Source organism: Pantoea agglomerans NBRC 102470 (genome assembly GCF_001598475.1).
GTDB lineage: Bacteria > Pseudomonadota > Gammaproteobacteria > Enterobacterales > Enterobacteriaceae > Pantoea > Pantoea agglomerans.
This window is the reverse complement of record NZ_BCZA01000001.1, coordinates 115343-344450: the sequence shown is the minus strand read 5'-3', so window position 1 is coordinate 344450 and position 229108 is coordinate 115343. Positions and strand designations below refer to the sequence as shown.

Here is a 229108-nt window from a genome sequence, read left to right as displayed (position 1 = left end):
CCAGATACGCTTCATTAACATTATATTTTTTAGCCGCATCCAGATAAGTCTGTTCCTGACCGGACAGCGTGCCCTTATCCTTAAGGAAAGTGCTCATATCATCTTTACTGATCCCAGATGAGGAGGAAAGATCCACAAACTGATATTTGTCTTTGCCTTCCATGTGGTTGGCAGGATCGACATATTTTTTGATATCGTCCTCGGTGGCGTTTACGAAGCCTTTTTTAGTTTTATCCCATTTCACCGGCGTGGCTTTAAGCCCTTTTTGTTTTTTGACCATCTCATCTACCGAGTAGTCATATTTGCTCTTCTTATCGCCAGAAGCAGTATTGGCTAACGGTGCAGCCGCCCCTTTCGCCGGTGCCGCCGCAGCTTTTGGCGCAGCCGGAGCCGCCTGTCCTTTCTGCTTCGGCGGGAACAGATTCTCTACGGCCTGGCTGATGTTCTGTTTATGACTGGAGCCCGGTGCACTTGTGCCCGGCTTCGCGCCATCCGTGTTCAGGTTCAGTTTGCCGCCAGAGGTGGTGATATGACCATCACCCTGCACAAAAATATTGAAGCCCTTGCCCACAATATTGATCTGGCCATTCGCATTCAGTTCGATAGCACTCTCTCCGCATTCAAGGCGAAGTTTAGTCCCCGAACCCACTACATAGGTATCGACCACCGCATCGAGTTTGCCTTTACCGGTCAGCCGCTCTTCGCCCCCTTTTACACCGTGGACACGGTTGGTTTCGACACGGTAGAGCTCATTGCCGCCCGCGTAGTGGCTGTGATTGTTGGCGACTGAATGGCTGGCATCATTTTTAACATGGGTATCCATGTTCTTCTGCGCCTGAATCCACAGGTGTTCCTCACCCGACTTATCCTCAAACCTCAGCGCGTTCGCGGTGTCCGCCGTGCCATCCTTCGACCGGCTTAAAAAGCCCATCTGCGTCGCCGCTGCCGGCAGCGCCCACGGCGGCATGCTCGCCTCGTTATAAACCCGGCCGATGATCAGCGGACGATCCGGATCGCCGTTGATGAAGTCCACCACCACTTCGTCGTTCACTCGCGGGATCTGCACCCCGCCGAATCCCTGACCCGCCCAGGCGCTGGAGACGCGCACCCAGCAGGAGCTGGTATCGTCGCCCTTCGCCAGCCGGTCCCAGTGAAACTTCACCTTTACCCGGCCGTAGCGGTCGGTCCAGATCGACTCGCCTTTCGGGCCCACCACCTTCGCGGTCTGCGGGCCGTGCGTTTTCGGCCACGCCGTTTCCGGCGGCGTGCGGTAGGTCACTGACGACGGCAGCACCGTGAAGTGGATGTTGTGACGGCTGTCGCCGGTGTCGCCGCTGGCGTAACTGTTTTCGGCAAAGTCATAGGTCGCCGAGGTCACCAGATACTCGCCGTTGTCGCTGAAGTGCGGCGCGTTGATGATCGAGAAGGTAAAGCCCGGCGCGATGCCGGTGGCCGTGCCCGACCCGCTGACGCTGTGGTGCTCGGCCTGCCACACCTCCTGACGGATGCGCGCGTAGGACTCACCGTGGCTGTGGTCGACAAAATGGCCCGGCCAGTCGTAAACGTCCACCGAGCCCGGCACCGGCGACGCCGGGTTCTGGCGGGCCTGCAGCATCCAGGCGTTCGGCTTGCGGAAGTCGTAGTCGTCGGTGCTGTAGATGCCCGGCGTCACGCTCTCCGCCAGCGACCACTGGCTGATACCCTCCTCAGTGACCACGCCGCCCGACGGGGTGACGTGATAGGCAATGGTCTCATAGCCCGGAAACGCCTGATGCTGGTCCGGCGCGTCACACAGCACCAGCGTGTGTTTGTCCGCCTCGTGGCGGAAGAAGTAGTAAATCCCCTCCAGCTCCATCAGGCGGCTGATAAAGTCCAGGCTGCTCTCCTGATACTGCACGCAGTACTCCCACACCCGGTAGCTGCCCGCCAGGCGCGTCTCCACATTGACCCCGTACTCCTTCAGCAGCGTCTGCACAATCTGCGGCACCGTCTGGCTCTGGAAGATGCGCAGGTTGCGGTCGCGCTTCATCGGCCACAGGTCCGGCTCGACCGTCAGCTCATAGACCGCGTAGCGGGTGCCGCTCAGCTCCTGGCTGCGCACCGCCACCCGGGTGATTTTGCCGTTAAGGTAGCGCGGGCTCAGCGCGTTCATCAGCCCGTCGGTCGGCAGCGTGAACGTCACCGGCTTCCCCAGCAGGGCGTGGCGATCGATGCGCGCGTCGGTGGCCAGCAGTTCGGCGGTGAGCACAAACGGACGGGACAGCGTCTCGGTGCCCTTAAGCGTATGGAACAGCAGGCCGTCCGCCGGCAGCTGTGCAGTAATGCGTGAGAACATAAGTAATCCCTGACTATTAACTGTGTGGATCGAGCAACCAGACACCTTCTTCACTGATGTTCAGCGTTTGTTCGCGGGTGCCACTCTGGCCGCTGATGGCAAAGGTGTAGTTGCCCGGCGCCAGCTGCAGCGTGGCGAAGCCATTCACCGCCGGCACCAGCGCCTGCGGCTGACCGTTCACCTGAACGCGTTCACCCTGCTGCAGACGGATATAGACCTGGGCGACCGGCGCGGGTGGTGGTGCCGGTTGTGGATCGGGTTCACGCGCGGCGGTCTGCGCGGGCTCAGAAGTCTGAGCCGGAGTGCTGGCAACCGTATCCGGTGAGGCGTCAGCCTGGGTCGGTGGCGCGGCAACCGGCTGGTTAACCGGCGCGACGGTGACGGCAGGCGCGTCGTTCTGCGCGATCTCAGCCGGCGGTGTCTGTTCGTTACCGCGTGACATCAGCAGACCGGCGCCCAGGCCGACCAGCACGCCAGCGGCAACCAGGCCCGGCAGTGCAAAGCGGTGTCCCAGCAGCGTTTTCAGTTTAGAGGCGGGTTTGATCACCTCCTCTTCTTCTTCAATCGGCACCAGCATGGTGCCCGGTCCGCTCATTTTTGCGCTGAGCAGCGGTTCCGGTTCGCGTTCCGGCAGCGCCATCAGCGCAGCAAAATCATCAATGCTCTGCGGACGATCTTCCGGTTTCAGCGCCAGCGCGCGATCGACGGCGCTGAGTAGTGCTGTCGAGTAGCCCGCCAGACGACGCTGTACCAGCGGCTGGTAGTTATCTTCGATGCTGCGCACCACGCTGACTGGCGGTGGCGCACCGGTAATCAGGGTATGCAGCACCGCGCCCAGCGCGTAAATATCGGTCCACGCGCCCTGCTCACTCTCATCGTTGTCGCTGTACTGCTCAATCGGCGCATAGCCGGGACGCAGCATCGTCTCGCTCTCATCCGACAGATTGCCGATGGTTTTACGCGCCGACCCGAAGTCCAGCAGGATCGGCTCGCCACTGCTCTGGATCTGGACGTTATCCAGCGAGATATCGCGGTGCAGATAGCCCGCTTCATGGATGGTTTTGATCGCGCCCAGCAGCGGTGGCAGCATGCGACGGATCCAGGCCTCATTCACCGACTGCGGATTTCGTTCGCTGAAGTTCGAGAGCGTGGTGCCGCTGTAGAACACCGTACCCATATAGGCGGTGTCGTTCTGCACCCAGAAACGCAGCACATGCAGCAGGTTCGGATGGTTAAAGCGTGCCAGCAGACGCGCCTCCTGAATAAAGCTGTTCAGTCCGGCGTGAAAGGTTTTGCTGAACCGTTCGCTGCGCAGCACCAGATTCAGATCATCGCTTCGGACCGCCAGTGAGGCGGGCATAAACTCTTTGATGGCGATATCACGTTCCAGCTGGTGATCCCAGGCGCGATAGACGATGCCAAAGCCGCCACCGCCGATGACCTCTTTGATTTCAAACTCATTGAAGCGGTAACCCAGCGGCAAGGCGTTGGGGACATTCAGGGGTTGATCATGTTCCGACATATTCAATTACTCTCTGATAGCCAGGCTTTAAACCGCGAACTGGCAGACAAATTCACCCTGCTCACAACGCACATCGACGCGGCGATAGCGTTCATCACGGGCGTGGGCGCTCAGCAGGATCTGGCTCATCTGTGGCAACAGCGTGTTGGTAAGGATGGCATCCACCATGCGACCGCCCGACTCTACCTCGGTGCAGCGCTGCACGATCTGGCTCACCACCGACTCGTCGATCTGCGCTTCAATGCCGTGGTTATCATCCAGACGACGCACAATGCGCGCCAGCTGCAGCCGCACAATCTCCGCCAGCATCGCGTCGCTGAGCGGGTAATACGGCACCACCAGCAGACGGCCCAGCAGCGCAGGCGGGAACACCTCCAGCAGCGGCTTACGCAGCGCGGTGCTCAGGGCGTCGGGGTCGGGCATCAGTTCAGGATCGGCACACATCGCGCTGATTAACTGCGTGCCGACATTGGAGGTCAGAATGATGATGGTGTTGCGGAAATCGATGTGCCGGCCTTCGCCATCCTCCATCCAGCCTTTATCAAATACCTGGAAGAAGAGCTCATGCACATCCGGATGGGCTTTCTCAATCTCATCCAGCAGCACCACGCTGTAGGGGCGACGGCGAACGGCTTCGGTCAGCACGCCGCCCTCGCCGTAGCCGACGTAGCCCGGCGGTGCCCCTTTCAGCGTCGAGACGGTGTGCGCCTCCTGAAACTCACTCATGTTGATGGTGATGATGTTCTGCTCGCCGCCGTACAGCGACTCGGCCAGCGCCAGCGCGGTTTCGGTTTTGCCGACACCGGAAGGCCCGCACAGCATAAACACGCCGACCGGCTTGTTGGGATTATCAAGGCGCGCGCGCGAGGTGCGTACCCGTCTGGCGATCAGATCCAGGCCGTGACGCTGGCCGATGACCCGCTGGTTCAGGGTATCGGCCAGATTCAGCACCGCGTCGATCTCATTCTTCACCATCCGGCCCAGCGGAATACCGGTCCAGTCCGACACCACGGCAGCCACCACGCCCGCATCGACGGCGGCAAACAGCAGCGGCGTGTCGCCCTGCAGCGCAGTAAGCTGCTGCTGCGTCGCATCACGCTGTTCACGCAGCGCCGCATCCTCTTCTGTCACACAGCGGGCGCGCAACGCAATCAGTGTCTCGACCAGTTCGCGCTCCTGCAGCCAGCGCTGTTGCAGCGCTTCCCGCTCGGCTTCCAGCGCAGTGCGCTGCGCTGCAATCGCCTGCTGGCGGGTGGCGTCGCCCAGGCCCACCCGGATTTCACGTTCGATGATCTCCGCTTCAATCTCCAGCGCCGCCAGACGGTGAAGACAATCTTCCAGCGCCGCGGGCTGCGCGCCCTGGCTGACCGCTACGCGGGCGCAGGCGGTATCCAGCAGCGCCACCGCTTTGTCAGGCAGCTGGCGCGCCGGAATGTAGCGATGCGACAGTTTCACCGCCGCACTGACCGCATCATCCAGCAACAGCACCCGATGATGTTTCTCCAGCGCGCTGACGGTGCTGCGCAGCATCAGAATCGCTTTGGCTTCATCCGGCTCCTGCACCTGCACGGTCTGGAAGCGACGGGTCAGCGCCGGATCTTTCTCAATGTACTTTTTGTATTCCGCCCAGGTGGTCGCGCCGATGGTGCGCAGCTGTCCACGTGCCAGCGCCGGTTTAAGCAGGTTGGCGGCATCACCGGTGCCCTGCTGACCGCCTGCGCCAACCAGGGTGTGGATCTCATCAACAAACAGCACAATCGGCGTCGGGCTTGACTGCACCTCATTGATCAGCGCCTGCAGTCGCGCTTCAAACTCCCCTTTCATGCCGGCACCCGCCTGCAGCATGCCGATGTCCAGCAGCCAGAGCTGCACATCGCGCAGCGGCGCAGGCACATCGCCCGCCGCGATACGCAGCGCGAGGCCTTCGACCACCGCGGTTTTGCCGACGCCCGCTTCGCCGGTCAGCAGCGGGTTGTTCTGGCGGCGACGCATCAGGATATCGACCATCTGGCGGATTTCGTCGTCACGTCCGGTTACCGGATCAATGCGGCCTTCACGGGCACGCGCCGTCAGGTCCTGCGCATATTGTGCCAGCGTACTGCCACTGGCGGCGGGCGGTGCGCCGCCAGCATCCGCCGGTGCGCTCAGCGCCTGCTGCGCTTCTTTGCTATTGCCGAGCAGCGTGTCGAATTCCGCCAGCAGCGCATCGGCGTTGACGCGGCTGAACTGACCGGAGATGCCTTTCAGCACGCTGGCCAGGTTGAAGGTTTTCAGCATGCCGATAAGCAGATGGCCGCCGCGAATGCGGGTCGCGCCATATTTCAGCGAGGCGTAAACCCACGCCCGTTCAACGGCGCTGTCGATATGCTCGGAGAGGTCGGAGACCGCACTGGCACCGCGTGGCAGGCGATCCAGCGCGGCAACGATGTCCTGAGTCAGGGCCTTTTCATCCAGTGAAAAATGTGTGATGACCTGCTGTAAGTCGCCATCCTGCTGCTGCATCAGCTGATGCAGCCAGTGCACCAGCTCAACATAGGGATTGCCGCGCAGTTTGCAAAAGGCGGTGGCGCTTTCCAGCGAGGTAAATAACAGCGTATCCAGTTTGCCGAATAGCACGGCACGGCTGATTTCTGACATAGGGGGCTCTCTTCAATGAAAGACGCAGGCTGTGTAACAGGGAAAGCGGCTGGGCTAGCGCGAAGCAGCCTCAACCTCAAACATAAAATCTTCACGATCTTGCGGCTGCGGCGCGAGCCCCAGCCAGCTGGTATAGCCGAGTCGGGCAGTTCCACCCAGCGTCACACCCTGTACCTCGTCAGCGGCCAGGATCAGGCTGAGATCCCACTGCATTTCAATGCCGAGGTAGTGACGCACCCAGTCGCGTACTTCACGCGCGCCGGGGGCATCCGGCAGAAAACGGGCATACTGCGCAGCGCTGAGCGGTCCCAGGTGCAGGCGAAAACGGTGCTGCACGTCGCGCACCGCCACGCCGAGAAACGCAGAAGCGCCCAGCCGGGGCATATGGCGTCCCGCGCCCAGTCGGGCCTGATCGCGGCTGTCCAGCGTCAGCCAGTGCGGCAGGTTCTGCGTCAGCCTGACCGGCACGCCAAAGTAGTGGCGCAGAATGCGCACCAGCCCTTCAGCATCGTGGCCGTGGCGGCTGAGATGGCCCACCAGCATCAGCCGGGCATGGAGGCTGAGCGAGCTGGCCTGCTGCTGGGCCGGTAAACCGATGCCCGCCAGGCAGGCGAGATAGTTCAGGAAGCGACTGTCGTCGGGGCGATCCAGCGACACGGTCGGCTGCGCATCGGCCCAGGCACGATAAAAAAGCAGCGTGGCGCGATGGTGAAACAGGTCAGCAAACGCCGACAGGCTGTGATCCTGATGATGCACGATACGTTCATGCACATATTCGGTCAGATGGGTCGGCAGCGGGCCGTTGGGGCCAAACAGCCCGAAGCTGTAGATGGAGAGCTCATGACGTCCCGCCTCGTCACGCGGCGTGGCGCTGGCGACGGTGGCGGGCGCAAACGCCAGTGACGGTGTCTGACCGATACGCACCGATTCGAACTTCGGCAGCGGCGCACGGCCCAGCGGATAGCGCTGACCGCCCTGCGCATCCAGCCGCCGCAGCAGCTGGAACAGATCGTAGCGCCACGGCGCGGCCATCACCCGCTGCCAGAAATCATCCGGCAGACGGGTGAGCCGGGGCAGCGAAATCACCTTTTCGCCACTCATATCAGCGCTTTCCGGCCCATGCGCGGCGGCCAGTAGCCCACTTCTCCACGCTGCTGGCTGTTCAGGGTGAACTCCGTGAAACTGTTGAGCGCCACAAGGCGGCCACAGACCCGCTCCAGCACGCTGCCGAACAGCCACGGGCTGGCACCCGAAAACGCCTGCTCATCCACTTCCAGCGTGATGCTGACACCGCGCGCAAACACCACCGGGCCCGGCTCCGGCACGCGGCGGTTGACCGCGCTGAGCGTGCAGTGGCGGATGCCGTCAATCTGACGTGCGACCGGCGCTTCCGCCAGGTTGGCGTAGAGGCTCAGCAGCTGGCGCAGCGCCGCCGCGCCTTCTCCGTCGCTGCTGTCCATCAGGCTGAGGTAGTTCATCTGCAGATGGCTGATCAGCCGCCACGCGGAAAGTCCCTCGGCCAGCGCCGGACGCGGAGGCGTCGGCCCTTTGCACAGCTTCAGCTCCGATACCGGAATGGAGTCCGGCATCACGAAGTTACCCTGATCCTGCTGCAGCATCAGCGGCAGATCGCGGCTGGTACACATTACGTCAGCGGAGAGATAGCGCACCTCGTCGTGCCACGGCGCGTGATGCTCATCCACCAGCGACAGAAAGACTTCTGAACCGATATAGCCCGTGCGCGTGCCGTAGCGCTGCGCCTGCTCGGACAGCGTGCGCTGTTCGCGGCGCAGTGAAAAATAGGCGCCGTAATCGCCCTGGTCACCGCTGAAGGTGCTCCAGAACGGACGGAAAACCTGCTCTTCGCGCTTGCCCTCTACCGTAGCGAACAGCCGCTGCACCGAGTGCACCTCATAATCCAGCGGCCGGATGTTATCCACCACCAGGTGATATTCATGCTGGCTGTCGCTGACCTTCAGGCGCTCGGCGGTTTTCGGAAACAGATTGATGACAGGCGTGCAGTGCAACGCCAGATGGCTGTGATCGACCACGCTTTCCAGTGCGCTGTCCGCTTTATCGAGCAGAATGATGATGTCGAACGCCATGGCGTTGTCGCAGCGGCGCAGAAACGGGGCCAACTGGCTCAGACTGATAAACTGGAAGCGCGCCGGAAAGGCGAAATACTCCTGCAACAGACGATAGCCGTCGAAGTTGCGCAGATCGTCCGGCAGCAGCGCCTGCTCCGGCGCAAAGCCCTGCTGCTGTAACGCGTCGTCTGTCAGCACCTGACGCTGTGGCCGCTTCTCAACCGACTGCAGCACGATGCCCACCCGGTGCTGCATCAGCAGCTCCAGCAGTTTCAGTGCCTGGATATCCGGGCCGCTGAGAAACAGCATCAGATCGTCCACGCTAAGCTGACTCAGCGAGGAGATCCCTTCGCAGCTGATGCGGATACGCAGCGCACTGACCGCGCCCAGACCGCCGAGTTTCAGCTCGCCAGAGGGCAGATCGCCGGGCACGCCGCCGAGACTGGCTTCACTGATGCGCAGCGGATGCAGTACCACATCGTGCGCGGTGGTATAGCTGCAGGTCACGCCGGTTTTTTTCAGGTTCTGGCTCTCCATCATGGTGCCGCGCGGCACGCGAAAGCCCTGGGTGATGTCGCCTTTGCGGCTGTCCGGCGTCAGCTGAGCGATCGCCATTGACGGCGTTGGCGAGAGATAGGATGGCGCAATCATCTCCAGCAGACGCTGCGAGAAACGCGGAAACTCCGCATCCATCTTCAGCTGCACGCGCGACGTCAGGAAGGCAAAACCTTCCATCAGCCGCTCGACATAAGGGTCCGCCACGTCAATGCCGCGCATGCCAAGACGTCCTGCCACTTTAGGGTAGCGCGCAGCGAACTCGGCCCCCATCTCACGCAGGTAGGCCAGTTCACGGTTGTAATAGTCGAGCAGATTGCTGTCCATGATTACCCTGCATCCTGTAGTTCGAAATGGCCGCTCTCCAGATCAACCTGAGTGCGGAACAGAAACGCCAGCGGATAAGGCACGCACCAGAGCCGCCCTTTGATCTCAATCGACAGCACGTTGTGCAGGCTGAGCGAGCCGAGATCGCTGACGCAGCGCACCTGTAAACCCTGCGGCAGGATGCGCGGCTCGAAGTGCAGAATGGCGTTGGTCATTTTGCGCTGCATATCCTGCCATTCGATATCGGAGACGTTCTGCCCGGCCAGCGGTGCCACACCGAAGTTCCAGACAGAGCGCTGCACCTGGTCAAAGCCGCTGAGATCCTGCTGCGCTTCATTGTTGATGGTGTTGAACAGCCACTGCAGATCGCGCAGTACGTGACGGCGCAGCGTGCTGTGAGTGATCAGCATGCTGTTGTCCGCTTCCTGCTGTTTATCCGGCGCGTTGTCGGTCAGGCGATCCAGCAGCGAGGATTGCAGCTTGTCGCGGGCGGTTAACGCATCACGTTTTTTACGCGCGCGAAAGCCGCCATGCAGCTGGGCATAGCCGTCGTTTTGCGCGCCTGAATCATGGCTCATCGGCGGACTCAACGCTGTCAAACGCGACCTGCAGCAGGCTCAGCAGCGAGAATTCCGCGCTGTCGCTGAGCCACATTTTTTGTCCCTGGCCGATAAACTGGTCCGGATCCTCACCCAGCGGCTGCCATTCGGTGACGCTGGCGCGCAGAAAACGTTCGTCAGATGCCGCCAGCAGCGGATAGCGCGCCGGGATCTGGCACACCTGCTCACTGCCATCAACCAGCTGCACACGCGTGTGACGCCACACCAGATCGGTGACGCTGGCGGGTGCCTGAAACTGCATCTCACGAATGGCGGCAAACGGGATCCAGTAATAACGGCCCTGACTGATGACTTCACACACTGGCCCGAAACGGCTGTCGCCATCCATCAGCCAGCTGAATGCGGTGGGCTGATCCTGCTGCGTTGCGGTGCCGGGATTGGCCGCCGCGAGCTCAAGCGCTTCAGCCCGCAGCGTGCTGCCGCGCGCGACATCACCCGCGGTTTCGGCCTGCAAGGCGGCCAGCAGCGTGTCGCACCAGTGCCAGGCGCTGCCCGGCAGCACCGGGTCGGCCTGGCCACGCAACACCGCGTCACGCTGCAGCTCACCGGCGATCGCCTGTTGCAGCAGATTAACTGTCGGTTGCGCCTGCGGGCTTAACGCCAGCCAGGATTGCAGCTGCGTCTGCGCGCGCGCCCAGTTGCCTGAAAGACAGAGCAGCTGCACAAAGGCGGCCCGCAGGTCAGCATTCGCCGGATTTGCCTGAATCTGGCGGGTCACGTCAGCGAGCGTCTCGCCGAGGGTGGCGCTGGCCAGACGGTGTTGTAAGGATTCCATGCAAACTCCTTTTGCGTCAGTTAAGAGTGCGGTAGACCGCAGCGGCGGGATCTTTCAGTTCAGGATGGAGTTTTTCCACCAGCTGCACGCTCAGTGCGGCATCGCCACTGATCCACGGCGACCAGACTTTACGGACTTCCTGCAGACGCGCCTGCAGCGCACTCTGATCGGCGGCTTCGCTGACGGGCATCTGCACCACCACCTGACGCGTTGCCTGCCAGCCGTTAAAGCGGTTGCTGAACGGCAGAATCAGCCAGCTGTCCGGGGATTTTTCATTGCTCAGCACCATGCGTTCACTGTTGACCGTGGTGATGTGCAGTTCGGCAGTGGGCGACTGATTGCTCAACCCCATCACCGGAAAACCCTGCAGGAAGGTCACGCCGACTGCCGCTGGTGCGCCGTTACCCTGTTGCGTCAGTCGGCTGTGTCCGCTGAGCCAGCCATCCGAACCACAGATCAGCCCCTGATTTGCCGGAACAAACAGCGCGCTGCCCTGTGCCGGGTGCTGCCACCAGGTACGGAAATGGCAGCCGTCCAGCAGACTGAATTGCAGCCACGGCGACGTGTCGGCCTGAGCGGCGTTGCGTAGTGCGTCTGCGGGGACCGCCGTAGCCGTCGGCTGGAGCGGCTGCGTCGCGGGCGGCGTCACCACGGTTTTCCACTGCTGCGCACGGGCGGCGCTGCCAGTAGCAATTTCACTCCCCTGCGCATCGGTCAGTTGCCAGTGCAACTGTTGCAGCGGTTTACACTGCGACGCCATCAGTCCGGCAACGCGGGGCAGAAAATCTTTCAACACCGCGGCGTTTTTTTCACCCAGGGTGACGATGCGCAGGTTAATGGTGCTGTTACACCAGCTCGACAGCTGATTGTTTTTTACGTCATCAATCCAGACATCCAGTTTCTGTGCCGGGGACTGTACGATGCGATAGTTTTCAGCATAAGCCTGCGTGCTGAGCAGCAGCGCAGCCAGACCCAGTAATCCATATTTCATGTTGGCGTTCTCAATCTCGCAGAGGGAAGAACTGCGCCGCTTCAGAGAGCGAGTGCAGCAAGGTGGTGTCCTGAGGTGATCCAATCCAGACGGCCAGCGCGCTGAAATTATCCTGCTGCCCCTGATCCGGCTGATCGTTCCTGATGATTTGCTGCATCAGCGTCAGCCACTCTTCCGGCGTATTCACCATGTGCAGCGACTGCTGCATCTGTTCCAGCGTCACACCGTGCCAGAAACCATCGGTGCAGAGTAAAAAGGCGTCGCCATCTTCAATCCCGACCACCTCGCTGTAGCTGGCGTCGCGCTGCTCATCGCCCATCCCCAGCGCAAAATAGAGCAGATTGCTGTTGATGCCTTCGGTGCGATGTCCGGCATCTTTCATCTGCTGCACCAGGCTGTGGTCGGTGGTGACCAGATAGAGATAGCCGCGACGGAACAGATAGAGGCGGCTGTCGCCTGCATGGGCCCAGCAGGCCAGATGGTAGTCGCGGTCAATAAACAGGCTGACCAGCGTAGTGCCCATCCGGCTGTGTTCGCTGCTGGCTTTCTGCTGCTGGCGGATGGCGTGATTCGCCTGATTGACGTAGTTACGAATCGACTGCGCATTGAGATGCGCATCGCCATCAAACGCCTGCAGCAGGCTGCTGCGGGCAATCGATGCCGCGATGTCCCCGCCGGGAAATCCGGCCACACCGTCGCAGACCACAAAGCAGGCCGAGCGCTTACCGATGACATCACCGATCTGATCCTGGTTACTGGCGCGATCGCCCTGATTCGACGTCGAGGCAATAGTGATATTCATGCGTCATCCGTGTGGGTTTGTGAGTCTTTGTACTGATTAACTTCCAGGTCATAGGCGTGCAGGAACGCTTCGCCGAACAGGGTGTGGAAATCGTCTTCGATCTCGCCCGCCGTCTCGCCGTAGCGCTCAACAAAATGCTCCCAGAGCGCCGCTTTACGGCTGCCCGGCAGGCCGATACGTGACACCGATCCCGCCTGACGCGCTTCCTCCTCCAGCTGCTCCGGGTTAAAGGATTGCAGCATTGAGGCGATGATGGCGCGGATACCGGCGATCATGCCCAGCTGGTGCGCCTGCAGATCGATCAGCGCATCACGCACTGCCTGACGCGGCGGCATAAAGCCCGGCATCCGGCTGCCAAACATCTGCATTAAGACGGTTTTGCCCGAAGGCAGTAGCTTGAACGGGTTATTGGCGTCGTCGAGGATCACCGTCATGTCTGCCTTCACCCCGCGCTTGAGGATCGAACGCGAAGAGAGTAGCGCCACCGTACCCTGCGAAAACATGCTCAGCATCTGCCCGAATTGCAGCATCTGCTCACGGTCAAATTGCGGCGTCGGCTGCAGGTCGCGCAGACCCATTCCCTCCAGCAACGCATCCAGTAGTTCGCCCTTTAGGGCATCACCGCTGCTTTCGCTGGGTGTCGTCGGGTGCGCAGCGGCGGCATGATGGCGACCGGAAGCTACGGGATCGATGCGCAACCGCCCTTTCGGCGTCGGGGATGGCGTACGCTGTACCGCCTGCGGCGTGGGCAGCGTAATTCCGCCGTAATCGATCTGTGGATTCACCGCGTCAGACTGGCCGGGCAGTTCCTCGTCAATCAGCGGCGTCTGCTGCTGTGCCTCAGGATGAGGCTGGCTGTGAGTCTCATGCTGTGATTCGTCGAAGCTGAACAGCGGTGAGTGGTCGGTGTCGGTCAGGCTGGCGGGATCCTGCTGCGATGGACGTGCGGCCATCGGCTCATTTTTTGCCACCGGTTGAGGTGGCACATGCAACGTGGCCGGTTTCGGCGTCGTCAGCTCCGGCTGCGCCAGCGGCACCGCGTTGCCCATCATCAGACCCAGCGGATCATCATGGTTGCGCACATCCGTGCTGCTCTCGCCGTCAAACAGGCTCAGCGGATCAAGTTCAGCGGCAGGCGTTTCAGCCTGCGGTGGCGCCGTGTTTTGCTGAGCAGACAGCGTGCTTGGCGTCCGGTCGTCAAAAATACTCTGCTGCCCGAACAGCGCATCGCCTTCATCAAACAGGCTGCTGTTTTTTGGCTGCTGACCATAATCCAGCGGTGCATCGTTAATCAGCTGAGCCAGCGGATCTTCCGGATTACGATCAGGACGAGCGGGCGCAGTCAGCGGATGGGCCTCAGGCATCTCTGGCGCAGCTTTGCGTTTAGAGAGATCGTCCGAAATCGAAAACTCTTTCGCCAGGCTGTCCCAGATTTCGCTGGGAATGGCGGCGGTGGTGCTGGCTTTTTCCGCTGCCGGTTCGCGAGCGGGTGCTACGGGCTGCACCGGCTCAGGACGCGGAACAGCTCTTTCACTCTGCGGTTGCTGTGCACTGTTGAGATCGCTGACCAGCAATTGGTAATCATCGATGCCCAGTATGTCTCCATCCTGCAGCTCAACCTGACGTCCGCGTTCCAGCGGAATATCGTTGAGTAACACGCGCGTCACATTGCCACGGTTGGTCAGGCGACATTCGCCATTTGCCGTGATGTGCACAATCGCCTGCAGGCGGGAGAGTGTGCGATCGTCATCCGGCAGCACCAGATTATTATCCACACCACGACCAATGGTGCCGCCAGGCGGAAAGAAATCACAATGAGTTTGCGGCGGCTGTTGGCCGGGTTTAGTCGTTATTATCGTAAAGCGCATAACGGATTCCTGCGGTTAGCGGTTCGGCATCTATACCGCGCACCTCTCAAGGAAAGGCGCGGGGTATAGAGAGCGGGGGGATTTAATTTTGGGAGTTGTCTATTTAAATACTCTGCCACTGTATTAATTCAATCCTTTAAACAGAGAAAAATTATATTTATTTAAGAAGATGAAGCTGCGTTAACGGCTTATCTTTAATTAACATACAGGGTAAACATCAAAATAGTTGCAAAGATGATTGCATTACAATCACCAGAAACCACTCTGCTGAAATATCATTTATACAGAATTATTTACCGGTATTGAAAAAACGGGATTACAGCGTAATGCAGAGAGTGATATTCATAGAGAATGTCGTGCCCAGCCTGTAAACCCTGAGCACGACGACATAATCAGTAAGGCAGTTGCTTCAGAATAGCAGTACGTTCTTTGTCGATGCGGATAACACAGAGGTTGGTGGCAACCGCATTCGCATTGCTGCCTTCTTCAGCGGCAAAAGCTTCCAGCTTGCACTGACCATCACGATACTTCAGCCAGTTACGCTGGGTATCCACCAGCGTGGTGACATAGTCATCAGCCAGTTTTTTCTGCGTTCCGTACATCTTTACAATGCGTTTTTTAGCCGTCTGGTATTCTTTGTTGAGGTCATCTTCCGCCAGCTTCTTCTGCTGAACAGTACACTGAAATAGCGCACCGTCTGAAGGCTGTTTTGCACAGGTATCTTCAGCGAGCGCTGAAGCGCTGATGCAAAGAGACACAGTGATTAAAGCCAATTTATGCAGTCTCTTCATATATTTCTCAGCAGTCTGTACCATCAATGATAAGGAATTAACTTAAGTTTTTTAATTCTTTGCTCGTTAAGTTCAGAAGTACACATATTAATATTAGCGTTACTTAAATCACTTCCCTTATCTGCAGCATAAGAAGCCAGTTTACAATCATTCTCTCTATACTTCAGCCAGGCTCGTTGAGCTTCAGTCAACGCATCCATATACTGGCTTAACTCTTTGTTGTCACCTTTAAAAAGCGTTTCAACTCTGGTCTTAGCCAGCTTATATTCTTTGTTTAAATCAAGCTCAGTTTCGTTCCTGTTTTTCTGGGTGCAGGTATGAACTTCCTGGTCATTATTTCCGCTTGAACAATCACTGGTTGCGAAGACGGGGGAAACATAAAAAACTGTGACGCACAGCAACAAAGAAAAATAAGTTCTCATTAAAAATCTCACATGTAATAACACACCTATGTCTGAGAACAAGTGCAGACTCAATATGCAGTAATTTTTATAAACGATGTTATTTAATCACCCCAAAATCCCGAGCAATAACTTTACTTTTAAAGGTTACGATATAATCCCAGAGGCCGTTGCCCTTCTGGCTTGGATAAAAAGAATAATCATACTGTCCGTTGGTAAAGCGATAACCCCGGAAGTCGCAGACGTCAGGACAATTTGAATTTATCGTTTCACCTTTAAGAAATATCGATGAATTGTCTTTTACTCTGGTTGACTTAAGCGAAACATCATCACAGGTGACGTTACCTTCATCACAATCATATTCAATATCCGCTTTGAATATTTTTCCTTCAAAGTGTGAAACTGACTTCGCCAAAACAAATGAAGGTGAAACTAAAAGCACTATCATAATCAAATGACTTACTTTCTTCATCATGTGGCAAGTTCCGTATAAGAGTAATTTACATTATACTGCTCAACTTCAGGTTTAATTATCGGCTTCATTTAACTAAACATATTCTCTTTTGTAAATTCGCTGCTGATGTTTAGCGCTGCATCAACTTTTAATTCCCCTAAAAATAAACGCTATTTCTTATACTTATTGTAGAGCGCCTCGGCATCCTGACTTTGGGAAAGCAACGTGCATTTCATCATATTGAAGTTTCCTGTGACCGAGCCAGTCAGGTTCATCTTCAGATACTCATTGATTAACTTATCACCATCACTGAATGCTTCAACAGGGAGATGACTTACCTCTAACCAGGCTGACGCGCTTTTAAATGCATCATCGGTGAAAGCCTTGTCAGTCGCAGCTTTTCCTGCACAACGGTTCAGAAGCCAGTTGCTGAAAATCTCCGGTTGCTTAAAGGAGTCTGGCGCCGGTGGCGTTATCGCCAGCGCCGCAGGAGATAAAGTCAGAGCAAATAACATCAGGAATTTTTTCATTTCAGTATCCACAAGGAGGCAACATCAGGAACAAAACTACCATTTTCTGCGCCACCCAGGAAGTGACAGGTATCAGAGCAGATATTGCCGTTCCAGAGTGTCACGTGCCCACGGGCATTGCTCCAGCCACTCCCCTGAAACACAATAATCCCCTGTTTACCGTTAAATGAGCCGGGTTTTGGTGAGGTCACAGTCAGGTCTGGCTGACCAAACGCACCGACTAAAAAGTCCATCATATCGTTGACGCGAAACATATAACGCTTTTTGTCTTTACCCGTTACGGTCGCATAACGGCTGTTTGCGGGAACAGGAACACCAGTGTAATTAAGAACATAGCTCATTCTTATTGGGCAGGCATTCTCGAAAATTCCGGCGGTGATATTCGCCTCTACTTTTCCACCCAGTATTTCCCCCACCTTCTCTACTCCAACATTGACTTCAGAGAAGCGATTCCAGGCGGCCGAAAACTGAGGTCTCAAATGTGCCATAGCAGAACTCCTTTTAAAGCCTCCCCCGAAGGGGAGGCGGCTATAAAACATTACGCTTCTTTGTTGCCTTTGATGTCCCAGCCGGCGCTGCTCTCTGCGCCTTTGCCGCCGGAAGAACTCTGCTCCCAGTACTGCTGCTTCACTTTAGAAGCCTGGAAGGAGTAGGTCATTCCCAGGGTGTCGCCGTTGTCGGAGCCATTGTAATTCACAGCGGTCACCAGAACGTCTTCCAGGGTAATGCGTGCATACTCAACCTGAGAGCCACCTGCTTTACAGATTGAGAGTTCAACTTTAGCGAGGTGTTTACCGCTTGCGCAGTTCTTCAGCAACGCCGTGGTGGATTTGTCGATCAGTGCATTGACGTGCAGGTCGTTGAAGTTAACCTTACCGGCGCCGCCGCCGCCGCCAACAGACATATTACCCGGCTGAGAAGCACCCCATGAGAAAGAGGTGATATCAGTCCAGCCAGAGTGGTTAGAGTCTTTAGACTCGCCGGTGACTCCGTCAACCTTCATAAACATATCAATAGCCATTATCTTTCACTCTTTATTGGTTGAGATTATTGCTTTCAAAAAAAGCAAGGATATGGCAAAAAGAAAAGCATGGGGCTGAATAAAACAGTCCATATTTTACCTTTGCCTTGCTTCTGAAATATCGTCATAAACCATATTTCAGACGTCGTATTGCCAGTTATTTAACCAGGCAAAAATCAGTATGCGTTTTTCATGGCGAGGCCAACATCGATAACCTGATACCCTGCTGCATCTCGCGCTTTCAGGTGGTCATTTCATAGACATAATCCTGGCCGATAGTTTATAGTAGGCAGGCGCTTAAAAAGTTCACAGAAGGAATGAACATGAAAAAGATCATCTCACTTTTCCTGATAGTCGTGTTGTCGCTGCTCTCTCTTTACGCCATCGCTGATATTATTGGTTCGATATATCTGGTTGCTCGCTATGAAGAATTCACTCTCTCTTCTTCCGGTCTCATTGCCGGTAAAATTCTCTTTACCGCTGTCTGCCTGGCCTTTGTTTTTATTTTAATTAAAATAGCGCGCAGAAAGCCGGTTAATTAATTTGCTTCAACTTTTCTGCTACGGCATAAAGCGATATTGACGCCATCCATAGAAACATTAACCAGAACTGCGTTAACAATCTTTCCTCGCACTACAATACTCCAGTGAGAAAAGCTAAGAACCTGCACAGGTTATTAAAATAAGAGAAGAAATAAATACCAGAAGATAATGCAGCAGGTGCAAAGCTGACTTTTTAACCATCCTGTCATCCTCCCTGACATTTATCTCAGCAACCTTTCTGTCAGCCATCAGGCGCAAAAACCTTACACGCCTGATAAACCTGTAATTCAGAGGATGAATGATGCCAGGTCATTCCCGGCATCACGCCTCCCTTTCAGCCCTTACGCATTATCATTTTTCAGCGACGGCAGCTTAGAGACCAGACGCAGAGAAACCGTCAGCCCTTCCAGCTGGTAGTGCGGACGCAGGAAGAATTTCGCGGAGTAATAGCCAGGATTATCCTCCTGCTCTTCCACATTCACCTCGGCAGCCGCCAGCGGCTTGCGAGACTTGGTTTCCTGCGAGGAGTTAGCCGGATCGCCATCGACATAGTTCATCACCCAGTCGTTCAGCCAGCGTTCCATTTCATCACGCTCACGGAAGGAGCCGATCTTGTCGCGCACGATGCACTTCAGGTAGTGCGCAAAACGGCAGCAGGCGAACAGGTAAGGAAGACGCGCGGCCAGACGGGCATTGGCGGTGGCATCGGCGTCGTGATACTCCATCGGCTTCTGCAGTGACTGCGCACCAATAAAGGCAGCGAAGTCAGAGTTTTTACGATGCACCAGCGGCATAAAGCCATTTTTCGCCAGTTCGGCTTCACGACGATCGCTGATGGCGATTTCGGTCGGGCACTTCATATCCACGCCGCCGTCATCGCTCGGAAAGGTGTGGCACGGCAGATTTTCCACTGCCCCACCCGACTCCACGCCGCGTATTGCGGTGCACCAGCCATACTCTTTGAAGGAGCGGTTGATGTTGGCGGCCATCGCGTAAGCCGCATTGCTCCACGTATAGTTGCCATGATCGGAACCATCGGTCTGCTCTTCAAAGTCAAAGCTGTCGACCGGGTTGGTACGGATGCCGTAAGGCAGACGCGCCAGGAAGCGCGGCATCACAAGGCCCAGATAGCGTGCATCTTCCGACTCACGCAGGCTGCGCCAGGCAGCATACTCGGTGTTCTGGAAGATTTTGGTGAGATCGCGTGGATTCGCCAGCTCCTGCCAGGACTCCATCTGCATCACTTCGGGCGCGGTGCCGGTGATAAACGGACAGTGCGCGGCTGAGCCGATACGCGCCATCTCACCCAGCAGCTCAACATCCTGCGGGCTGTGGTCGAAGTAGTAGTCGCCCACCAGGCAGCCAAACGGCTCGCCGCCGAACTGACCATACTCCTGCTCATAAATTTTCTTGAACAGCGGACTCTGATCCCAGCCGGCACCCTTGTAACGCTTCAGAGTGCGACCCAGCTCCTGCTTGGAGATGCTCATAAAGCGGATTTTGAGCATCTCGTCAGTTTCAGTGTTGTTCACCAGATAGCTCAGGCCGCGCCAGGCGCTTTCCAGCGACTGAAACTCCGGATGGTGAATAATCTGGTTCACCTGCTGCGACAGCTTTTCGTCGATCTCCGCGATCAGCGCCTGAATGGTGCGATAGGCATCGCTGGAGACGGTAACGGTGTTCTCCAGCGCCTGCTGTGCCAGGGTTTTCACCGCGCTTTCGACCGCGGCACGCGCCTGATCGCTTTTTGGCCGGAACTCTTTATTCAGCAGCGCGCTGAACTCATCCTGACTGAAACTGGCTGCGCCCTGCGACTGCGGTTGTTGTGAAGTCTGCGTCATGCCTGCGGCTCCTTACCTTCAGTGGCCTCATCCTGCTTTGGCAGATGGGTCAGGGCCTGCAGCAGCGTAGGATCCTGCAGCACCTTACCAATCAGCTCTTCCGCGCCGTTTTTGCCATCCATATAGGTCAGCAGGTTCGCCAACTGGGTACGCGCTTCCAGCAGCTTGCTCAGCGGCTCCACGTTGCGGGCCACCGCGTCCGGCGAAAAGTCATCCATGCTGTCAAAGGTCAGATCGATGTTCAGCTTGCCTTCGCCATTCAGGGTATTGTCTACCTGGAACGCGGCGCGCGGCTTCAGTGCTTTCATGCGCTCATCGAAGTTGTCGATGTCGATTTCCATGAATTTACGGTCATCAATGCCTGGCTGTGGCTCCAGCGGTTTACCCACCAGATCCGCCAGCACGCCCATTACAAACGGGAGCTGGATTTTGCGTTCCGCGCCATAAATTTCCACGTCATATTCAATCTGAACGCGAGGCGCGCGATTGCGGGCAATGAACTTCTGCCCACTGGATTTGCTTGTTGCCATGGTTTTCTCCATACATGATGCGCGGATAAAGTGTCACAGCAGGCGCGCAGGTCCCGCTGAGTGTGTGTGCGTCACGCCTGCTTAATCGCGACGTCCGAAAATGGTTTCCAGCTGATGTACGCCGTCGGGTGCCAGTTCGCGGATGATCTCCAGAAAGTCGCGCTCGATTAAGCGCTGTACACGGTCGATCATCAGTGGGGCCGGATGACTCGGCTCATGCTGGGTGAAGTAGAGCTTCACTTTCTCCAGCATCAGCTGCGCGTCGGCGCGGGAACTGATCTGCACCGTGCGCCAGTCAGCGGCAGCGCGCGGGTTGGCCGGTGCAGGCGATGCCGCGGTTTCTGCGGGCTGTTCCACGGCGGCTGTGGGGATCAGCGCATTGATATCTGTGGCCTGGCAACGTTCAGCGATCAGCGCAATCTGTCTGCGCAGCTGTGTGAGTTCCGGCACCGCGGCTTCGCCCAGTCGTTCGGTCACGGTTTCGCAGATGGTCTGCAGCCGCTCATGAATCTGCAGCACCGCCTCAATACCGGGCTGGTCGCCGCGCGCCAGTTCGTCGATCAGACGCGGCAGGCCGCCAGGATAGTCCGCGACTTCGGTTTTACTGCCGTCGCACAGGGCGGCCGCATCGCGCAGCGTGATGCCGTCAGAGGGATAGCGCAGCAGCCAGCACTGACGCACCGCGCCGCTCAGATCAGTTTTGTCACCCAGCAACGCCAGCGCATTAATGCGGTAGAAGGGATCCTGCTCGCCGAACTCCTCCAGCCGGGGCCACAGCGGCTCCCAGTAGAGCAACAACGCCTGTTCAATCAGCTTCAGGCCCTGGGCATAGCCCGGCAGCCCTTTCAGTTCGGTCCAGGCGTGGGTCAGCGCCAGCATTACCCGCAAATCTTTGCTGCGCGCCAGCAGCGCTATCGCCAGCTTCTCGACTCTGTTCCAGTCGGCCGGTTCTGCCGGAATGATAGTATTGCCAAACTGCTGCTCCGCTTTACCGGCGCTGGCCTGCTCCATCGCCTGAAAATCAGCGTGGTACTCCAGGTTATCGCCGCCGGGATTGTCCTCGCTGACCGGAGCCAGCAGAGCCTCTGTATTCATCGTCATGCGTGTCGCCTCAGGATTCAAACATCGGGGGATAAAGTCCGTTTCGTCCCGGCTTTGCCCCACCGGCCGGATCAAACAGCAATGAAAAGAGCTGGGCGGTAAAATTACCGCTGTGAACCTGGGTATAAAGCGGGAAACCGTCGCTTTGATTGGTCCACCAGAAACTGGTGTAGAACTGCGGGTCGAAGTTCTCGCCCGGCAGTGTCCAGTTCAGCGTCGAAGGGGTATCGCCATGCCCGATGACGTTGAGAATGTCTGACGTCTCGTCCGACTCCTGCGGCGGCTGCGGCTGAGGAATGCTGATCAGCGCCTGATCCAGCTGCTCCGGTGACCCGCCGCCCTGCACCACCCGCAACAGCGTATTGCCGACCTGCTGATACCACTCGCCGGAGCGCGCCAGCAGGGCTGGCGACCACTCGGCGGGCGTGAAGTGGCGCAATGCGCAGAGTGGGTAGTTACGGCCCACGCTGTCACGCGCGGCAATCAGGCAGCCCATCTGAATCAGCTGGCTGCCCAGCATCGGCGGCACCACAAAATTCCAGACCGGCGCGTTAAGGAACGGGCGCGACGGGGCGTTATCACTCTCCTGACTGCTCTGCCAGTGATGCAGGCCCACCTGAAACCAGCTGGACCATTGGCGATAGAGCACGTCCGGGAAGCGGCGCTTCACAAAGTCACCCGCGCTGGGCACTTTGCCGTACCAGCAGGGTGCAGCGTAATGAGTCATTGTCGGGTCCTGTTTCAGGGGCAGCTAAAGCCGGGAAGCTGGAACGGGTTACGAATGCTGCCAGGGGTGAACGACAGCGTGACCTGATGACCGTCCACGCTGAAACTCGCTTCGCGGGTCAGGCCGCCTGCCGCTGTCAGCCGGGCGCGGTCAAAGAAGCGATTGAGCGCCCAGGGACCGCTGGTGACCAGCGTGGAGGTGGTGCCGTTGGTCAGACCCAGCTGCATCCGCACCTGGCTGGTGCCGCCGGGGCCGGGCCAGCTGACCATCTGTACCGCCTGCGGTCCGTGGCTGTAGCGTAAAATCTGCCCATCCACATCCAGCGTCAGGTTAAGGATGTCGTTATCCATTTTTACCGTACGCAGCGTGACGCGGAAGCCGGGCGTGGTCGCACCATTGGCAAAGAAGGCATCGCGGATTGACTGCGCCTGCTGGAAGGGCCGCAGCAGGGCTTCGCCTCCCGGCAGGGTTTTACCGTCAATGCCCGGCGTAAAGCGCCACGCCGCGTTGGTGGTGTCGACTTTGCTGGCCAGGTTGTCGCGGAAGAAGCTGTCCATCATGCCGCTGCCGGGTGCAAACATCCGCGCCAGATCGTCTGGTGTGACCTCACTGCGCGCAGAGCGAACCAGCGGATAGCGACCGGCGATCGCCTGGCGGCAGAAACTGCCCACTTCCATGGTGATGCGCTTGCGGACGTTATCCATATCGCGGCGCTGTGCGTCGCTGCTGGCACCCACCGCCATGCTGGAAACCATGTTCTGCAATGAACCCGGCAGACGGCCGGCACTGGCCTGCAGACGACTGATGGCATCGCTGGCCGGTGGCGGCATCCCGCTGTTCGCCGCATCCTGCACGGCGGTGAGGTATCGATAGAGATCGTCAATCTGATGCAGGAAGTCATCCACCGCCAGCACCTTACTGCCCTGCTGCAGCGGCTGGGCCAGCTCCAGAACCGGCGCAAAGTGCAGCGCGACGGCCTGCTCCGGGGATGCCTGAGTAGCGGCCTGTCCGCGCGCGGCACTGGCCTCGGGCGAGGTAAATAGCGCTTCAAGGGTGCGGGTGGCGCTGTTATCCGACGGCTTTGCTGCCTGCGCGGTTTTCTCATCCGGCTGCGCCCGATTCAGCGTCAGCAGACCACCGAGGTTGATCACCAGCTGGCGCAGCGGCGAATGGTTGCCCGACAGCAAACGGGCGGTGTTGATGCGTTGCGAGAGATCGGCGCTGCTGTTGAGCTGAATGTCGCTGAGGAACTGCTCCCACTGCCGGATATAGTCCTGCACGTAGAGCTGGCGCACCGCAAGATCCGTCTGCTCACTTTTCTGCTGCGGCGCCGCGCCGCCCAGCACCCAGAGATCGTCCTGATACAACGCCTGGGTCACCGGGGCAATCTGCTTATCCACGTGCTGCCAGTAGCCATCCGGCGTATAGAGACCCGCCACACCGTCATTGACCGATTTACCGCTTTTGCGGGAAAACACCAGCTCGCTCTGGGGACCACCCAGCGCCGCCAGCGTCACCGGCTGCAGGCTGTCATCGCGTTGCAGCAGGCGCTTCAGCCGTCCATAGACGCGCTGTGACAGCGGCATCTGATTAATCAGCGCCTGCTCGCGCTTTACCAGCGCTTCATCCTTCGCATACGGCGACGAGTGAATCTGCGTCTCCAGCAACTGTTGCAGGTGCCACGCCAGCTGTTTCACCTGCTGCTGGGTAACGTTCTGCGGCAGTTCGCGTGACAGGTTGAGCATCAGCCACGCCTGCAGGAATTTGCCATCGTAGTGCTTTGGCTGGTAGAGCATCTGATACGCTTTCAGCGCTTCATAGCTGTAGTCAGCATCACTGCCGTTGTCATTACGCAGCCAGCGGGTGATGTTCTGCGCCACCTGCGGCAACAGCAGCTGTTTCAGTGCCTTGTCGTAGAGCGCACGGGTGGCATCGCTGACCTCGGTGCCGCGATAAAGCCCCATGCGGCGCGTCAGCGGCGGTGCTTCCAGTGAGAAGTCGGCGCTCTCCGGCAGGTGCAACAGAGTGTTGAGATAAGGCACCAGCGCAAAGAGGTCGCCATTGACCTGCTGCTGAAGCTGATCGCCCAGTTGTTCAACCTGCGGCGCTTTAGCGGCCATCTCCTGCAGATAGGCTTTGTTTTTACTGTAGCTGGTGAGCCACAGCGCCCCGGCCACCAGCAATATCAGCAGCAGCGCCAGATAACCCGACCAGAGCCCGGCGCGGTTGCGCAGCTCCCACCAGCGGTTGCTGCCCGCCAGACCGGACTCCTGGAAAATCACATTTTCCAGCACCCCTTTCAGGAAGAAGCTCTGCCCTTTGTTCTGCGGGATGGGCGACTCTTTATCGACCTTATCCCAGCTTCCTGACTCGCCAGCCTGCTGCCCCGGCAGATTCAGTGCGCGGTTCAGCTCGCCCATCACCCGGTCAAACGGCAGTCCCTCCTGGGTGCCGCTGGCAAAGTAGATACCGCGCGGTGCGAACTGGGTTTCAAAATCGGAGCGGGCAAACAACGTGTCGAGCGCGTCTGCCAGCAACGGTCGCAGCGCCGCAAACTCCTGCGGGAAGAGATAGCTCTCTGCCCGCGCCTGCGCGTCGCTTTCCGTCAGCAGCCGATCGGCCAGTCCGGCATCCAGACGCTGTTGCAGCAGGGAGTACTCCTGCTGGAACTGGTTATTAAGTTCGAAATCGGCGGCGGACGCTTTCGCCCAGGGAAAGGTGAATCCCCAGATTTGTTCACGCTGCGCTTTATCCAGCGAGGCAAAGTAGCTGCGGAAGCCTTTGAGCAGATCCGCTTTGGTGACCAGCACATAGACCGGGAAACGGATGCCAAGGCGATCGTGCAACTCCATCAGCCGCTGACGCAGGGCCAGCGCCTGATTACGCAGCGCCTCGGGCGACTGCGACAGCAGATCGGAAACGCTCAGCGTGACGATCACGCCGTTGATCGGCTGACGTCCGCGATATTTACGCAGCAGGTCGAGAAAATGATGCCATTCGCTGGCATCACGCTCCTGCTGACTCTCCTGGGTACTGTAGCGCCCGGCGGTATCGAGCAGCACCGCGTCATTGGTGAACCACCAGTCGCAGTTGCGGGTGCCGCCAATGCCGCGCAGCGCCGACTTGCCGAATTTATCTGCCAGCGGAAACTGCAGCCCCGAGTTGACCAGCGCGGTGGTTTTACCGGCACCGGGCGCGCCAATGATCATGTACCACGGCAGCTGATAGAGATACTGACGGCCAAAGCGCTGTGCCCAGAACGGCGTGCCCTTGCTGCTGTGGCGCTGGAAGTGCGCCTTTTTCAGCATGTCAGTGGCTTCAGAGAAACGCCCTGCCAGCACCTGCTCTTCACTGGTCAGGCGCTGACGATCGGCTTCCGGCGCATCGCTTTTGCCGGTTTCGAGGCTCGACATCAGCTTGCGATTGAGCCAGATGTTATAGAGCCGCGGAATCGCCTGGCCTAAGCCCCACACCAGATAGAGCAGCGCGATACTGATAATGCGGTTCTGCTCCGGCTCAAGCGGGCGCGAATCGACGATTGAGAACACCGGGCCAATCACCCAGATGATAAAAGAGAGCGCGGTAATGCCGACAAAGCCCCACGCGAGGCGGCTGGTCAGCACCGCAAACAGAATATTCAGCATGGATCAGTTCCCTCTCGCCAGGCCGTTGAGTTCGGCATGCGTCGCATCCGGTGCCACCAGCAGGGTAATTTCAACACGACGATTACGTGCGCGATTTTCTGCGCTGTTATTAGGCACCAGCGGATTGCTTTCACCGCGCCCTTCCGCTTTCACCCGTGACGGCTGCGCCAGCTGCTGTTGCAACAGGGTCTGTACTGACCGGGCACGCGCCAGCGAAAGCTCAAAGTTGGAGGCGAAGCGGGCACTGCGGATCGGCACGTTATCGCTGTAGCCAATCACCTGAATCTGGCCGCTGACATTGTTCATGGCAGCAGCGATGCGCTGGATTACGTCGGTGTAACGTCCACGTACTTCGGTGGCCGCCGAGGCAAACAGTCCGTCCCCTTTCAGCGTCACCACGCTGCGGTCCGCTTCGTCACGCACCGCTACCAGCCCGGCATCAATTTCCGGTTTCAGGAAAGCGCGCAGATTCAGCGTGGCGGGTGGTGGTGGCGCAGGGTTGCCGATCTTCACTTCCGGCAGCGCCGTCTGATAGATACGGGCCAGTACCGGCGAGGTGTAATCGCCGAGACGCCAGTTGAGCACGATATAGAACAGGCAGGCCGCCAGCCCCGCCACCGCCGCACAGGCCCACAGCGGGATCATTGGCCGCCACAATTTGCGCAGGACCGGCTGATCGGTGGGATGCGGAGACAGCGCTGCTGCATAATTGCCACGCACGCTTTTGATCATCTGCAGCAGGCGCTGTTTGATGGTCTCCAGCTGCGAGCGACCGTTGTCCAGCACCCGGTAGCGTCCTTCGAACCCCAGCAGCAGGCAGAAGTAGATCAACTCCAGCATCAGAATGTGGCGTCTTGGGTTCTGCGACAGCTTAGCCAGCAGCTGAAAAAACTTTTCGCCGCCCCAGGTTTCATTGTGAAAGGTGACCAGCAGACCATTGCTGGTCCAGACGCCGCGGCTGCCCCACGGCGTCAGCGCCGCCGCCTCATCCAGCGCGGTACAGAGACAGTATCGCGCGCCGATGATCACTTCATAGCCCAGGCCTGACTGCTGGCAGCTCAGCTCGAAGCGCCGAATCTGATCGATCAGCTGCTGACGCAGCTGCGCCGGGTCTTCATGTGATACCGAGTGACGGATCTGAGGAATGGCGTTAATCAGGGGGTTGGCCGCCGCGACCAGCACATTCTGATGGCTGGCCTCCGGCGCAAGATCGCTGTGTGATTTTTGTTGTTCCTGCATCATGCTGCGTGCTCAGTTTATGATTCTGACTGACTACGAATGGCCCAGAACTCCATGTTCAGACCTGGAAACTCACCGGCAAGATGCAGCGCAAAAGCGCCCGAGCGCTCCATCTCTTTCCATAGCTCGCTGTTCTTATCCAGTTCGAAATAGCTGTATCCGGCATGCCACGGGATCTGCGGCGGCGCGCCGGGCATCGCCCGAAGTGCCAGACCGGGCAATTGCAACTGCACCAGATCGCGAATTTTGCTGACCGGGGCGACTTTCATCTGCGCCGGGAAGTGGGTTTTGAGGGTGTCGGCTGGCACGCTGGCTTTCACCGCCAGCACAAAGCCAAACTCATGCACCATACTGCTCTCCGGCACGGTCGCGACGTTAAGACCGTGCGAGCGCTGAATCAGCGGCAGCTGAATCGCGCTCTCTTCCATCACCTGGGACAGCCCCTGACGCAGCAGCAGTGACAGGCGGCTAAAACAGCTGTGCAGATCGTCATGATCGTAGAGCGGCAGGCCATCGGGCGCGCGGGCTGGCGTCCAGGTACTGAGCTCCGCCGCCAGTTGCAGCCAGTGGCTGTAGAGCGTTTCAGGATGCAGCAGCGGCAGATGTTGCAGATGAGTGTGCAGGCCAAGCTGACGATTGAGCAGCGCCAGCAGCATAAAATCGACCATATCCGCGCTGTTGAAACGACCGGTGCCCGGCGCACGCTGACTCAGCTGCTGGCTGCGTTGCTGGATCAGCCCGTGCAGATCGTTGAACATGTTTTGCAGCGGACGGCTGCTGTTAAGCGTCAGCATCGGCGGGATGTAGTCGCTGTCGAGCCGGATGTGGTTGTCGCTGCGTTTTTCAATCACCTGAGCCACGCCCATGGCGGTCCACTCGGCGGTCAGATCCTGTTCCAGCATCAGCCGCAGACGCAGTTTGCCGAACTGCACCGTGGCGCTGCCCACGGCCTGGGCATTGTCATCTTCCACTTCCGCTTCCCAGGCGAGGTAGCGAGCCAGAGAATCCTGCGACTCCTGAAAGGCCACCGCTTCGCGGCCATTGCGGCGTGCCGGAATGGCCAGCACCACTTTGCTGCGGTCAACGGAAGCAGGCAGATCAAGCGGGGCCGGACCGTGCTGTGGCTGGCTGAAGGCAAAAAACGTGCCGTCAGGCAGACAACCGCTGGCGGCGCTCAGCGCCAGTTTCCCCTGGCGCAGCAGCGCTTCATCGAACTCCAGATCGTAAAAACCCCAGGTATAGGCGCGCTGCGACTGGCCCCACTCACGCAGGGTGCTGAGAAGATAATTTTCTGACTGCTGGAAATGGTGAGGACGCAGAAACATCCCCTCGGTCCAGACCACCTTTTCGGCTCTGTTCATAGACATCACTGTTTTTCCACGTGAAGGCCGTTAATCCCCGCCACGATGCGCGCATTCAGCTCACCATCGTCACGCTTCCAGAATGCCCAGAATGAGGGTGATTCGCCTTCAGGAACCGGCAGCGACAGTCGCCAGACCTTGCCATCCAGCGCCTGATATTCCGCCATGATGCCGATGAAGCGCGCCTCGGGCAGACTCTTAATCCGCAGCGTTTTATGGGGCTGAGTGGAAGTCAGGAAGAACTGTTGCGTATTGAGTTGCGCATTACCCAGCGCATTAGCGGACTGGTTTTGCAGGGAGTAGAAGTCAGCCGACATAAACTCCGCATCGGAGGTCAGTAATACCACCCGGACTTTCAGCGGCGCACCGCCGTTAACCTGGTTTTGCGCCTGAACGTCCAGGTTGTACCAGGCAACGGGCTGTGGAGTACTGCTGCACGCGGTCATCAGCCACGTCAGCAGCACTATCAGCGCCCCACGCCATTGCGTTGTTGTCATCATCCCGCCCTCCCTGCTTAGTGCGATTAGTTAATAATCCAGGTTCCGTTAGTGCTGTTCTGGCAGGCGGTGCTGTCACCGTTTACCGCAACACAGGTTTTCTTCTTGCTGCTGCGCACCCGGCGCTTCGGCTGGTCAGCCTTGATCGTCTGATCGTAAAGCTCGCTTTTCACCACGGCGCGAAACGGCACATAGCCGGTCAGCTGAACGGTTGCCTGCGGCGCTGCGGAGGGTGCTGACTCTTTAACGGCACTGCTGGCTTTACCCGGCTCAGGTTCTGCTGACGCCTGAGCGGGTTCACCCAGCGCCAGCCAGTTGTTCTCTACCTGACCAATCACGGTGTAGCTTTCGCCGGTTTTCAGCGTCTCCACCACCTTGCCGCCAAAACTCGGATGGCTCATCACCGAAGCGGGATAGAGCGCACGGTAGGTTTCATTGACCGGGCTGAACTGCGCAGGCGGTTTAACCGCATAACGGTGACTGATCACCACGCCATCCACGGTGCTGGTGACCAGCGTGTCATCCGTCATTTTTGGCGGCGTTTTACAACCCGCGACAGAAAAAACAAACATCAGGCCTAACGCAATACGGAGCTTCACCATTTTTTTCATGTTGTGTTCCATTCATATCCTGGAGAGTGGCCAGAGGCCGGTTGTCAGTAATGAAAATCGGGAATGTGGTGCTGATAGAGCGCCACTTAGTGCCAGCCTAAAAGAAAAACCTTAAGCAAATAGCGTTAACGTGCCATGGCGAGGCACTTTAAAAGATCAACTAACGTTAACTATTAAAAAGCAACTCTGGCGACCGGGACAGGTGCAGCGAGAAATCTGAGCTGGCAAGAAATGATCAGAAACATGATCTATTTTTTTGCGTCAGATTGGATGAGGAAGGCAAAACCCAAGCTTTACTTATGCCATCCCTGGCCGAAAAACTGACATATTGACTCAGATTTACAGTTGTGACGCTATTCGCTGACAAAAGGAAAAAGCGCAGCGCATTGACTGATTTTCCTGTTTTCACGATCACATTCAGTAAGTTACAAGATGCGTATAAGCTCATAGCTACCGCACGAGCCAGGTATATCCTGCCCGTAGGTATGAAATCACAATTCCTTTGTAAACATAAGCTGCGAGTTTACAGAAGATTGACAAAATTTCAACGGGCCACTTTCATAAGATTTTACTTAAGTAAAGTTTAAGTAATTTACTTAGTGCAAATATGTGTTACTTTTAATCACTCACTTAGGATTATTCCTAACAAGATGAGCAACTATGAAGTATTCTTACACAGAAAACAGACACCCCTGTAGTCAGCATTAAAGAAACTCATGTAAAAAATGGCGCTGCTTCACCAGACCGTAATGAAGGTTAACGGCGAGGTGACCGTAATACGTGGCAGTTTTTAGCGTAAGAAAAAGTGAGATAATGGTTACAAATCAGCAAGTTGATTCAATATGGGACGGTTCAGAAAGGGCTGAGGATGAGGTGGTCGTGAAGCGAGATAAGCGAAGCGCAAAACGGCCCGGCGTCGCTTTAAGAAAGGACTGATTAATTGTTCTTTATCGGCATTGCAGCCATCGCTACGCTTCTGATGCTTCTCAGCATGCCCGGCTATGTTGAGCAAAAAAAACCACGCCGTAGCGTGGTTCTTAGGGAAGAGTGCAGGGTTATCCTGGCAGGTTGCGGGCCAGAACTAGAAGAAGCCCAGCGGCTCGATACTGTAGCTGACCAGCAGGTTTTTAGTCTGCTGATAGTGATCCAGCATCATTTTGTGAGTCTCACGCCCGATACCCGACTTCTTATAGCCACCAAAGGCAGCGTGCGCCGGATAGAGGTGATAACAGTTGGTCCAGACGCGCCCGGCTTTAATCGCCCTGCCCACCCGATAAGCACGGTTGATATCGCGGGTCCAGACGCCAGCACCTAACCCATAGATGGAGTCGTTGGCGATAGTGATTGCTTCTGCCTCATCTTTAAAGGTGGTGATGCCAATGACCGGGCCAAAGATCTCCTCCTGGAAAACGCGCATGCTGTTGTTGCCTTTCAGCAGTGTCGGCTGAATGTAGTAGCCGCTGTTAAGTGAGTCATCCAGCTTCTCTACGCCACCGCCCACCAGCACTTCCGCGCCCTCCTGTCGGGCAACCTCAAGATAAGAGAGAATTTTATCAAACTGCTGCTGCGACGCCTGCGCGCCCACCATGGTTTCGGTATCCAGCGGATCGCCACGTTTGATGGTTTTTACCCGCTTCATCACGGCCGCCATAAAGGGTTCGTAGATCGACTCCTGTACCAGCGCACGCGACGGACAGGTACAGACTTCGCCCTGATTCAGGAAACCCAGCACCACGCCTTCGGCGGCTTTCTCTATAAAGCTCTCCTCCGCCTGCATGATGTCTTCAAAGAAGATGTTAGGTGATTTACCGCCCAGCTCAACGGTCGAGGGGATCAGGCTTTTTGCTGCCAGCTCCAGAATATGACCGCCGGTTGCGGTAGAGCCGGTGAAGGCTACCTTGGCGATGCCGGAATGGGAGGCGAGCGCTTCACCCGCCTCTTTGCCGAACCCATGCACCACGTTCAGCACACCCGGCGGCAGCAGATCTTTAATCAGATCGACAAAAACGGTGATCGACAGCGGGGTCTGCTCAGCCGGTTTCAGCACCACACAGTTACCCGCGCCCAGTGCCGGAGCCAGTTTCCACGCCGCCATTAATAGCGGAAAGTTCCATGGAATGATCTGCGCTACCACGCCCAGCGGCTCATGGAAATGATAGGCGGCGGTGAACTCATCAATCTCGGCGGCACTGCCCTCCTGCGCCCGGACACAACCGGCAAAGTAACGGAAGTGATCGACGGCCAGCGGCATATCGGCCGCCAGGGTTTCGCGTACCGGTTTACCGTTATCCCAGGTTTCATAGACCGCCATCGTCTCCAGATGCTGTTCCAGCCGATCGGCGATTTTCAGTAACAGCAGCGAGCGTTGTTGCGGCGAGGTCTTGCCCCAGGCTTCCGCCGCCGCTGCCGCAGCAGCCACAGCGTTATCAACATCGGCAACGTCTGAGCGCGGAAACTCACCGGCCGCAGAGCCGTTCACCGGGGAGGTATTGGTGAAGTAGTTGCCGTTCACCGGCGCGACGAATTCACCATTAATGAAGTTGCCATAATTCTTTTGTAGGGTAATCAGAGAACCCTGTTCTCCGGGGGCGGCATAACGCATGATCATTCTCCTGACAGGTGACTGATGTAACAATGATGAAACTTATTATTAACATGAAGCATCATCAAGAGCCTGTCAGTTCTGTTAACCGGAAACTGTGACCGCCCCGAAGGAATGGGTGTTTACGCTTCGTCTTTAGATAATTCCGACTTTTACCCAAAAGGCTGGTCAGAGAGAAACTTGTGCGGCACAAAGGGGTCAACGTGAGGATGAATTCATTCTGGAGATGAGCATGCTGGCTTCAGCTTTTACCCTGATGCGCGCTAAAGCCAATTTCGTGCATCAGTTTATCCGCAACCCGCGCAAGATGGGCAGCATTACGCCCTCGTCAGAGGCGCTGTGCCGCACCATGATTGCGTCGGTGGAATGGCCTGAAAAGTTACGTATTGCCGAACTCGGCGCGGGCGACGGTGTACTGACGCGGCAGATACTGGCGCAGATGTCACCCGATGCCACTCTGGATGCCTTTGAGATCAGCAGCACGCTGGCCGATAAGCTTAATGCGCTGAACGATCCGCGCATGACGGTGCGCACCTGTTCAGCGGAATACCTGAGCGGAGAATATGACGTGATCTTCTCCGGCCTGCCGCTGCTCTCCTTACCCACTGAATTGCGTGAGGCGATTCTGCGTGCGGTGTATAACGCGCTCGGGCCCAACGGCGTCTTTGTACAGTTCCAGTATACCTCGCTGACTCAGCCAGACCTGTCGCGCTACTTCACCTGGGAGCGACAGCGGGTGATGAAAAACGTGCCACCCGCCTGGGTCTATCGCTGCACGCGTCACTACGCACCCTGAGCTTGCGCCATTGCAGGGCGCGTTTGTTGCCAGAACGCCACCAGCAACTCACGTGCCCAGTCTTTCCCCTCCATCTCGTTTGCCCCATCTTCTGTACAGCCTTTGGGCATACAAACGTTCATGATGTGCCGTGAAAATTCAGGATGAAACTGCACCGATAGCGCCTGCGGCGAATAACGGACAATCTGACAGCCATCGCGCGCAGAGGCGGCCAGCACCTGCGCCTGTTGTGGCGCGCTGATCACCGACTGGCGATGTGACAGCCAGACGCTGAAGTCCTGTGGCAATTTCTTCAGTAGCGGATCGCGCTGCGCCTCCGGCATACAGTTGATTGGTAACAGCCCGCGTTCCCATCCATTGGGATTGTCCGCCACCTCGCCACCCAGCGCATAGGCCATCAGCTGGTGACCGTAGCAGACCCCCAGCAGCGGCAAGCCGTGATCCATCGCTGCGCGAATCCATACGGCGCTGCGTTCGCTCCATTCAGCGTGATCGGTGACCATCGCCCAGGAACCGCTGAGGATCGCCCCGGAAATCTGGTCGAAAGCGGGTAGCGCCTCGCCCAGATGGGGCCGTACAATCAGGTATTCATCGGGTTGCAGGTTTAACGCGTCGATGAACCAGCGCGGCTGTTCACCAATCTCTGAGACAACGTTTGCAGGTGGGACTTCAAGCTGAATTAACGCAAGGGGTAAGGCGGACGTGTAGGTCATACCGAATCGTTTCCTTTAAGAAGTCGTTTCAAATCAGTCTGCCAGCAACGCGCCCGAAAGTCTCATCAGGCTGCGCGGCAATCGCAGAAAATTTCTCCCTGCGATTGGCTGCAATGCCGCAGTTCGTGCCATCATTAGCGGGCTAAGCAAAAAACATCGAAAGGATATTATCGTGGCTGTGCGGCATTTTTTTCTGATTCTGATGGTGGTTTCAATCTGGGCCTTCAACAACGTTGCGGTGAAATGGGGCCTGCTGGAGCTTCCGCCACTTTTCCTGACGTTTATGCGCTTTGTGGTCGTCGCCATCGTACTGGTACCGTTTTGCCGGATTAACCGTCAGCAGCTACCCTGGCTGTTGCTGCTGGCTTTCACGTTCGGTTTTATGCACTTTTCGCTGCTGTTTGTCGGCCTGCGCTATACCGATGCCGGCACCGGCGCAATTGTGGTTCAGTTGGGTACACCCATTGCCATGCTGCTGGCGATGGTGGTGCTGAAAGAGAAGCTGAAGCTGGTGCAGCTGATGGGCATTATGATCTCGCTGAGCGGCGTTGTCGTGCTCTCCGGCAGCCCGACGATTCCGTCGTGGTGGGTGCTTTGTCTGTTGTTGTGCAGCGCCACCGGCTGGGCTGTCAGCAACCTGATTGTGAAAAAGTCACCGCCGATTAAACCGCTGACCATGACCGGCTGGATTGCGTTTCTGGCCATTCCTGTCGTCGGCGCATCCAGCTTGTTGATGGAATCACATCAGCTCTACGCCCTGCAAAATGCGGGCTGGCACGGCTGGTTTGCCATTCTTTACAGCGCTATCGCCTCGTCGATTGTCGCCTATACGCTGTGGTATATGCTGCTGAAGAAATATAACGTTAACCTGATCATGCCCTACTCGCTGCTGACGCCGGTATTATCCGTGCTGATGGGCATTGTGGTGCTGGGCGACAGCCTCAACAGCTTCAAGATTATCGGTGCGTCGCTGGTGATCCTTGGCACTGCTATTGCCGTAATCAACCTGCGTAACCTGCGGATGCATGCCCGCTTCCCGCGCCTGCGGCGGCGTTAATCCCGCATGCTATGCTTGAGAAATCACCTCTCTCAGGAAGCACAACATGGACTCACCGCTTGCCGCCTCTCTCTGGCAGCAGATGCAGCAGGGATTGCGAGGTCGCGACGCCGCCTGGCTTCTCCCCGCCTTCGTTGATCGCGCCACCTTCTCTTCTGCCTTTGCCGTCAGTGAACTGGCGGCCACCAGCATCGGTCTGGCAACGCAGGCTGCTGCTGCGCTTATCGCCACATCCCGCCCTGAACTCTCTCCGCCCGTCACCGTTAACGTCCGGCTGGCGTCACGCTGGTTTCAGCAGAGCTTTCATCCGCTGAATCGCGCGGCACCCGCGATGTGGGATGCGTTTGCCGGTGACTATCGCAGCCGGGATGGCTGGATCCGTCTGCACACCAACGCCGTGCATCACCGGCTGGCGATGGAGCGGGTGCTGGGCGCGCACGCCGATCGCGCAGCACTGGCGCAGCAGGTGCAACAGTGGCAGGCCAGCGAACTGGAGCAGGCCGTTATTGATGCGGGTGGCTGTGCCGCAGAGATGCGCAGTGCCGCCGCCTGGCAGCAGCATCTGCAGGGCCAGGCCGTGCAGCGCGAACCGCTATTTAGCTGGCAGACCACACAACAGGCAGCGGCGCCGGCGTGGCCGCTGGCCGAAGCCCGTCCTTTAATGGGCATTAAAGTACTGGATCTGACGCGGATTATTGCCGGGCCGGTCGCTACACGTTTTCTTGCCAGCCTGGGAGCCAGCGTGCTGCGCATCGATCCGCCCGGCTGGCAGGAGCCGACGCTGGATGAAGAGATGAGCTGCGGCAAGCGACGAGCGGTGCTGGATCTGACTCAGCCCGCCGATCGCGAGCAGTTTATCCACCTGCTGCGTGAAGCAGACGTGCTGGTGCATGGCTATCGGGCAGACGCGCTGGAACGGCTCGGGTTTGACGCGGAGACCCTTCAGTCACTCTCACCCGGTCTGGTTGATGCCGGCCTCAATGCCTGGGGCTGGCAGGGTCCGTGGCGCAATCGCCGGGGTTTTGACAGTCTGGTGCAGATGGGGTGCGGCATTGCTGAAAGAGGCATGCAGTGGCAGCAGAGCGACAAACCGGTTCCGCTGCCGGTGCAGGCGCTGGATCATGCCAGCGGCTATCTGCTGGCGGCGGCGGTGCTGGAGGGATTACGGCGACGCATTATTGAGGGCCACGGCAGCCAGGTCCGGCTGTCGCTGGCGCGCACCGCGTGGCTGTTGCAGCAGCATCCCACCGATCAGCACACAGGCTCCGGCATTACGCCGCAGGTTAAGGATAACCTGCCCTGTTACGAATTAACGCCGTGGGGGTTTGGAGTGAGGCTGCGAGCGGCCGCCTGGCTGCCCGGCACCCCACAGCTCTGTGCGACGCCTGGCTGTGCGCCGGGTACGCACCCGGCGACGTGGTGAAGCAAAACATTAGATAATTAGAAAAATAATGTTGATGGCATTAGATTGCTATCTTATTATTTACACATGACTCAGGGACGAAGTTCATTGAAACGGGGTGCAGAATGGTCAGGGTAGACTGGTCCAGGCGGGCATTGAAGCACCTTATGAAGATCGACAAACGTTATCAGAAAATCATTTACCAGAAGGTGGGTGAGTTATTCTGTTTCCCGGTCGTCACACTGGACATTAAAAAATTGCAGGGCAGCGATAATCACTACCGGCTGCGGGTTGGCAACTACCGGGTCCTTTTTACGTTAACCGGGGGCGAACCGGTGATTCTGGAAATTACAGAGGTAGCAAGAAGAACATCCGTCACTTACTAAAGCTTTTTGGATACCGGCATAGCCTTACGCACTCACGACCTCTGCTGCGACACACAATTACCCGGATAAACTATGTCAAAACAGTACATCTATGATGAAGCAGGCAAACCCCAGTTTGTGGTCTTGCCGGTGGCGGAATATGAAAGGCTGCTCTCGGCCAGCGATGGCGAATGGGAGACTATTCCTGTGGAGGCTGACGAGCACGACGATGAGACGATCCCGCACGACGTTGCAGGGATTATGATTGAGCAGGAAGTGAGTCTTCAGGCGGCCTGGCGCATCTGGCGGGGGCTTAGCCAGCATGATGTGGCTCAGCAGTTGGGGACCACGCAAAGTGCGATCTCTCAACTGGAGCGTATTGAAAGTAAGCCGCAGAAAAAGACGCGTGAACGTCTCGCAAAACTGTATGGCTGCCGACCCGGGCAGTTAATCCTGTAAGCCGATTGAGAGGGTTCAGGTGCCCGAAAAAAAGCACGCCGTATCCAGAGAATCCCCCCCAGAACCCATTGAGAAAGATGATTCAGCACTGTGCGCCGGGTACGCACCCGGCGACGTGGTGAATCAGGCGTCAGGCGTCTCTTCGCTGCTATCCAGCAGTTCGTTGTACATCGCCTGGATCGCTTCGCGGCTCAGCATGGCAAGAGTACGATAAAAAGCGGTGGTCGCGTGCGCTTCCACTTTCCCCAGGAAAGCACCGCACCACGGCAGCAGATACTCTTCAAACAGCGCCATCTGCGCCGCGCTCTCATCTTCCGCTGACTGATCTTCCAGCCATGACGCAGCCAGCATCAGCACACCAAAATGATCAGCAGGCGCATCGCTCAGCGGCATTCCGCGTGAGGTCAGGAACGCACGCACTTCTGGCTCCGTTTTGCCTTCCGGCCACTGTGAGGCGTACGGCGGCACGTTGCAATCGCTGCCAACAAACAGCGCGTTGTAATCGGCGGCCAGCGCCTGGGGATCGCTGTTCTGTTGCAGACGGGTCAGCAGCTCATCCTGCTCCAGCGGCCACTGCGACTGCAGTTTGCCTTCACGCAGCAGCGTAAACAGCGGCACCAGCAGCGGGTCCTGCGGCTGACGATTAAACAGTGAGCCAATCACGCGGCACAGAATGGAAAACTCATTCATGAGTCAGATTTCCTTGAGGCAAGTAAATTAAAAGTCAGCCAGTTCAGCAATATGTTTGCCGCTGCGCAGCTCCAGAAAGTCGAGCAGGCGACGCGGCGTGACATTTAACACCCGATCCTCAGGAAAATCCACCTCGCGGGCGATGCGCAGGCAATGTTCAAAATTTCCGAGCGTAAACGCCGTATGGGAATCGGAGCCAAATGCCAGCCGTCCACCGGCATCGGCGGTCTTAACAACGGCGATGACCGGGACTCTGAGTAATCCACCCTTACACCTGGCTATCTCAGCCAGAAAGTGAGTTCATACTTCAGAAAAAATCTTAAAGCAACTGGTTAATTTTGCATAGAAAACTTCAGAATACATCATCCAGCAACTTCTGATTCTGATGAACTATTAGCCAGGCGGAATGAAGATATGCAATAACAGGCTAATCAAACTCGTAAATTTTCATAAAAAAATAGAATAAAATAAAAAGCACTTTTCATACGGGGGCTTACCTCCACTAGTAATAGCGAAAATATTTTCCACAAAAATAAATAATTAAAAGGATCCATAGAAAAGCGAACAGCAGACCATATGTAGGAAAAACGCTTACAAAAAAAATGGCCCCGACCAGACCGGCCGCTGGTGGTATAAGTCCAAAGAAGGATTGACTTACCCAGGCATATAGCCAGCGAAGGATCGCCTTCATTTTATTAAAATCTTGTTTAGTAGATTTAAAATCTGCTCTTCGCTAGTGGAACCTGAATTTTTCAAATAGATTATTTTAGACATTTCCGGCTCAATCAAATAATAGAACATTTCTAAATTAGCATTATATAAGTCGAAGTAATACTCCGCATCATCGAAGCGTAATTTTCTTGCTGCTTTTGTGGCAATCTCAAACTTACCATAAAATTTAAAAGCGGTTACGGCATACGAACTTGTAGCATTAATTACATTAATATGTGACTGTTTGAAATCCCGGGATTGTGTAATAACGAGCGCGATTAACTGTGCTATAGCAAGTTTAGAGAATTTACCAGAAGCATAATCAGACGCTTTTTCAGCTAACAGTCTCTATATGTTCTGGATGCCTGTATCACCAATACGGCTCAGTTTTTTTCTGAAGTATATTTCTACCATCTCTAAAACCACGTCCTGCCGGGTAAACAGCATTCTGAGTTGCTTCAGGTATCGCAAATCTTCCTGCTTAAGTTGATTACAAACATCCTTGTAGTCATCAAAAAAGCATGAACCATAGCCGCTTGCACGTTGAGCGCCAGACACAATCCCCCTTCCTGTATCAAGCATTGTTTGATGTAACTCAGCAAGTGCCTTCTCAAAGTTAAGCGCAATGGTTCGCTCTGCCTGAAGTTTAATCTTAAGATAAGACATGCTCATACTCATCCCTTTGTGTAGAATTCCTTATGCAACGATTGTATACTGAAGTGAAAGGTATGCAAAGAGAATGGCTTATGAAAAGGATCAAGTGGCTGGCTTTATACACCGTATTTACTCTATTTTATCTTATAGTGATCCCGGAAATCATCTTCAGAACCCTTTCGGAAGATGCTTACATGAAGCTCGGTGAAATCGTAAATCCATTTCAAATTTTCCCTTCAACAGCGAATGCATTATTCATAGCAATAATAATTTCAGCTTTGCTATTAGCATGGTTAACTATTAAATTAGTAAAGCGCGTTATCAGGCGTGGTAATTCTACGCTTTGATCTAACGCGATCAATAAAGAGCAGAGTAGAACTTAAAGTTTACGCCATTACCCGCCCGGACGAACCGCCCCGTTGACATTGCTAACCCGAACGATTGAGACCATTTTTCAGTTATTAAGTGCTCTCTCAGCTTTAAGCTTCAGGTCTTGCCACACGCCCTTTCCGGGCTGATAAGAGAACACGTTACGGTAAAATACTCGCCTCAGTCATTATATCCCCGCAGATAAAAGCGGGAATTTTCATCATGGTGAGCGTGTTGCTTACCTGGCATGGCGCTAAAAGTCAGCCAGTTCAGCAATATGTTTGCCGCTGCGCAGCTCCAGAAAGTCGAGCAGGCGACGCGGCGTGACATTTAACACCCGATCCTCAGGAAAATCCACCTCGCGGGCGATGCGCAGGCAGTGATCGAAGTGACCCAGCGTAAACGCCGTATGGGAATCGGAGCCAAATGCCAGCCGTCCACCGGCATCGCGCACGGCGGCGGCGATAGCCCGACAGTTCGGTTCACTGCCCGGACGCGAATGGGTAAAGGAGGAGTTGTTCAGCTCCAGCGCCACATCGTAGTGCGCGGCTGCCTCGGCGATAGCCGGGATATCGACCGGGAATTTCGGGTTGCCTGGATGACTGATGATATGGACCAGCCCGCCCGCCATCGCAGCGATCATCGCATCCGTGTGATGTTTCCGGTCGCGCGGCGCATAAACCGGCTCGTGAAAACCGGCGACGATCAAATCCAGCGCATCGAGCATCGGGCCGGAACAGTCGATCTCGCCCTGCTGATTTTTAATATTGGCTTCGATACCGCGCAGAATACCCACGCCATCGATCACGCGCGGCCAGACGCGCATATTAATGAAGTGCCAGTAGTGCGGCGCGTCGGCCATGTCGGGGCCGTGATCGGTAATGGCAAACAGTTTCATGCCGGTTTGCTTCGCCTGAGTCACGTAGTCGTGCAGCGTGCTGTAAGCATGGGTGCTGGCGATGGTGTGCATATGCAGATCTACCGGATACATCCTCTTCTCCTGCTGATTGCCCCTGACGGGGCCGGTTCATTAATAGCCGCGCTGACGATCCACCCTGCCCTGCGGCGGCTCGCCTGCCTGGTCCTGGGTGATGGCGCGGGCGATGTAGTCGATAGCTTCGTCGATCAAGGTTACCGCCGCATTATGAGGCGTGATCGTGACGCGCGGATGTGACCAGAGCGAATGCGCTTCGGGCAGCGGTTCAACCTGAAAGACATCCAGCGCCGCCGCTTTCAGCTGCCCGCTATTGAGCGCGGCCAGCAGATCTTCTTCCACCACCTGCGCGCCACGCGCGATGTTGAGGAAGAAAGCGCCGTGCGGCAGCTGCTGTAAAAAGTGGTGGTCGATAAGATTAATGGTCTCGTGCGTGCTCGGCAGCAGGTTGATCACCACCCGCGTCTCCTGCAGAAAGGCAGGCAATGCATCGCGACCGGCAAAGCTGGTCACGCCATCAATTTCTTTGGGTGAGCGGCTCCAGACGCGTAACGGGAATCCCCAGGGTTTAAGGCTTTCCGCCACACTCTGCCCCAGCACGCCCGCCCCCAGGATGCCGATAGTAAAGTTTTCACGCGTGTAAGCGGGGAGCGGCTGCCAGCACTGTTGCTGCTGCTGGAGACGGTAGTCGTCAAAACGACGGAACCAGCTCAGTACGCTATGAACCGCATACTCCTGCATCTGCCGCGCCATGCCGGTATCTTCCAGCCGGTACAGTGGCACGCTGTCGGGCAGCATCTCAGGGTTCTGCTGCAGCTGTTTCAGAATCTCGTCCACGCCTGCCCCCAGCGCAAAGACGCCGCGCAGGGTGGCGCGTCCCTGTAGCATTTCTGTGGGGGGCGAACGGACCAGCGCGTAATCAGCCGGACCATTATCGCCTGGCTGCCAGGCACGCACCCGCACCTGGGGCAGACGCTGTTGTAAACCGTTAATCCAGGCCGCTGCAGACTGCGACGGGTGATACCAGATGATCTCCATCCTGCTCTCCTTTTTTTCTTTCAGCGTCAGGGAAAAGCGAGGTGAGAGCAAGAAAAAACCAGCGTAATAAAGCGGTTTTTTCCATAAAAATAATTCCCGTGGCTTCACATTTCCGGCTCGCTTCAGGGTGAAGTGGTCAGATAAGGTCTAAAGTTGGTCCTGTGGTCAATGCGTTACGCGCGGCCGCGTTTCGGACAAGGAGAAAAACCGATGACAAAAATTGAGGTAAACGCCGCTCCACGGCGTCAGCGTTATGCGCCCTTTCTGCTCACGTTGCTGCTGAGCGTACCCGCCTTCACTGCCCAGGCCGACGACAACAGTCGCATGCTGAATAATCAGCCGCAGCCGCCTGACGTTCGTTTAGGACCGCTGTTTAATGCCGTGCAACAGGCGAAGTTCTATCCCGATCAAAAGACCTTTGCGGATGCGGTGCCGAAATTCGATCCCGCCTCAATTCTTGCCGACTGGCAGATGCAGAAGAAACAACGCAATTTCGATCTTAAGCGTTTTGTGGATGCCAACTTTACCCTGCCCGCGGCCGGTGACAAATATGTGCCGCCAGCCGGACAAAACCTGCGTGACCACATTGATGGCCTGTGGCCGGTGCTGACGCGCACCACCAGCAGCGCCGGTCAGTATGACTCGCTGCTGCCGTTGCCCAAACCCTATGTGGTGCCAGGCGGGCGCTTCCGTGAAGTCTATTACTGGGACAGCTACTTCACCATGCTGGGGCTGGCCGAGAGCGGGCACTGGGATAAAGTGCAGGATATGGTGGACAACTTCGCCTCGCTGCTCGACCGTTATGGCCACATTCCCAACGGCAACCGCAGCTACTACCTGAGCCGTTCACAGCCACCGTTCTTCAGCCTGATGGTCGATCTGCTGGCGACGCACGATAACGGCAAAGCCTATACCCGTTATCTGCCGCAGCTGCAGAAAGAGTATGACTACTGGATGGCAGACAGCGATAAAGTCGCGGCGGGCGCTGCCAGCAAGCGCGTGATTAAGCTGGCGGACGGCAGCCTGCTCAACCGCTACTGGGATGCGCGCGACGTGCCACGTACAGAATCCTGGATGGATGACGTTGCCACCGCCCAGAAAGCGCCGCAGAGGAATAAAGCCGAACTCTACCGTGAGCTGCGTTCCGGTGCGGCGTCGGGCTGGGATTTCAGTTCGCGCTGGTTTACCGATGCGCATAACCTGTCGACAATTCGTACCACGCAGCTGGCCCCGGTTGACCTCAACAGCCTGCTGTTCCATCTGGAGCAGACCCTGTCGAAAGGCTATCAGATGAACAAGCAGAGCGATCTGGCGAAGCAGTTTGCCGATCGCGCGGAGAAGCGCCATGCGGCGATCAACCGCTATCTGTGGGACAGCAAACAGAACTGGTACGCCGATTATGACTGGCAGAAAAAGCAGGTCCATCCTCAGCTGACTGCTGCCGCGCTGTTCCCGCTCTATCTGCAGGTCGCCAGCGATAAGCAGGCTGAAAGCACCGCCAGCGCAGTGGAAAAACAGCTGCTGAAACCTGGTGGTCTGGTGACCACCACCGTGAACAACGGTCAGCAGTGGGATGCACCCAATGGCTGGGCACCGCTGCAGTGGGTTGCTGTGGAAGGTCTGGAGCATTACAACCAGCCAAAACTGGCGAAAGAGGTGGGATTACGCTTCCTGCAAAACGTTCAGAACACCTATGACCGTGAGCATAAGCTGGTGGAGAAATATGTCGTTGATGGCAAAAATCTCGGCGGCGGCGGTGGCGGTGAATATCCGCTGCAGGATGGCTTCGGCTGGACCAACGGCGTCACGCTGAAACTGCTGGATAAGTACTGCCCGAAAGATAAAACCTGTAACAGCGCCCACGATATTCCGCAGGCGTCTGCCTCACAACCTTAATCCACTCTGGATACCTCTGGCCTTGCCGGGGGTATCCCCACTTCATTTCCGCGAATTTTACTTGACCTTCTTTCATCAACAGGCAAAATTGCAGCCAATTTACAAAAGGTAATAATTCTCATTATGATAATGAGATTGCCTATCAAAGCTTTTATTCACCTGCCTGAACCTTTGCCAAGAAAGGAATTTTGATGAAACTGTCATTGTCGCTGAAAGGTTATGTTCCCCTATGCACCCTGGCGCTGACCGCGCCTGCTCTGAGTTATGCTGCCGATATGGTGGTAACCGCGCAACCGCAGGAAGATTCGACCTCGCCGACCCAGGGCTATCTGGCGACGACCAGCCAGGGCGCAACCAAAAGCGATCGTCCGCTCATCACCACGCCGCAATCGATTTCCGTGGTCACCCGTCAGCAGATGCAGGATCAGGGCGCGCTGACCCTGAATCAGGCGCTGGGCTATAGTTCCGGCGTCTTCACCAACTTTGGGGGTGCCGCGACGCGTTACGACACTATTTCGCTACGCGGCTTCCATGGCGGCGATACCGATAATACCTTCCTCGACGGCATGCGACTGATGAGCGACGGTGGCAGTTACAATGTATTGCAGGTCGATAACGCCTTCCTTGAGCGCATCGACGTGATCAAAGGCCCCTCTTCTGCGCTCTATGGTCAGACGGTGCCGGGCGGACTGGTGAACATGGTCACCAAGCGTCCTCAGTTCAGCGAAGAGGGTCACATCCAGTTGCAGGCGGGCAGCAACGCCACCACCGGCACGATGTTTGACTATACCAATGCCATCAACGATCAGTGGGCGTTTCGCCTGACCGGCGTGACCCGCAACAGCGATACCCAGTACGATCACACCCGCGAAGAGAAATATGCACTGATGCCGCAGCTGATGTGGCAGCCGGACGAAGATACACATCTAATCCTGAAAGCCTATCTGCAGAAGGATCCGTCGGGCGGTTATCACGGTTCGGTACCGGGTGACGGCAGCCTCACCGAACACAACGGCTACAAGCTGAGCAACGGCTTTTATGAGGGCAACAGCGATCTCGATCAGTTCAAGCGTCGCGAGCAGATCTACAGCTTCGATTTCGCCCATCGCTTCAACGACGTCTGGTCATTTTACTCGACCGGCAGCTACAGCCACTCGAATGTCGATCTCGATCAGGTCTATCAGGTTGGCTGGGATGAAAATAATCCCGACCTGCTGAACCGTTCTTACTCCGGTGAGCGCTCGTCGCTCTCTGCCTGGTCCACCGATAACCGCTTACAGGCGGAGTTCGACACCGGTGAACTGGAGCACCGCGTCACCCTGGGTGCCGAGTATCATCGTTACAAAAATGAGATCAACGCGGCGGGCGGTTCAGCCAGTCAGCTCAATGCCCTGACCGGCGAGCAGGTAGGCGACATGCCGGATTACACCTGGGCAGATAAAACCCGTCGCTACTATCAGACCGGCCTCTATCTGCAGGATGAGATGAAGCTGGATCGCTGGCATCTGGATCTCTCCGGTCGTTATGACCGCATCGTCGCCAATAACAGCGGCAATGAGCGTCGTCAGGATGATCACATCAGCGGCCGCGCTGCGCTGCTCTATGCCTTCGACAACGGCATCTCGCCTTATGTGAGCTGGAGCCAGGCAATTACCCCGACCGCGCTCACCGATTCCAACAATAACCTGCTGAAGCCCACCACCGCGGAGCAGTATGAAGCCGGGGTGAAATATCAGCCGGTCGGCACCCGCGATCTCTATAGCGTTGCGGTCTATGACCTGACGCAGAAAGATGTGGCGAACCGGGAAGCACCGACGCCGTTCTTTACCCCTTCGGGCAAAGTGCATTCACAGGGCATTGAGCTGGAAGCGCGTAATCAGTTAACCCCGCGTCTGAGCACCGTGGCGAGCTATACGCTGAATCATCTGCGCTTTAAAGAGTCGGTGGATGGCAACGACGGACATACGCCATATGTCACACCCAACAGCATGGCTGCACTCTGGGGTCACTATCAGTTTGATTACGGTCTGAGTGCGGGTGCGGGCGTGCGTTACATCGGCAAACAGTGGGCGGACAATGAAAACACCACCCGTGTGCCGTCGGTGACGCTGTTTGATGCGTCAGTGCGGGCCGATCTCGGCGCCTGGAACAGCAGCCTGAAAGGTGCCTGGGTGCAGGTCAACGCCAATAATCTGACCGACCGCACCTATGTAGCGGGCTGTTACGGTACGGGCTTCTGCTACTGGGGCGCAGAACGCAGCGTGATGGCGACAGTCGGTTACGACTTCTGATAGCAAAATAAGAGATAAAAAAAGGGGACGAATCGCTTCGTCCCCTTTTTCGTTTAAACCTTTACGGTCAACTGCGTACTTTGCGGTAGATGAACAGCACCACGATGGCACCGATAACAGCGACCACGAAACTTCCGAAGTTAAACCCATCGACGCGGCCGAAGCCAAACAGCGTACTGATCCAGCCACCCACTACTGCACCGATAATACCCAGAACGATAGTCAGAATGAAACCGCCACCGTCTTTACCCGGCATAATCCACTTCGCCAGAATACCCGCGATTAAGCCAAAGACGACCCAGGAAATAATACCCATCTGTTGCTCCTTCCTTTTTTGATTAAATCGTGAACGCCTGATTAATCAAGCGGTTTACCGCGATAAGTATAACCAGCTTTTCAAAAAATGCCTGCCTGCTCACAGTTATTATTGATGAATAGCATGCTAAAGCTTTTTTTAGCCGCGCCGATAACCGAGACGAGGCAAAAAAACCGCATCAATAAAGTAACCCCCCTTGTGGAGCAGGACGTGAAAGAAGCCGACCAGGAACAATATCTAAAACGTGGCACGCTGGCGGTTCTTGGCGTTATGAAAGATCTGCTGCGATTGCAGACGCCATTACTGGTGCGCTTTCCGCGTGGGCAGTTTATCAGCCGGATGCTGGCTGCCGATGAAGATCGCCTGCTGTTTGACCTCGGCAGTAATAATCTGGATAACGATTATGCCCTGACCAGCGACGATCTCAGTATCACTGCGGAAACCTACGGCGCTAAGGTGGAATTCAGCCTCGCCGCGCTGGAAATCGTGGAGTTTGAAGGGTTACCCGCTTTCAGCGCGCCGCTGCCAGACCTGCTGTGGCAGATCCAGCGACGTGAGTTTTTCCGGGTCTGCGCTCCGCTGGAGCCGCAGTTCTGGTGTCATACCGTGTGGCCCGATGGCAGGAAAACGCGCCTGCGTCTGCAGGATCTGTCGCTGGGCGGTATCGGCGTGCTGGTCGATGAAGCGCTGCCGGACGGGTTGCAGGACGGTGACAGTTTCAACCCGTTCCGGGTCGAGCTGGGCGAGTATGGCCATTTTGACGTGCCGGTAAAGCTGCTGAGCATTGGCGAGCGCAGCGTGGTGACCGGCAAAAATGAAACCCGCATCACACCGCGACTGAGCTTTCGTTTTGCCACGCTGAACCCGGCGCAGGAGCGGCAGCTTCAGCAGATTATTTTTGCCCTTGAGCGCCTGGCTCGCGATAAATCGACCCGATTCCAGTAACCACTTTACGGATGCGCCGCACAGGTGGGCCGCATCCAGGCTATGCTTCTTGCTTGTTTTCTTTTAAACCGGAACCCAGCAAGGAGACCCTCCCCAATGGAAAACTGGCTCTCTTCACGTCGTTTTCACTCCCTCTTTTTTAATCAGGAACTCTGGCTAAACAGCGCCATCGTAGTGGTGTCCACGCTGGTGATTTACTGGATATTACGTACTCTTATTCGCTTTATCTCCAACCGGATTGCCTTTTACAGCGAACATCGGCATGTTCGCGCCACTGCGATTCTGGTGGAGATATTGCGCAGTACCAGCCAGACCCTGCTGCTGATCTTTTCGCTGCTGATTGCCCTGAAGTTTGTCGATCTGCCCGCGTCGTGGAGTGTAACCATCGCGCACGGCTGGTTCCTGGCGCTGATTGTACAGCTCGCTCTGTGGCTCGACTGTGGCATCCGGCTATGGCTGAAAAGCCTGCTGCGTGACCCGCTGCACGTGCGCAACCCGGTCACTACGGTGATCCTCGGGATTCTGCTGCGGGTAGTGGTCTGGATTATGATGTTCCTGGCCATTCTGTCGAACATGGGCATCAACATTACCGCACTGGTCGCCAGTCTCGGGGTCGGGGGCATCGCGATTGCGCTGGCGATTCAGACGGTACTGAGCGATGTGTTTGCTTCACTGGCGATAGGCTTTGATAAGCCGTTTGAGCATGGCGATTTTATTGTCTTTGGTGACATTGCCGGTTCCATCGAGCATATCGGCCTGAAAACCACCCGACTGCGCAGCCTGAGTGGCGAGCAGATTGTCTGCTCAAATACCATTCTGTTGCAGCAGACGATCCACAACTATAAGCGTATGCAGCAGCGCCGCATCGTCTTTAAGTTTGGTATCAGCTATGCCACGCCGTCAGAGCAGGTCCGGGAGATCAGCCCGCTGGTGAAAGAGATTATCCAGGGCGTTGAGACCACCCGTTTTGACCGTGCCCACTTCCTGGCCTTTGAGGATTCAAAACTGACCTTCGAAGTGGTCTATTTTGTGCTGGATGCGGATTACAACAAGTACATGGATATTCAGCAGGAGATTAACCTGCAACTGATGGCAGCACTGGAAGAGCGAAATATCCGCTTCGCCTTCCCGATTCGTCAGGTGGAGTTCAGTGGCGGCAATCTGCCACCGGTGGATCTGGTTGCGGTGCAGAATGACGATGACGAGGTGCGCAGAATGGCGCGCTAAATCAGTGCCCGCCTTTCTTTTTCAGGCGTGGCGGGCATAACAAGCCGGTGCGGGCGGAATCGTGACCGCACCGGCTGCTTCATCCCTTGCATTCAGCCGTTCCGCCTTACCGCTTACTGATGCCGGTAGCAGCTCACGCCGAGATACTCACTGAACGCTTCCTGCAGCACACCAGCCGTGGCAGAGTGGTTCATTGCCACATGATGCTCAAAGCCGTTACGGCAGATCCACGCCAGTAGTGTCTCCAGCTGCGGCACCTGGATCACCGCACGGCAACCTACCGTGTCCAGCGGATCGGTGACCGACATTCCCTCTCCCACATAGGCTTTGATTTCGCCGCTGAAGTCGTCGGTAGAGAGGCGGAAATAGGTCAGATCGCCCTGCTTCATGCGGCCATGCACTGCGCCACAGGTGTTCTCTTTGCCCACGGTGGTGCCGATGATATCCGCCGTGCCCATGGTCGCTGACTCCAGGCTGGCGCTGGCGAAATTACCGCAGTGAAACAGCACACATTTGTCCCGCTCGTCGCCAAAGTTGTTGTTCCAGTCTGCCAGCGAGGCGGGGTTCAGCGAGCAACTGGCGAGCGCATACATCGACAGCGCCCCCATCACATCCACTTCGCAGGCGCTGGGCATCAGCTGGCCCGACATCACGCTCATGATTGAGCAGACGTTAATGCCCAGGTTCTCCTGCAACGACGTCCAGCACTGAATGGCGGTGGTATCGATATCGTTGTCGCTGATCCACTCGCTGATCACCACAAACAGTTTGGCCATGGTCACCAGTTTGTCACCCGGAATCCCCCGCGCATCGGCGTTGGCCTCCAGGATTTCACGCTTCTCTGCCACGCGGATATCGTCATCGCGCAGCCGGTTGGTGCGGGTAAAGATCTCCGATAAATCCAGGGTCTCCACCGCGATGCCCATCTTCTCCAGCAGCTTTTCGCTGTAGCGCACGGTGTTGAATCCGGCGGGCCGGGCACCAATTGCCCCGACGCGTACCCGGCGCATGGCATTCACCACCCGACAGAGCTGGCTGAACCGCTGCAGATCCTGCATAAACACGTCGCCGCTCAGGGCGCAGACGTGCTGGCGGGTCAGCGTAAACGGGATGCCATATTGCCGCAGGTTGTTGCAGAGCGAAATTTTGCCGCAGAAGCTGTCGCGGCGGGTCGCCAGTCCCATTTTATCCAGATTGTCCTCTTCGGCCTGCACCAGCACCGGCACGTTCAGCCCGGCGAGACGCAGCGCTTCCGCGATGGCTTTTTCATCACCAAAGTTAGGCAGCAGCACCACAATGCCGTGAATCGCTTCGCGATGCTGACGAAACAGCGCGGCACAGGTTTTCGCCTCCTGACGCGTCTCGACGCCGCCCAGGTTGGTCTGGTTCTCATCCAGCATCACCGTATTAATGTTCATCTTTTCAAACAGCGCGACCGCCTGCTGGCGCGCCTCGCCCACCAGATAGCTGGGAAAAAAACCCCGGTTGCCAATAATGACGCCGAAGGTTAACTGCTGAGGAAGTGTTGACATGGCTCTGCTCCGGATAAGGATTAATGTGGCTGATAACGACAGCGTGCAACGGCGTCAATCCAGCCTTTATAGTTTTCCTGCATACGCTGCGCGTGCTCTTCACGCGGCATGATGACGCTGCCGCCCTGCAGCGCCTGCATATCACTGCCCTGCTGCCACCATCCCAGCACTTTGCCTGCCAGCAGTGCCGCGCCCAGCGCGGAGACCTCGGCGGTAGGCACCCGCTGCAACGGCCGCTGTAACACATCCGCCTGTAACTGCATCAGCCAGCTATTTTCGGTGGCGCTGCCATCCACACAGAGCGCCGGAAGCTGCTGGCCGCTGGCCTGCTCCATGGCAAAAAAGACGTCGGCGATTTGCCAGACGATCGACTCCAGCGCCACCCGCGCCAGCACGGCGGGTGTGGCGGCATCCGTCAGTCCGCACACCATGCCGCGCGCCTGCAGATCCCACCAGGGCGCGCCCAGGCCAGAGAGCGCCGGGACAAAATAGATGCCCTGATTGTCGTCGCAGCGCTGCGCCATCGCGGTGAGCTCGCGCGGCTCCTGCACGCCGAGCATTCTGCCCAGCCAGGCGGCACCGGAACCGGTGTGGGTAATGTTGCCTTCAAAGGCATAACGCAGCGTGCCGTCATGCCAGGCTACGGTGGTGCTGAGGCCATTTTCCGTCAGCAGCGGCGTCGCCATGGACATCATCAGGGAAGATCCGGTGCCGTAGGTGGCTTTCACCACTTCAGACTCGCCGCGCCGCTGCGCCTGTAAGGCGGCATGAGAGTCGCCGATGCGCGCCAGAATCGGCGTGCCTGGCGCTAAGCCGGGAATATCATTCACCGCGACCACGCCCTGTTCACTGGCTGAAGCGGTGATGCGCGGCAGCGCGGCGCGCGGCAGTTGAAACAGCGTCAGCAGCTCGTCGTCCCAGTCATTAAGATGCAGGCTGTAGAGTTGAGTACGGGAGGCGTTAGCATGATCGGTAATAAATACCTCGCCCGCGCTGAGCTGCCAGCTGAGCCAGCTGTCGACCGTGCCGATACAGAGCTCACCCGCCGCCGCCCGCGCCGCGCCGTCAGGAATGGCGGCCAGCATCCCGGTCAGCTTGGCGGCCGGAAACATCGGGTCAACGGCCAGGCCGGTCAAACCGGTGATGCGAGGTGCTTTGCCCGCCTGACGCAGGTCGCGACAGAGTAACTCGGATCGTCGATCCTGCCAGCTCACCAGCGGCGTCAGCGGCTTGCCGTCACGCCGCTGCCAGATCAGCACCGACTCGCGCTGATTACTGATCGCCACAGCCGCGACAGACGCGCCACCACAGGCTGCCAGGCAATGGGTAATGGCCTCTTTTACCGCCAGCCAGATCGCCACAGGGTCCTGCTCAGCCAGTCCCGGCTGCGGATGTTGCAGGGTTAAGCTCTGGCTGCCGCGTGCCACCACACGGCCATCACGATCAACCGCAATCGCCTTGGCATTGGTGGTGCCTTCGTCGATCGCCAGAATCAGGGGTCCCACCATGTTTATGCTCCTGCGCAGATGCGCGCTGCACTGTTCACCACGCTACTGGCATCAATGCCATGATGGGCGCGGGTAGAGGCGCGATCGCCGGCAATCGCATATTCCCCATCTGCAATGCCGAGCCGCAACAGCGGGATGCCGCAGCCGCCTTCCGCCAGCACTTCGGCCACCAGGCTGCCGACACCGCCATTAACGTTATGCTCCTCTACGGTAATCACCGCTGGGTAGTGATTTAACAGGTTGCGCAGCTGTTGGGTATCACAAGGTCGAATCGATGGAACCGCGATCACACCGGCTGAAATGCCCTGCTCAGCCAGTTGCTCAGCAGCGTGAACCACCTCGTGAACCGTTGAGCCCATCGCCACCAGTGCGATGTCGCTGCCTTCACGCAGCAGGTCGATCGCGCCCGGCCTGAACTGGTAGCTTTCCGCGTGCAGCTGCGGCAGATCTTTGCCATCCAGACGGATATAGACCGGCCCGACATGCTCAAGGGCGTAATCGATGATCTGACGGCACTCCAGCGGACAGGAAGGCGCATAGATCTCGATGTTGCCGAAACCGCGCATCACCGCAATGTCATCAATGCTGTGATGGGTACTGGCTAACGGGCCATAGCTGGTCCCGGCATTCAGCCCGAACAGTTTGACGTTGGTGTTGTTGTAGCAGACGTCGACTTTTACCTGCTCATTGGCGCGTGACACCAGAAATGGCGCGGCGTTACAGGTCACTGCGACCTTGCCGCCCAGCGCCAGACCGGCCGCCGTGCCCACCAGCGTCTGCTCAGCGATGCCGACGTTAATCAGCCGGTCGGGAAAGGCCTTGATAAAGGGGGCGATTTTGGCCGTCGACGTGGAGTCGGCTACTACCGGCACCAGATCCACACCGCGATTCACTGCGTCGATAAAGGCCGTGACCATGACGCTTGCTAAATGTTGTGCATTACTCATCTTTCAGTTCCTCCAGTGCCAGTGCGATCTCTTCGCCTTTCGGCACCCGGTGATGCCATTCCGCCTTGCTCTGGATAAAGGAGACGCCAAATCCCTTCTCGGTATGCGCCACAATCACCTGCGGTTTGCCGTTCTTCGGCAGGTTTTCAATGGTGTCGACCACCGCCGCCATATCATTGCCGTTGCATTCGGTGACCTCCAGCCCGAAGGCGCGCCATTTTTCCGGCAGCGGATCGGTGTTCATGATGTCGCGGGTCGCGCCCGCCAGTTGCAGCTTGTTTTTGTCATTGATGATGATCAGGTTGTCGAGGCCGTAATGCGCCGCCACCAGCGCCGCCTCCCAGTTGCTGCCTTCAGCTAGCTCACCATCGCCGGTCACCACAAAGATGCGGCGCGGGCTGTTATCTTTTTTCGCCGCGATAGCGATGCCCACCGCCACCGGCAGGCCGTGACCCAGCGCGCCGGTGTTCAGCTCAACGCCCGGCGTTTTCTGCCGTACCGGATGGCCGGGCAGATGCGAGTCGGCATGCTGATAGGTTGCCAGCCAGTCGGTCGGGAAGTAGCCCGCTTCCGCCAGCACGCAGTAATAGCCCCCCACCGCATGCCCTTTGGACTGGATATAGATGTCACGCTGATCGTCGTCTGTACGATCCGGGGCGCAGTTCAGAATGCGGAAGTAGAGCGCGGTGAGGATCTCTACCTGTGACAGGTCAGCGCCGGTATGACCGCCTGCCGGGCTGCCCGCGTTAAGCTGGATGATGCGGCGGCGGATTGCCCGCGCCCGGCGCTCAAGGTCATCGACCGGAAGATTGAAAGGATTCATACACTACCTCTGAATTTTAAATCGGTTATGAATATATATTCACGTCGGTTAAAAAATTTTGTGCCTGAAAAAAGGAGCTAATAAACTGAACCGCCCTTTGTTCGCTATTCTGCCCGTTAAACCGGGCAGGCCGTCCGCTGCCAGGAATCACTCAGCGGCACCCGCTGTCCGGTTCAACGCACTTTCCCGTCAGGGTTTTGCCGGTGTCCCCTCCTCGATTAACGCTTTCTGAGCCACCACGGCCGCCTTCTGCTGCATCCGGCTCTGGGTCTGGTCGATGATCACCGCGATGATAATCACGATGCCTTTGATCACCATCTGCCAGAATTCACTGACACCCATCATGATCAGGCCATCCGCCAGAAAGCCGATGACGAACGCACCAATCAGCGTGCCGAGGATGGTGCCGCGTCCGCCCGCCAGCGACGTGCCACCCAGCACCACGGCGGCAATGGCATTCATCTCAAACGCGGTGCCGTTAGCCGGATGGCTGGCGACCAGTTGCGATGAGACCACGATGCCAGCAATCGCCGCGCAGAATCCTGACAGGGTGTAGACCAGAATTTTTACCTGCCGGGTTTTCACACCCGACAGTTCAGCGGCACGTTCATTGTCCCCGATGGCATAGACCTGACGGCCAAACGGCAGGCGACGGGCGATGTAGGCGATCACCAGCGCCAGCACCACCATCATCCAGATGGCGTAGGGCAGCCCGAGAAAGGTTCCGGCACCAATCCGATCGAAACCGGTATTGCCCAGCAGCGGATTCCCCTGCAGACCGGGAAAGGTCTCGCCGCCGGAGGTGAGCATCGCCGCGCCGCGCAGGATATACATGGTGCCGAGGGTGCAGATAAAGGGGGCCACGTTGTAGCGGGTAATGATCCAGCCGTTGCCCGCGCCAATCAGCGCGCCGATCAGCAGTACTACCGGCACAATCACCCAGACGCTGGGAAAAATAGCGATGCCAAACATCGGCAGCACAATGCCTTTGGTAATCAGCCAGCCGGCGATCATGCCGCACAGTCCCAGCGTCGCCCCAATCGACAGGTCAATTCCCGCCGTGATAATGACAAAGGTGATGCCCAGCGCCAGAAAGGCGTTGATGGCGATATGTTTCACCATGATCACCAGGCTGCCGGTGGCGAGAAAGTCCGGCACGGTGATGGCGAAGAAGCCGACGATCAGAATCAGCGCAATAAAAGTGCGCAGCTTCAGAAGCAGCAGCAGAATGCTTTCACGTGAACTGAACGCCTTAGCCGGAAGTGTGGTCAGCGCGACGCTGTCATTGCTTTTCATGCTCAGAACCCCTGCGCACTTGCTTTCACCAGCGCTGCCTCTTCCGCCTGGTCGCGGGGAAGATCAGCCGTAAGTTTGCCGCCCGACATCACCAGGATGCGATCGGCTACCGCCATAATCTCTTTCAGGTCCGAGGTGGAGAAGAGAACTGCAATGCCCTGCTGCGACAGCGCCACCATCATGCGAAATACCTCTGCTTTTGCACCGACATCAATGCCGCGACTCGGCTCATCCAGCAACAGCAGACGCGGATTGGTCAGCAGCGCGCGGCCAATCACTACTTTCTGCTGATTGCCACCACTCAGCGCGCTGATGGCCACGTCCGGCGAGGAGATTTTGATCGCCAGGTTGCCCACCGTCTGGCTTACCGCCTGCTGCTCCGCCTGATGGGCAATGGCAAAGCGATGCGACAGACGCCGCCACAGGCTGGCGATGGTGAGATTACTGGCGACCGATGACACCGGGAAAATCCCGGCGCGTTTGCGATCTTCTGGCACCAGACTCATGCCCATGCGGATACGGTCAGCGGTGGGCAGACGGGTCGGCAGCGGTTTGCTGTCGAGCCACAGCTTGCCCAGATAGTGACGCTGACTGCCAAGCAGACACTCAAACAGCTCGGTGCGGCCTGCGCCCATCAGCCCGTAAATCCCGACAATTTCCCCGGCCCGCACCTGAAAACTGACGTCATCCACCAGGGTATTGCCATTGGGGCTGACGCAGGTAATGTGCTGCGCCTCCAGCACCGGCGCGCCAAACTCACGCGCTTCCGGCAGGAAGGTGGTGACCGGTTCACTGCCCAGCATCTCACGCACGATCCACGGCACATCGATGCTGCTGACCGGCGCTTCGGCCTGAAAGCGCCCGTCGCGCAGAATGGTGATCACGTCGCCAATTGCCATCAGCTCTTCCAGCCGGTGGGAGATGTAAATCACGGTAACGCCCTGCTGCGTCAGGTCGCGGATCACCCGGAACAGGATCTCCACTTCGGTTTTGCTCAGCGCCGAGGTCGGCTCGTCGAGGATCAGGATGTCCGCATCTTCCGCCAGCGCTTTGGCAATCTCGACCAGCTGCTGCTGACCCACTTTGAGATTACCGACCCGCTCATGGGGTGAAATCGGCTGATCGAGGCGCGCCATCAGCGCGGCGGTGCGGCGAGCCTGCTCTGCCTCGTTGATCGGGGCCATGCCGCGCTGGATCTCCCGGCCCAGAAACAGGTTTTCAGCCACCGTCAGGTTCTCAAACAGATTCAGCTCCTGGTGCACCATGCCGATGCCGTGCCGGGCGGCGTCGCGGGTGCTGCTCAGCGTCAGCGGCTCGCCATTCAGGAACAGCGAACCGGCCGTGGGCTGCTGTACCCCGGCCAGAATTTTCATCAGGGTCGATTTTCCCGCCCCATTCTCACCGATGATGACGTTAACTTTGCCGCGCCAGACCCGATAGTCGACGCGATCCAGCGCCAGCGTGCCGGGAAACAGCATCGATATCTGTTCGGCCCGCAGAATGATCTCATCGTCCATCAGGGCGTCCCCCGCTTCAGCTCAACCGCCACCACATCTTCAACGCTGTTCTGCCCGATGGTTACGGCCAGCAGCGCCTGCACCGGCTGGTTGACCCAGCTGGCATCCAGCGGTGGCAGTTGCTTCACCGCGTGACGGTTCAGCGCCCGGGTCAGTTGGGCGTACTGCACCTGATTGGTAAACTCTTCGAAACGGAATCCGGCGGCATCCCGGATAGCGTTACTGCGCAGCACCGGCCCGACACTGACCGCCACCGGCTTGCCGTTAATCATCAGCGTCAGCGTGCGTTCACGCGGGCTACTCTCATCAAAGGCGCTGGCTGTACCCCCGGCTCGTACGAAGACGCTTTCGCGCCCGCCGGGTTTGACCGTCTGACTTTTCGCCTCCATGTCAGCCCAGTTCAGCGCATGGCTGTTCGCGGTGGTCATCACGCGCGGCTGCCAGGTCTCTTCCGCAATCTGCTGCGGTGTCTGGGTGGTATAGCTGGGTTTCGCGTGCGGATCCTTCGGCAGGATCGGCTTACCGTCCGCATCCAGATCCACCACGGTGCAGGCGCTGAGCAGCGCCATACCGGTCAATACCGCCAGCATCCGTTTCATGGTTATTTCGCCAGGTTGAAGTTTTTCAGCTTAGCGGCGTTGCTGTCGTCAATCAGCACGCAGTCCATCAGCTGCTTCTCCTGTTTCTGCGCTTTGCCGTTCTTCAGGTAGTAATCCGCCTGCGTGACCGCCATCTGCGCCTGATCCCAGCCCGGCTGCAGCACCGTCGCTTTAATATTGCCTTTGTTGAGGATCGAATCGCGGGTGTAGTCGCTGCCATCAAAGCCCACCACGATCACCGATGTTTTCCCGGCGGCTTTCAGCGCGGCTTCGGCACCCAGCGCCATGGTGTCGTTACCGGAGATGACGCCCACGATGTTGGGGTGTTTCTGCAGCAGGGTTTCCATGCGGCTGAAGGCTTCGGTCTGACTCCAGTTGGCGCTCTGCTGAGCCACCATTTTCATGTCGCTGTAGTCATCCAGCACATCGTGATAGCCCTGCGACCGCACGCCCGCGTTGGTGTCAGACTCTTTGCCCAGCAGTTCAACATAGTCCCCTTTGCCGCCCAGCAATTTCGCAAATTTCTCCGCGCCCAGCTGCGCCCCCTGATAGTTGTTAGAGACGATCTGCGCTACCGCGATGCCGGTTTTGTTGATCTCCCGGTCAATCAGGAAGGTCGGGATCCCGGCATCTTTGGCTTTCTGCACCGGCCCGACGGTGGCGTCGGCACCAGCGTTATCAAGAATGATCGCTTTGGCTTTGCGCGCAATCGCGGTCTCAATCAGCTGGTTTTGCTTGTTTACGTCATCATCGTGCGACGCCACCAGCGTGGCGTAACCCAGCTCTTTGGCTTTCGCTAAGGCCCCTTCCGCCTCGGCTTTAAAGAACGGGTTGTCATGGGATGGGGTGATAATCGCCAGCAGGCCTTGCTCTGCCGCCAGCGCGGTCGCTGAAAAGGCGAGCATCGATGCGAGCAGGGTCAGTTTGATCAGAGGACGAGTCATTATTTTTCTCCGCTTGAATATATATTCACACGCGATTTTATATGCATAATGACTATGCGCCCGCGCTGACGTGCCGTCCAATGCGCGATCGTCAAAAAGCGAAAACGATCACAAATTAGCCTGCGTTGTGATTTTGATCATCCTGGTTAACAATACCGGGCAGAATCAGAGAGGGAAAAACCGATGGCAAAACAGGATGAACAGCGACTGATGGTGAAGATTGCCACCCTTTACTATGTCGAAGGGTTGAAGCAGTCAGAGATTGCGGAGTCGCTGACCTTATCGCAGTCGTTTGTCTCACGCATTCTTAATCGCAGCGTGAAAGAAGGTGTGGTCAAGATCAGCGTGGTGCCACCAGCCAACGTCTACCCTGAGCTGGAAAAGGCCATTGAGCAGACCTATAACCTGCCGCAGGCGATTGTGGTGGATGTGCCGGACCAGGCGTCGTCGCTGCAGATTAAGCAGGCGATTGGATCGGCGGCCGCTCACTATCTGGAGACCCGACTGCGAAACGATGAGCTGATTGGTATTTCGTCATGGAGCGGCACGATCCGGGCGATGGTGGATGCGCTGCATCCGCTCAACAGCGCCTGCAAAGGGGTGATCCAGCTGCTGGGTGGCGTCGGGGCTAACGGCAATGTGCAGGCCACGATTCTGACGCAAAATCTGGCGGCGCTGCTGAACTGCCCCGCCTGGCTGCTGCCGTCGCAGTCGATTGAGCATTCGGTCAGCGATCGCCAGCGGCTCTCTGCCAACGCGGAGGTCGCCGAGGTGCTGAGTAAATTTGAGCAGGTCGACCTGGCGATTGTCGGCATTGGCGATCTGGAGCCGTCGGCGCTGTTACGTAATTCGGGCAACTACTACGATGGCAGGATGCTACAGACGCTGGCGGCGCGCGGTGCGGTAGGCGATATCTGTCTGCACTATTTCGACGCCTGCGGACAGCCGGTGCTGAAAGCAGAAGAAGATCCGGTGATTGGTATGGAGCTGGCACAGGTAAAACAGTGTCCACAGGTGGTCGGGCTGGCAGGCGGAAGAGAGAAAGCGCAGGCGATTCGCGGTGCGCTGCTGGGCGGCTACATCAAGGTGCTGATCATCGACTATCCCACGGCGCGGCTACTGCTCACGCCGCAGAATTCATCACAACCGGTCAGATAGTGCGGTAAGCCGTGGTGACTTTCCACAGATAGCGCGGGGCCTGCGCCGCCGGATGCTTGTTCTGCACATGCTGATAGAACTCATCCGGTGACATCGCATTGATCATCGCAATGGCCCGATCGCGATCGCTGGAGAAAGTCCGCAGTAACGCCCCTGCGCCGTTGGCATAAGAGACGATGGTGGCATAGCGCAGGGTCAGCGGATCGCGGATGCCCGACAGCGCGGAGTTCTGCAGAATGCGGATATAGGCGGTGCCGATATCAATATTTTTGGCCGGATCGTGCAACTCGGCATTCGACGGCTGACCACGACGGCCCAGCGTGCGATAGACTTCGCGCCCGGCGGTCGAAGCTTTAATCTGCATCAGCCCCACCGCATTTGAACGGCTCACCACGCCCGGATTTCCACCCGACTCGACACTGATAATGGCGCTGATCAACTTCTCATCAACGCCATAATGACTGGCGGCATCTTCGGTAAACATCGCCCAGGTGCCATTGACGCTGGACGGCGGTGCCTGAGTTAATGGCGTGTTGCGCTGCTTAACGGCATGATGCGGTGGCTCGCTGGCACAGCCGGTCAGGAGTAACGCTGAGAGTATAAGGTGTCGGATTTTCAGCAATTTTTCATCTCGTAGCTGTTGTGGCGAATGCTATCATACCCAGGCAGCCTGAGAGCAAAATTACCGTTTATCCTAAATGCATGAAAATGCGGCGCGTACCGTGACTTCAGCGGCGCTTTTCGCCATCATCGCCGTCAGTCAGGCGCTAACAGCAGGAAAGTATGATGATTTCACGTTCAGTTCGTCTTATCTCCCCCTCCGGTTACTGTCACAATCAGCCTGCGGCGCTGCAGGGCATTGCACGACTGCGCGCGGCCGGCCATCAGGTAGAGAACGAGCAGGTGATCACCCGCCGTTTTCAGCGCTTCGCCGGTACGGACGCGGAGCGCCTGGCGGATATCAACCAGCTTGCCAGCCTCAGCACGCTGCCCGATGTGGTGCTGGCGGTGCGTGGCGGTTATGGTGCCAGCCGGTTACTGGAGTCCATCGATTACATCGGCCTGCAACGCCGTCTGCTGAATCAGCCGCTCGCGCTGTGCGGCCACAGCGACTTCACCGCGATTCAGCTGGCGCTGCTGGCGCAGGTCGGCCTGATTACCTTCAGCGCACCGATGCTGGCCGGTAACTTCGGCGCCGCGACCTTATCTGAATTTACCCTTCACCACTTCTGGCAGGCACTGACTTCACCTACAGTAGAGGTGACATGGCAAAGCGAAACGCCTGACGAGGGCGAATGGCAGGGTACGCTGTGGGGCGGGAATCTGGCGATGATCTGCTCACTGATTGGCACGCCGTGGATGCCGCAGTTTGAGAACGGCATTCTGGTGATTGAGGATGTGAATGAGCATCCGTTCCGCATTGAACGCATGCTGATTCAGCTGCAGCAGAGCGGCATTCTGGCGCGACAGCGGGCGATCGTTACCGGCAGCTTCACCAGCACAGCCCTGACAGAATATGACAACGGGTTTGGCTTCAGCACCGTCTGGCAGCGACTGCGTGACACCACCGGTCTGCCGCTGATTTGTGGATTAGATTTTGGTCATGCCGCTGACACCGTAACACTGCCTTTGGGTGCCAGCGCACGATTAGCGGTCAGCCAGGGCCACGCCCGTTTGCAGGCGACCGGGCATCCCGTCCTGCGGGAATAGCGTTTGTTTCAGGAGATCGACATTGAAGCCGTTGTATGACGATTTGTGGATCTCAACCCCGGAATTTCCGGTGGAAGATGCCGTTAATGACCTGATGATGCATGGCTTTATGCTGCGTCACCCGCGCGGCAATCTGTTGATTGGCCGCGTAGAAAACCCGCTCGATCATGAAGTCATGGCCGATACCGGCGGCGTGATCCGCCACTACCTCACCCACTGGCATGAATCCGCGCCCGGTGCGGCGCTGATCCAGCAGCGCTTCAGCAGCGCACTTTACTGCCATAGCCGATCGCTGGGCCCCATCAGCCGTTTTGCTGAGCCTGATGACACCTTTTCGCAGCAGGAGACGCACTTCGGGGATTTCCATCTGCTGCCAACGCCAGGACACACACCGGGCAGTTGCAGCTATCTCTACACCTCGCCGCTGGGGCTGACCTATCTGTTTGTTGGCGATACCGTGACGCGTTCGCATGACCGCTGGATCACGGTGCTGGTGCCGGACAGTAATCCGGCTGAGCTGAGCCAGACGCTGGAGTTTTACCGCTCCCTGCGTCCCGACGTGGTGCTGATGAGTACCACGCGCGGGCATCTCTCCTGGAAAAAAGTTACGCTGCAGAGCTGGCTGGCCGCGATTGATGAAGCAGAACAGCATCCGCTGGATTTGCGTCAGCAACCGTTGTTCTGATTACAGTGCTTTCGTCAGATAGTGGCGCTGATGATGCCGCGGATAGTTATCCAGGCTGAAGCGCAGCGTATAGCCAAGCTTTTCATAAAACGGCCGCGCCTGAAAACTGGCGGTATCCACCTGGGCAAAGTGGCAGCCGCGATCCCGCGCCTCCTGCTCTGCCGCCTGCATCAGCTTGCTGCCCGCCCCCTGCCCGCGTAGCGCCTCACTCACCCACAGCATATCAATCCGCAGCCAGTTTCCGGCGGTTGATCCGGTCAGTCCGGCCAGCTTTCGGCCCTGGTCATCACGAATAAACACGCCGATCGATCTGATCTCATCAATATTAATATATTTGCTGTTGAACGCAGTCAGACCCAGCCTGACTTCATCCAGATCCTGCGTCGTGACCTTATCGGTAATCTCGGGTTGCATAGTGGCTCCGGGGGTTAAGTGTCGGAGTGCTGACGATCGTCGTAGCGCTCCAGGCTCAACGCATCAACATCGCGTTTTTCGCTGCGGCTGCAGGGCAGCAGTTTATCGCTGTCGCGGTAGACAAAAAAGGTCGCCTGGCTGCGCTGGTTCACAATCAGCTGATCGCCATTGCGAAAGCGGGTAATCGCCACCTTATCACCCGCCTCTAAACGGGTACGCTGCTGACCAGCGGCAATCTGGAAATGCCCCGGCGGCCACATTAACGTGGTTAAACCATATTCGGCACGCGAAACGGTCATGGTTGTCCGGCCGGGACAGTTAAGCTGAAATTCCGTCTCGCTCCAGGCGGGTGCGATGTGACAGGCCAGCAGGCCCAGGGCAATTAACGCTGCCTTCATGCTGTGTCTCCGCTGATTTTATTGAGGTTTTTTAGCTTAACACATCACAGGACAGAGAAGGGACGCGGGGCAACCCGCAGCAAGACCATTGCAAGATAGAATCGGCGTGCGAAGAAATCTGAAAGTTGAGAAAAAATAAAGTAATCCGGCCAGCGTAACAGGCTGCCACACTGACCGGATATGATTATTCGGCTGCTACCTCGGCGGCCACTAACATCAGTGCCAGCCCGGCATTCTCGCTATCATAAGCCTGCATTGCTGCACGTATATCCGCTGAACAAGCGATCACCTGTTGCTTCTTATCGGCTTCTAACTGGTCAATCGCATGGCGAATAATCATTAGACTTGCTTCTTCTTCGTTCATCATTTATCCCTGAATTTGCCTAAGTGGTGCGCAAAGGAGCCAAGAATAACGTTTATTGATAAGCAAAGTCACCCTTTTACATTCCTGTTGCTTAACGATTAAACAAATCTCAAACAGGAAGCGCAGCGTAAACTGCTATGATTAAGTAATCAGTGACGCAGCAGGATAGACTCTGCGCCACGAAACTCCCAAGGATTGAAGCAGGTAGAAAATCATGATGCGTCTCAGCATTTTTATCCTCATCGCGATGGTGACTGGATGTTCATCTGGCCCGAAAGGGGTGGAATGTCCGGGTGAGGTCTCGACAATTTATGGTCAGTCGATGGGGCATACCCAGGGCGTGATTTTTGATCTGGTTAATAGCTTCACCGTGACCCGGGATAAGGTCAGCGTTAAGAGTGGCCCGCTGCAGTCGCTGGATCGCTTTAAATATGTTCCCTCCGCCGTCACGCCTGAGGGCTATTACGCGCAGCGCCTGTCAGATAAGCAGTTCCGCCTGATCAACCCTTACCAGGACACCCAAATCACCTGGACCTGTCCATAAGGGATGAATCCTGCTGCCAGATGGTTTATTGTCAGGAAACGTCAAGCAGCAGGTCTCCCCGATGGAAAAGCGTCTGGATAACAACGGTTATATCGACTTCCCCTTCCCCGCCACCCGCAATGCGGATGGCTCCGTGAATCCCTGTGGCTTTGATCTGACGCTGGAAACTGGTCGCCTTGAGGAGATCGCGGTGCTGAACCATTCAGTGAATCTGCGGCGGCTGGTCGAGGAGATCAATCTGCAGGAGGGGCTGTTTATGACCCTGGCCTGCGACTGGCAGCAGCAGGCAGATGCGGTCTGTGGCTTTATCGATGTGGCTTTTCGTCCCGACCTGCCGCAACACGGCTTTGAGGAGGCGCTGCAGCTGGAAGCGAACTTTTATCGCTACCTGACCGGGCAGGAGCAGCAACATCAGATGCCCGCGGAGACGCTGGTCAATTATGCCCGTTCGGTACTCGACTGGAGCTGGTCACCGCTGCGCCAGCGTCAGCGCGATTATGAAAAGATCACTATTCAGTTCTATTGCCCGCAGGCGGATGACGCCGAATGGTGTTTTGATCATCTGCGTCACTTCCTGGTGAGCGTCTATCCGGCCTGCGTCGCCGCCCGTTCACTCTGATCTTCATTGCCCCCGGAGTCGCTATGCGTTCTGCTGCACTGTCTGCTGTCACGCTGTTCTGCTCACTGCTTTTTGCCGCTGCTGTCCAGGCCGATCGTTGCCAGCAAATTCGCGCCGGTCTGGATATCGGTTCCGGCACCACCAAAATTGCGGTAGCCCGTGTCAATGTCTGCCAGCTGCGCATCGAAAAGATGCTGTATCAGGATCAGCGCGCCGTGGCATGGAACGAGGCCTTAGCGCATTCAACAGATAATCAGCTCAGCCCGGCAATGACTCATGAAGGTGCCGCTGCCCTGCAGCAGCTTTTAACGCAGGCACGGCGCTTTCATCCACAGCGCATCAGCGGCGTTGCCACCGCGGTGTTCCGCAACGCCAGCAACGGACAGGCGGTCATCGATCAGTTGCAGCGCCAGACCGGTGCGCAAATCAGCATCATCTCGCAGCAGCAGGAAGCGAAACTCGGTTTCCTCTCTGCTAAAGCCGCGCTTAACGATCCGGCGATCCGTGATGAGCAACTGCTGGTCTGGGATATTGGTGGGGGATCGATGCAGATGACTGCCTGGCGACAGCAGGCGGGTCAGCCGGTTGCGGATATCTATCAGGGCAAACTGGCCTCATTGACGCTGAAAAACTTTATTCTGACGGTGCTGAAGAACAGCCCGGAGGCCAAATCCCCTAATCCGATTGGCTCCTGGCGGCAGTCGGTGCTGCGCTTTGTGCAATTTTATGCCGCTAATGAGGTCAGTCCGCAGATTAAACAGGATCTGGCGAGCCGTCGGGTCATTGGCATCGGCGGCGTCCATGGTTTTTCAATCCGCAATCAGTTACCGGGCAAACCCCATCGTTACAGCCTGACGACATTAAGTCAGCTGTCGCAGCAGCAGGTCTGGAAAGGCGACAGTGAACTCCCGGGCGACTACCGGGCCACTGATGTCAGCAATCTCTTACTGGTTGAAGGTTATATGCAGGCGCTGAAAATTAATGAGGTTACGATTGTTGAGGCCAGTCTGATTCAGGGCGTGCTGCTGCAGTAGCGCAGCGTTTCCGCACTATGCTAAACCTCAGGCTTAATCAGCCGGATAGCATGATCCAGCATCCGCTGCTCATCCCGTTCACTGTGGGCCCGCTGCTGACGTATACGTTTAAGCAGGTCGTAGATTTCGCCACGGCGGGTGTCATGGCCGCGCTCCGACAGCACAATGACCGCATCGCCAATGACCCGGCAGACTTCGTCATAGTCGTCATCATTCAGTGCATCACGTTTCATTGCTTATCCTCCGGCTGTAGCTTTGACTATGGCTGTGGCAGCGCCTGAGTGCGCCTCTCTTTCCAAAGGCTAGACAGTAAATCCCTTACCCGCAAACGCAGCGCCATTAACAGCCAGAAATGATTTTTTAGCCCATTTTCCTCCGCTGGAGGAGCAGAATTCACTATCTTTGCTACGCTTTGAGGGTCTCACTCAAAACCAAGGAGCAATAAATGTCAGGAAAAATCGAAGATAAAGTAAAAGAAGCCGCTGGCGCAGTTCAGGAACAATGGGGTGCAGCAACCGGTTCATCTGAGCATCAGGCTAAAGGCGCAGCACGCCGTTACACCAACCAGGCAAGCTATGCTGCCCGCGATGCTGCTGACTGTATCAAGGATCAGGTTCAATCCAATCCTGTTGCAGGTCTGGCCGTTGCTGCAGGCGTTGGCGTATTTATCGGCTTCCTGCTGGGCCGCAAGTAATAGCGCTGAACGTCAACAGAACGGGAGCCACTGGCTTCCGTTTTTTTTTGCCTGGACTCTCTCCGCCGGCTGAGAAACATCTGAAAGATAAGCCTTTTCAGGCCAGAATGCGGTAAGTATCTATGCTTAGTCTGGTTTCGTCTCTTTCTGACAACATCAAGGTGACCTTATGAAAACATTTCCTGCCCTGCTGCTGGTTGCAGCGACCTTAACCTCTCTGGCGGGCTGCTCGCAGAAGAGCGATGCGATTAAAGATGATGGCCGCCCTCATGCACCAAGCGGTCAGTCGTCACCGGGCGGTACGCTGGGTTCAGGCCCGGTGGGTCAGCCACAGTCGTAATACCCTGCCCCGGCACACGTGCCGGGGTTTGTTTTATCGCATGTTTTTTAATAGATAGAAGTCACAGAATAATCCCGCTAATAATTAACCTGCTATTAGTTTTTCATAGAATTACAAGCCGTAATCATTCATTAATAAAAGTGCACATAAAACATCTTCCAAATAACAAAAAATTAAAGTTCATTTTTATTTAAACCAGAAAGCGAGTGTATTTCAAACAAAAACTCAATGACTGAAAAAAACATCCTGTCATAATGAACTTTCTCTGTAGCGTTAATCTCTAACACTCCATAATATTTCCCTGTTAATAACATTGGTAAATTCAAGAGAATTCAGACGTGAAGAAAAAAAAGATTTATCTGATAGACCGACTTTTAACGCTCTATTCTCGATTTTCCAGCAGAACAAAACCACAGGCCTTGCACGACCTGGCCCCACAAACAGTGGTGATATACTCCACCACGGCACTGGGCGATTTTCTGATGAATACGCCGGCTATCTGGAGCCTGAAAAATCGCTTTCCCACCAGCAAATTTATTCTGGTTTCCAGCAAGAAAAATAAGGATCTCGTCAGCCGTTATAACTGGTTTGATCAGATCTATATCTGGGATAACAAACTGGCGAATTTCCTGCCACTTTTTTTCAAACTGCGCCGCCAGAAACCTGACCTGTCAGTAATATTACACGCCCATTTCCCCTACGATATTATGAGCTCGGTACTGACCGGCAGTAAGGTGATTGTGCGCGATCATTACGGCCGCGAATCGCCTCTGCTAAATAAATATCTCGATCACTATTCAGGCTATTTCGATGACCATACCATCAAGCGTAAGCTGAAACTGATTGAAGTCCTGGGCGCAGAGACAGAGCAGACCCGGATGCACCTTCCGGCACTGAACAACAGTCCGACTGCAAAGGCTGACCATCGCCGTATCGGTTTTCAGTTAGGGGCATCAAAAGATATTCGCCGCTGGCCACTGGCCTCCTTCAGCCAGCTGGCGACAGCCTTGCTTGAACGCTGGCCTGACACGGAAATTATCGTTACCGGCACCGCCGCTGAGCAGCCTCTTGAGCAGGAATTTATTGAAAGCCTGCCCCTGCACTACCGTCAGCGTGTGACCCCGATGGCGGGTAAAACGAATCTCAGCGGCCTGATTAGCCTGATTCGCACGCTGGATGTGCTGGTTACCGGGGACACCGGTCCACTGCACATCGCCGTGGCCGCACAGACGCCAACGGTCAGCCTGTTCTCCACCGCCAATCCGCGCTATACCGGTCCCTGCCAGGACAGCGATCGCCACATCATTATCCACCGTCCGGATAAAACCGCCTCACAGCATCCGATGGCAACGATCAAGGCCGATGAGGTCGGGCAGGCCGTGGCGAAGCTGGTGGGGTAATGAACGACCTTTCTCAATCCATCATTGCGCTGATTGAGCACCACAATCAGCCAACCGCACTGGGCTGGTTCCGGAAAGTGGATCGGACGGGGTTTCATATCCAGCAGTTACCGCTGAGTGAGGTGGATTTTGCCATTCTGATGAGTGATTTTTTTATCACTTTCGGCGTCTGTTCAGAACACTATGATGACGCCCGCTATTTTCCGGAGCCGCGCCGACGGCGCTTTGCAGTGGCAAACTGGTTTACTGCGGGCACAGCACAGCCTTATCGTCCACTGACGGTCGCCATGCTGTGTGAAGCGGCCAGACTGGGACGCTGGCCTGAAGAGGATTACTGAGTAATGGTATGGGCGAACGCGTCATAGACCTCGCTGCTGCTCAGCGCCTTGACCTCACGTGACGCCGGTTGCAGCACCTGATAGTTAACCTGCCACGGGTGCCAGCATGCCGGATCGCTGTCGCCAAACAGCGCGACGACCGGCAATCCCAGCGCCGCACCAATGTGCATTGCCCCGCCATCACTGCTCACCAGCCCCTGACACAACGACATTGCTGCAATTAACTGCGGCAGGCTGGTGGTTGCCACCGCCTTGATCGGCAGATGCGGGCAGAGCGCCATAATTTCACGCGCTTTTTCATCATCTCCCGGATGACGCGGATTATCACGGCTGCCGGGTGACCAGAGCAGCATTATCTGGCAGGGATGACGCGCCGCGATTTTTTCAGCCAGCCCGGCAAACCGCGCGGCTTCCCACTGCTGGCTCGGCTTGCGGGCGCTGATTTGCAATGCATAGACCGGAACAGCGGGATCAATCGCACAGCTGTCACGCAGGCTGGCCGCGATTGCCGCATCCGGCAGCAGCGTCAGTTTGCCTGGCGCTGTGGCGCTGAGATTGAAAGGCCGCCCCAGGCTAAACAGGGTTTCACTGATATGACACGGCGACTGGCTGGGTGGCGGCAGCAGATCGGTAATCAGCGGATGGGGATGGCCCAGGGCAATCACTCTGGCGGGACGCACTGTTTTAACCCACTTCAGGCCATGCTGATCCCAGCGGCTTTTTGCCAGAATCACCACATCGTAACGCTGTTTTTTCAGCGTCAGCATCAGCTTCAGTCGCTGTAATACACAGGCCAGTCGTCCCTGCCCTGCCTCACGGTGATGCAGTTTGGTGTAATAGAAGAGCTGCCGGATATCGGGATTATGCTGCAACACTGGCGCAGCATAATTGTTAGTCAGCACGTCGACCTGATGCTGCCCCGATTGCGCCAGCGCACTGATCAGCGGCGTGGTCAGTAAGGTGTCGCCAATATTATCCCGACAAATAATTAAAAACCGCATGTCTGACATCCTCTGCGCAAAGGCTACGCCGTTCTGGCTGAATAAAAGTAAGACTCGCCCGGTTAACGTTCTGAAAACGGTAACGTAACGGTATAGTCAGCAAATTAGTCAGCGCAGTGTCAGATTGGTTCCATAGTTGCGATATTGTTAAAATATGAGGCCAGCACGACAGGCCAGAGACAGGCCTGAATTATTAACCGGATTATTATTTTTACGGCGTCGGCCATGCCGGGCCAGCGTATAGGAAGGAAAAGGCCGCCCATGGCGTAATACTGGTCAGTTAAGATTAGATTTGTAAAGGCTGTCACGGTCAAACGTGCCAGCTTTTTTCCGGGCGAGCGAGCCGCAGTGCGGGCCCGAGCACCTCTGCTGCTGCCGGGCCGTCCTCGCGCCGCTCACGCGGTACCTTCGGCTTTGACGTCGTGCCGACGAACCGTTCGGGGATCGGCCCTCCCTGGCCGGCCCCGAACTGTCCACGCTTCCCGGCGTGGACTTCTGGCCCGCCGTCACCCCTCAGCGCTGCGGATAGCCCTTTCAGCAGCAGAGGCGCTCGGGCCTCCACTCTCGTGCCCTTTTTAACAATACACACTGAAGTTTCAGAGCAGGCCGGGGTCGCTCAGGGGCAGGCAATCCGCAGCGCTGAACAGAATGAGTCTGCCAGGAGAGCCCGCAGGACGCGGGCGAAAGGCGGGGCGGCACAGGATGTGCCATCCCCGGCGGTCCGTCAGGCAGGCGAATGAAGTGAAGGAACCGCGCAGCGGCGCGAGGACCGCCAGCCCCTGAGCGGCACCAGACTGCGTTATCACCTGTCGCTTAACTGACTGGCATTACGCCCATGGCGGCCTGAGGTCTCTGGCTTGATGACCGGGATCGGTCAGTCGGCGCGGGTTGTCAGCAGGCTGATAGCCAGCGTCATCACGGGTTCCGGGTTGATTCCGGTAAACATTTGATGAATTTTTTCAGAAATGGCTTCACCAGTCACAGGCTTATTTTCAGCCACGATTTCCATCACCGCCTGTCCAAATAGCAGGCGACATGCCGCAATAGCATCACTTACCGCTTCATCATCCATAATGCTCTCCCTCTGTATCGGCAGAAGCGTACACGTCTGCGGCAACCGGATCATGCGTAACTCTATTTTTTTGTGGTACAGGTTACAAAAATGAATCAGCTGTAAGGAGCAAATAACGTGGCCCGACGCATTTAATGCCGGGCGCTTAACTGATACTGAAAGAGATTAACAGAGGGTCGTTTAACAAATCAGGTGTGACAGGGTGGATGACAGATATGCGTTCACTCACTCTTTTACCGTGGCATCAGACAATTCAATTTGCAGAGAGAGTAAAATGCCATGCAGCGGGAAATGATTTAGCAGCACTCTCACTGAGAAAATGTCTTAAACAGTACGGTGCGAGAGCAATAAGCGCTTAGATGAGTAACCGCTATAACGATGATCGCGGCAAAGCCTGGATTGTGGTTGCTGCGTGAAGGTGATTTTATGAAGAGTTTTGGGGAAAGAAAGCGGGAAGTAAAAAGCCAACACGATTTTTACATCCGTGTTGGCTATATGTTATGTAATGCGGATTACATATTTTCGATGATCGCGTCACCAAACTCTGAACATTTCAGCAGTTTAGCGCCATCCATCAGGCGTTCGAAATCGTAAGTCACGGTCTTGTTAGCGATAGCGCCTTCAACACCTTTAACAATCAGGTCAGCCGCTTCGAACCACTCCATGTGACGCAGCATCATTTCTGCGGACAGAATAATTGAACCTGGGTTCACTTTATCCTGACCTGCATACTTAGGTGCTGTACCGTGGGTCGCTTCGAACAGCGCACACTCGTCACCGATGTTGGCGCCTGGTGCGATACCAATACCGCCAACCTGCGCTGCCAGAGCGTCAGAGATGTAGTCACCGTTCAGGTTCATACAGGCGATAACGTCATACTCAGCCGGACGCAGCAGGATCTGTTGCAGGAACGCATCAGCAATCACATCTTTAACGATGATCTCTTTGCCGGTGTTCGGGTTTTTGAATTTCATCCATGGGCCGCCGTCGATCAGTTCGCCGCCGAACTCTTCTTTCACTAACTGGTATCCCCAGTCTTTGAAAGAACCTTCGGTGAACTTCATGATGTTGCCTTTGTGGACCAGGGTCAGTGAATCACGATCGTTAGTGATGGTGTATTCCACTGCCGCGCGCACCAGACGTTTGGTGCCCGCTTCTGAACACGGCTTAACGCCGATACCGCACTGCTCAGGGAAGCGAATTTTCTTCACGCCCATCTCTTCGCGCAGGAACTTGATCACTTTGTCCGCTTCGGCAGAGCCCGCTTTCCACTCGATACCCGCATAGATATCTTCGGAGTTTTCACGGAAGATCACCATGTCGGTCTCTTCAGGACGTTTAACCGGGCTTGGCGTGCCTTTGTAGTAACGTACCGGACGCAGGCAGACGTAGAGGTCAAGCTCCTGACGCAGGGCCACGTTCAGTGAACGAATACCGCCGCCGACCGGCGTGGTCAGTGGGCCTTTAATGGCCACGCGATATTCTTTGATTAAGTCGAGAGTTTCCTGTGGCAGCCAGACATCCTGGCCGTAGAGTTCAACTGACTTCTCACCGGTGTAAATCTCCATCCAGGAGATCTTACGCTCGCCGTTGTAGGCTTTCTTCACCGCCGCATCGACGACTTTCAGCATGACCGGGGAAACATCAACACCGATACCGTCACCCTCAATGTAAGGAATGACCGGATTGTTTGGCACTGTGAGCTTGCCCTGATTCAGGGTGATTTTCTGACCTTCCGCCGGAACAACTACTTTGCTTTCCATTAACCTCTCCTGGGCGTTTGTTAATGATTTGTAAGATGCGCGTCAATACTACTTGAATATTTCCGCCACGCCAATCACCGCAATTTCACGTTATAATGCGCCGAATGTTTCTGACTGCAAAGCCCATGCGAAAAACTTCTCAACGAATTCACCAGGATAAACGATTCAGCCGCCCGACGCGTGATGCGCGGCGTTCCCCTGCCCGCCCTGCGGCTCCGCGCCGCGTGATTCTGTTTAACAAACCGTTCGACGTGTTACCGCAGTTCACCGATGAAGCGGGCCGCCGAACCCTGAAGGATTTTGTCAGCGTCGCAGAGGTTTATGCCGCAGGTCGCCTCGATCGCGACAGCGAAGGATTGATGGTGCTGACCAACGACGGCGCGCTGCAGGCTGCGCTGACTCAGCCCGGCAAACGCACAGGTAAGATCTATTATGTGCAGGTGGAAGGCGAGCCACAGGAGACGGATCTGCAGCCTTTACGGGATGGGGTTAATCTGAAAGATGGGTTGACGCTGCCCGCGGGCGTAGAAAAAGTGGCTGAGCCTGAGTGGCTCTGGCCACGTCAGCCACCTATACGCGAACGTAAAAACATCCCGACGCAGTGGCTGAAAATCACGCTGTATGAAGGCCGTAATCGTCAGGTTCGTCGGATGACCGCCCACATTGGCTTTCCCACATTGCGATTGATCCGGTACGCGATGGGGAGTTATTCGCTCGACGATCTGGCTCCGGGCGCGTGGCGTGAACTCAGCGAAAGTGCTCTCTGAAAACCGGTTTTTTATAACCTCAGGTTAACAATTGCGGAGAAGTGATGTTTAAACCTCATGTTACTGTCGCCTGTCTGGTTCAGGCCGAAGGTGAATTACTGGTGGTGGAAGAGACGATCAACGGTCGCCCCACCTGGAACCAGCCCGCCGGGCATCTTGAAGCGGATGAAACTCTGCTGGAAGCCGCAGAGCGCGAACTCTATGAAGAGACCGGCATCGCCACGCCGATGCACTATTTCATCGCGATAAACCAGTGGATCGCACCCGACAGTACGCCTTTTGTGCGTTTTCTGTTTGGCGTGGATCTGGCGGAAAAAGCGCCAACCCAGCCGCAGGACAGCGACATCGATTGCTGCTGGTGGTTGCCGCCAGCGCAGATTCTCACTGCCTCTAACCTGCGTTCGCCGCTGGTCGCGGAAAGCGTACGCCTGTGGCAACAGGGCACGCGCTACCCGCTACATCTGGTCAGCCCGTTCCGGTGGCCGTTTCACGAGGGTGCGCGCCTGCCTTCTGCATGATAGAATGCGCCGCCTGTTTTTTTATCGTAATGCGAGCGTGTCATGTCTGACAACAGCCAGAAAAAAGTGATCGTCGGTATGTCCGGCGGCGTCGATTCTTCCGTTTCCGCCTGGTTACTGCAACAGCAGGGTTACCAGGTTGAAGGCCTGTTCATGAAGAACTGGGAGGAGGACGATGGCGAGGAGTATTGTACCGCCGCGGACGATCTGGCGGATGCGCAAGCGGTGTGCGACAAGCTGGGTATGAAGCTGCACAAAGTTAACTTTGCCGCTGAATACTGGGATAACGTCTTTGAGCATTTCCTCGAAGAGTACAAAGCAGGCCGCACGCCCAACCCCGATATCCTCTGCAACAAAGAGATCAAATTCAAAGCGTTCCTGGAGTTCGCGGCTGAGGATCTCGGCGCAGATTTTATCGCCACCGGTCACTACGTGCGTCGTCAGGACGTGGCTGGCCAGAGCCAGCTGCTACGCGGTCTGGATGGCAACAAAGATCAGAGCTACTTCCTCTATACCCTGAGCCACCAGCAGATCGCCCAAAGTCTGTTCCCGGTTGGCGAGCTGGAAAAACCGGAAGTGCGCCGCATTGCCGAACAGCTCGACCTTATCACCGCGAAGAAGAAAGACTCGACCGGCATCTGCTTTATCGGTGAGCGCAAATTCCGCGACTTCCTGGCGCGCTATCTCCCGGCTCAGCCTGGCGAAATAGAAACCACCGAAGGCCATATCGTCGGTGAACATCAGGGGCTGATGTACCATACTCTGGGACAGCGTAAAGGCCTGGGTATTGGCGGCCTGAAAGAGAGCAAAGATGATCCCTGGTATGTGGTCGACAAAGATGTGGCGCGTAACCGCCTGATTGTCGCCCAGGGCGGCGATCATCCGCGTCTGATGTCCGTCGGCCTGATTGCGCAGCAGCTGCACTGGGTTGATCGCCAGCCAATTACCGCCCCGCTTCGCTGCACCGTGAAAACCCGCTATCGTCAGACCGATATTCCCTGTGAGATTATTCCACATGGTGACGATCGGATTGAAGTGCGTTTCGACGAGCCGGTTGCAGCGGTGACGCCGGGTCAGTCTGCGGTGTTTTACCTTGGCGAGGTCTGCCTCGGTGGCGGTATTATCGAACAGCGTCTGCCGTTAGTGGCGGAGTAAGCGGGCTCAGCCCGCATTGATGACGCGTAAACAGGAGTAACCGTGGCGAAAAATTATCAGGAAATTACGCTGGCGCTGGCGGGCATCTGTCAGTCGGCCCATCTGGTGCAGCAGCTGGCTCAGCAGGGTCACTGCCAGCCGGAGGCGCTGACCGTGTCGTTGCGCAGCGTACTGGACCTCAATCCTGGCTCAACGCTGGCGGTGTTTGGCAACAATGAAGCCAACCTGCGCCTCGGACTTGAAACCCTGATGGCGGTGCTGAACAGCAGCAGTCGTCAGGGCGCAGGTGCAGAGCTGACGCGTTACACCCTGAGCATGATGGTGCTGGAGCGCAAGCTCAGCGCCAGTAAAACGGCCATGGCGACGCTGGCCCAGCGCATCACTCAGCTGGATCGCCAGCTGGCGCATTATGAACTGGAGTCAGACACCATTCTCAGCGCGATGGCTGCCATCTATGTGGATGTGATCAGCCCGCTTGGCCCGCGTATTCAGGTCACCGGTTCGCCTGCGGTACTGCAGAATACGCAGGTACAGAGTAAAGTGCGCGCCACCCTGTTAGCCGGTATCCGTGCTGCCGTATTGTGGCAGCAGGTCGGTGGTGGCCGACTGCAACTGATGTTCTCGCGTCAGCGTTTGCTGCGTGAAGCGAAAACCCTCTTATCCCGGCTGCCACTGACTTACTAAGTCGGTGCGGCAAAACACTGCTAAATGATTCAGGAGTTGCACTGATGGAATTATCCTCTCTGACCGCCGTCTCACCTGTCGATGGTCGTTACGGCGATAAAGTCAGCCCGCTGCGTGCGATTTTCAGCGAATTCGGTTTGCTGAAATTCCGCGTTGAGGTTGAAGTTCGCTGGTTACAAAAACTGGCCGCGACCGCAGAGATCAAGGAAGTTCCTGCATTTGATGCCGACGCAAACGCTTTCCTTGATGCGATTGTCGCCGGTTTTTCCGAAGAAGATGCCGCGCGCATCAAAACCATTGAGCGCACCACCAACCACGACGTCAAAGCGGTTGAGTATTTCCTGAAAGAGAAAGTTGCCGACGTCCCTGCACTGCATGCTGTTTCTGAATTTATCCACTTCGCCTGTACTTCTGAAGATATCAACAACCTGTCGCACGCCCTGATGCTGGAAACAGCCCGTCGTGACGTGATCCTGCCTTACTGGCAGCAGCTGATTACCGCTGTGAAGGATCTTGCCAGCGAATATCGTGACATTCCGCTGCTCTCCCGCACCCACGGTCAGCCGGCTACACCGTCGACGATGGGTAAAGAGATGGCGAACGTCGCTTACCGTCTGGAGCGTCAGTTACGTCAGCTGAAACAGATTGAGGTGCTGGGCAAAATCAACGGCGCTGTAGGGAATTACAACGCCCACATTGCCGCCTATCCCGAAGTGGACTGGCATGCGCTGAGCGAGAACTTCGTCACCTCGCTGGGGATCACCTGGAACCCTTACACCACGCAGATTGAGCCGCACGACTATATTGCCGAAATGTTCGACTGCATCGCCCGCTTTAACACCATCCTGATCGATTTCGATCGCGATATCTGGGGTTATGTAGCGCTGAACCATTTCAAACAGAAGACCATTGCGGGCGAGATTGGCTCGTCGACCATGCCGCACAAAGTGAACCCAATCGACTTCGAAAACTCCGAAGGCAATCTGGGCCTGGCGAACGCGGTAATGCAGCATCTGGCCAGCAAGCTGCCGGTCTCACGCTGGCAGCGCGATCTGACCGACTCCACCGTGCTGCGTAACCTCGGCGTGGGCGTCGGTTATGCGCTGATCGCCTATCAGGCGACGCTGAAAGGCATCTCGAAACTGGAAGTGAACCGCGATCGTCTGCTGGACGAACTGGATCACAACTGGGAAGTGCTGGCAGAACCGATCCAGACGGTAATGCGCCGTTACGGCATTGAGAAGCCTTATGAAAAGCTGAAGGAGTTGACGCGCGGTAAACGCGTCGATGCCGCCGGCATGCAGGCCTTTATCGACAGCCTGGCGCTGCCGGAAGAGGAAAAAGTCCGTCTGAAGCAGATGACGCCTGCAAACTATATTGGTCGCGCTATCCAGATGGTTGACGATCTGAAATAATGCCCGCCGCAGACCGGCCCAGTCCGGTCTGCGTTAACATCTTGTTTAATACATTTCGCGTATACTTTCTGCAGGTTGACTCAAACAGAGTGTAAGGAATTCCTATGCGTGTTCTGGTTGTTGAAGACAATGCCCTGCTGCGCCATCATCTCGCCGTCCAGTTACGTGACATGGGCCATCAGGTCGATGCCGCCGAAGACGCCAAAGAAGCTGACTATTTTCTTCGGGAACATCTGCCCGATATCGCGCTGGTGGATCTCGGCCTGCCGGATGAAGATGGTATGTCTCTGATTCGCCGCTGGCGCAGCGATGCCGTGCGCCAGCCGATTCTGGTGCTGACCGCCCGTGAAGGCTGGCAGGCCAAAGTTGAGGCGCTGGAAGCCGGTGCGGATGACTACGTCACCAAACCGTTTCACATTGAAGAAGTCGCGGCACGCCTGCAGGCGCTGATGCGTCGTAACAGCGGACATGCCTCGCAAATCATCGATATGGCCCCGTTTCAGGTTGATCTCTCCCGCCGTGAACTGACGGTCAATGAACAGCCGGTGAAGCTTACGGCCTTTGAGTACACCATTGTTGAAACACTGATCCGTAACGCGGGCAAAGTGGTGAGCAAAGACTCGCTGATGCTGCAGCTCTATCCTGACGCTGAACTGCGTGAAAGCCACACCATCGACGTTCTTATGGGACGTCTGCGCAAAAAAATTCTGGCGTTGCATCCTACTGACGTGATCGCCACCGTGCGTGGCCAGGGCTACCGCTTTGATCTCTGACCATGTCCTGGTTTAATCGTTATCGCCCTATTTCGCTGCGCGCCCGCTTTCTGCTGGCCTCCGCAGCGATCGTCCTCTTCCTCTCACTCTCCTACGGCATGGTCGCGGTGATTGGCTATGTGGTCAGTTTCGATAAAAACACCTATCGCGTGATGCGCGGCGAGAGCAACCTGTTCTTTACGCTGGCGCAATGGCATGACAATAAACTCACCATCGCCCAGCCGGAACGGATGACGCTCAACTTCCCGACGCTGGTATTTATTTACGATGAGCACGGCAAGCTGTTGTGGCAGCAACGCGACGTGCCGGAGATCCGCAAGAAGATCCGCCGTGAATGGCTGCTGAAGCCTGACTTCTACGAGATTGATACCAGTAACCGCACCAGCATGGTGGCGATGGGCAATAACCTGAATGCTCAGCAACGACTCAACGACTGGGACAATGACAGCAACGATACCTTTACCCACTCGGTCGCCGTTAACCGTTACGATGCCACCACGAATCTGCCCGCACTCACCATTGTGGTGGTCGACTCTATCCCGCAGGAGTTGCAGCATTCTGATGTGGTCTGGTCGTGGTTCAGCTATGTGCTGGCAGCCAACCTGATACTGATCATTCCGTTGCTGTGGCTGGCGGCGCACTGGAGTCTGCGGCCGATTGGCGCGCTGACACAGCAGGTGCGCGAACTGGAGACCAGTCAGCGCGAAAATCTGGCCGATAATCCGCCGCAGGAACTGCGCAGTCTGGTGCGTAACCTCAATCTGTTGCTGACCAATGAGCGGCAACGCTATACCCGCTATCGCACCACGCTTTCAGACCTGACCCACAGTCTGAAAACGCCGCTGGCCGTGTTGCAGAGCACCCTGCGCTCGCTGCGCAACGGCAAGGAACTGACGGTGGAACAGGCTGAGCCGGTGATGCTGGAGCAGATTAGTCGAATCTCGCAGCAGGTTGGTTATTATCTGCATCGCGCCAGTATGCAGGCCGATCACAATCCGCTGCAGCGCGATCTGCATTCCGTTTCCGGTCTGCTCGACAAGCTCTGCTCAGCCCTGAATAAAGTCTATCAGCGTAAAGGCGTGGCGATTTCGCTGGATATCTCACCGGAGCTGACCTTTGTTGGCGACCAGAATGACTTTATGGAAGTGCTGGGCAACGTGCTCGATAACGCCTGCAAGTATTGCCTGGAATTTATCGAAATCAGCGCTTTTCAGAGCGAAAATGCACTCCATCTCTATATCGACGATGATGGTCCGGGCATTCCCGAGAGCAAGCGCGATTTAGTGTTTGTCCGGGGTCAGCGCGCCGATACCCTGCGTCCCGGTCAGGGACTGGGTCTGGCGGTGGTGCGCGATATTCTTGAGCAATATGAGGGCAACGTCATCGCCTCCAGTAGCGCTCTCGGCGGAACTCGCATGGAAGTGGTTTTTCAACGCCAGGAAGTCGAACATCGCCGCGAGTAGAATACCCTCAGGGCTGTTATACTTGCTGGCATTTACAGCCCTAAGCGGAACCCTTTTATGGACTATCAGCTCGATATTAACTGGCCCGATTTTATTCAGCGTTACTGGCAGAAACGCCCGGTAGTGCTGAAGCGTGGTTTTAAAAACTTTGTCGATCCTCTTTCACCGGATGAACTGGCCGGTCTGGCGATGGAAAACGAGGTGGATAGCCGCCTGGTCAGCCATCAGGATGGCAAATGGCAGGTCAGCCACGGCCCGTTCGAGAGCTATGATCATCTGGGTGAAAACAACTGGTCGCTGCTGGTACAGGCGGTCAATCACTGGCATGAAGCCTCTGCCGCACTGATGCGCCCTTTCCGTTTCCTGCCTGACTGGCGTGTTGATGACCTGATGGTGTCGTTTGCCGTGCCTGGCGGCGGCGTCGGTCCCCATTTTGATCAGTATGATGTCTTTATTATTCAGGGTGCCGGTCGCCGTCGCTGGCGCGTCGGTGAAAAAGTGCCGCTGAAGCAGCACTGCCCGCATCCGGATCTGCTGCAGGTTGAGCCATTCGACGCCATCATCGATGAAGAGATGGAGCCTGGTGATATTCTCTATATTCCGCCGGGGTTCCCGCATGAAGGCTACTCGCTGGAAAACGCCCTGAACTACTCCGTGGGTTTCCGTGCCCCCAGCGGACGCGAGTTAATCAGCGGCTTTGCGGATTACGCGCTGGCCAATGAGCTGGGCAGTCTGCGCTTCAGCGATCCGGATGTGCCTGCACGTGATTGCCCGTCGCAGATTCTGCCGCAGGAGATTGAAGGCGTACGTCAGTTGATGCTGGATGTGGTCAATCAGCCGGAGCAGTTCGCTCAGTGGTTTGGCGAATTCATTTCCCAGTCACGTCACGAACTCGATGTCGCGCCACCGGAACCGCCTTACCAGCCTGATGAAATTTATGATGCGCTGCAACAGGGCGATACCCTGAGCCGGTTAGGTGGCCTGCGTGTCCTGACGATTGGCGATGCGGTCTATGTCAACGGTGAGCGGGTTGAGTGTTCACATCCCGATGTGATGGCGGTACTGGCGCGCCACTATCGCATCACACTGGACGATCTGGGCGATGCGCTGGATGACCCGTCGGTACTGGCGCAGATCGCCGACCTGGTCAATGCCGGATACTGGTACTTCGGCGACGAATAATCTGAGCTGATACTGAATCAGGCTCTCTTGCCGCTGTGGCAGAGAGCCTTTTTTGTGCCTGCGGGTTTAATTCTTCTTCTGCGCCGCCAGTTCTGACAGCCGCACAATCACTTCCACCGATTTCGCCATGATATTCAGCGAAGCAAACTCATGCTTGCCGTGATAGTTATAGCCACCGGTGAAGATATTCGGGCAAGGCAGCCCTTTCCACGACAGCGCCGATCCATCCGTACCGCCGCGAATCGGTTTCACTACCGGCTCAATGCCGCAGTCACGCATCGCCTGTAAAGCCAGTTCGATGATGTGCGGGAACGGCTCAACCTTTTCACGCATGTTGCGATAGCTGTTGGTGATCTCGACAGTGACCGAACAGTCCGGGTGCAGGGTTTTGTTGATCTCTGCGGCAATCTGCAGCAGCGTCTGTTTACGCTGTTCAAAACTCTCCGTTTCGAAGTCACGAATGATATAGAGCATCTCGGCGTGTTCAACGCTGCCTTTGATCTGATGCAGATGATAGAAGCCCTGATAGCCGTCAGTATATTGCGGTTTTTCGCTGGCCGGGACCGCGGCATGAAACTGGTTTGCCAGATCCAGCGCATTGACCATCACCCCTTTGGCGGAGCCAGGGTGCACGTTGTTACCGATGATTTTGACGGTGGCCGAAGCAGCGTTAAAGTTCTCATATTCGAACTCCCCTAAATCACTGCCATCAATGGTGTAGGCCCAGTCAGCGGCAAAGCCTTCCACATCAAAGTGAGAAGTGCCGCGACCAATCTCTTCATCGGGCGTAAAGGCAACACGGATCGCACCGTGCGGCGTATCGCTCGCAGCCAGTTGCGCCATCGCCGTCATGATCTCAGCGATACCCGCTTTATCATCCGCGCCCAGCAGAGTTTTGCCATCGGTGGTAATCAGCGTATGCCCAATCAGCTTGTGCAGCACCGGGAACATCACCGGCGAGAGAATTTCGTTGCCGTTACCCAGCGCAATGTCTCCGCCGCGATAATTTTCAATGATCTGCGGATTCACATGTTTCGCCGTAAAGTCTGGCGAGGTATCCATGTGAGAGATGAAACCGATGACTGGCGTCGGCCAGTCAACATTGGCGGGCAGCGTGCCCATGACGCAACAGTGATCGCTTAAGGAGACATCGACAAAACCCAGTGCCAGCAACTCCTCCTGCAGCTGACGCGCCAGCGTCCACTGCCCTTCACTGCTGGGCACCTGGCGCGCCTGCGGCTTAGCCTGTGTCTCAACGGCCACATAACTTAAAAAGCGCTCAAGTAACTGTTCCATATCCCATCCTTTAAAAGTGCCATCCGGTATTATTAACAGACCAGCCGGTTACAACGTTGCGTAAAATCATTCGCAGACAGGTTAGCGCTGTCGATAACCTTTGGGAAAGCAATAAGCCCGAAAAAAACGGCTGATTACGAGATTGTTGCGGCAAACCTCGCAATGTTGATAAGCACCGGGCGGCTGGAATCAGCATGATGGACAAAAAAATGGCGAGGCGGCCATAGCCGCCCCTGCTTACTTATAAAGCGCGCGCAGCAGCTTATGCACAAACTCCGGTACCACTTCGCTCGCCAGGCCGTAATGCCGCTCGGCAAATTCGTTGCCCACCTGGCTTGGCTCCAGGTTCAGCTCAACAGTATGCGCGCCCTGCAGTTTGGCTTCATGGACAAAACCCGCTGCCGGATAGACATGGCCTGAGGTGCCGATAGCGATAAAGTAATCGGCCTGTTCCAGCGCATGATAAATCTGCTCCATGCCCAGCGGCATCTCACCAAACCACACTACGTGCGGCCGCAGCGCCGAAGGGAACTGACAGCAGGTGCAGCGATCGTCCGGCGTGATATCACCGGTCCACTCAATGACCTGACCGCTGGTGACACAGCGCACTTTTAGCAGTTCACCGTGCATATGCAGCACCCGGCTGTTTCCGGCACGTTCATGCAGATTGTCGATGTTTTGCGTGACCAGCAAAAAGTTATCGCCTAATACCTGTTCCAGCTCCGCCAGCGCCAGATGGGCCGCGTTAGGCTGAATCTCTGCCTCCTGCAATTGCTGGCGGCGCGCATTGTAGAAGCGCTGCACCAGCGCGGGATCGCGCTGAAATCCTTCGGGCGTCGCAACATCTTCAACGTGGTGCTCTTCCCACAGGCCGTCAGCGGCGCGGAAGGTCCGGATGCCGGACTCCGCTGAGATGCCTGCGCCGGTCAGCACGACAACATGCGGCTGAGGATGGGCGGCCAGTTCGGCCTGACGATCGCGCTCAAATATGCGCTGGCGAAAGCGCTGATGCACTTTTCTCCGGGTTTTCTTCAGGCGGGCAAGTCGTATGCGGCGACGTGGTGTACGCATAAAATCTCCTGGCGTAGCAGCTGCGGCGAGCCGCTCTAAACAGATTCCGGGTTAACATCACCCGATAGTAACGGTTGCTGAGGGCCGCGCCCAACAGCAAAGGTCTTAAACAGATGCGGCGCGAAAAGGATTCGCGCCGCATTTTTTCACTGACCGCTTAATACCCGAGCCGGGTCAATGCGGCTGGCGCGTCTGGCGGGATACCAGCTCGCCAGCAGGCTCAGCAGAATCGCGGTAATCAATACTGAGAACACATCAATCCAGTGCAGTTCCGACGGCAGGAAATCAATGAAGTAGATATCACCCGCCAGCAGATGATGACCGGTAACCGACTCCAGCCCGCGCACCAGTGAGGTCAGATTCAGCGCCACCAGCACGCCCGCGATCACGCCGCTGACGCTGCCCAGCAGGCCTGCCAGCAAACCGTACCAGATGAAGATGGCGCGGATCAGCCGGTCTTTAGCACCGAGGGTACGGAGCACCGCAATGTCACTGCTCTTATCCTTCACCGCCATCACCAGCGTTGAGACAATGTTAAAGCAGGCGACGCCAATCACCAGCACCATCGCCAGATACATGATGGCGCGGATCATCTGAATGTCGCGGTACATATAGCCGTAGGTGCCAATCCAGCTCTTGATGTAGACGTAGGAACGGGTCGCTTCACCGGCATCCCGCACCAGTTTGACCGCCTGGAACGGGTCGGTCATCTTCAGGGCGATGCCGGACACGCTGTCACCCATCTCCAGATAGTGCTGCGCATCGGCGAGAGGCACCAGCGCCAGGCTGTGATCCAGCATGCCGCTCAGTTGCAGAATACCGCTGACCTGAAGCCGGATACGTTTAGGCTGAAGCAGTTTGTTATCACCATCGTTGTTGGGGATCATGATGGTGATCCAGCCGCCCTGCTTCACGTTCAGCGATTTAGCAATGCCGCCGCCCAGAATGATCTGCTGCTTACCGGCGGCAAAAGAGGACCAGCCGTTATCTGCCACAAACTGTGGCAGGGCGCTGAGGCGCGGCTCCTGTACCGGATCAACGCCCTTTACCTGCAGCGCTTCCAGCCGGGCGCCGCTCTCAATCAGGCCGGTGAAGTTCACATAAGGCGCTGCCGCCGCAATGCCGGGCACCTTTTCAATCGGGGCAATCATCGACTGCCAGTGCTGAAACGGCTGATTGACCGCCTCGATCTCGCCATGCGGCACCACCGCCAGAATGCGGTTGTTCAGCTCACGCTCAAAACCATTCATGGCGCTCAGACCGATAATCAGCACCGCCACGCCCAGCGCAATACCGATGGTGGAGATCACCGAAATCAGCGACACCATGCCGCCACGACGGCGGCCACGGCTAAAGCGCAGGCCCAGCAACAGGGATAACGACGAACCCATTACACCGCTCCTGCCATGGTGAGCTGATCGCTTAACTGACCATCACGCATCTCCATCTGACGCGTCATGCGTTTTGCCAGCATCAGATCGTGGGTCACCACCAGAAACGCGGTGCCCTGACGCACATTCAGTTCGCCCAGTAATTCAAAAATGGCGTCGGCGTTGCGTGCATCGAGGTTACCGGTTGGCTCATCCGCCATCACCAGCCGTGGGCGGTTAACCAGCGCACGGGCAATCGCCACGCGCTGGCGTTCGCCACCTGACAGTTCTGAAGGCCGGTGCGCGGCGCGATGGTCCAGCCCGACCGCGGCCAGCATCTCACGGGCGCGATCCTGCGCTTCCGTTTTAGCCGTTTTGCCAATCAGCAGCGGCATCGCCACGTTCTCCAGCGCGCTGAAGTCTGGCAGCAGATGGTGGAACTGATAGATAAAGCCCAGCTCGCGGTTACGCAGCTCCGCTTTGGCCGACGAGGACATGGCATTCAGTGACTGGCCATCAAACACCACGTCGCCCGATGTCGGTGCATCCAGGCCGCCGAGCAGATGCAGCAGCGTACTTTTACCGGAACCGGAGCTGCCGACAATCGCTGTCAGTTCACCGGGCTGGAGGCTGAAAGCCACATTGCGCAGCACATCGGTCTGCACGCTGCCTTCCTGATAGCGTTTGCACAGGTCGCGGCACTGCAACAAAGGAGTGTTACTCATAACGTAAAGCCTCAGCAGGTTGAACGGCGGCAGCGCGCCACGAAGGATAGAGCGTAGACAACAGCGCCACAATCATGGCGCTGAGGGCGATGGTGACCACCTGCCACACATTAATATCAACCGGCAATGCGGCACCATCAAGGAACAGGCCAATCACCGGCATTAAGTTGTTGAGCTGGCTGGCCAGCAAGACACCGAGCAGCGTGCCGAGCAGCGTGCCGATAATACCGGCGCTGGCACCCTGCACCATAAACACCGCCACTATTTGCCGGCGCGTCAGGCCCTGGGTTTGCAGGATCGCCACTTCGCCCTGCTTCTCCATGATCAGCAGGCCTAACGAAGTGATGATGTTAAAGGCAGCCACGGCGATGATCAGGCTCAGCAGCAGGCCCATCATGTTCTTCTCCATACGCACCGCCTGGAAGAGATCGCCTTTGCGCTCACGCCAGTCTTTCCAGACCAGGCCCGCAGGCAGTGTCTGCTGACTCAGACTGTCGACCGACAGCGGTTTATCCAGCCACAGTCGCCAGCCGGTAATATTACCGGCCGGATAGCGCATCACGCGCGACGCATCCTGAAGATTGACCAGAATCTGATAACCATCGACTTCGCTGTTAGCGGCATAGGTGCCCGCTACGGTAAACAGACGCTGACTTGGCACGCGTCCCATCGGGGTGAACTGGCTGACCGACGGCACCATCAGACGCAGTTGATCGCCACGTTTTACGCCAAGCTGGGATGCCAGCTGTTCGCCAAGGATGACATTATACTGCCCGGCCTGCAGCACGCTCTGCCGGGTATTGACCAGGAAAGGGGTAAGCGGATCTTTTTCAGCCGGCTCAATGCCCAGCATCACGCCAACGGAGACGCTGTGCGGGCTTTGCAGCACCACATTGGCGGTGGTCAGCGGCGCAATACGGCTGACACCCTGCAGATTCAGCGAGGTGGCGGGTTGCTGTTGTGGATTGAGACTGCCTTTGTCGCTGGTGATCAGCGCCTGAGGCATCAGGCCAAGAATATTGCCTTCGAGTTCACGCTCAAAACCGTTCATCACCGATAACACGGTGACCATCGCCAGCACGCCGAGCGTAATGCCAATCGTTGAGAGCCAGGAGACAAAGCGACCGAAGCGATCCGATGCTCGTCCGCGCATATAACGCAGACCGATAAATAGCGCGACAGGTTGATACATGGAATCCAGTAAGCCGTTGCCTGAAAATAGGTAGTGGGATGATAAAGGAGCGGCTGGCTTTATGAAACCTCTAACCCTCTGAGTCGGCAGCAAAGTTGCATCCGGATGCGTCACTTTGCGCGCCAAAGCAGCGGAATAGCCGATAAAGCCGCCGCTTATTGGCTGATTATTCAGCGTCCAGGGGGGTAGACTACAATCAGTACCATGATCACGGGTGATTTATTGCCGGGCAGTATGAGGTAGCGACCATGTTGAAATTTCCCAAAGGCAGCATCGTTAAACATAAATCCGGGGAGATCAGAGGCGAAATCATCAACGTCTTTGAGCAGGGAAACGCACCAGCCGGCTACTACGTAAAGTGGGACGACGGTAACCTCAGCTATCATCCTGAGCAGGAGTTATCCTGGGCGAATATCGACCGCTCACGCATGCATTACACACAGCAATCCATAAAATAAAATGCCCGTTTAACCCCGTCGCTGCATGGCGACGGCGGTTTTTTCTGATCCCTTGCCAGACTCCGTCTATCCTCTCTTTATCTGCACGATTACCGCTGACGCCCGGTAATAGCTGACCGATCCCCAGATTCAGCGCGGCGCGGCAGGAAAATTGTGCCGCAGAGGTGATCCCCCTGACATAATATGGAATGATTACGTCCTGGAAAAATGGAGCAACCCCGAGATCCCATGCCCGAACAGACTCGTTATACCCTGCCCGTTAAATCCGGCGATCACCGTCAGCTCGGCCAGCTCATAGGCGCAGCGCACGCGGTGGAGTGTGCCAGCATTACCGAACGACATGCTGGTCCGGTGTTAATGATTACACCCGATACCCAAACCGCTCTGCGTCTGCTGGATGAAATCCGCCAGTTTACCGATCTGCCGGTGGCGCACCTTGCCGACTGGGAAACGCTGCCCTACGACAGCTTTTCCCCGCATCAGGATATTATCTCCGCCCGCCTGTCGACCCTCTACCAGCTGCCGGTGATGCAGCGCGGTATGCTGATCATGCCGGTCAACACCCTGATGCAGCGCGTCTGCCCGCACAGTTTCCTGCACGGCCATGCGCTGGTGATGAAGCAGGGACAAAAACTGTCACGCGACCGGCTGCGCGACCAGCTTGAGCAGGCCGGTTATCGCCATGTCGATCAGGTGATGGAGCACGGTGAATACGCCACGCGCGGCGCCCTGCTCGACCTGTTCCCGATGGGCAGCGATCAGCCCTACCGCATCGACTTTTTCGATGATGAGATCGACAGCCTGCGCCTGTTCGACGTCGACAGTCAGCGCACGCTGGAAGCGGTCCCCGAAATTAACCTGCTGCCTGCGCATGAGTTTCCCAGCGACAAAGCCGCCATTGAGCTGTTCCGCAGCCGCTGGCGTGAAACGTTTGATGTGCGCCGTGAGTCGGAGCATGTCTATCAGCAGGTCAGCAAAGGCACGTTGCCAGCGGGCATCGAATACTGGCAGCCGCTGTTTTTTGAGCAGCCGTTACCCAGTCTGTTCAGCTATCTGCCGGATAATACCCTGATTGTGAACTGCGGCGATCTTGAAGGCAGCGCCAGCCGCTTCTGGCAGGATGCCGAGGCGCGTTATGAAAATCGCCGCGTTGATCCGATGCGTCCACTGCTGGAACCGGCCACCCTGTGGCTGCGTCCGGATGCATTAATGGGGGAGCTGAAAACCTGGCCGCGCATCCAGATGACCAATGAGGTGCTGCCCGCCAAAGCCGCGAATACCAACCTCGGTTATACCCCGCTGCCTGATCTGACCGTTCAGGCGCAGGCAAAAGCGCCGCTGGATCATCTGCGTCAGTTTATTGAGACCTTCAGCGGCACCGTGGTCTTCTCGGTCGAAAGTGAAGGCCGCCGTGAAAGCCTGCAGGATCTGCTGGCCCGGATTAAACTGCGTCCTCAGCCGGTGCACCGCTTCGATGAGGTCGGCGAAGAGCGTTTCCGTCTGATGATCGGCGCCAGCGAGCGCGGTTTTATTGATACCCAGGGCAACCGGGCGCTGATTTGCGAAAGCGATTTGCTGGGCGAACGCGTCAGCCGTCGCCGTCAGGATACCCGTCGCACTATCAATCCGGACATTCTGATCCGTAACCTGGCGGAGCTGCATCCCGGCCAGCCGGTGGTGCATCTGGAACACGGTGTGGGTCGTTATATCGGCCTCACCACGCTGGAAGCTGGCGGCATTGAGGCGGAATATCTGATGCTCTCTTACGCCAACGACGCCAAACTTTATGTGCCGGTTTCATCGCTGCACCTGATCAGCCGCTACGCGGGCGGTGCCGACGATAATGCACCACTGCACAAACTGGGCAGCGATGCCTGGTCACGCGCACGGCAGAAAGCGGCTGAGAAAGTGCGTGATGTGGCGGCTGAACTGCTGGATATCTATGCTCAGCGCGCCGCCAAAACCGGCTTTGCCTTTAAGCATAATCGCGAGCAGTATCAGCTGTTCTGCGAAAGCTTCCCGTTTGAAACCACCCCGGACCAGGCGCAGGCGATCAACGCGGTGCTGAGTGATATGTGCGAGCCGCTGGCGATGGACCGTCTGGTGTGCGGCGACGTTGGTTTCGGTAAAACCGAAGTAGCCATGCGCGCGGCGTTTCTGGCGATTGAGAACCATAAACAGGTGGCCGTGCTGGTGCCGACCACCCTGCTGGCACAGCAGCATTACGACAACTTCCGCGATCGCTTCGCCAACTGGCCGGTTCGCATTGAGATGCTTTCCCGTTTCCGTACTGCCAAAGAGCAGGCGCAGGTGCTGGAACAGGCCAGCGATGGCAAGATCGACATCTTAATCGGCACCCATAAGCTGCTGATGAGCGATCTCAAATGGCACGATCTCGGTCTGCTGATTGTCGATGAAGAGCACCGTTTCGGGGTGCGTCACAAAGAGCGCATCAAGGCGATGCGCGCCGATGTGGACATTCTGACGCTGACCGCAACGCCAATCCCTCGCACCCTGAATATGGCCATGAGCGGCATGCGCGATCTCTCGATCATCGCCACGCCGCCTGCCCGCCGTTTAGCGGTGAAAACTTTTGTCCGTGAATTTGACGATCTGGTTATCCGCGAAGCAATCCTGCGTGAGGTTCTGCGTGGCGGACAGGTCTACTATCTCTACAATGACGTTGAAAATATCGAGAAAGCGGCGCAGCGTCTCAGCGAACTGGTGCCGGAAGCGCGTGTCGCTATTGGCCATGGTCAGATGCGTGAGCGTGATCTGGAACGGGTGATGAACGATTTCCACCATCAGCGTTTCAACGTCCTGGTCTGTACCACCATTATCGAAACCGGTATCGACATTCCGACCGCCAATACCATTATCATTGAGCGGGCCGATCACTTTGGCCTGGCGCAGCTGCATCAGCTGCGTGGTCGCGTCGGGCGTTCACATCATCAGGCTTATGCCTGGCTGTTAACGCCGCATCCGAAGTCGATGACCGCCGATGCGCATAAGCGGCTGGAGGCGATCGCTTCACTGGAAGATCTGGGTGCCGGTTTTGCGCTGGCAACGCATGACCTGGAGATTCGCGGTGCCGGCGAACTGCTGGGTGATGAGCAGAGCGGACAGATGGAGACGCTGGGCTTCACGCTTTATATGGAGCTGCTGGAGAATGCGGTCGAGGCGCTGAAAGCGGGTCGCGAGCCGTCACTGGAAGATCTCACCAGCAACCAGACCGAGGTGGAGCTGCGGATGCCCGCCCTGCTGCCCGAGACCTTTATCCCGGATGTCAGTACCCGTCTTTCACTCTATAAACGCATCGCCAGCGCGGAGGCTGAAGAGGAGTTGCAGGAGCTGAAGGTTGAGATGATCGACCGCTTTGGCCTGCTGCCCGATCCGGCGCGTAACCTGCTGGATGTGGCGATTATCCGGCTGAAAGCCCGCGCTGTCGGTCTGCGTAAGATCGAAGCCAGCGACAAAGGCGGTTATTTCGATTTTGCGCCGAAGAACAACGTGGATCCGGCATGGCTGATAGGCCTGCTGCAGAAAGAGCCTCAGCAGTGGAAGCTGGATGGGCCGACGCGACTGCGGTTTACCCGTGAGCTATCGGAAAGAAAGGTGCGGCTTGAGTGGGTGCAGGGCTTCGTTTCGCAACTGGCTCAGCGGCAGGCGTAACACCCTGCCCGTGCGTTGGTGATCTAACCGGTAAAACGCCGGTTAGTTTGCCGCAAAAAAAGGCGCATCCTGAGATGCGCCTTTTTCATTACTGCTGTATTACGTTGTGCTGTGTGGCCGCGTGAGCGGCAAAGCTTTGCCCAATTACGCCTGATCGCCGTTGAGAACCAGCTGACCATTGCGATCCAGTGGAATACGCGTGCCGGGGTCATTTTCCATACGGATTTTACCCTGCTGATCGCCTATTTTATAGGTCACATCATATCCCAGTTTTTTCTCTTGTTTGTCGTAAACGGTTTTGCAGCGCTGTTCGGTTGTGGTGTAGGTATCCCGATCCTGCAGTCCGCCCTGGACCTGATTACCGGCATAGCCACCCGCTACCGCACCTGCTACTGTCGCCACATCTCTGCCGCGACCGCCACCAAACTGGTGACCCAGCACTCCACCTGCCACTGCACCTAATACAGACCCGGCAAGACGGTTTTCATCCTGCACGGCCCGACGGTGAGTCAGAGTGACATTACGGCACTCCTGACGAGGCTGTTTAATGCTCTCTTTGATTGGCGTTGCAGACAGTACCTGAGCATATTGAGGACCGCGATCAAACACGTTCATGCCTGCTACGGCTGCAACACCCAGAGCTGCTGCCACACCAATACCGATACCCGCTAACATTGATTTATTCACAGGAAGTTCCTCCTGAAAAGTGTTACCGCGCAATCCTGCTGCTAAAGCATCCTCGTTAACTGAGGTATAACCGGCGTGCGCGACGCGCCGTGTTTGTTGAGATGAAGTTTTACAGATGGACCGAAAATGCAACATCAGATAAATGGAGGAAATTGGTCACTTTGCTATCAGGACCAGTTTTTAGGAGAGTTCTGAGGCTGGAAAGCCGCACTGACAGTTTCAGGGAATTATGGATAATAATAGTAGAATCAATCAGCTAATAATAACTAATCGGAAGTAAAGCAGGCAGTCACGTTATCAGTTTGCACATGAAAACATTTAAAGCAAATTCGCCGTCTGCCCCTCACTTACCCGGCGCAGGAATAAATAACCCCAGCCAGACGGCCGGGGTTACAGGCTTCAGGCAACTTAGAAACGATAGCCAACGCCGATGTTAAAACCATTGATGGCAACATCTTCGTTATATTTTACGCGAGTACCTTCATAGCCAACACTCACAGAGAGATTGCTGATAGGATTAACCACGACACCCGCACCGTAGGCAAAGGATGTTTTGCTTTCGCTGTAAGAACCCGAATACTGTGCGTACTGTGACTGGTAATTGGCTTTGTCTTCTACTTTGGTACGCGCGACCCCAATTAAGCCGTAGAAACTGACATAGTCATTAATACGGTATGCCGGACCCGCCATCAGGGAATAATATTTCGCTTCAATTTTTTCATTATATTTCTCAATACCGTCAAAATAATCATTCTGCTCGGAATAACTGTCATCGCCTTTCATGTAGCTGAATGAGCCAATCACACTGAGAGGAGACTCCCATTCATAGCGATACTGAACGTTGACGCCACGGATATTTTTAAAGTCTTCAACCTTGCTTTGTGCATATCCAACCGAGACGGTGTGATTATCAGCCAGCGCATTGCTGCCCACGAGAAGACCGCCACACAGTAATGCCAGCATCGTCATTTTAGAAGTCATGTAGTTAATTCCTTTTCATAATTTAACATTATTTCCCTGCGCTTAACGCAGGACTTCGTTCCCTGAATCACCAATACCCGACGGACAGGATAATTTTTTATCTATCCGCCTGTATCGGACAGGAATTTCATGTAGCGCTCCGCGCCTGATGTTCAGATCGGTCGGAGAGCATCTATTCATACCCGGATTTTTTAAAACTGGCTGGCCTGAGTCAATGTGAAACTTAAACGCCAGCCTTATTAAATGGCACTTCGGCCATTTAATTTAGGTTAAGTAAAGAATTTAACCACAGGATTCATCCTGGCGGTTAGTTATCAATCAATTCTTAATGGCATTATTAGACCAAAAAGAATTAGAGGTATCAAGACCGAGTTGCCATAAAAAAGCAAAAATCCCTTAAAACCATTTCGGCACATACATCCAGAAAATTATCCTGCCTTATACAATCCATTAACGCAGATTATTAACTGACATGTATATCCACAACCCATTAAAAGACTAAGTTACAGTTCTATTTAAACCTCTCTGAATAAATGAAGGTATTCGGAAAGATAACACCTGCATTTTCCCAAAAAGCGTTACTTTCAAGCTGACTTGCAATACTGCCGCTGGTGCTCATGCCCATGCTCTGGTGCTCGGTTTTATAGTACGCGTGGTTCTCAATGTTGCTGAAGCCCAGCGTGTCGGTGTCGAAACGGTTTTTATCGGCGGTGGCGGTGGAGTCTATCACCGCACCCTTCTGCCAGGTGTGCTCACGCGCTGTCACGTCAAAACGGTGTCATGTCGCAACCCTTATTACCGTTTTTGGTGGATATATGGGCGTAACGCGGAAGACAGAATAAAAGCTGGTTAACGCGGATTCACAGCATGAAAGCCAACCCGTAACAGTTAATACAGAAGGCTACGGGAAGAAGAAATGAATGAAAGCCAGACCGGAGAAAAACAATCTGGTTTTCAGAGACAGCTCGCAATTTATTACTCAGCTTTCAGCGAGTTTACGCGGCAGGAGGTGTATATTTAAACAGGTAAAAACGGAACAGGAAGCACATAACGAGAGATTTTTTAGCGCGGACTGAAGGTGGTGGAACACCAACAGCCCGCTGACCACCACCAACTGATAAGGAGTTGATTATGGCTGACACGCATCATAAGCCAGGAACCCGCACGGCCACAACCGCTGCCCATTATTACAGAGTGGGATACCGCCCTAATAGGGGCCAGCCGAACCCACTGCCGCAGCTCACCATCAAAGGCCGCTGGCTGGAAGCACTGGGTTTTACTACCGGGCAGAAGATCGAGGTGATCACCGGGCCGGGGCAGTTGATCATCCGGCTGGCTGAAGGGTGATCGGCGGGTAAAAATATCCCGGCTCGGAGGCCGGGATATTCTGTTTCAAGACGGGATTTTTGCCAGCAATTCGTTAACTTTATCCGTATCTTCGGGATGTAGGTGAAGATATTTTTCGCAGGCTAAGCGGACATACTGATAACAAGTTTCTTCACTTACAATTACAGTATCATCTTCTTCCGGTGGATAACCGTAGGCAAATTCAACACCTTCGAAATGATCCTCTTCATCATAGCTATTCATATCTGGAAAATGGCAATATGCACCATCTTTATTTAATGCACCTTTAATCATTAATAATTCGATAGCCCTTAAAAAATCCCCATCGTTATACATTCGATCGAAGTATGCCTTGACGACCCATACAGGGTCATCATCATGATATGGTTGACCAAATAACTCTTTATTCATCCATAACCTCTACTTTGGATGGAAGTTGTTCACCAAACCGGTATCTTTATTTATATATACACGGAATGCAACACCGCCAGCTGTGGCATCATAAGATTGCTGCCCTTTAGCTATGGCTACTTTGTAGCCTTTAGCAGCAGCTTCCTGACCTAATTGCAACATTTTTTCATCAGTAAAAATATTGGGATCATAAATAGTCTTTTTAAATGGTTCGGCACCATTATTTTTCAAACCAATTATATTACCCTCACGATCTTTAGCAGGTATTTGATATTCTATTTGAGTAATACCCTTTGTTCCTGTCGGAGTTTCACTAACTATCTTCACATTATTTTTTTTCACAGCATCATAAAATGCATTTGCATTATGCGCCCCAGTAATTCCTTTTTTCTGAGTATAACCAGCAAGTTGCGCTAAGTGTTCCGGTTGATCTATTTTAAAACTGATTCCTGAAGGATAAATATTAGCTTCTTTAACTATCGCGCTGAGTTTGTTAGCCGCTGCCGTTCCCAGGACTGGTGACATCGAAGCTGCAACGATCTTCATTCCGTCATAGGTCGATACATACTGCTCCGCCGTCGTCTTATCAACCCTAAGCTGCTCCATGGCATAGTTCACCATTGCATCCTTTACCTGCTGCTGATTCTGCGCATCAACGCTGGTAATATTCAGCAGGTTCACTATCTGCCCGTAGGCATCCGGGTACATGTCGCTGACTTTATTATTGTAGTTTCCGGTCTCATACTCACCTTTGACCGAATAAGCTTCTAACCTTGCCGAAGCACATGCGGGGGTGGCAGCCCGGCCATTACCACAGGCATCCGTCACTTTCTTGTCACGGCTGATGTTTTTCTCACGCAGGTCGTTTATCTTCTGCTGTGCCTGCTCACGCTCTGCCGGGTCGTTGCTCCTGAGTTTTTGCCTCGCTATCTCAAACTCTGTCTTTTCGTTAACGTGCAGCCAGTTATTCTCAACCGCATTTTTACCCGCCTGCGCGCCCGCCACCGCACCGCCCGTGCTGTCTCCGGCCACGCCGCCCGCAAGTCCCGCCGCCAGCGTCCCCAGCGCGCTGATGGTCTGCCGCTGCTCCTCACTCAGGTCTTCGCGCTTGACCCCCGGATACATCTGCTGCGCGATGTACTCGCCCATCGCCGCGCCAGAAGCACCCGCAAGTGCAGGATTACCCGACGCGTATGACGTCACCGCGCCCACTACCGCGTGTGCAATCAGGTTCGCCTGAACGTTCACCACCTCTTTGCCGTCCGGGCCTTTCGTGGTCGTCAGCGTATGTATCTGCTCCGCCAGGTACGGCGCGGCCGCCCCGCTCACCGCCTGGGCAATGTTGCCGCCCGTCAGCCCCTGTATCGCCGCGCTGATGCCCTGCTGCACCGGGCCGCCGGTTCCCATTCCGCCGGCCAGCATCTCCCGGTTGTACAGCGTCTGATAGACCTGTCCGGTGATGTCGGCCGCGGTCGGCTCCTGGCCCGGGTTCGCTTTCCGCCACTGCGCTTCGGCGTCCTTCTTCTGGTCCGGCGAGATGTTCTTCATCTTCTCAGTGGCCGCTTTCGTCGCCGCAATCTCGCCCTGCGTCCGCGCAATGTCGCCCGCCTGGCTGCCGATTTCCGCCAGCAGCTGCGCCGTCTCCATCCGCCGCTGCTCTTTCTCCTTATCGAAGATTTTATCCAGCCCCGGATTCGCACCCGCCGCGTCGCGGCTCAGGTCCGCCACGTCCTGCGTCTGCTTCGCCTTATCCCGGATAATGAGGGTGCCGTCGCTCACCGCCGCCTTCGTCACCGACGAGGCGCTGCCGCTGCCGTTCAGCCCCGCCAGCAGACCGTTCGCCATGTTGCCTTCGAACTGGCTGCCGATGCTGCCGCCGGTGCTCATGCCCACACTCTGGTGCTCGGTTTTATAGTCCGCGTGGTTCTCTATGTTGCTGAAGCCCAGCGTGCCGGTGTCGAGACGGTTCTTATCGGCGGTCGCGGTGGAACTGATGACCGCGCCGTTCAGCTGGGTGTGCTCACCCGCCGTCACGTCAAAGCCGCCCTTCCCGGCAAAGATGCCGGTCTGCTCGGCCACGCTCTGCCAGTTGCTGTGCATCTTGTCCTGGCTGAGGTTGACGCTTGCGGAGCCGGTCATCGAGCCGAAGGTGAAGCTGCCGCCCGCGCTGGCGTTCTGCTGCTTACTGTCGTAGCGGTCGCTGTCCTGCTCTGAGGTCAGCGTCAGGTTGCGGCCGGTATCCACCTTCACGCTGTCCCCGCGCACCTGTGCGCCGGTCAGCGTGGTGTCGCGCCCGGCGTTCAGGCTCAGCCCGTTGCCCGCCGTGAGCGTAGTCTCGGTATGGGTCAGCCCGTTGCCGTTCTCGCGGCCTTTGCCCGCGTTGACGCTGGCTGAAACGCTGATACCGTAGCCGCCCGACCCGGCGGTCAGGCCGATACCCAGGCTGCCGCCCTTGCTGCTGCTAGTGCTGTCGGTGCGCTCGCTGTTCTGCGCTGAAAGCAGGCTGATGTCGTTTTTCGCCGTCAGCCCGAGGTCGCCGCCCGCCTGAAGCTGGCTGCCCTGCACGAGGATGTCGCCCGCGCTGCCCGGCTGTGCGCCGGTGGCGGTGATGGCCAGGTTACCGCCCGCGCCCAGCGTACTGCCCTGCGCTTCACGGCTTTCGGTGCGGGTCTCGCTTTTCGACGTCTGGCTGCCGTAAGAAAGACTGATGCCGATCGAGTTGGTGGAGCCTTCTTCATAACCTTTGTCGCCCGGCTTCAGGCCTGCGGCGGTGTTTCTGGCGTTCGCCGCGTCGGTCTGCGCGCCGTCCATCTGGTACGCCTGCGCGGCCTGAGCCGCCGTCAGCGCCGCTCTCATCGGCCGTGCGGGCGGTCTGCACTGCCGTGTTCAGCGCCGCACCCACGGTGCCGGACAGCGCCAGCGTCAGCCCGCTCTGCTTCTGCTCGGTTTTCGTCAGTGCGGTGTGGCTGTTTTCGGCCGCACTGAGGGTCACGTCGCTGCCGCTCAGGGAGAGATCTTTACCGGCGATCACTTCGCTGCCGTGCACGTTAAGCTGGTCAGCGCCGCTATCTTCTCTGGGGTATCTGCGCCCCAGTATTTCTCCGCGATGTAGCGTGTGGCCAATTCTCCACTGAAAGTACCCGCAGCGCCATTTCCGCCAGACATATGAGCGGAAACTTTACCCCACACGGCATGTGCCATAGCATTGGGGGCCACATCAACGTTTCCGTCTAAGGATGTGGTCCCAGGAAGTTATTCTCAATTTTCTGGTTGTGAAAAAATCCCGTCAGCTAATGGCGGGATTGATTGTTAATTATTAATAAGGTAAACAATATGCTCCGTCTAAAGATTCATACTGTGTTATAGCATCTCTACCTTCTGCTAAATACTCAACATCGATTGGTTCTGGCGGGAAGTCTTTTGTATAAGATCCTTCCAGGAATAATCGATACTGCTCCAGTACATATAATGTTTGTTCTATGGTTAAAAGCACCTGTTGCTCTTCAACGTACTCACACCCAATAAATACCTTATCATGCGTAACCATCACCCAGTGGGCATTACCTATGCCGAAGTTGCCTTCAGTTGTTTTGCCTGATGCAAGATCAGTGAGGTTTTTCACCCAGATATCAACAGAATGAATACCATATTGAATGTCATTGGATAACCATCCTGAAATCTCACGCGCTCCATATCCCAATACCGTTCCATCAAAGGATTTACGTATTCCACCCCCTATAGGAACAAATAAATTACTATTTTCATCCCACCAGAAAATAATTTTATCATTCAACATTACTTATTCCTCCCTGTATAAACAGGCCATGCAGTCGCACCTGTTCCATCAGGTTTGCCATAATAGCCTTGAATCTTCACACCGCTAGATGATTTCCCGCTCCACATTTCTGTGTTAGGTATTCTTTCAGAATTTTTGAACGCACTCTCAATCTCCTGAGCCGTCTGTCTTTTTGACCACTGCTCAGGGAAGAATGTAGTTTCAGCTTTCTTATTTATCCATTGTCCTGTTGCTGGATCTCTCACTGAGATATATCCTGTCGAAACGCCATTGGTATCAGGTGTACCCGTTACCTTATCTATTTTAATATTTGAATCACGAATATAGTGGCCACCAGACCCAACTTTTGTCCCATCCTTAAGTGTTTTCACTTCCCCGTTAAGGATATGATCCATCCTGATATATGCAGTTTGTGAACCCTTGCCAGCCTGCTCTTTAACTAGCTCAAGAGGTGTAGGGGAGGGTTTAAAGTCATTAAGATAGTCACCTGCTTTCCATGATGGATTATTCTTCGCCGTATTAGTCGCCACAGTTTCTGCTTTCGCAGCAGCAGCTTCCGCCGCTGTCTTACCTATCCCAACTGCCCCACCGGCTCCCACTCCGCCCGGGACGATAATCTCAGAAGTCTGAAGACCAAGATTATTAATACATAAAGCTAGTGCTCCGGAACAGGATTCAATTCCAGCCTTCAGAATAGCGGCAATTTCAGGAGTAGCCGCAATCAATACACCGCCACCAAGCCCCACAGGAAGTGCTACCGTCAACGCATCCTTCATCGCCTGACCACGCTGACAACTGGCTGACGTCGGATCATCGGCACAGGACAGGATATCTTTGCCCTGCTCACGCACGAACTTCTCTTGACCGTCTTCAGTTCCGCCAAACAGGTTGTTATTAACTGCATTTTTGCCCGCAATCGCGCCGCTCGTCGCCGCAGAACTGCTGTTGCCCACCATGCCGCCCGCCAGTCCTGCCGCCAGCGTGCCGAGCAGGCTCAGCTGCTCGCGGTCTTCCTGCCCCAGCGCCGCTATCTTCTCTGGCGTGTCCGCGCCCCAGTACTTCTCTGCAATATAGCGTGTGGCAAGCTCGCCGCTGAACGCGCCCGCCGCACCGGCCGCCGCACTTCCCCCGGACATCTGCGATGATACTGCACCCCACACGGCATGGGCCATGGCATTGGTTGCCACATCAACGTTGCCGGAAGCGTCGGTCGTTTCCTTCTTAATCAGCTGAGCTGCCCACGGATTAAGGCCGCCTGCGACCGCCTGACCTGCATTGCCGGTCACCAGCCCCGTCAGAATACTGCCGACCGTCTGTGCGACCTTCTGAGATGTACTGCCAATACCCCACTGCTTCATCTCCGCCTGATACTCTGGCGAATCACGCATTTTCTCCAGCCACTCTCCCCGCTGTTTTTCAGTTGCTCCGGCGGGCAGCGTCTCAGCGTTCTTCGCACTCTGCGCCTTCTCAAGCCCTTTGATATCGCCCATGGTCGTGACGATATTTGTCATCTGGCCGCTGATTTCACCGGCTAACTGAGCAGTCTGAAGCCGCTTCTGCTCTTTCTCTTTGTCAAAGATCGCGCTGATGCTGTCGTTGGCATGTTCGGTGTCACGGCTGAGATCTGATACGTCCTGCTTCTGGTTGACCCGGTCGCGGATGATCACGGTGCCGTTTGCCACCGCCGACTGCGTGGTGCCTTCGGCATGGCCGTTGTTGTTCAGGCCCGACAGCAGCGTGCTGGCGGCGTTGGACGCCACGCTGGACAGCATCTGCGCACCCATGCCGCCACCGCTGGAAAGCGCGATGCTGCCGCCGCTGTGGCTGACCCTGTAGTCCGCCGCATTGCCGATATCGGTGAAGCCGAGCGTACCGGTATCCAGACGGTTGTCTGCCGCATCGCCCTGGCTGGCAATCACTGCACCGTTCAGCTGGGTATGATTGCCGACGGTGATGTCAAAGCCGCCGTTACCGGCATAGATACCGCTCTGCTCCTGCACGCTGTCAAAGTTGCTGTGCATTTTGTCCTGATTGACGCTGGCATAGCCGGACACCGACATTGAGCCAAAGGTAAAGCTGCCGCCCGCGCCGTAGCTGGTCTGTTTTGAATCGTAACGGTCGCTGTCCTGCTGGCTGGTGATGGTCAGATCCCGGCCCACATCGGCCGTCACCTGATTCCCGCTGACCTGCGCGCCGTTGAGCGTGGTATCTCTTCCACTGTTCAGGCTTACCCTGCCGCCGCTGTCCAGGGTGGTTTCAGACCAGCGCGTACCGTTGCCGCTCTCCTTACCTTTGGCGCCGTTAACGCTGGCAAAAATGCTGATACCCGCGCTGCCCTGTCCGGCACCAAAACTGATGCCCACGCCGCCGCCGCCGCTGCTGTTTTTACCGCTGCTTTCCTGAGTGTTGGCCGCCCCGCTCAGCACAATGTCCCTGGCAGCATTGAGGCTGCTGTCACCTGCGGCTTTCAGCTGGCTGCCGGCGATAAGAATGTCGCCGCTGTGCTCGCCACGGCCCTTACCGGCAGAGGTAATGGAAAGATTCTTACCGGCATTGAGCGTGGATCCGGCGACGCTGTCGGACGCCTGATGCTGCTGCGATTTTGATTTCTGTGTGGTCAGGGAAAGGCTGACGCCCAGGCCGTTGTTGGGATCGGCGCTCGCTTCCGCCAGCTGCCCGCCCAGCACGGCCTGCACGCCTGAAAGCGCGGCTTTGGTAGCCTGCAGGGCAGCAAGGCGACCGTCACTCTCCTTTTTCGATGTCTGCGCCGCGGCAACCGCGTTATTAATGGCTTCACCCACCACCCCGGAGAGCGCCAGCGTCAGGCCGCTTTTTTTCTGCTCAAACAGTTCATCATGAGTCCGTTTATCATGACCCGGATCGATGATCACGCTGTCGCCGGTAATGGCGAGGTCACGTCCCGCCACCAGATCTGAGCCGCTGACATGAGCCTGTCCGCCCGCAACAATGCTGACATTACCGCCTGTGCTACCCACAATGCTGGCGCTCTGGCTCTGGGTGGTGCCCTTATCACGTAAGTTATGGACCGATTTACTGCTGCCTACCGTGATGCCAATGCCACCGGTTCCCATCAGGCCGCTTTTCTTAGTTTCCGAAAAACGCCAGGTTGAGTCCGTGTTGGTCGCAGCAACGATATTCACGTTGTTACCGGCCCTGAGCGCTACGGTACCATCGCCCACGACCTGAGAACCCTGGACAAGTAAATTGTTGCCCGCATTAAGCGTGACATTGTCGCCGCTCAGTAAGGTGCCATTTTCACGGGTGTCACTGTCTTCGCTGATGGTATGCGTGGTCTTTTTACTCAAAACTCCTTTTTTGGTTTTGGTCTCTTCTTTGTAGGCATAATCGCTTTCAGTGGCGGTGGTCAGGTTGATGTCGCGTCCGGCACCCACTGCGATATTACCGCTGGCCGTAACCTGAGCCGCTTCACTGTTAACATCCTGACCCGCTTTAACCGTCGTACTCCCACCACTGGCAATTTCAGTGCCCTGCTGGCGTACCGACTCATTAATCTCAACCTTCTTGCCGGATTTGTAGCTATTACCAGAACCGGTTTCAGCCGCCAGCAGATTGACATCACGCCCCGCCTGCAAGGTCACGTTTTTGTCTGCGGCGATGCCTGCCGCCTGGCTATTGAGATCGCGTCCGGCCTTAAGTGCTACGTCGCCGCCACTGGTCAGCGTCGTGCGATCCAGCCCGGTTGAATGGGTTTCACGTTTACCCTTCAGATCATTCAGGCTGGTGGTCGCGCTATTGAGATTAAGATCGTTACCCGCGGTCAGCGCCACATCCTGCGTACCGGCGACGTTGCTGCCTTTTACTGCAATGTCGCGGCCCGCCTGAAGCCGGACGCTGTCGCCGCTCAGCGTGGTACTGAGCGCCTCGCTGCTGTGCAGTTCGTCGTGGGTCTCCAGACTGCTGCCCGACAGCAGCCCTTTGCTTGACTGCCTGCTGTGTTCGGTGAGATCGGTACGGCTGTTGCCCGCGCTGAGCACGATGTCGCGTCCGGCGCTGGCGGTCAGTGCCCCGCCCGCCGTGACGTCCGCTGCCGTAGCGCGGATATCCTGTCCGGCACTCAGCTGCAGCGCGCCGCCGGCGGTGATGCGTGACCCGGCATCGCTCTGCTGTGACAGGCGGCGGTAGTTGCTGCTGTTCCAGCTGTCATTTTCAGTGTGCTGCGTGCTGAGGGTGCCGAGCGTCAGGTCATTGCCCGCCTGAATCTTCGTGGTGCTCTTCTCTCCGGCGTTGCCGATATCGCTGGCGGCCAGGGTGATGTTGTTCAGCGCGCTCAGCGTCAGCGCACCGTCGGTGCCCTGCACGTAGATACCGGCCGGACGATCTATCCAGCGGTCGGTACCGTCGCCGCGCAACGTTGACTGGCTGGTAATATCCCGTCCGGCCAGCAGCGACACCTGCTTATCACCGCTGATGACGCCGCCCAGGTTAGTGATATCCTGACGGGCGGTGAGATTGATCGTGTTGCCGCTGATGTAGCCGCTGTTGGTCAGCGACTGCGCCGTCAGCTGCGTCACGTCGCGGCCCTTAATGGTCCCGCTATTAGTGATGTCGTTGCGGGCATTCAGCGCCACGCTACCGCCCCCGATCAACGCGCCGTCGCCGGTTAAGTCACCCTCTTTCACCTTCGCATAAACCTGCGGTACCAGCACGGTCTGCTGTGTGCCATCCGGCAGCGTCACGGTCTGATTCACCAGCCAGACGATATCGCTGGTGAGCAGCGCCATCTGCGCCGGGGTCAGCGCCACACCGAGTTCCAGGTCGTAGGCTTTGCCGAAGGCTACCCCATTATTCATCAGTCCGCGATACTGATCTTCATCACTGCCATACCCGCTGATATAGCGGTTGCCGGTCAGCTGAATAATCTGATCGCGCACCAGACGCTGCTCGTAATAACCATCGCCCAGCCGCTTCAGGATCCGGCTGCTGTCGGTGGTCAGCGCGTTCTGCATATAGTCGCTGCTGAGCCACTGCTTCTGATTAACAAAGCGCGGATCGGTCTCGACCAGGTAATGGCTGTCACTGCCAGGTTGCAGCTGGTACAGGCTGTTATCCGGCAGCCGGATATCAGGTGAGACGGCGCGGATCACCGGCGTAATCGTCTGTCCATCGACGACCGTTGCTGGCAGTGTCAGCGAGAATTGTTGCCCCGCAGGTAACAGCAGTGGCCGGTCTTTGAGGCTGCCGAGCTTGTCCAGCGTCAGCGCACTGTCATAGCGTAATCCGGCTGGCAGTAACGCACTGCCGCTATCCGTGGCACTCAGCGCAACCGCCGCAACCGCCTGCTGGAGAGCAGGTGTGCCGATGCGGTCAGCCTGCGCTGTGACGCCCTGCTGCTGGCGGTTGCCGGTCTGATAGCCATTTCCCTGCGGCGCGGCATTCGCCTGCCAGCTCAGTGTCTGCAGATCGATGGTTTCCGTCACGGGCGCCGGGCGGTAGTTTTTCTTATCTTTGCCCTGCGACGTTTTGGTTCCACCCAGTTTCTTTTTCTTCTTCTTCGCGTACCAGCGAACCGATTTCCCGTCGTCCGTGGTAACGCGCGTTCCTTTTGTCGCCTGATTATTCAGCTCGCCTATCTGACCGCCGAGCACAGCACCCGCGACAATCTGGCTGTCGTGGTTGTTAAGACGACCGGCGCTAAAGGTCATGTTACCGCCCGACAGAATCTTGCCCGGATCGCTCTCCTGAATCTGGGTTTCTTTCACTATCCGCCGGTAGTCATACTCATAAAACTCGCTGCCGCTGGTGCCATCCGGCATTTTTGCCGTGTGCACGCCATACTTGTTTTTTTTGCTGGTATCCACGCCGGCCCAGTCAAAACGATCGGTGTGGCCTTTTAGCACCGCGTCGTGATGCTGGCTATCTTCGGTCGTAACGACCTGCGTGGTCAGGTGGCGGTTGGTATTGTTGATTTCCGCCATGCTGATCGTGGCATCCTGCCCCGCCTCAATTGTTGCCCCGTCATTGTTGAGCTGCTGCCCCTGTCCGGTGGCCTGATTATTCGTATCCAGCTGGCCGCCAATGTGCAGATCGCCATCACTGTAGATCAGCGCATGGTCGCGGTTGTTCAGCGTGCCAGCCGCAATATCCAGTCGCTGCCGCGCCGCAATCACCGCCGCTTTGCCCGCTTCGCTGAGGTTGTTGAGCAGCGTAGCCGCAATGGCAATGTGATCGCCATAGATACGGCCGGTGCCGCTGTTATTCAGGACGCCCGCCACCAGGTGTGTCAGTCCGCCGTCAATCAGACCGCGATTGTTCAGGGTGTCGGCTGCCGTAATTTCGGTCTGCCCGCCGCTTATCTCGCCATTTGCCTGATTACTGATATTTTGCGCGGTAAGGAATAGCGCCTGCTGAGCAGCAAGGGTGCCGTCGTTGGTCACGTTTCCGCCCGCCGTCAGCCGCAGCGTACCGTTGGCTTTGACCTCTGAGAGGTTATGGAAATCACCTGCCAGCGTGATGCCGAGATTCCCCTGCGACAACACCTGTCCGTCGCCACTCAGGGAAGCTGCGTTGATCTGCGCCTCTTTATCAGCAATCAGCGTGCCCTGCTGATTGTTGATGGCGAGCGCCTGCCCCTGGGCTGAGTCCTGAATAGTCAGCGTATCCGCTGACGAGATCAGCCCGCTGACGTTATCCAGTGCCTGTTGCACGGTAAGCGCCAGCCTCTGTTTTGCGCGCAGAGCACCCTGACTGTTGTCCAGCGTGCCGGTTTCGATGGTTAAACTGCCCGCTTCAATGCCTTTACCGCTCTGTCGTGTATCGCGGTTGATCAGCGATGGCGTGGTGATCGTCATCTGCTGGCCGCCCTGAATCATCCCGCTACGGTTATCCAGCTGCTGGCTCAGCAACAGGGTGCCGTTGCCGACGCTTTGCACCAGGCCGTCATTGTTGTTCAACTGACCCGCCGTCAGCGATAGCGTACCTGCCGAAAGGAGTTTGCCCGCCTGATTAAGCAGCGCATTTTGTCCCGCATTGAGCGTCAGATCGGTGCCACCCTGGATCTGTCCCTGCTGGTTATCCAGCGCACCACTTTCAATATTGAGGTTACCGGCACCGGCAATAAGTCCGCGCTGGTTAGTCAATGTCTGACCTGCCGTGGTGAGGGTGATATCCCCCGCCGACTGCAGTTTACCGTCACTGTTGTTCAGCGCCTGACCGTTGAAAGTCAGCCCGCCATTGCCTGCGACCTGCCCCTGGCTATTGTTCAGTTCACTGGCGCTGAGTGATGCCTGCTGTCCGGCGGCAATGAAACCCGCCTGGTTATCAATTGCCCCGCTGCGCAGATCCAGACTGTTGAGGGCAACGATACCGCGCTGGTCACCACTGTCGCGATTGATCAGGGCGTGCCCCTGGGTGTTCAGCGTCATGTCGCTGCCAGCCTGTAACAGGCCACCCTGGTTTTGCAGCTCCCCGCTGGTGAGATCGAGCCGCCCTTTGCCGCCCGTCAGCGTGCCGGACTGGTTGTTGATATCGCCCGTCACAACCTGCGCGCCGCTATGACCGGTGATGAAGCCGCGCAGATTATCCAATGCGCCGCTGTAGAGCTTCAGCATGCCCGCACTGAACAGGCCGCCTGCGGCTCCGCTCTCACGATTGATCAGGCTGTTGCCGTGGGTGTCCAGTTGCAGATCGCCACCCGACTCAATCCTGCCTGCCCGGTTGTTGAGGAGTCCGCTATCCAGTTGCAGGATGCCTTTAGCACCCAGTTGACCCTGTTGGTGGTCGAAGGTCTGCTGATGAGTATCGATGCGAATATTCTGTCCCAGCATCACCCCGCTACGGCCATCAATCTGGCCGCTGGAGAGCAGCAGATCGCCGCCTGCAACAATGCCACCGCGTTCGCCACTGTCGCGGTTATTCAGTTCGCCGCCCTGGGTGTTGACGGACAGCGCCTCACCCGACTGAAGCAGGCCGCGCTGGTTATCCACGCTGCTGCTTTCCAGCGTTAATCCATGATCGGCATTAATAATCCCATCGACGTTGTTCAGTCCACCGCTGGTGAGCCGCATAGCGCCCGCCGAGACCAGCGAGCCCGTGCTGTTATCAAGATCACCACTGCTGATATGCAGATTAGCCCCCGCAATAACGCCGCCTGATGCCGCATTATTCAGCGCCTCTCCGTGCGTATTAAGCTGCATATCACCGCCGGACTGCAGTCGCCCGCCGCTGTTATCCAGCGCGCCACTGCTCAGCAATAGTTCGCCGCTGGCGCTGAGCAGAGCAGACCTGAAATCAGCGGCCTGGCCCTGCGTATCGATCACCAGGTTTTGCCCCTGAATGACGCCGTGATCACCGGCTAACTTTCCGGTTGAGAGTTGCAGATTGCCGCGCGCCACAATGCCCCCGCGATCGCCGCTGGCGCTGTTGTTCAGCTGCGCGCCGTGCGTATCCAGTGAGAGCGCCTGACCCGATTGTAATAAGCCTCGCTGATTGTCGAGCGCGCCGGTCTTCAGCGTCAGCGCCCCATCAGACATCAGTGTGCCGTCAATGTTGGTCAGCAGGCCGCTGCTGATGCTGGCCGCCGAGGCAGTGGCGATGACGCCGTTCTGGTTATCCAGGTCGCCACTGTTAAGGGCAAGTGCGCCACCGCTGATTATCCCTGCTTTACCGCTGTCACGGTTAATCAGCGCCTGTCCGTGGGTATCAAGTGTCAGATCGCCGCCTGACTGGATCAGACCGCTGTGATTGTCCGTTGTCCCGCTGGAAATGCTGAGATCGGTACGGGCGACCAGGTTACCGCCAGTATTGTTCAGTTCACCCTGCTGCGTGTCGATGGTCACGCCGCGGCCGAGCAGGGTTCCACGCTGATTATCCAGCGCCTGACTGCGCAAAGTGACCTGCTGACCCGCTTCGATGCGACCCTGGGTGTTATCAATAGCCTCGCGGGTCATCAGCGTAGCGTCACCGCCAGTTGAAGCAATCAGGCCCTGCTGATTATCCAGGCTTGCGCTGGTGAGTTGCAGATTGTGACTGGCCTGCAGCGCACCCTGCGCGTTCGTCAGGAACTCCTGAACATCCAGTTGCAGATCGCCGCTGCCCGCAGCCAGCAGCGTGCCACCGCTGTTATCCAGGCAGCCTGATGCAAAATGCAGATTACCGCCGCTCTCAATCCGCCCATCGCGGTTGTCTGTGTCACCCGAAACCGCGATCGCCATCTCGCCAGCGCCACGTTGCGACAGCAGACCCTGACGGTGATCCAGCGTGCCCGCCTTCAGCGTCAGCGCCTCTGCCTGGGTGTGTGCCTGTGAGAGATCGAGCCTGTCGCCGCTGAGCGTTAACGCACCCGCTGACAGCAGATTGCCCTGATTGCCCTCCAGCCGGGTCGCATTAAGGTTCAGCGCGCTGTTATTACCCGCCAGCTGCACGGTGCCGCCCTGATTATCCAGCCATGGCGTATCCAGCTGCAGTGAGTCACCGTTACCTGCGATGAGCCCGCTGCGGTTTTCAATATGCTCTGCCTGCAGCCGGGTATCGCCTTCATTGCTCAGCGTGCCCTGATTGTTAAGCAACGACCCCGTGGAGATCGTCAGGGCTTCGCGGTTTTGCTGCCGCAGCAGGCCGCGATTGTTACTGACGTTTTGTGCCGCGACAGCGAGGCTGCCCGCCGCCAGTTTGCCGTCATCATTGTTAAGTGCCGTCGCAGCCTGAATCCCGAGTGTACGGCCCGCCACCGTGGCGCCCTGGGTGCTGATATCCGCCTGCGTAGAGGTCAGCGCGATAGCATCGGCTGAGGTCTGGCTCCCGGCAAGATCGACCCGGCTGCCCCGCGCCTGAATCTGGTCGTGCGCCAGGTTTTTACCCCGCGCCTTAAGCTCACCCTGGCTGGTCAGCAGCAAATTACCGGGCTGGCTCAGCGTCTCATTGCCGCCAACGCCTGCCGCCAGCGTACTTTCAGCGGTGCTCTCAATGGTGCTGGCGGAGAGCGTCGCGTTACGGCCTGCGCTCACCAGCCCACTGTTGCGCAGCGTGCCGCTGGAGGCCAGCGTGACATCCTGCTGTGACACGATGTTGCCGCGGTTCTCCTGGTCGCCATTGCTGGCTATCTGCAGCGCGGCCTGACTTTGCAGCGTGCCGCTGTTCTCCAGTCTGCCATCCACGGTCAGGTGCAGTTCACCGGCGCTGGCTCCCAGTTCACCGGCATTACGCACGCCAACGCCCTTTTCAGTGCCGGTCAGGGTGATTTTATGGGCATACATGCCGCCAATAGCTGCGACGTCGAGCGCAAACTCAGGCCGTGTCGTCCCATTATCCGCTTTCACCGTAGTGACGGTACCTTCGGTCGCAACCTGGTTCCTGCCTGTGACCACATTGAGTTCGCGGGCATGAACTTTTGCGTTAACCGCTACCGACTGCGCAATGATCTGGGTGTAGTCAGCATCGCTGTCATTCAGGCCCTGACCTTCGATATTGATTCGGCCGCCATTAACATCGAAGCCTTTGAGCTGGCCGTTTTCAATCAGCGCCTGTCCGGTGGTCAGCGTATTGCGGCTGGCGTTGATAAATCCGCAGCCGTTACAGGTAATGCCTGACGGGTTAGCAATGACTACCGCAGCCCGCTTACCAGCTACTTCGATAAACCCGTTAAGCTGGCTGGGATTACGGCTGTTGACTTCGTTGAGGATGACCGTCGCTTCCTGCTTTGACAGCCACGGGTTAGCCGCCACCATGCCACCCAGTTGAGTAGCCGTGTTCTGATGGCTGTTGTTCAGGATTGCGCCGCGCGCATCAACGTCGAGCTGGCTGTACTGATTGCGGGAAACACCCTGGCTATTGGGCGTCTGAATGTTGATTTGCGGCAGACCATTTGCGGTGGCCATGACGGTAGGCTGCTGGCTGCCCGGCGCGCTGCTGTCTGCCACAATGTTGGCCTGCACCGGCAGACTGACCACACCCGCTGCCAGCCAGAGTGCAAAGCTGAGCGGTGAGATCCGCACCCTCGCCTCTGCATATGAGGTGCGCTTCGGGCTTCGGGCAACACGTGAATAGCCGCTACGGGTGATGTCAGACACCACCATTAACATGCCGCGAATCCGGTTGAAGATAAGGCGATAGCAGAGTTTATTCATAATGCGCACAGTCCATTGTCAGCAATATCGATAAAAGGTTTAGTAGTTCCAGTTCACGCTGAAACCATAGGTGACAGGATCGGTTTTGAAGCCGTCCGGTTTCGACAGAGGAATCCCGGCAAAAAAGTCGTAGCTCAGGCTGGCGGGCGTGATCGCGCCGCGCAATCCGATGACGCCGCCCGCCAGATGTCGTCCCAGAGGTCCACCCTGGGAGGCGCTGTTGCCGCCCACCTCGCCATAGTCGGCACCCAGATAAAGTTCCTGAGTGGGCAGCGGCGTCTGCCAGGCCAGCGTGTTCTGAACGGTCCAGCCGCGACTGGCACTGAGGGTGCGTTCACCATCAAAACCGCGCACCGTCCAGCGGTTGCCAATCGCGAACTCATCCTGCGGTGTCAGCGGGGTGTTGCTCATCTGGCGACGATATTGGATGTTGTAACTTAAACGCTGATTCCCCAGCGCGAATGGCGTGGTGAGTCCCGCCTGCCAGGTCAGGATTTTAGAGAGCGCGGTGGCATAGGTAGAGTCCTGATATGACTCTTCCCAGGCGGGCAGCGCACCGAACCAGCGTGTACCACGCTGATAGCTGACACCGGCGTCCAGCGTCGCCGGACCGATATAGTGCCGGTGTGACAGGCCGAGTCGCCATGCGCTGGTACGGCGCTGCTGGCTGCTGATTTCGGTGTCGTTGATGAAGTTGCGCGACTCTTTAACCAGCACATCGGCGCTGACGGTGGTTTTGGCGGCGGCATTGCGGTAGATCACCCGGCTGGCCTGCACATCCAGCGAGCGGCTCTTTCCGGCGTAAAGAAAATCACGGCTGTAACCGGCGACTGTCTGATGGTAGTCGTAGTCGCTGGCGGTAAGTCCAAACAGCCAGTAGCCCACAGGCACCGAGTAATGTCCCGACAGGCTTTTGCTGCTTTTTCTGCCAGCAAATCCCAGGTCTCGACTGGCGGTCAGGTAGAAGAGATCGCTGAGGGAGGTCGGGTTATCCAGCGCCAGCATCATCCCGCTCTGATAGCGCCCGGTACTTTCGGTGCCGGAATCATCCAGCCATGCGCCGAGTCGCCAGAAACGGCGCTGCGTGCGTTCAATCACGATGTCACTTTCACCCGGATTGAGGCCAGGACGGAGCGCCATATGCGCCTCTACTGTCGGCAGACGCTGCAGGTTTTCCAGCCCCTGTTCAATATCCCGTAAATCCAGCAGATTGCCTGCATGGGCGGGTAATGTCGGCCACAGGCTGACATAGCGGGATGATGAGGGTGACAGTTCCACACTGCGGATTTTGCCAGGCACTATCAGAAGTTGCAGCACGCCCTGGCGCAGATCCTGCTGCGGAGCCAGCACGCGCGTAGTGACCCAGCCATGATTGATCAGCCGGTTTTGCAGCGTGCTCATTAACTGGCTGATGCCTTTTACGCCGAGACAACGACCATTGGCCTGACTGGCCAGACGCTGCAGAGGCACCCAGTGCGGCAGCGCCTCCTGCCCGGACAGAGTGACCTGCTGAATAACAAAACAGGGTGTTTCCTGCGGGAACGTCAGGTGGGAAGGTGCCGGAACCGTTTCTGAGAGACGCACATCAGGCACCTGTGGCATCAGCCGTTGCTGACGCGCTTTTTGTTGCTCCTGCTGATGCTGTAATTGCTCATCACCCGGTGCCGCCTGCACAGTGCAAACTGGCAGGGTGTTAATCAGCAGAGCGCAAAGCAGAGGTGCCAGCGTTGTTAAAACTCCATTTTTTTGGGGCTGCATAACCGATCCGTGTGGTTAAGTTGTAACAAAATGTATATTACTGCTTTCCTGCGCACATTATGCCGCTGGAATCAAAAACCACAAGAAAAATTATAGAAAAACTTACACTAAACTTACAAAAGTTAGTGAGACAGGCCATTTAAAAAAGTACCAGTAATTACCCGTAACTCAGGGATTGCTGAGTCCGGCGAATCGCCGGGATTAGCTAAAGGCGCAGAGACGGATATTTTTAGCCAATGAATAACAAGGAATTAGCCATTCGTTCAGCGCGTCAGAGACCAGCTTTGTAGCCGGGCTAACGACGGAACTGAAGTAGCCGAACTCGTTACCTGAAAAGTTTTCTGGCTATAGCAAATATTCTTACGGTTACTCTCTTGTTATTAATGGTACGCATTTCAGGCATCACCAACATACTACCCTGCCATGCTCATAAAATTTTACTTTAGTCAAAATTATGAATGCATTTTGCTTTAGTCGATATCGCACTCTCCTGCGCCAGCGTCTGTTTCAGGGGCTTCTCCAGGACATAAAAAAAGCCCCCTCATAAAGGAGGAGGCTTAACATTAATTAGCCAGCGTTATTGCTGTTGCTTAGTGCAGCTTCAGCCGGGGACGAATAACCCGGTTAATACTGCCGACCAGCATCATCAGCCCGGTTTTGAAGTAGCCGTGCAGCGCAATCTGGTGCATACGGTAAAGCGAGATATAGACAAAGCGCGCGATGCGCCCTTCCACCATCATTGAGCCACGCATCAGGTTGCCCATCAGGCTGCCGACCGTACTGAAGCGGGAGAGCGATACCAGCGAGCCATGATCTTTATAGACATAGGCTTTCAGCGGTTTACCGTCACGCTGCGCCAGGATGTTTTCCATGGCGCGTGAAGCCATCTGATGCGCTGACTGGGCGCGCGGTGGTACAAAACCGCCGCCCGGCAAGGCGCAGGAGGCGCAGTCGCCAATCGCGTAGATGTCATCGTCCAGCGTGGTTTGCAGCGTCTCTTTGACCACCAGCTGATTGATGCGGTTGGTTTCCAGTCCGCCAATCTCTTTCAGGAAGTCGGGTGCTTTAATCCCAGCCGCCCAGACCATCAGATCGGCTTCGATAAACTCACCGCCTTTGGTATTCAGGCCATTACGCTCGGCGCTGGTGACCATGGTCTGCGTCAGCACGCGCACGCCCAGCTTGGTCAGCTCCTGATGTGCCGCAGCAGAGATGCGTGGTGGCAGTGCCGGCAGGATACGTTCACCCGCTTCAACCAGCGTCACATTCAGCGCTTCGCGTCCCAGGCCTTTGAAGCCGTAGCTGTGCAGCTGTTTCACCGCGTTGTGCAATTCAGCTGACAGCTCAACGCCTGTTGCCCCGCCGCCCACGATGGCGATGTTAACTTTCTCGACCCGGCCTTCGCTGGCGGAGAATTTCAGGAACAGGTTGAGCATTTCGTTATGGAAACGACGCGCCTGATGCGGATTATCCAGGAAGATGCAGTGATCTTTGACGCCCGGCGTACCGAAATCATTCGAGGTGCTGCCCAGCGCCATTACCAACTGGTCGTAGGCCACTTCACGCTGTGGCACCAGCACTTCGCCCTGCGCATTCAGCACTTCGGCCAGGCGGATCACTTTTCGGGTGCGATCGATATCGGTAAGCGAACCCAGCTGGAACTCAAAACCGTGATTGCGGGCATGAGCCAGATAGCTCAATGCATCAATGCCTTCGTCCATTGAGCCGGTCGCCACTTCGTGCAGCAGCGGCTTCCACAAATGACTGTGGTTACGATCAACCAGGATAATCTCGGCCTTCTTTTTACGACCCAGTTTATGGCCCAGCTGCGTGGCCATTTCCAGGCCGCCCGCTCCCCCTCCGACAATAACAATTTTCTTAACAGACGTAGTCAACAAAGACCCCCTCAAATTGTGAACCAAAAGTTAACCAAAGGTTAAATTAAACCTTAAGAAACATAGGGTTGGCGAAGTTAAAATCGCAATCTGCTGGGAGAATAGCATGGCGGGAAGAGGAGAACATAAGAATATTGATATACATCAAAGCGGGAAAATAAAACTCAGATAATTACGTAATAAAAACAGGCACCTTGCGGTGCCTTTGCTGCTTAACCTAATGTTTTAAAAGCTTTTATCCGCTTAAGATGTGGGGATATATTTTTGAATTTGTGCCCTTCCGTCTCATCCCAGACAATTTCATAAAACGGATGCAGCTGGTCAGCAATGTGCTGGCTGTCGAGCGCCTCATCGTGACGGGAGAGAATGGCCAGACAGCGGTCGCGATTACGCTCGCGAAAATCGCTGACGCACTTCGTTGCGATATCCTGATACTCCTCCGGCCGGTCAATCTTCCCTTCCATGTTCGCCTGCGGCGAGAGGTTGGGATTAAAAATCACCTGGCGGATTCCGCACAGAAATCCAATGCGCTCTGACCAGAAGCCGCCCAGTCCGACGCCGCAAATCAGCGGCCGGTCGTCGTCAGAAAGCGTCAGCATCTTATCGGTCTCTTTTAGCAGAAACTGCATGTCATGTTTGGGATGGCGGGTGCTGTAACTGATCAACCTGACGTCAGGATCGATAAATTGCAGTTGCAGCACTTTTTCGTGATTGCCCGGACTGTTGGAATCAAAACCGTGCAGATAGATGATCATTATAATCCTCAAGGTAGTGATAGCGCCGGGCAGTCACTGCTTACCACGACGCCTTATGAGCCAGCCAGCGTTCCTGAAGCGCACTCAGTTGCTGAGCATTGTTTTTCCAGCGATGCGTCCCCCGCAGTTCATCGCGGGTAAACCTGCCCTGATGATACAGCTGTGTGACCCGCTCTGACCCGACCGGGATCAGGTTATCAAGTACACTGATGGCACCCTGACGCTGATTGCAGACCAGAATCATGTCACAGCCCGCGGAAAGGGACTGCTGCGCCCGCTCAGGATAGCTGCCCATCACCGCTGCGCCCTCCATCGACAGATCGTCGGAGAAAATAATACCGTCAAAGCCCAGTTGCTCACGCAGCACGGTTTTAAGCCAGTATGGCGAACCACTGGCGGGCAGCGGATCAACTTCGGAGTAGATGACGTGTGCGGGCATGATGGCGTCCAGCGCCTGTTCGGTAATCAGCTTGCTGAAGATTGCCATGTCATGCTCACGCAGCGTCTTTTCGTCCCGCGGATCGCGTGGGGTCTCTTTATGCGAATCCGCACTCACCGCACCGTGACCCGGAAAATGTTTGCCCGTAGTCTTCATGCCCGCCTCGTGCATCCCCGCAATAAAGCGGCGGGCGACATCAAGGGCGATGGCCGGATCGGCATGGAAAGAACGGTCGCCAATCGCGGCGCTGATATGACCAATATCGAGTACCGGCGCAAAGCTGATATCGATATCCATGGCGATCATCTCGGCCGCCATTTGCCATCCCGCCTGTTGCGCCAGTTCACCGGCGGTATCCAGGTCGTGCAACGCAGCAAAAGATTGCATGGCAGGCAGTTGGGTGAAGCCGTCACGGAAACGCTGCACGCGACCGCCCTCCTGATCCACCGCCACTACCAGCCGGGTGTGAGAGGCGGCGCGGATCTGCCGCACCAGCTCTGCCAGCTGAGCGGGATCATGATAATTTCGGGCAAATAAAATTAAACCGCCCACCAGCGGATGCTGCAGGATGTCGCGCTCTTCGCCATCCAGTTCATAACCCTCGACGTCAAGCATCAGTGGGCCGGGTAAATCTGATCTCATATCATGAATCCTGTAGCGAAACGCACCTGCGTAACGCGATTAAATCTGTTCCCAGCTCTGTCGAGCCAGCTGTTGTAATGTGTCGTCGTCACGCTGACCGGCACGGAGCTGATACCAGCTGGCCATCAGCAACTGCAGCCAGGGCTGCCAGCGTCTGACCTGCTGCACCAGCGCGGTGAGCGGCAGCTGCATCGCCGCGGCATACTCAGCCAGCCACTCGGCCTGGTGCTGCGGATCGCTGGCACAGACAGCCGCCAGCTCCAGCGCCACGTCGCCATCGGCGGCATACTCCCAGTCGATCAGACGCAGACCTTCGGGACCTTGTATGACATTTCCGGCATGCAGATCCATGTGCAGCGGAGCCAGCCGCAGCGGGTGAGGTTCACCCTGCTGCGTCAGACGTCTCAGCGCCCGCAACCAGCGGTGATGCCGCTGTGGAGTGAGCTGCCAGTAGCGCCATAACAGCGGCAACAACTGCAGACGATAGCCGGTCAGCGGCTGCTGATGCAGCTGCTGTAGCAGTGCCACGATCTGTGGACGCTGCTGGCTGAAACGGTGTTCATCCAGCGCTTCGCCTGCGCACCAGGTCAGGATAATCCCCTGACGATGGCCCGCCACGGGCTGCGGTGCCACTCCGCTGGCTTGCAGTTTGCGTAACAGACGGAATTCGCGCTGCCGATCCACAAACGGAATAACCGGTTGCGGTGCCGCCCGCGCGATAAAAGTTCCGCGCGGGCTGACAATCTTCTGGCTATGTCCGGTCAGACCGGCAAGCGGGATAAAGGATTTCTTTTCTGGTTCGCCGGTGACCTGCTGAATCATCCGCTGGAAAGCGGGATTAATTCTGTGCAATGCCGTTGCCGGACCAGATGATCTCGCCTGTCTGGACCAGCATCAGTTGCATTTGCAGCGTCGGCGCTTTGACATCGCCACGCGCGTTGCTGTAGAGCACATACTGAGCGTTAACGTTACGCGCCAGGCCAATCGCTTTACTGCGCGAGTTCAGGCTGTCATCCGGCGATAATCCCAGCGTCTGCTTGGCCTGCGCCAGTTGGTCAGCAGAAACCAGGGTGAATTTGCCGTTGTTATTCAGCGCATTCTGGATAGCTGCCGTCGCTTTCTCGCTTTGCAGCGCACCGTTGGTGCTGTTTTTAACCCGATCCACCAGCAACACGCTGCCCGGCTCGGCGCTGGCAGCCTGTAACATCTGCGCCACCAGCGGCTGAACGCTGGCATCCCAGTTGATAGTGACCAGTTTCGGTGGCTGCGGCACAGGCTGCGGTTGCGGCACCGGTTCAGGTTGTGGAACGGGCTGCACCGGCTCCACAGGCTGGGTCGGTTCAACCGGTGCAGGCTGCTGCTGTTTCACCACACAGCCGGTCAGAATGAGCGCCATCAGGAGCGCTCCGGTACGATTAACACTGCGTATCACGTAGAAAATCCTTAAAGATAGAGATAAAGACGAACCTTGCTGGCCGTCAGGTTACCCAGTTGCGAAGTGGCGATAATGCTGCCCTGCGCCGGAACGGTAACGGTCTGCGCCGGTTCCTGCGGGGTGATTTCCAGCCCTTTGTCGTCATACCAGTAGTAACGATAGTGCACAACAACCGGTGTTTCGCGCTGATTATAGAGCACGCTGGTGGCACGCTTTAGTCCATCGTTCTCATCCAGCGTCGGTTCATCGGTAATGATCCCTGCCGACAGCACAGAGGACTCCATCACCAGCGACTGTGACGTATTGATCATCGGTTTTTCACTGCTGCAGGCCGTCAGGCAGAGCAGGATCGGCAGGCCAGTCAGCCAGGATCGCATAGCACGCTTCCGTTATCAGGTCAGTTAGAGAGCATCGGTCCCAGCGGTTCACCGCCCAGCAGATGCATATGAATGTGATAAACCTCCTGACCACCATGTTGATTGCAGTTTACAATCAGACGATAACCATTTTGATCGATACCTTCCTGACGGGCGATTTTCGCCGCGGTAGTAAACATACGTCCCAGCGCATGCTCATGCGCCGCTTCCGCCTCGTTGACCGTTGGGATCAGCACATTCGGCACGATTAAAATATGGGTCGGCGCTTTGGGCGAAATGTCGCGGAAGGCAGTGACCAGCTCATCCTGATAAACCACATCAGCGGGGATTTCGCGGCGGATAATTTTACTAAAAATGGTTTCTTCTGCCATGGTGCAATTCCTTTAGCTTTAGCCTGAGTCTTAATCAATCAGTATGCGGGAGAAATTTGTTTTCTTTCAACCTCAGGACCACTTTTCTTGCATTGTTCGCCTGCCTTTGCAGCAGCACCCTCTCTCCGTGACCCGCACGCTGTTCAGAATGCTAACAACGCCCCTGCCACACCAGAAAATGAAACGCTGTTTTATAAATTAGAATTTCGCCACCCTTTTCTTTGTATGACTGCCACTTCAGCGCCAGCACTTGCCAAATTGCGAAGGTTTAGCCGCCCCGTCAGTTCTACTTTGCTAACCAGTCCGGGTGAGATGACCGGCGTCACCAGGGATAAACCGCCATAAACATCAAGGAGCATCAGACATGCGCTCACGTAAAATTGGTCTTGGCCACTATCTGGCCTACGGTTCCGGAGATTTTCTTGGAGCAGGCACCACGGCGCTGACCGCCGCCTGGTTGCTCTATTTTTACACCACCTTTTGTGGGTTAACCCCGATTCAGGCCACGCTGATCTTTGCCGCTGCCCGCGTGCTGGATGCGATAGTCAGTCCGCTAATGGGCTTTCTGACCGATAACTTCGGTTCGACCTGGCTGGGCAAACGCTTTGGCCGCCGCAAATTTTTTATCCTGCTCGGCATACCCTCTGTATTCAGTTATAGCCTGATGTGGCTCAGCGACATGAGTTTCTGGTGGTATCTCTGCACGTATCTGCTGTTTGATATCGTCTACACCATGATCCTGGTGCCGTATGAAACGCTGGTGCCGGAAATGACCGACGATTTCAAACAGAAAACCCGCTTCTCCGGTGCCCGCATCGGCCTGGCTCAGCTGTCGGCCATTCTGGCTGCCTTTTTACCCGGTATTTTGCTGGGTATGCTGGGCAAAGATAATCCTCTCTCCTTCTTCTACGCCAGTCTGGTGTTCTCGGTAATCTGCGCGCTGGTGCTGACGCTGGTGTGGTGCTTTACCTGGGAGCGTCACCCAGATGACTTTTCCGCCGAGTCACGCCGTGCAGAACAGGAAAAGCAGCAGCTGACGCTGATGCAGAATCTCAAGCGGCTCTATGTCGAGCTGGCTTCAACCTTACGCATCCGCATCTTCCGCCAGCACCTTGGCATGTACCTCGGCGGCTATATCGCCCAGGATGTGTTTAACGCCGTCTTTACCTGGTATGTGGTATTTGTGCTGATGCAGAGCGCTCAGGTCGCCTCCAGCCTGATGGGCACCATGGCGGTGCTGCAGTTTATTGCCGTGATGGCGATGATCCCGCTCTGCATCCGCATGGGACCCGCGCCCGCCTACCGTCTGGTGGCTGTGCTGTTTGGCCTTGCGGCGCTCTCCTACGCTGGATTGTGGTATGCCGGAATGAACGACAACATGTCACTGCTGTTGGTGATCTCTGCCCTGGCAGGCCTGGGACGTGGCGGCATCAACTATGTGCCGTGGAACACCTATACCTATATCGCCGATGTGGATGAGGTGATCACCGGACAGCGCCGTGAAGGGATTTTTGCCGGCATCATGACCCTGACGCGTAAAGCGTCGCAGGCTGGCGCAGTTATGCTGGTCGGTATCGTGCTGCAGCTCTCCGGCTTTGTTTCTGGCCAGGCGACCCAGGTACCCGGCGTCAGCCACACTATTCTGGCGATTCTCAGCATTGGCACTGTGGCCGTACTGGCCTGCGGCTTTATCGTGTCACTGCGCTTTAAGCTTAATCTGCAGACCCACACTGTGCTGCGCCAGGAGACGCTGAAGATGCGCGACGCGGGCCGCATCGTGCCGGAAAGCATCACGCCGGAAGCACGCGGAATTGTAGAAACGCTGGCTGGCATGCCTTACGAAAACCTCTGGGGCAACAACAACATTGGCTTCCTTAATCGTAATAAGTCAGCGCCGGAAAAATTGTCCGCACATCCCACTTTAAACCCTTCTTTAAACCCGACCTTAAAACGACAGGAATAAACCATGACTGTATTTCCCGTTAAACACAGCAAATTATTGTGCCAGCCCGAACATCTGTTGCCACGCAGCGAACTGGTACAGCTGATTCAAAAGCTGACACAGAATCTGGTTAACATCACCGATGAGACAGGCGAATTTTTATTACGGCTGGACGATGGCCGGGTGATTGATACCAAAGGCTGGGCGGGTTGGGAATGGACACACGGCATCGGTCTGTATGGCATGCTGCACTACTATCAGCAGACCGGTGACCAGCAGACGCTGGCCATTATTGATGAGTGGTTTACGCAGCGTCTGGCGGAAGGCACGCCGACCAAAAATGTGAATACCGTTTGTCCTTTTCTGACGCTGGCCTACCGTTACGAAGAGACCGGGAATCCGGCCTGGGTGCCGGTGCTGGAGCGCTGGGCAGAATGGGTTATGTATGAGATGCCGCGTACCGAACAGGGCGGCCTGCAGCACATTGTCTATAACAACGAAAACCCGCAGCAGCTCTGGGACGATACGCTGATGATGAGCGTAATGGCGCTGGCTAAAATTGGCCAGTTGCTGAAGCGCGATGAGTGGATTGAAGAAGCGAGTTATCAGTTCCTGCTGCACACCCAGTATTTGATGGATCGCAAAACCGGCTTATGGTTCCACGGCTGGAACTTTGACGGCCGCCATAACTTTGCTGATGCACGCTGGGCGCGCGGTAACAGCTGGGTGACGATTGTCATTCCCGACTTCCTGGAGATGATGAACTGGCCTGAGCATCACGCTACCCGCCGTTTTCTGCAGCAGGTGCTGGAGACCCAGGTTAAAGCGCTCAGGGAGTGTCAGCACAGCAGCGGATTGTGGCACACCCTGCTTGATGATCCGCACAGCTACCCGGAAGCCTCCGCCACCGCCGGGTTTGCCTATGGCATTCTGAAAGGGGTTCGTAAGCGTTATCTGCCCGCGGAGTATCGCGAGGTGGCAGAAAAAGCGTTGCGCGGCGTGATTGCCAATATTGATGACGATGGCGAGTTAAAACAGGTCTCCTTTGGTACCGCAATGGGCAAGGATCTGGATTACTACCGCACGGTTCCTCTGACCTCTATGCCCTACGGCCAGGCGATGGCCCTGCTATGCCTGACAGAGTATCTGCGCGTTTACCTCTGAATCCCGGCCAAAAAAAAGCCCCGCTTAGCGGGGCTTTTTCATCGCTGTAAATCATTACATGCTGCGGATGTAATCATCCATATCGGTTTTCAGGTTATCGGATTTAGTCCCGAAAATCGCCTGCACACCGGAACCGGCAACCACCACGCCACGGGCGCCGAGGTTTTTCAGTTCAGTCTGATCCACTTTCGCCACATCGGCGACGCTGACACGTAAACGGGTGATACAGGCATCCAGGTTGGTGATGTTCTCTTTACCACCAAACGCCGCCACCAGTTTGCCCGCCATCTCTGTACCGGTCGCGGTAGATTGCTCGCTGCTGCTGCTCTCTTCACGGCCAGGTGTTTTCAGATCCAGCTTCGCGATCAGTACACGGAATATGGTGTAGTAAACCAGACCATAGATGATACCAACAATCGGGAACAGCCAGATTTTACTGCTGTTGCCGCTCAGGACGATAAAGTCGATCAGACCGTGAGAGAAGCTGGTGCCATCACGCATCCCAAGCAGGATACAGATTGGGAATGCCAGACCCGCCAGCAGCGCATGGATCACATACAGGATTGGTGCCACGAACATGAATGAGAATTCAATCGGTTCGGTGATACCGGTCAGGAATGCGGTCAGCGCGGCGGAGATCATGATACCGCCCACTTTGGCGCGATTTTCAGGCTTCGCTGAATGCCAGATAGCAATCGCTGCCGCTGGCAGACCGTACATTTTGAACAGGAAGCCGCCAGAGAGTTTACCTGCGGTCGGGTCACCCGCCATATAGCGCGGGATATCACCGTGGAACACCTGACCTGCCGCATTGGTGTATTCACCGATCTGCATCTGGAAAGGAACGTTCCAGATGTGATGCAGACCAAATGGCACCAACGCACGTTCAATTACGCCATAAATACCAAAGGCGACAACCGGGTTTTGATAGGCTGCCCACTGCGAGAACTCCTGAATCGCGGAACCTATCGGTGGCCAGATAAAGGAGAGCAGTACGCCGAGAATGATAGCTGCCAGACCGGAAATAATCGGCACAAAACGCTTACCGGCAAAGAAGCCCAGATATTCTGGCAGCTTGATGCGGTAGAAGCGATTAAACATGTACGCGGCAATAGAGCCGGCGATAATACCGCCCAGTACCCCGGTGTCGGCGAGGTGTTTAGCCTCGATCTCCGCCGCAGGCAGATGCAGCACCAGCGGGGCAACTACCGCCATGGTTTTCACCATGATGCCATAGGCAACAACCGCTGCCAGTGCCGAAACGCCGTCATTATTGGTAAAGCCCAGCGCCACACCAATAGCGAAAATCAGCGGCATGTTGGCGAACACCGATCCACCCGCTTCTGCCATCACATGCGAAACCACTGCAGGTAACCAGCTGAAATTGGCTGAACCGACCCCTAACAAAATACCGGCAATCGGCAGAACCGATACCGGCAGCATCAGCGATTTACCGACCTTTTGAAGGTTGGCAAAAGCATTTTTGAACATAGCGTGAAGCTCCTGAGTAAGAGTGCATATTTGCGCAGTGCGCGTGGCAAAGAGGGAGGATTCTTTGCCGGGCTGGCGGTGACCGCCTTTTGATTTATTACGAAGGGTAAAATAATTCCCGATTTGTTACTTTGACGGGTATCACGTTTCGACAATCACAAGGGCGCACTTTACGAAATTTCTTACTGATCCGCACCAGTAATCGGCGATAAAAAGCTGACCCTGTCTGAAAAAACAGGGTCATATACGCAGGTTACAGATTAATTACAGAGACTGAAATAATAGCTGATCAGGCGCCCAGCTGGCTCATCGGGATATGAAACAGCGTTGAGAAGTTTTGGGTGGTGGTGGCTGCCAGCGTTTCTAAATCCACCCCTTTCAGGACAGCCAGATATTCGGCAACATCGCGCGTATAAGCGGGCTGATTCTCTTTACCACGGAAAGGCACCGGGGCCAGATAAGGCGAATCCGTTTCCACCAGCATCCGATCCAGCGGCACATAGCGTGCGGCTTCACGTAACTGCTCGGCATTGCGGAATGTGACGATGCCGGAAAAAGAGATGTAGAAGCCCATATCCAGCAGTTTTGCTGCGGTGGGCTGATCCTCAGTGAAGCAGTGCAGCACGCCGCCGCAACGTTCAACCTGCTCTTCACGCAGAATCGCCAGCGTATCTTCGCGGGCATCACGGGTGTGAACAATGATCGGTTTGTTCAGCGCAATACCGGTACGGATATGCTCCCGGAACGAGCGCTGCTGCTGATCTTTCGTTTCTGGCTGATAGTGATAATCCAGCCCGGTTTCACCCAGGGCCACCACCTGAGGATCGGCAGAGAGCTGACGAAACTCCTCAACATCATAGGCCTCTTCCTGATTCAGCGGATGCACACCGCAGGAGAGCGCTATATTTTTCCGTTCGCCGACCAGACTTTTAAGGGTATGAAAACCCGGCAGCGTGGTGGCGATTGCCAGCATAAATTTCACATCACGCGCCACCGCTTTGGCGATCACATCATCCAGGTCACGATGGTTCTTTTCATAGTCCAGGCCATCAAGATGGCAATGGGAATCCACAATAAACATAATTACTCTCAGATAGGTTTAGCCGACAAGCGCGGGTTTCTGTTTGTCCGCCCAGCTCAGAAGCTGATCGGTCAGCAATAATTCGCGATTCACCGATGCCACATGCAGTAGCTGCTCGCGACAGCGCATCCAGTCCTGGAGGCTGCTGTTGAGCGCGCTGGCTGAAAAGTATCCGGCCAGCAACTGCACCACATCCTGACGATCGATATTACTCAGCCACTGACCCGCATGTTGCTGCCACTTCATTGCATCCAGCAGCAAAGAGAGCAGCCAGCCGATACGCGCTGCCGCGTCGTCGGCGTTCAGCGCAGGCAGCAGTTGCAGGATGTCCTGCTGCAACGCAGCGGACAGCGCATCGCAGAGCTTCTGCCGGGCCTGCCACGGCCCGTTTTCCAGCAGGCTCAGCGCCGCACCGGGTGCACCTGCGCTCAGACGCAGAGCCGCCAGCAGCATCTGTTCGTCGTGCGAAGCGTGCTTCTTCAGCCAGAGCAGGCTTTGTCCTTCGTCCGGCGGCGTCAGATGCAGCGCCATGCAGCGGCTGCGCAGCGTGGCCAGCAGTCGCGAGGGATCGCGGCTGCTGAGGAAGAACCAGCTGTTGGCTGGCGGCTCTTCCAGCGTTTTCAGCAAGGCGTTGGCCGCCGCTTCCGAAAGCTGCGCGGCATCCGGCAGCCAGACCACTTTCGCGCCGCCCTGCTGACCAAAGTGGTACATTTTTTCCGTAACCTGCCGCACAGCATCGATGCCCAGGGTACTTTTGCCCTTCTCCGCCTCAAGCCGATACCAGTCAGGATGGGTATTAGCCTGCATCAGCTGACAACCGTGACACTGCCCGCAACTTTTCAGGCCATCCCGCTGCTGGCACATCAGCCAGCGGCTCATCCCCCAGACCAGCGCCTCATCGCCCATACCTGCCATCGCCTGGATCAACAACGCATGGTGAGCGCGATTCTCCTGATGCTGGCCAATTACCTGGCGATAAGGCTGATTCAGCCACGGATACCAGTTCATCACGCCTGCTCCGCCAGCCAGCCATCCAGCGCCGACTGAAGTGACGCTGTCACATCACTCAGTGATTGTGTAGCATCGATGGTGATAATGGTGGGGTCCTCCGCTGCCAGCGCCAGATAGCGCGCGCGGGTGCGTTCAAAGAAGCGCAATGACTCCTGCTCAATGCGATCCAGCTCACCGCGCGCACGGGCGCGCTGCAGACCGATGTCGGGTGTCACATCAAGATAGAGCGTGAGATCGGGGCGGAAATCGCCTAACACGGTATCGCGCAGCGTCTGCATCAGACCGGCGTCAAGTCCACGTCCGCCTCCCTGATAAGCCTGAGAAGAGAGATCATGACGGTCGCCGATCACCCAGGCACCGCGCGCCAGCGCCGGTTTAATGACCGTTTCCACCAGCTGAACCCGTGCCGCATAGAGCATCAGCAGTTCCGCTTTATCTGTGGCCTGCTCGCCCTCAATACCCTGCTTAAACAGCACCCGCAGCTGTTCTGCCAGCGGCGTTCCGCCAGGCTCACGGGTAAAGACCAGATCGTGAATGCCACGGGCACGCAGCGTGGCGACGATGGCGTCACGCGCGGTGGTTTTACCGGCGCCTTCCAGGCCTTCAATGACGATAAACTTACTGTTCATTTTTTTCCTTTAGCGTCTGCCGGTAAACCTGCACCGCCTTGTTATGGCTGGCAAGATTAGTCGTAAAGGTATGGCCGCCCTTGCCGTCCGCAACAAAGTAGAGATAGTTGGTTTTCTCGGGATGAGCCGCTGCCTGCAGAGAGGCTTTACCCGGCATGGCGATCGGACCCGGCGGCAGACCGTTAATGATATAGGTATTGTAAGCGCTGGCCGTCTCAAGATCTTTGCGGGTCAGCGTCCCGTTATAGCTGTCGCCCATGCCATAGATGACGGTGGGATCGGTCTGTAACCGCATACCGGTGCGCAGGCGATTGATAAACACCGAGGCTACGCGCGCGCGCTCTTCGCTGACGCCGGTCTCTTTCTCAATGATTGAGGCCATGGTCACCAGATCCTGTGGGGTTTTATAGGGCAGATTATCCGCCCGTCCCTGCCACACCTCAGCAATGGTTTTTTTCATCCGATCATGAGCGCGCTGTAGCAGCGCCATATCGGTGGTGTTAGCCGTGTAGAGCCAGGTATCCGGGAAGAAGTTGCCCTCCAGCTGCTCAGGCTCCACTTTTAGTGCGCTGGCAAGGGTGGCGAACTGATCATCTTTCAGGGTATGCCGGATATAAGGCGCTTTGCGCAGCTCACTCAGCCACTCTTTCAGCCGCTGGCCTTCCACGAATCGCACCGGGAACTGTGCCTCTTTACCGCTGGCCAGCAGCTGTAACAGCGAACGCACCGTCATGGTCGGCTCAAGGCGATAGGTACCCGCCTTGAAGGTCGCCAGTTCAGGTTCCAGACGCAGCAGCGCGCCAAACCAGATACTGTGCGGAATAATCTTCTGCTCTTCCAGCTGCGCTTCAAGTGCGACCCGGCCCGTGCCGGCAGGCAGCGTGTAGATCGTTTCCTGCTGCAGGGTTAACGGGGTGGCCGCAAACCGCTTAACCTGCCAGTAACTCAGCACAGCCGCGAGACCCACGATCGCCAGCAGGCTGACGACGATTTTTTTACTTCGAATCATGATGCATCCATTATCTTTTCACAGCTTGCGCGCAACTGATTAAACAGCGAACGCTCAGTAAACTCTACCGCTTCTATCTGTCGGACCGGCAGGACCGGCATCAGCGCGTTACATATCACCACTTCATCGGCGGCCAGCAGCTGCGCCGGTTCGCTTTTTATTACCTGGCAAGCCTGGCCTTCGGCCGCAAGTTGCGCCATCAGACTCCGCCGCATAATGCCATCCACGCCCGACGCTGACAGATCAGGCGTGAAAATTTGCGAGCCCTGACGCCAGAATAAATTGGCCGCACAGCATTCCACCACCCAACCTTCAGTGTCAAGCACCAGTGCCTCGTCGGCGTCTGTCTGGTCAAGATGAGCTCTGATCATCACCTGCTCCAGACGATTAAGGTGCTTGATACCGGCAAACTGTGGGTTTCGTGCCAGACGGATCGGGCTGAGCCGGAGTGACGCGCCACGCTGCTGTAAATCGGCGTAGTGTTGCGGCCAGGGTGCCAGCGAGACGATCCGCGTAGGTTCACCACAGCCGCGCCGGCTGTAGCCCCGCCCGCCGCTGCCGGCACTGATAATCACTTTCAGCACCGCCTGGGTTTGTTGCTGCGCGGCCTGTTGCATTTCAGTCTCAAGCTGAAGCCAGTCGACGCCATCAATCCATAACCGCTCACAGCCCTCTTTAAGGCGCTGAATGTGGCTCTCCAGCAGCACGATTTTACCCTGACGCACGGCGGCGGTAGTAAAACAGCCATCCCCAAACTGCAGGCCGCGGTCGCTGGCGGCCAGCATCGATTGTTTTAACCCGTTAATCCACATGGTTCTCTCCTGAGCGTGACTCGTGATTTCAGCGCATTCTGCAGGATAAAAAAAGGCCCGCATCGCGGGCCTTTTTAGCAATCAACAACGATTACACTTTACGGAAGATCAACGAACCGTTGGTTCCGCCGAAACCGAAGGAGTTACACAGGGTGTACTCCAGACCGGGAACCTGACGCGCGGTGTGAGGCACGAAGTCGAGATCGCAGCCCTCATCCGGATTGTCGAGGTTAATGGTCGGTGGAACGGCCTGGTCGCGCAGCGCCAGAATCGAGTAGATAGATTCAACCGCGCCTGCCGCACCCAGTAAGTGTCCGGTCATTGATTTGGTCGAGCTTACCATCACGCTGCTGGCTGCTGCCCCAAAGACCGATTTCACCGCCCGCGCTTCCGCTTTATCACCCGCTGGCGTGGAGGTGCCGTGCGCGTTGACATAGCCAATCTGCTCTGGCGTAAGCTGAGCATCGCGCAATGCGTTGATCATTGCCGCGGCGGCGCCTGATCCATCTTCTGGTGGTGAAGTCATGTGGTAGGCATCGCTGCTCATACCAAAACCTACGATTTCCGCGTAGATTTTCGCACCACGTTTCTTCGCATGTTCATACTCTTCGAGTACCACAATGCCAGCGCCGTCACCCAGCACAAAACCGTCACGATCTTTATCCCACGGGCGGCTGGCCGCTTGCGGGTTTTCATTACGGGTTGAGAGAGCACGTGCTGCACCAAAGCCACCGACGCCTAATGGCGTACTGGCTTTCTCTGTGCCACCCGCCAGCATCACATCAGCATCGTTATAGGCGATGATGCGTGCGGCATGACCGATGTTATGCACACCAGAGGTACAGGCTGTCGCGATAGAGATGCTTGGACCTTTCAGGCCATACATGATGCTGAGATGACCCGCCACCATGTTAACGATGGTTGAAGGCACAAAAAATGGGCTGATTTTGCGCGGGCCGCCGTTGACCAGTGAAGTATGATTCTCTTCAATCAGACCTAAACCACCGATGCCGGAGCCAATTGCTGCGCCCATACGGCTTGCATTTTCGTCGGTAACAACCAGACCACTGTCCTGCATGGCCTGCATACCGGCCACAATGCCGTACTGGATGAAGGCATCCATCTTGCGCTGATCTTTGCGCGAGATGTAGTCATCACAATTAAAATCTCTTACCAGACCTGCAAAACGTGTTGCATAAGCACTGGTATCAAAATGGTCGATCAGGGTAATGCCGCTCTGACCGGCAAGGAGAGCACTCCAGGTAGACTCTACGGTATTGCCGACAGGAGACAACATGCCAAGACCAGTCACAACTACACGACGCTTAGACACGTTCGTCCTCCAGGGAGGGGAAATAGGGAACTATGTGGGACAAACAAAAAAATCAGGCGGTCGAGCGACCGCCTGAAGATATTCATTAGCCTTTATGGCTATTGATATAGTCGATCGCTGCCTGAACGGTAGTGATTTTCTCAGCTTCTTCGTCTGGAATCTCAGTATCAAACTCTTCTTCCAGAGCCATCACCAGCTCAACGGTATCAAGAGAATCGGCACCCAGGTCTTCTACGAAAGATGCAGAGTTGGTGACTTCTTCCTCTTTCACACCCAGCTGCTCACTGATGATTTTCTTAACGCGTTGTTCGATATCGCTCATACTATTTAATTTCCTATCAAAACTCGCTTTCGCGATGGTTTTCGTAGTGTATAAAATGGTGAAAAAGATGCAACAAAATCCCGGCTGGTCGAACCACGATTTTGCGTTATTTTGCGGTTCTAACCGCAAATAAAGCAAATCATTTCGTGATTTATCAGACCATGTACATTCCGCCGTTGACGTGCAGCGTTTCACCTGTGATGTAGGCTGCTTCGTCAGAGGCTAAAAATGCCACAGCATTGGCGATTTCCTGAGCATCGCCTAAGCGACCCGCAGGAACTTCCGCCAAAATACCGGAACGTTGATCTTCGTTCAGTGCCCGCGTCATGTCAGTCTCAATAAAGCCTGGAGCCACGACGTTGACGGTAATGCCACGTGACGCGATTTCGCGCGCCAGTGATTTGCTAAAGCCAATCAAACCCGCTTTTGCTGCCGCATAGTTTGCCTGGCCCGCATTACCCATGGTTCCAACAACGGAACCAATGGTGATGATACGGCCCACGCGCTTTTTCATCATGGCACGCAGGACCGCCTTGGAAAGGCGGAATACCGATGTGAGGTTGGTATCCAGGATATCCTCCCACTCATCGTCCTTCATGCGCATGAGAAGATTATCACGCGTAATGCCTGCATTATTGACTAAAATATCCACTTCGCCAAATTCAGCACGAATATTCTCTAAAACAGTGCTGATTGAGTCAGCGTCAGTCACATTCAGTAACAGGCCTTTGCCCTTGTCGCCAAGGTAAGCACTGATGGCGTCGGCGCCACTCTGGCTGGTTGCAGTTCCTACCACTTTAGCACCGCGTGCCGCCAGTGTTTCTGCAATCGCACGACCAATGCCGCGACTCGCGCCGGTAACCAGCGCAACTTTACCTTCAAAGCTCATGATTTTCCTCTTATTCCTTACCGAGTGCAGCCGTCAGGGATGCAGTATCGTTAACGGCAGCCGCTGTCAGGCTATCGACAATACGTTTCGTCAGTCCGGTCAGGACTTTACCTGGCCCCATCTCCAGGAGCTGCGTCACGCCCTGTGCTGCCATCGCTTCCACGCTCTCGGTCCAGCGAACCGGGCTGTAGAGCTGACAGACCAGCGCATGGCGGATGGCCGCAGCGTCGGTTTCAGCTTTCACATCGACGTTGTTGATCACCGGTACCGCAGGCGCGTTAAAGGTGATGCTCTCCAGCGCCACCGCCAGTTTATCGGCCGCAGGCTTCATCAGTGCGCAGTGAGAAGGAACGCTGACCGGCAGTGGCAAGGCACGCTTAGCGCCCGCTGCTTTACAGGCGGCACCCGCACGTTCAACGGCTTCTTTGTTACCCGCAATAACCACCTGGCCCGGCGAGTTAAAGTTAACCGGTGAGACAACCTGACCCTGCGCGCTCTCTTCACAGGCTTTGCGGATAGCCGCGTCATCCAGGCCAATAATCGCCTGCATCGCGCCAGTGCCTTCAGGCACCGCTTCCTGCATCAGTTTGCCGCGCAGTTCAACCAGCTTCACTGCATCCGCAAAGTTAAGCACACCCGCGCAAACCAGCGCTGAATATTCACCCAGGCTGTGACCAGCCATCAGGGCTGGCTGTTCACCGCCCTGCTGCTGCCAGACACGGTAGATTGCCACGGAGGCGGCTAACAGTGCAGGCTGAGTCTGCCAGGTTTTGTTCAGCTCTTCAGCCGGACCCTGACTTACTAATTGCCACAGATCATATCCCAGCGCGTCAGAGGCTTCACGGAAGGTCTCTTCTACCAGCGGATAGGTTGCCGCTAATTCAGTCAGCATGCCCACGGTCTGTGAACCCTGACCGGGGAAAACAAATGCAAATTGCGTCATTTTTCGTTCCTGTCAATCAAAAGCGAACCAGCGCAGAACCCCAGGTGAATCCACCACCAAAGGCTTCCAGCAGAATAAGGTGTCCGGGTTTGATGCGGCCATCACGGACCGCTTCATCCAGTGCGCTTGGCACCGATGCGGCAGAGGTATTGCCATGACGATCCAGTGTGACGACCACTTTATCCATGGTCATGCCGAGTTTTTTCGCGGTGGCGCTGATAATGCGCAGGTTCGCCTGATGCGGCACCAGCCAGTCCAGCATTTCACGATCGAGATTATTGGCCTGCAGCGTTTCATCAACGATGTGAGCCAGCTCGGTAACGGCAACCTTGAAGACTTCGTTGCCTGACATGGTGACATAAGCGGGCTGATCCTGATGCGCACGATCCTGATAAGGCAGCGTCAGCAGCTGTGAATAGCGACCATCAGCATGAAGATGGGTAGAGATGATCCCCTGCTCTTCGCTCTGACCCAGCACGACCGCGCCTGCACCATCGCCAAACAGGATGATCGTGCCGCGATCTTCCGGATCAAGCGCGCGTGCCAGGACATCAGCACCAATCACCAGCGCATGTTTCACCGCGCCATTTTTGATGTATTGATCGGCCACGCTCAGTGCATAGGTGAAACCTGCACAGGCGGCAGCGAGGTCAAACGCCGCGCAGTCTTTGATTTCCAGCATTTGCTGGATCATGCAGGCAGAGCTGGGGAAGGCATGGCTGGAAGAGGTTGTGGCGACAATAATCAGCCCAACATCGTTCGCTTCAATGCCTGCCATTTCAAGGGCGCGTTGCGCCGCACTGAATCCCATGGTGGCGACGGTTTCGTCAGGCGCAGCAATACGACGCTCGCGGATGCCGGTACGGGTAACAATCCACTCGTCCGACGTCTCCACCATTTTTTCCAGATCGGCATTGGTGCGGATCTGGCTTGGCAGATAACTGCCCGTACCGATAATTTTGGTATACATCTAGGCTTTGTCACTCCTGGCTAATACAGCATCAAGGCGCGCAGCAATTCGCTCGGGAATTTGCTGCCTCACCGCCTGCTCTGCCTGTTCTATCGCCACAGCGAAGGCGTATTGATTTGCCGCACCGTGACTCTTGATCACTGTTCCGCGCAATCCTAACAGACAAGCGCCATTGTACTGGTCAGGGTTGAGATGCCCGAAGCGCTTCGTCAGACGTTTCTGAATCCAGCGCCCCAGCAACTGAAGCCACCATGACCGTTTCTTACCTTCCCCTGATGACTTCAGCAGAGAAAGAAACATTCTTACCACGCCTTCCATAGTCTTCAGCGTGACGTTTCCGACAAAACCGTCACAGACCATCACATCCGTTTTACCGGTGAGCAGTTCGTTACCTTCAAGGTAACCAATATAGTTGATTTGCGGTGATTCTCGCAGCACTGCCGCGGCGTCGCGGATCGTTTCCAGCCCTTTGGTCTCTTCATGACCAATATTGAGCAACGCGACACGGGGCCGTGCAATACCAAGCACATGCTCAGCCATTACCGACCCCATTACAGCAAACTGCACCAGCATCGCACTGTCTGAGCCCACATTTGCGCCCAGATCCAGCACCACGGTTTTACCCTGTTGCTGGTGCGGTAAAACGGACATCAGCGCCGGACGTTTAATGCCATCCAGCGGTTTTAATAAGAGTGTCGACAGCCCCATCAGCGCACCGGTATTCCCGGCGCTGATGCAGGCCTGCGCACGTCCCTCTTTAACCATCTCCAGTGCCACACGCATTGAGCTGCCGCGACTGTTGCGGATGGCCTGAGCGGGCCGCGCATCACTTGCAATAACCGATTCGGCAGGGATGACCTGCAAACGCCCCATCAGGGAGGAATCCGCTTTGGCAAGCAATGGCATGAGAGTGTCGGGGTGTCCGACCAGAAGAAGGAATAGTTCCGAATGAGAGGCCAGTGCCTGCAATGCTGCAGGCACTGTCACGCAGGGACCGAAGTCCCCGCCCATGGCATCAATCGCCAGGGTCAAACGTGTCAAGGTATCGCCTTGCTAAGCAAGAAACTTACTTAACGATAACCTTGCGACCGCGGTAGTAACCGTCCGCAGTGATGTGGTGACGCAGATGAGTTTCGCCAGAAACTTTATCTACTGACAGAGCAGCAGTGGTCAGCGCATCGTGCGAACGACGCATACCACGCTTAGAACGGGTGGGTTTATTCTGTTGTACGGCCATGGACCTTACTCCTATTACTTACGCTTTAAACTGGCTAATACGGCAAATGGATTTGGTTTCTCCACCTCTGCAGGCAGTTTACCAAAGACCATGTCCGCCTCGGACACTTCACAGTGTTCAGAATCGTGCACCGGAACGACCGGCAGCGCGAGAATAATTTCATCCTCGACAACCGCCAGCAGATCGATCTCACCAAACTCGTTGACATCGACCGGCTCGTACGCTTCCGGCAATGCCTCGGCCTGCTCTTCAGAAGAGACAGGGCTGAAGCAGTAACTCACTTTTACGTGATGAGGAAAGGTCTGGTTGCAGCGCTGGCAACGCAACGTCACTTGTACTTCAGCAGTACCCGTCAGTACTGCCAGACGTTGGTTATCAACCGCAAACGACATGGCACAATCCACATCACTGTCCACACTAACGACCGACTCGGCCACACGCTCCACCTGTACAGATGTGTAGACACCCTGATAATCAAGGCGCTTCTGAGCAGTGCGGACAGGGTCCAGCGTTAGGGGTAATTTTACCTTTTGCATAGGGCGCGCATATTAACTTTGTAATGTCATAGAGTCAAAGAAAAAGGCCGTTAAACAGCATCTTTCAACCACTATTCGCATCCAGTGCGGCGCACAGTTTAAAATGACTGTCACCAATTCGCTATCACTATTGAAAAAAAATGACGCCATCGATTCTTTTAGCTTCAACCTCGCCCTTTCGGCAGGCATTACTGCATAAACTCGGCCTGCCTTTTATTACCGCCGCGCCTGAGGTTGATGAGTCACTCCAGCCCGATGAAACCGCTGAAGCGCTGGTAACCCGTCTTGCCGTAGCTAAAGCGCAGGCACTGGCAAAAACGTATCCCAGCCACTGGATAATCGGCTCCGACCAGGTTTGCGTGCTGGATGGCGCTATCGCCGGTAAGCCTCACACGGCTGAGAATGCGCGGGCGCAACTGCGTGCCGCCAGCGGAAAAGCCATTACCTTTTATACCGGTCTGGCGCTATTTCATCCGGTCAGTGGCACGCTGCTGCACTGCTGTGAGCCCTTTGTGGTTCATTTCCGCACGTTAACTGACGCTGAAATCAACGGCTATGTGGAAAAGGAGCAGCCGCTTCAGTGTGCGGGCAGTTTTAAAAGTGAAGGTCTGGGGATTTGTCTGTTTGATCGGCTGGAGGGACGCGATCCCAATACACTGGTCGGGCTGCCGTTGATCGCGCTCAATGAGATGTTGCAGCAGGCCGGCATCAATCCTTTAACGAACTGATGCCGGAGAGATTACGCTTTCAGCTGACGCAGCTTAAGCAGGCATTGCTTCAGGCCATCATCCAGTGGTGCTTCGACCCGCATCACTTCGCCGGTGCCGGGATGCGTAAAGGTCAGCGCCGCAGCATGCAGGAACAGGCGTTTTAAACCGGTTGCCGCCAGCTGACTGTCAAACTCACGTTCTCCGTAGCGATCGTCAAAGGCAATGGGATGCCCGGCATGCAGCGTATGGACGCGAATCTGATGGGTACGACCGGTGACCGGGCTCGCTTTCACCAGCGTGGCAAACTCGAACCGCTCTTCTACTTTAAAGCGGGTTTCTGAGGCTTTGCCTTCGCTGCTGACGCGCACCACGCGCTCACCGCTCTGCAGAATGTTTTTCAGCAGCGGCGCCTGAACCACCTTCAGGTGTGACGGCCAGTTGCCGCGCACCAGGGCCAGATAGTCTTTCTGCATCCCCTTTTCACGCAGTTGCTCATGAAGGGAACGCAGCGCCGAACGCTTTTTAGCGACCAGCAGAATGCCGGAGGTGTCACGATCCAGGCGATGCACCAGCTCCAGAAAGCGTGCTTCCGGTCGCAGGGCACGTAACCCTTCAATCACCCCGAAGCTGAGTCCGCTACCGCCATGCACGGCTGTGCCGGAAGGCTTATTCATCACCAGCAGCGACTCATCCTCAAACAGGATGGCATCGGCCAGTGACGCCACTTTCGCCAGTTTGGGGGAAACGGCATCTTCATCGCGTTCCGCTACCCGAACCGGCGGAATGCGCACCTCATCGCCCTCCTCCAGCTTATATTCTGGCTTGACGCGCTTTTTATTCACCCGCACCTCGCCTTTGCGAACGATGCGATAAATCATGCTTTTGGGCACACCCTTGAGCTGGGTGCGCAAAAAGTTATCAATGCGTTGTCCGGCATTTTCAGCCGTGATGGCGACAAAATGTACGCCGGGATTCTCTGTTTTCATGGCGGCGATTCTAAATAGTGTCCCCTGATAGCGCCACCCCTTTTTCTGTGCTTAACTCTGGAGTTGATGTGACGGCAGGTCGCCTCTCTGCTGGCTTTTTCAGCAAAGCGCTGTTTTGTCCGACACATTAGCGATTTAAATGTAAAGAAACTTCACAAGCTGGCTAAAGTCGCCTTGCTATATGAAGGTTAGCAATGGAATAATGCTTGAGTTTCTTACCTGAACCATTTCAGGGCAGAAAAAGAGCGAAATTGTCATTTTGCCGGATTGAGCAGACACGCAGCAATGGCGTAAGACGTAATGCGAAATCAGGCACTTAGCGGGCTGCGGGTTGCGGCCTGGACAACAGTATGGGATGCACGGGTTTTCTTTATTCTCTCAGGCATTTCCACTATCTGGTGCTGTTTTCCCTTATGAAAAACAGGCCACCGACGTTATTTGCGCCCCTCGCGCGGTCGACAGCCGTGAGGTTGACGACATTGCACTAAGTCACGGGGCCATCGGTTGATACTCGTCCAGGGTAACTATGCCCGCAGCTGTAATCACTCATGAAAGAATAACGAGTAAGTCACGATGAAAAGAATGTTAATAAACGCAACTCAGCAGGAGGAGTTGCGCGTTGCCCTGGTTGACGGTCAGCGTCTGTACGATCTGGATATTGAAAGTCCTGGACACGAGCAGAAAAAAGCCAACATTTACAAAGGTAAAATCACTCGCATTGAACCCAGCCTTGAAGCTGCGTTTGTCGATTACGGCGCAGAGCGTCACGGTTTCCTCCCGTTAAAAGAAATCTCCCGCGAATACTTCCCCTCCAGCTACAACGCGCATGGTCGTCCGAATATTAAAGACGTGCTGCGTGAAGGTCAGGAAGTCATTGTTCAGATCGATAAAGAAGAACGCGGCAATAAAGGCGCTGCGCTGACCACCTTTATCTCTCTGGCGGGCAGCTATCTGGTACTGATGCCGAACAACCCACGTGCAGGCGGTATCTCTCGCCGTATCGAAGGTGACGATCGTACCGAGCTGAAAGAAGCCCTGTCGGCGCTGGAACTGCCGGAAGGCATGGGCCTGATTGTCCGTACTGCGGGCGTCGGTAAATCAGCCGAATCGCTGCAGTGGGATTTAAGCTTCCGTCTTAAACACTGGGAAGCGATCAAGAAAGCCGCTGAAAACCGCCCTGCTCCGTTCCTGATCCATCAGGAAAGTAACGTGATTGTGCGTGCCTTCCGCGACTATCTGCGTCAGGACATCGGTGAGATACTTATCGATAACCCGAAAGTACTGGAACTGGCGCGTCAGCATATCGCTGCGCTGGGCCGTCCGGACTTCAGCAGCAAAATTAAGCTCTACACCGGTGAAATCCCGCTGTTCAGCCACTATCAGATCGAATCGCAAATCGAATCCGCTTTCCAGCGTGAAGTCCGCCTGCCTTCCGGTGGCTCGATTGTAATCGACAGTACCGAAGCGCTGACCGCTATCGATATCAACTCAGCACGTGCAACGCGCGGCGGTGATATCGAAGAGACGGCGTTCAACACCAACCTTGAAGCGGCCGATGAGATTGCTCGTCAGCTGCGTCTGCGTGACCTGGGCGGCCTGATCGTTATCGATTACATCGATATGACGCCGGTACGCCATCAGCGCGCGGTTGAGAATCGTCTGCGTGAAGCTGTCCGTCAGGACCGCGCCCGCATTCAGATCAGCCACATTTCACGTTTCGGCCTGCTGGAGATGTCCCGTCAGCGTCTGAGCCCGTCATTAGGTGAATCCAGTCATCACGTCTGCCCACGCTGTAGCGGCACCGGCACCATCCGTGATAACGAGTCACTGGCGCTGTCGATCCTGCGTCTGATTGAAGAAGAAGCGCTGAAAGACAACACCAAAGAAGTTCACGCCATTGTTCCGGTTCAGGTGGCCTCTTACCTGCTGAATGAAAAACGTGAAGCGGTTAACGCTATTGAAACACGCCAGGGTGGCGTGCGGGCTATCATCGTTCCTGATGACAAGATGCAGACCCCACACTACTCCGTGCTGCGCGTGCGCAAAGGCGAAGAGACGCAGACCCTGAGTTATCATCTGCCGAAGCTGCATGAAGCCGAAATGGCGATGCCGTCGGAAGAGGAACATGCTGAACGTCGTCGTCCTGAACAGCCTGCTCTGGCCGCGTTTGTGATGCCTGATGCGCCTCCGGCACCGGTAGAAGTTGAGCCAGAAACGCAGCGCGCTGAAGCCCAGCCGGCCGCAAAAGCAGCACCTGCTGTGGCTGCGCCTGCTACCGTCAGCACCGGCTTCTTTGGCCGTCTGCTTGGTGGCCTGAAAAAAATGTTCGCAGGCGAAGAAGCCCCTGCCGCCGCACCAGTGGCCACTGAGGTTGCAGAACCCCAGAAAGCGCCTGAAAGCGAGCAGGAAAACGGCAATGGCCGTGGCGAGCGCCGCAGCAATAATAACAACCGCCGTAACAATAATCGTCGTGAGCGTACGCCGCGTAACGGAGATAACGCGCAGTCGCGTGAAGGCCGTGAACCACGCGAAAACCGTGAGCCTCGTGAAAACCGCGAACCTCGTGAAAGCCGTGAACCGCGCGAAAGTCGCGAGCCACGTGAAAATCGCGAGCCGCGCGAGGGTAACGATAATCGCCGCAACAAGCGTCAGTCCCAGTCTGGTGAAGTGCGTGAAGAGCGTCCGGCACTGAGCGAAGAAGCGCGCCAGCAGCGTGATGAGCAGCAGCAACAGCGCCGTGAACAGCGTGCTGAGCGTCAGCGTCGTCGTCAGGAAGAGAAACGCGCCGGTGAAGAAGCTGCCAAAGTGGCTGAGCAGCCGGTAGTGGTAGCCGACGTTCCGGACGTGACCGAGCCGCAGGAAGATGAGCGCGTACAGGTTATGCCGCGTCGCAAGCCGCGTCAGCTGAACCAGAAGGTGCGTGTTGATGATAACCGTCCACCTATGCCAGCCGAAGCCAGCGACTTCGCCCAGCCGGCTGAAGTGCGTCAGCCTCAGCAGACAGACGTGGCTCAGCCGCAGCCTGAGTTCCAGGCACCGCAGGGTGAAGAGCAGGATGACAACGACAACCGTGATAACGCCAATATGCCGCGTCGTTCACGTCGTTCGCCTCGTCATCTGCGCGTCAGCGGACAGCGTCGTCGTCGTTACCGTGATGAGCGTTATCCGACTCAGTCAGCAATGCCGCTGACCGCTGCAGCTGCATCACCAGAGATGGCATCCGGTAAAGTCTGGATCCGTTACCCGGTGAGCCAGGCCAGCGAAGAGCAGGTTCAGAATGTGACTCACGAGACGCCAGCGTACAACCGCGAAGAGACAGCAGACGCCGCCAGTGCGCAGCCCGTTGCTGCCGCTGTTGAATCTGTTGCTCAGGAAGCGCCTGTGCAACAGGCCGAGCCGCAGGCAGAAACGCCAGTGCCGGTCGTGAACACTGACGATACCCGTGCTATCGACGCGCCGGTTGACGAGCAGCCTTCCGTTGTTCCGGCGGCAGATGAAGCAAAAGCGGAAGCGGTAGCAGCCGAAGCCGTGCCTGCTGAGCCTGTCACCGAAGCGCCGGTTGTGACACCTGCGGTTGAGACTGCACAGCCTGCAGCGGTTGCAGAAGAAGCACAGCCTGCAGAGGTTGCTGAGCAATCGGCTACCGACGTCAGCGAAGCGATCGCAGCAGAAGTTGAGGAAGTTCTGAATGCGCCGGTCGCTGCTGAAGCTGAAACAGCGCCAGTTCGTGAACCTCATGCTCCGGTGGCCGCACGCGATGTCGCCCCTGCAGCACCGGAGACTGCGGCCGAACCTGTTGCATCAGTGCCTGCAACGGCATCAGTGCCTGCAACTGCCTCAGTGCCGAATGACGGTACGCGCTGGAAGCATTTTGCCTCTGCGCCGATGACTAAAGCACCTGCGCCAGTCTGGCAGTCAGAACCGGCACCGCACAGCGACTGGGTGCGTGCACCCTATGAGTTCGACGGTCGCGGTTCTGCGGGTGGTCATAGCGCCACACATCATGCCACTGCCCCGGCGACCAAGCCGTAACGCATAAACTGTTGTGAACTGAACCCCGGCCTGCAAGCCGGGGTTTTTTTATGCCTGCGATTCTGCCCGCCAGCGGACAGAGGATAATTAACCTCCCCTCCTCGTTTATCAGTAATCAGGAAAGTGCGTGCGTGTGTGCGTGTGTGCGTGTGTGCGTGAAAGCGTGAAAGCGTGAAAGCGTGAAAGCGTGAAAGCGTGAAAGCGTGAAAGCGTGAAAGCAAGACTGACATGCGAGCTGCCTGTCGCTGTAAATCAACCCGGTTTAATTTCTATGGTTCCCGCCACCGGCTGAATCGCAGGCAAAAAAATCCCACCCTCCTTTAGCGGGAGGGTGGGAAAAAGTAAGCGCATCCGGTTAAAGTACGCTCAAAATTTCAGGTCAGACTACGAGTTCATCTGGAACAGGGACATCTTAGACATGTCGGTAAAGGTCTTATAGGACGCCTGTAGTGCCGTCTGCTGCATGGTGTAGTTAGAAGCTGCTTCGGTTAAATCCACGTTAACCAGGTCACTCATCTGCGAGCTGTAAATCACACTACGGTCATCGCCTTGGGCATTCAGCGTATCGATCTCACCAAGCTGGGTACCAATCTCAGAACGCACGGTTAAGACATTATTCAGCGAGTTACCCAGGCCACGGTTGGTTTTATCCATCGCCGCCTGGAAGGTCTGTTTGGTTGCGGCGTCAGCATCATCCTGCGGCACTTTCAGCGCAGCAATGGCGCTATCCAGCATCGTAAACACATTCGTTTCGCTGGCGCTGCCATCCGGCTCTTTGGTGGCATTGCCGGAGATCGCCATAAAGATATTGTCACCGGTATGGCCCACAGTCATGGTACGGCTGGTATCGACCTTCTGAGTGATCGCCTCGGTGCCGCCTGCGTAGCCGACGCCGGTGCCTGCCGCATCCACAAATGGCGCGCTGTCAGTTTTATAACCGGCAAAAATATAGCGGCCATTGGCATCCTGGCTGTTTGCCTGGTTCAGCAACTGGGCACGGATACCCTCCAGCTGGGTAGCAATCGAACCACGGTCATCGTCGCTCAGCGTACCGGTTGAACCGTTGACGATCAGCCCTTGCGCAGCAATGATCCCATCGGTGACGCCTTTCAGCGTATTCTCTTCCAGTGACAGACCCTGCTCGGCAAAGGTACGCGCCAGCGCATACTGCTTGCCCTGCTGCTGGGTTTGTGACAACACGACAGCACGAGACGCGGCAATCGGATCGTCCGAAGGATTATTCACACGGCGGCCGCTGGAGAGCTCCTGGCCTGATTTCAGCCAGGAGGCCTGTGAGTCAGTGATGCCACGCACCTGCTGCTCAAAAATCATATTTGTACTGATTCGCATGTTATCTCCTGCCCTTAGCGAATATTGATCAATGCATTAAACACGGTGCTGGCAGTCTGCAGCACCTGCGCATTGGCCATGTAATATTGCTGATATTTGGTCAGGTTGGCGTACTCCTCATCGAGGTTTACCCCAGAGACCGATTGCTGGCGCTGGGTCAGCTGACTGACCACGCTTTTCTGAGTGGTGCTGGTGGTTTCCAGTGAACTGGTTTTGTTACCCACACTACTGACGATGGTGGCGTAGGCCTGAGACAGCGTGGCATTGCCGCCGACCAGTTTCACATCCTGCAGATTCAGCAGTTTTTGCGCATTACGGTTATCACTTTCACCGCCTACTGCACCCGCGGCGGCCACCTGCGATTCACTGGTGATCGCGACTGACATATCGTTGATGGCGTTCTGGACCGGCTTCACCAGGAAACTGTCTTTGGCAGCAGGTGCAGGCGTGCCGGCGACGGTCAGTTTCAGGCCGTCAAAGCTCAGCGTGGTGTTGCCACTGGCATCGGTACCTGGCGTGATGGTAACGGCCGTACTGTCTGAGGCGCGGGTTGCGGTCCAGTTATTGCCGTCATAACTCACGGTGTAATTGGATGCTTTCAGTGCACTGGTATCGGTCCACTCAGCGGTGACGGACGCGGCGGTGCTGTTTTTACTGTTGCCCACCACGATCGGGCTGCCGATATTAAAGAAATCGACGCCCTGATTGCCTTTGCTATCAAAGCCCTGCTTGTGGACATCGTTGAAGCTGGTGGTAAACGCCGCCGCTAACTGACCCAGCTGGTTCTGTGCCAGATCCAGATCCTGCGTACGGAACGCCAGCAGACCGCCCAGCGAACCGGTGGTGATCAGCTTTTCCGGGATCTCGACGTTGCCCGCCTGTTTATCGACATAGCCGATGGTGGTGCGTGTCGGATCGCTGCTGGAGGGCATCGCCACCAGATCGTGAGATTTGTCGCCGTTCACCAGCGTCAGGCCATTGGCCATCGCAACCGTGTAGCCGCCATCCTGCTGCGATACCGTCACACCAACCACGTTATTCAGGGTATTCACCAGCTGATCGCGCTTATCGAGCAGATCGTTAGGTGCGGCACCGTTTGCCGTGCTCAGTTTGCCAATCTGTTTATTCAGATCGGCAATCTGGCTGGTAATAGTATTGACCTGCTTAATGCTGGAATCGACATCGGCATTGACGCTGTTCTGCATATTGTTCAGGTATTGCGCTGACGTCTGGAACTGGCTGACCAGCCCCTGCGCATTGCTGAGCATCGACTGACGCGCCGACGGATCGTTGGCGTTGCTGACCACGTTCTGCAGGTTGGTAAAGAAGCCCTGCAGCGAGGTCGACAGGCTGGTAGTCGAAGTCGACAGCAGATCGTCAATGTTAGAAATCTGGCTGTGCTGGGTGCTTACCGCGCTGTAGTTCGCGCTGGAACCGCGCAGCTGCGTAGCAATAAACGCATCATATTCACGTTGTACACCGGTGATATTCACGCCGTTACCATAATAGCTATTGCCCTGCAGGGTACTGTTCGCCTGCGCCAGTACCGTGGTCTGACGTGAATAGCCCGCCACGGTGTAATTGGAAATGTTGTTACTCGTGGTGCTCAGAGCGGCCTGCGCGGCACTCAATCCGCTCATCGCGGAGTTAATTATGCTGGACATCTCGGTTCCTTACGTTCCCCGTCAACCGGGCTGGCAGACATCAAAGTGGGCGCCAGCAGGCGAAAACGCTTCTGGCTATAGGGATGTTATCGGCTTGCTAAAGTGAAACTTGAGGCGCAATGATCAGAACAGGTCGCCCATATCCTGACTGTAAGCTTTGACGACTTTGTCGCCCATACTTTTGAATTGCTGAATCATTCCCACCAGCTTTTGCGCATATTTTGGATCGGTGGCATAACCGGCCGCCTGTAAGGCCTGCGCACCCTGCTCTGCGCTTGAGGCGTTCGTCACCGCCGCATAGCGTGGGTTTTTGGTCAGGAGTTTGACGTAGTCGGTCAGCGCCTCGAAATAGGAGTTATAGACGCGGAAGCTGGCACGCACTTTCTTCGCTTCGCCCTGCTCATATTCGGTGGTCATGATATCGGTGGTGTCACCTTTCCAGTCGCCGCTGGCTTTAATTCCGAACACGTTGTAGCTCGGTTTGCCGTCGCGGGTCAGGATCTGACGCTGGCCCCAGCCCGACTCCAGCGCAGCCTGCGCCAGAATCAGGTGATGAGGAATGCCACTCTGCTGGCTGGCAGCCTGCGCCGGTTGCGTCAGCTGGGCGATAAACTCGCGGCTGTCACTGGGCAGACCCGTCGGTGAAGCGACCGGCGGCAGACGCGGCATTGCCTTACGCACAATCTGCTCCAGCTGCTGCGCCGGCAGTGGTGTTGCCCCGCTGGTGCTGAGAATAAAGCTGTTATCCAGCTTCATCGGCACCGTACCGGCTTTTTCATCCGGCGCGGTGGCGGGCTGCATCTGTTTAACGATGGTTTCCGCCAGGCCGAGGCCACGTTTCCCCATCTCCTGTGCAATCTGCTGATCATACATAGAGGTAAAGAGTTTGGTCTGCTCGTTGCCCATAATGCCGTCCTGCGGCAACGCCTCGCGCATACTCTTCAGCATCATCTGTACAAACATCCCTTCGACCTGACGCGCAACCTGCAACGCTTGTCCTTTCGGATCGTTGCTGGCCTGGCGTTTCAGTTCATTCAGGGAACGGCTGTCGAAAGCCGAACTCGTCAGAGATTGCATATCAGCCATCAGATAATTTCCAGTTTGGCACGCAGACAGCCGGCACTCTGCATCGACTGCAGAATTGACATCAGTTCGATAGGTGACGCACCCAGCGCATTCAGCGCACGCACCACGTTGTTCAGGTTGGCGCTGGCGTTGACGCGTTGCAGCGCACCGCCGGTCTGGCGCAGATCGATCTGAGTCTGCGTCGTCGCCACCGTCTGACCACCGGCCAGTGGAGTATCAGGCTGACTGACGTTCTGCTGCTGGTTAACCGTCACCGACAGATTGCCCTGCGCCACCGCACACTGATTCAGCGTCACTTCACGGTTCATTACCACCGAACCGGTACGGGAGTTGATGATGACTTTGGCATCTTCAACCGGGATCGACACATTAATGTTCTGGATCTCAGCCAGCAGACGCACCTGCGCACCATTATTAGGCGATACGCGGATCTGCACGGTACGGGCATCCAGCGGCTGCGCTGCGCCGTAACCGCCACGGGCGTTAATGGCATCAGCAATTCGCTGCGCCATTGAGAAATCTTCGCTGTTAAGCTGCAGGTTAATGGTGTTCTGCGTACCAAAGTTGCTCTGCAGTTCACGCTCAACGGTTGCACCGCCGGTGATACGGCCACCGTTCAGCTGGTTAACCTGAACACTGCTGCCGCCCGCTGACGCACCCGCGCCACCGACCAGGATATTACCCTGCGCCAGCGCATAAACCTGGTTATCGACCCCTTTCATCGGCGTCATTAACAGCGTGCCGCCGCGCAGGCTTTTGGCGTTACCCAGCGACGAGACCACCACATCCAGGTTCTGTCCCTGACGGGCAAACGAGGGCAGTTTAGCGGTGACCATGACGGCCGCCACGTTCTTCAGCTGCATGTTGGTCCCGGTGGGAACGGTGATACCAAGCTGCGACAGCATGTTGCTCACTGTCTGGGTAGTAAATGGCGTCTGGGTGGTCTGGTCACCGGTGCCATCCAGGCCCACGACCAGGCCGTAGCCCAGCAGCTGGTTATCACGAACGCCCTGTACCGTGGTTAAATCACGAATCAAATCGGCTTTTGCCAGCAGGCTGACGCCCAGCAGCAGCGCCAGCCCGGCGCGTAACAGCGTTAACTTTTTCATTGAAACCTCTTACATCGGCGAGATGTTCAGGAAGAAACGCTGGAACCAACCCATGGTCTGCGCCTCATTGATGTAACCATTTCCGACGTACTCAATACGTGCATCGGCGACAGCGGTAGATAACACGGCGTTACTGGCGCTGATGGTGCGTGGGTTGACCACGCCCGAGAAGCGAATGAACTCCGTGCCCTGATTAATGGCGATCTGTTTTTCACCGACCACGTGCAGGTTGCCGTTTGACAACACCTGATCCACGGTGACGGTAATGGTGCCGGTAAAGGTGTTATTGGCGGATGCGCCGCCTTTACCTGCGAAATCATTTTTGCCTTCGGCGCTGAGGTTGGCTTTTTCACCACCTGCACCCACCAGGCCTGCCAGACCAGTCGGCACCGCGCTCACACCAAAGCTGTTGCTGCCATCGCGACTGGCATTGGCTGAGGAGCTCTTGCTGGCGCTGACGTTTTCCTGCAGCGTAATGGTCAGAGTATCGCCAATGTTGCGTGGACGGCGATCTTCAAACAGCGGCTGATAGCCGTAGTTAAGCGGTGCGACGCCCTGGAATATAGAGCCGTTGACCACCGGTGGCGCGGACGGCATTGGTTGCGCTGTAGTTGCACCTTCGACCAGCGGGGTACGCGGGACCAGGGCACATCCGTTGAGAGTTAGCAGCAACGAGGCGACTAACCAATGTCCAGGCTTGAGAATCTGTTGCTTCGCCACGGCGTCACGACCTTATTAATGTCTGTCATTCAGGCCAGCACGCGCTGGCCCTGTTCGGGATTAAAGCTGAGTTAATTTCGCCAGCATCTGATCAGAGGTACTGATCGCCTTGCTGTTGATTTCGTAGGCGCGCTGCGTCTGAATCATGGTGACCAGCTCTTCCGCTACGTTAACGTTCGAGGTTTCGGTATAGCCCTGATAGAGCAGGCCCGCGCCGTTCTGGCCTGGCGTGCTGTCCGTCGGAGCACCCGATGCCTGCGTTTCCTTGTAGAGGTTTTCACCCACGCTATCGAGACCGGCGTCATTCATAAAGGTGCTCAGGGTTAACTGACCGACCTGCGCGGCCTGAGCCTGGCCCTGCTGCGTCACGCTGACCACACCGTCACGCGACACCGTGATGCTGGTGGCGTTAGCCGGAATAGTAATGCCTGGCTGTACCGGGAAACCGGAGTTGGTCACCAGCTGGCCGTTCTGATCAACCTGAAACGCGCCGTCACGGGTATAAGCAGAGGTGCCATCCGGCATCTGAATCTGAAAATAACCCTGGCCGTTAATGGCGATATCTTTTGAGTTGCTGGTCTGCGACAGGTTGCCCTGCGTATGCAGACGTTCAGTGGTCACCGGACGTACACCGGTACCGATCTGCAAACCCGATGGCAGCGTTGTCTGTTCAGATGACTGGGTGCCCGGCTGGCGCATGGTCTGGTACATCAGATCTTCGAACACGGCACGCGAACGCTTAAAGCCGTTGGTGCTGACGTTTGCCAGGTTGTTGGCAATGACGTCCATGTTCATCTGCTGCGCATCAAGACCGGTCTTAGCGATCCATAAAGAACGAATCATGTTGTTATCCTCGTGCCTTAGCCCATGCTCAGGAGCTGGTTGGCTTTTTGTTCATTTTCGTCGACGTTGGTGATGACTTTCATCTGCATCTCAAAACGTCGGGCGTTGGCGATCATATCGACCATGGTTTCTACCGGTTTGACGTTGCTGCCTTCCAGCACGCCGGGCATCACCTGCATAGTGGCATCAGCCTGCAGCGCGGCACCGCGGGTCGCCTGCGTCGACGCAGTAGGCCGGAACATGCCGTCATCACTGCGCTGCAGCTCCTGCCCGGTTGCCCTGACCAGCTTCAGCTTGCCCAGCTGAACCGTGGCGTTCGGCGAATCACCGGCATTCAGCCCGGTGATCGAGCCGTCGGCTGCAATGGTGATTTCAGTGCCCTGCGGGATCACAATCGGACCGCCATCGCCCATCACAGGATTGCCCTGAACCGTCAGCGTACCGGTCGGACTGATTTGCATATTGCCGTTGCGGGTATAGGCTTCGCTGCCGTCAGCGGTACGCACCGCCAGCCAGCCATCCTGCTGCACCGCCACATCGAGCGGACGCTCGGTGTAGTCCATCGCGCCCTGGCTCATGTCGGCGCCCGGTGTCGAGGCGGCGACCAGCGTACGGGTTGGCAGTGACCAGCCACTCACCGGCACGGCGCGCAGCGCATTCAGCTGCGCACGAAAACCCGGTGTAGAGGCGTTGGCGAGGTTGCTGGCGGTAACCGCCTGCTGATCCAGCGTCTGGCTGGCCGCGCCCATCGCGGTATATATCGCGTGATCCATATGGCAATCCTGTTAGCGAATTAACGTAAGTTAACCAGCGTGTTGAGAATCTGGTCCTGAGTTTTAATGGTCTGCGCATTCGCCTGATAGTTACGCTGCGCGACGATCATGTTCACCAGCTCTTTGCTCATGTCGACGTTGGAAGATTCCAGTGCGCCAGCCGTCAGTGAACCAAAGGTGCCGGTATTCGCCAGACCGATTGCTGCCTGACCGGATGCACTTGACGCAGACCAGACGTTGTCACCCTGTGACTGCAGACCTTCCGGGTTAGAGAAGCTCGCCAGAACAATCTGACCCAGCAGCTGGGTTTTCTTGTTGGAGTAGCTGCCGGTGATGGTGCCGTCATCATTGATCGCGTAGCTGGTCAGATCGCCAGGTGCATAACCATCCTGGGTCGGGCTGCCAAAGGTGGTGGCGCCGGTGTTCTGCTGCAGGCTGCCCAGCATGCTCAGGTTGATCGGCTGATTGGCGACTGCGCCATTGGCTCCGCCCACGTTCAGTGTCAGGCCGACGGTGCCATCGGTAGTCGTGCTGACGACAGCGCCGGTGGCATCCAGCTTAGAGACGCTGGTCAGCTTACCGCTGGTGTCAAACGCCATTCTGAAGTCACCCGCCGAACTGCCGGTGTTGCCATCAATGGTGCGCACGGTCCAGCTGTTGCTGGTGGTGTCTTTCACGAAATACATGTCGAGCGCGTGGTCATTACCCTGCGAGTCGAACACGGTTGCCGTGGTTTTCTTGTTGTAGCTGTCTGCGTTCGCCGTGGAGAAGGTGGTCACGGATGGCGTGGTATCCGTTGAGTTCAGGTTGGCAACCAGACCGGCGGTAGTGGTCGCGCGGGCTGACATCTGCTCGGTAGGAATACGCAGCGCCACCGGGTTAGCACCTGACTGGATTGTGGCCGGTGAACCGCTGGCCGGATAGCCGGTCACGTTCAGACCCTGGGTGTTGACCAGGTTACGGTTGGCATCCAGCGTTAACTGACCATTGCGTGAATAGAAGACGCCGCCGCTGCTGTCGGTCATACGGAAGAAGCCGTTACCGCTCAGCGCAACGTCCAGGCCACGGCTGGTCGTGGTGGTAGCGCCGTCGTTAAAGTTCTGGATTACCGCAGCAACTTTGGTGCCGAGGCCGACGTTAGAACCGGCAAACATATCGGCAAACGCGATGGTGCTCGATTTAAAGCCCGCAGTGGCGGAGTTGGCAATGTTGTTACCGATGACATCAAGGTTACTTGAAGCAGCACCAAGGCCGCTGACCGCTTGGGAAAATGACATGTGTTTGTTTCCTGTCTACAGGTTAATCAGAGAATCTGACGTACGTCGTCAAGGGTGGCGGAGCCCATGGTGCCGAGATCCAGTTTTGTGGTGTTGTTCGCAGTACTCACCCCATTGACGTAGGCGTAGTTAAGCGGTTGTGCCACCAGTTGTGTGTTGCCATTGCTTGCGGCAATCGCAACGCTGTATTTACCATCCGGGGCGACAGAGCCATCTGTCAGCTTGCCGTCCCACGAGAAGGTGTGCACGCCAGCGCTCAGCGCGCCCAGATCGACGGTGTCGATCACCGTGCCACTGGCATCTTTAATGGTTGCCGATGTGCCGGTTGAGGCGGAGGCCAGCTCAACGCCAAATGGCGTTGTGGTGCCGTTGCCTACCAGAATCTGTCCGCCATTGACCATTACGCCATGCCCAATCAGCGTGGAGCTCTGCAGCGACTGGCTGGTGCTGATCTGGCCGGAGATCGATCCCAGCGTGGTATTCAGTTTTTCAATGCCGCTCAGGGTATTGATCTGTGCCAGCTGCGTGGTGAGCTGGCTGTTATCCATTGGATTGGTTGGATCCTGGTTCTTTAACTGCGTCACCAGCATGGTCAGGAACTGATTCTGCAGATCCTGCGCGTTGTTGCCGGTGCCACTGGTGTTAGAAGAGCTAAGGACCGTGGGGTCCAGTCTTTCGTTAACGCCTACCGCGATAGCCATAATTTTTCTCCGTTATTGCCCGATCGTCAGGGTTTTCATCATCATCGACTTCACGGTGTTGAGCACTTCGACGTTGGCCTGGTAGCTGCGTGACGCCGACATGGTGTTGACGCTTTCAGAGACCACATCCACGTTCGGCATCTTCACGTAGCCTTTGGCATCTGCCATCGGATTGCCCGGGTCATAGACCAGCTTGGCAGGTGTAGGGTCATCCACGACTCTTGCCACTTTCACGCCGCCGGTCGCTGAGCCTGGCGCCGCATCGGTCTGGAAAACCACCTGCTTTGCCACGTAAGGCTTGCCATCGGGGCCGGTGACGCTGTCGGCGTTCGCCAGGTTACTGGCACTGACGTTTAATCGCTGTGATTGCGCGGTCATCGCTGAACCGGCAATGTCAAAAATATTCAGCAAGGCCATAATTATTGTCCTTGTAACACGCTCATCATGCCTTTGATCTGGCTACTGATGAGGGTGAGGTCGGTTTGATATTTCAGGCTGTTATCCGCGAACTGCGTACGCTCACGGTCCATATCTACGGTGTTGCCGTCGGCAGAAGGCTGGTCAGGAATGCGATAAAGCATATCCATCGATGGCACGCCGTTTGTCTGTGCTTCAATGTGGCGAGCTGACGTGACTTTTAACGCCATGCTGCTGCCTTCCGCACGACCATTGGACATCACCCGACTCAGCTCGCTGGCAAAGTCGATATCCCGGGCCTGATAACCAGGGGTATCGGCGTTGGCAATATTTGACGCCAGGATCTCCTGACGTTGAGCACGCAGGTTGAGGGCCTCCGTACCAAATTTCAGCGCCGCATCCAGTTTGTCGAGCATGTTTCCTCCGCGTATGAGAATTTCGAGCTCGCAGCTTAATTTGAAAATGCAAGGGGTCATCGTCTGAATAAGGCCTCAAATGACCGCTATTTTGACAATTAAGGATTTTTCTTAAGGGGTACACTCGTCGCCATCATCAGTGAGGAAATGCACAATGCGTCGATATCTGACCCTGCTGACCAGCCTGCTGGTCGCGATCGCCCTGCCGGTTTCCGCCGGGGATCTCAATGCACAACTGAATCAATTTTTTAAAGGGCGTGACGCCCAGCATGCTGATGGCATGGTCGTGGTGGTACGCACACCGCAGGAACAGTGGCCAGCCTGTGAGGCACCACAGTTCACCCTGCCCGGCAACAGCCGGTTGTGGGGCAATATGAGCGTGGCGGCAAACTGTGGTGAGAACCGCCGTTATATTCAGGTACAGGTGCAGGTCACCGGTTCCTATCTGGTGGCGAACCGGCTGCTGAGCCAGGGCAGTAGCGTGAGCGAGAGTGATTTCACTCTGCAGACCGGCCGCCTTGATACTCTGCCTGCCCGCGCCCTGCTGAATGCGGACTCGGTCGCAGACGCCGTGGTGCTGCGCGATATCCAGCCAGGACAGCCGATTAATCCCTCCACGCTGCGTCAGCCGTGGCGTGTGAAGGCGGGTCAGAATGTGATGGTGATTGCCAGCGGTGACGGCTTTGACGCCAGCGGTGAGGGCAAGGCGCTGAATAACGCCGCCCGATCGCAGTCGGTCCGGGTCAGGATGGGAAATGGCCAGATTGTCAGCGGTAAGGTACGCGAGGATGGGAATATTCTTATAACGCTGTAAAGTGTTAAAGAAGCCAGTAGTGCTGCCGATAGAAGAATCAACGAAGCGATAACGCTATTCTGATTCAGGTGGCAGACTTCCCCTGACCGTACAGGAGCCCGAACATGAGCATTGACAGAACGCAACCTCTGAAACCCGCCAGCACCGTACAGAGCCGCGATAGCAGTGAGTCCGGCAGCAGCAAAGTGCGCCAGAGCGCCAGCCCGGTGGCAGCAGCCACGACCCCTGCAGCAGCCCAGGTCAGCCTGAGCAGCGCGCAGTCGCAGCTGATGCAGCCGAGCAGCAAAGATATTAACGTCGAGCGCGTTGAACAACTGAAAACCGCCATTCGTAATGGCGAACTGAAGATGGACACCGGCAAAATCGCCGATGCGCTGATTGCCGACACCAAGGCGTATTTAGAGGGTAATTAGTTCCCATGAGTAATTTGCAGACCACCTTAGATAAGATGCAGGACGTGCTGGCGTCGCTCTCAGCCGTGCTGGAAGAAGAGCAGCAGCAGCTGGCAGCCGGAAACATTAACAGTAATCTGTTGCAGCGTATTACCGAAGATAAAAGCGCGCTGCTCAGTACGCTGAACTATCTGGATGAGATGCGCCGCACCGCTGAGCAGAGTCAGGCGACATCGGCACCTTATCGTGGTCAGAACGACATGGCGCGCCGCTGGGACACTATCCAGCAGCACAGCCGTCGTCTGCAGGATGCCAATGTTCATAACGGCCTGCTGCTGCAACACCAGATCCGCTACACCCAGGATGCGCTTGACGTGCTGAAGCCGCATCAGACCCAGGCCTTTTACGGCCCGGATGGGATGGGTAAAGGCCAGGCGACGTTAAGTCGCAAAGCCTGAACCGGAAAGTAGCGAAAAAAAATCCCGCCTGGTGCGGGATTTTTTATTGGTGCGTTTTTTCCTTCACCATGATGAGCTTTAAAATTGAGCCTGCACAGGGAACAGGGGCAGATCGGAAAGACGCTAAAGCCAATCCCTGGCCGCTCGGCCCGCACGATTACGCACCTCATCCCTGAGGTGCGCCCGTTGCCGGGCCAACGCGTTGCGTTGTTCAAAAACGCTCCCGGCGTTTTTGTCCATGGCGCGGGACGCTTTCCTCCTCTGCCCCTGTTCCCTGCGCGTTGAATTTATTTATTGCGGCAAGCTTTACACAGCGGTGCGACGCGCATAGTCGCGCAGCCGGAAGCCCAGCAGTCCCAGCGCCAGGAAGTAAGCCCCGCCGCCCACACCACAGACTGCGGCCAGACGCAGCAGCCGCCACAGCATCGATCCCTGCTCCCAGGCTGGCATCCACTGCAGCATGGCAAACAGCGCGCCTGCCATCACCACTACGGCTATCAGCAGGCGGATCAGGAAGCTGCTCCAGCCTGGCTGCGGCATAAAGATATTCTTCTTACGCAGCTGCCAGTAGAGCAAAGACGCATTCAGACAGGCTGCCAGCCCAATCGACAGTGACAGACCGGCGTGTTTCAGCGGACCAATAAACGCCAGGTTCATTACCTGCGTCATGATCAGCGTGATAATCGCGATTTTAACCGGCGTTTTGATGTCCTGACGGGAATAGAAGCCCGGAGCCAGCACCTTGACCACGATCAGCCCCATCAGTCCGACGGAGTAGGCGATCAGGGCGCGCTGCGTCATCAGAGCATCAAAGGCAGTGAATTTGCCGTACTGGAACAGCGCCACGGTCAGCGGGCCGGAGAGCATGCCCAGCGCCACCGCGCTGGGAAGCGCCAGCAGGAAACAGAGGCGCAGACCCCAGTCCATCAGCCGGGAATATTCATCATGGTTGCCGCTGGCAAAACTTTTGGCCAGCGACGGCAGCAGAATGGTGCCCAGCGCCACGCCCAGCACACCCGAGGGGAACTCCATCAGGCGGTCCGCGTAGTACATCCAGGAGACCGAACCTGAGACCAGAAACGAGGCGAAGATGGTGTTGATGATCAGCGAGATCTGACTGACAGAAACGCCCAGAATGGCAGGTCCCATCTGACGCATGACCCGCCAGACGCCCGCATCACGCAGATTCAGGCGTGGCAGCACCAGCATCCCGAGTTTCTTCAGGTGTGGCAGCTGATAGCCGAGCTGCAGCACGCCGCCAGCCACGACGGCCCAGGCCAGCGCCATTACCGGTGGGTGGAAGTGCGGCGCGGCAAACAGCGCAAAGCCAATCATGCTGACGTTCAGCAGGGTCGGTGCAAAGGCCGGTACCGAGAAGCGGTTCCAGGTGTTCAGCACCGCACCCGCCAGTGACGCCAGCGAAATCAGCATAATGTAGGGAAAGGTCACCCGCAGCAACGAGCTGGTGAGCGCAAACTTATCGGGACTGTCGGCAAAGCCGGGTGCCGTCACCATGATGACCCAGGGCGCAGCAATCATGCCCGCCACCGTGACCAGCGCCAGCGCCAGCGTCAGCAGGCCCGAGACGTAGGCCAGGAACAGTTTCGTTGCCTCTTCGCCCTGCTTGCTTTTATATTCAGCCAGAATGGGCACGAAGGCCTGAGAAAAGGCGCCTTCAGCAAAAATACGCCGCAGCAGATTGGGAAGTTTAAACGCAACAAAGAACGCATCGGTCGCCATTCCGGCGCCAAACACCCGCGCCACGATGGCATCACGGGCAAAGCCCAGTACGCGGGAAAACAGGGTCATAGAACTGACCGCTGCCAGCGATTTCAACAAATTCATAATTGACGGCGCATCCTGAAAAGAATCGGCAAAAAAGGAGAATTAGCGCGGGCACCCAGAAGATGCCCGGCGACAGTCTACTGCCACGGAGGGAAATGACCAGCACGGAGTGTTACAAGGCGTTATTCCTGCGTCGCCTCACGCCACAATTTTTCCACCACACGCTGCGCCATCAGCGCCTGCTCACCGCTGGTTTCAGGCTTCGTCTGATTTTGTACGCAGTCGATGAAATGGCGAGCCGCACCGCTGAAACCGCGCTGGGTCAGATGACTCTGCCAGGCGGGCGGTGGCGTAATCAGCATCCCGTCACGCCGTTCTTCCTGCCAGTCGCGCATTTCACTGATGTCGATGCACTTACCGTCACATACTGCGCTGACCCGCTCGCGCTGACTGCCTGCGCGCCGGTGCATACTGGTGGTAATCGACAAGCCCTCAACAGCGAAATGGTGCTCGGCATAGAGCATCTGCCCCTGTTCGTTGGTGTCGATGCGTCCCTGAACCTGGCGAAAAGGTTTCCCACCCAGCCAGAGGGCGGTATCCACCACATGCAGATAGTCATCGAGCAGGGTAAAGCGGAGATCCTGTGGCCCGACGCTGTCGCTACGGTGCTTTTCAATCCGCAGAGAAGCGGCGTCCGCCATCTCCGCCCGCAGCTGCTGATAGCGCGGGGCGAACCGCCGGTTAAACGCCACCATCAGTTTACGCTGCCGTTTTTCCGCCAGCGCCACCAGCGCCTCAGCCTGCTCCAGGGTTTCAGCCAGCGGCTTATCGACGCAGACATCCTTTCCTGCCAGCAGCAGCGCCCTGACCACTTCATAGTGCGTGGCGGTGCTGCTGTGGACAAAGACCGCGTCGCAGGCAGCGGCTAATTCATTCAGCGAACCAAAATATGGCATGCGATAGCTGTCACAGACCGGCCGGGCTTTGGCCTGGTTCGGGGAAAACGCCCCTGCCAGGGTCCAGTCCGTCGCCGCCGACAGCACCGGCAGCCAGGCTTTCTGCGCGATACCGCCTAATCCCACCATGCCAATACGTAAGGTCATCTCAGCTCTCCGGTTGCAGCAGTTGGGTGAGTTGTGCCTGAAGCGCTGCAACCTGCTGTTCCAGCGTTGCGACGCGCGCCGCCAGATCGCCCTGCTCTTCTGACGCGTCTGCGGTCTGCGTCTGGTCAGACTCATCGCCCAGCAGATGCATAAAGCGACTTTCGCGCTTGCCAGGTTCACGCGGCAGACGGATCACCTGAGCACTGTCGTCGCGCTGCATCAATCCTTCCAGCGTTTGCTCAACTTCGCTGACATCACTGAACTCGTGCAGACGGCCGCTGCGGGTACGCAGTTCGCCTGGCGTCTGGGGCCCGCGCAGTAACAGCAGCGTCAGCAGAGCAACTTCTGCGCTGTTAAGCTTTAGCGTGCCAAACGCGGAGTTGCAGAAACGCTGCTCATATTTCACGACCCGCTGCCCGGCGCTGCTGCTGGCGGTAATCAGATGCCGTTTTTCCAGCTGATCGAGCTGATCCTGCACCTCACTTTCGCTCAGCTCCATCACCGGCTCGCGGTTCGATTTCTGGTTACAGGCCACCACCACGCCATTCAGTGACAGCGGATACTGTTCCGGCGTGGTGACCTGCTTCTCCAGCAGGCAGCCCAGCACGCGCATCGCCTGCGCCGATAAAGTCATCTTCATGCTCGCATCCTCATTATTATCCACGCCGGTCAGGCGTCCATTCCCGCAGGGTTAAGGCTGTCAGCACGTGATCCTGCCAGCGTCCGTCGATTAGCAGATAATCTTTCGCGTAACCCTCTTTCTCAAAACCGAGTCGCGCCAGCAGATCGCCGCTGCGCTGGTTGTGCGGCATGTAGTTAGCCATGATGCGGTGAATATGCTGCTGGCGCTGCATATAGCGGATTGCCACCTGCAACGCTTCGAACATGAACCCCTGCCCCTGCCACTTTTCACCCAGTGAATAGCCGAGGTAACAGGCATGAAAGGATCCGCGTAACACGTTGCTGAAGTTCGCCACTCCCCTCACTTCGGTTTCATCGCTGTCCATTAAAATGAAATAGAAGGCCGAACCCTGCTTATGCATGTCGGAAATCAGCCCAAGCCGCGCCTGCCAGCCCGAAGGGTAGCAGTGGCTGTCATCACGCACCGGCTCCCACGGTTTTAAAAACAGGCGGTTTTCCGCGTAGTAATCTGCCATTCGCCAGGCATCACGCTCGTGAACCAGACGGACCACCAGCCGATCGGTGGTTAATCGCACCCTGGGCGCGGCAGAACGATAGCCAAACATCCTGACTCCTGAAATCAATGGCTGATAGAGATGAGCCGTCATTACCCGGCTTTCACTATAACCGCCGCCTGGGCTGCGGTAAAACGTTACAGCAGTTTAGCGATAAAGAGGCTGATTTTGCTCGGGTCGCACCGCGGATAACCCCTGCTGCAGGCGGCATCACCAGCGGATCCTGCAGCGCGCCTGACAGGCAGGTTTGCCCTGTGGAGTAATCTCTTCCATACTTTTTACGAGCCCGAAAGCAGGATGAATTGATTCACTCTGTTAAACACTAAACCTGTAAAACCCGGGAGATCAGGATGAAGCTCTATATCTACGACCACTGCCCTTTCTGCGTTAAAGCGCGAATGATTTTTGGCCTGAAAAACAAACCGGTTGAGCTGGTGGTAATGCTCAACGACGATGAAGAGACGCCGAAACGACTGATCGGACAGAAAATGGCGCCCATTCTGCAGAAGCAGGATGGCAGCGCGATGCCTGAAAGTATGGAGATCGTACACTATGTCGATCAGCAGGATGGCGAACCGCTGATCATCGGCGCGCTGAATCCGGCGATCGGCGACTGGCTGCGTCACATGAACAGCTATGTCAATAAACTGCTGCTGCCGCGCATTGCAGAGGCGGCGTTTGCCGAATTTGCGACGCCGGAGGCGCGTGACTATTTCCGCAACAAAAAGCAGGCGAGCATCGGTGATTTCGACACGCTGAAAAGTCATTCTGCCGGCCTGATTAAGAACGTCAGCGACGATCTGCGCAAGCTGGACAAATTAATCGCCCAGCCCAATGCGGTGAATGGCGAGCTGTCCGAAGATGATTTTAATCTCTTCCCGCTGCTGCGCTCTCTGACGCTGGTGGCCGGAATCGACTGGCCGAGCCGGGTCGCTGACTACCGCGATAACATGGCTAAACAGACCCAGGTGAATCTGCTCTCCTCGATAGCTCACTAACCCCTCCCGATGAGAGACGCTGCGGCGTTTCTCATCTCTTTCCTGATGACACCCGCTACGCATTCAGGCAGGCTATGGCCTGTTTATTGGCTCTGATATTCAGGATAAAGATCGATGAAAAAGGCTTTTTTCGGGCTGACTGCCCTGTTGATCGCGCTGCTGGTGAGCGGCTGTAATCAACTGACGCAATACACCATCAGCGAACAGGAAGTAAACCAGGCGCTGCAGAAGCACAACAACTATGAGAAAGATATAGGCGTTTCCGGGCTGGTTAATGCGCACATCGTCCTGAACAACCTGACCAGTCAGATTGGCCGTGAAGAGCCAGGTAAAGTGACGCTCTCTGGCAATGCTAAAATCAATGTGACGTCACTGTTTGGTCCGCAGCAGGCCGATATGCAACTGAAGATGCGTGCTCAGCCGGTCTATGACCAGCAGCAGGGTGCAATCTATCTGCGCGATCTGGAAATTGTTGATGCGCAGGTTGCCCCGGAAAAAATGGCCTCCATTATGAAAACGCTGACGCCTTATCTGAATCAGTCGCTGAAAAACTACTTTGATCAAAAGCCGGCTTACGTGCTCAGCGCCGACCGCAGCAAAGGCGAGTCGCTGGCGAAGAAATTTGCCAAAGGACTGGAAGTGAAACCTGGCGAACTGGTTATTCCCTTTACGCAGTAATGCCAGTCAGTTAAGCGACAGGTGACAACGCAGTCTGGTGCCGGGCAGGAGCTGGCGGTCCTCGCGCCGCTACGCGGTTCCTTCACGTCATTCCTCTGCCTGACGGACCGCCGGGGATGGCACATCCTGTGCCGCCCCGCCTTTCGCCCGCGTCCTGCGGGCTCTCCTGGCAGACTCATTCTGTTCAGCGCTGCGGATTGCCTGCCCCTGATCGCCACCGGCCTGCTCTGAAGCTTCTGGTGCGTATTGTTAAAAAGGGCACGAGAGTAGAGGCCTGAGCGCCTCTGCTGCTGAAAGGGCTATCCGCAACGCTGAGGCGTGACGGCGGGCCAGAAGTCCACGCCGGGAAGCGTGGACAGTTCGGGGCCGGCCAGGGAGGGCCGATCCCCGAACGGTTCGTCGGCACGACGTCAAAGCCGAAGGTACCGCGTGAGCGGCGCGAGGACGGCCCGGCAGCAGCAGAGGTGCTCTGGCCCGCGCTGCGGCTCGCTCGCCCGGAAAAAAGCTGCCACGTTTGACCATGACAGCCTTTACAAATCTAATCTTAACTGACCAGCATTACCCTGTTGGGCAGCGGATTTTCTTTATCAGCATAAAAAGCAGGTGCAAACGGTTGCCTGAATCCTTATGCTTAGACCCCGGCCAAAACACGCCTTTTGTTTCCCTTCTGCCGGAGCTTCACTGATGACAGCACAACCTCAGCAACTTACCCTGCGTCGCCCTGACGACTGGCATATTCATCTGCGCGACGATGAGATGCTCAACACGGTCCTGCCCTATACCAGCGCGGTGAATGGGCGTGCCATTGTGATGCCTAACCTGGTGCCACCGGTGACCAGCGTGGCAGCAGGTGAAGCGTACCGCGATCGCATCCTGGCGGCGCTGCCCGCCGATCACGCCTTTACGCCGCTGATGACCTGCTATCTGACCGACTCGCTTGATCCTGATGAGCTTGAGCGCGGTTTCACCTCCGGTCTGTTTTCCGCGGCTAAGCTCTATCCGGCGCACGCTACGACGAACTCCAGCCATGGCGTTACCGATATCGCCTCCATTGCCCGCGTGCTGGAGCGGATGCAGAAGCTCGGTATGCCACTGCTGATCCACGGCGAAGTCACCGATGCGCATGTCGACATTTTTGACCGCGAAGCCCGGTTTATCGAAACGGTTATGGTGCCGCTGCGCAGCCAGTTTCCGGCACTGAAAGTGGTGATGGAGCACATTACTACTCAGGACGCCGCAGAATATGTTGCCGCCGCCGATGAGACGCTGGGCGCGACCATTACCCCGCAGCATTTGATGTTTAACCGCAATCACATGCTGGTGGGCGGTATTCGTCCGCACCTCTATTGCCTGCCGATTCTTAAACGCAACGTGCATCAGGAAGCATTGCGCAAATTAGTAGCGAGTGGTCATCCGCGCGTCTTCCTCGGCACCGACACAGCACCGCATCTGCGTCATCTCAAAGAGGCCAGTTGCGGCTGCGCGGGGGTATTTAATGCGCCAGTGTCGTTACCCGCTTACGCCACCGTTTTTGAAGAGCTGAACGCGCTGGAACATTTTGAAGCGTTCTGTTCGGAGAATGGCCCGCGTTTTTACGGCCTGCCGCTGAATGAAGGGACGATTACCCTGGTGCGTGAGTCCTGGCAGGTGCCAGAGTCCATCGCGCTCGGCAGCCATTCACTGGTGCCGTTCCTGGCGGGTGAAACACTAAACTGGCGCATCGCATAATTTTACTTGCCTCCGGCCTGTCGATACTGTAAATATATACAGTATCTTAAACGGAGGCTGTTATGCGTGTTGAAATTACCGTATCAAATACCCGACCTCTTCCTGCTGGTGCGATAGAAGCGTTGAGCGATGAATTATCGCGCCGCATTGATGAACAGTTCCCTGACTCGACCAATCACGTCAAGGTACGTTATGCCAGTGCCAATAATCTCAGCGTGCTGGGCGGTGGAAAAGAGACGCGCGACCAGATCAGCGAGATCCTGCAGCAGACGTGGGAAAGCGCTGACGACTGGTTCAATACTGATTAACCGCCACTGTGCTTTTTTTCCGGGTGTCGCCACCCGGTTTTTTTATCTTTTCTCCCCTCTCGCACTTACCCCGTCCTGCATCTAGACTCTTAATGATCAATGCCCTATCCTTGCGCTCGTCACGCATAACAGGAGGTGCGACACCATGACTACTGATAAACCGGAAGAGGCGATGACCTTTGGTGAGTTGTTAGCACTGATTGGTGATCAGAAGCGTCGTTTAACGGTGCTGGAAAATGCCTTTTCCAGTCTGATTTTCTGTCTTGACGATCGTGCCAGTCAGCTACTGGTACACAATCTGTCGCTGGAAGCCCAAAATCAAAACCATGATGAGCAGCTTCAGCAGCACTTTGCCCGTCTGGCAGAAACACTGCAAAAACGCGGCGGCGGCGTAGTGCCAGAAACGCCGGCTCTCTGAGTCCGCTCACGCGGCTAAGCCCGCTTTTTGCCTGTCTTTTGACTGCTGATAAAAATGCCTGCCCGTCAGGCATTTTATTTTTTTACGCCCGCCTTTCAAACGCAAATATTCTGTGAGAAGCTGACTCACGGCATTTTTTAAACAGTGATACCCTCGTTTACTGTTATAATTGTTTCGCTATTGGAATAAAAAAGCCGCATTGAACCTCATCATGCACTTCGTTTAACGAGTAATAAGGAGGTTATAATGGACAGAAGAAAAGATGTTATACAGACTCACCCACTGGTGGGCTGGGATATCAGTACCGTTGACAGCTATGACGCCATGATGATCCGCCTGCACTCGTTGTCGTCGCAGGATCAAAAAGAAGAAGAAGCGGATGTTGGCCCGACATACTGGCTGACAACGGATGTGGCAAGGCAATTTATCTCGATCCTCGAAGCAGGCATCGCCAAGATAGAATCAGCCGAGCAGATAGAACGACTCCTCAAAAAGCATTAATTTCTGCCGCATCAAAGAGGCGCCCTCAGGGGTGCCTTTTTCGTTTCTGTTTCTGGTATGCTTTTGATTATCTGTCTCTTAGAGCGTAGTTACCATGATTTATGATCTTATCGTCGTTGGCAGCGGTTCCGTGGGCGCGGCGGCAGGCTACTATGCCACCCAGGCGGGTTTATCGGTGTTAATGATCGACAGCGCCCATCCTCCCCATAATCAGGGCACACATCATGGCGAGAGCCGGCTGATTCGTCACGCCTATGGTGAAGGTGAACGCTATGTTCCCCTGGTCCTGCGGGCGCAAACGCTATGGGATGAGCTGGAACAGCGTGCCGGTGAGCGCATCATGCATCGCAGTGGCGTACTTAACCTCGCCCCGAATCAGTCGCCGTTTATTCAGAACGTCATCGACAGCGCGACCCGCTGGCAGCTCAATATTGAGGTGATGCAGCCTGATGACGTGCGCAAGCGCTGGCCACAAATCAATGTGCCTGAGGGCTATCTGGGCGTATTTGAGCCGCAGTCCGGCTATCTGAAATGTGAACAGGCGGTACGCAGCTGGATCCAGCTGGCGGAGCAGGCGGGCTGCGCGCAGCTGTTTAACTGCCCGGTTTCAGAGCTGGGTCGCGATGGCGATCTGCAGCAGGTCACTACCCTGGATGGCGTCTACCGGGGCCGCAAAATGTTGATCAGTGCGGGCACATGGGTTGGCAAATTAGTTCCTGACCTGCCGGTCGCGCCCACCCGCAAGGTGTTCGCCTGGTATCAGGCAGATGGCCGCTACAGTGAGAACAATAAGTTTCCCGGTTTTACGGTGGAAATGGGCGATGGCAGCCAGTTTTATGGCTTCCCGGCGGATAACAACGCCCTGAAAGTGGGTCGTCATGATGGCGGTCAGCTGATGCAGCAGCCTGAGGATCGTAAGCCTTTTGGCGCGGTGGCGGCCGATGGCAGCGAAGCTTTTGGATTCCTCCGTCAGTTTTTACCTGGCGTCGGTGTCTGTCTGCATGGCGAAGCCTGCAGCTACGATTTTAGCCCGGATGAAGACTTTATAATTGATACCCTGCCGGGTGAACCAGACCGCTTGTTAATTACCGGGCTCAGTGGACACGGGTTTAAATTCGCCAGCGTATTGGGCGAACTGGCTGCAGAATTTGCCCAGCAAAAACCGTTCTCTTTTGATCTGACACCCTTCCGCCTATCACGTTTCTGACTCTGATAAAGGGTGGTATCAGCCTGATGCCGCCCGACTGACAGACTTTGACGAAAATTGACTATTATTGACATAAAGTCAGAATATATTTCGCCCTTTTGGTTAATTCCGGCTCTTTTAAGTTGACGACAAGCGCCTCACAAATAACTCATTCAGTAATATTGCGCATTTCGCACCTGATTTATTCAACCTTTTCACAATATAAAATTAAAGTTATAGAAGCGTAAGGATGATTGCTTTTATATTTCATAATGTGGATGCTTATTTCAGATTATTACTTCATGAAAACCCCATTATGTTATTACGTAATTCATCTCATCAGTTTGGCCTGGTTGCCGTGCTGCTGCACTGGTCGATGGCGCTGGCGATTTACGCCATGTTTGCGCTGGGATTATGGATGGTCGGCCTCGGCTATTACGACAGCTGGTATCACGACGCGCCTGAGATCCATAAAAGCATCGGCGTGATCCTGTTGCTGACGCTGATCGTTCGCCTGCTGTGGCGCGTTATTTCACCGCCGCCAAAACCGCTTAGCAGTTATTCCCCGCTGGTACGCATCAGTTCGGTGGTGGCCCACCTGTTACTGTATACCCTGCTGCTGGCGATTCTGATCAGCGGCTATCTGATCTCCACCGCCGATGGCAAACCCATCTCAGTATTCAGCTGGTTCACCCTGCCCGCGCTGTTCAGCGGTGCTGGCGAACAGGCTGATCTTGCGGGCGACATTCACCTCTGGCTGGCCTGGACGGTTGTGGTCCTGTCACTGCTGCATGGGCTGGCTGCGGTAAAACATCACTTTATCGATCGCGATATCACCTTAAAACGGATGTCGGGTTTGCGTTTCACCTCTCCCTCTGAAAAGGATAAATAATATGTTTAAAAAGACCCTGCTGGCGATGACCGGTGCCAGTCTGCTGCTCGGCTCACTCACCGCCTCTGCCGCTGACTACAAAATCGATAAAGAGGGCCAGCACGCCTTTATTCAGTTCCGTATCCAGCATCTGGGTTACAGCTGGCTCTACGGCACCTTTAAGGATTTTGATGGCCGCTTTACCTTTGATGAGAAGAATCCTGCCGCAGATAAAGTCGACGTCACCATTAACACCAGCAGCATCGATACTAACCATGCTGAACGTGACAAGCACCTGCGCAGTGCCGACTTCCTGAACACCAGCAAAAACCCGCAGGCCACGTTCAAATCCACAGCGGTGGAAAAAGAGGGTGATGAGCTGAAGATTACTGGCGATCTTACGCTGAATGGCGTGACCAAACCGGTAACGCTCGAGGCGAAAATGCTGGGTGAAGGTAAAGATCCGTGGGGCGGCTACCGCGCTGGCTTTGAGGCTGAAGGGGAAATTGCACTGAAAGATTTCAACATCACCAAAGATCTGGGGCCAGCTTCGCAGAAGGTTCAGCTGATGATTTCGGTTGAGGGTGTACGCCAGTAAAACAGCAAGCCGCCTGAAGCTGACTTCAGGCGGCCACGCTTATTTCTTCAGCGGCGAGGGAATGGTCATGTTTAACAGGCCACGCGACTTGTTAAAGATTTTGTTGCCATTTTCACGTCCTGCCCGACGCGCGCGCTGCTCTTCCGGTGAGAGCTTCGCCTCTTCCTGGCAGATCGGGCTACAGCAGTTCTCAAACTTCTCCGCGCAGCTTTTGCACTGAATAAACAGCAGATGACAACCGTCATTGACACAATTAACGTGGGTATCACAGGGTTCGCCGCACTGATGACAGTTCGACAACACATCGTCAGAGATCCGCTCACCCATCCGCTCATCAAAAACAAAGTTTTTGCCTTTGAAACGTACCGGTAATCCCTGCTCACGGGCGCGTCGGGCATACTCGATGATACCGCCCTCAATGTGATAGACATCCTCAAAGCCGTTGTGGCGCATCCAGGCGCTGGCCTTTTCACAGCGGATCCCGCCGGTGCAGTACATCACGATCTTTTTGTCTTTCTGATCCTGCAGCATCTCAACCGCCATCGGCAGCTGATCGCGGAAGGTGTCAGCAGGCACTTCCAGCGCATTATCAAAGCGACCCACTTCATATTCGTAGTGGTTACGCATATCCACGAACAGGGCGTCAGGATCGTCCAGCATGGCGTTTACGTCCGCCGCTTTAAGATACTGACCCACATCGCTGGCATCAAAACTGTCGTCTTCAATACCGTCAGCGACAATGCGGTCGCGCACTTTCAGACGCAGCACCCAGAACGATTTACCATCATCATCCAGCGCAATATTCATCCGCAGGTTGTTCAGCGCCGGATCAAAGCCATACAGCCATTCTTTCATCTTTTCATACTGGCTGGCTGGCACGCTGATCTGCGCATTGATGCCTTCGTGGGCCACGTAGACGCGACCAAAGACCTTAAGAGCTGTCAGGCCAAGATAGAGCGCGTCACGGAATGCTTTGGGATCGGCAATCTGGAAATATTTATAAAAAGAGACAGTGGTGCGCGGCTCGGTTTCAGCCAGCATGCGCGCCTTCAGCTCTTTATTGGAAACGAGGTTATGTAACACTGGCATGGTGTTCGTCCTGTTATCAATAGAAGAAATTTAGCGCGCACATGATACCTGATTTCACCGGGATGCAAAGGCCAGTGACCAGATTGATCGCCTGTTGCCGTTTTTTGCAGCAACATTGGACTATTAACCTTTGTTCATTGATGGCACGTTCCGATAGTGATATTTAAGCGCACGTCAAAAACTGGCACAATGGTGTAAATCAACGAGATATCAGCACCGCACGGTGCGCGACGCAGGAAAATTAACCTTCACATGACTCAGTTGCCTCAGTTTTCACGAGAACTGCTTCACCCGCGCTATTGGCTGACCTGGCTGGGTGTCGCTTCTCTTTATCTTTTGGTGCTACTTCCATATCCCCTGCTTTATGTTCTCGGCTGTAATATTGGCCGCATTGGGATGCGTTTTATGAAACACCGCGTCAGTATTTCCCGGCGTAATCTGGAATTAAGTTTTCCGGATATGCCGGTAAATGAACGCGAAGCGATGGTTAAACACAATTTCGAATCGGTCGGCATGGGATTAATTGAGACCGGTATGGCGTGGTTCTGGCCTGACTGGCGCATCAATAAATGGCATACGCCTTCGGGGCTGGAGCATATTCAGCAGGCGCGCGATAGCCAGCGCGGCGTGCTGCTTATCGGCATGCACTTTCTGACGCTGGAGATTGGTGCACGCATGTTTGGTATCCATAACCCTGGCATTGGCGTCTATCGCCCGAATGACAACAAACTGATCGACTGGCTTCAGGTCAAAGGTCGGATGCGGTCGAATAAAAGCATGCTCGATCGTAAAGATCTCAAAGGAATGATCCGCGCACTGAAACAGGGTGACATTATCTGGTATGCGCCCGACCACGATTATGGCCCGCGCAGCAGCGTCTTTGTCCCCTTCTTTGGCGTGGAAAAAGCAGCCACAACGGTGGGCACCCATCTGCTGATCCGCACCGGTAAACCGGCTGTCATCCCTTTCGTACCGCGTCGTCTGCCTGGGGGTCGCGGCTATGAACTGATGATACTGCCTGACATCAGCGGCGAATTTACGCTGGAAAGTGATGTCGCAACCGCAACCAGAATGAATCAGGTTGTTGAAGAGGGTGTGCTGCTGGCACCTGAACAGTATATGTGGCTCCACCGCCGCTTTAAAACGCGCCCCGAGGGCGAACCCTCCCGTTATTAATCTGTTCGCGCTAAATGTCTGTCAGGCATTTAGCGCGTTTTACTCCCCTGCTAAATAAATCACTCATGGCTGACTCAGCCTGTAAGCGAAACCGCAGGTCCAGTAATTAATAAACACCTATATTCATAATATAATTTCTCTCTGTTTAAAGTTAAAAAAGCTAATCAATTAACAGGACGGCAGGCGGCATTCAGCCTGTTTCGCTATTTATTAATTAATATTGCAGCGAGTGCTATTAAATCTGTTATGGCGCTGATTATTCTGCACGCCAGGCCTAATCCTATTTAGCCGGTCTTAACGGTGTCTTACCGCTTATGAATCGATAAAAATTAACTTATTTTACAAGCGATTGCCTTGCTGATTTAGCTTATATTCCATTTTACATTTTTTTAACACCCCGATAGACCATTATGGAATTTGAACTCATTAATGCTTATCGGTAGTTTCGTTTGTAACAGTCAGGCCTTTAACGGCTCTGGCCAGAATTATAAAAAAGACAACACAGCAAACCTCTAATGGGACAGTTAATATGAACAAAGGTCTCTACTATTACGTTACAATCGGTACCGATCAGGAAAATTATCACTTTCTTCATCGTAAAGGGTGCAAGCGTATGCCTGATAAAGAAGAGGTCATATTTATCGGCACGTTATATAATTTGAGTCAGGCCCTCTCCATCGCCAGAATTAATTTTAAGAAAGTTAAGCCATGTATAAAATGTTGTATCCGCTACTCAGCACCCGTGATTCATGAGTCCGTTCAACCGGTTTTGCATTTCCCGCAAAAGATGATCTGACCCTGACTGGCGGGAAATGGCTTATTTCCCGCCAGTTGCACCGGCCTGACCTTCCCCTCCTTCAGATTTCGTCTATCCTTCACTGAAATCAAATAAATCCATAGTCAAAGACCCGTGAAGGAGAAGAGCGATGAGCATGTACAGTACCTTAGAGGAAGCCATCGATGCTGCACGTGAAGAGTTCCTCGCTAACCACCCGGAGCTCGAGGAAGGGGATGCATCAATCAGCCAGTTTGGTCTGCAAAAGTATGTGATGCAGGATGGCGATATCATGTGGCAGGCTGAATTCATGGCAGAAGAAGGTGAAGCAGGCGAATGTCTGCCTTACCGTAGCGGTGAAGCGGCACAGGCCATTTTTGATGCCGATTTTGACGAAGTTGAACTACGTCAGGAGTGGTTAGCAGAAAATACCCTGCACGAGTGGGATGACGGCGAGTTCCAGCTGGAGCCGCCGCTGGACACCGAAGAGGGTGAAGCCGCCGCGCAAGAGTGGGAAGATGATAACAGCGATTCCGATCGCAGTTACTCGTAAGGACCGTGGCTGGCATCCACCGGTAACAACAGGGTATCAACCACCAGCGACAGCGGCAGGTCGAGGATCGTCAGGACCCGCCATCCGCTGTCGCGAACATCCCACTGTACGCCGGGATAGTACTGATTACCGTGCCCCTGCCCGGGAATGGTACGGCTGATAATACTGCCGCATCCGCTTAAGCAGAGCACAGCCGCGACGATAACACCTGCCTTTAAGCACCCTTTCACCACACATATCCGCCATGAAGAAACAGCCATTGAGATCGTCACGCGCTGCTCGCGGTGACTGCCAGCAATAAATTTATCAGCCAATCGCTGTTTTAATCCGATAAAAAAAGCGGCATCGCTGCCGCTTTTTCAGATTACGCGTTGTTTGCCAGCGCGTTGGGGTTGAGCGTGAGTTTTTGATAACTCTCAACCCACTGATGATACTTGTCCGCATCTTCCCACAGTCGGGTATGAACACGGGCCAGCACCACCGGATCGCTGATCAACTGCAGACGCTGTTCGCGGCCCAGTTTATCCGGCGCATCGCTCAGCGCCTGATCAACCCGACGGTCACGCGCATAGTCCAGTAACTGACTCTGCTTGTGGCGCGATGTGGCCAGTGCCGTTGCCAGCGCGTTGAAGGCAGGATGGAATAAGGCATGCATAAAGCCATTTTCCAGCGCGCGCTCACGGTTCAGTACCACATAGCGATCGGTATCCACCAGCTCCTGCGGCGGTGAGTACTCTTCCGGGATCAGGAACAGCTTCGCTTTCTTGCTCTTAATGCCCAGCGTTGCGCGGCTCGACATGACCGAGACAAACGGCGACAGAATCAGTGAGAAGACGATCGGTGCCAGCCACCACAGGAAGTTAAGATCCAGCAGTCCCATACCAATCGCCCACACCAGACCCAATGCCATCTGCGAACCGTGACGTTTAAACGCCTCGCTCCACGGTGTCGCATCGTCATCACGCTGCGGTGAGTTCCACACCACTTCCCAGCCGAGGAAGGCGCTGACCACAAACACCGTATGGAACAGCATACGCACTGGTGCCAGCAGCACCGAGAACAGCGTTTCCAGCACCAGTGAAGCCAGCAGCCGCAGAGGTCCGCCGTAGGCCTTCGATCCTTTAAACCAGATCAACACGACACTCAGCATTTTCGGCAGGAACAGCAGCACCATGGTGGTTGAGAACAGCGCTATTGCCAGTTCCGGACGCCACTGCGGCCAGACCGGGAAGAGCTGCCGCGGTTGCAGGAAGTAGGTCGGTTCCATCAGCGTATGCACTACCTGCAGGGCAGTGGAGAGCGCCAGGAACATAAACCACAGCGGAGCCGAGAGGTAGGACATCACACCCGTCAGGAACACTGCACGGTGAACCGGGTGCATCCCTTTCACCAGGAACAGGCGGAAGTTCATCAGGTTGCCGTGACACCAGCGGCGGTCACGTTTCAGCTCATCCAGCAGGTTCGGTGGCAGTTCTTCATAGGATCCCGGCAGGTCATAGGCAATCCAGACGCCCCAACCAGCACGACGCATCAGCGCAGCTTCTACGAAGTCATGCGACATGATTGAACCCGCAAAGGAGCCCTCTCCCGGTAACGGTGCCAGGGCACAGTGCTCAATAAAGGGTTTCACGCGGATAATGGCGTTGTGACCCCAGTAGTGAGACTCACCCAGCTGCCAGAAGTGCAGACCGGCGGTGAACAACGGACCGTAGACGCGGGTCGCAAACTGCTGACAGCGCGCATAAAGCGTATCCATACCCGATGCTTTCGGCGACGACTGGATGATCCCGGCATTCGGGTTGGCATCCATCATGCGTACCAGACCGGTGAGACACTCTCCGCTCATGACGCTATCGGCATCCAGCACCACCATGTAGCTGTAGTTGCTGCCCCAGCGACGGCAGAAGTCATCAATGTTTCCGCTTTTACGCTTCACGCGACGACGACGACGGCGATAGAAAATCTTGCCTGCCCCGCCAACATCCCGCACCAGTTCCATCCAGGCTTTCTGTTCGGCAATCGCGATATCCGCATCGTAACTGTCGCTGAGGATGTAGACGTCGAAGTGTTCAGCGTTACCGGTACGAACCACCGACTCCCAGGTCGCACGCAGACCGGCGTAAACACGCTCAACGTCTTCATTACAGATCGGCATAATCAGCGCGGTACGATGTTCCGGGTTGAGCGGTTCATCTCCGACCGTTGAGTAAGAGATACTGTATTTATCACGTCCAATCAGCAGCTGCAGGAAGCCCATCAGGGCCGTCCAGAAACCGGCAGAGACCCAGCAGAAGAGTATGGCGAACAGGAACAGGATGCCGGTCTGCAACAAATAAGGCAGGATCTGCATCACTGACTGCTGCCAGTTCTGATTGATCATCTCCATCGGATCCAGAAGCGTCCAGCCCTGATACGGCAGAATACTCTTCATGTACCAGGTGGCGACCACAGTCTGGAAAATGGTCAGGATCAGCAGAATGTAGCGTCGAATCGAACCGACATGACGCCACTTCTCCTCGGCACGCCGCTCTTCCGCATTGCTATAACGCGGCACCGATTTGTGTCCACGCAGTGAGTCCCATGCACGGGCGACCGGATTGGTACGCCAGGCTTCCGGGAACATCAGTGAGCGTTTGACCTTCGGCATCGCCTTCAGCGTGGTGCGGTCGAGGTAATCTTTACCCAACTGCTGACCTTCGGCCAGCGAATCGGGCCAGGCCATTTCAACCCGCGATGAGACCGATTTTAACGGCGCATCGTCGGGACGGTCACTGGCTGCGACATCCCTGCCCAGCACATCATGGATGAAGTGGAACTCGCTGGCATTCTGCAATGAGACGCTCAGGCGGGCCTTCCCTGCCGCATCCAGCGGCAGAGATTCCACATAACGTTGAGGTGTAAAAGTCGATTTATTCATTGGCAGGTAACTGATAGCTCCAGGTTTCCGTCAATGTCTTGTCGCCGCTAACCAAGGCCGCACGCATTTCGGTGGACTGTTTGGCATCTTTCACACGCAGACGCAACACCAGACGCCAGCCTTTGGTGACCGGGTTATAACGTACGCTCTGCTCAACCACATCAGCATTTTTACCCACGCTGACCTGCGGTGCCACCTGACTGTTTTCCGCCATCTTGCTCATGTCTTTACCCACGAAGTCGATGGTGAAAGCCACGGTGCCATCCGGCTGACGCACCAGATTAGACTGCTTCACGTCACCCGCTGAACGCAGGGTATTTTTGACCCAGGCCGTATCGTCGGAGTGCAGCTGGTTTTCGTCGCGCGAGAAGTGCAGACGATATTTGAAGTTCATCTCTTTGCCAGGCTCTGGCAGCGTCTCCGGCGTCCAGAACGCAACGATGTTGTCGTTGGTTTCATCTGCCGTCGGGATTTCAACCAGTTCAACCCGGCCTTTACCCCAGTCGCCTATTGGCTCAACCCAGCCGCTTGGACGGAGATCATAGCGGTCATCAAGATCCTGATAGTTGTTAAAGTCACGCCCACGCTGCAGCAGACCAAACCCTTTCGGATTCTCGATGGTGAAGGTGCTCACTGCCAGATGACGCGGGTTGTTCAGCGGACGCCAAATCCACTCCCCGTTGCCGTTGTGGATAGAGAGACCGTCAGAGTCGTGCAGTGCCGGACGGAAGTTGTTCACCGTCGATGGCTGGTTCTGACCAAACAGGAACATACTGGTCAGCGGTGCAACACCCAGTTTGCCGACGTTATCACGCAGGTAAACTTTTGACTGCACATCAACCGTTGAAGCGTCACCCGGATGCAGCACAAAGCGATACGCACCCGCCGCACGCGGCGAATCGAGCAGTGCGTAGATCACCAGCTGTTTGTCCTGTGGTTTAGGACGCTGAATCCAGAACTCTTTAAAGCGCGGGAACTCTTCACCGGACGGCAGCGCCGTATCGATGGCAAGTCCACGCGCCGACAGGCCATAAACCTGACCGGCACCGATGACACGGAAATAACTCGCGCCCAGGAAGCTGGCGATCTCATCGTTTTTACCCTTATTGTTGAGTGGGTAAAGTACTTTGAAACCGGCAAAACCGAGGTTTTTTACCGCATCCGCGTCATGTTTTACATTACCGAAATTAAAATAATCGGGGTTGTATTTAATCTCGCGCACCGCGCTAGCGGTCACTTCGTTGATCTGCACCGGGGTATCGAAATACATTCCCTGATGATAGAACTCCAGCTTGAACGGCGTGCGCAGTTTGCCCCAATACGCTTTATCGTGGTTAAACTGGATCTGCTGATAATCAGCAAATTTCATTTCACGAAATTGAGAGGGTAAATTGCTTTTAGGCGCTTCGAAGCTTTTCCCTGCCAACGCTTTGGCTTGTTTGGCAACATCGTCGATGTTAAACGCCCAACTGTTATTGGCGTACAACGCCAGCAGAACTGCAGTACCAATCCAGCGTACCTTCATCAGTCCGGCTTTATTTTTTTCTTTAGTCAGCACATCCCCCCCTTTCGTGTGCTTAAATCAAACCCGTTTATCTTAAAGGATTATTCGGTTTTCCGACAGCTTATGCGCAACATTGTTCCCGCATTTCGTCAGGCTTAACCCTGCTTTTAGGACAATTAGACACTACGGATTCCACTGATAGTATACCTGGTTTATCCCAGGTAGAATTTTCACAGAGCATAATCCGGTTTCAGGGTGAAACCGGTCAAACGTACTAACGAACTGGAACTTTATGAGTACTGTAAAACCTGAACGTGAATACTTCCTCGACTCCATCCGCGCCTATCTGATGTTACTGGGGGTGCCGTTTCACGTTTCCCTCATCTACTCCGCGCAGAAATGGGCAGTAAACAGTCATGAAGCGTCGTTATGGCTGACGCTGCTGAATGATTTTATTCATGCGTTTCGTATGCAGGTGTTTTTCGTCATTTCGGGCTATTTCTCCTACATGCTTTATCTGCGCTATCAGCCACGTCGCTTCCTGAAGGTGCGTCTGGAACGGGTAGGTATCCCGCTGCTGACCGCCATTCCGCTGCTGACGCTGCCGCAATTTTTTATGCTGAAAGAGTGGACGGATAAGCTGGCTGACTGGCCCCGCTTCACCCCGTACCAGAAGTTTAATAACCTGATGTGGGAGCTGATTTCACACCTGTGGTTCCTGGTGGTGCTGGTGATGCTGACCACGCTGGGGATGGTGACCTTCCGCTGGCTGCGCGATCAGCATCGCACCATTGATTATTCGCGGGTTGGCTGGGGATCGCTGACGGCGGGCGTACTGGCGTGGGCGCTGCTCTGGTGCGTGTTCCGGCGTCTGGTGTTTATTTTCCAGCCTGCGTGGCTGATGGATGGTTTGTTTAGCATCATTGTGATGCAGACGCTCTTCTATCTGCCGTTCTTTATGCTGGGAGCGCTGGCGTGGAAACATCCCCCGCTGAAGCAGCTGTTTGTCCGCTTCAATCTGGTGATGTGGGTCGGTGCGCTGCTGATGTTTGCGGCCTATTGCGCCAACCAGCGACTGAGCAGCGGTGAGGGCTGGTTGTATGAGCTGGATGCGATTATCTCGACGCTGATGGGCATTTGCATGCTGAACGTCTGCTTCTGCTTTGGTCATAAGCTGCTGAATTCGCATTCGCCGCGCATTATGTATCTGGTCAATGCATCACTGTTTATCTATCTGGTGCACCATCCGCTGACGCTGCTGTATGGCATTTACGTGACGCCTCGCATTGAAAACAACACGCTGGGCTTCTTCGTTGGCCTGCTGATGGTGTTTGGCATCGCGTTTCTGCTATATGAGATTCACCTGCGCATCCCGCTGCTGCGGTTCCTTTTCTCGGGGAAATTTGAGCGTAAACAAGCACAATGACAGGCGATCAGTGACCTCGGGCCATAAGTGAGGTCAGGCTATAAATGATGTGTCTCACAGACAGCTTAAGAGTTTAAAGCGATGGGAGCATACGCCAGTAGCAAAGCATAGCGGGCCAGGGACAAAAACGCCGGGAGCGTTTTTGAACAACGCAACGCGTTGGCCCGGCAACGGGCGCACCTCAGGGATGAGGTGCGTAATCGCCCGCGCTGAGCCCGCCAGGGATGGCGGGTTTTGCGTCTTTGCGGAGGGCGTATGCTTCCTGAGCCAGCGCCTGTACCCAGGCAAGGTCCAGCTTAAAGCAGCCACTCAATCGGCAACCGCCACACTAACCGCACCTGCAGCCGTTGCCACCAGGAGCAGCCCGGCTCGTGTTTATGCACAATCTGCTGCGGCTCATCCGGATACTCCAGCCAGTTTACCCTGCCCCACTTATCCAGCCGCAGCGTCCATGCCCGATCGCGCATTGACTGGCTGAAACGCTGATGCGTCTCTCCGGCGAGCGCCGCACTCTCAATCACCAGTCCCATTTCCGTATTCAGCACCGCTGAACGGGGATCGAAGTTAAACGAGCCGATAAACAGCGTCTGTTGATCCACTGAGAAGGTTTTGGCATGCAGGCTGGAGCCGGAGTTACCGGTTAATCCCCGGTCGTGCGGGGCATCAGGCACGCCCGCCTGCGGTTTCAGCTCATAGAGCGCAATACCATGACGCAGCAATTTTTTGCGCCACTTAGCGTAGCCGGCATGGACAATCGACACATCGTTAGCCGCCAGCGAATTGGTCAGAATGGCAATTTTTACCCCTTTGCGCTTCAGCGACAGCAGCTGAGCGACCCCTGCGCGGGTCGGCACGAAATAGGCCGAGATGATGTCGAACTGCTTTTGCGGCGTGCCTATCACCTCCAGCATTCGCTGCGGCAGCAGGCTTCTGGCACGCGCTTTGCCCAGCCCTTTACGCGGATCATCGCTCAGCAGGCGCGCTTTTGCCCAGGTCAGAGCCAGCGTGCCCTCTTCCAGCTCCTGTAGCAGCGAAGAATTTTCCAGCCGCTGAAGATAGCGCTGCACCGGTTCACTGTGACGCCATTCTGCTGGCAGACTCACACTGTCCTCTTCCGGCTCCTCTTCATCCAGCACCTGCTGCAGCGGAGAGACCGGCTTGCTGCGCCAGTAGCGCTCAAAATCCTCTGCGACTTCTTTAACCACCGGGCCTATTGCCATGACGTCGAGATCGGCAAACAGCGGTTCATTGCCGGTGCCGAAATATTCGTCGCCGATATTGCGCCCACCGACCACAGTCGTGACGCCATCCACCGTAAAGCTTTTGTTGTGCATGCGCCGGTTCAGACGGGCAAAATCGGTGAGATAACCCAGCGCGCGCAGGGTGCGAAACGAGAACGGATTAAACAGCCGCACCTCAATGTTGGGATGGCGGTTGAGCTGGGCCAGCGTGTCGTCCAGGCCCGGCGTATTGTTGTCATCCAGCAGCAGCCGCACTTTCACCCCGCGTCGGGCAGCTTCCAGCACGGCGCTGAACAGCAACCGGCCAGAGAGATCGTTTTGCCAGATGTAATACTGGATATCGAGTGAACGCTCCGCTTTTTGCATCAGCAGATAGCGGGCAGCAAAAGCATCCAGCCCGTCGCTCAGCTGATGGACGCCGCTCAGACCCGGATGGCGCAGACACTCTGGCTCCAGCTGTGTTTCCAGCCAGCTGGACCGTTCCAATGGCTGGGAGAGCTCAAACGCTTCGGTCATGACATTTCCCTGTAAAATGCAGTTATTTTTATTATTCCCCGGTCCGACCTCTGATGCTATTCCTCTGTTCCGACTTAGTGAGGGGTCACGGGCGTTTTTAGTCTAGACTTAACCGGACGATCTGTGACCGGCATTATCCCGGCAGGAGAGGAATATGTCTCATCAATCCCTTACAGATGCCCGCCAGCGCTATCATCCCGGCCTGTTTCGCAGCTTTTTCCAGGGCAGTTTCCCCTGTTCCACCGCCTGCCGTACGCCCGGTAAACGGCTGGATATGGTGATCAGCAGCGGACACGATATGCTGCTGGAAAAAGATTATGCTGCCCTGGCTGAGCAGCATCTGCTCACCGCCCGCGACGGTGCGCGCTGGCATCTGATCGAAAAGATCCCTGGCCAGTATGACTGGCAGAGCTTTCTGCCGATGGTCGACGCCGCGCGACGTCAGCAGATGGAGATCATCTGGGAGCTGGCTCATTTCGGTTATCCCGATCATCTTAATATCTGGAAAGCCGAATTTGTTGACCATTTTAGTCGTTTCGCTCGCGCGATGGCACAACTGATGCGCGATCAGGGCATCGAACGCCCCTTCTTTACACCGGTTAATCAAATCTCATTCTGGTCATGGGCCGGGGCGGATGTGGCCTGGTTTAATCCTCATGCGGCGCAGCGTGGTAAAGAGCTGAAGCGCCAGCTGGTCCGCGCCTCGCTGGCGGCGATACATGCCATTCGCGAGGTCTATCCGGAGGCGCGTTTTGTACTGACTGACCCGCTGGTGCAGATCGCTCATCATCCCGACAATCCGGACAGCAAACCCTATGCCGATGCGCAGCATCAGGCGCAGTTCGAAGCCTGGGACATGCTGGCCGGTCGCGTCGATAAGGAGCTAGGCGGCAGTGAAGATTGCCTGGATATCCTCGGCCTGAACTACTATCCCGATAACCACTGGTTTTTCCCCGACCAGCCGATGTCGCTGGAGGATCCGGAGCGTGTGCCGCTGCATATTCTGCTGGTGCAGTGCTGGCAGCGCTACCAGCGTCCGATGCTGATTGCCGAAACCGGAGCTGAGGGTGAAGCGCGCGCCCCCTGGCTGCAGGAGATCAGTGAAAACGTGGCGGTGGCGCTGGATCAGGGCATTGCGGTGGAGGGGATTTCGCTCTATCCGGTAGTGGAGTATCCGGCCTGGGCCGATGACCGGCGTTCCCCTGGCCCGCTGCTGGGATTAGCCGATCCCAATGGCAACCGTAATCTGCATGAGCCGCTGGCGCTGGTATTGCGCAGTCAGCAGATTAAGTTTGCGACACGAAATCAGACGTGCTGAGAAGGTGGCTTTTTAGGGTAACAGGAGCGAACGTCGAGAGAGGGATCGGCAGGATGACGTACGTCGGTCAGCCAGACCATGGTAAACAGGAAGGTCACCCCGATCAGGCAGGCCGCCAGCAAACCGATAATTGCGATTAATTTGTCATCTCCGGAGTCCATCGCCTTCTCCTTATTCAATCCGTTGAATCCCTGTGCGTGTCAGCTCATCCAGAGCGTAATCATCAGGACAAAGATTATAAGCGTTACCGAGGTCACCGCAAGCACCACTATCGCAAAGTGCGCATCGTCAAGTGACTGGCGAATTGGCTCATCGTGATCGTCGGGTGGCAAGGGTAAAGACATAACTATCCTGTGAAAAACATGGGCCGCCGGGAGTGATGCGGTGAGTGACAGTGTAGATGAAAGGCTGATTATCGTCCGGTTCTTTCGTCCGAAAAATAAACTGGCCCGTGCCAGCGCGGCACGGGCCTGAGATCAGACGCCGCGCCAGCGTTTGAAGATCAGTGAAGTATTAATGCCACCAAAGGCAAAGTTGTTGCTCTGGATATAGTCGGTTTCAATCTTACGCGGCTCACCCATGATGTAATCCAGCTGGCCGCCATCTGCTGCCGGTTGCGTCAGGTTCAGGGTTGGCGCAAACCACCCTTCCCGCATCATCTCAATGCTCATCCAGGCTTCCAGCGCCCCACAGGCACCCAGCGTATGGCCAAAATAGGACTTCAGCGAAGAGATCGGCGTCGTTTCGCCAAACACCGCCGCCGTCGCCAGACTTTCGGCCATATCACCCCGTTCAGTGGCGGTGCCGTGCGCATTCACATAACCAACGTCTGCGGCCGTGATACCGGCGCTTTGCAACGCCCGCTCGATGCAAATCTGCATGGTTTCTCGCTGCGGCTGAGTAATATGGGCGGCGTCGCAGTTGGTATGAAAACCGGTGATCTCGGCGTAGATCGTTGCACCGCGTGCCAGGGCATGTTCCAGCGACTCAAGGATCAGCGTGCCCGCCCCTTCGCCAATTACCAGACCATCGCGCTGCTGATCAAAGGGTGCGGGCGTGGTGTGCGGCGCGTCATTACGCTGGCTGGTGGCAAACAGGGTGTCAAACACCGCGGCTTCCGACGGACAGAGCTCTTCAGCGCCACCAGCCACCATCACCGTCTGATACCCGTGACGAATCGCTTCCCAGGCATAGCCAATCGCCTGGCTGCCAGAGGTACAGGCGCTGGAGGTCGGGATCACCCGGCCGCGCAGGCCGAAAAAGAGCCCGGCATTGACGGCCGTGGTGTGTGGCATCATCTGCACATAGGTGGTGCCGGTGATATTGTTGGTGTGCTTTTCGGTCAGCATGGTGGCGAACTCGCTGACCGGCCCGGTGCTGCCGGTGGAAGAACCGTAGGCGATACCCGTTTCTCCGCTGGTCAGCACCGGATGGTCAATCAGGCCCGCCTGGGTCAGCGCCAGCTCGGTCGCGCGCGTTGCCAGCAGCGAAACGCGGCCCATGGCGCGGATGCGCTTGCGGGTGTAGTGCGCCGGCAGCACAAAGTCATCCACCGGTGCGCCGAGCAGCGTATGCAGCCCGTCGTAGATCTGCCACTCCGGCATAAAGCGCACCGCATTGCGGCCCGCACGGATCCGTGCCGAAACTTCAGCCCAGGACTCACCAAAGGCGGTTACGCCACCCATGCCGGTTACGACTACCCGCTGGATCACAGCATGCCTCCGTTAATAGAAATGACCTGACGCGTCACGTAGCCTGCGATATCGGACATCAGATAGCTCGCCAGTCCGGCGACCTCTTCAGCCGCGCCCATGCGCTTCATCGGCACGATCTTCATCGCTTCCTCAATCACCTGAGGTTCCAGCCCCTCCATACCGGTATCAATCAGGCCTGGCGCGATGCAGTTAACGGTGATTTTGCGTTTCGCCAGCTCAATCGCCAGCGCCTTAGTGGCACCAATAATGCCCGCTTTCGCCGCGCTGTAGTTCACCTGACCGCGATTGCCCATTATCCCCGACACCGACGAGAGCGTGATAATGCGGCCGCCGCGCCGCAGACCGATCATCGGCATCACGCAGGGCTGGATCACATTGTAAAAACTGTCGAGATTGGTGTGGATGACGCTGTCCCACTCCTGATCCGTCAGGGCAGGAAACGCCGCATCGCGGGTGATACCGGCGTTGCTCACCACACCATAATAGGCGCCATATTGCTCAATATCCGCCTCCAGCGCAGCGCGGGTTGCCGCCCGATCGGCCACATCAAATCCCAGCACACGGCCGCTGCCGCCTGCGGTTTCGATCTGCTGCAGGCACTGCTTAGCGCCTGCGCGGTCACGGTTGAAATGGACGATAACCTGATAGCCATCCTGGGCGAGACGCAACGCAATCGCGCGGCCAATCCCTTTACTGGCGCCCGTCACTAATACCGAATCTGTCATGGCTGATTTCCTTGTGACATCAATTGCTGTAATTCTGCTTCATTGGGTTGATACGTATTCAGGCGACCGCTGGCAAGCCGCTGGGTGCCGTAATGAATGTCACCCTCAAAGCTGCCCATGCGGTCATCGCGCATCAGCAGCGTCATTCTGATATCCAGCGTAACACTGGCGGGAAAGAGGGATCGCTCTGCCCGCCAGCCGCGTCCGCCCAGCAGCATGCCGGGCGGGATAAGGGTGGCGCCGCCCTGCTTTGCATGCCAGCCCGACCAGACGCCCACGGTTTGCGCCATCATCTCCACGCCAAACCAGGCGGGCAGTTCACCCTGAGACGTCAGAAACGGTGTCAGTACGCCACCGGCGCAGGTCGACACCTGACAGTGGACCTGTTCATCATCAACGGCGATCAGCTGATCAAGCAGCAGCATCGGCGCAGCGTGCGGCAGCCAGCGTGCCGCGGGAGAATTAATAACCATGTTGGCGTCCCAGAATCAGACAGGTGTTGTTGCCGCCAAAGGCAAAGGAGTTAGAAGCGATGACAGGCCGTTGCAGCGCCTGTGGCTGTAATAACAATCCGCAATCCGGCAGCGTCTCATCCTGCGCCGCCGCACTGAAATCCTGTGCGGGCAGTGGCAGATTGTTTTGCAGGATCAGCGCACTGAGGGCGGCTTCACACACTCCTGCTGCGCCGAGCGTATGGCCGGTCAGATGTTTGGTCGAGCTGCACGGCACCGCATTGCCAAACAGACGCTGAATCACGGCAGCTTCCATCTGGTCGTTAAGCGGCGTTGCAGTGCCGTGCAGATTGATATAACCCACCTGCTCTGGCAACAGGTTCGCCTGTTGCAGCGCCATACGCATCGCCCGTTCAGCGCCCTCGCCCTGCGGATGGGGAGCTGACATGTGCCAGGCGTCAGACGATTCGCCAGCTCCCAGTAGCGCCAGCGGCTGCGGTTCCCGCGTCAGCAGCATCAGTGCGGCCCCTTCGCCAATCGAGATGCCGTCGCGATCGCGGCTGAAGGGGGCGCAGCGACGTTCAGAGAGCGACTCCAGGCTGTCAAATCCGTTGATCGGCATCCGGCTCAGCGAGTCCGCACCGCCCACCAGCGCCACATCCGCCAGCCCCGCCGCAATCAGACGCTCACCACTGATAATGGCGCGGGCGCTGGAGGAGCAGGCGGTTGAAATGGTATAGGCCGGGCCATCCAGGCGCAGATAGTGAGCCAGGAAACGGGAGGGATCGCCCAGCTCCTGCATCTGATAGTGATAACCGGACTGACTGCCGCCAATCTGCTGATCGCCCTCATCCACGCCCGAGGTGCTGGTTCCCAGCACAACTGCCACTCTGCTGGCACCATAGTGCGCAATCGCCGCGTCGAGCGCCGGACGGATTTGCGCCAGCGCGGCCAGCAGCAGCTGGTTATTACGGGTGTTGTGCGCGCTCAGGGCAGCAGGAATCGATGGCAAATCGCCTTCAACTCTGCCAAGCCAGCAGGCGCGGTCGCCGCTCAGCCAGCCATGACGCAGCTGCATGCCGGGTGCCTCACCCCTGGTAAGGCTGGCCGCAATCTGCTGAGTGTTGTTCCCCAGGGCATTCAGCATGCCGATGGCAGAGATGTAAATCATGAGCCGTCCAGATGTTGAATGCGGATCTGATAGCCAAACGCATGCTGCTGAATGCTGATGGGCTGGCGCTGATTACCGCGTTGCAGATAATCGATTTCGGTAACCAGCTTATTATCGGCATCGATCAGCCGTCGCTTTAACCCCTGATCCTGCAACGTCCAGCCTGGCGGCAGCTGTTTTTGCCACAGCTCCCGTGGCCAGTAACTGAGCATAATATCCGCCAGCACCTGACTGGCAGGCGGCATCTGCGGCAGCGGCATCAGCTGCTGGGTGTGAATACCGCTGGCATCGTAGCGCAGGCTGAACAGGCGAATACCCACCGAGGAGAGTCCGGCCAGATCAATTTGCTGTTCATCGGCGCTGAGCAGCACCAGCAGTGACTGACTCTGGCCTTTCACCTGTCCGGTCAGCAACTGCTGCTGCTGGAAGGCGGGACGGATGCCCGGCGGTGGCAGCGTCACCTTCACGCCCGGTTTCAGCCAGGCGGTGGGACGGCTGCTGTCGGGTGCAGGTCCGGCACAGGCGCTGAGCAGCAGAGCCGTCAGCAGAATAAGAGCGGCGCGGATCATCGTTTACTCCTTGATCGGGTGGGTCGCATCGCCAGCGGCGACAGCAGGAAAGCGCTGAAGATGCCGCTGCATAACACTGTGCCAAAACTGGCAATCGCGCTGGTGCTGCTGAATACCAGCATACCCAGCGTCAGTAAGGTGGTAATCATCGCCAGCGACACCGCCAGCAACGAGGTCAGCGGCGTACCCTGCGGGTTGCTGAAAAAGAGCGTGTAATTAATGCCGATGCCCAGCACCAGAATCAGTGCCAGCAGGGCAAACAGATTCAGCGACGCGCCGATCCAGCCCAGCGTTGCCAGCGCCATCGCCAGCGACAGCACTGACGGCAGCGCGCTGCGTAAGCCCGCCTTTAACCCCAGTCGCAGGACAAAACTCAGGGTGATCAGCAGCAGCGCCAGCGCCAGTAACCCGCTCAGCAGGGTGCGCCAGAAGCTGAACAGCGAATCGTAACCTGATTTGCGGTCAATCCAGCTGACGCCCGGACGCTGTTTGGTCAGCTCCGCGAGTGCAGCGCTGTTTTTTACACCGCTGGTGGGGATCAAAACACCGCTGCGCCCGTCTGGCAGCGTCAGCCACAGCAGTCGCCAGCCTTCACTCAGCGGACTCGACAGCCACGCCTCTGGCGTTACCGGCATCGGGGTCAGATCCGGTGCCGGCAGCGTGATACCCGCCTGCTGCAGGCGGGCCGTAATATCCGGTACTGCCTGTTTCAACAGCTGAAGATCCCGCTGTTGCTGCGCCAGCGACGTCAGCGGCAGCAGACGATAGTGCTGCAGCCAGCCCTGCTGCTGCGCCTGGTGCAGATCCGGTGCCAGTTTTTCCAGCCGCTGCAGCGTCTGCTGCGCGTCATCGCCCCAGACCACAAACCAGGTCTGATCGGCGCGCTGTCCGGTCAGGGTTGCCAGCTGGCGATCCTGCTCCAGCAGATGCGCAGGCGCACTTTGCAGATGGGCGATGTCATCATCCACCTTTAACTGGGCGATACCGGCCAGCGCGAAGATCGCCATCGCCATCGGTAATCCGACGCGCAGCCCGCGCTGGCGACGCCAGGCGGCAAGCCAGCGCGCCAGCGGCACCATCAGCGGCACCGGACGCACCGGTAATCCGCGTACCAGCCACGGATAGATCAGAATCACCGTCAGACAGGAGGCCGTTAATCCGCTGGCGGCAAACACCGCCAGCTGCCGCAGCCCCGGGAACGGTGCCAGCAGCATCAGCAGCCAAGCGATGGCGGTGGTCGCCAGCGCCAGCAGCAGCGTGCCGCGGACTTTTCGCAGGCTCTGCCACGGCGTCTGCTGATCGCCGTGCACCATGCGCTCGGTGAGATAATAGAGAGTGTAATCCGCAGAGATGCCGACAATACTCAGGCTCATCACCAGCGTCATCAGATGCAGTTCACCGAAGCAAAGCAGCGTCATCACCGTGCCCGCCATCGCGCCGATGGCCACAGACGTGACCGTCAGCAACAGCGGGCGCAGTGAGCGAAAGACCAGCAGCACCAGCAGGACGACGCCACCCAGCGTCACACTGCCCAGCGTTTTAACGTCATGCTGCGCACGCTGGCTGGCGTTGTCGCTGAACAGCACCGTGCCACGCGTCAGCAGTTTCGCCTGCGGCCAGCGGCTTTTAAGCTGTTGCTCCAGCGCGCTGAGTCGGGTAACCAGCGCATGACTTTGCTGCATACTGAAGGCGTTGTTCGCCAGTTCGCCATGCAGAAAATACCACTGCTGACCCTGTGCATCTTTTACTGTCAGCCAGCCATCATGCAGCGTCATGCGCCCGGCGTTTTGTGCCAGCGCCAGCTGCGAACCCCGCACCAGCATCAGGGGATCGCCCTGCAACTCTTTGCTGCTGACGCCAGAGAAGGCCGAAAAGAGCTGCGCCAGCAGCCAGTCAGCCTGCGCCTCGCCGCCGTTCTGCAAGCGGTCGCGCGTCACCTCATCGATCAGGCCGTTACGGTGTTGCCAGGCAAAGCGGCCCCACTGCTGCTGCTGTTGCCCGTCGAGATCACCCTGCACCTGTTTCAGGTCAGGCAGCGCGCGCAGCTGGGCCAGCCACCAGGCGGCGACCTGGGGATCGTCCTGCTCACCGGGTGAAACCAGCCACACCAGCTGGCGATCCAGCCGCTGCATAAAGCCCTGCTGCAGCGCAGGCGGTGCCGCCCCCAGATTCTGCTGCGGCAGCAGCGCCAGCACGCTGCTGTTGAGCTGACTACGCGGCAGCAAAAAAGAGAGCGCAGCCGCCAGCAGCAGACAGAGGGCCAGCCACAGGAGGGCCAGCAGCCGATCGTTACGGCCCGGCAAAACGCGCCTGCTCCTCGTCGCTTAACTGCGGCGGTTCAATTCGGGTGTTGCTGAGCTCTATTTGCGTTTTATCGCCCTGCTTATCATCCAGGTTGATGCTGTCCAGGTAGGCGCTGCCCGCCAGCGAGATACGGTTGAAGATTTTGTTGAGCGGCGCCGCTTTGGGCGTCAGCTCCAGCGTCCAGGCTCCGTTGCCGCGATCGCTGAAGGCCACGCTGAAGTTCTCGTTCAGCACTTTCTGGTCGGCCTGGAACAGCGCCCGCAAGAGATGGTTGAACTGGAACATCTGCGGGTTACTGTCGGCGGTGATTACCTGAGGCTTCTGGCCGCTGAGGCTCTGCACCATGCGTTTATCATCCAGCAGCAGCGTCATCACAAAGGGTGTCTGCTGATGCCACCATAAGCCCTGCTCGCGAGCGATCAGCATCTGCCCGTGCGAGACCAGCGGCTGACGCATGCCGGAAATGGTGCGCGTCTGGATAAAGTCTGCCCGAATCACAGGCTGGCTGGCAAAACGCTGCTGCAGCTGATCCAGCGTGACCGCGCTGGCGGCACTGGCCCACAGCAGCAGGCTGGTAAGCACAATTTTCAGCATCCTTTCACTCCTAAACGTTCCAGTAAAATATCGGGTGAAACAAAGCACAACGCCTGACTCTCCTGCTCCACCGCCACCTGCAGAGTATGCGCTTTGGTGGTGATCTGGCCGGCAGCATTTCGCACTTCATAGTCGATGCGCAGACGGTTCTCATATTCCGTGATCCGGGCGCTGACGCGAATCGTCTCTTCGCAGCGCAGTGGCTGGCGGTATTTGACCCGGGTATCGACCACCGGCCAGACATAGCCGCTGGCGGCCATCTCGGCATAGCTGTAGTTAATGCTGCGCAGCAGGGCTTCACGCGCCACTTCGAAAAAGCGGAAATAGTTGCCGTGCCAGACCACGCCCATGGGATCGCAGTCGTGGAATGAGACGGTCAGCACGACTTCAGCATGATGTTCAGTCATGGTCAGACTCCTTGTGGTGCGCCTGTTGATCAGGCAGCGTCCAGAAATCGAAAAAGTTAAACCAGTCGAGCGGCGCCAGCAGTGCGTAATGGGCCAGCCGCGCTGCGTAACGATCGACCGCCTGTTGCAGTGCCTGCTGACGTTGTGCACGCGGCAGCAGCAGCGGATCGGCGAAGGGCTCACAGTGAATACGCAGTTTACCCTGTTGCTGCAGGGCGAACATCAGCAGCACCGGACAGCGCAACGCAGCCGCCAGCACAAACGGCCCCTGTGGAAAGGGCGCGGCGCGGCCCAGAAAGTCGCTCCAGATCACCCGCCGCTCGCCGCCGCGCTGCGGATTGACCGCAGTGCGATCCCCGACAATCGCCACCCATTCGCCCGCATCCAGCTTCTGTTGCAGCAGGATAGCGGTCTCCGGCCCGATATCGCTCACCGGCATCAGATTCACCCCCGCCTGCGGGGTGATGGTTTCCAGCACCGCCCGAAAACGCCGGGCGTTGTCGGTAAACACCAGCGCATTAATCACCAGCCCGCTGACCTGCTGCGCCATCGCGCGACAGGCTTCAATGTCGCCAAGATGGGAAGCGAGAATCAGCTTGCCCTGCGGCGTGGGTGTGCGGATCACCGCTTCTGCGCCTGGCGCAAAATCGATATCACGTCCCCAGCGCAGATCGCCGCGCCAGCTGGCCACTTTATCCAGCATTGCCCCGGCGAACCGCAGGAAATGGCGGTAGCTGTTAAGCCGTGGCGGTAACGCAATCTGCTGCTGCTGCGCGGCGGTAGTGACCTGCGCCAGCCACTGCCGGGAAGCGCGTCGCGCGCGCTGACCGCTCAGCCAGTAGACCGCCACTACCGGCCAGAGTAGCAGCGTAAAGGGCAGCCGCCCGCCGTAGCGATAGACCGCCAGCATAAAACGTAATCCCCACTGTCCGCGCCGCTCCGTTTCCGCAGACCAGTGCGTCGGCGGTTTACGCATCGCCAGCAGACGAGGAATGCGCGGCAGCATGCCGAAAAACAGCCGGGTGTGCATCCAGGAGATGCGCAGGTTGTCGTAGAGCGCATCGAAGTGTGACAGCCCGCTGGCCGGATAGGTGACGCGGGTCGGGATAAAGCGACTGCGGGTTCCCTGCCAGTAGAGCCGCACCATGATCTCGGTATCAAAATCCATGCGCTGACCGATGGCCCGGCGATCGCACAGCGCCAGCGTCGCGGCCAGGGGATAGACGCGGAAGCCGCACATGCTGTCGCGGATCGACAGCGACAGCGTTTCAATCCAGACCCAGAAGTGGGTGATGTAGCGACCGTAAAGGCGTGATTTGGGGATCGAGTCGTCATAGAGCGGCTGACCGGAGATCAGCGCGTCGGGATAACGCTCCGCTTCCCCCAGCATCAGCGGCAGATCTTCCGCCTGATGCTGGCCGTCCGCGTCAAGCTGCACCGCATGGGTGAAGCCGCGTGCCGCCGCGGCCCGCAGACCGTGGATCACCGCCGCGCCTTTACCCTGATTGCTGTCGAGTCGCAGCAGGCTGAGCTGCGGGGCGTGCAGCGTCGCCAGCTGAAGCTGAGTGGCCGCATCGCTGCCATCATCCACCACGATTACCGGCAGATTAAAGGGTGCCAGCCGTGCCAGCACTGACGCCATCATCGCGCCGTGGTTGTAGCAGGGGATCACCACGCAGGGTGAAAACGGGGCGCTTAACACAGCGCGATCTTCCCGCTGCTGGCGATCTGCTCGCCGTCGTTCTTCAGCAGGCTGTAACGGAAACTCAGGCGGGATTTTTCAGCGTCCCAGTCCAGATGCAGTTGCAATAGCGAGTCGGGTAATACCGGCTGCTGAAATTTAATGTTATCAACGGCGGCAAACTGTTTACCGGGCGCAAGCAGTGATACGCCGTAGTGCATCACCCAGTCGAGCTGAGCCACACCCGGCAGAATGGGCAGATGCGGAAAGTGGCCCTGAAACCAGAAGAGTCCGGCATCTATCTGCAGGATCAGCGTGACGCTGTCAGCCTGCAGCTCCCGGCTGCATTCAATCGGCAACATGAAAAAGTTCCTCTATTTGCGGCCAGGCGCGTTTGCTTTGGGTGGTCACCGGAATAGTGGCCACAATCCGCCAGTAGCGCGGCATCGCCAGCGGTTCCAGCCAGCGCTGCAGCTGGCGTTTCCACTGCTGCCTGCGCTGATGCAGAGCCGCCTCATCCAGTGCGCTGTTCAGCGCCAGCACGACGCCAATCGCCTGACGCTCATGACGCGTGACCACCAGCGCTACGGCATCCTCGATTTCCGGCAGGTCGGTCAGACGGCGCTCTATCTCGCTTAATGAGATGCGCTTGTCACCGATTTTTACGATGCGATCGTGGCGGCCTGCCAGCTGAAATCCGCCGTCCGGCTGCATAGTCAGTCGATCGTCGAGCTGCAGCCCGCTGTCACCGGCAATCAGCGGCGACCAGACCTGCCAGCGATCGGGCGTCACCTGCTCCAGCCTGACCTGCGGGAAGCGGCGCCACGGCGCCTCCGCCCGATCGCACTGACGCCAGGCCAGAATGCCGGTTTCGGTGCTGCCGTAGATTTCACTGACCTGACAGCCAAAGCGCTGCCAGACCTGCTCCGCATCAGAGTCGCGCAGTGCGCCACCGGCAGAGACAATCAGTTCACAGGCGGGCGCTTTCAGCGTGCTGTCCAGCCGCGATAAAAAGGCCGGGCTGCTGATAAAGGCATAGCGAACGTGGCGCGGAAGCTGGGCCAGCTGTTCGCCGTAAAACAGCGGCTGGGCAGCAAACGGCAGCCTGAGCGTCATCGGCAGGAAAATTCGAAACGATAAACCATACAGATGCTGATGGCTGACCGAGGCGATGACCCGGCACCCACCCAACTGTTCGGCCCACAGGCTGCTGAGCCAGCGACTCTCCTGCTCCATCACCGCCAGCGACTTCACCACCTGACGCGGTGCGCCGGTGGATCCCGAGGTGAAGAGCACCAGTTCTGCACTCTCCGGCAGCGGCGGCAGCGGCCCCTGCGTTTCTGCGTCGTCCCACGCCAGCAGCGGCAGACTGACCGCCAGCGGCATGTCGCACAGCACGCCATCCAGCCGATCCTGCCTCTCATCCAGCAGCGCGGCGCGGCAGTGACCCGGCATCACCGGCGTTTTACCGGCATACCAGCATGCCAGCAGCGCCACACAAAAACGGTAGCTGTCATCAAAGCAGAGCGCCCAGTGGCTGCCCGGTTGTACCGCTAATCGCTGGCTGAGCGCCACGACCTGACGATGCATCGTGCTGAGCATCAAACGTTGATCGCCGCGCCAGGCGACCTCGCGATCGTCTCCCGTCAGCCAGTCTGCCACTCTCATGCTTTTCGCCTCACGCGCTGACGTACCAGCCATTCAGCGCTCATCAGCACTGCGATTAGCAGATAACTTATGCCGCCATTCCACAGCGTCCAGAGCCGCAGATCGCCCAGCAAACAGGTATAGATCGCCATGCTGCCGTTGCCGATAAAAAACAGGCACCAGATTTGGGTGACGCGGCGGGTATAGCGCACTGCCGCAGGGGGAAGCACGGGCTCACGCAGCCGGGCGATGCGTTCCACCAGCGGCATCGCACTCCAGAGTGAGGCGCCAAACACCAGCAGCATCGCCAGATTGACCGCCACCGGATACCACAGCAGCAGATGCTGAGTGCGTAATAGCTGGCTGCTGACACAGAGCAGTGCGCCGAGCAGCGCCAGCCAGCCCATGACCGCCCCCATGGCGTTTTGCTGACGACGCAGCTGTAGCCAGCGCAGGCCAAACAGCAGTGCCAGCAGCCAGAAAAGCCCCTGCCAGCGCGGCTGGGTCAGCGCCAGCCAGACCAGCAGTGGCCAGGCCAGTAGCGTAAGCAGATTCAGCAGACGAAGCGTAGCAGCAGGCACGGCGGGATCAGGCGTCTTCGCGCATCAGTTGTTCCACGGCATCCACCACATCCTGCACGGTGCGCACTGCGCGGAAGGTTTCCGGTTTAATTTTACGGCCGGTACGTTTTTGCAGATGAACCACCATATCGACGGCATCAATGCTGTCGAGTTCGAGATCTTCATACAGACGTGCCTCGGGATGGATATCCTCAGGCGCAATTTCAAACAGGCTGGTCAGCAGCGAAGCCACTTCCTGATAGATCTGTTCTTTGTTCATCATAAGGTTGTCTCCGCTTTCAGCCGCGCTGTTGGTTGACGAACGCAGCCAGCGTCGCAACAGAGAAAAAGTGGGCGCGCAGGGTTTCACTCTCAGCGGACAGCGCCACGCCGTAGCGATTTTTCACTGCCAGGCCAAGTTCCAGTGCATCAATAGAGTCCAGCCCCAGTCCGTCGCCAAACAGTGCAGCGTCGGTCTCTATATCCTCGGGACTGAGATCTTCAAGGTTCAGCGTGTCGATAATCATCTGTTTGATATCGTTAATTAATGAATCCATACCGGTTTTCGTCTTACCTGTTCTGGGGGACCAGCGCCTGCTGTAAATGGCGGGTCAGGCGACGCGCGGCCAGCGGCTGCGCATCGGGATTGCTTTCACAAAACGACTGACTGTCGATTCGCGTTTGTACACGCACGGTAAACAGCGGTTTAACCGGCGGAATCTGATACCAGCGGCTCTGTTTATCGAGCATACGCTGGCTACAGGTGATGTGAACCACGCGCAGATCGCATCCGGCGCGCACCGCAATATTGGCTGCCCCGCGCTGCAGAGTCAGTGGATGACCATAGCGGGTGCGGGTGCCTTCCGGAAAGATCAGGATATTGTCGCCGCGCGCCAGTCGCTGCTGGCTGTCCGGCAACAGCGTCTCCGCTTCACTGTTGATCAGATAGTCCGCGGCGCGGATCACCCCACGCATAAAGGGGTTCTTTTGCAGATCGGCTTTAACCAGACAATCCATCTCTGGCAGTACCGAAGCGATCATCACGTAGTCGATCAGTGATGGATGATTAGCCACAATCAGGCATCCGCGATCCTGTTGCAGCAGCTCTGCGCCTTCAATCCGGTAGTCATAGACCCCGGTCATCCGGCAGAATCGCAGAAAGCAGCGGAAGCTAAAGGCGATAGCGCGTCGGGCCAGCAGGCGGCGGCGCAGCGAATCGCGCTGTACCAGCAGCAGCAGGTTGAAGCCAATCAGCGACAGCAGCAGTCCGCCGAGGCCAAACAGCGTAAAACTCACCGCCGTCATCACCAACCGCCAGCAATAGTTCATGCGGCTGCCGGTGTAGTGCGCCGGTTGTGAACAATCAGCCATGATGTCTCTCCCAGTGCCATGTCAGGCGTTCGCCCGGCAGGCTGAAGGTGGGCGATTCCGCCAGCCACTGCTGCAGAAAGCGCAGGCTTTGCGGTAACCCTGTTTCTGCCCTCTCCTCTCTGCCAGCACGGCCAGTGCAGTGCAGCTGGTCGCCCGGGCGCAGCAGCAGCGCCACCGCATAGGGAAAGTTCACACGCTGTTCCGGCAGCCACGGCAGATAGTAGTCAGGCACGATGCCGTCGAAATCGACCAGCAGTACCTGCTGATAACCCGCCTGATGCAGCGCGCTGACTTCGATCAATCCCTGCTGAAACGAGTCGACTCCGGCGGCGATTGAGGTGGAGACCAGTGGTGCTTTGGCTGCAATGGTCAGGCTGCCGACCGCCGAATTGTGAACCGACATGGCAAAATCCGTGGGTGACATTGACTGCTGATCGGCCAGCGTAGTGAGGATACGCAGATTACGTTCCAGTTCACCGTGACGACTGGTGAACACGATAGCGTCAACCTGCTGACGCGCGAGCAGCGCCAGCCCACACTCTACCGCCGCACGACTGCCGCCGCTCAGACGACGTGCTGTCATCATCGGTAAAAATTGCGGCTTTGCCATCGCCTCTTTAGGGTCTATGACGGTGCCCTGTTGCGCCCAGTGCTGCCAGCCCTCGCCCCCGTGTAATCCCGGAGCCAGAGCCTGCCAGTCGACCAGTGAGTAAGCGAGTCTCATCTCAACACTCTTTTTGTCATATGTGTGGCGTCGGCGTTCATCGGGGCGTCATCCCGGCCCTCTGCAAAAAAAGTGCGTCCGGGAAACCCTCTGCCGATTCCGCATCAGGCCTTCACGGTAGAGGGTTACTCAGTGGTTCAGCAATAGCAGCTCATCTGATTTGTCGGCCGGCTGCCGGAGATCTTTATGCTTTGATCGGCTGTCGACACATCATTGCGACAGCGCACGCATTACTGAGCGGCAAGAGCAGAGAGTCGTAACTGAATATCCTGATCGAGATTGGCAATCCAGCGGTTGTAGTTATTGTGGATCTCGCCCTGCTCCGCTTTCAGGTTCTCACTGCTGACATAATCGATGCGGTAGTTCTGGCTGGTATACGTGATGCGAATAGTCGCCACGAAATCACGCTGAGCCAGACGACCATTGATCACGCCAGGCGAAACGGGAGTCATCACCCATTTCCGGCCAATACCCGCTTCGATGATCGCCAGTTTCATCTGGTTGTCGCTGTAACGCTGAGTGAGCGTTTGATTCACGTTATGAATCGGCGCAGTGCGCGCGCAGCCGGTTAATAACGCAGCGACCACGGCCAGCGTGCAAATAGTTTTTTTATTCATGATGAATCCCTTCTTTTATTTTTATATCAGTAAGTTAAACGGATAATCCGTCTCGCGCAGGCTAAGCTTTCAGTGCGCTTTTCCGTCTGGCTGGCTTAAAACCCGCGCATGATACCACCGAATGTAAAGACAGGTAAGCAGAAGTATGCGTGGGTTTTAGGGGGTTATTTGGGGGATTAAAGCGGGGAATATGCGCAGTCGCCGCGACAGCGCAGAGGCCGATCCCTGCCGCAGAAACTCTGGCTGCGGCTGGATCGGTCTGGGGATTACTGTGTGGAGGCGGGTGTCCAGCCACCGCCCAGCGCGCGGTAGAGATCGATCTGCGCCAGCAGCAGGTTATTTTTGACAGTCACCCGATTCAGCTGCGTTGAAAACAGGGTGCGCTGCGCATCCAGTTCATCCAGATAGGAGGCGTAGCCGTTCTGATAGCGATTGCGGGCAATGCGCAGCGCTTCCGTCACATAGGCTTCCTGCTTTTGCAGCTCCTGAAGTTGTGCCTCACGCTGCCTGATAGCGTCTATTGCATCGTTAACTTCCGAGAAGGCGTTGCGCACCACTTTTTCATAGCCATAAAGTGCCTGATTCCGCGTCGCCATTGAGACATCCACCTGCGCCGTCAGCGCTTCACGGTTCAGCAGCGGTGCCAGGATGCTGCCGCCCACGCTCCACAGCCGGAACGGATCATCCGCGAGCTGGTGCAGAACCGAACTCTGCAGAGTGCCAGTCGCAGTGAGGTTAAGCCCAGGCAGCAGCTTAGCGCGCGACGATGCCAGGCTGGCATCTGCGGCCAGTAACTGACGCTGAGCCTGCACAATATCCGGACGGCGATTGAGTAGCTCTGATGGCAGCAGTGACGGCATCCGCTGCGGTGCAATCTGGTCAAACTGCTGACGACGGGCGATGCTGCGCGGGTTCATACCCACCAGAAGGCTCAGCGCATTCTCCTGCTGGGTGATCTGGTGCTGCAACTGGGGCATCTGCGCTTTGGCCGACTGATATTCCGAGGCGGCCTGCATCCACTCCAGCCTGGAGGTGTAGCCGGTTTCAAACTGACGCTGTGCCAGCTTCAGCGAATTGTTGCGGGTCGCCAGCGTCGCCTCCGTGACCCGCAACTGCTCATCCAGCGCGCACAGGTTGAGATAACCTGACGCCACCGAACTGGCGATGGTCAGCTCGGCGGCAGACGCAGCGGCCTGCTGCGCCGCTAAACTCGCCTGCGATGCGGTGATGCTGCTGCTGCGTGCTCCCCAGAGATCGACCTCGTAGTTCGCCTGTAATAAGCCCTGAAAAATATCGGTTTCATAGGGCTGGCCCGTCACTGACGAGAGCGTACGCTCCCGGGTCGCGGCCACACCGGCGCTCAGGGTCGGAAAGTTATCGCCCTGCGTGGCGCGCAGCTGGGCGCGATACTGGTCAACCCGGGATCGCGCCGTGAGGATATCGGGGTTATTGCGCAGCGCCTGCGTCACCAGCCGGTTGAGATTTTCATCATGAAAAGCGCGCCACCACTCCGCCTCAGGCGCAGCAGATGGCCCGACACTATTGCGCCAGGCGTCGGGGATCGGCAGAGAGGCCGGTGCCTTTTCAACCTGCGTGGCACAGCTGGTCAGAAGGAGTGCCAGTGCGCTTACCATTAAGCCGCGCCGCATCATGGCGCACCCTCACCAGCGGGTTGTGCGGCGGTGTCGATGTTGACTTCGACCGACATACCCGGGCGTAACTGATGCATATCCTGGTCATTGATGCGGATGCGAACCGGAATGCGCTGCGCAATTTTCACGAAGTTACCGGTGGCGTTGTCGGGCGAAATCGCGCTGAACTCTGAGCCTGCGGCCGGAGAGATAAATTCAACCTGACCCGTAAAGCGTTTGCCATCCAGCGCATCGACCCGAATCGTCACCGGCAGGCCTGGACGAATATTTGCCAGCTGGGTCTCTTTCAGATTCGCGATAATCCATTTGTGATTAGGCACCACCGAGGTCAGGCGCGTACCTGCCGTGACATAGGCGCCGGTGCGGACCGCCAGCTGGCCGAGCTGGCCATCATCGGGCGCGGTAATCCGGGTATTCGCCAGATCGATCTCCGCCAGTTCCAGCGCGGCGCGGGCGCTGTCGACATCGCCTTTCAGCGCGTCACGGTTAACGATGACAGTTTGCAGATTCTGCTGGGCAACGGCGATCTGCGCCGCAGCCTGACGAACCTGTGCCTGCGCCTGGGCGTCTGCGGCCCGGGCTGCGTCGCGCTCACGCACTGACAGGGATCCATCCGCCGTGAGATTTTCGACACGCTTCAGATCGAAGCCGCTTTTCAGCGCCTGTGCTTTGGCATTCTCCAGTGCCGCTTTATTGCTCTGGATGGTCGCTTCTGCGCTGCGACGCTGCTGCAGGTTATTGTTCAGCGCCGCCTGCTTCATCGCCAGCTGCGCCTGCGCCTGATGCACCCGCTGGCGATAGATACGGTCGTCAATCGTCATCAGCAACTGCCCTTTTTTCACGGGCTGCAGATCGATCACCTCGACTGAGGTGAGATAGCCATTAACCTGCGGGCTGATAAAGGTCACCTGACCGCGCACATAGGCATTCTCGGTGCTTTGTATTGCGCTGGTGAAGGGCCAGAGTTGCCAGGCATAAAGAATAACCAGTACACCAATCACCACAATGCCGCTGCCTGCGGCGATAGAAAGAATACGGCGGCGATTCGCGCGTTCGCGTTCCGCCGCCTGAAGCTCATCCTGCTGACTCATTGTTTCTCCGTTGATTCCTGTAATGCGGCCAGCTGTTGCTGCTCACGCAGGTTAAATTGCGCCTGACGCCAGTCAAGATATCGACGACGGGTCAAACGCCAGATCACCCACATCAGGGTGACCAGTGCCAGCGCAGCGGTTAACAGGTAGGTGTCGTTATAAGCGAGCACGTTGGCCTGCAGCGTGGCGATTACCTGTAACTGGCTGGTGCTCTGCGCGCCGCGCAGAACGTCGTCACCTACCAGCGAATTAAACAGCGCATTATACTGGCTGAGCCGTTCGGTGACGTTGGGATCGAGCAGTGAGAGCTGATCGCCCAGCAGGCTGGAGTGATATTTTTCCCGCCAGACCTGAAACGTGCCAAGAATAGCCGAGCCGATCAGCCCGCCGAGGTTCTGACTCATGCCAAACAGCACCACAAAGCTCACCAGATTTTTCGGCTGAGTCACCACGCTGCCAATGCCCATCAGCATCGCGGGCGCCATGAAAAAGGCGCTGCTGAAGCCCAGCAGAAACTGACTGAAATACATATTGCTGGCGCGGGTCAGTGGACTGGATTGCGCATCCATCAGCGAGGCGATAATCATCACCACCAGCGAGGTGACAATCGGCCAGTTGAGATGATTGGGCTTGATGGTCAGCGCACTGGCGGCGATGCCCGCAATAACCCCGGCCATGATCGCCAGCGCCAGACCGCGCATCTGATCGTTCTGCAAGCCAATCTGCTGCAGAAAGCCGATTGCGCCGGTGTTCTGTTCCGCCAGTACGATACGGATCATGATCATCACAATGCCCAGCCGCACCATCATGCCGCTGCTTAGCCAGCGGGTATTGATCAGCGGGTTGCGCCGGTTATGCTCAATGACGATCGCAGCGACAATCAGCGTCAGGGCGATCGCGGTACAGATACCGAGCCAGGGCGTGGTAAACCACCACTCAATACGGCCCAGCGTCAGTACGCCGCACAGCAGCGCCATACCGGGTGCCAGCAGGATAAAGGTGACGAAATCCATCTTTTCAAAGGTTTTGATGCGATCGCCCGGTGGCAGTTTCACCAGTAGTACCCCGCCCAGCGCAATCAGCGCCAGACCGAGTTCAAACAGATAGAGACCGCGCCACTCGTTGAGCTGCAGCAATTCCGAAGAGAATAAGCGGGCCAGCGGGATAGCCAGTTGCGATACCGTCAGGCCAATCACCAGCGCTTTCAGCCGATGTTTCGCAGGCCAGGCCTGTACCTGATAGTAGATGCCCAGAGAACTGAGCGCCGCAGCCACCATACCGTGAGCGGTGCGCACAATGATTGCCGAACTGAGATCGTTGGCGAAGAGATGGAAAAACGCCACCAGTACATACAGCACCAGAAACGCCTCGGTAAAGACACGCAGGCCAAACTGCTGGCGGAATTTCACCAGCAGCAGGTTAATAGAGATGTTGCCCATCACGTAGACCGCAGGCAGCCAGGCAATCTCATTCGACCAGGCACCAAAGGTACCCTGCAGGTTGACCAGATTCGCCGTGACCAGCGCGTTACTCAGCGCACCGGTCAGCGAGATAAGTAAACCGATCAGGCCAAACGCCAGGCGTTTTGGCATCGGATGCAGCGGCGTCGAGGGCGATCCCGGCAGCATTGGTTTTTCGTGCGGCAACCACTCGCGTGCAGCGTAGGGATTTCGCTTTGCCACTGCTACATACTTCCCATGCGGCTCAGGAGTTGTTGCAATACGCGCTCGGTCACGGCCAGATCCTGAGGGTCAATATCGGCCAGCATTTCAGTACGGAGTGCGTCAGCCTCGGTTTTCACTTTGGCGAACGCTTCGTTACCCTTATCAGTCAGCACCAGGTGACGCTTACGTCGATCTTCTGGCGGCTGTACCCGCATCAGCAGTGACTGTTTCACCAGCCGATCCACCAGCGGTACCATGCTGGCATCTTCCAGCCCCAGCAGCTGTGCCAGCTCGGTCTGGGTCATGCGTTGCGGCTCACTGGCAATCAGCCCGATGGCCATCCAGCTGCTCATGCTTAAGCCGCTATCTTTAAGGTGACGATCGACCGCCAGGCGCCAGGCATGTGCGGTCAGATGCAATAAGTGGGTAAAGGTACGCGTGTGCTGAGTCAAATGTTAGCAGCCTAATAGTAAGAGTTCTAATTGAGTGGTGACGTTATTATACGCAAAGCGAAACGCCAATGAAAAGCGTCCGGTCTGTTAAAAATTAGTGGATCGCGGCAGAATGTCCAGAGGCCGCAACCGGGAGCCGGATAACATGAAACAGGCATCAGCAAACTGGGTCGATCTGCGCCGTGACGCCGTCAGCGGTATTGAGGCGCTACGCGCCCATTTTACCGGACACGCCTATGATCCTCACTGGCACGACAGTTATCTGATTGGCGTGACCGAGCAAGGTGTACAGCAGTTTCATTCGCGGCGCAAACAGCATCAGAGCCGACCAGGCACGGTCTTTATGCTGGAGCCGGAGGAGCTGCATGATGGTGATGCCATCAACGAAAGCGGTTTTACCTACCGGATGCTCTATCTTTCGCCGCAGCAGATTGCGCAGCACCTGGCTCCGATGCTGGCTGATAAACCCTCACTGCGTGAGCTACGTTTTGCCGCCACGCTGCGCGACGAGCGTCCACTGGCTTATGCCGTCTGGCATGCGTTTGATGCCTTGTGGCACAACCATCCCGACATCATCAAAGAGGCGGCGCTGGACCGGATGTTTGGGCAGCTCATCCCGCACCGGCAGTGGTCACTGCCCGCTCAGCCCCCGGATAAAGATGCCCGGCTGGCACTGCAGTCGCGTGACTGGCTGATTGCCCATCATGCGGATAATCCCGGTCTGGAGCAGATGGCGCAGCATCTGCAGGTGGATCGCTTCCGGTTATCGCGTCTGTTCCAGGCTCACTGGGGTTTGCCGCCCCACGCCTGGCTGGTGCAGTGGCGGCTGAGCCAGGCGCGTCGTCAGCTGGCGCAGGGCCAGCCCGTCGCCGATGTGGCAGCCGCGCTGGGTTTCGCCGATCAGAGTCACCTGGGCCGCTGGTTCAAACGCGCCTGCCAGCTTACCCCTTCCCGTTATCAGCACGCCTGCACAAATCTTCCAGACCTGGGTTAAGCCACTTGCCACAATGCTTTTTTTTAGTCAGGAGAAGCGCAATGCAAGACCCACGCTGTGTAATGATACTCAATGCCGCTCTGCCGCCTGGCAAAGCCACCAATGCTGCCGCCGTGATGGCATTAACCCTGGGACAGCGACATCCGGCGCTGGTTGGCGACACCCTTGAGGATGCTGACAGGCGCCCTTCTCCCGGTTTGATCACCACCGGCATTCCGGTGCTGGCCGCGACTGACGAGCAGCTCAGTGCATTGCGGGAACAGTGCGAACAGGCTGAATACGATCTGGTGCTGTTTCCGGAAGAGGGCCAGACCACTACCGATTATCAGGCGCTGAGCGCCGTCCTGCGACAGCAACCGCGTCAGCAGTGGCGCCTGCTGGGCGTCGCCATCGTCGGCGATAAAAAAGCCCTGCGAAAGCTGACGGCAAAACTGGCGCTATTCAGCTAATCTTTTTGCGGGAAGCTGGTCATGGCTTCCTGTTTTTCCCCTCCCGCCCCTCGGCCCCGCCGTTTGTACAGGTTACTTGTACAGCTTTCGTTTCGGAATAGTCCTTATAAGCTGCTGATAAGTGTCAAATAGCACACTTTGTTAAAGAATCCGATTGTACAGATTGGGCTTCATTGTATAAGTTTACTGCCACGAGTTGTCATGCGACTCTGTAACGAATGATGCACTTGCGTCGCCTCTGAAGGTGTCAGTGGATTTCCACCTTCAGAGGTTATTTTTTCTGTTCAATTTGTGACACTGGTACCATCGCATCTGTCCATGCGGTGGTTTTTTTGATCGCTTTTGTCCTGACATCCGAACCGGAATCGGGCTGTTCTGAAGGGCTTACACATGCAATATATTCTTCCCCGGACCAATCAGGAAATTGCTGATTATTTTAATCCTGCCGCCAATAAACCCGCCAGCGAGATGGAGATGCTGGGTATCCTGGTTGCAGAAATTTTGCAGTCAGGCATGCCAGTGAACAATAAAGCGATTATCTCAAAGCTTATTCATCGGCTGGAGCTGGAAAGCGACAGGGAATTACTGGATATCTACCGACAGCTGCTTGAACTGGTGGTCCATAAAACCCCGGACGATTTTTCACTGTAGCATCGACTCCACGGAAGGAGTCATCCGCCTTTTTCTGGTATCTTCGCCAGTCGCCCGGTACTATCTGCCCCTCACTGTTTATCCTGATCTTCCCGCCCCTCGCGCGGGAGCAAAATAACTAAAGAGCCTGCAATCCTTTATGACTCAAACCAATGATATTGCCGCAACCGACGTTGTGGCGGGCGATATCAGCGTAGGGCGCGTTCTGCGTTCGCCTGCGCTGCTGACCCGCGAATGCCTGGCCGGGGTGATTACCGCGCTGGCGCTGATCCCTGAAGTGATCTCCTTTTCCGTTATTGCCGGTGTAGACCCTAAAGTCAGCCTCGTCGCCTCGGTGGTGCTCTGCCTGACCCTGTCGATACTGGGCGGACGTCCGGCGATGGTAACAGCGGCTGCGGGTTCAGTGGCGCTGGTTATCGGGCCGATGGTCCATCTGCACGGCGTTGAATATATTCTGCCTGCGGTGGTGATGGGCGGCGTCATTCAGATTCTGTTTGGTGTGGCCGGTCTGGCGCGCATGATGCGTTATATTCCCCGTTCGGTGATGCTGGGATTTGTGAATGCGCTCGGGGTGCTGATTTTCTTTGCTCAGGTGCCGCACGTCTGGGGACAGTCATCACTGGTGTGGATCTTCTTTGCCGTCACACTGGCTATCGTGCTGTTGTTGCCGCGTCTGATAAAAAGTGTTCCTTCACCGCTGGTTGCCATTGTGGTAGTGACTGCCGTCGCGCTGTTAATGGGCTATCGCATGCCGAACGTGGGCGATGAAGGGCCGATGAGTCCCGGTCTGCCCGGTTTTAACAGCCTGCTGGTGCCACTTAACCTGCAGACCCTGCAGATTATCTGGCCCACGGCCCTGAGCATCGCCTTTGTCGGGCTGATGGAGTCACTGCTGACCGCCAAACTGGTCGATGACCTGACCGATACCCCATCCAGTAAGCGTCGCGAATCCTGGGGCCTGGGCGTGGCGAATATTCTGGCGGGCTTTTATGGCGGTATCGCCGGGTGCGCGATGATAGGTCAGACCATCGTCAATGTTGAGCTGGGCCGGGCGCGCAGCCGGGTCTCCACCGTGGCCGCCGGTCTGGTGCTGCTGTTACTGGTGACCGGACTGAGCCGGATTATGGCGCAAATCCCGATGGTGGTACTGGCCGGGATCATGATGGTGGTGGCCGTGAAAACCGTTAACTGGCATAGCCTGCAACCCGCTACCCTGAAACGTATGCCGTGGTCAGAGACGCTGATTATGGTGCTGACGGTAGCGGTGACTGTCTGGACAGGTAATCTGGCACTGGGCGTTCTGGCTGGGGTAATCCTGGCTATGCTGCTGTTTGCCCGCCGTATTGCGCACGTTATTCATGCGGAGCGTCAGCTGAGCGAAGATGGCGAGTCGGTGCGCTATGTGGTGCGCGGCCCGCTTTTTTTCGCCAGCAGCAACGATCTGTTTGAGCATTTCGATTATGCCCATGACCCTAAAAAGGTCACTATCGATTTAACGCACGCGCAAATCTGGGATGCGTCCAGCGTCGCGGCGCTGGACGGCATTGAGTATCGCTATCAGCGTTATGGTGCAGAGGTGACCATTGAGGGGCTGGATCCACGCAGCACGGACTTCCATCAGCGTCTGACCGGTAATTTCGGCTAAAAACGCCGTTCTGCTGCCTCTCCGGCAGCAGAACTCACTCAGCCTGTTGCCGCCGCGCGCGGTAGCGGCCAACCATGGTAATCAGCGCCTGGTAGATTAAACCGGCGTAAAGACTTGTCAGAATCGCCAGACCAGGCTCTTTGCCCTGCTGATGCCATGACATAAACCACATGAATACGCCCCACAGTACAGAGAACACCAGCCACCCGCGGACGAACTTCATCATGCCATTCATAACGACTCCTCTTAAATGAAGCGCTACCTTAGCGCGCTCCGGCCTGAAACGCATTGCCAGCATGCGCGAGTTGCGAGGCGTCTCAAATAATCGTCGACAATTTGCCATGCGTGTTGATGATTTAGCCCTGTCCGGGCGGTTTTGTTGCAATTCTCTATACTCAACGTTCCGCTTACCTGATCGGGGAATTACGATGAAACGTACTGCTTATCTGTTATCCACACTGGCTATCCTCGCCACGCTTACGGCCTGTGCACCGCCGCCACCGGGCAGAGATGCCCCACCACCGCCACCACCTGGCGGGCAGCAGCCGGTGGGCGCACCCGGCGGCAGCGGCCCGGCAGGACAACCGCAGGCCTGACATTATTCTGCCAGCCTGCGTTGCGGGCTGGTTAATGCCGGAAGGCGCAGCCGCAGGCTGACATCTCACCCGGCAGCACTTTGCCTGCGTGAGAGTGACGCCGCTGTAATTGCCCCTGCTCTTCAGCACTGCTGTTGCCTGCCTGCTGTCCCAGCCAGCGATCCAGCACGCGACCAGCGATCTGCCGGATGTCAGGTGACCAGCTGGTAAGATGCCAGGTTGAGCTGCGGGCTTCTTCACTATCGCCAAAACCTGCCACTGCCAGATGAATACCCTGACCAAAATCCCGAATCGCCTGCATTGCACCAAAGGCCATCAGATCGCTTTCACAGAAGAGTGCCTGGATACGCTCAGCAGCACGTGTCTTTTTCAGGTAAGACATCATCGCCTGATAAGCGCAGTCGCGATCATCACTCCCCACAGTCAGTTCGGCGTTCAGCGCCATGCCCGCCGCCAGCAGGGCGGCGCGATAGCCCTGTTTTTGCGCCAGTTCGCCTGGCTGAGCCTGCATAAAGCCAAACCGCTGATGCCCCTGTTTAAGCAATAATTCCGCTGTCACCTCACCCGCCCGCAGTGCATCCGCCTGCAGTTCAGGCTCAGCGTCAATCTGAAGCACTGGCAAATTGCAGGCATCAGTAACGCGGTTACCGGGGAGTAACAGCAAACCACGCAGCCCGAGTGGTGTAGCCTGCCGGATGAGTGCGGTCAGTGTGACGTCGGTTTCGGCACTCAGTAGCACCGAGATAACACCGCGCGCGTTAAGCTGGCGCATCACTTCGTCCAGCATTTTTTGTTGATACGGATTGAGCAACTGACTGGCGACAACACCGATAACCGGAGGGACCGCCGGTTCAGTTAAGTCAGGTGTGGAAGGTGTAATCATTGGCATTAATTCTCTGCGACGGCAAACAATAGCTACCACAATACGGTAAACCACAACGTTTCAACAGGTTACAGAGTTCGACACAAGCCGCAAAAATGAGTGAAATCGGATGTAATTGGGATGAATCGGCAGAACCCCAAAAGGGCCAGGCTGGCGTTAACGTAGATGCAGGAGAAGGACCGGGCAGCAGGAGTTGAACCCGCATCGTCAACCCGTTAAGAGTTGCAGTAATACCTTTATACCATGCCCGAATGGCGTGCCTGGAAAAGCCGCGCTATGTGAACAAGAAGCGTAGTACGACTCTCTGACCAGGCAAGCGCAAGCGGCAGGTATTTTTGCAACCGTCGTATGAAATCAAAAAAGAGGTACCGCCGCCTGTAGGCATTGATTATTCAGCTAACCTTAAGTTTCAGGCAGCCTGTTCCGACCGGGACTTATGGCCAACATTACGCAGAGGTCAAGACTATGCCGTCAGGACAATTTTATGTGGTTGATCAACCCGAACTGAATTTTACCGCCAATTATCATATTGATACGGTTAATGATAAACCCTACCCCTCGCGGATGGTACTGGAGATCCGGAAGCAGTCACAGCCAACCGACGCCTTTGATGATATCAGCATCGGCCATGAAGTGACCTTTGTCTCTTCCAGTGGTGAGGCGCAACGGATGGTGCTGGTGAGTGACACTGATGATGAGCTGGTGTTTAGCTCCCGGGCCTGATGTCGGCTTATACCGCTAAACGGAGGTTGCAGTCGCCATATCCGCCAGATAGCAGGCACAAAAAAACCGCCCATGTGAAGTGAACCCCATTTGTTGGACACTTTATTATGTGGCGGCTGATATTCCCTGAGTCCGATACTGTACCGGACTCAGGGAATTTAATTTAGCTTTAATCCGTTCATGGTTGTAATAATGGATGTATTCATCCACTGCTTCTCTTAACTGAGCCACATCACGGTACTCTTCACAGTACCAACATTCTGATTTCAGTATCCCAAAAAAATTCTCCATCACAGCATTATCAAGACAGTTACCTTTACGTGACATACTTTGCGTCAGGCCTTTTGAAGAGAGCTTTTCCTGATACACAGCCATCTGATATTGCCAGCCCTGATCTGAGTGAAGCACCGGGCCATCGCCAGTACTCAGCCCGTCCAGCACATCATCCAGCATTTTTGCCACGAGACCGATGCCGGGATGCTCATCCATATTCCAGGCAATAATCTCGCGGTTGTAGAGATCCATAACGGGAGAGAGGTACAGCTTTTTGCTCCCCACCCTGAACTCCGTCACGTCCGTCACCCACTTCTGCTTCGGCTTATCGGCAGTGAAGTCGCGTTGCAGCACATCTGGCGCTGTCTTCCCGTATATCCCCTTGTAGGAATTGTACTTTTTAGCCCTTAGATTTGAAGAGAGCTGTTGTTTACGCATGAGCTTACGAACCGTTTTATGATTTATTACATGCCCTTCATTGCGCAGGGCCAGCGTAATACGGCGATATCCGTAGCGTCCTTTATGGTAATGGAACAAGGACACTATTCTTTGGCTGACTGAAGAGTGGCGGTCATCACAACAGCGGATTTTCAGCTGATAATAGAACGTGCTGCGCGCCAGACCGGCGATATGCAGGAGAGATGACAGTTTATACAGGGGCCTTAATACAGAAACTATCCGCGTTTTGTCTTCCGCGTCTGCAACTGCTTTTCCTGAATTAAGGCATGCAGCTTTTTTAGGTAAGCGTTCTCTGCGCGAAGATACTCCAGCTCCTCTTCCGGGGTCGTAAAATTCGGTCGCTGGCCGACAGAGGCGGGGGCTGATTTGGATTTTTTTGCAGACATTCCGGGTCGTCCTCGGGGCTTATCCTGAAGAGCCAGAATATCCCCCTCACGATAAAGACGCTCCCAGCGGCTGACGGTACAGGCAGCAGCAATCTGAAATACAGCAGCGGCCTTACGGGACGAAGCGGCGTTATCCCACATATAGCGGACGACGGATTCTTTGAAAGCAGCGGAGTAACGCGCGGTTTTGATGAGGAAACCGGCCTGACCACTGACCTTCCAGTGTTCCGTCCATCTTCGCACTGCCCCATGATCAATGCCGAAACGCCGGGCCGTTGCTTTGGCACCGTCATCACTGTTGAGGTAATGAACAACAACCTGCTGCTTAAATTCTGGCGTAAACTTTTCCTGGCCATAAAACAGAAAACCCCTAATCGTTGGGTGTCCAACTTTCGGGGTTCACTTCACTTGGGCGGTTACGACATTACTGCATATTGCTTTTATTTTATTAGATTTTCTTCGGCAGAAATATGGTGCCCGGGGCGGGACTTGAACCCGCACAGCCTTACAGCCGAGGGATTTCAAAGATCTTAATAGAAGCAATGATTTCAATAATTTAAGCAAAATCAGCACTTTCCTAAGGTCAATATGGGGTTGCTTGGGTCAATGTGGATGAATGTAGTCATTTAACTTAACGTGATACAATAAACAATTCCTAACTTCAGCTTATTCTTATCGCACCAAAGTTTAAGTCTAGGAAACTGACTATCTACTACTCCATATTCATCGAAATCAAGAACGTAAGTGGTCCTATGTATAGTAAACAAACTATTTTGATTAATAGCAAAGTAAGTGGTAGAGATTAATTCTTCAACTATTTCATCAAGCTCATATCCTGCTTGTTTACATAATAATCTATTTTCATCATTAATCGCATACCCGTCTGATTTAAAAGATAAACGTTGAACAATGTAAATTGCGGCCTTAGATATTCTAAATGGTTCATATTTAATCGGTAGTAATGATCTTAACTTCTTAGCTGATAATTCAAAAGATCTATAATGCCAACCTAAATGTTCATCCTTTCGAACAACCTTTGCAAAAATTAATGGTGCTAAGTTTTCAGCCTGATCATCATCTCCCCATGGCATATTCGCTTCACAAAAAACTGAAATCTTGCTCCATATAAGCTCTAGCATAATTCGAAGTGGATTATCTCTGCATGAAGCTATTACGACCCAGTCATCTTTATTATTTTGCATTGAAAATGAATAAGGAAGACCATTTATTTTAACCAAAGAGAATTCATTCGATATTATTAGTGTCGGTAGGCTATTCATACCACGAATCATAGTAACTGAATCGCCTTTTTTTTCCTCTTGAGCACGCTTCTTCTCAGTTAGCTGTTTTAGATAATTTTCCTCATCTAAATAATCAACGAAAACATCCCTAAGCCCTTTTTCAGTTTTATAGCCACCATATCCATGAATTATGGTTACAGGCGCGAGTTGTTCGACCACTAACGAATAAAAGAGCACTTGATGCTGCTCCGGTAAAGAATAAATATCATCGTAGCATTGTGGACCCGCTATGCCGGTAAGCTTGGAAAATATTTCAGAGGCAACATCTATGTTGGGCCTCTCCTCCATGGCATCCATTTTGTTTGAAAAATACTCACTGTACTTCTTCCTCAATACGGCCAAATGCTCGTATGCATCAGTGAAATCATCTTTACTAAGATTTTTTTTAACTTCGAAAATAGCTAGTACGTTTTCAATGTCACATATGTATTCATCTGTTATGCCATATCTCTCGGCCTCACCTCTGATAAGCATGCAGTCAATTTGGTTTGGTATGAGCTCATCTCCAACCCTTATGAACCCACTAACAACATTAAGCTGCAATCCCTTGGGGATTGCAAAATTCTGATTAATACCTTGTTTAGTAATTTCCTCATAAGCTTTGCCCAAAGTAGGCATATGAGGCATGCTCTGCTTGTTTAGCTTATCTTGTTCAACGCGAACGAAAATACTCAATAATTCGGTTGCTTCATTTATCATTTTTAAGCACTCTGTCAAAGGGATTGAGTTGTATAGCTGCCTCAAGATGTTCAGGTGAAAAATGACTATATCTCATTGCCATTTGTATAGTTGAATGTCCCAAGATCTGCTGAAGAATTAATATATTTCCACCATTCATCATGAAGTGACTTGCAAACGTATGTCTCAAAACATGGGTGCGTTGGCCGTCTGGCAATTCAATGTTCGCTCTTTCAATCGCAAACCCGAAAACATCATAAGCATTGTCAAATAGTAGACCGCGACTTTTCGGAACTAATGCATGAAGTCCTTTCGATATTGGGATAGTGCGATTTTTTTTACTTTTCGTATTGGTATAAGTGATTCGTAAAGGCATAACTTGAGATTACCTCAACTGCTCGGCTTCACTCCAACGGGCGCCGGTTGCGAGGCAAATACGTAAAATAATGCCAAGATCTTTATTTGATGATGCGTCACACTCATGGCGTAATCTTTTAATATCCTCCTCGTATAAGAATGACAGTTCGTTTTCACTCTCGCGAAAGAGCCGCACACCATCAAGTGGATTATCGCCTTTCCAACGTCCCAGCCTTTTTAGTTCATTAAACACTGCACGTAAGTAAGCGTGTTCACGGTTTACTGTGGCTTCTTTCGGTAGTTTCTTGATGCCATGCTTTGGATTAGCGGTGAAGTCTCCCGCCAATCGCTGCTTACGATAGCCCGCAAACATTTCTTGGTTAAGTGTGAAAGCATCTGGGTCACCCAAGTTATGACAGAATGATTTCAATTTTTGCAACCTTGCATCGCCATCGGTCAAAGACCTTCCATGTAATTCATAGCAATCATTAACTAACTCACTGAGGCGAACCGCGCGAGCTTCTGCCTCAATAGTGTTTATGCTGGAATCGCTGCCTTTAGCTAGCTGCTCTCGCTCGTAACGTAAAGCCTCGCCGCGAGTTGCATAGCTTTTGCGAATTCGCTTACTTCCTCTGCCCGCCGAGTAAAAATCACAAACCCACTTTCCGTTTTCGGATTTTCTAACAGACATACAGTTTCCTCAAAAAACAAATGAGGACTTTTTGCTGTATATAAAAACAGTAGTCGATGTTTGATTTCTGGCTTTTAAACATGACCACATAACGAGCATCATGCAGAATGCTGACGCCAATGTTCTTCGCTGATGATCTTCAAAGAATGTCCCTTTTCACGGTATTCAATGGCTTTTTCTATTTTTCGGCCATAGCTTTGATAGCGCCAATCTCTTGAACTCAAAGTCCCAATAATTAGGTAGTCTAATTTTTGAGTGATGTCATCGATTACAATTCCGCCTGCCGCTTCAATTTCAGCGGCACAGGAGGAACGCGATCCGCAAAGAAACTTTCCTGTAAGACAAAACACAGAGCCTTTGATTTTCAACTCATCCACATGTTCAAGCGGTGAACGAATTGAAAGACCATCAACCGATCCAGTGGCTAAATCGCAGCCCGTAAAGGCTATCATAGCCTCATTCAGTTCTTCTCTTTCATCAGGTGTTACAACACCATCAGCCAAGATGTTCTCAATCAGAAGATAAAGATCTTTACCGGGGAAGTTTGTTTTTAACAAACCATTATTGGATAACCACCAACGAAGATAGCGGATCTCATCTTCCGATAACTCATGATTGGCTAGCATGCCTTTACACAGACCTTCTAGAAGGTGTTTATCAGATTCGGTTGAATAGAAGTCAACGTCAGGGGTATCGAGAAGGTTTTGTTGAATATTTAGTAAATCATCTTTGAATTGCTTCAATTCAACTTCTTCGATTACACCATCTTCTAAAATGGCTGCCATTTTATCTCGAATAACCTGGACGCAATAATTTTCGCTGATTGATTCTGCTTCCAATAACCAAGTATCAAGGTAAAGTAATTCTTTGGCATCAACCTGTCCGTCACATGTCATACCCTCTATGATATTGACAAGATTTGCCAGTAACTTATCTCTGTTGCGTGTGTAGTTATAAACACTGAGTTTTCTATCCATAGTACCCCCAATTACAATTTATGTTTGATACTTCCTATAACCTTCGCGATTAATTTAACTTCATTAACAGGCCAATCCACACCTTCGATACGCCAGTGATTGCCCGGCGTTCTTTGCAACGTTTCGCATCGCACAACATCAGCGCGCTGAGTGATCCATATTCCATCGGTCGGTTTGGCAAAATCTTTATCGACCAAATAAAACGTGCTGACTTCCGGCACCTGAATGACTTCAACTTTCTTGTGACCTGACGGCAATAAAGAAGCCTGTATTGAAACCGGCTGCAGTAGCTGCAGATGCCCGGAATCGATAGAACTGAATGGCAGGCTTTCAACTTTAGAGGACTGTTGTTCACTTTCGCGAACAGCAGCTATTTCAGGCTCACCTTTTCCCGTGGCAAGCCATTCAAGTGAAACTCCAGTATCTAAGGCGCATTGCACTACGGCTTCACCGGCAAAGTATTCACGGCGAATCCATGTACTAACCGTGCCATGACCAACACCAATCTTTTCTACTAACTCTCTCTGCGTGGAAAAACCGTAGGCTTTAAATAACCTATCAACTAAAGCTTGCCCGCCTGAAAATTCCATTCAACTTTTCCACCACGTGAACGTTGAAACGTTCAAATTTGAAATCCAATGAAGTCAATATTGAATCACCAAACGCCGTTACCCGCGTTTACCTTAACGAACAATGATGCACGATGAATTCTCCACTTTCAATTACCTTGAGCAGCCCTTATTTATCGCTGCCGGAATTCGCAAAAGTGACCGGTATACCTTACGAAGCCTGCCGCCTGATGGTGAAAGATGGTCGCCTAACAATCAGGTCAAAAGCTCGCAAGATGGAAAAAGTGCTCATCAACATGATCGCTTTTACGAAAGAAGCTGATTTTCACTCACGTTAACATTCAACTTTGCCAATGATTATGTTCGGCAGTGAGGAATTTGACTATGTTTGATTTCAAAGTTTCTACCCATAACTATTACGACAATGCCTGCCGCAAGTTCGCGCTAACGCACAACATGGAAGACGTTGCGCAGTGAGCTGGTATGCGAGCACAAACGCTGCGTAACAAGCTGAATCCCGATCAGCCTCATCAGCTCACAGTGCAAGAAGTGTTAGTGCTTACCGATGTCACGACGCTCATTGATGGCTTACTAGCGCAAATCCAGTGTCAGGAGATTGAAGAACAGCGCGGAAAACATCTGCAGGTCAAAGCATGATGTCAGAGAATTAAGCTTACCCGTGGAATGCTCCACGAGAAGCGATTGCCAGCCCCTATCCTACTTATCAGGAACTGCGAAGCCGCGATCAGTTGATTACGGCTTTGGCTCATTCTGAGCAATTATGCGCTCAGCATCCAATGCTGATACAGATCGATGTCAGACGGCGCGTCGCCGAGGTGGAAAAATCACAGGGCATTGCCCGTGCCAATACGTACTTAACGAAGACTTTTGTTGAGCGCACATTGCCAGGCGTCGAATGTGTGAATGCAAAGTATTGGTTCGACGAAATGAAAGCCGGTACGTTTAATTTGCTGACAGAAAATGCCACTAAGGAGATCAGTGCCTACCTCACCTGCTCGCGTCAGGGTGATATTCTCGCAATGAAAAAGAGCCAGATCATGGATGAGGGCATACTGATCAAACAGAGTAAAACCAGTGTTGCTCAGATCAAGGCATGGTCGCCACGGTTTGCAGCAGCAATCAAAATGGCAACTGAACTACCACTCAAACCAGGCATGAGCAGTATTTTCATCATCCACCAGCCTAATGGTTCAGGCTACACCCGGGACGGGTTTAATAGCCGCTGGAGTGCTGCGCGTGAAGCGGCAAAGCTCAAATTTCCAGAACTACTGTTTGATTTCACTTTTCACGATTTGAAGGCAAAGGGTGTGTCTGATCTGGAGGGGGATTTGTACGAGAAGAGAGCCATTACGGGGCATAAAAATGTGGAGCAGACTGCAGCTTATGACAGAAAAATAGTGGTGGTTCCCGTAGTTGGCGGACAGGTGAAAGAGAAATAATATTAGGAGTGGATATTAGGAAGCTGAATTCAGGCACAAAAAAACCGCCTCTGAGGGGCGGTCATACGACACTGCTTATCATTGATTTTATTGGTAATTCGATATGGTGCCCGGGGCGGGACTTGAACCCGCACAGCCTTACAGCCGAGGGATTTTAAATCCCTTGTGTCTACCGATTTCACCACCCGGGCAGGGTGTAACTGGAGGCGCGTCCCGGAGTCGAACCGAGGTACACGGATTTGCAATCCGCTGCATAGCCACTCTGCCAACGCGCCTTAAACTGATGTGCCGTCAGGTTAACCTGACCTGCGAATCTGGAGCGGGAAACGAGACTCGAACTCGCGACCCCGACCTTGGCAAGGTCGTGCTCTACCAACTGAGCTATTCCCGCAATTCAGCAATTTTGTCGAACCTGCTGATTTTATTTATCTTCTGGCAGCCTGGCTGCCGTTCGATGCGATGCATTCTACTTAGATGACGCAATGAGTCAATAAAATTATCCTCACAGCGCGTCCGTTTGCTGCTTTTTAAATCGTATCGATCACGGTTCGAGCAGATCGCCGCGCGCGGCGCTTAAATACTGGAACATAGACCAGAAAGTCAGCACGGCAGCAATGTATAACGCCACCACACCAATCGCCACGACGGTGGCATCAGGACGCCAAAGCAAGGCAAACAGTGAGAACATCTGGGCAGTGGTTTTCACTTTACCAATCCAGGAAACCGACACGCTGCTGCGTTTACCAATCTCCGCCATCCATTCACGCAGCGCAGAGATAATGATCTCGCGTGCAATCATGGTGGCGGCGGGCAGCGTAATCCACCAGGCGTGGAAATATTCCGCCACCAGCACCAGCGCAATGGCCACCATCACTTTATCCGCTACCGGATCGAGAAACGCACCAAAGCGTGTTGTCTGCTTCCAGCGGCGCGCCAGAAAGCCATCAAACCAGTCGGTGATGGCAGCAAAAACAAAAATCAGTGCAGTCGCCAGAGGCGCCCAGGTGAACGGCAGATAGAAAGCCAGCACAAAGAACGGGATGAGCACGACTCGAAACAGGGTGAGACACGTCGGGATGTTTAATTGCATATGCCGGTAACTGTCTGGATATAGGTAGAATTTAGCCTATGTTCCTACATTGCCCCCCCCGTTTCAATGCTAGTGTTTCAACGAGTAGTATATTTTTTCTGCCAGAGCATGTGAGATACCGGGTACATTGGCGATCTCCTCCACCGACGCGTTCATCAGCGGTTGCAGGCCCCCCATGTACTTAAGCAGTTGCTGACGCCGTTTCGGCCCCACCCCTTCGATGCTTTCCAGTGCGCTGGTGTTCTTTACTTTGGCCCGTTTTTTACGGTGGCCTGAAATGGCATGATTGTGAGCGTCATCACGAATATGCTGGATCACATGCAGCGCTGGCGCATCGGGTGGCAGCGAAACGCCCTCACCTTCCGCTTCAAAGAACAGCGTCTCCAGTCCGGCTTTACGATCGCTGCCTTTCGCTACGCCGAGTAAAATCGGCCGGCTTTTGTCCCAGGGCACATCCAGTTCCGCGAAGACCTGCTTCGCCTGAGACAGCTGGCCCTTACCGCCATCGATCAGAATTACATCCGGGATCTTATCTTCTTCAATTGCTTTACCATAACGGCGGCGTAGCACCTGATTCATGGCGGCGTAGTCATCACCCGGCGTAATGCCGCTGATGTTGTAGCGACGATAATCGGCACGCAGCGGACCATTCTGGTCGAACACCACGCAGGAGGCGATGGTCTGCTCACCCATGGTATGACTGATATCGAAACACTCCATGCGTTTAATTTTGTCCAGCTCAAGAAACTCCGCCAGCGCCATCAGCCGCTGATGAATTGTGGAGTGCTGTGACAGACGCGTGGTTAACGCCGTCGCGGCGTTGGTGCGCGCCAGTTTGAGATAACGGGCGCGATCCCCGCGCGGCTTGCTCTGAATACTCACCCGACGTCCGGCCAGCTCACTGAGCGACTCAGCCAGCAGTTCACGCTCTGGCAAGGTAAAGTCCAGCAGAATATCGCCAGGCAGCGTACGTGCCTCACTCCCCTGCAGGTAGAACTGCCCGACAAAGGTCTGAACGACCTCAGCCAGATCGGTATCGACGGGCACTTTCGGGAAGTAGCTGCGGCTGCCTAACACTTTGCCCTGACGGATAAACAGCACGTGGAGACAGGCCATGCCCGCTTCATAAGCCACACCCATCACATCAAGGTCATCACCCTGATTCGAGACAAACTGCTTTTCGGTGATCCGTCGCACAGCCTGAATCTGATCGCGCAGGCGTGCCGCCTCTTCAAAGCGCAGGCCCGTGCTCGCCTCTTCCATCCGTTTGACCAGCTGGTTGAGAACCTGATCGTCTTTACCCGCCAGGAACAGACGCACGTAATCGGTCTGCTGCGCATACTCCTCCTCACTGACCAGTCCCGCGACACAGGGACCCAGACAGCGGCCAATCTGATATTGCAGACAGGGCCGGGAGCGATTGCGGTAGACACTGTTTTCGCACTGGCGGATAGGGAAAACTTTTTGCAGCAGTCCCAGCGTTTCACGCACCGCATAGCCGTTGGGGAACGGGCCAAAGTATTCGCCTTTGGCATGCTTTGCACCACGGTGCATCGCCAGCCGCGGATGAGTATCGCTGCTAAGAAAGATGTAGGGGTAAGATTTATCGTCGCGCAGCAGCACGTTGTAGCGCGGCTGATAGAGCTTGATGTAGTTATGCTCAAGCAGCAGCGCTTCGGTTTCGGTGTGGGTTACGGTGACATCGATGTGCTGGATATTACTAACCAGCGCTTCGGTTTTGCGACTGCCGACCTGAGTGCGGAAGTAGCTGGTCAGACGCTTCTTCAGGTCTTTGGCTTTGCCCACATAGATGACGGTGCCTGAGGCGTCATACATGCGGTAAACACCGGGCTTGCTGGTTACCGTACTCAGAAAGGCTTTGGAATCAAAAACGTCATTCACTACTGATTAACGGCTCCGCATTATAGAGGCCATGTCGAATGGCCAGATGCGTTAACTCTACATCGCCACTGATATTCAGCTTGCTGAACATCCGGTAGCGGTAACTGTTAACGGTTTTAGGACTGAGATTTAACTGCTCGGAAATTTCCGTCACCTTTTGTCCACGGGTGATCATCAGCATAATCTGCAATTCCCTTTCCGACAAACAGCTGAAGGGGGATTCCGCTTTTTGTGGCTCAATCTGGCTCAGCGCCATCTGCTGAGCGATATCTGAAGCGATGTAGCGCTGTCCGGCATTGACCGAGCGAATCGCATTGATCACCTCCTGCGGCGCAGCCCCTTTACTGAGGTAGCCTGCAGCCCCCGCCTGCATCACTTTCGCAGGCAGCGGATTTTCCGTGTGAATGGTCAGCATGATGATTTTGATATCGGGATTGTAACGCACGATTTTGCGCGTCGCCTCCAGTCCACCGATGCCCGGCATGTTCATATCCATGAGGATCACATCAACCTGATTGGCACGGCACCACTTAGCGGCATCCTCGCCACAGTTGACCTCTCCGACCACGGCCAGACCTTTGACATCCTCCAGGATGCGACGGATTCCGGCACGGACAAGTTCATGGTCATCAACAAGAAGCACACTGATCAACGGGGAAACTCCAGAGGCTAAAAAAAGAGGAATCAATTAACGAATACAGGCGATAATCATACCCGCTTTTACCTCAAAAGCACATCAACAAAGCAAAACAGTCGACGCTTCGCATAACGATTTCCAGCCCCGTGCAGCCAGCAATAACAGAGATTTCTTACAACCGACAGGCGTACTGAATAATCCTTAAACTCTTACTATTTCATGGTATTAACACCAGACTTTGCTGTGCCTTATCGCTGCAGGCCCTTGTGATATCTGGCCCGGCAACACCTGTAATTACTTTCAGCGATTGATTAGTTGTACTGGACAAACCAGCTGTTTATAGCGAAGCGAACCGGCTGCTCCAGCAACTTACTGACCCTGTGATATACTCACGCACTGCTGTTCGGACAGATTGCCGACACATTGTCATTCACCAAGGAGAAACGCATGAGCGATGAAGATTTTGCAACTTCGCAGGAAGCCCGGAAATTAGCGGATGAAATCGCGGGTCTGAAGATGATGATCACCCTGATCCTGAAAGGTATGGGCCAGGCTGATGCCGGCAAAGTGATTATCAACATGGAACGCTATGTACAGACGCTGGGCGACAAGCCTCAGGCGGAAGTATTCAGCAATACCATTAAGCAGATCAAAACAGCCTACCGTCAGTAAGCTTGCTTGCCCCCACAGCCGCGGGGGCAAATTAATTAACTGTGCGCCTGCCAGTTAACCGAAACGCCCAGCGTAGGCAGCACCTCTTCCGGACTAAAGCGCCGCGTTCCCCGATACTTTTCAGCCAGCGCTGGCTGAACCACCGGAATACGGATCGCAAACAGATTATCTTCTGACAGAATAAGTCCCGGCGTCAGCGGCTCATACACCACCTGATGCTCTTCAAACATCTTCTCCAGCATCGGCGTTGCCGAACTGATGATGTATTCCATACCGTTCAATTCTGCCAGCTGCACGGCGTGCCAGAGAATATTCAGTGGCAGTTCAGCGTCCACATCCAGCCGTGCCGAGAAGCGCGACATTTCCCACACTTTCTCATGGCTGAAAGGCAGTACGATGCCTTCACTCAGTTCAGGTTCGAACCAGGGCATCAGACGCGCACAGCCGCTGATGCCCTCCCGCGCATTCCATGCGATCAGCCAGGTGACATCTGAACGATCGTAGCGATCATATTCCTGTCCTGGCGTGCTCAGACGTGGCGGAATTGACCACCCTTCGCCGCGCGCAAAGACGCTGTATCGGTAGCTGCCGAGTTCGGCAAGCAAAGAGGATGGCATATCCTTTAATTGCGTTTGCACTATTTTCATCATGCGCCTCTGACATCCCCATGTTTGCAATGATTTCTTTGCGCCAGCCTGGCAAAGTCCCGGCGCAGAATAGACAACAGACCTGTGCAAAGGAACAGCTAAATGTAGCCGTTGCTTAATGTTCAGATCAGTCCGATTGCCGCTGCATAGCAGGCAATCTGCGTTTTATTGGAAACATTGAAACGCTTTTGCATATTTTTTTGGTGAAAGTTAACGGTATGTTCAGAGATGGATAAAATAAGTGAAATTTCGACCGCCGTTTTTCCTTCGGCTGTCCATTTCAAAATTTCCAGCTCGCGCTGACTAAACTCTTTTTTTAGTACCATCATTGCATCATCGCTAAAGCGTTCCAGCGTATCCAGACTTAGTTCCGCTAAAAGGTGTAGTTTCACCTCCAGCTCAGCATGGCAGAGCTGGACAGAAATGGGCTGTTGCGACGATATAGATAATATACCAATGACGCGATTTGGTGCCATTGCAGAGCAAGAAAATCCGCTCTGCAGCCCATATTCTCTCGCCTCACGCCACAAATTGCCGGCGTCAGCGAACAGTTCCTCCGTCCACGCCATGCCTCTGCCCGGTCGCTGACACAACCTGAGCACCGGATCGACAGCGTAATAATTCTGCTTCTCATAGCGTTTAACCCATAGTTTGGGATAGGTGCTATGTAAATGAATACGCGGTCGGGTAAAAGGCACCGGGTGCTGAATCAAAAAGGCAAAATAATCGAAGCCTAATGATTCAATAAATTGTTGCAATAACGGCTTCAATTCAGAAGAAACCGTTAATGCCTGAAATTGTTCTTTCGCCTCAGCTCGCCAGGCGAAATAATTTTCAGTACTCATATTGCCTCAGCGTTAATTTCACTCGCCCTTCCGGTAATATTCATTCAGATTCATCGGATAAAATAAATTTGCAGAAGAAAACTAATTTATCGTGCAGGACGAACCTGTCCCGATCTACAGCGCATTTAACCTTTCACCGTTGGAGCGGAGTGAAAAAGTGTTCCTGCCTTTACAAGGTGAGGCCGATCACAGCAATTTCAATCACCCCAGAAGAATAAGATTTTTCTGATGGGATTTCAATCCCTGACCTCCAGTGCAATTTTTTCTCAGACTTGAAAAGTCTGCTGAAAATATTGAATCGCGATGCTGATTGTTGGGTAAATAACGAGTAAACAAGGCGTTAATTACTCCATTATAAGCGAAGCGGCAGTGGCAAATTTCTGACATATTTTTTATCAGGAAATAAGACCGGCTCTGTCATTGCAGCCATCAGGACAGGCTTCGTCAGACGTCCCCGCAGCCCCTGTGGCGTCTGCTGAGGCAGCTAACCGGCTTGCTGCCCGCGCCACGCGCTTGCAGGTTACAGACCTGTCCCGGTTTTCAGTGGCAGCCCTGTAAGCGTAACGATGTGCTGTTTAATAAACCTTTTCTGGTCTCCTCTACCCGACCATGCTCTGTGCCCGTCGATTCACATCCTGCTGTGGTTTATCGACTTATCTGACTGCAAATACCTGATCCAGGACAGCGCGTCCGTAAAAGTCGCCTTTACTTACTCTGCTGTCTGACCGCAATACGTGGCGGAGATCACTATTTACGGCGTAATGCTCAGCACTGACTCTATTTTAATCAGTTAAATCACTTTCCCGATAGTCACGCAACTAAATCATCTGAAAATAAATTTGCAGGTAAAATCCGTTCTTTTCTTAATCACGCACTTTTTTATTTATGCGATACCTTTCCCTTATTTCTGCCAGCGCAATCATGAAATAATTTCATCATGCCGCCAACAGGCGCTGAGCAAATGACGCTGAGAATCTGCACAAGGGTTTTATCCCGCAGGCATCGTTTTATTCTTACAAATGGCCCTGAAATCGGTTTTTTTAGGAGCATCCAGACCTGTTGTCAGACTATTTCAGTAAGGGATCAGGTTCAGCAATGATAACTGGATGGGTTTTACTGGCACCATAAGAACATTTCTTAATCAAACACGGTATTAATCCTGTCTGATGATTTATCGGCAGTAGCCTGCACCTCGCATACCCAGATGAAAATGTGAGGCGTGAGCGGCGTTATAGTCCGGCCCCAGCGCATTGCCGAATACCTCACAGCCGCCACGCCACAGCGTATGAAGCATTGCCGCTTTTTCTTCCGGCTGTTGCCAGTGACGACTGACCTCAAGCCGCTGGCCATCAGCCAGCTGAAAGCCTGTCACATCCCAGGCATCGGCGGTGGCATGTTCACTGAGCCGCCCCTGAGCACGATGATAAATATTACGGCAGGCGTAACTGCCGACATGGGTAATTCGTACCAGTGGACTGTGCATCTCTCTGGCGGTCTGTTCACGACTGCGCAGAGCATACATGGTGCTGGCGACGGCCATAGGACAGCTGGCCAGAAAGCTGCTGCTGAGGCTGACCGGGCCAAATTTCTGAACCCGCAGCGGATGACTGAGCGGACAGTGACCCGTGACGTCCGGACGCTCGCTGAAGCTGACCCAGCCCGCCTGTTGAGCGCGGCGCATCACCGCCAGACATGCGTCGGGATCGCTGGCCAGCCTTTTCATCTTAATCTGCGTCATCCAGCCCGGCGGATCGGTAACAGAGAGTGGCGTAAAGGGATTAAACTGCGGCGGCAGATGCTGCTTAAGCCAGGGTAAGCTGACCCATCCCAGCGCAAGCAATAGCAAAAACAGGATAAGCGTGCGCATAGTCCCTCTCGCAGCATGATGATTAGCAAACAAAAAGTGTAGAAGCCCATCGCCCTTCACGCCGCCTGACTGACATAACGTGATGAATAATTACCCAGGCTGACGAAGGTTTGAACAAAATCGCGCTTTATTGCCGCTTCCGGGATGGCAGGCATCACAATTGGTAAAAAAGCGTTACCCGATTCCGGCTCTCTTCCTCTATCTTATGCCGACTTGCCCTCAGGCAGACGCCTTGACTAACAGCCAGCAGAGCTGAACACAACATCACGACAGGAAAGACAATTCTATGGTTGATCAATCTAAAGAAACCGCAAGCACCCACGAAACGCCCGATAAACTCCAGCGCAATCTGCACAATCGTCACATCCAGCTGATCGCCATTGGTGGCGCTATCGGTACCGGCCTGTTTATGGGTTCCGGTAAAACCATCAGCCTGGCTGGCCCCTCGATCATTTTCGTCTATATGATCATCGGTTTTATGCTGTTCTTTGTGATGCGCGCCATGGGGGAGCTGCTGCTCTCCAACCTTGAGTACAAATCCTTTAGCGATTTTGCCGCTGATCTGCTTGGCCCGTGGGCCGGCTACTTTACCGGCTGGACCTACTGGTTCTGTTGGGTGGTAACCGGCATTGCCGACGTGGTGGCAATCAGCGCCTATTTCCAGCTCTGGTTTCCGGGCTTCTCGATCTGGATGAGCGCCCTGCTCTGCGTGGTGGTTTTTCTGGCGCTCAACATTGCCACCGTCAAGCTGTTTGGCGAGATGGAGTTCTGGTTCGCGATCATTAAAATTGTCGCCATTGTGGCGCTGATCGTAACCGGGATTGTGCTGGTATCGATTCACTACCCCTCACCGGGCGGCGGCACAGCGTCACTCAGCAACATCTGGGATCACGGCGGCATGTTCCCGAAAGGCCTCAGCGGCTTCTTTGCTGGCTTCCAGATTGCGGTGTTTGCCTTTGTCGGCATTGAACTGGTGGGCACGGCAGCGGCTGAAACCCACAATCCGCATAAAGTGTTACCGCGCGCGATTAATGCGATTCCGTTGCGGGTCATTATGTTTTACGTGCTGGCGCTGATGGTGATTATGGCGGTAACGCCCTGGACCCAGGTGATGGCCGATCGCAGTCCGTTTGTTGAGATGTTCGTTCTGATTGGTCTGCCTGCTGCTGCGAGTATCGTTAACTTTGTGGTGCTGACTTCTGCCGCCTCCTCAGCCAACAGCGGCATCTTCTCCACCAGCCGTATGCTCTATGGCCTGTCGCAGCAGGGTGTGGCCAGCCGCGCCTTTGGCCGACTCTCTGCCCGTGCGGTGCCGACTACCGGCCTGTTTTTCTCCTGCCTGTGCCTGCTGATTGGTGTGGCGTTGATCTACCTGATCCCGGATGTGATGAAGGTCTTCACGCTGGTGACCACCGTCTCGGCCATTCTGTTTATGTTCGTCTGGACCATCATTCTGTGCAGCTATCTGGCCTACCGTAAAAAGCATCCGCAGCGCCATGCGGAGTCGGCATTTAAGATGCCGCTGGGCAAATTCATGTGCTGGGTCTGCATGGCATTCTTCGCATTTGTGCTGGTGCTGCTGACGCTGCAGGAAGATACGCGCCAGGCGCTGATGGTTACGCCACTCTGGTTTGCCCTGCTGGGTGTCGGCTGGATGCTGCGTAATCGTCGTAGCCGCTAATCGGTAATATCATGAAAAAAGCCCGGTCAGATGACCGGGCTTTTTTTTTACAGGCGATCGCCCAGCGCAGAGAAAATGGCGGATAAAGAGGGGCGTTCATAAGGTAAGCGCTGCGGCCGGGGATCGGGCTGCTGAGGCGTGCCCAGACCAAAGGTGAAGGTATACTTATCGCCTTCGCCCATGCGCAGGTCGGCAATCGTCGTCTGACCGTCCTGCTCCCGCAGCGCGTAGAAGCCGTGGCTGAACCAGGCGACACGTTCTGCATACCAGCTGCCCCGAAAAGCGTCGAACAGTTCAGGATGACGCGGATACCACGCCACCTGCAGTGGCCGTGAGGGCGACAACAGCGACCAGTAAACTTCGCCATAGCGATCCGGCGTCATAATCACGCTGCGCCATACCAGCGTATTAAAGGCCGTGGGCGTCACCAGCACTTTATTGTCCGGAATACCCTGCTCCGCCAGCGACGCTCTGATCTGCCAGCCTGCGACGCCCTGAATCACCACACTCCAGACCAGATAAAGGGTACTCAGCATCAGCCCGAGCCGGTTTCCGCGCAGCCCTTTATCACTGCGCCGCCAGAGCGCGACGCCCAGGCCTGCCAGCAGCGGCAGGGTATAGAGTGGATCGACGATGTAGATACTGCCGATGGCATAAGGATAATCGGTGATCGGCAGGCCAAGCTGGGTGCCATACACCGTCATCAAATCGAGCAGCGGATGGGTAATCAGCGCCAGCCAGATGGCAGGCCACCATGCTGCCCACTTCACCCGCTGGCGAAACAGACCCGCCACCAGCCATGCAATCAGTGGCGAGAGCAGCGTGAGCCAGAGCAGCGCATGCGTTTCCGTGCGATGCAGGGTCATGTTGCGTATCGCATCGCCATGATCAAGAAAGACATCGAGATCGGGTAAGGTGCCGCAGACGCCGCCCACCAGCGCGGCCTGCCAGACCGGTACCCGACGTCCCATCACTGCGACACTGACTGAGGCACCCAGCACCAGCTGCGAAACAGAATCCATTGATTAACTCCGTACCTGAACCGTGGATGTATCCTGAATTAGCGTACGCGAATCCCTTCAATGATCATGCGCTGCACGTTATCAACAGCCTGATCGAAAAATGCCGGATCGCTGAGCGTCTGACCGGTAACGGCCTCAACCTGAGTGGCAAAATCGGCGTAATGCTGCGTGGTGGCCCACAGCATAAAGATCAGATGCTGCGGCTGTACGCCCGCCAGTCGTCCTTCATCAATCCAGCGTTCAATAATTGCCGCTTTGTCATCTACCAGCTGCTTAAGATCGCCTGCCAGCTCCCCTTTCAGAAGCGGAGCACCCTGCAGCATCTCCAGACAGAAGAGCCGGGAAGCCTGAGGATGATCGCGCGACACTTCCAGCTTCAGCCGGATGTAGCGCCGAATCGCGACCAGCGGATCCTGATCGTGCGCCAGCGCGCGCAACGGTGCCAGCCAGACATCCAGAATCTGCTTAAGCACCGCCACATAGAGCACTTCTTTAGAGGGAAAATAGTAGAGCAGATTAGTTTTAGAGACATCGGCCAGCTCAGCTACCTTATCGAGGCTGGTGCCGTGAATGCCAAACTGTGAGAAGAAGGTTAATGCCGCTTCCAGTATGGCGGCCCGCTTCGCTGCAACCGCACGCGAACGACGCGTTGGCTTTTTTTCATCGGTATTCACACGTTTACCTCATCCTTCTGGTGTCAGCGCATCATAGCAAAGGGATTCATCGCTGCCCAATCCGCGCCCTGCACCTTTTTTGCTCAGCCTGCATGGAAAACGTGCAGCGAATTTTGACCAGACGGTCTGAAATGGACCAGTTACTCCACTTACCTCTTTCGGGTTAATTTTAACTCATTGTTATATAAAACAATAAAAAAAGTGGCACACAGTTTGCAGAATTGTGACTGAGCGCGGCCCACATGGACGATGCAGGATGCAGTGCAGCGCGTGAAACACCTTTCCCCCATCGCAACGAGGTTTCACATGAAGATAGGCGTCTTTATTCCAATTGGTAACAATGGCTGGCTGATTTCGTCCAATGCGCCGCAGTACATGCCGACCTTTGAACTGAACAAAGCGATCGTGCTGAAAGCAGAGCATTACCATTTCGAGTTTGCGCTCTCGATGATCAAACTGCGCGGCTTCGGCGGAAAAACCGAGTTCTGGGATCATAATCTCGAATCGTTCACCCTGATGGCAGGCCTGGCCGCCGTGACATCGCGCATTGAGATCTACGCCACCGCCGCCACCCTGACGCTGCCTCCAGCGATTGTGGCGCGCATGGCGTCCACCATCGATTCCATTTCAGGCGGTCGCTTTGGCGTCAACCTGGTGACCGGCTGGCAGAAACCGGAATATGAACAGATGGGTATGTGGCCTGGCGATGAGTACTTCAGCAGCCGCTACGCTTATCTGACCGAATACGTTACCGTGCTGCGCGATCTGTGGGGCACCGGAAAATCGGACTTTAAAGGTGAGTTCTTCACCATGAACGACTGCCGCGTGAGTCCGCAGCCGCAGCGCCCGATGAAGGTGATCTGCGCCGGACAGAGCGATGCCGGTATGGCCTTCTCTGCTCAGCACGCCGATTACAACTTCTGCTTTGGTAAAGGTGTTAACACGCCTGCCGCGTTCAGCTCTACCTCGATTCGCATGAAGCAGGCCGCTGAAAAAGCGGGCCGCGATGTCGGCTCCTATGTGCTGTTTATGATCATCGCTGCTGAAACGGACGAAGAAGCGCGGGCGAAGTGGGAACACTACAAAGCCGGTGCGGATGAAGAGGCGCTCTCCTGGCTCACCACTCAGAGTCAGCAGGACACCAAATCGGGCAGCGACACCAATGTGCGCCAGATGGCGGATCCGACCTCGGCAGTCAATATCAATATGGGCACCCTGGTGGGGTCGTATGCCAGCGTGGCGCGGATGCTGGATGAGGTTGCGCAGGTCGAAGGCACCCACGGCGTGCTGCTGACGTTTGATGACTTCCTGCAGGGTATCGAGAACTTCGGGCAGCACATTCAGCCGCTGATGGCCTGTCGCAGCGCCCTGCTCGACGCACAGCAGGAGGTGGCATGATGGCTACCGTTTATTGTGCTCACACGCCGGATGTTCCCCAGGTTGAACTGCCGGCGCGGCCAGAGCCGATCGCCTTTCCGCCTGGCCAGACCGCGCTGATTGTCGTGGATATGCAGAACGCCTACGCCACTGAAGGCGGCTATCTCGATCTGGCGGGCTTCGATGTTTCCGCCACCAAGCCGGTGATTGCGAAAATCCATCAGGCGGTGACTGCAGCCCGTGCGGCAGGCGTTCAGATCATCTGGTTCCAGAACGGCTGGGACAGTGACTATGTAGAAGCGGGCGACGCCGGTTCCCCCAATTTCCACAAATCGAATGCCCTGAAAACCATGCGTAAACGGCCTGAACTGCAGGGGTCGCTGCTGTCGAAAGGCGGCTGGGATTACGCGCTGGTCGATGAACTGGTGCCACAGCCCGGTGACATCGTGCTGCCGAAATCGCGTTACAGCGGCTTCTATAACACCCCGCTCGACAGCATGCTGCGCAGCCGCGGGATCCGTCATCTGATGTTTACCGGCATCGCCACCAACGTCTGCGTTGAATCGACGCTGCGCGACGGCTTCTTTCTGGAGTACTTCGGCGTGGTGCTGGAAGACGCCACTTATCAGGCCGGCCCGCCCTTTGCTCAGCAGGCTGCCCTGTTCAATATCGAAACCTTTTTTGGCTGGGTATCGGATGTCGATACCTTCTGCGAAAGCCTGAATGCCCGCTAATCCACGATAAGGACGACGCTATGCCGAAAAGTATTATTGTTCCGCCAGGCACCACCACCCCCATCGCCCCGTTCGTTCCCGGCACGCTGGCGGATGGTGTGGTCTATGTCTCGGGTACGCTGCCGTTTGATGCTGACAACAACGTGGTGCATGTGGGTGATGCCGCAGCGCAGACCCGCCACGTGCTGGAAACCATTAAAAAGGTGATTGAGACCGCCGGTGGCAGCATGACCGATGTGACGTTTAATTCGATTTTTATCACCGACTGGTCGAACTACGCCGCGGTGAATCAGGTTTATGCCGAGTTCTTTCCCGGCGAAAAACCGGCGCGCTTCTGTATTCAGTGCGGTCTGGTCAAGCCTGATGCGCTGATTGAGATCGCCAGCGTGGCGCACATCGGCAAAGCGGAGGTCTGATGCAACTGGATATTCTGGGTCTGCAAAATCCCGATGCACCGACACTGGTGCTCTCATCCGGTCTGGGCGGCGTGGCGGGTTTCTGGCAGCCGCAGCTGGCCGCGCTAACGGCACGCTATCGGGTGGTGACCTATGACCAGCGCGGCACCGGTCGCAGCGCTGACAGCCTGCCGGAAGGCTACAGCATGGCGATGATGGCGTCAGAACTGGCCGCCGCGCTGGCGCAGCACGGCATCCTGCGCTTCAGCCTGATCGGTCACGCGCTGGGCGGTCTGATGGGGATGCAGCTGGCGCTGGATTATCCGGATCGGATCGAACGGATCGCGGTGATCAATGGCTGGCTGGTGCTGCATCCCCATACCCGTCGCTGCTTTCAGGTACGCCAGGACCTGCTGCTCAACGTCGGCGTCGAGGCATTTGTCCGCGCTCAGCCGCTGTTTCTCTATCCTGCGGAGTGGATGGCACAGCATCAGACACGGCTGGATCAGGAAGATAGCCAACACGTCGCACATTTTCAGGGAATGGAAAATCTGATGCGGCGGCTGCATGCCCTGATGAGCGCCGACTTCAGCGCGCGGGCTGCTGCCATTCCACAACCGGTGCTTGTGATTGCCAGCCAGGACGATCTGCTGGTGCCGTGGAGCTGCTCAACTGAGCTGGCCGCGGCGCTGCCCAATGCGACTGAACAGATGATGGCCTGGGGCGGCCACGCCATGAGCGTCACCGCCCCCGAAAACTTTAATGCCCTGCTGCTGCAGTGGCTGGATCAGACTGATGACGTGCAGCCGCTGCAGCGCGTCGTCGGATAACCTTTTCGCGGAGAACACGATGAGCCTGGATACCCTTACCCCTGCCGTTGAGAAAACTGAGTTTCGTAATGCGATGTCGCGGCTGGGTGCTGCGGTCAACATCATCACCACTGAAGGCCCGGCCGGACGCGCAGGCTTTACGGCCTCGGCGGTGTGCAGCGTCACGGATTCGCCGCCGACGCTGCTGGTCTGCCTTAACCGCTCTGCCTCGGTTTACCCGGTGTTCCGCGAAAACATGCAGCTCTGCGTCAATACGCTGGCGGCGGGCCATGAAACGCTCTCCAATCTGTTCGGCGGCAAAACGCCAATGGCTGATCGTTTTATTGCCGCTGAGTGGTCAACGGCCGTGACCGGCTCGCCGGTGCTGAGCGGCGCCGTCGCGTCCTTTGACTGCCGCATTACTCAGATTGTCAGCGTCGGTACGCATGACACGCTGTTCTGCGAAGTCGTGGGGTTAGTGCGCAATGATGACACCCACGGTCTGGCGTGGTTTGACCGGGGATACCATCCCCTGTTGCGGCAGGATGCCTGTTAACGCTTCCCTGAATCCCACCGGCATTCATAACGCTCTGGAGTAGACGATGGCACGATCCTGGTTTCCGCAATGGCAAAAGAAGTCGGCATTAACAGAAAACGGTATTATCGCCCCGGATGAGACCCTGCCTCTGGGGCAGACGCTGGTGCTGGGTTTACAGCATGCGGTAGCGATGTTTGGCGCAACGGTGCTGATGCCCCTGCTGATGGGGCTGGATCCCAATCTGGCCATTCTGGTCTCGGGTATAGGCACGCTGCTGTTCTTCTTTATCACCGGCGGTCGGGTGCCCAGCTATCTCGGGTCGAGCGCTGCCTTTGTCGGCGTGGTCATTGCGGTAACCGGCTTCAGCGGTCAGGGGCTGAATCCCAATCTCAGCGTGGCGCTGGGCGGCGTGATCGCCTGCGGCCTGCTCTACACGCTGATTGGTCTGGTGGTGATGAAGTCCGGCACGCGCTGGATTGAAAATCTGATGCCGCCGGTCGTGACCGGTGCGGTGGTGATGGCTATCGGGCTGAATCTGGCCCCGATTGCGGTTCACAGCGTCTCCGCCTCGTCATTCGACAGCTGGGTTGCGGTGATGACCGTGCTCTGCATTGGTCTGGTAGCGGTATTTACCCACGGGATGATTCAGCGACTGCTGATTCTGGTCGGCCTGATTCTGGCCTGGGCGATCTATGCACTGCTGACCAACGGTCTGGGGCTGGGTAAGCCGGTCGATTTTACCCTGCTGTCACAGGCCGCCTGGTTTGGTCTGCCGCACACCACCGCTCCCACCTTTGATCTGCAGGCGATGGTGCTTATCGCCCCGGTGGCGATCATTCTGGTGGCTGAAAACCTCGGGCATCTGAAAGCGGTGGCGGGCATGACCGGACGCAATCTCGATCCTTACATGGGACGCGCTTTTGTTGGCGATGGCCTGGCCACCATGCTCTCCGGCTCGATCGGCGGCAGTGGCGTCACCACCTATGCCGAAAATATCGGGGTGATGGCGGTGACCAAAGTCTACTCTACGCTGGCATTTGTCGCCGCGGCGGTCATCGCCATCCTCGCCGGTTTCTCGCCGAAGTTTGGTGCGCTGATCCACACTATTCCGGCACCGGTGATTGGCGGCGCATCCATTGTGGTGTTCGGGCTGATTGCGGTAGCGGGTGCCCGCATCTGGGTACAGAACCATGTTGATTTAGGCCAGAACAGTAACCTGATCATGGTGGCGACCACACTGGTGCTCGGTGCCGGTGATTTCGCGCTGAAAATCGGTTCTTTCACGCTGGGGGGTATCGGTACCGCCACCTTTGGCGCGATTATCCTCAATGCGATTCTGCGCCGACGCAGTGCGGCAAAGCAGGACAAGCCCCTGGCGCGACAGCAGGGTTAACGACCTACTCCAGCGGTGTGGCAGCAGGCTGCACCGCTTTTTTTCGTTTCAGCCGCAGCTCACTGACGATCACCCCGCAGACGATCAGCGCGCCGCCCAGCAACGCCAGCGCAGGCAGGCGCTCACCCGCAATACGCCCCACGACGCCGGCCCAGACCGGTTCCCCGGCATAAATCACCGTGGCGCGGGTTGGCGAAACGCTGCGTTGCGCCCAGTTCATGGTGACCTGAATCAGGGCGCTGGCCGCACCCAGCCCCAGCGCGCTGAGCAGCAGCGGCGTTGAGATGGCAGGCACCGTTTCCCCATTGGGGATCATCAGACCAAAGGCGCACAGCGACGCCACCGCCAGCTGGATCAGGGTCACACGGCGCACATCGACCTTACCGGCATAGCGGCTGATTAAGATGATCTCGGCGGCGATCGCCAGGGTACTGATCAGCGTCGCTATTTCACCTGCATTCAGAGTGATGCGACCATCCTGCGGCCCGGCCACCAGCAGCAGGCCGGTAAACGCCAGTACAATCCCCAGCCACGACATCAATCCCGGCGGACGGCGCAGAAACAGCCATTGCAGCAACGGCACGACAGGGACATAGAGCGCGGTGAGAAAGGCGGACTGACTGCTGGAGATGGTCTGCATTCCCCACGTCTGAAGACCATAGCCCCCGGCGATCGACAGGCCAATCAGCGCACCCGCTTTCACCTCCAGCCAGGTCATGCCTGCCAGATAGCGGCGGAAAAAGAGCGCCAGCAGCAGCGCGGCGGTGGCAAAACGCAGGCCGACAAAGAAAAACGGGCCGGAGTGCTGCATCGCACGATGCACCACCAGAAAGGTGCCGCCCCAGATCATGGTGATGAAAAGTAATACCAGCTCCTGCCGCGTCAGGCGCAGGGTTAAACCGCGGAGTGTGTCCGACATAATTCACCTGATGATGTGTCCGGACAATATTGTGGGGAGAGCGAGGGGGAAAAGCAACGACGTTAACCGCCGGTCTCAACCGGCGGCAGTGTGGGGTTATGCGTCCGGTTTTTTAGGGCTGCTGCGTCCCCCTTTCTCCCCGGCGCGCGCGGCGCGCTGCGGATCGTTTTTAAAATTACCGCCGCTGTTTTTTCCCCCTTTACGTCCCGCTTCTGCGGCACGTTCACGGTTTTCAGCAAAATTTCCAGAACCCCCACGATGTGTTGTCATGATTTGCTCCTGTCGCGTAGTGCGATAATTAAGAATTAAAAACAGAGGGCTGACGGCCCGAAACGCGAGCTCAGCCCATGTTTAAATAATAGCCAGATTATCCTTTCACTCGTCCGCCAGTCACATTTAGCAACAGAGTAATCACCAGAAATTTGGCTAAACAACGAACACTCTGCCGACTTACAACCGATTAGCTGCTGATTTATTGCCCGACTCCTCCGTTCCGGCTTCGGCATCGCCTGCGTAAAACGAAAGCTCTTCTATACTTTTTCTGGACGTCAAAACCATCTGGAGAGATCAATGGCTAAAATTCTGGTGCTCTACTACTCGATGTACGGACATATTGAAACAATGGCGAACGCGGTTGCAGAAGGCGCTCGTCGGGTTCCCGGCGCGGAAGTGGATATCCTGCGGGTACCAGAAACGATGGAGGCCGATCGCTTTGCACAGGTGGGTGGCAAAACCGATCAGCAGGCAGCAGAAGCCACGCCTGAGGTGCTGCCGCACTATGACGCGATTATCGTCGGTACCCCGACCCGCTTCGGCAACATGGCCGGACAGATGCGGACATTCTGGGATCGCACCGGCGGACTCTGGGCGTCAGGCGCGCTGTTTGGCAAGGTTGCCAGCGTCTTTACCTCAACCGGCACCGGCGGCGGTCAGGAACAGACCATCACGTCTGTCTGGACCACCCTGGCACATCACGGCATGGTGATTGTGCCAATCGGCTACGGAACCAAAGAGTTGTTCGATATTTCACAGGTTCGCGGTGGAACGCCTTATGGAGCCACCACCCTGGCGGGCGGCGATGGTTCGCGTCAGCCTACCGAAGCGGAACTGAATATCGCCCGTTTTCAGGGCGAACATGTTGCCGGACTGACCGTCAAACTGCAGGACTGATTTAATCAAAGGAGAAAAGTATGTCTACTGAACAATCGAAAGCACATCACGTTGGCGAATGGGCAAGTCTGCGTCATACCTCCCCTGAAATTGCCGAGGCCATTTTCGAAGTGGCTAACTACGATGAAAAACTGGCAGAAGAGATCTGGCGTCAGCAAGGCAGTGATGACGTGCTGATTCGCGCCTTTGAAAAAACCGATAAAGATCTCCTGACCTGGGATGACAAGCCCGTAGAACGTAAGAACGTCTGATTCAGGGGCGGGACTTTCCCGCCCTCAATTTTTAGCTCACCAAGGAGTACGCTATGTCTTCCTATCAAAGCATTAATCCCGCAAACAACCAGTTGCTGAAAAGCTGGCCGTCACATGATGAAGCCGCCGTCAGCCATGCCCTCGAAGTGGCCGATCGCCTTTTCCATTCTTCATGGAGCAAAGGTGATATTCAGCCGCGTCTGCAGGTACTGAAAAAACTGGCTGACCTGATTGATAGCCGCGCGGAAGAACTGGCCACCATCGCCAGTAAAGAGATGGGTAAACTGATTGGTCAGAGCCGCGGAGAAGTGAAAATCTGCTCGCAGATTGCCCGCTACTACGCAGAGAATGCGGAACGTATTCTGCAGCCGCAGTCCTATCCCAGCGATCTGGGCGAAGCCTGGGTTGAGTATCACCCGATTGGCGTTTTAGTCGCCGTCGAGCCGTGGAATTTCCCTTACTATCAGCTGATGCGCGTGCTGGCACCTAATCTGGCGCTGGGTAACCCGGTGCTGGCAAAACATGCCAATATCGTGCCGCACTGTGCCGATGTCTTTGAAAAGCTGGTTCGTGAAGCGGGTGCGCCTGAAGGGGCCTGGACTAACCTGTTCATCTCCACCGATCAGGTCGCCGATCTGATTGCTGACGACCGCGTACAGGGTGTCGCCCTGACCGGATCCGAGCGCGCGGGCAGCGCCGTGGCTGAGCAGGCCGGTAAGCATCTTAAGAAATCGACGCTGGAGCTGGGTGGCAATGACGTGTTTGTGGTGCTGGATGATGCCGATCTTGATGAAGCGGTACGTCAGGGCGTGCAGGCTCGCCTCAGCAACTGCGGACAGGTCTGTACCGCCGCAAAACGTTTTATTCTGCATGAGAAGATTGCCGATCGCTTTATCAGCCAGTTCAGCGCTGCACTGAGTTCCGCTACGCTGGGCGATCCGCTGGATGAGAAGACCACGCTTGGCCCGCTCTCCTCCGCTGACGCGCGTGACCGTCTGGTGAAACAGGTAGACGAAGCCGTCGCCAATGGCGCAAAACTGGTCACGGGCGGCAAAGCCGTTGAAGGTGCAGGTTGCTATTATCAGCCAACCATTCTCACTGGCATTACTCCGGATAATCCCGCCTATTATCAGGAGTTCTTCGGTCCGGTCGCGCAGGTTTATGTCATAGGGGACGATCAGGCGGCTGTGGCGCTGGCGAACGACTCTCACTATGGTCTGGGCGGCTCGGTCTGGACACGCGATATTGCACGCGGTCGTAAACTGGCCTCCGCCATTGAAACCGGCATGGTGTTTATCAACTCCCAGAGCGACACCTCAGCGGAGCTGCCCTTTGGTGGCGTGAAACGTTCAGGTTATGGCCGTGAGCTGTCTGATCTGGGCATCAAAGAGTTTGCTAACCAGAAACTGGTGGTCGTGGCGGGTTAATCGCCTTGCAGCCATAAAAAAACCCCGTCTCGACGGGGTTTTTTATTATCAGCCGGAAAGCACGATTACTGTGTTGCCACAGCCGCTGACTTTGATTCGTCGTTGTGCGCTGTTGCAGGCGTGTTCGAGGCGTTAGCCTGGTCAGCCGCACCTTTATCGGCACTGGCTGATTTCGCTGCCGCGTTGTCCGCTTTCGCTTTCTCAGCGGCGGCTTTATCCGCTGCTGCCTTGTCCGCTTTTGCCTTCTCAGCGGCGTCTTTATCGGCTGCTGCCTTGTCCGCTTTTGCCTTCTCGGCTGCTGCTTTATCGGCTGCTGCCTTGTCCGCTTTTGCTTTTTCAGCGGCGGCTTTATCCGCTTCAGACTTCTCAGCGGCAGCTTTATCGGCGTCAGCCTTCTCTTTCGCCGCGGTCGCTTTATCCGCTTCAGCCTTATCAGCAGCAGCGTCATTGGTCGCTGCGGCTTTCGCATTGTCGTCGTCAGACTGGGCTGCCGGTTGTGGTGCCGCCACTGGCTGCATTGGCGTGCCCTGCAACGCAGCATTCAGCACCTGAGAGAACTGATCCCAGCTGCAATAGCCGTTTGCATCGGTCTCACAACCCGCCAGCTGCAGCGTAACGCGCTTCGGTGGGTTCTTCAGGCTCAGCACGTCTGCGTTGCGCAACTGATCGGCGCTCTGATAGACATACTCAACTTTGAGCAGGTCTTTATCATTTTTGGCATCATGCCAGCGTTCGAAAACAACCTGACCGCCAATCGGCGTTTTTTCGAAGGTATCAGGCAGTTCATAAGGCTTGACCTGCAACGCGCTCAGCAGCGAGGCGATGTTTGAGTCATGGCCTACCATCAGCGTAATTTTTGGCGCGTTGGCTTTGTCCTGGTCCACTAACTGACTGCGGATGTAGTCCACCAGCGGTGCCGCCACTTCACGGGAAATGTCCGGGCTGGTAAACAGCGCATCCTGGTAACCATTTTTAATCGCTGACAGCTCTTTCCACTGCTCAGGCGTTTTGATCTGGCCCCATGCAACCTGATCCAGCGGGAAACCTTCGTAATATTGCAGCGTGAACGCATCCATCAGGGAATTCCCCGTTTTCAGCGGGCCACTGACATTCGGTTCTTTACCATTTTCAGCGCTGAAGGTGTTCTGACCACTGCTGAGATCGCACTGCTTTTTATTGTTGCAGGCAGGCGATGCTTTGTAGTCGACAATCTTTTCCAGGCGCTGGAAGGCAGGCTTAAGCGACAGTTTTTCATTCGCAGCGGCCATCTCAGCCAGCGCTTTCTTATTGAATGCTTCACTGCCATCTGTGATAACCGGATTGAAGATAGGATCCATGGAACCCATTTCATCCTGATGAGAGACCGCGACGTCACAGCCCGGGAAGGCGCCATTAACAAAGAACTGGGCGGTGGCCACAGTGCGCTGCAGGCTGTTGGCGTAAACAAAGACGTTATTGCTGTCAGGACAGCTGCCGTTCTTCACCAGGCCCTGCTGTGCCAGCCACTGACGGGTGTAGTTACCCATGTAGACTTCCAGCACACCACCTTTGGTGGTCAGCTGTCCGCCGGGAACATCCCACTGCGGCCAGCTCTTTTTGGTCGACTGCGCCAGCACGCTGCCATTATCAGCCAGCGGTGCACGCAGATTGTGACGACTTAACATCAGCACCTGTTGCAGCTGCATATCACTCTCAGCAGCAAATGCTACCGTTCCGACCGGCAATGCAGCGAGCACTGACAATGCGCAAAGACTCAGTTTCTTGATCATTGTGCCTATTCCATTCATTCAGTAAAGAAACACTCTGGCTATCAACCCATTAGCTCGCCTCAGAGCGATGTAATCAACAGTGTAACTCAGCTCGCCTCAGAAAAGCGCCAGATGTTTGCAAAAACGGTGAGTGGACTATAGCAGAGATGCACCGGAGAGATGAATGCGCAGCCACGCGTCACAGAGAGTGGCACGCTTTTTTCAGACAGGAAGAAGTAACAGAGAGAGCAGAAACAAAACAGGCCAGCACTGCGTGCTGGCCTGTAAAATGTGGCGGAGGAGGAGAGATTCGAACTCTCGGATGGTTTCCCATCGGCGGTTTTCAAGACCGCTGCCTTAAGCCGCTCGGCCACCCCTCCGTTTTGAAACTGTACTGCATTGGCAAACATCTATTTTTGCCGCTTTATTGCCCAGGGCAGATAAAGTGGCGGAGGAGGAGAGATTCGAACTCTCGGATGGTTTCCCATCGGCGGTTTTCAAGACCGCTGCCTTAAGCCGCTCGGCCACCCCTCCGCAATGACGCGCACTATAAACACCCCGTTTAGGGATGTAAAGCACCTATCTGTCTATTCGCCTGAAAAACAGCCAGATTGTGATTTTTCGGTGTCAAAATCGCCACTCTGCTCAAACAATTAGCAGTTTAGCGCGTAAAGAAGGGTAAAACGCCTTTTCCCTCTTTAATGGCCTGCGTATTCTCGGCACATATCTGGTGTTCTGCTTAAAGGAGCGCAACATGGAAAGAATTGTCACCTCATCGCAGTCCTCACTGCTGTCTACGCACAGAGTTCTGCGCAATACCTATTTTCTTCTCGGACTGACCCTGGCCTTCTCGGCCGTTACGGCTACCGCCAGCACCCTGCTGGCCCTGCCTGCGCCGGGTTTAATCCTGATGCTGGTTGGCTTCTATGGCTTAATGTTTTTAACCTACCGTCTGGCTAACAGCCCGATGGGCATCCTGGCCGCTTTTGCCTTTACCGGCTTCCTGGGTTATTGCCTGGGGCCTATCCTGAGCTCATTCTTAACCGCAGGCATGGGTGACGTGATAGCGCTGGCGCTGGGCGGCACGGCGCTGGTGTTCTTCTGCTGTTCGGCTTACGTGCTGACCACCCGTCGTGATATGTCCTTCCTCGGCGGCATGATGATGGCAGGTTTCGTCGTGTTGCTGGTTGCTGTAGTAGCCAACATCTTCCTGCAGCTGCCTGCATTGCATCTGGCCATCAGCGCCCTGTTCATTCTGTTTTCAGCCGGTGCGATTTTGTGGGAAACCAGCAACATCATTCACGGTGGCGAAACCAACTACATCCGGGCGACGGTCAGCCTCTATGTTTCGCTCTATAACATCTTTGTCAGCCTGCTGAGCCTGCTGGGGTTTGCCCGCAGTAACTAATCCGCAGTGACAGTAGCCTGTAAAACCCCGCTTCGGCGGGGTTTTTGCTTTTACTGCCCGCCAGGTTTGATAAACTGCGCCGTCATTTACTAAGAGGATGTCACGTGAATTTTAACGGTAACGAAATCGTCGTCGATGCCGAAGGCTATCTGAAGCATCCCGGCGACTGGAGTGAAGCATTGGCTGTCCACATAGCCGATCAGGAAGGCCTGACCCTGACCGAAGCACACTGGGAAGTGGTCCATTTTGTGCGCGCCTTTTATCTGGAATATAACACCTCACCCGCCGTGCGAATGCTGGTGAAGGCGATGGCGCAGAAATATGGCGAAGAGAAAGGCAATAGCCGCTATCTGTTCCGCCTGTTCCCTGAAGGGCCGGCTAAACAGGCGACGAAAATCGCCGGCCTGCCTAAACCGGCGAAATGTCTGTAATTAACCGGTCGTAAAATCGCGGGGTGGCTCTGCGGGCTGGTGCGGCTCTACCAGCACCTTTTCAACGCGCGCGCTGCGTGGCCCGCCCGCTTTAAGCCAGGCGATCAGCGCATCGACCTGCTCCGCCTCACCCCAGGCCAGCACCTCGACACTGCCGTCATCCAGATTTCGCGCATAGCCCAGTACGCCCAGCGTCCTGGCTTCTGCCTGAGTACTGTAACGAAACCCGACGCCCTGGACGCGGCCATGAACCCATGCTTTAAAACAGGCTGCTGACATTATTCTCTCCTGCTGCTGTTCGTTGCAATTTCCCGTTATCCACCGGACAATGGCGCCTCATTTTTTCAGGTAAGCATAGCAAACTATGACAGTCAGATTGATTCTCGCAAAGGGACGTGAAAAGTCCCTGCTCCGTCGCCATCCATGGGTCTTTTCAGGTGCCGTTGCGCGTCTGGAAGGTAAAGCGCAACTGGGTGAAACCATTGACGTTTGTGACAGCAACGGTAAATGGCTGGCTCGCGCCGCTTATTCACCCGAGTCGCAGATCCGCGCCCGCGTCTGGAGCTGGCAGGCCGATGAATCCATCGATATCGCCTTCTTTGTCCGCCGGTTTGAACAGGCGCAGCAGTGGCGCGAATGGCTGGCGGCCCGCGATGGTCTGGACAGCTATCGCCTGATCGCCGGTGAATCTGATGGTTTACCGGGCGTTACCATCGACCGCTTTGGCAACTTTTTAGTGATGCAACTGCTCTCGGCAGGCGCAGAATATCAGCGTGCAGCGATCATCACCGCCCTGCAGCACTGTTTCCCTGGCTGCGCCATCTATGACCGTTCGGACGTCGCCGTTCGTAAGAAAGAGGGTCTGGCGCTGACGCAGGGCACCGTTACCGGTGAACTGCCGCCGCCGCTGCTGCCGATTACCGAACATGGCATGAAGCTGCTGGTGGATATCCAGGGCGGTCACAAAACCGGCTATTACCTTGATCAGCGTGACAGCCGTCTCGCCACGCGTCGTTACGCACAGGATGCCCGCGTCCTTAACTGCTTCTCTTACACCGGTGGATTCGCGGTTTCGGCGCTGATGGGTGGCTGTAAAGAAGTGATCAGCGTGGATACCTCCCAGGAGGCGCTGGACGTTGCCCGTCAGAACGTTGAACTCAATGAGCTGGATCTCTCCCGCGCGCAATTTGAGCGTGATGATGTTTTCAAACTGCTGCGCCGTTATCGTGACAGTGGCGAGAAATTTGATCTGATCATTATGGATCCGCCA

General features: G+C 56.0%; 217 protein-coding genes, 6 tRNA genes and 5 pseudogenes (2 of these 228 cut by a window edge). 75 read left to right on the top strand and 153 right to left on the bottom strand.

Annotation, left to right across the window (positions count from 1 at the left end; translation table 11 throughout):
• From tssI to PAG01S_RS01545, 16 genes are all read right to left on the bottom strand, one after another.
• Positions 1-2335 carry the 5' portion of a type VI secretion system tip protein TssI/VgrG gene (gene tssI, locus PAG01S_RS01620; protein ID WP_062757470.1) on the bottom strand. 383 nt of this gene lie to the left of the window's left edge, so only the first 2335 of its 2718 coding nucleotides appear in the window; its start codon is at positions 2333-2335; the stop codon falls past the left edge of the window.
• Between the two features lie 16 nt (positions 2336-2351).
• Entirely contained in the window at positions 2352-3857 is a 1506-nt protein-coding gene (locus PAG01S_RS01615) for a serine/threonine protein kinase (protein ID WP_062757468.1), read from the bottom strand.
• Between the two features lie 27 nt (positions 3858-3884).
• The gene (gene tssH / locus PAG01S_RS01610) at positions 3885-6494 is read right to left on the bottom strand and encodes a type VI secretion system ATPase TssH (RefSeq protein ID WP_062757466.1); all 2610 of its coding nucleotides are present in this window, start codon (positions 6492-6494) and stop codon (positions 3885-3887) included.
• Between the two features lie 54 nt (positions 6495-6548).
• On the bottom strand, positions 6549-7595 hold the full coding sequence (tssG, locus tag PAG01S_RS01605; protein ID WP_033767010.1) for a type VI secretion system baseplate subunit TssG: 1047 nt from the start codon (positions 7593-7595) through the stop codon (positions 6549-6551).
• Complete coding sequence (tssF, locus tag PAG01S_RS01600) at positions 7592-9463, bottom strand: type VI secretion system baseplate subunit TssF (RefSeq protein WP_010669908.1); 1872 nt, start codon at positions 9461-9463, stop codon at positions 7592-7594. Before tssF ends, tssG begins: the two co-directional genes overlap by 4 nt.
• Before the next feature lie 2 nt (positions 9464-9465).
• Positions 9466-10041, bottom strand: a complete 576-nt coding sequence (gene tssE, locus PAG01S_RS01595; protein WP_010246069.1) for a type VI secretion system baseplate subunit TssE — start codon at positions 10039-10041, stop codon at positions 9466-9468.
• Positions 10031-10858, bottom strand: coding sequence for a type VI secretion system accessory protein TagJ (locus tag PAG01S_RS01590; RefSeq protein WP_062757464.1), 828 nt, complete (start codon positions 10856-10858; stop codon positions 10031-10033). The genes tssE and PAG01S_RS01590 overlap by 11 nt, the downstream gene beginning before the upstream one ends.
• Before the next feature lie 16 nt (positions 10859-10874).
• The gene (locus PAG01S_RS01585; RefSeq protein WP_062757462.1) at positions 10875-11849 is read right to left on the bottom strand and encodes a hypothetical protein; all 975 of its coding nucleotides are present in this window, start codon (positions 11847-11849) and stop codon (positions 10875-10877) included.
• Positions 11850-11859: 10 nt separating this feature from the next.
• Positions 11860-12651, bottom strand: coding sequence for a PP2C family protein-serine/threonine phosphatase (locus tag PAG01S_RS01580; protein WP_033779365.1), 792 nt, complete (start codon positions 12649-12651; stop codon positions 11860-11862).
• Positions 12648-14519 carry a type VI secretion system-associated FHA domain protein TagH gene (gene tagH, locus PAG01S_RS01575; protein WP_062757460.1) on the bottom strand — a complete coding sequence of 624 codons (1872 nt, stop codon included), beginning with the start codon at positions 14517-14519 and terminating at the stop codon, positions 12648-12650. Before tagH ends, PAG01S_RS01580 begins: the two co-directional genes overlap by 4 nt.
• Positions 14520-14911: 392 nt before the next feature.
• Positions 14912-15292: a lysozyme inhibitor LprI family protein gene (locus PAG01S_RS01570; protein WP_245006262.1), complete on the bottom strand. Its 381-nt coding sequence runs from the start codon at positions 15290-15292 to the stop codon at positions 14912-14914.
• 41 nt (positions 15293-15333) lie between these two features.
• Complete coding sequence (locus tag PAG01S_RS01565; protein ID WP_060679995.1) at positions 15334-15732, bottom strand: lysozyme inhibitor LprI family protein; 399 nt, start codon at positions 15730-15732, stop codon at positions 15334-15336.
• Between the two features lie 79 nt (positions 15733-15811).
• The gene (locus PAG01S_RS01560; protein ID WP_062757458.1) at positions 15812-16186 is read right to left on the bottom strand and encodes a hypothetical protein; all 375 of its coding nucleotides are present in this window, start codon (positions 16184-16186) and stop codon (positions 15812-15814) included.
• A gap of 149 nt (positions 16187-16335) precedes the next feature.
• Positions 16336-16695, bottom strand: a complete 360-nt coding sequence (locus tag PAG01S_RS01555) for a T6SS amidase immunity protein Tai4 family protein (protein ID WP_033766995.1) — start codon at positions 16693-16695, stop codon at positions 16336-16338.
• Positions 16692-17183 carry a type VI secretion system amidase effector protein Tae4 gene (locus PAG01S_RS01550; RefSeq protein WP_031592957.1) on the bottom strand — a complete coding sequence of 164 codons (492 nt, stop codon included), beginning with the start codon at positions 17181-17183 and terminating at the stop codon, positions 16692-16694. Before PAG01S_RS01550 ends, PAG01S_RS01555 begins: the two co-directional genes overlap by 4 nt.
• A gap of 50 nt (positions 17184-17233) precedes the next feature.
• Positions 17234-17716 carry an Hcp family type VI secretion system effector gene (locus PAG01S_RS01545; RefSeq protein WP_031592956.1) on the bottom strand — a complete coding sequence of 161 codons (483 nt, stop codon included), beginning with the start codon at positions 17714-17716 and terminating at the stop codon, positions 17234-17236.
• Between the two features lie 323 nt (positions 17717-18039).
• Between PAG01S_RS01545 and PAG01S_RS01540 the strand changes: the two genes are divergently transcribed.
• Positions 18040-18258, top strand: coding sequence for a hypothetical protein (locus PAG01S_RS01540; protein WP_031592955.1), 219 nt, complete (start codon positions 18040-18042; stop codon positions 18256-18258).
• Positions 18259-18599: 341 nt separating this feature from the next.
• Here the strand turns inward: PAG01S_RS01540 and tssC are convergent, their stop codons facing one another.
• The 10 genes from tssC to exaC all read right to left on the bottom strand — a co-directional run bounded on the left by tssC (position 18600) and on the right by exaC (position 32411).
• Positions 18600-20099, bottom strand: a complete 1500-nt coding sequence (gene tssC / locus PAG01S_RS01535; RefSeq protein ID WP_010246111.1) for a type VI secretion system contractile sheath large subunit — start codon at positions 20097-20099, stop codon at positions 18600-18602.
• On the bottom strand, positions 20096-20629 hold the full coding sequence (tssB, locus tag PAG01S_RS01530) for a type VI secretion system contractile sheath small subunit (RefSeq protein WP_010246114.1): 534 nt from the start codon (positions 20627-20629) through the stop codon (positions 20096-20098). Before tssB ends, tssC begins: the two co-directional genes overlap by 4 nt.
• Before the next feature lie 81 nt (positions 20630-20710).
• Positions 20711-21724 (bottom strand): type VI secretion system protein TssA, encoded by a 1014-nt coding sequence (gene tssA / locus PAG01S_RS01525; protein ID WP_010669900.1) that lies wholly within the window; start codon positions 21722-21724, stop codon positions 20711-20713.
• 16 nt (positions 21725-21740) lie between these two features.
• Positions 21741-22457: a type VI secretion system-associated protein TagF gene (gene tagF, locus PAG01S_RS01520; RefSeq protein WP_010246121.1), complete on the bottom strand. Its 717-nt coding sequence runs from the start codon at positions 22455-22457 to the stop codon at positions 21741-21743.
• Between the two features lie 14 nt (positions 22458-22471).
• Positions 22472-26101 (bottom strand): type VI secretion system membrane subunit TssM, encoded by a 3630-nt coding sequence (tssM, locus tag PAG01S_RS01515; RefSeq protein ID WP_010246125.1) that lies wholly within the window; start codon positions 26099-26101, stop codon positions 22472-22474.
• Between the two features lie 3 nt (positions 26102-26104).
• Positions 26105-27343 carry a DotU family type VI secretion system protein gene (locus PAG01S_RS01510; protein ID WP_010246128.1) on the bottom strand — a complete coding sequence of 413 codons (1239 nt, stop codon included), beginning with the start codon at positions 27341-27343 and terminating at the stop codon, positions 26105-26107.
• A gap of 14 nt (positions 27344-27357) precedes the next feature.
• Positions 27358-28701 carry a type VI secretion system baseplate subunit TssK gene (tssK, locus tag PAG01S_RS01505; RefSeq protein ID WP_010246132.1) on the bottom strand — a complete coding sequence of 448 codons (1344 nt, stop codon included), beginning with the start codon at positions 28699-28701 and terminating at the stop codon, positions 27358-27360.
• Between the two features lie 5 nt (positions 28702-28706).
• Positions 28707-29201, bottom strand: coding sequence for a type VI secretion system lipoprotein TssJ (gene tssJ / locus PAG01S_RS01500; protein WP_050680021.1), 495 nt, complete (start codon positions 29199-29201; stop codon positions 28707-28709).
• A gap of 23 nt (positions 29202-29224) precedes the next feature.
• The gene (locus PAG01S_RS01495; protein WP_010669898.1) at positions 29225-29821 is read right to left on the bottom strand and encodes a hypothetical protein; all 597 of its coding nucleotides are present in this window, start codon (positions 29819-29821) and stop codon (positions 29225-29227) included.
• 1069 nt (positions 29822-30890) lie between these two features.
• The gene (exaC, locus tag PAG01S_RS01490) at positions 30891-32411 is read right to left on the bottom strand and encodes an acetaldehyde dehydrogenase ExaC (protein ID WP_062757456.1); all 1521 of its coding nucleotides are present in this window, start codon (positions 32409-32411) and stop codon (positions 30891-30893) included.
• A gap of 232 nt (positions 32412-32643) precedes the next feature.
• Here exaC and PAG01S_RS01485 point away from each other — a divergent pair, with 232 nt between their 5' ends.
• Positions 32644-33207 (top strand): class I SAM-dependent methyltransferase, encoded by a 564-nt coding sequence (locus PAG01S_RS01485; RefSeq protein WP_022625824.1) that lies wholly within the window; start codon positions 32644-32646, stop codon positions 33205-33207.
• Here PAG01S_RS01485 and PAG01S_RS01480 read toward each other — a convergent pair.
• A complete protein-coding gene (locus tag PAG01S_RS01480; RefSeq protein ID WP_033757357.1) occupies positions 33195-33920 on the bottom strand; it encodes a glutamine amidotransferase in 726 nt (241 codons plus the stop codon). The genes PAG01S_RS01485 and PAG01S_RS01480 overlap by 13 nt on opposite strands.
• A 172-nt stretch (positions 33921-34092) precedes the next feature.
• On the opposite strand from PAG01S_RS01480, the gene PAG01S_RS01475 reads away from it, so the two are divergent.
• The 4 genes from PAG01S_RS01475 to PAG01S_RS01460 all read left to right on the top strand — a co-directional run bounded on the left by PAG01S_RS01475 (position 34093) and on the right by PAG01S_RS01460 (position 37203).
• Positions 34093-34977 carry a DMT family transporter gene (locus PAG01S_RS01475; protein WP_061901546.1) on the top strand — a complete coding sequence of 295 codons (885 nt, stop codon included), beginning with the start codon at positions 34093-34095 and terminating at the stop codon, positions 34975-34977.
• A 46-nt stretch (positions 34978-35023) separates the two neighbouring features.
• Positions 35024-36400: a CoA transferase gene (locus PAG01S_RS01470; protein WP_062757454.1), complete on the top strand. Its 1377-nt coding sequence runs from the start codon at positions 35024-35026 to the stop codon at positions 36398-36400.
• Between the two features lie 104 nt (positions 36401-36504).
• Entirely contained in the window at positions 36505-36765 is a 261-nt protein-coding gene (locus tag PAG01S_RS01465; RefSeq protein ID WP_062757452.1) for a type II toxin-antitoxin system RelE family toxin, read from the top strand.
• A 72-nt stretch (positions 36766-36837) separates the two neighbouring features.
• Positions 36838-37203 carry a helix-turn-helix domain-containing protein gene (locus tag PAG01S_RS01460; protein WP_010246157.1) on the top strand — a complete coding sequence of 122 codons (366 nt, stop codon included), beginning with the start codon at positions 36838-36840 and terminating at the stop codon, positions 37201-37203.
• A gap of 123 nt (positions 37204-37326) precedes the next feature.
• On the opposite strand, the gene PAG01S_RS01455 is transcribed toward PAG01S_RS01460, so the two are convergent.
• From PAG01S_RS01455 to ghrA, 5 genes and pseudogenes are all read right to left on the bottom strand, one after another.
• Positions 37327-37893 (bottom strand): TorD/DmsD family molecular chaperone, encoded by a 567-nt coding sequence (locus PAG01S_RS01455; RefSeq protein ID WP_010246159.1) that lies wholly within the window; start codon positions 37891-37893, stop codon positions 37327-37329.
• A 27-nt stretch (positions 37894-37920) separates the two neighbouring features.
• Positions 37921-38115 (bottom strand): annotated as a pseudogene (locus tag PAG01S_RS01450) (phosphatase); the annotation flags it as partial.
• An 837-nt stretch (positions 38116-38952) separates the two neighbouring features.
• Positions 38953-39270, bottom strand: a complete 318-nt coding sequence (locus tag PAG01S_RS22540; RefSeq protein ID WP_255265337.1) for a hypothetical protein — start codon at positions 39268-39270, stop codon at positions 38953-38955.
• A gap of 610 nt (positions 39271-39880) precedes the next feature.
• The gene (locus tag PAG01S_RS01435; protein ID WP_033771485.1) at positions 39881-40618 is read right to left on the bottom strand and encodes a phosphatase; all 738 of its coding nucleotides are present in this window, start codon (positions 40616-40618) and stop codon (positions 39881-39883) included.
• 39 nt (positions 40619-40657) lie between these two features.
• On the bottom strand, positions 40658-41599 hold the full coding sequence (gene ghrA, locus PAG01S_RS01430; protein WP_062757449.1) for a glyoxylate/hydroxypyruvate reductase GhrA: 942 nt from the start codon (positions 41597-41599) through the stop codon (positions 40658-40660).
• 210 nt (positions 41600-41809) lie between these two features.
• Between ghrA and treA the strand changes: the two genes are divergently transcribed.
• Both treA and PAG01S_RS01420 read left to right on the top strand, forming a co-directional pair.
• The gene (gene treA, locus PAG01S_RS01425) at positions 41810-43495 is read left to right on the top strand and encodes an alpha,alpha-trehalase TreA (RefSeq protein WP_062757448.1); all 1686 of its coding nucleotides are present in this window, start codon (positions 41810-41812) and stop codon (positions 43493-43495) included.
• A 191-nt stretch (positions 43496-43686) separates the two neighbouring features.
• Entirely contained in the window at positions 43687-45786 is a 2100-nt protein-coding gene (locus tag PAG01S_RS01420; protein WP_062757446.1) for a TonB-dependent siderophore receptor, read from the top strand.
• 67 nt (positions 45787-45853) lie between these two features.
• Here PAG01S_RS01420 and PAG01S_RS01415 read toward each other — a convergent pair whose 3' ends face one another.
• Entirely contained in the window at positions 45854-46102 is a 249-nt protein-coding gene (locus PAG01S_RS01415) for a GlsB/YeaQ/YmgE family stress response membrane protein (protein WP_010246168.1), read from the bottom strand.
• A gap of 210 nt (positions 46103-46312) precedes the next feature.
• Between PAG01S_RS01415 and PAG01S_RS01410 the strand changes: the two genes are divergently transcribed.
• Positions 46313-47047 carry a flagellar brake protein gene (locus PAG01S_RS01410; RefSeq protein WP_031592913.1) on the top strand — a complete coding sequence of 245 codons (735 nt, stop codon included), beginning with the start codon at positions 46313-46315 and terminating at the stop codon, positions 47045-47047.
• Between the two features lie 96 nt (positions 47048-47143).
• A complete protein-coding gene (locus PAG01S_RS01405; protein ID WP_010246173.1) occupies positions 47144-48274 on the top strand; it encodes a mechanosensitive ion channel family protein in 1131 nt (376 codons plus the stop codon).
• A gap of 113 nt (positions 48275-48387) precedes the next feature.
• On the opposite strand, the gene PAG01S_RS01400 is transcribed toward PAG01S_RS01405, so the two are convergent.
• From PAG01S_RS01400 to PAG01S_RS01365, 8 genes are all read right to left on the bottom strand, one after another.
• The gene (locus PAG01S_RS01400) at positions 48388-49806 is read right to left on the bottom strand and encodes an L-fucose/L-arabinose isomerase family protein (protein WP_050680012.1); all 1419 of its coding nucleotides are present in this window, start codon (positions 49804-49806) and stop codon (positions 48388-48390) included.
• Positions 49807-49826: 20 nt separating this feature from the next.
• Entirely contained in the window at positions 49827-51314 is a 1488-nt protein-coding gene (locus tag PAG01S_RS01395) for an FGGY family carbohydrate kinase (protein WP_062757445.1), read from the bottom strand.
• 2 nt (positions 51315-51316) lie between these two features.
• The gene (locus tag PAG01S_RS01390; RefSeq protein ID WP_010246183.1) at positions 51317-52261 is read right to left on the bottom strand and encodes a transketolase family protein; all 945 of its coding nucleotides are present in this window, start codon (positions 52259-52261) and stop codon (positions 51317-51319) included.
• A complete protein-coding gene (locus PAG01S_RS01385) occupies positions 52254-53084 on the bottom strand; it encodes a transketolase (protein ID WP_010246187.1) in 831 nt (276 codons plus the stop codon). Before PAG01S_RS01385 ends, PAG01S_RS01390 begins: the two co-directional genes overlap by 8 nt.
• A gap of 189 nt (positions 53085-53273) precedes the next feature.
• Positions 53274-54380, bottom strand: coding sequence for an ABC transporter permease (locus PAG01S_RS01380; RefSeq protein WP_010246189.1), 1107 nt, complete (start codon positions 54378-54380; stop codon positions 53274-53276).
• 2 nt (positions 54381-54382) lie between these two features.
• Positions 54383-55897, bottom strand: a complete 1515-nt coding sequence (locus tag PAG01S_RS01375; RefSeq protein WP_062757443.1) for a sugar ABC transporter ATP-binding protein — start codon at positions 55895-55897, stop codon at positions 54383-54385.
• A complete protein-coding gene (locus tag PAG01S_RS01370; RefSeq protein ID WP_062757441.1) occupies positions 55897-56496 on the bottom strand; it encodes a DUF2291 family protein in 600 nt (199 codons plus the stop codon). The genes PAG01S_RS01375 and PAG01S_RS01370 overlap by 1 nt, the downstream gene beginning before the upstream one ends.
• A gap of 2 nt (positions 56497-56498) precedes the next feature.
• A complete protein-coding gene (locus PAG01S_RS01365) occupies positions 56499-57440 on the bottom strand; it encodes a D-ribose ABC transporter substrate-binding protein (protein WP_010246199.1) in 942 nt (313 codons plus the stop codon).
• Positions 57441-57623: 183 nt separating this feature from the next.
• On the opposite strand from PAG01S_RS01365, the gene PAG01S_RS01360 reads away from it, so the two are divergent.
• Positions 57624-58598 (top strand): sugar-binding transcriptional regulator, encoded by a 975-nt coding sequence (locus PAG01S_RS01360; RefSeq protein WP_062757440.1) that lies wholly within the window; start codon positions 57624-57626, stop codon positions 58596-58598.
• On the opposite strand, the gene emtA is transcribed toward PAG01S_RS01360, so the two are convergent.
• On the bottom strand, positions 58591-59220 hold the full coding sequence (gene emtA, locus PAG01S_RS01355) for a membrane-bound lytic murein transglycosylase EmtA (protein WP_073970638.1): 630 nt from the start codon (positions 59218-59220) through the stop codon (positions 58591-58593). The two genes, PAG01S_RS01360 and emtA, sit on opposite strands and share 8 nt — an antisense overlap.
• 164 nt (positions 59221-59384) lie before the next feature.
• On the opposite strand from emtA, the gene ldcA reads away from it, so the two are divergent.
• On the top strand, positions 59385-60308 hold the full coding sequence (gene ldcA / locus PAG01S_RS01350) for a muramoyltetrapeptide carboxypeptidase (protein ID WP_081114138.1): 924 nt from the start codon (positions 59385-59387) through the stop codon (positions 60306-60308).
• Between the two features lie 22 nt (positions 60309-60330).
• The gene (locus PAG01S_RS01345) at positions 60331-60993 is read left to right on the top strand and encodes an MBL fold metallo-hydrolase (RefSeq protein WP_010246210.1); all 663 of its coding nucleotides are present in this window, start codon (positions 60331-60333) and stop codon (positions 60991-60993) included.
• Here the strand turns inward: PAG01S_RS01345 and PAG01S_RS01340 are convergent, their stop codons facing one another.
• From PAG01S_RS01340 to PAG01S_RS01330, 3 genes are all read right to left on the bottom strand, one after another.
• A complete protein-coding gene (locus tag PAG01S_RS01340; protein ID WP_062757437.1) occupies positions 60994-61407 on the bottom strand; it encodes a GNAT family N-acetyltransferase in 414 nt (137 codons plus the stop codon).
• Positions 61408-61421: 14 nt separating this feature from the next.
• Positions 61422-61805, bottom strand: coding sequence for a hypothetical protein (locus tag PAG01S_RS01335; protein ID WP_010246217.1), 384 nt, complete (start codon positions 61803-61805; stop codon positions 61422-61424).
• A gap of 184 nt (positions 61806-61989) precedes the next feature.
• Entirely contained in the window at positions 61990-62169 is a 180-nt protein-coding gene (locus PAG01S_RS01330; RefSeq protein ID WP_010246220.1) for a hypothetical protein, read from the bottom strand.
• A gap of 214 nt (positions 62170-62383) precedes the next feature.
• Between PAG01S_RS01330 and PAG01S_RS01325 the strand changes: the two genes are divergently transcribed.
• The 3 genes from PAG01S_RS01325 to PAG01S_RS01315 all read left to right on the top strand — a co-directional run bounded on the left by PAG01S_RS01325 (position 62384) and on the right by PAG01S_RS01315 (position 64366).
• The gene (locus PAG01S_RS01325) at positions 62384-62713 is read left to right on the top strand and encodes a hypothetical protein (protein ID WP_010246223.1); all 330 of its coding nucleotides are present in this window, start codon (positions 62384-62386) and stop codon (positions 62711-62713) included.
• 61 nt (positions 62714-62774) lie between these two features.
• Entirely contained in the window at positions 62775-63332 is a 558-nt protein-coding gene (locus PAG01S_RS01320; protein WP_022625839.1) for a hypothetical protein, read from the top strand.
• Between the two features lie 23 nt (positions 63333-63355).
• Positions 63356-64366: a Ppx/GppA phosphatase family protein gene (locus tag PAG01S_RS01315; protein WP_062757435.1), complete on the top strand. Its 1011-nt coding sequence runs from the start codon at positions 63356-63358 to the stop codon at positions 64364-64366.
• 20 nt (positions 64367-64386) lie between these two features.
• On the opposite strand, the gene PAG01S_RS01310 is transcribed toward PAG01S_RS01315, so the two are convergent.
• Positions 64387-64599, bottom strand: coding sequence for a DUF2767 family protein (locus tag PAG01S_RS01310; protein ID WP_010246232.1), 213 nt, complete (start codon positions 64597-64599; stop codon positions 64387-64389).
• A gap of 212 nt (positions 64600-64811) precedes the next feature.
• Here PAG01S_RS01310 and PAG01S_RS01305 point away from each other — a divergent pair, with 212 nt between their 5' ends.
• The 4 genes from PAG01S_RS01305 to PAG01S_RS01295 all read left to right on the top strand — a co-directional run bounded on the left by PAG01S_RS01305 (position 64812) and on the right by PAG01S_RS01295 (position 67138).
• Positions 64812-65060 carry an ElaB/YgaM/YqjD family protein gene (locus PAG01S_RS01305; RefSeq protein ID WP_010246235.1) on the top strand — a complete coding sequence of 83 codons (249 nt, stop codon included), beginning with the start codon at positions 64812-64814 and terminating at the stop codon, positions 65058-65060.
• A 169-nt stretch (positions 65061-65229) separates the two neighbouring features.
• Positions 65230-65400: a hypothetical protein gene (locus PAG01S_RS22375; protein WP_164501688.1), complete on the top strand. Its 171-nt coding sequence runs from the start codon at positions 65230-65232 to the stop codon at positions 65398-65400.
• Between the two features lie 338 nt (positions 65401-65738).
• On the top strand, positions 65739-66800 hold the full coding sequence (locus tag PAG01S_RS01300) for a glycosyltransferase family 9 protein (RefSeq protein ID WP_062757434.1): 1062 nt from the start codon (positions 65739-65741) through the stop codon (positions 66798-66800).
• Positions 66800-67138: a DUF1493 family protein gene (locus PAG01S_RS01295; protein ID WP_062757433.1), complete on the top strand. Its 339-nt coding sequence runs from the start codon at positions 66800-66802 to the stop codon at positions 67136-67138. Before PAG01S_RS01300 ends, PAG01S_RS01295 begins: the two co-directional genes overlap by 1 nt.
• On the opposite strand, the gene PAG01S_RS01290 is transcribed toward PAG01S_RS01295, so the two are convergent.
• The 3 genes from PAG01S_RS01290 to icd form a co-directional block, all read right to left on the bottom strand.
• On the bottom strand, positions 67132-68139 hold the full coding sequence (locus PAG01S_RS01290; RefSeq protein ID WP_062757432.1) for a glycosyltransferase family 9 protein: 1008 nt from the start codon (positions 68137-68139) through the stop codon (positions 67132-67134). The genes PAG01S_RS01295 and PAG01S_RS01290 overlap by 7 nt on opposite strands.
• Positions 68140-69013: 874 nt before the next feature.
• Positions 69014-69211, bottom strand: coding sequence for a hypothetical protein (locus tag PAG01S_RS01275; protein WP_010246253.1), 198 nt, complete (start codon positions 69209-69211; stop codon positions 69014-69016).
• Positions 69212-69723: 512 nt separating this feature from the next.
• Positions 69724-70974 carry an NADP-dependent isocitrate dehydrogenase gene (icd, locus tag PAG01S_RS01270; protein ID WP_010246256.1) on the bottom strand — a complete coding sequence of 417 codons (1251 nt, stop codon included), beginning with the start codon at positions 70972-70974 and terminating at the stop codon, positions 69724-69726.
• A gap of 104 nt (positions 70975-71078) precedes the next feature.
• Here icd and rluE point away from each other — a divergent pair, with 104 nt between their 5' ends.
• From rluE to PAG01S_RS01230, 8 genes are all read left to right on the top strand, one after another.
• Positions 71079-71741 carry a 23S rRNA pseudouridine(2457) synthase RluE gene (rluE, locus tag PAG01S_RS01265; protein ID WP_031293006.1) on the top strand — a complete coding sequence of 221 codons (663 nt, stop codon included), beginning with the start codon at positions 71079-71081 and terminating at the stop codon, positions 71739-71741.
• Between the two features lie 44 nt (positions 71742-71785).
• A complete protein-coding gene (locus tag PAG01S_RS01260; protein ID WP_010246262.1) occupies positions 71786-72259 on the top strand; it encodes an NUDIX domain-containing protein in 474 nt (157 codons plus the stop codon).
• A 42-nt stretch (positions 72260-72301) separates the two neighbouring features.
• Positions 72302-73414 (top strand): tRNA 2-thiouridine(34) synthase MnmA, encoded by a 1113-nt coding sequence (gene mnmA / locus PAG01S_RS01255; protein WP_062757428.1) that lies wholly within the window; start codon positions 72302-72304, stop codon positions 73412-73414.
• A gap of 42 nt (positions 73415-73456) precedes the next feature.
• Entirely contained in the window at positions 73457-74098 is a 642-nt protein-coding gene (gene hflD / locus PAG01S_RS01250) for a high frequency lysogenization protein HflD (protein ID WP_010246266.1), read from the top strand.
• Between the two features lie 44 nt (positions 74099-74142).
• Positions 74143-75513, top strand: coding sequence for an adenylosuccinate lyase (gene purB / locus PAG01S_RS01245; protein WP_010246268.1), 1371 nt, complete (start codon positions 74143-74145; stop codon positions 75511-75513).
• A 104-nt stretch (positions 75514-75617) separates the two neighbouring features.
• Positions 75618-76286: a two-component system response regulator PhoP gene (gene phoP / locus PAG01S_RS01240; RefSeq protein ID WP_010246270.1), complete on the top strand. Its 669-nt coding sequence runs from the start codon at positions 75618-75620 to the stop codon at positions 76284-76286.
• A 2-nt stretch (positions 76287-76288) separates the two neighbouring features.
• Positions 76289-77749: a two-component system sensor histidine kinase PhoQ gene (phoQ, locus tag PAG01S_RS01235; RefSeq protein WP_010669868.1), complete on the top strand. Its 1461-nt coding sequence runs from the start codon at positions 76289-76291 to the stop codon at positions 77747-77749.
• A gap of 57 nt (positions 77750-77806) precedes the next feature.
• Complete coding sequence (locus PAG01S_RS01230) at positions 77807-78931, top strand: ribosomal protein uL16 3-hydroxylase (RefSeq protein WP_010246274.1); 1125 nt, start codon at positions 77807-77809, stop codon at positions 78929-78931.
• 66 nt (positions 78932-78997) lie between these two features.
• On the opposite strand, the gene pepT is transcribed toward PAG01S_RS01230, so the two are convergent.
• The 5 genes from pepT to lolC form a co-directional block, all read right to left on the bottom strand.
• On the bottom strand, positions 78998-80227 hold the full coding sequence (gene pepT / locus PAG01S_RS01225; RefSeq protein ID WP_060679950.1) for a peptidase T: 1230 nt from the start codon (positions 80225-80227) through the stop codon (positions 78998-79000).
• A gap of 237 nt (positions 80228-80464) precedes the next feature.
• Complete coding sequence (cobB, locus tag PAG01S_RS01220) at positions 80465-81298, bottom strand: Sir2 family NAD+-dependent deacetylase (RefSeq protein WP_062757426.1); 834 nt, start codon at positions 81296-81298, stop codon at positions 80465-80467.
• A gap of 146 nt (positions 81299-81444) precedes the next feature.
• Positions 81445-82689, bottom strand: a complete 1245-nt coding sequence (lolE, locus tag PAG01S_RS01215) for a lipoprotein-releasing ABC transporter permease subunit LolE (protein ID WP_062757424.1) — start codon at positions 82687-82689, stop codon at positions 81445-81447.
• Entirely contained in the window at positions 82689-83393 is a 705-nt protein-coding gene (gene lolD / locus PAG01S_RS01210; protein WP_010246282.1) for a lipoprotein-releasing ABC transporter ATP-binding protein LolD, read from the bottom strand. Before lolD ends, lolE begins: the two co-directional genes overlap by 1 nt.
• Positions 83386-84585, bottom strand: coding sequence for a lipoprotein-releasing ABC transporter permease subunit LolC (gene lolC, locus PAG01S_RS01205; protein ID WP_010246284.1), 1200 nt, complete (start codon positions 84583-84585; stop codon positions 83386-83388). Before lolC ends, lolD begins: the two co-directional genes overlap by 8 nt.
• A 248-nt stretch (positions 84586-84833) precedes the next feature.
• On the opposite strand from lolC, the gene PAG01S_RS01200 reads away from it, so the two are divergent.
• Both PAG01S_RS01200 and mfd read left to right on the top strand, forming a co-directional pair.
• Positions 84834-85043 (top strand): hypothetical protein, encoded by a 210-nt coding sequence (locus tag PAG01S_RS01200; RefSeq protein ID WP_062757422.1) that lies wholly within the window; start codon positions 84834-84836, stop codon positions 85041-85043.
• A gap of 228 nt (positions 85044-85271) precedes the next feature.
• A complete protein-coding gene (gene mfd, locus PAG01S_RS01195) occupies positions 85272-88715 on the top strand; it encodes a transcription-repair coupling factor (RefSeq protein ID WP_062757420.1) in 3444 nt (1147 codons plus the stop codon).
• Positions 88716-88859: 144 nt separating this feature from the next.
• Here mfd and PAG01S_RS01190 read toward each other — a convergent pair whose 3' ends face one another.
• The 3 genes and pseudogenes from PAG01S_RS01190 to PAG01S_RS01180 form a co-directional block, all read right to left on the bottom strand.
• Positions 88860-89402, bottom strand: coding sequence for a glycine zipper 2TM domain-containing protein (locus PAG01S_RS01190; protein WP_003849847.1), 543 nt, complete (start codon positions 89400-89402; stop codon positions 88860-88862).
• A gap of 408 nt (positions 89403-89810) precedes the next feature.
• Positions 89811-90383: an Ail/Lom family outer membrane beta-barrel protein gene (locus PAG01S_RS01185; RefSeq protein WP_060679946.1), complete on the bottom strand. Its 573-nt coding sequence runs from the start codon at positions 90381-90383 to the stop codon at positions 89811-89813.
• A 577-nt stretch (positions 90384-90960) separates the two neighbouring features.
• Positions 90961-91155, bottom strand: a pseudogene (locus PAG01S_RS01180) (hypothetical protein); the annotation flags it as partial.
• 359 nt (positions 91156-91514) lie between these two features.
• Between PAG01S_RS01180 and PAG01S_RS01175 the strand changes: the two are divergent.
• A complete protein-coding gene (locus PAG01S_RS01175; protein WP_033757310.1) occupies positions 91515-91730 on the top strand; it encodes a SymE family type I addiction module toxin in 216 nt (71 codons plus the stop codon).
• Between the two features lie 45 nt (positions 91731-91775).
• Here PAG01S_RS01175 and cdiI read toward each other — a convergent pair whose 3' ends face one another.
• The 13 genes from cdiI to hinT form a co-directional block, all read right to left on the bottom strand.
• A complete protein-coding gene (gene cdiI, locus PAG01S_RS01170; RefSeq protein ID WP_062757417.1) occupies positions 91776-92141 on the bottom strand; it encodes a ribonuclease toxin immunity protein CdiI in 366 nt (121 codons plus the stop codon).
• A 9-nt stretch (positions 92142-92150) separates the two neighbouring features.
• Entirely contained in the window at positions 92151-94952 is a 2802-nt protein-coding gene (locus PAG01S_RS01165) for a hemagglutinin repeat-containing protein (protein WP_062757415.1), read from the bottom strand.
• The gene (locus PAG01S_RS22720; RefSeq protein WP_062757413.1) at positions 94876-95187 is read right to left on the bottom strand and encodes a hypothetical protein; all 312 of its coding nucleotides are present in this window, start codon (positions 95185-95187) and stop codon (positions 94876-94878) included. The genes PAG01S_RS01165 and PAG01S_RS22720 overlap by 77 nt, the downstream gene beginning before the upstream one ends.
• Before the next feature lie 270 nt (positions 95188-95457).
• On the bottom strand, positions 95458-95937 hold the full coding sequence (locus PAG01S_RS01155) for a hypothetical protein (RefSeq protein ID WP_062757411.1): 480 nt from the start codon (positions 95935-95937) through the stop codon (positions 95458-95460).
• Complete coding sequence (locus PAG01S_RS22160) at positions 95937-107039, bottom strand: hemagglutinin repeat-containing protein (RefSeq protein ID WP_062757410.1); 11103 nt, start codon at positions 107037-107039, stop codon at positions 95937-95939. The genes PAG01S_RS01155 and PAG01S_RS22160 overlap by 1 nt, the downstream gene beginning before the upstream one ends.
• Positions 107040-107078: 39 nt before the next feature.
• A complete protein-coding gene (locus tag PAG01S_RS01145) occupies positions 107079-108797 on the bottom strand; it encodes a ShlB/FhaC/HecB family hemolysin secretion/activation protein (RefSeq protein ID WP_062757408.1) in 1719 nt (572 codons plus the stop codon).
• A gap of 590 nt (positions 108798-109387) precedes the next feature.
• On the bottom strand, positions 109388-110692 hold the full coding sequence (locus tag PAG01S_RS01140; RefSeq protein ID WP_073970637.1) for an NAD(P)/FAD-dependent oxidoreductase: 1305 nt from the start codon (positions 110690-110692) through the stop codon (positions 109388-109390).
• 212 nt (positions 110693-110904) lie between these two features.
• A complete protein-coding gene (gene ycfP, locus PAG01S_RS01135) occupies positions 110905-111447 on the bottom strand; it encodes an alpha/beta hydrolase YcfP (RefSeq protein ID WP_010246299.1) in 543 nt (180 codons plus the stop codon).
• A 40-nt stretch (positions 111448-111487) separates the two neighbouring features.
• Entirely contained in the window at positions 111488-112528 is a 1041-nt protein-coding gene (gene nagZ, locus PAG01S_RS01130) for a beta-N-acetylhexosaminidase (protein ID WP_022625859.1), read from the bottom strand.
• Positions 112529-112567: 39 nt separating this feature from the next.
• Complete coding sequence (gene thiK / locus PAG01S_RS01125; protein WP_062757405.1) at positions 112568-113350, bottom strand: thiamine kinase; 783 nt, start codon at positions 113348-113350, stop codon at positions 112568-112570.
• 16 nt (positions 113351-113366) lie between these two features.
• Positions 113367-113960: a penicillin-binding protein activator LpoB gene (gene lpoB / locus PAG01S_RS01120; RefSeq protein WP_022625861.1), complete on the bottom strand. Its 594-nt coding sequence runs from the start codon at positions 113958-113960 to the stop codon at positions 113367-113369.
• An 11-nt stretch (positions 113961-113971) separates the two neighbouring features.
• Positions 113972-114340, bottom strand: coding sequence for a YcfL family putative periplasmic lipoprotein (locus PAG01S_RS01115; RefSeq protein ID WP_010246307.1), 369 nt, complete (start codon positions 114338-114340; stop codon positions 113972-113974).
• A gap of 20 nt (positions 114341-114360) precedes the next feature.
• The gene (hinT, locus tag PAG01S_RS01110) at positions 114361-114711 is read right to left on the bottom strand and encodes a purine nucleoside phosphoramidase (protein ID WP_009090851.1); all 351 of its coding nucleotides are present in this window, start codon (positions 114709-114711) and stop codon (positions 114361-114363) included.
• A gap of 364 nt (positions 114712-115075) precedes the next feature.
• Here hinT and PAG01S_RS01105 point away from each other — a divergent pair, with 364 nt between their 5' ends.
• Both PAG01S_RS01105 and bglB read left to right on the top strand, forming a co-directional pair.
• Positions 115076-116674 (top strand): MFS transporter, encoded by a 1599-nt coding sequence (locus PAG01S_RS01105; RefSeq protein ID WP_033786536.1) that lies wholly within the window; start codon positions 115076-115078, stop codon positions 116672-116674.
• Positions 116675-116677: 3 nt separating this feature from the next.
• Positions 116678-117817 (top strand): beta-galactosidase BglB, encoded by a 1140-nt coding sequence (bglB, locus tag PAG01S_RS01100; protein ID WP_010669859.1) that lies wholly within the window; start codon positions 116678-116680, stop codon positions 117815-117817.
• A 54-nt stretch (positions 117818-117871) separates the two neighbouring features.
• Here bglB and ptsG read toward each other — a convergent pair whose 3' ends face one another.
• The 14 genes from ptsG to yceD all read right to left on the bottom strand — a co-directional run bounded on the left by ptsG (position 117872) and on the right by yceD (position 130080).
• Positions 117872-119308, bottom strand: coding sequence for a PTS glucose transporter subunit IIBC (gene ptsG, locus PAG01S_RS01095; protein WP_010669858.1), 1437 nt, complete (start codon positions 119306-119308; stop codon positions 117872-117874).
• Between the two features lie 289 nt (positions 119309-119597).
• Positions 119598-120389 (bottom strand): metal-dependent hydrolase, encoded by a 792-nt coding sequence (locus PAG01S_RS01090; protein WP_062757403.1) that lies wholly within the window; start codon positions 120387-120389, stop codon positions 119598-119600.
• Between the two features lie 18 nt (positions 120390-120407).
• Positions 120408-121397 carry a DNA polymerase III subunit delta' gene (gene holB / locus PAG01S_RS01085; protein ID WP_062757401.1) on the bottom strand — a complete coding sequence of 330 codons (990 nt, stop codon included), beginning with the start codon at positions 121395-121397 and terminating at the stop codon, positions 120408-120410.
• Positions 121397-122029, bottom strand: a complete 633-nt coding sequence (tmk, locus tag PAG01S_RS01080; protein ID WP_062757400.1) for a dTMP kinase — start codon at positions 122027-122029, stop codon at positions 121397-121399. Before tmk ends, holB begins: the two co-directional genes overlap by 1 nt.
• The gene (gene yceG, locus PAG01S_RS01075; RefSeq protein ID WP_033757268.1) at positions 122019-123038 is read right to left on the bottom strand and encodes a cell division protein YceG; all 1020 of its coding nucleotides are present in this window, start codon (positions 123036-123038) and stop codon (positions 122019-122021) included. The genes tmk and yceG overlap by 11 nt, the downstream gene beginning before the upstream one ends.
• Positions 123035-123850: an aminodeoxychorismate lyase gene (pabC, locus tag PAG01S_RS01070; RefSeq protein ID WP_062757399.1), complete on the bottom strand. Its 816-nt coding sequence runs from the start codon at positions 123848-123850 to the stop codon at positions 123035-123037. The genes yceG and pabC overlap by 4 nt, the downstream gene beginning before the upstream one ends.
• Before the next feature lie 91 nt (positions 123851-123941).
• Positions 123942-125183, bottom strand: coding sequence for a beta-ketoacyl-ACP synthase II (fabF, locus tag PAG01S_RS01065; protein WP_022625869.1), 1242 nt, complete (start codon positions 125181-125183; stop codon positions 123942-123944).
• A gap of 85 nt (positions 125184-125268) precedes the next feature.
• Positions 125269-125505 carry an acyl carrier protein gene (acpP, locus tag PAG01S_RS01060; RefSeq protein WP_003849865.1) on the bottom strand — a complete coding sequence of 79 codons (237 nt, stop codon included), beginning with the start codon at positions 125503-125505 and terminating at the stop codon, positions 125269-125271.
• A 154-nt stretch (positions 125506-125659) separates the two neighbouring features.
• Entirely contained in the window at positions 125660-126394 is a 735-nt protein-coding gene (gene fabG, locus PAG01S_RS01055) for a 3-oxoacyl-ACP reductase FabG (RefSeq protein ID WP_010246337.1), read from the bottom strand.
• A 10-nt stretch (positions 126395-126404) separates the two neighbouring features.
• Positions 126405-127337 carry an ACP S-malonyltransferase gene (fabD, locus tag PAG01S_RS01050; protein WP_062757398.1) on the bottom strand — a complete coding sequence of 311 codons (933 nt, stop codon included), beginning with the start codon at positions 127335-127337 and terminating at the stop codon, positions 126405-126407.
• A gap of 16 nt (positions 127338-127353) precedes the next feature.
• On the bottom strand, positions 127354-128307 hold the full coding sequence (locus tag PAG01S_RS01045) for a beta-ketoacyl-ACP synthase III (protein ID WP_010246341.1): 954 nt from the start codon (positions 128305-128307) through the stop codon (positions 127354-127356).
• Positions 128308-129348, bottom strand: coding sequence for a phosphate acyltransferase PlsX (gene plsX, locus PAG01S_RS01040; RefSeq protein WP_062757396.1), 1041 nt, complete (start codon positions 129346-129348; stop codon positions 128308-128310).
• A gap of 25 nt (positions 129349-129373) precedes the next feature.
• Positions 129374-129544 (bottom strand): 50S ribosomal protein L32, encoded by a 171-nt coding sequence (gene rpmF, locus PAG01S_RS01035; RefSeq protein WP_003849870.1) that lies wholly within the window; start codon positions 129542-129544, stop codon positions 129374-129376.
• Between the two features lie 14 nt (positions 129545-129558).
• Positions 129559-130080, bottom strand: coding sequence for a 23S rRNA accumulation protein YceD (gene yceD, locus PAG01S_RS01030; RefSeq protein WP_010246346.1), 522 nt, complete (start codon positions 130078-130080; stop codon positions 129559-129561).
• A 140-nt stretch (positions 130081-130220) separates the two neighbouring features.
• On the opposite strand from yceD, the gene PAG01S_RS01025 reads away from it, so the two are divergent.
• Complete coding sequence (locus tag PAG01S_RS01025; RefSeq protein WP_062757395.1) at positions 130221-130808, top strand: Maf family protein; 588 nt, start codon at positions 130221-130223, stop codon at positions 130806-130808.
• A gap of 11 nt (positions 130809-130819) precedes the next feature.
• On the opposite strand, the gene rluC is transcribed toward PAG01S_RS01025, so the two are convergent.
• Positions 130820-131776, bottom strand: coding sequence for a 23S rRNA pseudouridine(955/2504/2580) synthase RluC (rluC, locus tag PAG01S_RS01020; protein WP_010246350.1), 957 nt, complete (start codon positions 131774-131776; stop codon positions 130820-130822).
• Positions 131777-132349: 573 nt separating this feature from the next.
• Between rluC and rne the strand changes: the two genes are divergently transcribed.
• Positions 132350-135808 carry a ribonuclease E gene (rne, locus tag PAG01S_RS01015; RefSeq protein WP_062757393.1) on the top strand — a complete coding sequence of 1153 codons (3459 nt, stop codon included), beginning with the start codon at positions 132350-132352 and terminating at the stop codon, positions 135806-135808.
• Positions 135809-136192: 384 nt separating this feature from the next.
• On the opposite strand, the gene flgL is transcribed toward rne, so the two are convergent.
• The 11 genes from flgL to flgB all read right to left on the bottom strand — a co-directional run bounded on the left by flgL (position 136193) and on the right by flgB (position 146164).
• The gene (flgL, locus tag PAG01S_RS01010; protein WP_062757391.1) at positions 136193-137158 is read right to left on the bottom strand and encodes a flagellar hook-associated protein FlgL; all 966 of its coding nucleotides are present in this window, start codon (positions 137156-137158) and stop codon (positions 136193-136195) included.
• Between the two features lie 14 nt (positions 137159-137172).
• Positions 137173-138822, bottom strand: a complete 1650-nt coding sequence (flgK, locus tag PAG01S_RS01005) for a flagellar hook-associated protein FlgK (protein WP_010669846.1) — start codon at positions 138820-138822, stop codon at positions 137173-137175.
• Between the two features lie 123 nt (positions 138823-138945).
• Positions 138946-139908, bottom strand: a complete 963-nt coding sequence (gene flgJ, locus PAG01S_RS01000; protein ID WP_010246357.1) for a flagellar assembly peptidoglycan hydrolase FlgJ — start codon at positions 139906-139908, stop codon at positions 138946-138948.
• Positions 139908-141017, bottom strand: coding sequence for a flagellar basal body P-ring protein FlgI (locus tag PAG01S_RS00995; RefSeq protein ID WP_010669845.1), 1110 nt, complete (start codon positions 141015-141017; stop codon positions 139908-139910). The genes flgJ and PAG01S_RS00995 overlap by 1 nt, the downstream gene beginning before the upstream one ends.
• 9 nt (positions 141018-141026) lie before the next feature.
• Positions 141027-141737, bottom strand: a complete 711-nt coding sequence (locus tag PAG01S_RS00990; protein WP_029518984.1) for a flagellar basal body L-ring protein FlgH — start codon at positions 141735-141737, stop codon at positions 141027-141029.
• 60 nt (positions 141738-141797) lie between these two features.
• Positions 141798-142580 (bottom strand): flagellar basal-body rod protein FlgG, encoded by a 783-nt coding sequence (flgG, locus tag PAG01S_RS00985; RefSeq protein ID WP_003849881.1) that lies wholly within the window; start codon positions 142578-142580, stop codon positions 141798-141800.
• 17 nt (positions 142581-142597) lie between these two features.
• Positions 142598-143353 (bottom strand): flagellar basal body rod protein FlgF, encoded by a 756-nt coding sequence (locus PAG01S_RS00980; RefSeq protein ID WP_010669843.1) that lies wholly within the window; start codon positions 143351-143353, stop codon positions 142598-142600.
• Between the two features lie 20 nt (positions 143354-143373).
• Entirely contained in the window at positions 143374-144630 is a 1257-nt protein-coding gene (gene flgE, locus PAG01S_RS00975; RefSeq protein WP_062757389.1) for a flagellar hook protein FlgE, read from the bottom strand.
• 26 nt (positions 144631-144656) lie between these two features.
• Positions 144657-145331 (bottom strand): flagellar hook assembly protein FlgD, encoded by a 675-nt coding sequence (gene flgD, locus PAG01S_RS00970; RefSeq protein WP_033766924.1) that lies wholly within the window; start codon positions 145329-145331, stop codon positions 144657-144659.
• A 12-nt stretch (positions 145332-145343) separates the two neighbouring features.
• Complete coding sequence (gene flgC, locus PAG01S_RS00965; RefSeq protein ID WP_013357440.1) at positions 145344-145748, bottom strand: flagellar basal body rod protein FlgC; 405 nt, start codon at positions 145746-145748, stop codon at positions 145344-145346.
• Positions 145749-145750: 2 nt separating this feature from the next.
• Entirely contained in the window at positions 145751-146164 is a 414-nt protein-coding gene (gene flgB, locus PAG01S_RS00960) for a flagellar basal body rod protein FlgB (RefSeq protein WP_009090882.1), read from the bottom strand.
• Positions 146165-146318: 154 nt separating this feature from the next.
• Between flgB and flgA the strand changes: the two genes are divergently transcribed.
• The 3 genes from flgA to flgN all read left to right on the top strand — a co-directional run bounded on the left by flgA (position 146319) and on the right by flgN (position 147828).
• Positions 146319-146978 (top strand): flagellar basal body P-ring formation chaperone FlgA, encoded by a 660-nt coding sequence (gene flgA, locus PAG01S_RS00955; protein ID WP_062757387.1) that lies wholly within the window; start codon positions 146319-146321, stop codon positions 146976-146978.
• A gap of 104 nt (positions 146979-147082) precedes the next feature.
• On the top strand, positions 147083-147391 hold the full coding sequence (flgM, locus tag PAG01S_RS00950; RefSeq protein ID WP_010246375.1) for a flagellar biosynthesis anti-sigma factor FlgM: 309 nt from the start codon (positions 147083-147085) through the stop codon (positions 147389-147391).
• A gap of 5 nt (positions 147392-147396) precedes the next feature.
• Entirely contained in the window at positions 147397-147828 is a 432-nt protein-coding gene (gene flgN / locus PAG01S_RS00945; protein ID WP_010246377.1) for a flagellar export chaperone FlgN, read from the top strand.
• A 306-nt stretch (positions 147829-148134) separates the two neighbouring features.
• Here flgN and murJ read toward each other — a convergent pair whose 3' ends face one another.
• The 4 genes from murJ to rimJ all read right to left on the bottom strand — a co-directional run bounded on the left by murJ (position 148135) and on the right by rimJ (position 151963).
• Positions 148135-149673: a murein biosynthesis integral membrane protein MurJ gene (gene murJ, locus PAG01S_RS00940; protein ID WP_010246379.1), complete on the bottom strand. Its 1539-nt coding sequence runs from the start codon at positions 149671-149673 to the stop codon at positions 148135-148137.
• Between the two features lie 122 nt (positions 149674-149795).
• A complete protein-coding gene (locus PAG01S_RS00935; RefSeq protein ID WP_062757385.1) occupies positions 149796-150716 on the bottom strand; it encodes a Gfo/Idh/MocA family protein in 921 nt (306 codons plus the stop codon).
• A gap of 1 nt (position 150717) precedes the next feature.
• Positions 150718-151356 carry a YceH family protein gene (locus PAG01S_RS00930; protein ID WP_062757383.1) on the bottom strand — a complete coding sequence of 213 codons (639 nt, stop codon included), beginning with the start codon at positions 151354-151356 and terminating at the stop codon, positions 150718-150720.
• A 16-nt stretch (positions 151357-151372) separates the two neighbouring features.
• Positions 151373-151963 carry a ribosomal protein S5-alanine N-acetyltransferase gene (rimJ, locus tag PAG01S_RS00925; protein WP_010246386.1) on the bottom strand — a complete coding sequence of 197 codons (591 nt, stop codon included), beginning with the start codon at positions 151961-151963 and terminating at the stop codon, positions 151373-151375.
• A gap of 299 nt (positions 151964-152262) precedes the next feature.
• On the opposite strand from rimJ, the gene grxB reads away from it, so the two are divergent.
• The 9 genes from grxB to PAG01S_RS00880 all read left to right on the top strand — a co-directional run bounded on the left by grxB (position 152263) and on the right by PAG01S_RS00880 (position 159198).
• On the top strand, positions 152263-152910 hold the full coding sequence (gene grxB, locus PAG01S_RS00920) for a glutaredoxin 2 (RefSeq protein WP_033757257.1): 648 nt from the start codon (positions 152263-152265) through the stop codon (positions 152908-152910).
• A gap of 114 nt (positions 152911-153024) precedes the next feature.
• Positions 153025-153588: a lipoprotein gene (locus PAG01S_RS00915; RefSeq protein ID WP_010246390.1), complete on the top strand. Its 564-nt coding sequence runs from the start codon at positions 153025-153027 to the stop codon at positions 153586-153588.
• Positions 153589-154272: 684 nt separating this feature from the next.
• Positions 154273-155316 (top strand): dihydroorotase, encoded by a 1044-nt coding sequence (gene pyrC, locus PAG01S_RS00910; protein ID WP_062757382.1) that lies wholly within the window; start codon positions 154273-154275, stop codon positions 155314-155316.
• A gap of 62 nt (positions 155317-155378) precedes the next feature.
• A complete protein-coding gene (gene dinI / locus PAG01S_RS00905) occupies positions 155379-155624 on the top strand; it encodes a DNA damage-inducible protein I (RefSeq protein WP_010246395.1) in 246 nt (81 codons plus the stop codon).
• Between the two features lie 145 nt (positions 155625-155769).
• On the top strand, positions 155770-156042 hold the full coding sequence (locus tag PAG01S_RS00900) for a hypothetical protein (protein WP_010246397.1): 273 nt from the start codon (positions 155770-155772) through the stop codon (positions 156040-156042).
• A 246-nt stretch (positions 156043-156288) separates the two neighbouring features.
• Complete coding sequence (bssS, locus tag PAG01S_RS00895) at positions 156289-156543, top strand: biofilm formation regulator BssS (RefSeq protein WP_010246399.1); 255 nt, start codon at positions 156289-156291, stop codon at positions 156541-156543.
• A gap of 94 nt (positions 156544-156637) precedes the next feature.
• Positions 156638-157750, top strand: a complete 1113-nt coding sequence (solA, locus tag PAG01S_RS00890) for an N-methyl-L-tryptophan oxidase (protein WP_022625882.1) — start codon at positions 156638-156640, stop codon at positions 157748-157750.
• A 295-nt stretch (positions 157751-158045) separates the two neighbouring features.
• Positions 158046-158621, top strand: a complete 576-nt coding sequence (locus tag PAG01S_RS00885) for a cytochrome b (protein ID WP_029519566.1) — start codon at positions 158046-158048, stop codon at positions 158619-158621.
• A 1-nt stretch (position 158622) separates the two neighbouring features.
• On the top strand, positions 158623-159198 hold the full coding sequence (locus PAG01S_RS00880) for a YceI family protein (RefSeq protein ID WP_022625884.1): 576 nt from the start codon (positions 158623-158625) through the stop codon (positions 159196-159198).
• A gap of 39 nt (positions 159199-159237) precedes the next feature.
• Here PAG01S_RS00880 and trhO read toward each other — a convergent pair whose 3' ends face one another.
• Complete coding sequence (gene trhO / locus PAG01S_RS00875; protein ID WP_010246407.1) at positions 159238-160287, bottom strand: oxygen-dependent tRNA uridine(34) hydroxylase TrhO; 1050 nt, start codon at positions 160285-160287, stop codon at positions 159238-159240.
• Positions 160288-160539: 252 nt separating this feature from the next.
• On the opposite strand from trhO, the gene PAG01S_RS00870 reads away from it, so the two are divergent.
• The 3 genes from PAG01S_RS00870 (at position 160540) to PAG01S_RS00860 (ending at position 162791) form a co-directional block, all read left to right on the top strand.
• Complete coding sequence (locus PAG01S_RS00870; RefSeq protein WP_010246409.1) at positions 160540-161463, top strand: Kdo(2)-lipid IV(A) acyltransferase; 924 nt, start codon at positions 160540-160542, stop codon at positions 161461-161463.
• 529 nt (positions 161464-161992) lie between these two features.
• Entirely contained in the window at positions 161993-162259 is a 267-nt protein-coding gene (locus tag PAG01S_RS22535) for a hypothetical protein (protein ID WP_010669830.1), read from the top strand.
• Positions 162260-162389: 130 nt separating this feature from the next.
• Positions 162390-162791: a MysB family protein gene (locus PAG01S_RS00860; RefSeq protein ID WP_010246413.1), complete on the top strand. Its 402-nt coding sequence runs from the start codon at positions 162390-162392 to the stop codon at positions 162789-162791.
• On the opposite strand, the gene PAG01S_RS00855 is transcribed toward PAG01S_RS00860, so the two are convergent.
• The 3 genes from PAG01S_RS00855 to PAG01S_RS00845 all read right to left on the bottom strand — a co-directional run bounded on the left by PAG01S_RS00855 (position 162782) and on the right by PAG01S_RS00845 (position 167236).
• Positions 162782-163021, bottom strand: coding sequence for a YceK/YidQ family lipoprotein (locus PAG01S_RS00855; RefSeq protein ID WP_010669829.1), 240 nt, complete (start codon positions 163019-163021; stop codon positions 162782-162784). The two genes, PAG01S_RS00860 and PAG01S_RS00855, sit on opposite strands and share 10 nt — an antisense overlap.
• 134 nt (positions 163022-163155) lie before the next feature.
• Entirely contained in the window at positions 163156-165708 is a 2553-nt protein-coding gene (mdoH, locus tag PAG01S_RS00850; protein WP_010669828.1) for a glucans biosynthesis glucosyltransferase MdoH, read from the bottom strand.
• Positions 165701-167236, bottom strand: a complete 1536-nt coding sequence (locus PAG01S_RS00845; RefSeq protein ID WP_170933489.1) for a glucan biosynthesis protein G — start codon at positions 167234-167236, stop codon at positions 165701-165703. The genes mdoH and PAG01S_RS00845 overlap by 8 nt, the downstream gene beginning before the upstream one ends.
• A 268-nt stretch (positions 167237-167504) precedes the next feature.
• Between PAG01S_RS00845 and mdoC the strand changes: the two genes are divergently transcribed.
• Positions 167505-168638, top strand: a complete 1134-nt coding sequence (gene mdoC / locus PAG01S_RS00840; RefSeq protein ID WP_062757380.1) for a glucans biosynthesis protein MdoC — start codon at positions 167505-167507, stop codon at positions 168636-168638.
• 296 nt (positions 168639-168934) lie between these two features.
• On the opposite strand, the gene PAG01S_RS00835 is transcribed toward mdoC, so the two are convergent.
• The gene (locus PAG01S_RS00835; RefSeq protein ID WP_033766913.1) at positions 168935-170395 is read right to left on the bottom strand and encodes a phospholipase D family protein; all 1461 of its coding nucleotides are present in this window, start codon (positions 170393-170395) and stop codon (positions 168935-168937) included.
• Positions 170396-170549: 154 nt separating this feature from the next.
• Here PAG01S_RS00835 and PAG01S_RS00830 point away from each other — a divergent pair, with 154 nt between their 5' ends.
• Complete coding sequence (locus PAG01S_RS00830) at positions 170550-171713, top strand: glycoside hydrolase family 1 protein (protein WP_062757378.1); 1164 nt, start codon at positions 170550-170552, stop codon at positions 171711-171713.
• Here the strand turns inward: PAG01S_RS00830 and PAG01S_RS22370 are convergent.
• The 23 genes from PAG01S_RS22370 to PAG01S_RS00725 all read right to left on the bottom strand — a co-directional run bounded on the left by PAG01S_RS22370 (position 171701) and on the right by PAG01S_RS00725 (position 191109).
• A complete protein-coding gene (locus PAG01S_RS22370) occupies positions 171701-171874 on the bottom strand; it encodes a hypothetical protein (protein WP_010246427.1) in 174 nt (57 codons plus the stop codon). The two genes, PAG01S_RS00830 and PAG01S_RS22370, sit on opposite strands and share 13 nt — an antisense overlap.
• A gap of 39 nt (positions 171875-171913) precedes the next feature.
• The gene (locus tag PAG01S_RS22365; protein ID WP_010246429.1) at positions 171914-172057 is read right to left on the bottom strand and encodes a hypothetical protein; all 144 of its coding nucleotides are present in this window, start codon (positions 172055-172057) and stop codon (positions 171914-171916) included.
• Positions 172058-172189: 132 nt separating this feature from the next.
• On the bottom strand, positions 172190-173425 hold the full coding sequence (locus tag PAG01S_RS00825) for a beta-ketoacyl-ACP synthase (protein ID WP_170933488.1): 1236 nt from the start codon (positions 173423-173425) through the stop codon (positions 172190-172192).
• The gene (locus PAG01S_RS00820) at positions 173422-174153 is read right to left on the bottom strand and encodes a 3-ketoacyl-ACP reductase FabG2 (RefSeq protein ID WP_062757377.1); all 732 of its coding nucleotides are present in this window, start codon (positions 174151-174153) and stop codon (positions 173422-173424) included. The genes PAG01S_RS00825 and PAG01S_RS00820 overlap by 4 nt, the downstream gene beginning before the upstream one ends.
• Positions 174150-174626, bottom strand: coding sequence for a hotdog family protein (locus tag PAG01S_RS00815; RefSeq protein ID WP_062757375.1), 477 nt, complete (start codon positions 174624-174626; stop codon positions 174150-174152). Before PAG01S_RS00815 ends, PAG01S_RS00820 begins: the two co-directional genes overlap by 4 nt.
• Positions 174616-175776 carry a beta-ketoacyl-[acyl-carrier-protein] synthase family protein gene (locus PAG01S_RS00810; RefSeq protein ID WP_062757373.1) on the bottom strand — a complete coding sequence of 387 codons (1161 nt, stop codon included), beginning with the start codon at positions 175774-175776 and terminating at the stop codon, positions 174616-174618. Before PAG01S_RS00810 ends, PAG01S_RS00815 begins: the two co-directional genes overlap by 11 nt.
• A complete protein-coding gene (locus tag PAG01S_RS00805; protein ID WP_022625891.1) occupies positions 175773-176345 on the bottom strand; it encodes a DUF3261 domain-containing protein in 573 nt (190 codons plus the stop codon). Before PAG01S_RS00805 ends, PAG01S_RS00810 begins: the two co-directional genes overlap by 4 nt.
• A complete protein-coding gene (locus PAG01S_RS00800) occupies positions 176342-178648 on the bottom strand; it encodes an MMPL family transporter (RefSeq protein WP_062757372.1) in 2307 nt (768 codons plus the stop codon). Before PAG01S_RS00800 ends, PAG01S_RS00805 begins: the two co-directional genes overlap by 4 nt.
• Positions 178635-179243 (bottom strand): LolA family protein, encoded by a 609-nt coding sequence (locus PAG01S_RS00795; RefSeq protein WP_010246442.1) that lies wholly within the window; start codon positions 179241-179243, stop codon positions 178635-178637. The genes PAG01S_RS00800 and PAG01S_RS00795 overlap by 14 nt, the downstream gene beginning before the upstream one ends.
• Positions 179237-179650, bottom strand: coding sequence for an acyl-CoA thioesterase (locus PAG01S_RS00790; protein ID WP_031594668.1), 414 nt, complete (start codon positions 179648-179650; stop codon positions 179237-179239). Before PAG01S_RS00790 ends, PAG01S_RS00795 begins: the two co-directional genes overlap by 7 nt.
• Positions 179643-181352, bottom strand: coding sequence for a glycosyltransferase family 2 protein (locus tag PAG01S_RS00785; RefSeq protein WP_062757370.1), 1710 nt, complete (start codon positions 181350-181352; stop codon positions 179643-179645). The genes PAG01S_RS00790 and PAG01S_RS00785 overlap by 8 nt, the downstream gene beginning before the upstream one ends.
• Positions 181346-181693: a 3-hydroxyacyl-ACP dehydratase FabZ family protein gene (locus tag PAG01S_RS00780; protein ID WP_062757368.1), complete on the bottom strand. Its 348-nt coding sequence runs from the start codon at positions 181691-181693 to the stop codon at positions 181346-181348. Before PAG01S_RS00780 ends, PAG01S_RS00785 begins: the two co-directional genes overlap by 7 nt.
• The gene (locus tag PAG01S_RS00775; RefSeq protein WP_081114136.1) at positions 181680-182999 is read right to left on the bottom strand and encodes an AMP-binding protein; all 1320 of its coding nucleotides are present in this window, start codon (positions 182997-182999) and stop codon (positions 181680-181682) included. Before PAG01S_RS00775 ends, PAG01S_RS00780 begins: the two co-directional genes overlap by 14 nt.
• On the bottom strand, positions 182996-183559 hold the full coding sequence (locus PAG01S_RS00770) for a COG4648 family protein (RefSeq protein WP_033779443.1): 564 nt from the start codon (positions 183557-183559) through the stop codon (positions 182996-182998). The genes PAG01S_RS00775 and PAG01S_RS00770 overlap by 4 nt, the downstream gene beginning before the upstream one ends.
• A gap of 7 nt (positions 183560-183566) precedes the next feature.
• Positions 183567-183821, bottom strand: a complete 255-nt coding sequence (locus PAG01S_RS00765; protein WP_010246453.1) for an acyl carrier protein — start codon at positions 183819-183821, stop codon at positions 183567-183569.
• Positions 183822-183837: 16 nt separating this feature from the next.
• The gene (locus tag PAG01S_RS00760) at positions 183838-184095 is read right to left on the bottom strand and encodes a phosphopantetheine-binding protein (RefSeq protein ID WP_062757364.1); all 258 of its coding nucleotides are present in this window, start codon (positions 184093-184095) and stop codon (positions 183838-183840) included.
• Between the two features lie 13 nt (positions 184096-184108).
• Complete coding sequence (locus PAG01S_RS00755; RefSeq protein ID WP_062757363.1) at positions 184109-184909, bottom strand: lysophospholipid acyltransferase family protein; 801 nt, start codon at positions 184907-184909, stop codon at positions 184109-184111.
• On the bottom strand, positions 184902-185633 hold the full coding sequence (locus PAG01S_RS00750) for a beta-ketoacyl synthase chain length factor (RefSeq protein ID WP_022625896.1): 732 nt from the start codon (positions 185631-185633) through the stop codon (positions 184902-184904). Before PAG01S_RS00750 ends, PAG01S_RS00755 begins: the two co-directional genes overlap by 8 nt.
• A gap of 230 nt (positions 185634-185863) precedes the next feature.
• Entirely contained in the window at positions 185864-186250 is a 387-nt protein-coding gene (locus tag PAG01S_RS00745; protein ID WP_010669813.1) for a hypothetical protein, read from the bottom strand.
• A gap of 266 nt (positions 186251-186516) precedes the next feature.
• Positions 186517-187902, bottom strand: coding sequence for an efflux transporter outer membrane subunit (locus PAG01S_RS00740; protein ID WP_425334586.1), 1386 nt, complete (start codon positions 187900-187902; stop codon positions 186517-186519).
• On the bottom strand, positions 187899-188993 hold the full coding sequence (locus tag PAG01S_RS00735) for an HlyD family secretion protein (RefSeq protein WP_010669812.1): 1095 nt from the start codon (positions 188991-188993) through the stop codon (positions 187899-187901). The genes PAG01S_RS00740 and PAG01S_RS00735 overlap by 4 nt, the downstream gene beginning before the upstream one ends.
• Positions 188990-190675 carry an MFS transporter gene (locus tag PAG01S_RS00730; protein WP_029518976.1) on the bottom strand — a complete coding sequence of 562 codons (1686 nt, stop codon included), beginning with the start codon at positions 190673-190675 and terminating at the stop codon, positions 188990-188992. The genes PAG01S_RS00735 and PAG01S_RS00730 overlap by 4 nt, the downstream gene beginning before the upstream one ends.
• A 2-nt stretch (positions 190676-190677) precedes the next feature.
• Positions 190678-191109, bottom strand: coding sequence for a MarR family winged helix-turn-helix transcriptional regulator (locus tag PAG01S_RS00725; RefSeq protein WP_062757361.1), 432 nt, complete (start codon positions 191107-191109; stop codon positions 190678-190680).
• A gap of 145 nt (positions 191110-191254) precedes the next feature.
• Here PAG01S_RS00725 and PAG01S_RS00720 point away from each other — a divergent pair, with 145 nt between their 5' ends.
• From PAG01S_RS00720 to PAG01S_RS00705, 4 genes are all read left to right on the top strand, one after another.
• Entirely contained in the window at positions 191255-192103 is an 849-nt protein-coding gene (locus tag PAG01S_RS00720) for an AraC family transcriptional regulator (RefSeq protein WP_033779445.1), read from the top strand.
• A 41-nt stretch (positions 192104-192144) separates the two neighbouring features.
• Positions 192145-192552 (top strand): DUF2000 domain-containing protein, encoded by a 408-nt coding sequence (locus tag PAG01S_RS00715; RefSeq protein WP_010669809.1) that lies wholly within the window; start codon positions 192145-192147, stop codon positions 192550-192552.
• 390 nt (positions 192553-192942) lie between these two features.
• Positions 192943-193203, top strand: a complete 261-nt coding sequence (locus PAG01S_RS00710; RefSeq protein WP_010246474.1) for a biofilm/acid-resistance regulator YmgB/AriR — start codon at positions 192943-192945, stop codon at positions 193201-193203.
• Positions 193204-193342: 139 nt separating this feature from the next.
• On the top strand, positions 193343-194848 hold the full coding sequence (locus PAG01S_RS00705; RefSeq protein WP_022625901.1) for a SulP family inorganic anion transporter: 1506 nt from the start codon (positions 193343-193345) through the stop codon (positions 194846-194848).
• A 34-nt stretch (positions 194849-194882) separates the two neighbouring features.
• Here the strand turns inward: PAG01S_RS00705 and PAG01S_RS00700 are convergent, their stop codons facing one another.
• Positions 194883-195083 carry a DUF6404 family protein gene (locus PAG01S_RS00700; protein WP_010669807.1) on the bottom strand — a complete coding sequence of 67 codons (201 nt, stop codon included), beginning with the start codon at positions 195081-195083 and terminating at the stop codon, positions 194883-194885.
• Positions 195084-195276: 193 nt separating this feature from the next.
• Between PAG01S_RS00700 and PAG01S_RS22360 the strand changes: the two genes are divergently transcribed.
• Positions 195277-195444, top strand: a complete 168-nt coding sequence (locus tag PAG01S_RS22360) for a hypothetical protein (protein ID WP_010246480.1) — start codon at positions 195277-195279, stop codon at positions 195442-195444.
• A gap of 31 nt (positions 195445-195475) precedes the next feature.
• Here the strand turns inward: PAG01S_RS22360 and PAG01S_RS00695 are convergent, their stop codons facing one another.
• Together PAG01S_RS00695 and PAG01S_RS22155 are read right to left on the bottom strand one after the other, a co-directional pair.
• Entirely contained in the window at positions 195476-196327 is an 852-nt protein-coding gene (locus PAG01S_RS00695) for a substrate-binding domain-containing protein (RefSeq protein ID WP_062757360.1), read from the bottom strand.
• Between the two features lie 178 nt (positions 196328-196505).
• Positions 196506-196578: transfer RNA gene (locus PAG01S_RS22155), tRNA-OTHER, on the bottom strand.
• Positions 196579-196813: 235 nt separating this feature from the next.
• Between PAG01S_RS22155 and PAG01S_RS00690 the strand changes: the two genes are divergently transcribed.
• Positions 196814-197050 (top strand): hypothetical protein, encoded by a 237-nt coding sequence (locus PAG01S_RS00690; RefSeq protein WP_245006264.1) that lies wholly within the window; start codon positions 196814-196816, stop codon positions 197048-197050.
• A gap of 105 nt (positions 197051-197155) precedes the next feature.
• On the opposite strand, the gene PAG01S_RS22150 is transcribed toward PAG01S_RS00690, so the two are convergent.
• The 5 genes and pseudogenes from PAG01S_RS22150 to PAG01S_RS00660 form a co-directional block, all read right to left on the bottom strand.
• Positions 197156-198531, bottom strand: a protein-coding gene (locus PAG01S_RS22150) for an IS3 family transposase (protein ID WP_088234240.1) whose coding sequence is annotated in 2 segments (ribosomal slippage) — positions 197156-198063 and positions 198063-198531 — 1377 coding nt in all. Because the reading frame shifts where the segments join, the coding sequence is not laid out codon by codon here.
• Between the two features lie 263 nt (positions 198532-198794).
• Positions 198795-200168 carry a DUF6602 domain-containing protein gene (locus PAG01S_RS00675; RefSeq protein ID WP_031593533.1) on the bottom strand — a complete coding sequence of 458 codons (1374 nt, stop codon included), beginning with the start codon at positions 200166-200168 and terminating at the stop codon, positions 198795-198797.
• Positions 200158-201195: pseudogene (locus PAG01S_RS00670) on the bottom strand (phage integrase). Before PAG01S_RS00670 ends, PAG01S_RS00675 begins: the two are co-directional and overlap by 11 nt.
• Before the next feature lie 98 nt (positions 201196-201293).
• On the bottom strand, positions 201294-202172 hold the full coding sequence (locus PAG01S_RS00665) for a BRCT domain-containing protein (protein WP_031593536.1): 879 nt from the start codon (positions 202170-202172) through the stop codon (positions 201294-201296).
• An 11-nt stretch (positions 202173-202183) separates the two neighbouring features.
• Positions 202184-202762 (bottom strand): helix-turn-helix transcriptional regulator, encoded by a 579-nt coding sequence (locus PAG01S_RS00660; RefSeq protein WP_031593537.1) that lies wholly within the window; start codon positions 202760-202762, stop codon positions 202184-202186.
• A 113-nt stretch (positions 202763-202875) separates the two neighbouring features.
• Here PAG01S_RS00660 and PAG01S_RS00655 point away from each other — a divergent pair, with 113 nt between their 5' ends.
• The 3 genes and pseudogenes from PAG01S_RS00655 to PAG01S_RS00645 form a co-directional block, all read left to right on the top strand.
• A complete protein-coding gene (locus tag PAG01S_RS00655; RefSeq protein WP_031593538.1) occupies positions 202876-203079 on the top strand; it encodes a hypothetical protein in 204 nt (67 codons plus the stop codon).
• 46 nt (positions 203080-203125) lie between these two features.
• Positions 203126-203395, top strand: a pseudogene (locus tag PAG01S_RS00650) (phage regulatory CII family protein); the annotation flags it as partial.
• 347 nt (positions 203396-203742) lie between these two features.
• A pseudogene (locus PAG01S_RS00645) lies at positions 203743-204201 on the top strand (site-specific integrase); the annotation flags it as partial.
• Between the two features lie 104 nt (positions 204202-204305).
• Here the strand turns inward: PAG01S_RS00645 and PAG01S_RS00640 are convergent.
• The 6 genes from PAG01S_RS00640 to uvrY form a co-directional block, all read right to left on the bottom strand.
• Positions 204306-204392, bottom strand: a tRNA-Leu gene (locus PAG01S_RS00640).
• A gap of 10 nt (positions 204393-204402) precedes the next feature.
• Positions 204403-204476 (bottom strand) — tRNA-Cys (locus tag PAG01S_RS00635).
• A 40-nt stretch (positions 204477-204516) separates the two neighbouring features.
• Positions 204517-204592 (bottom strand) — tRNA-Gly (locus PAG01S_RS00630).
• A 150-nt stretch (positions 204593-204742) separates the two neighbouring features.
• A complete protein-coding gene (gene pgsA, locus PAG01S_RS00625) occupies positions 204743-205291 on the bottom strand; it encodes a CDP-diacylglycerol--glycerol-3-phosphate 3-phosphatidyltransferase (RefSeq protein WP_010246604.1) in 549 nt (182 codons plus the stop codon).
• Between the two features lie 69 nt (positions 205292-205360).
• Complete coding sequence (gene uvrC / locus PAG01S_RS00620; protein WP_010246606.1) at positions 205361-207193, bottom strand: excinuclease ABC subunit UvrC; 1833 nt, start codon at positions 207191-207193, stop codon at positions 205361-205363.
• Entirely contained in the window at positions 207186-207845 is a 660-nt protein-coding gene (uvrY, locus tag PAG01S_RS00615) for a UvrY/SirA/GacA family response regulator transcription factor (RefSeq protein WP_010246608.1), read from the bottom strand. Before uvrY ends, uvrC begins: the two co-directional genes overlap by 8 nt.
• Positions 207846-208277: 432 nt before the next feature.
• Here uvrY and PAG01S_RS00610 point away from each other — a divergent pair, with 432 nt between their 5' ends.
• Entirely contained in the window at positions 208278-208502 is a 225-nt protein-coding gene (locus PAG01S_RS00610) for a DUF2594 family protein (protein ID WP_003849983.1), read from the top strand.
• A 35-nt stretch (positions 208503-208537) separates the two neighbouring features.
• On the opposite strand, the gene PAG01S_RS00605 is transcribed toward PAG01S_RS00610, so the two are convergent.
• From PAG01S_RS00605 to PAG01S_RS00595, 3 genes are all read right to left on the bottom strand, one after another.
• Entirely contained in the window at positions 208538-209149 is a 612-nt protein-coding gene (locus tag PAG01S_RS00605; RefSeq protein ID WP_029518973.1) for an acyl-homoserine-lactone synthase, read from the bottom strand.
• Between the two features lie 122 nt (positions 209150-209271).
• Entirely contained in the window at positions 209272-209994 is a 723-nt protein-coding gene (locus PAG01S_RS00600; RefSeq protein ID WP_022625907.1) for an autoinducer binding domain-containing protein, read from the bottom strand.
• Positions 209995-211165: 1171 nt separating this feature from the next.
• A complete protein-coding gene (locus PAG01S_RS00595) occupies positions 211166-211861 on the bottom strand; it encodes an extensin-like domain-containing protein (protein ID WP_010669801.1) in 696 nt (231 codons plus the stop codon).
• A gap of 286 nt (positions 211862-212147) precedes the next feature.
• On the opposite strand from PAG01S_RS00595, the gene cycA reads away from it, so the two are divergent.
• Positions 212148-213542: a D-serine/D-alanine/glycine transporter gene (gene cycA / locus PAG01S_RS00590; protein WP_022625909.1), complete on the top strand. Its 1395-nt coding sequence runs from the start codon at positions 212148-212150 to the stop codon at positions 213540-213542.
• Positions 213543-213589: 47 nt separating this feature from the next.
• On the opposite strand, the gene PAG01S_RS00585 is transcribed toward cycA, so the two are convergent.
• Together PAG01S_RS00585 and rutR are read right to left on the bottom strand one after the other, a co-directional pair.
• Positions 213590-214564, bottom strand: coding sequence for a metal-dependent hydrolase (locus tag PAG01S_RS00585; protein WP_010246619.1), 975 nt, complete (start codon positions 214562-214564; stop codon positions 213590-213592).
• 38 nt (positions 214565-214602) lie between these two features.
• A complete protein-coding gene (rutR, locus tag PAG01S_RS00580) occupies positions 214603-215238 on the bottom strand; it encodes an HTH-type transcriptional regulator RutR (protein WP_003849991.1) in 636 nt (211 codons plus the stop codon).
• Between the two features lie 306 nt (positions 215239-215544).
• Between rutR and rutA the strand changes: the two genes are divergently transcribed.
• From rutA to rutG, 6 genes are read left to right on the top strand one after another with little or no spacing between them, the layout of a single operon-like run.
• On the top strand, positions 215545-216636 hold the full coding sequence (gene rutA / locus PAG01S_RS00575) for a pyrimidine utilization protein A (RefSeq protein ID WP_045140569.1): 1092 nt from the start codon (positions 215545-215547) through the stop codon (positions 216634-216636).
• Positions 216636-217349, top strand: coding sequence for a pyrimidine utilization protein B (gene rutB / locus PAG01S_RS00570; protein WP_010246624.1), 714 nt, complete (start codon positions 216636-216638; stop codon positions 217347-217349). Before rutA ends, rutB begins: the two co-directional genes overlap by 1 nt.
• A gap of 20 nt (positions 217350-217369) precedes the next feature.
• Positions 217370-217765: a pyrimidine utilization protein C gene (rutC, locus tag PAG01S_RS00565; RefSeq protein ID WP_033766884.1), complete on the top strand. Its 396-nt coding sequence runs from the start codon at positions 217370-217372 to the stop codon at positions 217763-217765.
• On the top strand, positions 217765-218574 hold the full coding sequence (gene rutD, locus PAG01S_RS00560; RefSeq protein WP_062757353.1) for a pyrimidine utilization protein D: 810 nt from the start codon (positions 217765-217767) through the stop codon (positions 218572-218574). The genes rutC and rutD overlap by 1 nt, the downstream gene beginning before the upstream one ends.
• Positions 218575-218593: 19 nt before the next feature.
• Positions 218594-219109: an NADH-dependent FMN reductase RutF gene (rutF, locus tag PAG01S_RS00555; RefSeq protein WP_029518970.1), complete on the top strand. Its 516-nt coding sequence runs from the start codon at positions 218594-218596 to the stop codon at positions 219107-219109.
• Between the two features lie 46 nt (positions 219110-219155).
• Positions 219156-220484 carry a pyrimidine utilization transport protein G gene (gene rutG, locus PAG01S_RS00550; RefSeq protein WP_010669797.1) on the top strand — a complete coding sequence of 443 codons (1329 nt, stop codon included), beginning with the start codon at positions 219156-219158 and terminating at the stop codon, positions 220482-220484.
• 4 nt (positions 220485-220488) lie between these two features.
• Here rutG and PAG01S_RS00545 read toward each other — a convergent pair whose 3' ends face one another.
• Positions 220489-221403 (bottom strand): DMT family transporter, encoded by a 915-nt coding sequence (locus tag PAG01S_RS00545; protein WP_010669796.1) that lies wholly within the window; start codon positions 221401-221403, stop codon positions 220489-220491.
• A gap of 96 nt (positions 221404-221499) precedes the next feature.
• The gene (locus PAG01S_RS00540) at positions 221500-221673 is read right to left on the bottom strand and encodes a con-10 family general stress protein (protein WP_010246636.1); all 174 of its coding nucleotides are present in this window, start codon (positions 221671-221673) and stop codon (positions 221500-221502) included.
• Positions 221674-221973: 300 nt separating this feature from the next.
• Between PAG01S_RS00540 and wrbA the strand changes: the two genes are divergently transcribed.
• Genes wrbA through PAG01S_RS00525 form a run of 3 tightly spaced genes read left to right on the top strand, consistent with a single transcriptional unit; the run spans position 221974 to position 224251 of the window.
• Positions 221974-222573 (top strand): NAD(P)H:quinone oxidoreductase, encoded by a 600-nt coding sequence (gene wrbA, locus PAG01S_RS00535; protein ID WP_022625914.1) that lies wholly within the window; start codon positions 221974-221976, stop codon positions 222571-222573.
• A 20-nt stretch (positions 222574-222593) separates the two neighbouring features.
• Positions 222594-222824 (top strand): YccJ family protein, encoded by a 231-nt coding sequence (locus tag PAG01S_RS00530; RefSeq protein ID WP_010669794.1) that lies wholly within the window; start codon positions 222594-222596, stop codon positions 222822-222824.
• 53 nt (positions 222825-222877) lie between these two features.
• On the top strand, positions 222878-224251 hold the full coding sequence (locus PAG01S_RS00525; protein ID WP_033771306.1) for an NAD-dependent succinate-semialdehyde dehydrogenase: 1374 nt from the start codon (positions 222878-222880) through the stop codon (positions 224249-224251).
• A 65-nt stretch (positions 224252-224316) separates the two neighbouring features.
• Here PAG01S_RS00525 and agp read toward each other — a convergent pair whose 3' ends face one another.
• The 3 genes from agp to PAG01S_RS00510 form a co-directional block, all read right to left on the bottom strand.
• Complete coding sequence (agp, locus tag PAG01S_RS00520) at positions 224317-226020, bottom strand: bifunctional glucose-1-phosphatase/inositol phosphatase (RefSeq protein ID WP_170933487.1); 1704 nt, start codon at positions 226018-226020, stop codon at positions 224317-224319.
• A gap of 271 nt (positions 226021-226291) precedes the next feature.
• Positions 226292-226379: transfer RNA gene (locus PAG01S_RS00515), tRNA-Ser, on the bottom strand.
• A 66-nt stretch (positions 226380-226445) separates the two neighbouring features.
• Positions 226446-226533, bottom strand: a tRNA-Ser gene (locus PAG01S_RS00510).
• Between the two features lie 220 nt (positions 226534-226753).
• Between PAG01S_RS00510 and yccA the strand changes: the two genes are divergently transcribed.
• Positions 226754-227407, top strand: a complete 654-nt coding sequence (yccA, locus tag PAG01S_RS00505; RefSeq protein WP_003850014.1) for an FtsH protease modulator YccA — start codon at positions 226754-226756, stop codon at positions 227405-227407.
• 104 nt (positions 227408-227511) lie between these two features.
• A complete protein-coding gene (locus PAG01S_RS00500; protein ID WP_062757350.1) occupies positions 227512-227838 on the top strand; it encodes a TusE/DsrC/DsvC family sulfur relay protein in 327 nt (108 codons plus the stop codon).
• Here PAG01S_RS00500 and yccX read toward each other — a convergent pair whose 3' ends face one another.
• Complete coding sequence (gene yccX, locus PAG01S_RS00495; protein ID WP_010246647.1) at positions 227839-228117, bottom strand: acylphosphatase; 279 nt, start codon at positions 228115-228117, stop codon at positions 227839-227841.
• Positions 228118-228202: 85 nt separating this feature from the next.
• Between yccX and rlmI the strand changes: the two genes are divergently transcribed.
• Positions 228203-229108: the 5' portion of a 23S rRNA (cytosine(1962)-C(5))-methyltransferase RlmI gene (rlmI, locus tag PAG01S_RS00490; protein WP_022625919.1), read on the top strand. Its footprint extends 285 nt past the window's final position; the window shows 906 of its 1191 coding nt (coding positions 1-906); its start codon is at positions 228203-228205; the stop codon falls past the right edge of the window.

What these genes read in the sequence shown, in the direction of transcription:
- PAG01S_RS01185 (WP_060679946.1), bottom strand. Translation starts at nt 90,383, where the DNA reads ATGACTTCTAAAATGACGATGCTGGCATTACTGTGTGGCGGTCTTCTC.
- PAG01S_RS01455 (WP_010246159.1), bottom strand. Translation starts at nt 37,893, where the DNA reads ATGAATGAGTTTTCCATTCTGTGCCGCGTGATTGGCTCACTGTTTAAT.
- tssG (WP_033767010.1), bottom strand. Translation starts at nt 7,595, where the DNA reads ATGAGTGGCGAAAAGGTGATTTCGCTGCCCCGGCTCACCCGTCTGCCG.
- PAG01S_RS01400 (WP_050680012.1), bottom strand. Translation starts at nt 49,806, where the DNA reads ATGTCAACACTTCCTCAGCAGTTAACCTTCGGCGTCATTATTGGCAAC.
- phoP (WP_010246270.1), top strand. Translation starts at nt 75,618, where the DNA reads ATGCGTGTTCTGGTTGTTGAAGACAATGCCCTGCTGCGCCATCATCTC.
- PAG01S_RS01380 (WP_010246189.1), bottom strand. Translation starts at nt 54,380, where the DNA reads ATGAAAAGCAATGACAGCGTCGCGCTGACCACACTTCCGGCTAAGGCG.
- PAG01S_RS01585 (WP_062757462.1), bottom strand. Translation starts at nt 11,849, where the DNA reads ATGAAATATGGATTACTGGGTCTGGCTGCGCTGCTGCTCAGCACGCAG.
- PAG01S_RS00750 (WP_022625896.1), bottom strand. Translation starts at nt 185,633, where the DNA reads ATGAGACTCGCTTACTCACTGGTCGACTGGCAGGCTCTGGCTCCGGGA.
- PAG01S_RS22360 (WP_010246480.1), top strand. Translation starts at nt 195,277, where the DNA reads ATGAAACGTACTGCTTATCTGTTATCCACACTGGCTATCCTCGCCACG.
- rutC (WP_033766884.1), top strand. Translation starts at nt 217,370, where the DNA reads ATGCCGAAAAGTATTATTGTTCCGCCAGGCACCACCACCCCCATCGCC.
- flgA (WP_062757387.1), top strand. Translation starts at nt 146,319, where the DNA reads ATGCGTCGATATCTGACCCTGCTGACCAGCCTGCTGGTCGCGATCGCC.
- PAG01S_RS00530 (WP_010669794.1), top strand. Translation starts at nt 222,594, where the DNA reads ATGTCTACTGAACAATCGAAAGCACATCACGTTGGCGAATGGGCAAGT.
- purB (WP_010246268.1), top strand. Translation starts at nt 74,143, where the DNA reads ATGGAATTATCCTCTCTGACCGCCGTCTCACCTGTCGATGGTCGTTAC.
- thiK (WP_062757405.1), bottom strand. Translation starts at nt 113,350, where the DNA reads ATGATTCAGCAGGTCACCGGCGAACCAGAAAAGAAATCCTTTATCCCG.
- PAG01S_RS00695 (WP_062757360.1), bottom strand. Translation starts at nt 196,327, where the DNA reads ATGATTACACCTTCCACACCTGACTTAACTGAACCGGCGGTCCCTCCG.
- PAG01S_RS00595 (WP_010669801.1), bottom strand. Translation starts at nt 211,861, where the DNA reads ATGCGCACGCTTATCCTGTTTTTGCTATTGCTTGCGCTGGGATGGGTC.
- PAG01S_RS00755 (WP_062757363.1), bottom strand. Translation starts at nt 184,909, where the DNA reads ATGGCTGATTGTTCACAACCGGCGCACTACACCGGCAGCCGCATGAAC.
- PAG01S_RS01385 (WP_010246187.1), bottom strand. Translation starts at nt 53,084, where the DNA reads ATGAATCCTTTCAATCTTCCGGTCGATGACCTTGAGCGCCGGGCGCGG.
- cobB (WP_062757426.1), bottom strand. Translation starts at nt 81,298, where the DNA reads ATGCGTACACCACGTCGCCGCATACGACTTGCCCGCCTGAAGAAAACC.
- PAG01S_RS00805 (WP_022625891.1), bottom strand. Translation starts at nt 176,345, where the DNA reads ATGATCCGCGCCGCTCTTATTCTGCTGACGGCTCTGCTGCTCAGCGCC.
- rutF (WP_029518970.1), top strand. Translation starts at nt 218,594, where the DNA reads ATGAGCCTGGATACCCTTACCCCTGCCGTTGAGAAAACTGAGTTTCGT.
- PAG01S_RS01275 (WP_010246253.1), bottom strand. Translation starts at nt 69,211, where the DNA reads ATGGATGATGAAGCGGTAAGTGATGCTATTGCGGCATGTCGCCTGCTA.
- PAG01S_RS01360 (WP_062757440.1), top strand. Translation starts at nt 57,624, where the DNA reads ATGGCAAAACAGGATGAACAGCGACTGATGGTGAAGATTGCCACCCTT.
- tmk (WP_062757400.1), bottom strand. Translation starts at nt 122,029, where the DNA reads ATGAACAGTAAGTTTATCGTCATTGAAGGCCTGGAAGGCGCCGGTAAA.
- PAG01S_RS00740 (WP_425334586.1), bottom strand. Translation starts at nt 187,902, where the DNA reads ATGATGCGGCGCGGCTTAATGGTAAGCGCACTGGCACTCCTTCTGACC.
- rpmF (WP_003849870.1), bottom strand. Translation starts at nt 129,544, where the DNA reads ATGGCCGTACAACAGAATAAACCCACCCGTTCTAAGCGTGGTATGCGT.
- PAG01S_RS22540 (WP_255265337.1), bottom strand. Translation starts at nt 39,270, where the DNA reads ATGTCTTATCTTAAGATTAAACTTCAGGCAGAGCGAACCATTGCGCTT.
- rutA (WP_045140569.1), top strand. Translation starts at nt 215,545, where the DNA reads ATGAAGATAGGCGTCTTTATTCCAATTGGTAACAATGGCTGGCTGATT.
- PAG01S_RS00880 (WP_022625884.1), top strand. Translation starts at nt 158,623, where the DNA reads ATGTTTAAAAAGACCCTGCTGGCGATGACCGGTGCCAGTCTGCTGCTC.
- yceD (WP_010246346.1), bottom strand. Translation starts at nt 130,080, where the DNA reads ATGCAAAAGGTAAAATTACCCCTAACGCTGGACCCTGTCCGCACTGCT.
- PAG01S_RS00600 (WP_022625907.1), bottom strand. Translation starts at nt 209,994, where the DNA reads ATGAGTACTGAAAATTATTTCGCCTGGCGAGCTGAGGCGAAAGAACAA.
- PAG01S_RS00710 (WP_010246474.1), top strand. Translation starts at nt 192,943, where the DNA reads ATGCAATATATTCTTCCCCGGACCAATCAGGAAATTGCTGATTATTTT.
- PAG01S_RS01395 (WP_062757445.1), bottom strand. Translation starts at nt 51,314, where the DNA reads ATGGTGGGACCCCTGATTCTGGCGATCGACGAAGGCACCACCAATGCC.
- PAG01S_RS22375 (WP_164501688.1), top strand. Translation starts at nt 65,230, where the DNA reads ATGAAAACATTTCCTGCCCTGCTGCTGGTTGCAGCGACCTTAACCTCT.
- tssF (WP_010669908.1), bottom strand. Translation starts at nt 9,463, where the DNA reads ATGGACAGCAATCTGCTCGACTATTACAACCGTGAACTGGCCTACCTG.
- PAG01S_RS00705 (WP_022625901.1), top strand. Translation starts at nt 193,343, where the DNA reads ATGACTCAAACCAATGATATTGCCGCAACCGACGTTGTGGCGGGCGAT.
- PAG01S_RS01510 (WP_010246128.1), bottom strand. Translation starts at nt 27,343, where the DNA reads ATGATGCAGGAACAACAAAAATCACACAGCGATCTTGCGCCGGAGGCC.
- PAG01S_RS00675 (WP_031593533.1), bottom strand. Translation starts at nt 200,168, where the DNA reads ATGATAAATGAAGCAACCGAATTATTGAGTATTTTCGTTCGCGTTGAA.
- PAG01S_RS01335 (WP_010246217.1), bottom strand. Translation starts at nt 61,805, where the DNA reads ATGAAGGCAGCGTTAATTGCCCTGGGCCTGCTGGCCTGTCACATCGCA.
- ycfP (WP_010246299.1), bottom strand. Translation starts at nt 111,447, where the DNA reads ATGATCATCTATCTGCACGGTTTTGATTCCAACAGTCCGGGCAATCAC.
- tssA (WP_010669900.1), bottom strand. Translation starts at nt 21,724, where the DNA reads ATGAATACAGAGGCTCTGCTGGCTCCGGTCAGCGAGGACAATCCCGGC.
- agp (WP_170933487.1), bottom strand. Translation starts at nt 226,020, where the DNA reads ATGATCAAGAAACTGAGTCTTTGCGCATTGTCAGTGCTCGCTGCATTG.
- rutB (WP_010246624.1), top strand. Translation starts at nt 216,636, where the DNA reads ATGGCTACCGTTTATTGTGCTCACACGCCGGATGTTCCCCAGGTTGAA.
- nagZ (WP_022625859.1), bottom strand. Translation starts at nt 112,528, where the DNA reads ATGAGATCAGATTTACCCGGCCCACTGATGCTTGACGTCGAGGGTTAT.
- PAG01S_RS00765 (WP_010246453.1), bottom strand. Translation starts at nt 183,821, where the DNA reads ATGATGAACAAAGAACAGATCTATCAGGAAGTGGCTTCGCTGCTGACC.
- icd (WP_010246256.1), bottom strand. Translation starts at nt 70,974, where the DNA reads ATGGAAAGCAAAGTAGTTGTTCCGGCGGAAGGTCAGAAAATCACCCTG.
- PAG01S_RS00525 (WP_033771306.1), top strand. Translation starts at nt 222,878, where the DNA reads ATGTCTTCCTATCAAAGCATTAATCCCGCAAACAACCAGTTGCTGAAA.
- tssK (WP_010246132.1), bottom strand. Translation starts at nt 28,701, where the DNA reads ATGAACAGAGCCGAAAAGGTGGTCTGGACCGAGGGGATGTTTCTGCGT.
- fabD (WP_062757398.1), bottom strand. Translation starts at nt 127,337, where the DNA reads ATGACGCAATTTGCATTTGTTTTCCCCGGTCAGGGTTCACAGACCGTG.
- flgK (WP_010669846.1), bottom strand. Translation starts at nt 138,822, where the DNA reads ATGTCCAGCATAATTAACTCCGCGATGAGCGGATTGAGTGCCGCGCAG.
- PAG01S_RS01420 (WP_062757446.1), top strand. Translation starts at nt 43,687, where the DNA reads ATGAAACTGTCATTGTCGCTGAAAGGTTATGTTCCCCTATGCACCCTG.
- PAG01S_RS01565 (WP_060679995.1), bottom strand. Translation starts at nt 15,732, where the DNA reads ATGAGAACTTATTTTTCTTTGTTGCTGTGCGTCACAGTTTTTTATGTT.
- PAG01S_RS01145 (WP_062757408.1), bottom strand. Translation starts at nt 108,797, where the DNA reads ATGCAGCCCCAAAAAAATGGAGTTTTAACAACGCTGGCACCTCTGCTT.
- flgN (WP_010246377.1), top strand. Translation starts at nt 147,397, where the DNA reads ATGAGTAATTTGCAGACCACCTTAGATAAGATGCAGGACGTGCTGGCG.
- PAG01S_RS01370 (WP_062757441.1), bottom strand. Translation starts at nt 56,496, where the DNA reads ATGAAACGGATGCTGGCGGTATTGACCGGTATGGCGCTGCTCAGCGCC.
- PAG01S_RS00655 (WP_031593538.1), top strand. Translation starts at nt 202,876, where the DNA reads ATGAATTCTCCACTTTCAATTACCTTGAGCAGCCCTTATTTATCGCTG.
- PAG01S_RS00870 (WP_010246409.1), top strand. Translation starts at nt 160,540, where the DNA reads ATGACTCAGTTGCCTCAGTTTTCACGAGAACTGCTTCACCCGCGCTAT.
- PAG01S_RS01230 (WP_010246274.1), top strand. Translation starts at nt 77,807, where the DNA reads ATGGACTATCAGCTCGATATTAACTGGCCCGATTTTATTCAGCGTTAC.
- PAG01S_RS00930 (WP_062757383.1), bottom strand. Translation starts at nt 151,356, where the DNA reads ATGAAGATGACTTTATCGGCGCAGGCGATGCGCGTGCTGGGCTGCCTG.
- PAG01S_RS00900 (WP_010246397.1), top strand. Translation starts at nt 155,770, where the DNA reads ATGACTACTGATAAACCGGAAGAGGCGATGACCTTTGGTGAGTTGTTA.
- tagF (WP_010246121.1), bottom strand. Translation starts at nt 22,457, where the DNA reads ATGACTCATTACGCTGCACCCTGCTGGTACGGCAAAGTGCCCAGCGCG.
- PAG01S_RS01555 (WP_033766995.1), bottom strand. Translation starts at nt 16,695, where the DNA reads ATGAAAAAATTCCTGATGTTATTTGCTCTGACTTTATCTCCTGCGGCG.
- PAG01S_RS01375 (WP_062757443.1), bottom strand. Translation starts at nt 55,897, where the DNA reads ATGGACGATGAGATCATTCTGCGGGCCGAACAGATATCGATGCTGTTT.
- rne (WP_062757393.1), top strand. Translation starts at nt 132,350, where the DNA reads ATGAAAAGAATGTTAATAAACGCAACTCAGCAGGAGGAGTTGCGCGTT.
- PAG01S_RS01470 (WP_062757454.1), top strand. Translation starts at nt 35,024, where the DNA reads ATGGACTCACCGCTTGCCGCCTCTCTCTGGCAGCAGATGCAGCAGGGA.
- tssM (WP_010246125.1), bottom strand. Translation starts at nt 26,101, where the DNA reads ATGCTGAATATTCTGTTTGCGGTGCTGACCAGCCGCCTCGCGTGGGGC.
- cdiI (WP_062757417.1), bottom strand. Translation starts at nt 92,141, where the DNA reads ATGAATAAAGAGTTATTTGGTCAACCATATCATGATGATGACCCTGTA.
- PAG01S_RS00860 (WP_010246413.1), top strand. Translation starts at nt 162,390, where the DNA reads ATGAGCATGTACAGTACCTTAGAGGAAGCCATCGATGCTGCACGTGAA.
- PAG01S_RS01305 (WP_010246235.1), top strand. Translation starts at nt 64,812, where the DNA reads ATGTCAGGAAAAATCGAAGATAAAGTAAAAGAAGCCGCTGGCGCAGTT.
- pyrC (WP_062757382.1), top strand. Translation starts at nt 154,273, where the DNA reads ATGACAGCACAACCTCAGCAACTTACCCTGCGTCGCCCTGACGACTGG.
- cycA (WP_022625909.1), top strand. Translation starts at nt 212,148, where the DNA reads ATGGTTGATCAATCTAAAGAAACCGCAAGCACCCACGAAACGCCCGAT.
- PAG01S_RS00885 (WP_029519566.1), top strand. Translation starts at nt 158,046, where the DNA reads ATGTTATTACGTAATTCATCTCATCAGTTTGGCCTGGTTGCCGTGCTG.
- PAG01S_RS00735 (WP_010669812.1), bottom strand. Translation starts at nt 188,993, where the DNA reads ATGAGTCAGCAGGATGAGCTTCAGGCGGCGGAACGCGAACGCGCGAAT.
- rimJ (WP_010246386.1), bottom strand. Translation starts at nt 151,963, where the DNA reads ATGTTTGGCTATCGTTCTGCCGCGCCCAGGGTGCGATTAACCACCGAT.
- PAG01S_RS01405 (WP_010246173.1), top strand. Translation starts at nt 47,144, where the DNA reads ATGGAAAACTGGCTCTCTTCACGTCGTTTTCACTCCCTCTTTTTTAAT.
- PAG01S_RS00700 (WP_010669807.1), bottom strand. Translation starts at nt 195,083, where the DNA reads ATGAATGGCATGATGAAGTTCGTCCGCGGGTGGCTGGTGTTCTCTGTA.
- PAG01S_RS22365 (WP_010246429.1), bottom strand. Translation starts at nt 172,057, where the DNA reads ATGTCTTTACCCTTGCCACCCGACGATCACGATGAGCCAATTCGCCAG.
- solA (WP_022625882.1), top strand. Translation starts at nt 156,638, where the DNA reads ATGATTTATGATCTTATCGTCGTTGGCAGCGGTTCCGTGGGCGCGGCG.
- rutD (WP_062757353.1), top strand. Translation starts at nt 217,765, where the DNA reads ATGCAACTGGATATTCTGGGTCTGCAAAATCCCGATGCACCGACACTG.
- PAG01S_RS01045 (WP_010246341.1), bottom strand. Translation starts at nt 128,307, where the DNA reads ATGTATACCAAAATTATCGGTACGGGCAGTTATCTGCCAAGCCAGATC.
- dinI (WP_010246395.1), top strand. Translation starts at nt 155,379, where the DNA reads ATGCGTGTTGAAATTACCGTATCAAATACCCGACCTCTTCCTGCTGGT.
- lolE (WP_062757424.1), bottom strand. Translation starts at nt 82,689, where the DNA reads ATGGGTTCGTCGTTATCCCTGTTGCTGGGCCTGCGCTTTAGCCGTGGC.
- PAG01S_RS00605 (WP_029518973.1), bottom strand. Translation starts at nt 209,149, where the DNA reads ATGAAAATAGTGCAAACGCAATTAAAGGATATGCCATCCTCTTTGCTT.
- tssE (WP_010246069.1), bottom strand. Translation starts at nt 10,041, where the DNA reads ATGAGCCATGATTCAGGCGCGCAAAACGACGGCTATGCCCAGCTGCAT.
- flgE (WP_062757389.1), bottom strand. Translation starts at nt 144,630, where the DNA reads ATGTCATTTTCCCAAGCGGTCAGCGGCCTTGGTGCTGCTTCAAGTAAC.
- PAG01S_RS01465 (WP_062757452.1), top strand. Translation starts at nt 36,505, where the DNA reads ATGGTCAGGGTAGACTGGTCCAGGCGGGCATTGAAGCACCTTATGAAG.
- trhO (WP_010246407.1), bottom strand. Translation starts at nt 160,287, where the DNA reads ATGCCAGTGTTACATAACCTCGTTTCCAATAAAGAGCTGAAGGCGCGC.
- PAG01S_RS00610 (WP_003849983.1), top strand. Translation starts at nt 208,278, where the DNA reads ATGAGCGATGAAGATTTTGCAACTTCGCAGGAAGCCCGGAAATTAGCG.
- PAG01S_RS01460 (WP_010246157.1), top strand. Translation starts at nt 36,838, where the DNA reads ATGTCAAAACAGTACATCTATGATGAAGCAGGCAAACCCCAGTTTGTG.
- PAG01S_RS00665 (WP_031593536.1), bottom strand. Translation starts at nt 202,172, where the DNA reads ATGGATAGAAAACTCAGTGTTTATAACTACACACGCAACAGAGATAAG.
- flgD (WP_033766924.1), bottom strand. Translation starts at nt 145,331, where the DNA reads ATGGCTATCGCGGTAGGCGTTAACGAAAGACTGGACCCCACGGTCCTT.
- PAG01S_RS00830 (WP_062757378.1), top strand. Translation starts at nt 170,550, where the DNA reads ATGTCTCATCAATCCCTTACAGATGCCCGCCAGCGCTATCATCCCGGC.
- pabC (WP_062757399.1), bottom strand. Translation starts at nt 123,850, where the DNA reads ATGTGGATTAACGGGTTAAAACAATCGATGCTGGCCGCCAGCGACCGC.
- PAG01S_RS00915 (WP_010246390.1), top strand. Translation starts at nt 153,025, where the DNA reads ATGAAAAAGGCTTTTTTCGGGCTGACTGCCCTGTTGATCGCGCTGCTG.
- tagH (WP_062757460.1), bottom strand. Translation starts at nt 14,519, where the DNA reads ATGCGCTTTACGATAATAACGACTAAACCCGGCCAACAGCCGCCGCAA.
- flgB (WP_009090882.1), bottom strand. Translation starts at nt 146,164, where the DNA reads ATGCTCGACAAACTGGATGCGGCGCTGAAATTTGGTACGGAGGCCCTC.
- PAG01S_RS00540 (WP_010246636.1), bottom strand. Translation starts at nt 221,673, where the DNA reads ATGACAACACATCGTGGGGGTTCTGGAAATTTTGCTGAAAACCGTGAA.
- mnmA (WP_062757428.1), top strand. Translation starts at nt 72,302, where the DNA reads ATGTCTGACAACAGCCAGAAAAAAGTGATCGTCGGTATGTCCGGCGGC.
- PAG01S_RS01615 (WP_062757468.1), bottom strand. Translation starts at nt 3,857, where the DNA reads ATGTCGGAACATGATCAACCCCTGAATGTCCCCAACGCCTTGCCGCTG.
- yccX (WP_010246647.1), bottom strand. Translation starts at nt 228,117, where the DNA reads ATGTCAGCAGCCTGTTTTAAAGCATGGGTTCATGGCCGCGTCCAGGGC.
- PAG01S_RS01260 (WP_010246262.1), top strand. Translation starts at nt 71,786, where the DNA reads ATGTTTAAACCTCATGTTACTGTCGCCTGTCTGGTTCAGGCCGAAGGT.
- PAG01S_RS01540 (WP_031592955.1), top strand. Translation starts at nt 18,040, where the DNA reads ATGAAAAAGATCATCTCACTTTTCCTGATAGTCGTGTTGTCGCTGCTC.
- PAG01S_RS01155 (WP_062757411.1), bottom strand. Translation starts at nt 95,937, where the DNA reads ATGTTGAATGATAAAATTATTTTCTGGTGGGATGAAAATAGTAATTTA.
- ptsG (WP_010669858.1), bottom strand. Translation starts at nt 119,308, where the DNA reads ATGTTCAAAAATGCTTTTGCCAACCTTCAAAAGGTCGGTAAATCGCTG.
- PAG01S_RS01435 (WP_033771485.1), bottom strand. Translation starts at nt 40,618, where the DNA reads ATGTATCCGGTAGATCTGCATATGCACACCATCGCCAGCACCCATGCT.
- PAG01S_RS01390 (WP_010246183.1), bottom strand. Translation starts at nt 52,261, where the DNA reads ATGAGTAATGCACAACATTTAGCAAGCGTCATGGTCACGGCCTTTATC.
- PAG01S_RS00995 (WP_010669845.1), bottom strand. Translation starts at nt 141,017, where the DNA reads ATGAAAAAGTTAACGCTGTTACGCGCCGGGCTGGCGCTGCTGCTGGGC.
- PAG01S_RS00585 (WP_010246619.1), bottom strand. Translation starts at nt 214,564, where the DNA reads ATGGATTCTGTTTCGCAGCTGGTGCTGGGTGCCTCAGTCAGTGTCGCA.
- PAG01S_RS01025 (WP_062757395.1), top strand. Translation starts at nt 130,221, where the DNA reads ATGACGCCATCGATTCTTTTAGCTTCAACCTCGCCCTTTCGGCAGGCA.
- PAG01S_RS01340 (WP_062757437.1), bottom strand. Translation starts at nt 61,407, where the DNA reads ATGCAACCCGAGATTACCGATAAGGTCACGACGCAGGATCTGGATGAA.
- mfd (WP_062757420.1), top strand. Translation starts at nt 85,272, where the DNA reads ATGCCCGAACAGACTCGTTATACCCTGCCCGTTAAATCCGGCGATCAC.
- PAG01S_RS00835 (WP_033766913.1), bottom strand. Translation starts at nt 170,395, where the DNA reads ATGACCGAAGCGTTTGAGCTCTCCCAGCCATTGGAACGGTCCAGCTGG.
- PAG01S_RS00660 (WP_031593537.1), bottom strand. Translation starts at nt 202,762, where the DNA reads ATGGAATTTTCAGGCGGGCAAGCTTTAGTTGATAGGTTATTTAAAGCC.
- PAG01S_RS01415 (WP_010246168.1), bottom strand. Translation starts at nt 46,102, where the DNA reads ATGGGTATTATTTCCTGGGTCGTCTTTGGCTTAATCGCGGGTATTCTG.
- pgsA (WP_010246604.1), bottom strand. Translation starts at nt 205,291, where the DNA reads ATGCAATTAAACATCCCGACGTGTCTCACCCTGTTTCGAGTCGTGCTC.
- rluE (WP_031293006.1), top strand. Translation starts at nt 71,079, where the DNA reads ATGTTTCTGACTGCAAAGCCCATGCGAAAAACTTCTCAACGAATTCAC.
- PAG01S_RS01165 (WP_062757415.1), bottom strand. Translation starts at nt 94,952, where the DNA reads ATGGACGGCGCGCAGACCGACGCGGCGAACGCCAGAAACACCGCCGCA.
- PAG01S_RS00810 (WP_062757373.1), bottom strand. Translation starts at nt 175,776, where the DNA reads ATGATTTACATCTCTGCCATCGGCATGCTGAATGCCCTGGGGAACAAC.
- fabG (WP_010246337.1), bottom strand. Translation starts at nt 126,394, where the DNA reads ATGAGCTTTGAAGGTAAAGTTGCGCTGGTTACCGGCGCGAGTCGCGGC.
- PAG01S_RS01325 (WP_010246223.1), top strand. Translation starts at nt 62,384, where the DNA reads ATGATGCGTCTCAGCATTTTTATCCTCATCGCGATGGTGACTGGATGT.
- PAG01S_RS00790 (WP_031594668.1), bottom strand. Translation starts at nt 179,650, where the DNA reads ATGACTGAACATCATGCTGAAGTCGTGCTGACCGTCTCATTCCACGAC.
- PAG01S_RS00745 (WP_010669813.1), bottom strand. Translation starts at nt 186,250, where the DNA reads ATGAATAAAAAAACTATTTGCACGCTGGCCGTGGTCGCTGCGTTATTA.
- murJ (WP_010246379.1), bottom strand. Translation starts at nt 149,673, where the DNA reads ATGAATTTGTTGAAATCGCTGGCAGCGGTCAGTTCTATGACCCTGTTT.
- PAG01S_RS22535 (WP_010669830.1), top strand. Translation starts at nt 161,993, where the DNA reads ATGAACAAAGGTCTCTACTATTACGTTACAATCGGTACCGATCAGGAA.
- tssH (WP_062757466.1), bottom strand. Translation starts at nt 6,494, where the DNA reads ATGTCAGAAATCAGCCGTGCCGTGCTATTCGGCAAACTGGATACGCTG.
- PAG01S_RS01550 (WP_031592957.1), bottom strand. Translation starts at nt 17,183, where the DNA reads ATGGCACATTTGAGACCTCAGTTTTCGGCCGCCTGGAATCGCTTCTCT.
- mdoH (WP_010669828.1), bottom strand. Translation starts at nt 165,708, where the DNA reads ATGAATAAATCGACTTTTACACCTCAACGTTATGTGGAATCTCTGCCG.
- holB (WP_062757401.1), bottom strand. Translation starts at nt 121,397, where the DNA reads ATGAACTGGTATCCGTGGCTGAATCAGCCTTATCGCCAGGTAATTGGC.
- lolC (WP_010246284.1), bottom strand. Translation starts at nt 84,585, where the DNA reads ATGTATCAACCTGTCGCGCTATTTATCGGTCTGCGTTATATGCGCGGA.
- rluC (WP_010246350.1), bottom strand. Translation starts at nt 131,776, where the DNA reads ATGAAAACAGAGAATCCCGGCGTACATTTTGTCGCCATCACGGCTGAA.
- exaC (WP_062757456.1), bottom strand. Translation starts at nt 32,411, where the DNA reads ATGCGTTATGCCGCCCCCGGAGAACAGGGTTCTCTGATTACCCTACAA.
- acpP (WP_003849865.1), bottom strand. Translation starts at nt 125,505, where the DNA reads ATGAGCGATATCGAACAACGCGTTAAGAAAATCATCAGTGAGCAGCTG.
- PAG01S_RS01580 (WP_033779365.1), bottom strand. Translation starts at nt 12,651, where the DNA reads ATGAATATCACTATTGCCTCGACGTCGAATCAGGGCGATCGCGCCAGT.
- flgM (WP_010246375.1), top strand. Translation starts at nt 147,083, where the DNA reads ATGAGCATTGACAGAACGCAACCTCTGAAACCCGCCAGCACCGTACAG.
- treA (WP_062757448.1), top strand. Translation starts at nt 41,810, where the DNA reads ATGACAAAAATTGAGGTAAACGCCGCTCCACGGCGTCAGCGTTATGCG.
- PAG01S_RS01590 (WP_062757464.1), bottom strand. Translation starts at nt 10,858, where the DNA reads ATGGAATCCTTACAACACCGTCTGGCCAGCGCCACCCTCGGCGAGACG.
- mdoC (WP_062757380.1), top strand. Translation starts at nt 167,505, where the DNA reads ATGAGTACTGTAAAACCTGAACGTGAATACTTCCTCGACTCCATCCGC.
- PAG01S_RS00980 (WP_010669843.1), bottom strand. Translation starts at nt 143,353, where the DNA reads ATGGATCACGCGATATATACCGCGATGGGCGCGGCCAGCCAGACGCTG.
- PAG01S_RS00815 (WP_062757375.1), bottom strand. Translation starts at nt 174,626, where the DNA reads ATGGTTATTAATTCTCCCGCGGCACGCTGGCTGCCGCACGCTGCGCCG.
- PAG01S_RS01310 (WP_010246232.1), bottom strand. Translation starts at nt 64,599, where the DNA reads ATGAAACGTGATGCACTGAATGATGACGACTATGACGAAGTCTGCCGG.
- bssS (WP_010246399.1), top strand. Translation starts at nt 156,289, where the DNA reads ATGGACAGAAGAAAAGATGTTATACAGACTCACCCACTGGTGGGCTGG.
- PAG01S_RS01200 (WP_062757422.1), top strand. Translation starts at nt 84,834, where the DNA reads ATGTTGAAATTTCCCAAAGGCAGCATCGTTAAACATAAATCCGGGGAG.
- ghrA (WP_062757449.1), bottom strand. Translation starts at nt 41,599, where the DNA reads ATGGAGATCATCTGGTATCACCCGTCGCAGTCTGCAGCGGCCTGGATT.
- PAG01S_RS00795 (WP_010246442.1), bottom strand. Translation starts at nt 179,243, where the DNA reads ATGCTGAAAATTGTGCTTACCAGCCTGCTGCTGTGGGCCAGTGCCGCC.
- pepT (WP_060679950.1), bottom strand. Translation starts at nt 80,227, where the DNA reads ATGGAACAGTTACTTGAGCGCTTTTTAAGTTATGTGGCCGTTGAGACA.
- flgG (WP_003849881.1), bottom strand. Translation starts at nt 142,580, where the DNA reads ATGATTCGTTCTTTATGGATCGCTAAGACCGGTCTTGATGCGCAGCAG.
- PAG01S_RS22370 (WP_010246427.1), bottom strand. Translation starts at nt 171,874, where the DNA reads ATGGACTCCGGAGATGACAAATTAATCGCAATTATCGGTTTGCTGGCG.
- flgJ (WP_010246357.1), bottom strand. Translation starts at nt 139,908, where the DNA reads ATGGCTGATATGCAATCTCTGACGAGTTCGGCTTTCGACAGCCGTTCC.
- PAG01S_RS00820 (WP_062757377.1), bottom strand. Translation starts at nt 174,153, where the DNA reads ATGACAGATTCGGTATTAGTGACGGGCGCCAGTAAAGGGATTGGCCGC.
- tssJ (WP_050680021.1), bottom strand. Translation starts at nt 29,201, where the DNA reads ATGATGACAACAACGCAATGGCGTGGGGCGCTGATAGTGCTGCTGACG.
- PAG01S_RS00715 (WP_010669809.1), top strand. Translation starts at nt 192,145, where the DNA reads ATGCAAGACCCACGCTGTGTAATGATACTCAATGCCGCTCTGCCGCCT.
- PAG01S_RS01330 (WP_010246220.1), bottom strand. Translation starts at nt 62,169, where the DNA reads ATGAACGAAGAAGAAGCAAGTCTAATGATTATTCGCCATGCGATTGAC.
- PAG01S_RS01105 (WP_033786536.1), top strand. Translation starts at nt 115,076, where the DNA reads ATGCGCTCACGTAAAATTGGTCTTGGCCACTATCTGGCCTACGGTTCC.
- tssB (WP_010246114.1), bottom strand. Translation starts at nt 20,629, where the DNA reads ATGGCAACAAGCAAATCCAGTGGGCAGAAGTTCATTGCCCGCAATCGC.
- bglB (WP_010669859.1), top strand. Translation starts at nt 116,678, where the DNA reads ATGACTGTATTTCCCGTTAAACACAGCAAATTATTGTGCCAGCCCGAA.
- PAG01S_RS01320 (WP_022625839.1), top strand. Translation starts at nt 62,775, where the DNA reads ATGGAAAAGCGTCTGGATAACAACGGTTATATCGACTTCCCCTTCCCC.
- PAG01S_RS01295 (WP_062757433.1), top strand. Translation starts at nt 66,800, where the DNA reads ATGAACGACCTTTCTCAATCCATCATTGCGCTGATTGAGCACCACAAT.
- yceG (WP_033757268.1), bottom strand. Translation starts at nt 123,038, where the DNA reads ATGATTCGAAGTAAAAAAATCGTCGTCAGCCTGCTGGCGATCGTGGGT.
- flgL (WP_062757391.1), bottom strand. Translation starts at nt 137,158, where the DNA reads ATGCGAATCAGTACAAATATGATTTTTGAGCAGCAGGTGCGTGGCATC.
- PAG01S_RS01545 (WP_031592956.1), bottom strand. Translation starts at nt 17,716, where the DNA reads ATGGCTATTGATATGTTTATGAAGGTTGACGGAGTCACCGGCGAGTCT.
- phoQ (WP_010669868.1), top strand. Translation starts at nt 76,289, where the DNA reads ATGTCCTGGTTTAATCGTTATCGCCCTATTTCGCTGCGCGCCCGCTTT.
- wrbA (WP_022625914.1), top strand. Translation starts at nt 221,974, where the DNA reads ATGGCTAAAATTCTGGTGCTCTACTACTCGATGTACGGACATATTGAA.
- PAG01S_RS01315 (WP_062757435.1), top strand. Translation starts at nt 63,356, where the DNA reads ATGCGTTCTGCTGCACTGTCTGCTGTCACGCTGTTCTGCTCACTGCTT.
- PAG01S_RS00780 (WP_062757368.1), bottom strand. Translation starts at nt 181,693, where the DNA reads ATGTTGCCGATTGAATGCAGCCGGGAGCTGCAGGCTGACAGCGTCACG.
- flgC (WP_013357440.1), bottom strand. Translation starts at nt 145,748, where the DNA reads ATGGCCTTGCTGAATATTTTTGACATTGCCGGTTCAGCGATGACCGCG.
- PAG01S_RS01090 (WP_062757403.1), bottom strand. Translation starts at nt 120,389, where the DNA reads ATGTTTATTGTGGATTCCCATTGCCATCTTGATGGCCTGGACTATGAA.
- hinT (WP_009090851.1), bottom strand. Translation starts at nt 114,711, where the DNA reads ATGGCAGAAGAAACCATTTTTAGTAAAATTATCCGCCGCGAAATCCCC.
- PAG01S_RS01485 (WP_022625824.1), top strand. Translation starts at nt 32,644, where the DNA reads ATGCTGGCTTCAGCTTTTACCCTGATGCGCGCTAAAGCCAATTTCGTG.
- lolD (WP_010246282.1), bottom strand. Translation starts at nt 83,393, where the DNA reads ATGAGTAACACTCCTTTGTTGCAGTGCCGCGACCTGTGCAAACGCTAT.
- yccA (WP_003850014.1), top strand. Translation starts at nt 226,754, where the DNA reads ATGGAAAGAATTGTCACCTCATCGCAGTCCTCACTGCTGTCTACGCAC.
- PAG01S_RS00760 (WP_062757364.1), bottom strand. Translation starts at nt 184,095, where the DNA reads ATGGATTCATTAATTAACGATATCAAACAGATGATTATCGACACGCTG.
- PAG01S_RS00545 (WP_010669796.1), bottom strand. Translation starts at nt 221,403, where the DNA reads ATGTCGGACACACTCCGCGGTTTAACCCTGCGCCTGACGCGGCAGGAG.
- PAG01S_RS01480 (WP_033757357.1), bottom strand. Translation starts at nt 33,920, where the DNA reads ATGACCTACACGTCCGCCTTACCCCTTGCGTTAATTCAGCTTGAAGTC.
- PAG01S_RS00720 (WP_033779445.1), top strand. Translation starts at nt 191,255, where the DNA reads ATGAAACAGGCATCAGCAAACTGGGTCGATCTGCGCCGTGACGCCGTC.
- PAG01S_RS00775 (WP_081114136.1), bottom strand. Translation starts at nt 182,999, where the DNA reads ATGAGAGTGGCAGACTGGCTGACGGGAGACGATCGCGAGGTCGCCTGG.
- grxB (WP_033757257.1), top strand. Translation starts at nt 152,263, where the DNA reads ATGAAGCTCTATATCTACGACCACTGCCCTTTCTGCGTTAAAGCGCGA.
- PAG01S_RS22160 (WP_062757410.1), bottom strand. Translation starts at nt 107,039, where the DNA reads ATGAATAAACTCTGCTATCGCCTTATCTTCAACCGGATTCGCGGCATG.
- PAG01S_RS01365 (WP_010246199.1), bottom strand. Translation starts at nt 57,440, where the DNA reads ATGACTCGTCCTCTGATCAAACTGACCCTGCTCGCATCGATGCTCGCC.
- rutG (WP_010669797.1), top strand. Translation starts at nt 219,156, where the DNA reads ATGGCACGATCCTGGTTTCCGCAATGGCAAAAGAAGTCGGCATTAACA.
- tssC (WP_010246111.1), bottom strand. Translation starts at nt 20,099, where the DNA reads ATGACGCAGACTTCACAACAACCGCAGTCGCAGGGCGCAGCCAGTTTC.
- PAG01S_RS01560 (WP_062757458.1), bottom strand. Translation starts at nt 16,186, where the DNA reads ATGATGAAGAAAGTAAGTCATTTGATTATGATAGTGCTTTTAGTTTCA.
- PAG01S_RS01290 (WP_062757432.1), bottom strand. Translation starts at nt 68,139, where the DNA reads ATGCGGTTTTTAATTATTTGTCGGGATAATATTGGCGACACCTTACTG.
- PAG01S_RS01115 (WP_010246307.1), bottom strand. Translation starts at nt 114,340, where the DNA reads ATGCGATCCTGGCTGACTGGCCTGCCGATCCTGCTCTGCCTGACGGCC.
- PAG01S_RS00935 (WP_062757385.1), bottom strand. Translation starts at nt 150,716, where the DNA reads ATGACCTTACGTATTGGCATGGTGGGATTAGGCGGTATCGCGCAGAAA.
- PAG01S_RS01175 (WP_033757310.1), top strand. Translation starts at nt 91,515, where the DNA reads ATGGCTGACACGCATCATAAGCCAGGAACCCGCACGGCCACAACCGCT.
- PAG01S_RS01495 (WP_010669898.1), bottom strand. Translation starts at nt 29,821, where the DNA reads ATGGAACACAACATGAAAAAAATGGTGAAGCTCCGTATTGCGTTAGGC.
- ldcA (WP_081114138.1), top strand. Translation starts at nt 59,385, where the DNA reads ATGATTTCACGTTCAGTTCGTCTTATCTCCCCCTCCGGTTACTGTCAC.